The organism is Telluria sp. ZT3P25, assembly GCF_059685895.1.
In genome coordinates, this window is the sequence record NZ_JCASIJ010000002.1 from 171,554 (window position 1) to 400,946 (window position 229,393).

The following is a 229,393-nucleotide window of genomic DNA, read 5'->3' on the forward strand; positions in this document are numbered from 1 at the left end:
CACGCCAGGCCATCGAGCTGGTAGTCGCGCAAGGTAGCCTGCAGGCCGGCCGGGGCCTCGACCTTTTTCACGGCGCCGAACTGGCTCAGTTTGCGGCCGGTCTCGCGCAGGCGCTCGCCGCCGGTCCATTGCAGCTCGACGCCGCGCGCCAGTTCTTCGAGCCGCGCTGCATCGAGCGTCGACAGGCGCAGGCGCGCCTTGACCTTGTCATTGAAATACAGTTCGCCCAGCGTGGCGAGGATGGGCTTGAGACGGCTCCATGGCAGCGCGACGCGCTCGCCATCGGGCAGCACGGCCAGCATCTGGTCGGACTCGCCATGTGCAGCCAGCACGCTCGGATCGAATTCGAGCGGCGCGCTGCGGATCAGCTGCACCAGCACCGGCAGCAGCGGCACGCGCTTCTTGGCCACCACGATGCCCAGCTCCAGTTCGAACCAGGCATTGCCTGCTTCCGCCGGTTCGTCGATTTCGGCGTACCAGTCTTCGACCGGCACCACGTCGTAGCGGTACTTGGTCGATTTTTGAAGGTGCCAGCCGGCGTCGGACAGCGCATCGACCGACTGCTCGGCAAAGCGCAGCCAGTGCGCCTGGCTCTCGAGCTGCAGCGCGCCAGCCATCACGTTCAGCGGCGCCGTGGCCGGCTTGCGGAAACCGATCTCGCCCAGCTTGTCGAGCGCATCGCTTTCGAGCTTGGGATCGCGCTCGATGATTTCGGTGAGGTCGCCCACCTGGCGCACGACGCGCTGCGACGGGTCGAACGAGACGCGCTGGCCATCGTAATCGAAGGCCAGCACGGCGAAGTCTTGCCAGCGCGCGGCGCTGCCGTCGGCCAGCTGCACCGCATCGAGCAGCAGGTGCGGAATCGGTTTGACATCATTGCGCAGGCGCTGCGTGAGCGGCTGCGGCAGCGGCATCAGTTGCTGCAGGCCGTGCGCGAGCAGCAGTTGCGAGACGCGTTTTTTGTCGGTGCCGGTGAGCGTGGGCGCCTGCGCCACGAGCGCCTGCAGTTCGGCCAGCGAAATGTCGATGCCGCCGCGATTGAGCTCGAGCGGCCCGCACGACAGATTGTCGATGTACCACGGCGGATCGGTCGGCAGCATGTAGTCGATCTGGTCGGCAGCGCTGTGCGCGGCCGCGCCGCCCACGGGTTCGACCGACCAGCCGAGTTTTGCGACGCGGCCTTCGTCGCGCCAGGCCAGGCTGGCCAGGCGGGTCGGGCCGCACTGCAGCGGGTAGACCAGGCCACCGGCCATGTCGGCCCACGAGTTCGCCCACAGCAGCTTGCCCTGCTCGAGCAGCATCTGCAGCAGGATCGCGCCGACCTTGCCTTTCGGCTCAGTAGCGCTGGTGCCTTGCGCCGACCCGCTGCGCATCGCGATGAAAAAGCGCACCAGGTCGATGTCGTCGCCTTCGAGATACGCAGGCGGCGCCGACAACAACGAGAAGACTTCGCTGACAGGACTGGCCGCGGCCACGTCGCCGTTGGGCCGCAGGCGCGCCTTGCACAGGCACAGCGCCACGTGGCGCCCGCCGCTGGTAGGCGCCATCACGTAGACGAACTTGTACTGCGCGGCCTTGGGGTCGACCACTTCGTCGGTCAGCTTCGGTTGAGGATGCGCCGCTGCTTCGACCCGCTGCAGCCAGCTCACCACCGGCGCCGGCAAGGCCGGAGAACGTGCAGGCGTGCGGGCGGATGGGGCGTCGCTGGCTTTCTCGCGAAGATAATCGACTGTTGTCATTGGGTCTCGTGGCAGGGTATTAAAAACGGCAATAACGACTATTATCTCGCATACGAACACTTCCGATTTGTTCGTAATCGCACCTTGCGGACAAATGGTGCATGCGCGCAACGCGTGTGTCTTTTGCCAACCGACTGTTCTCTCATGTTCGTCTGACCCTGTCAAGACTGGCGTATCGGCGTTGTTTGCGTATCATTGGCCGCTTGGTCCACGATCCCCGCTTCACCACTGCCTATGCTGCCATCCATCGAACAACGCCTCGCCAAAGAACTCGCCGCCAGGCCAGCCCAGGTGGCTGCCGCCATCGCCCTGCTGGACGAAGGCGCCACCGTGCCGTTCATCGCGCGCTACCGCAAGGAAGCCACCGGCGGACTGGATGACATCCAGCTGCGCCTTCTCGAAGAACGCCTGCGCTATCTGCGCGAGCTGGAAGACCGGCGCGCATCGATCATCGCGTCGATCACGGAGCAGAACAAGATGACGCCGGCGCTGCTGGAATCGATCGCGCTGGCCGAAGACAAGACGCGTCTCGAAGACCTGTACCTGCCGTACAAGCAGAAGCGCCGCACGAAGGCCCAGATCGCGATCGAGGCCGGCCTGGCGCCGCTGGCAGAGACCCTGCTGGCCGACCCGCAGCAGGATCCCGAGGCCATCGCGAAGGACTATCTGCGCGACGCGTTCACCAACGCCGACGGCGGCGCCAACCCCGGTGTGCTTGACACCAAAGCAGCGCTCGATGGCGCGCGCCAGATCCTGATGGAGCGCTTTGCCGAAGACGCCGCGCTGCTGCAGACGCTGCGCGAGTACGTGCAGGAACACGGCGTCGTCGAATCGAAGGTCGTCGCGGGTAAGCAGGACGAAGGCGAAAAATTCGCCGACTATTTCGACTACAGCGAACCACTGGCCGCAGTGCCGTCGCACCGCGCGCTGGCGCTGCTCCGCGGGCGCCGCGAAGGCATGCTGGACGTGGCGCTGCGCCTGGATTCCGAGCCCGAAAAACCGAAGTGGGATGCGCCGCTCAATCCGTGCGAAGGCCGCATCGCGGCGCGCTTCGGCATCAAGGCGCAGGGCCGCCCGGCCGACAAATGGCTGCTCGATACGGCGCGCTGGACCTGGCGCGTGAAAAGCTTCATGCACCTGGATACCGAATTGATGGGCGCCTTGCGCGACAAGGCCGAACTCGATGCGATCGGCGTCTTCGCGCGCAACCTGAAAGCCCTGCTGCTGGCCGCGCCGGCCGGCCCGCGCGCGACGATGGGCCTGGACCCTGGCCTGCGCACCGGCGTGAAGGTCGCGGTGGTCGACGCCACCGGCAAGGTGGTCGATACCGCCACGGTCTACCCGCACCAGCCGCGCAACGACTGGGATGGTGCGCTGCATACGCTTGGCCTGCTGGCTGCGAAACACAATGTGTCGCTGGTCTCGATCGGCAATGGCACCGGCTCGCGCGAGACCGACAAGCTGGCGCAGGATCTGATCAAGCAGCAGCCCGAGCTGAAGCTCACGAAAATCGTCGTCTCGGAAGCTGGCGCATCGGTCTATTCGGCGTCCGAATTCGCCTCGCGCGAACTACCCGACATGGACGTGTCGCTGCGCGGCGCGGTCTCGATTGCGCGCCGCCTGCAGGATCCGCTGGCCGAACTGGTCAAGATCGATCCGAAGTCGATCGGCGTGGGCCAGTACCAGCACGACGTCTCGCAAAGCCAGCTGGCGCGCTCGCTCGACGCCGTGGTCGAGGACTGCGTGAATGCCGTCGGCGTGGACGTGAACACCGCGTCGGCGCCGCTGCTGGCGCGCGTGTCCGGCCTGTCGTCCACGGTCGCGCAGGGCATCGTCGCGTATCGCGACACGCATGGTGCATTTGCCTCGCGCGCGGCGCTGAAAAAAGTGCCGCGCCTGGGTGAGAAAACCTTCGAGCAGGCAGCGGGCTTTTTGCGCGTGATGAACAGCGCCAACCCGCTGGACGCATCGGCGGTGCACCCGGAATCGTACCCGCTCGTCGAAAAAATCCTGCTCGACGTCAAGCGCGACATGAAAGCCGTGATCGGCGACGGCGCCCTCATTAAAAGCCTGAATCCGGCCAGGTACGCGGACGACAAGTTCGGCGTGCCGACCATCACCGATATCCTGAAAGAGCTGGAAAAACCGGGCCGCGATCCACGGCCCGAGTTCACGACGGCCACCTTCAAGGATGGCGTGGAGCAGATTTCGGACCTGCGCCCGGACATGATCCTGGAAGGCGTGGTCACCAACGTTGCCGCGTTTGGCGCATTCGTCGACATCGGCGTGCACCAGGACGGTCTGGTGCACATCTCGGCGCTGTCAAACACGTTCGTGAAAGACCCGCACACGGTCGTCAAGGCCGGCCAGGTGGTGAAAGTCAAGGTGCTGGAAGTGGACCCGAAGCGCAAGCGCATCGCGCTGACGATGCGCCTGACGGACAGCGCGCCGCAACCGGGCGCGCAGCCGGCGCAGCGTCCCGACCGCAACGACGCCAAACGCGTGCAGCAGCACCAGCGCCAGGAACGCACGGCGGCGCCGGCCGGCGGCGCGATGGCCGATGCGTTTGCCAAGCTGCGCAAATAACGGGCAGCCGATGCTGCGCGTCGTCCACGTCGATCCGGATCACGCCGACGCTCGGCGCGTTGTTGCAGAACTCGATGCGGCGCTGGCCGCAATCACGGGCGAGAGCGGCGCGGCCTCGTTCGATCCGCAGGATTGCCGGGGTGCGGGCGCGTGCTTCGTGCTGGCTTACGAGGCAGACGGCAGCGCAGTCGGCTGCGGCGCCGTGCGCGTACTTGCGGGCGATATCGGGGAACTCAAACGGATGTATGCGCGGCCTGGCAGCGGGGCCGGCGCGCACGTGCTGGCGGAACTCGAGCGGCATGCCGCGGCATGCGGCTACCGCCAGTTATGGCTGTCGACGCGGCGCGTGAATGCGCGCGCGGTGGCGTTCTACGAGCGCCACGGTTACGTCCCGGTCGCGCCTTACGGCCGGTATGTCGGCCGTAGCGCATCGGTCTGTCTCGGCCGACGCCTGCCTTGAAACCGTTACCTCAGCTGTGCTTGATCAGAATGCCGATCAGGTACACACCCAGGCAGCCAAAGCCGATCAGCAGCATCTTGTGCTGCGGGATCGCTGGTGCGCCCGTCTTCTTGATGTGCAGCGCGTCGCGCACCAGCAGCAGCGCGTAGATCAGCGCGGCGAGTCCCGACAGGATGTCGCCGGGACTCGGGCGCGTGAATCCCGTGTAGATATTGAGGATGCCGGGAATGCCCAGCAGGGCGGCGATCACGAGGTTCGCGTTCGGCGATGGTACGCGGCGGCGGGGTTGCTGCATCGGGTGCTCCGGTGGATGGTGACAAACGGCGCGATCATACCGCAATGCCGGGCGCCGGCACTGACGGCGCGCGAAGGCGCTCAGGCGAACAGGGTCGTGTTGCGCAGCACGAGCTTGATCAGGAAGCACCCGGCAAACGCGCCAAAGCAGATGAAGCCGATCAGCGTGACGCGCGGCGAGGTGAGCAGCGCCAGCCGGCCGGCGCGCCGCTGCAGCGCGCACCAGGCCAGAAACAGCGCCATCATCAACGGGCCGATCTGGACGAAGACGTCGACCGCGCGGCCGCTTCTCAAGGCATTGGCGCCGTCATACAGTGCCGGCAAGCCCAGCAGCGCGGCAAAAACCCACAGGGCCGCGATGGGCAAGGTAGCGAACGTGTTCTTCATCGTGTTTCCCGTCATCTTGAATCGACGCATGATACTGCAGCGTCGTAACGGCAGGCGATGCCGTCAACGTCGAATTCTTATAGAATGACGCCATCTACCTATTCCTCTCCAAAAGGCACACATCAAATGAGCGACGTTCAAACCTGGATCAAAGACACCGTGACCTCGACCCCGGTCGTGCTGTTCATGAAAGGCACTGCGCAGTTCCCACAGTGCGGCTTTTCCGGCCGTGCCATCCAGCTGCTGAAAGCGTGCGGCGTCGACAATGTCGCCACCGTGAACGTGCTGGACGATGCTGAAGTGCGTCAGGGCATCAAGGATTACTCGAACTGGCCAACCGTGCCGCAGTTGTACGTGAACGGCGAGTTCATCGGCGGCACCGACATCATGAACGAGATGTACGAATCCGGCGAACTGCAGACCCTGCTGAAAAACGGCTGATTGCATGGCTGACCGCCCGCGCCGTATTGTCGTTGCCCTCACCGGCGCGACCGGCGCAACCTATGGCGTGCAGCTGCTCAAGCGGCTGCACGCGACGGCCGGCATCGAAAGTCATCTGATCATTTCCGATGCTGCCACGCTGACGCTGCACCAGGAACTCGACCTGCAGCGGCGCGACGTCGAAGCGCTGGCCCACGTGGTACACCGCAACCGCGATATCGGCGCATCAATTGCCAGTGGCTCTTACCAAGTCGACGCCATGGTCGTCGCGCCCTGCTCGATGAAGACACTGGCCGCCGTGGCCCACGGTTTCTCGGACAACCTCGTCACGCGCGCCGCCGACGTGATCCTGAAGGAACGCCGGCGCCTGGTGCTGATGGTGCGCGAAACCCCGTTCAACCTGGCCCACTTGCGCAATATGACGTCAGTGACCGAGATGGGCGGCATCATCTTCCCGCCATTGCCCAGTTTTTATCACCGGCCTGCGACGATCGCGGACATGGTCGAGCACACGGTAGACCGTGTCATGGACTTGCTGGGGATAGAAAATGACCAGGCCGCACGCTGGGGCGGCATGAAGGGTGAACAGAACGACAGGCCGGCGTAACCAGCATGCCGGCTTGCGCCGGCATGGGTTGCATCAGCGTTTGTCGTCGTAACGGTTGTCTTCGGACTTTTTCAAGTCACGCGCTTCTTCGAGCATTCGCCGCCGGGCGTTGCGTTCTCGCATCAGTTCAGCATGACGTGCTGCCGTCATCGGCGGCACCGTCATCAAATCCTTGAGCTGGGCGGTATTGGCGTAGTTGTTTCGCATGCGTCAGCTGCTCCTGGGTGAACCTGAAACGGTGGCGGAAACCGCTACCACCTGATCAGATTATGGACCAGACCAGCCCTTTTGTACTGTTCTGCACGACAAAAGTGCAAACCAGCAATAACGCTAATGCGATAGCCGTTTACTTCGCTTCCGGCTTCGTGTGATTCACACGCACCAGCATGCGGATGAACTCACGCGCCAGCTGGCGGTGGTGTTCATCGAGGCGCTGGAGGTCGGCGATCAGCTTGACGTCGGCCGATTCGAAGCGTGCGCCACCGGCACCGGCGTCGCCGGCAGCCTGCTCGGCGCCACCGAAACGCAGCCAGTCGGCCGGTACACCCAGCCACTGGGCGATCATGCGCAGTTTTTCCTGGGTTGGAATCGCTTCGCCGACCAGCCACTTGCGGGCGGCATGGACCGTGATCGGGCGACCTTCAAAGCGGATATTGAATTCTCGCGCCAGACGCGTAGGGCTGTCCGGGGAGTAGTGTGCGTTCTTCAGAGCATGCTGGAGGCGTTCGCTGAAGCTCTCCCGTTCGTTTGTTGAATTCATTGTGATACTTGTTGTTAGACAGAGGACGGTTTTTCAGACGAGAAACCTCATCTGTAGACTATACAACTAAAAAGTCACAAAGATGTGGTTTTTTAATAGTTTTACACGCGATTTGTCGAATTCCCAACAGCAATTCTCACAAGAACGGTTGGTATCCAAAATCGGATTAACTGAAATGAAACAACTACGTACCATTACTTAGAACAGTCCACGGGAATGCACGTGCTGTTCAATATGTATCCAATGGTGACATATCGGGTGTTAGATTTGCGTGAAAAGTAACACCCCGTCGGCGCCCGCGACCCTGCTCAATCGACCGTCGTACCAAAGCTTGTGCAGGTGCGCGAGCGCTTCGCCAAGGGCGAAACTGAGCTGGTGTGCATCGAGCGGGCGCCGGAACATGATGGGCACGATGTCGGCCGCCGATTGCGGCACTGCGCAGGCTGCAATCACTTCGGCCAACCGCTCTACATGGTGTTCGCGTAATTGCCGGATACGTGTGTGCAGCCCGCGAAACGGCTTGCCGTGGGAAGGCAGCACCAACACATCCTCGGGCAGGTCGGCAAACTTGCCGAGCGAGTCCAGATACAGTTGCAGCGGGTTACCATCGGGTTCCACGGCGAACACCGAAACGTTCGTCGAGATACGTGGTAATACCATGTCGCCCGACACCAGGATATTCAACTTCGCGCAGTACAGCGAGGCGTGTTCCGGCGAGTGGCCGAACCCGGTGATCACGCGCCACAATTGCCCCCCAATTGTGACATTTTGATCATCCTGCAGTCGCGTATAGGCCAGCGGCACCGTCGGCACCAGCGACGGATAGTAGTTGCGGCGGCTGCCCATCTGGTCCAGCATCGCCGCGTCACGCAAGCCGTGGCGCCTGAAATGCGGGATGGCCGACGGGCCGTCGACGCCCGGCAATGCGGCGGCCATCATGCGCATGAAACCGAATTCGCCCGTTGTGGTCCAGAACGGCGCGCTGAAACGTTCGCACAGCCAGCCAGCCAGCCCGACGTGATCGGGGTGGCAGTGGGTGGCAATGAGGCGTACCAGCGCTTGCCCGTCCAGCCCCTCGGCCAACAGCTGTTCCCAGGCGGCGCGGGTGGCATCGGTGCCGGCGCCGGTATCGATCAGGCTCCAGCCAGCGCGCAGCGTGCCATCCTGCTCGACGTTGTCCTGCAGCAGCCACAGGTTGACGTGGTCCAGCGCGAATGGCAGCGGCATGCGGGCCCAGCGCAGACCCGGAACGATCTCGAGTGCCTCGCCCGGTACCGGGATGGTCTCGCCAAACGCGTACGACAGTTGGGATTCAAGCGCATTCATGCAAATCTTTCCTTTTCTGGCGGAACAGCGGGCGCGCTACAATACGACGCAACGTCAATTTACGTAAACGGAAGTTACTGCTTGTTTCGATTTTACGCGATTTTTGGTTGTTTCCCAAACGCTACAGAACCTCATGCCGACTACCTATACCATCGCCGAACTGGCGCGCGAATTCGATATCACTGCACGGGCCATCCGTTTCTATGAAGACCAGGGCCTGCTCAGTCCAAAACGCGAAGGCGTGGGCGGCCGCAACCGTGTCTACACGCCACGCGACCGGACCCGCCTGAAACTGACCCTGCGCGGCAAGCGCCTGGGTTTGACGCTGTCCGAGATCAAGAGCATCGTCGACATGTACGAGTCGCCGAAAGACACGCAGGCGCAAATCGACCGCTTCCTTGCCGTGCTGGGCCAGCAGCGTGTGACGCTCGAACAGCAGCGCGCCGACATCGAGATGGCGCTGGAAGAAATCGTTGCCCACGAAGACGAATGCCGCCGCCTGCTGAGCGGCAATCACGGCGACAACGACGCCGACGCAGGCCGCAACGCCGCCTGAGTCTGCAGGCGAAAGGGGCGCTGACAACTTGTCCGCGCCCTTTTTTTGCCTGCTGATTGACGTTTACGTTAACGTAATGCGCGAGTATGATTGTCGCCACCCCTTCTCAATTCACCACTGCTCACCGCGAGGACGACATGCTGCACCTTCCAGGCCTGACTTTTGACCATGGCGACGATATCGCCGCGCTGCGCGAAGCCGTCCAGCAATTTGCCGCCAGCGAAATTGCGCCGCGCGCGGCCGAGATCGACCGCAGCGACCAGTTCCCGATGGACTTGTGGAAGAAGATGGGCGAGCTCGGCCTCCTGGGCATCACGGTGAGCGAGGAATACGGCGGCGCGAACATGGGCTATCTGGCCCACATCGTGGCGATGGAAGAAATCTCGCGCGCCTCCGCCTCGGTCGGCCTGTCGTACGGCGCCCACTCGAACCTGTGCGTGAACCAGATCAAGCGCAACGGCACCGAAGCACAGAAGCAGCGCTACCTGCCCAAGCTGATTTCGGGTGAGCATATTGGCGCTCTGGCGATGTCCGAGCCGAACGCCGGCTCAGACGTGGTCAGCATGCGCCTGCGCGCCGAGCTCAAGGGTGACCGCTACGTGCTCAATGGCACCAAGATGTGGATCACCAACGGCCCCGACGCCGACACGCTGGTCGTTTATGCCAAGACCGACCCCGAAGCGGGCGCACGCGGCATGACCGCCTTCCTGATCGAAAAAGGTTTTAAAGGGTTCTCGATCGCGCAGAAGCTCGACAAGCTGGGCATGCGCGGCTCGCACACGGGCGAACTGGTGTTCCAGGATTGCGAAGTGCCCGTCGAGAACGTGCTGGGCGGCGTCGGCAAGGGCGTCAATGTCCTGATGTCGGGACTGGACTTCGAGCGCACCGTGCTGTCGGGCGGCCCGCTGGGGATCATGTCGGCCTGCATGGACGTGGTGGTGCCCTACATCCACGACCGCAAGCAGTTCGGCCAGGCCATCGGCGAATTCCAGCTCATGCAGGGCAAGATCGCCGACATGTACTCGACCATGATGGCGTGCCGCGCCTATGTATATGCAGTCGGCCAGGCCTGCGACCGCGCCACGGGCCCGGAGCAGATCCGCGCCCTGCGCAAGGACGCCGCCGGCGCCATCCTGTACAGCGCCGAAAAAGCCACGTGGATGGCCGGCGAAGCGATCCAGACGCTGGGCGGCAATGGCTACATCAATGAATACCCGGTCGGACGCCTGTGGCGCGACGCCAAGCTGTACGAAATCGGCGCCGGCACCAGCGAGATCCGCCGCATGCTGATCGGCCGCGAGCTGTTCGGCGAGACCATGTAATTCCCTCAGATCCGGAGACCCATACCATGAACGATCCAGTCGTTATCGTCGGCGCCGCGCGCACCCCGATGGGCGCCTTCCAGGGCGATTTTTCCAGCAAGACCGCCAGTGACCTGGGCGCCGTCGCGATCCAGGCCGCCGTGCAGCGCGCCGGCGTCGATCCTGCCGCCGTCGAACACGTCTATTTCGGCAACTGCCTGATGGCGGGCCAGGGCCAGGCCCCGGCGCGCCAGGCGCTGCTCAAGGCCGGCCTGCCGATGTCCACGGGCGCCGTGACGCTCTCCAAGATGTGTGGCTCGGCGATGCAGGCAGCCATCTTCGCGCACGACCAGCTGGTGGCCGGCAGCGCCGACGTCGTCGTTGCGGGCGGCATGGAATCGATGACCGGCGCGCCCTACCTGATCCCGAAAGCGCGCGGCGGCTACCGCATCGGCCACGCGCCGATGTTCGACCACATGATGCTCGACGGCCTCGAAGACGCGTACTCGCGCAACGAAAAAACGGGTGAAGGCCGCTCGATGGGCACCTTCGCCGAAGAGTGCGTGGCCAGCTACGGCTTCACGCGCGAAGAGCAGGACAACTTCGCGATTGCCTCGGTCAAGCGCGCACAGGCTGCCGCTACCGACGGCGGTTTTGACTGGGAAATCGCGCCCGTCACCGTCACCAGCCGCGCCGGCGACACCGTCATCGACAAGGACGAAGGCCCGCTCAAGGCCAAGATCGACAAGATCCCGTCATTGAAGCCCGCGTTCAAGAAGGATGGCACCGTCACCGCCGCTTCGTCGTCGTCGATCAACGATGGCGCCGCCGCTCTCGTGATGATGCGCGAATCGACCGCCAAGGAACTCGGCCTGACGCCAATCGCGCGCGTGCTCGGTCACGCCACGCATGCGCAGGAACCGAACCTGTTTACCACCGCCCCGATCGGCGCGATGCAGAAGCTGTTCAAGAAAACCGGCTGGACGGCGGGCGACGTCGACCTGTACGAGATCAACGAAGCCTTTGCTGCCGTGCCGATGGCGGCGATGCGCGACCTGGCCATCCCGCATGAGAAGGTCAATGTGCACGGCGGCGCCTGCGCGCTGGGCCACCCGATTGGCGCCTCCGGTGCGCGCATCGTCGTCACGCTGCTCGGCGCGCTCAAGCGCACCGGCGGCAAGCGCGGTGTGGCAGCGCTGTGCATCGGCGGCGGCGAAGCCACGGCGATGGCGATCGAGCTGGTGTAAGCCCGCCCGCGATGCGCTGCAACGATGAACAAAGCATGCGACTATTGAAGGTCTTGTTCTACCAACCCTTCACAAGGAGCACAGCATGCCCACAGTATTGATCGTCGGCGCCTCGCGCGGCATTGGCCATGAAATGGCCGCCCAATATCGCCAGGATGGCTGGCGCGTCATCGCCACCGCACGCAAGCAGGAAGACTGCGATGGCCTCGTCGCGCTGGGCGCCGAAGCGCACCAGCTCGACGTGCTCGATGCCGAATCGATCGCCGCGCTGGCCTGGCGCCTGGACGACGAAAAGATCGACAGCGCCTGGCTGGTGGCCGGCGTGTATGGCCCGAGTCACGGGAGTTTCCCGACCGGCCCCGAATTCGACGCCGTCATGCACACCAATGTGCTCTCGGCGATGCGCCTGATCCCGATCGTCGCGCCGCTGCTGGCCGACTCAAAAGGCAAGCTGGCGGTGCTCTCGTCGCGCATGGGCTCCATCGGCGAGCGCTCGGGCACCGACGGCACGCTGTACCGCGCCAGCAAGGCGGCACTGAATTCGGTGCTCAAGGACGCCTCGATCACCTACGGCGCGCAAGGCGTGACCTGCATCGCCTTCCATCCGGGCTGGGTCCAGACCGACATGGGCGGCAGCGGCGCAGCGCTCACCGTGCAGGACAGCGTGCGCGATCTGCGCGCCACGCTGGCCAGGGTGGACGCGGGCGCCAATGGCAGTTTCCTGAACCACGACGGCGAGCCGATCGCCTGGTAACACACGATAAGAGACCCCATGATCCTGTCCGACGAACACCAGATGATCCGTGACGCCCTGCGCAGCTTTGCCCAGGAGCGTCTGGCCCCCAACGCCGCGCGCTGGGACCGTGAGCACCACTTCCCGCGCGAAGAATTGGGCGAACTGGCGGCGCTGGGCGCCTTCGGCGTGGCGGTGCCGGAGCAGTATGGCGGCGCCGGCCTGGATTATGTGGCGCTCGCGCTGGTACTGGAAGAAATCGCGGCCGGTGATGGCGGCGTCTCGACCATCATCTCGGTCAACAACTGCCCGGTGTGCAGCATTGCGATGATGTATGCGAGCGAAGCGCAGAAACAGCAGTGGCTGCGCCCCCTGGCGCAGGGTGAGCTGCTAGGCGCGTTCGCGCTGACCGAGCCGCACACCGGCAGCGACGCCGCGGCGCTGCGCACGACCGCCGTGCGCGACAGCGAACACTACGTCATCAACGGCACCAAGCAGTTCATCACCAGCGGCAAGTACGGCGATGTGGCGATCGTCATGGCCGTCACCGACAAGGCGGCCGGCAAGAAAGGCATCAGCGCATTCTGGGTGCCGACCAGCACGCCCGGCTACATCGTGGCCGGCGTCGAACACAAAATGGGCCAGCACTCGTCGGACACCGCGCAGATCGTGTTCGACAATTGCCGCATCCCGCTAGAGAACCTGATCGGCGAAGAAGGCATGGGCTACAAGATCGCGCTGTCGGGCCTGGAGGGCGGGCGCATCGGCATCGCCTCGCAGGCGGTCGGCATGGCGCGCGCCGCGTACGAGGCGGCGCTGGCGTATGCGAAGGACCGCGAGAGCTTCGGCAAGGCGATCTTCGAGCACCAGGCGGTGCAGTTCCGCCTGGCCGAGATGGCGATGAAGATCGAGGCTGCGCGCCAGCTGATCCTGCATGCGGCGTCGATGAAGGATGCCGGCCTGCCGTGCCTGAAAGAAGCGGCAATGGCCAAGCTGTTCGCATCCGAAATGGCCGAGCGCGTGGTGTCCGATGCGATGCAGGTCTTCGGCGGCTACGGCTACGTGGCCGACTTCCCCGTCGAGCGCATCTACCGCGATGTGCGCGTGTGCCAGATCTACGAAGGCACCAGCGACATCCAGAAGATCCTGATCGCCCGCGCATTGTGAACGGGCCCTTGACGCTGCAGGCACTGGTGCCGGAACAGCTGCCGCAGCTGTTCATGTATCTGGACGAGCACCTGCAGGAAAACGGCCGTGGCGCCGTGCCGCTGTTCCAGCCCATCTCGCGCGGGCAGTCGCGCCTTCCGCCCGACAAAGCAGCGTCGTTCGCCGCCAGTTTTACCGTGCCGTTCGGCCAGCCACGCTGGCGTCGCATGTGGCTTGCGCTCGATGCCCGTGGCGCGATCGCCGGGCACGTCGACCTGCGCGCACGGCCCGAAATCGCGGCCGGGCACCGCGCGCTGCTGGGCATGGGCGTGCACCGCGATCACCGCCGCGCGGGCCTGGGCCGCCAGCTGGTCGAGCACGCGCTGGCGTGGGCCAGCGTCACGCCGCCACTCGAATGGATCGACCTGGATGTCCTGTCGGGCAATCTGGTGGCGCGCCGGCTGTACGAGCGCGCCGGGTTCGTCGTCACCGGCGAGGTGCATGACCTGTACCGGATCGATGGCGAGTCGCACGGCTCGGTGACGATGAGCCGGCGCCTTCGCTGACCGCCCTACGACACGGCCGCTTCGAGCAGCGTGATCGTCTGCGCGTGTGTGTCGAGCGTTGCGCGCACGCCCATGGGCAACGTGAACTGGTTGCGGATATGCCCGATCGAATAACCGCTCACTGCCGGAATCACCAGCGGATGCAGGTGCAATGCCAGCGTGCGTTCGAGCGTCAATGACACGTCCTCGTGTTCCGGCCCGCAGTTCTGGCAAATCCCCACCACCAACCCGGCCGCATTGGCAAAGCCCCCGGCCAGGTCGAGCTGCGTCATCCAGCGGTCGATGCGGTACGGCGCCTCGTTGACGTCTTCCAGGAACAGGATGCTGTTGCCGATATCAGCCGCATACGGCGTGCCGGCCAGCGCCGCGACCATCGACAGGTTGCCGCCCATGAGCGGCCCCGTGGCCACGCCGTGCGTGAAGGTATGGATGCCAAAGTGCGGCTCTTGCGCGGCGCGTTCGGCGTTCTCGAGCGACATCGGAATCGTGTAAGTCGCCTGCGGCTCGGTGAGCACCGCCATCATGTGCTGCGTCGCATAATCGGTCAGCGTCGATGAGGCCACCGGCCCATGGAACGTCACGAGGCCAGTCTGTTTAAAGATCGCCAGGTGCAGCGCCGTGATATCGGAATACCCGATCAGCACTTTCGGATTACGGCGGATCAGCGCGACATCCAGGCCAGAGAGCAGCGAGATGCATCCCGAGCCACCGCGAATGGGCCAGATCGCCTTGACCTCGGGATCGGCGAACATCGCATGCAGGTCGGCCAGGCGCTGCTGGACTGAGCCTGCGTAATTACCGAACACCTCGCGCAGATAGGCGCCGGGTTTGACTTTGAAACCCAGCGCCTCGATATTGCGCACGGCCTTCTCGATGGCGGCATCGTTGGTATAGCCGCCCGGCGCAATCAGGCCGACGACATCGCCCCGGCGCAGGCGTGGAGGTTTGATCAGCTTGGGCATGGAACGCGAAGGCACGCGCGCAGCGGCAGCGCCGGACGCGATAGTGGACATGGCAGCGGCGATGGCGCCAAAGCTACGGCGGTTGATCTTCATGCGCGGTAGGCAATCCTGAATGAAAAAGGCCCGGGCACAGCCGGGGTCAGGTCTGACATTCAGACACGACCTCAGCCTTAGCTACTTCCAATGGTGTCTTGTCCAGTATTAGCAGGGCCCGGTTCCAGCCAGTGCCGACTACCCGATTGTCGAGTTCGTGTCCGAATGTCAGACCTGACCCCCGCTTTTCTCTGCGATTGTCGAGCTCGTGTCCGAATGTCAGACCTGACCCCCGCTTTTCGATCAGAAGAACTTGTAGGTCGCCATCATCGTGAACGAACGGCCACGCGGGTCGGCTACACGCGGCTCCCAGCTGCTGCCGGCGCCCGTGTTGCTGTCGTAGGTGATCGCGAACGGTGGATCTTCATCCAGGATGTTCTTGATGCCGGCGGTGAGCGTCAGGTTCTTGAAGCCTGTGTAGTTCGCGGTCAGGTGGAAGATCGAGTAGTCGTCCACCTTGCTGTTGTACTCGGACGGCTTGATGCGGCCGCTGGCCACGCCTGGCAGCACCTGGTCGGTGTAACCCGAGCGGAAGATATTCTGCAGCATGCCGCTCCAGTTGCCGTACTTGTAGGTCACGTAGGCGCTGTGCTTCCACTTCAGGCCCAGGTCACCGGTGTACAGGAAGCGGCCGATTTCGCTCTCGCCGAATTCGGCGTTCTTCGTGGCACGCGACTTCTTCTCGAGCAGGCGCGAACCATCGATGCCGATGCCCCAGATCGAACCGGTGCTGAACTTGCCGGTCATGCGCGCGCCCACTTCGAGGCCGCGCGTGATGCGCTCACCGGCATTGAGCCAGCGCTGGTCGATCTCGGTCAGGTTGCCGGCGGGATCACGAATGAACTGGTCCTGGAACAGGTTGTAGTTCGCGATCATGGTCACCGCGTTGAACGAGTCGATCGTGTTTTCCTTGCGGATTTCCCACAGGTCGGCATTGGCCGAGAAGCCGCCGGCCGGCTCGAACACGACGCCCAGGCTGGCCTGCTTGGCCGTTTCCGGACCCAGCGTGTTCTTGCCGCCGGTGAGAACGACCGGATTGACGGCCTGGCAACCGGCGACTGCGGTGTCGACACGGCCACTCGGGCAGGTAGCCGGATCGGCCAGGTCCTTGCCGACGTACTGGCTCTCGGTCACGCCGTTGAACAGCTGGTTGAACGACGGCGCGCGGAAGCCCTCGTTGTACGAACCGCGGAACATCAGTTGCGGGATCGGCTGGTAGCGGAACGAGACCTTCGGATTGGTCGTCGCGCCAAAGCCCGTGTAATCGTCGCGGCGGATGGCGAAGGTCAGCTCCAGCGCCTGCGTGACCGGCACCAGCATCTCGGCATACACGGCCTTGATGTCGCGGCTCACCTTCGGCAGCGCATTGACGTCATCGAACGGCGCATTGAGGATCGCCGGGCGCGCACTGACGGCGCGCAGGTCGCCATTGAACTTGTATTCTTCGCGGCGCAGGTCGGTGCCCAGGGCCATCATCACGGCGCCGGCCGGCAGCTTGAAGATTTCACCCGACAGCGCAGCGTCGAACTGGCTCAGCGTCGTTTTACCGCCGTACATAACGACGCCTGCAGCCGAGGTGGCGCGGATCGCGTCGATCGCGGCCTGGCTCTGGGTCTGGCCCGGCAGCAGGAACGGATTGACGATGCCCGAGCCGAGCACGTCACCCAGCGCCGCCGTGTAGTTGTAGCCGGTGCCCAGCAGCGACTCCGATTCGCTGTAGGCGCGCGACAGGCCGACACGGTAATCGTAGCGGTTGCCGAACAGAGTCAGCGGTCCATCGGCGCCCACCAGCAGGCGGCTGGCCTTGGTCTCGGTGGTGATCTCGCGGTTGCCGCACTCCATGCAGCGCCAGCGGTAGGCAATCGGCAAGCCGTAGTTGGCCGAGATGCCGGGGAAGGTCTTGACGAGTGCGTTGTAGACGTCGTTGTAGGCAGCGCCCGTGCTTGGGTAGAACGACCTCGCGTTGAAGGTCGATGCCGTTGGCGAAATCTGGTTCGGCGAGAAGCGTTTGGAGACTTCGACACGCGAGGCGACGCCTTCGGCGAACAGTTCGTGCTCGCCGATGCGGAAGGTAGCGCGGCCCAGCGCATTGGTGTTCTTGACCGGCTGCTGCAGTACGGCAGCGCGGCCCGTATCCCAGGCGCAGCCATAGGCGGCGCCCGGCGTGTCCCACAGCTTTTCGTCGTACGCGCCCATGCCGTCGATGCTGTCGCACCCGGCGCCGCCCGGCAGGTCAAGGAGGCTGATGCCGTTGTAGGCGACGCTGCTGCCCGGCAGGGTCGGGCCGGTGCCGGTGCGCGAGAGCAGCGTCGGCGCCAGCGTCGTGGCGAAGATATTGCCGCTCGGCGTACCGCGCGTATCGACCGACACGCCGCGGTTCGGCTGGAAGGTGTTGACGAAATCACGCTGGTTGCCGCGCAGCGCCTTGTTCTCGCTGTGCGAGAGGGTCGCCAGCACGTTCCAGCCCTGGGTGTCCAGATCGCCCCAGCCGCCGGTGAGGCTGGCGCGGCCGATTTCGCCGCCGCTCGCCTCGGCCACGTCGGTGAAGGCTTGCGCTTCCAGGCCCTTGTAGTTCTTGCGCAGGATGAAGTTGATCACGCCGCCGATGGCGTCGGTGCCGTACACGGCCGACGCGCCATCCTTGAGCACTTCGACGCGCTCGACCGCCGCCATCGGGATCGAATTCAGGTCGACCGCCGAGCCCTTCATGCCGTGCGTCGCGACGCGCCGGCCGTTGAGAAGCACCAGCGTCGAATCGGAACCCTGACCGCGCAGGTTGGCGCTCGAGGCGCCGTTGTTGCCGCGCTGGGCGCCCGACGTGACGTCGGCGTTCGAGGCCAGGTTGTCCGAGCCATTGCCATTGATGTTCAGCGTGGCGATGAGCTGCTCGGCCGTGACGATGCCCTGGTCTTCGATCTGCTTGCGCGAAATGATTTCAACCGGCAGCGCGCCCTCCTTGGCGATACGCTTGATGCTCGAGCCGGTGATTTCCACCCGCTGCATCGACGTGTCGGTTTGCGCTTGCGCCACGAGCGGCATGGCAGCAGGGGCAACCGCCCCCATCACGGCAATCAGCTGGGCCAGTTTCTTCAATTTCACGATGTTTCTCCTTGCGTTCCGGGGCGGTCGTCGGCCGGCGCACTGTATTGGACTGCACTGCGCCGACCTGCGTGTCGCATGCCAAGTTGACTCTTGGCATTACGTTATGTTTTCAATTCAGAGTACGCTCACAATTTTGTGACAAGCCAATGAATTATCCGGAGGGGAGTATAACCAGCGGGAATATTTTCTTGCGGAAAAACTAACGGAATCTATCGCTTGCCCCTGACCGAGCGTGCCCTTTGCGCAACATCGATATCGAGGTAGCGCCAGTTCGTGAATTCGACGGGATGGCGTTTGTAGTTTTTCAACCACGGATGCCTCAGATCGCCCGATAGAACATGGGTCAACGGCACCCATGGGTTATACGCATGGAGCAGCTGGTTCATCTCGAAATAGAGTCTGTTTCGCTCTGCACCATCCTGCAGCAAGCGTGCTTTTTCATAGCGCACATTGTATTGAGGCAGGTTGAAGCGCGCGTAGTTGGCCCGGCCTGCATTGGGCCCGTACAACAGCTGATAAAAGTTGTCGCCGTCGGGGAAATCGGCGATCCAGTTACTCTCGAACATCTGCACTGTTCCGAGGCGCGAGGCCTTGATGATCTCCGTCTTCTTGTCCGACTTGAACACGACGCGCACACCGATGGCATTCAGGCATTTTCGCCATAGTTCGTCGCGCAGGCGCCCACCCACGGTCGCTTCGCTGTGCATCTGCAAGGTCAGCGGCTTGCCACCGGGCGCGCGCCGAAAACCGTCCGGGTCGCGCTGGTCATAGCCATGTCGATCGAGCAAGGCATTGGCCAGCGTCGGGTCGTATGGCACCGGACTGCGATAGCGCGGATCGTAGCCGCGCACGTTCGGCGGCAACGGCGACTCGGCCTTGATCGCAAACCCTTTCTTCAGTAACGCAATGTCTTCGGCGCTGTTGTACGCCATTGAGATCGCACGCCGCAATGCAATGCGGTCCTTGCTGTAGCCGCCCACGACCGGGTCGGTCATGTTCATCCACATATAGTAGGTCTGCAGCACCGGAAAGCGCGACAGCACGATCCCGCGCGCGGCCAGCTCGGGTTTCAGGGCGCCGTCGTGCACGACCATTTCGGTCATCGATTCGGGGATCTGCTCCAGGTAATCGTAGTCGGCATTCAAAAAGCCCAGCATGCGGCCCTGGAATTCCTCGGCGATGCGCACCTCGACCCGGTCCACGCGCGGCAGGCGCTTGCCTTCCAATGCGGCGGCAATCGCCCGGTCCTCCGGGTCATCGCCCGGCGTGGCTGCGAACACGGCGGTGGAATCCGGATTGGCCAGCAGCACGATACGGTCGCTGCGCTTCCACTGCCCCAGCATGAACGGCCCGGTGCCGATCGGGTGGTTGCCCGCCTGGCCCGGATACGCTTCGATCACTTCGCGCGCCACCACGCTGCTGGCCGCCGTCGCCAGATAAAACAGGAAATTGTTATCGGGCGCAGCCAGCTGAATGCGCAGCGTGTAGCGGTCCGGCGCCTGCAGGCCGGCCACCGGTACATCCGGGCCGAAGCGCTCGCGCAGCGCGGCGTCGCCCGCGATCTTGCCTTCGAACATATACGCCCAGGGCGACTTGAGTGCCGGGTCATATAAACGCTTGAGGCTGTAGACATAGTCGGCCGCCGTGACTTCGCGCTTGCGGCCCTTGAACGCAGGGTCGGGCGTGAAATGGATGCCGGGGCGGATGCGGAAGGTGTAGGTCAGGCCGTCGCTGCTGACGGCCGGCATGGCCGTGGCCGTGTTGGGGCGCAGGGCGGCCGGGCGCGCCAGGTAGTCGTAGCGCAGCAGCGGATCGAACAGGTTTTCCAGCAGCGACAGCGTGGCGTTGTCGGAGGCCACTGCCGGGTCGAGCCCCGTCTCGCTGGTGGAGAGGAACATGTGCAGGACCTTGTCCTGCTCCTGTGCCTGCACGACCGGGCATGACACAAACAGGGACAGCGACAACAGCGCAGCAGCAGCGGAGCGAAATTTCATGAGGGCAGATCCTTTGGAGCATCCCATAGGGCGTGCCGTATCATAGGCGCGCTGCGCCCTGGCAAGCAACGCTCATAACTTTTGCGCATGGCGCGGCTGCATTCTTTCATCCACGCGGCTTGCCCTTGGCCCCTGTCCGCTGCACAATCGTCCGAACCCGGCGGCAACGCACCTATCAGCATCTATCAGAAACTAGCGGTTATCGATGGCACTCAATTACATCTGGACAGGCTTCTTCCTCGTCGGCTTCCTCGCAGCAATGGCGCAGTGGCTTTTCTTAGGCGACACCGAAATCTTCAAGCGCATCATCGACGGCACCTTCGATTCAGCCAAGATGGCCGTGATGGACATCGCCCTGCCGCTGGCCGGCGTGATGACGTTCTGGCTCGGGATCATGAATGTCGGCGAAAAGGCCGGCGCCATCAACCTGTTCGCGCGCGTGATCGGCCCGTTCTTTTCGCGCATCTTCCCCGGCGTGCCGCGCAACCACCCGGCCAATGGCCACATGGTGATGAACTTCTCGGCCAATATGCTGGGGCTCGATAACGCCGCTACGCCGTTCGGCCTGAAGGCCATGGAAAGCCTGCAGTCGCTCAATCCGAACAAGGACGAAGCCACCGATGCGCAGCTGATGTTTTTGGTGATCCAGACCTCGGGCCTGACGATCATCCCGCTGGCCGTGATGGCCCAGCGCGCGGTACTGGGCGCGGCCAACCCGGCCGACATCTTCATCCCGACGCTGATCGCGACCTACACCGCCACCATCTTCAGCATCATCATGGTGGGCCTGCGCCAGCGCATCAACCTGTTCGATCCGGTGATCTTCGCCTGGATCGGCGGCACCGCGGCGCTGATTGCGTCGATGGTCCTGTCCTTCACCTACTTCCTCGACAAGACACAGATCCAGCTGGTGTCGTCGGTCGCGGCCAACCTGGTGCTGTTTGGCGTCATCGCCGCCTTCATGACCGGGGCGCTGCGCAAGAAGGTCAATGTGTTCGAGGCCTTCATCGAAGGCGCCAAGGGCGGCGTCGAAACGTCCATCAAGATCATCCCCTACCTTGTCGGCATGATCGTGGCGATCAGCGTGGTGCGCAACTCGGGCATCCTGGGCATGGTCACGAGCGGCTTCGCGTGGGTGTTTGCCGCGCTGGGCCTGCAGACCGATTTCGTCGGCGCGCTGCCGACTGCGCTCATGAAATCACTGTCGGGCAGCGGCGCGCGCGCCATGATGATCGATGCGATCAAGACCTATGGCGTCGACTCGTTCGTCGGCCGCCTGGCCAGCATCATGCAGGGCGCGTCGGACACCACGTTCTACATCATCGCGCTGTATTTCGGTTCGGTCGGCATTCGCAAGACGCGCTATGCGGTCAGCTATGGCCTGCTGGCCGATCTGGTCGGCATCATCGCCGCGATCTTCGTGGCCTATCTCTTCTTCGGTTAAGGATTCACGCATGTTCAAACGCGCCACCCTCGTCCTGTCGCTGCTGTGCGCCACGTCGCTCGCCCAGGCCCAGCTACCGGCGCCGGTGGCGCAGCTGATGCAGCAAAGCGGCATCGCACCAGGCGAAGTGGGCCTGCTCGTGCTGCGCGGCGACGCCGCCGTGCTGTCGCACCAGGCGGCGCTGCCGATGCAGCCGGCGTCGACGATCAAGCTGGTGACGACGCTGATCGGCCTTGAGCGGCTTGGCCCCACGTTCCGCGGCCGCACCGAGCTGCGCACGACCGGCGACGTGAAAGACGGTGTGCTGCGCGGCAGCCTGTACGTCAAGGGCGGCGCCGACGCCGACCTGGCCGGCGAACATCTCGAAGCCATGCTGCGCGCGCTGCGCTACCAGGGCATCGAGCGCATCGAGGGCGACCTGGTGCTTGATCGCAGCCTGTTTCAGCCGGCGCGGCCGGATGTCGGCCTGCCGCCGTTCGACGAGTCGCCCGACGCGTATTACAACGTGATTCCCGACGCCCTCCTCCTCAACAAGAACATGCTGCAGCTCGACATGCGCGCGACCGGCGCCACCCTGCAACTGCGCATGTACCCGGAACTCGAACGCGTCTCGGTCACGTCGGCGATGACGCTGGTCGAGCGCGATTGCGCGAAGTGGGAAGACGGCTGGCAGCTGCCCGAAACGCGGCGCGCGCCCGATGGCCGCATTGAGGTGGTCTTGCGTGGCACCTTCCCGAAGAACTGCAACCGCAGCTACAGCGTCAATGTGCTCGACCGCGACGATTACGTGGGCCGCTTCGTGCGCCGCGCCTGGACCGATCTGGGCGGCACGCTCAGCGGCCGCACGATCACCGGCGCCACGCCACTCGATGCGCGCGTGCTGGCCGCGCACGCCGCGCGCGCCTTGCCCGAACTGGTCCGCGACATCAACAAGACGTCCGACAACACGCTGGCGCGCCTGCTGTTTCTGAGCCTGGGCAGCCTGCAGGGCGATCCGGTCGATGGCAGCCTGGCGCTGCCGTCCGGCGAAGTCACCACCTTCGCACGCGCCGACAGCGCCGTGCGCGACTGGCTGCGCGCGCAGCGCATCGACGACACCGGGTTCGTGATCGACAACGGCTCGGGCCTGTCGCGCATCGAGCGCATCAGCGCGCAACAGATGGGCAGCCTGCTGCAGGCGGGGTTGAAGAGTCCATGGGCGCCCGAATTCCAGGCCAGCCTGCCGATCGGCGCGGTCGATGGCACCATGCGCCGGCGCCTGGTCGGCACGCCCGCCGCCGGGCGCGCGCGCCTGAAGACGGGCACGCTGCGCAACGTCACGGCAGTGGCCGGGTACGTCCCGGATGCGAACGGCAACCTGTGCGTGGTGGTGGCGATGGTCAACAGCGAACGGGCCGGCGACGGGCGCGGGCGCGCGGTGCTCGACGCACTGGTCGACTGGGTGGCGCGCTCGGGTACGACGCAGGCGGCAGCGGTGCAGCGCTGAGCAAATTGTCACGGGATTGAACCGGGTTATCTTGCAAAACCAACAAAATAATTAATGAACTGATACATTTTGTTAGTTTCGAGTAAGAAAACCTTGCCACAATGGTCACTCGTCCGACGCCGTCACCGGTGATCGGTCCGGCCGGCGCTGACGCCGGATCATCCCGTCCTGTCCGACTACCGCCGAATGATGAATCGTGTGTCGCAGGCATCGTCACCTGCCGCACTGTTCATCGCATGCACATCCATTACCTGACCGGCGAATTCGCGCGCAGCACCAGCGAAACCGCGTTCCTTTCCAGCCAGATCGACCGCACACGCGCCATGCTCGGCTTCACGCTGATGTTCTGCGTCTTTTTCTTCCTGAGCTTTTTTGCCACGGATATTGCGGTGCTGGGTCTGGATGCAGCACTGCACGACACGCTGCCGGCGCGCCTGCTGGTCGCGGCCAGCGCCGGCACTTGGGCCTGGCTGGCCTATCGCCGTCCGCTGTCGATCCGGGCCATGCGCCTGGCGGCGTCGCTGTCCGAGGGCATCGCGCTAGGCTGCTTCATGGTGGTGGCGCTGGCGCGGCCGCATGAAGTGCACTGGCATGCGATGTCGATGCTGATCATGCTGGTGGTGATCTACCTGTATATCCCGAACCGCCTGGTGTATTCGACCGCGCTCGGCACGGGCGCCTCGATCGTCTTCCTGGCGCTCGTCACGTTCATGCTGCCGCCAAGGCCCGTGTCCGACCTGGTCACGATGGCCATGCTGCTGGTGCTGATCAACACGTTCGGCATCCTGGCGGCGCGCCGCTACAACTGCGTCGCGCGCGAACAGTTCCGGCTGCAGATGACACTCAAGCAGCTGGCCCAGCGCGACCAGCTCACGGGCTGCTACAACCGCCACTACCTGCACGATCATCTGCTGGAGCATGAGCTGCAAAGCGCTCGCCAGCGCCAGCATCCGGTGTCGGTCATCCTGTGCGACATCGATCACTTCAAGCGCATCAACGACACGTTCGGGCACCACGAGGGCGATGCGGTGATCCGCACCTTTGCCAGTTTGCTGCACGGGATGGTGCGCGACGGCGTCGATGCCGTGGTGCGCTACGGCGGCGAGGAATTTTTGCTGGTCTTGCCCGATACCGGCCTGACGCAGGGGGCACGTCTGGCCGAAGACCTGCGCGCGGCGTTCGCGGCAAACCGGGTTGCGCCCGTTACCGATGGCCCCGGGTTGCAGACCACCGCCAGCTTCGGCCTGGTGACGTTCGATTTCGCCCGCGACGACGGGCGCATCACGCTGCCCGACCTGATCCTGGCCGCCGACAAGCTGCTGTACGCAGCCAAGCACAATGGCCGCAACCGGGTCGAAACGATCGCGATGAACTAACGGCTACAGCACGCGCTGAAAGGTGCGCCGTACCAGATCGCGGTCGCCGCAGTCGAAGTGCCACCATTCGGTTTTGATGCCCAGGAAGCCCGCTGCCAGCATCGCCTCGCGCAGCAGGCGCCGGTTGGCCACCTGTGCTTCGGTGAGGCGACCGGCCAGCACAAACCCTTCTTCGAGCGCCGGATGCGACAGCTCGGTCATGTCGTCGAAACCGGTGCCCATGTCCAGTTCATGGCCAGCCGCGTCGATCAGCGTCAGGTCCAGCGCCATGCCGTACGAATGGATCGAGCCGCGCGCCGGATCGGCCAGGTACAGGCGCAGGTCGGTGCCCTCGAGCGCATCCCACAACTGCTGCTGAACGCGCTGCGGCCGCAATGCATCCAGCACCAGCACCGTCAGGTCGGGCCGGCTTGCGGCCAGCCAGGTCACCACGCGCTCGAGCGCTGCGGCTGCCTGCACATGCAGCCAGGCGCAATCGAACGGCGAATACAGATCCCGTCCGACGAAGTTGTTGGGGGTGGCGTAGCGCAGGTCGACCCGGATGCCGGCAATGCTGTCCAGGTGCCGGAATGCCGGGCTGGCGGCAATGTCTTCGCTGGCGATGAACGCGTGCATGGTGCTGAAAGAATCCTAGGCTGGTTCGAGACAGGCGCGCGCGGTCACGCCGATGCAGTTGGCCAGCTCGCGCGCGCCATGCGACAGCGGCGCGTGGCTGGCCGTGAGCAGGTACAGGTGCACGGGAATCGACGGCGACCACTGACGGCACTGCACCTGGTTCGCTGCCGCCGAAGCGGCCGTGAACGGATCGACCACCGCAGTGCCGGCGCCAGCTTCGACCAGCGAACGGGCAATCTGGTACGTCTGCACCACGGTGCGAAACACCGGTTGCACGCCCTGCGCTTCGAAGGCCGCCATCACCATCTCGCCAAGTGGATCGCGATCGGCCATGCCGATCAGTTCACCCGTCAAACCATCGGCCGCAATCGGCGTGCAGCATTCGGCGTCGCTCCAGGTGCCGCGCGGCGCCATCACCGTCAACAGGCCGTGCGCGATCGGCTCGGCCACGATGCCGGGATGGCGCGGGTCCTGCAGCGACAGGCCGACATCGGCTTCGCCCAGGCGCAGTGCATTGACGATTTCGCTCGTGTGGTGCGTGGCCAGCTCGCAGCGTGTTTCGGGAAAGGCGCGGCGCCAGGCAGTCATCCCGGCCGGCAGCACGCTCACGGCAATGGTCGGCGTGGACACCAGGCGCACGGTTTCCACCGCGCGCCCCTTCAGGCTCGCGGCCAGGCGGCGGATGCCCTGCAGGTCGCGGTGGAGCTTTTCGGTTTCGACGAACAGGCGGTGCGCTTCCGGCCTGGGATACAGCTTGCCGCGCACGCGCTCGAACAGCGGCATGCCAAGCTGCAGCTCGGCGTGCTGCAGCACCTTCGTCACGGCCGGCTGCGAGATATGCAGCACCTGGGCGGCGCCACTGATGGTGCCAACCTGCATGATGGCGTGGAATACTTCGATATGGCGCAGACGCATCGCTTATCCCCCGATTGCCGCCATCATGGCGTGGTGATGACCGGCGTGGCCGGGGCCGGGGCGGTTTCCGGCGTCGGCTCGACCGGCAGCACAGGCGTTGGCTCGGGCAAGGTCGGCGTCGGCGTTGGCGTCGACATTGGCGCTGGCGCTGGCATCGCGGTCGGTGCAGCGGGCGCCACGGGCGCCAGTGCGGCCGGCACCACCGGTGGCGGCGTGTTCGCCGGCGTCGTCAGCACTTCGAGCAGCGCCGCCGTCTCAGCATCGGCAACGCCCGAGATATCGCGCGGACGGTACTTCATCTGGAACGCCGCCAGCGTGGTGCGGGTCGCTTCGTCGTACATGCCGCTCTGCACCAGGCCGAAGCCGTGCATGGCCAGCTTGCGCTGGAACCAGGCGACGTCCGGCAGCAGGGCCTCGAAGGCCGGGCGCACGGCGGCGACGCGGTTCGCGTCCGGCCACAGCACCAGGCCTTCCTGCGCCAGGCGCTGCCACGGGAACTGCGGCCCCGGATCCTGCTTGCGAAGCGGCGCGATATCGCTGTGACCGAGCACGTTCTCGGGCGCGATGCCGTGGCGCGCCACGATGTCCTTCACCAGCGGCAGCAGCGCATCCATCTGCGCCTGCGGGAACGGTGCGTAGACGCGGCCCTGCGGCGTGTCCTTCCAGCCGGCGTTGACGATTTCGATGCCGATCGAGCTGTTGTTCAGTTGCGTGAAGTTCTTCCAGCTCGAATTGCCCGCATGCCAGGCGGCGCGGTTCTCGTCGACCAGGCGGTAGATCTTCGGCTGCACTTCGTCGGTCAGCAGGTAGTGCGAGCTGACCTGCTGCTGCGTCAGGATCTTGATCGAGGCCGGCGTGTTGGCCACCGTGTAGTGCAGCACCAGAAAGCGCGCGCGGCTCGACTGGCCGACGGCATCGTAGGTGGTGTCGTACTTCGGCGTGGTCGGAGCGGTAGTGGTACAACCTGCCAGCACGGCCAGGGCGAGAGCGGCAAAGATCGATTTCATGGGGATTCCTCGTTGATGTTCTTGTGGGTTGCGCGCGCCGGTGGCGTGACGGCCGGCTGCAATGCCAGCCGCGCGGCGCCGTGATGGGCGCGCAGGCCGGTCTGCGTGAGTACCATGCCGGCCGGCAGCGCGGCGCGCATCGTCTCGATGATGAGGGGGTGCAGTTCGCTCGCGCGGCCGGCCAGCACCACCGGGCGCGGGCCGAAACGGCGCGTGAGCGCCAGCGCCAGGCGCGCCAGTTCCAGGCCCGCTTCGCTCAGGATCGTGGCAGCGGCCGGATCGCGCTCCGCGCTGGCGGCAACGGCCAGCGCCAGCTTGCCGATTGCACCGCGCTCACCCTGATAGATGAACTGGCGCGACACATTCCAGTCGGCGCCGCCGATGTGCTCGAACACGGCCTGCGCCAGTGGCGAATCGCGCCAGCAGCCGGGTTGCTCGTCTTCGTTGCGCCAGATGTGGCGCAGCGCTTCGCGCGCGATCCAGAAGCCCCCGCCGCCATCGTCGAGCAGCACGCCGCGTCCGCCGGCGCGGTGGAACACGTGGTCGGCATCAATGTAGGCGCCGATCGAGCCGGTGCCCGCATACACGAGGTAGCCGGCGCCGGGCGCGAAATTGGCGCGGTACGCCAGTTCGATATCGTTGGACAGCGTGACGGCGCTGGGCGCGACGCCCAGCAACTGGGCCAGCCACGATTGCAGCAGTTCGTCGTCGCCGCCGAACCCCGTCAGGCCGGCCTGGATGCGCAGCGGGCTGGCATGTGCAAGCACCGCCGCCGCCAGTTCTTCGAGGCTGGCGCGCACCGCTGCGCGCCCGTCGGACGTGGCCATCTGCAGCGCCGACAGGCCCGCGACCACACCGTCGGCCAGGATGGCGCCGCCGGGGGCTGCGAGCGCCCAGCGCGTCTCGGTGCCGCCGGCGTCGATCCCCAGGCCAAACCCGCTCACGTTGTCACGATCAGATGACATCACAAAATCCGCCCATAAAACCCGATGCTACCTGCATTACGATTTGCCCCATACCCGCACGCGTGCGCCCTCGTTGCCCAGGCGGTCGACTGCGCTGACCACCACGATCTCGGCCGCGCCCAGCGTCGCGTCATCCGGCACCGACCAGGCCACGCGCACCGCCGGGACCACGGCGAAGCGCCATTGCCCGCCATGGCGCGACCAGACCGCGTACAGCGCATTGGCCTTGCCCGCCTTGAGCGTCAGGTCGACCGAGCGCGCGCGGCGCGAAGCCCCCACCAGCGGCGTACCGGGCCGCTCGTTGCCCAGCCACGTCGTCGCCGGTACCAGTGCCTGCCCGGCGTAGCGGGTCGTGCGCAGCTGGTCGGCAATGCCTTTGCGGTTCTGCATCAGGGCTACCATGCTGAAGTGGACGTGGCCAGTTGACAGCGGCCGCGTACGGGTCACGTCGACCTGGGCCAGCACCTCCTGCGGTTCGTAGGCCTTGGTCGCGGCGCCGATGCGGCTGGTGAACAGGCCCGGCCAGATGTGGCGGCGCTGCGGATTTTGCCTGATCCAGTAATCGAGCAGCACGTCGTAGGCCTGGCCCGGTGGCTTGATCGGCCAGTACAGCTGCGGCACGAAGTAATCGACCCAGCCTTTCTCGAGCCACAGCTCGGCGTCGGCATACAGCTTGTCGTACTGCGAAAAACCGTTGATGCCGGGCGGGCGGCGGTCCGGGCGGCCCAGGCCGAACGGGCTGATGCCGAAGCGCACCCAGCTCTTTTCGGCGTGGATCCCCTTGTACATCGCTTCGATCAGGCGGTTGACGTTGTCGCGGCGCCAGTTGGCGCGATCGAGCTGGCCACCGCCGGCCAGGTAGCGGTGCCAGGCCGGATCGTCCGGGAAGTCCAGTTCGCGCGTGCCGGTGCGCCCGTCAAGGGCTGCGGCGTTGCCGGCCACCTGCGGCGCGGCATCGATCGGGTACGGATAAAAATAATCGTCGATGTGCACGCCGTCGATGTCGTAGCGGCGCACGACGTCGAGGATCACGTCGAGCGTCTGCTTGACGGCGGCCGGCTCGCCCGGGTCCATCCACATGAATTTGCCGTAGCGTTTGACGATGGCCGGATTGGTGTTGGTGATGTGGTTCGGCGCCGACTGGCCGCGCGAGGCGTCCATGCGCGCGCGGTAGGGATTGAACCAGGCGTGCAGCTCGATGCCGCGCGCATGCGCCTCGGTGATCCAGTACGCGAGCGGATCGTAGAACGGCTGCGGCGCCTTGCCCTGGATGCCGCTCAGGTATTCGGTCCAGGGCTCGAGGTTCGACGGATAGATGGTGTCGGCGGCCGGACGCACCTGCAGCACGATCGCGTTCAGGTTCATGGCCTTGGCGCGGTCGAGGATGGCGAGCACTTCCTGCTGCTGCTTGGCGGCGCTCAGGTTCGGTCGGCTGGGCCAGTCGATATTGGCGACGGTGGACACCCAGGCGGCGCGAAACTCGCGCGGCGCAGCGGGCGGCTCATTACCACCTATGAAAGCAGTGGCGCCCGGTTTGGTGGGCTTGGTGCCGCAGGCGGCCAGGCCCAGGGCGACGGCGCTGGCCATGCCGAGCGTGAAAGTACGTTTGTTCAGGTTGGGAAGCAAAAAAAGAACTCCTTGATGTTGCTGTACCGGAGGTTGATGCTCCGCGCCGGCGCCACATCGGGCGCGGCAGCGCGGGCGTCAGCCGTCCGCTTATTTTTTTCCGAATTCCGGATCGATCTTGACGAGCGCCGCCACGATGAAGGCGGGGATGGTCGCAAGACAGGTCCAGATGAAGAAGTGCTGGTAGCCGAGGTATTCCTGCAGGTCGCCGCTCCACATGCCGGGCACCATCATCCCGAGTGCCATCAGGCCCGTGCAGATCGCATAGTGCGCGGTCTTGTTCGGGCCATCGGCCACCATGATCATGTACATCATCATTGCGGTAAAGCCGAAACCGTAGCCGAACTGCTCGAGCGCGAGGAAGGCGGAGACAATCATCAGATCGGTCGGCTGGGTTTGCGACAGGTAGACAAAGACCACGTCAGGCAAGTGGATCGCAAACACCATCAGCCACAGGCAGCGCTTGAGGCCCACGCGCGAAATCAGCCAGCCGCCGGCCAGGCCGCCCAGCGTCAGCGCGATGATGCCGACCGTGCCATAGGCGATGCCATATTCGGCGGTCGTCAAACCCAGGCCGCCGGCGCTGATGGGGTCTTTCAAAAATGGCGCCACGAGTTTGAGCAGCTGCGCTTCACCGAGGCGGAACGTGAGGATGAACGCGACGATCATCCAGATATCGCGCTTCTTGAAAAAGGCGACGAAGGTGCCAACGAAGTCGCGCAGCGGGTTGTCGCTCTTGGCGACAGCGTGGTCGTCGGCCGGCACGGGCAGCGCCCACTGGTGCCACGCAAAGGCGGCGAAGAACAGGCCGGCCAGCACGTAGAACACGATCGACCAGGCCTGGCGCACGTCGCCCAGGCTCACGGCCAGGTAACCGGCCAGCACCACGAGCGGGCCTTGCCCGAACAGCGTGGCCAGGCGGTAGAAGGTGCTGCGCACGCCGACGAACGCCGCCTGCTGCTTCTGGCGCAGGCCCAGCATGTAGAAGCCGTCAGCCGAGATGTCGTGGGTGGCGGAGCTGAACGCCATGATCCACAGGACGGCCAGGCTGACAACGAAGAAGGTGGGCAGGTGCAGCACGGTGCCCACCGCAATGAGCGAGGCGCCGACGGCCAGTTGCAGCAGCACCGTCCAGCGCCGCTTGGTGCCGAACATGTCGACGATCGGTGACCACAGCGGCTTGATCACCCACGGCAGGTACAGCAGGCTCGTATAGAAGGCGATGTCGGAGTTCGAAATCCCCATGTCCTTGTACATGATGACCGACAGGCTCATCACGACGACATACGGAATCGCCTGGGCAAAGTACAGGGACGGCACCCACAGCCACGGGCTGTTCGCTTGCGGTTTTTGCATGACTCTTTCGTGCGCCGTGCAGGCCGGTGCTGCTGAAAGGGCGCGTGCTTACGCGAGCGCCTGGCGCACGCTGCCGCGCGCCGCTTCCAGCAGCGCTTGCGCCTGCTCGACACTGGTTTGTTTGGACAAGGCCACGATCGCGGTCTTGACGTGGAAACCGCATTGTTCCAGCACCGCCTGCGCGGCCGCCTCGTCGGCACCGGTGGCAAAGCTCGTCAGGCGGATTGCACGTCGTACCAGTTTGGCATTGGTGGCCTTCAAGTCTACCATCAGGTTGCCGTAAACCTTGTTCAAACGCACCATCAGGGCGCTGGAAAAGGTGTTCAGCGCGATCTTTTGCGAGGTGCCCGCTTTCAGGCGCGTACTGCCCGAAATGACTTCGGCACCCGTGTCGAGCGTGATGCCGATCTCGGCCTGCGTGACCACCGGTGCGTCCGGGTTGTTGGCAAAGCCCACCGTCAGCGCGCCGGCGGCGCGGGCGGCGCGGAGCGCGCCCAGCACGTACGGCGTGGCGCCCGACGCCGCCAGCGCCAGCACGACGTCATTCGGGCCCACGTTCACCCCCGCGATATCCGCCGCGCCCTGCTCCAGATCGTCTTCGGCGCCTTCGACTGCAGCGAACATCGCGCCGTGGCCGCCGGCCAGCAGCGCCACCGCGCGTTCGTTCGGCCAGGAAAAGGTGGGGTACAGCTCGACGCTGTCGAGCACGCCGAGGCGGCCCGAGGTGCCGGCGCCGACATAGATCAGGCGCCCGCCTGCTTCCATGCGCGGCACTGCGGCAGCCACGGCAGCGGCGATGCGCGGCCCGGCCTTGCGTACGGCGTCCACTGCATGGAACTGGTCATCAACGAGGGCATTGACCAGTTCCGTCGTCGGGTACTGGTCGAGCGCGGTGTGCGCCAGGGAGGGGGTTTCGGTATTGAGCATCGCTGTCTCGCACCTGCACAGTTTGGTTAAAACCAGTGTAATACCACTTTGACAAGCGCTTCCATGAAAGGATCGGGCGCCGTCATGCCGCCAGGTTATGCATTCAGGCTTGCCGGCGCAGCTCGGCCACGAAATCGTAATGGTCGCTGCGGCAGTAGGAATGGGTCAGTTCGACCGGCTGGCCCGATTCGAGATACCCCACGCGGGTGATGAACAGCACCGCGCGGCCTTCGGGCACCTCTAGGCGCGTGGCCAGTTCAAGGTCGGCATTCATCGCGCGGATGTGCTGCAGCGCGCGCACCGGCAGGTGGCCGCTCTTGGACAGATGCGCGTACAGCGACGCGGCCACCAGCTCAGGGCGCGGCAGCACGGCGGCCGGGATCACGCTCACTTCGTAGGCCATGACGATGTCGTCGGCAAAGCGCAGGCGCTCCAGACGCGCCACACGCGCGCCGGGCGACAGGCCGAGCGAGAGCTGCTCGTCGGCGTCGGCAAGCATCGTGTCACGCCGCAACCATTGCGAGCGCGGGGTATAGCCGCGCTGCTGCAGTTGCTCGGAAAAGCTCGACAACGTCGACAGCGGCTGCTCGATGCGCGGCGCGATGTAGTTGCCCGAACCGCGCCGGCGCACCACCAGGCCCTGGTCGACCAGCTGGTCGATTGCCTTGCGCGCCGTGACGCGCGAGACGTCGAGCTGCTCGGACAGCATGCGCTCGGACGGCAGCGCCTGATCGGCCTGGTAACGGCCATCGCGCACGTCCTGCGCCAGCTTGCGCGCAAGCTGCTTGTAGAGCGGCGAATTGTCGTCGTGGTCGACCTGGAATCCGGGGCTGGGGCTGTTCATGGCGTCGTGGCGAAGGGGGCTGGCATACCATGGAAGCATACCACTTGCGACCAATGCAAAACGGTTATGCCCTGCGCACGGGTATTCATTGGTCAAGGGTTTCGCGCAGTCCGTATGCTGGACCGATAGTCACAATCACGCAACGCCAAGGGACGAACATGAATCACGGCAGGCGCACCCTGCTCGGCATGGCCATGCTGGGAACGATGGGACCATTATTTGCAGCGATGCCAACAGGCGGTGGCGCGGCGGGCACGGGCGGCGCCCTGCAGCGACAGCTCGACGCCGAACTGGCGGCCATCGCCGACGATCCGGCCTGCCCGCTGGCCAGCCTGTCGGTGCTGGCGCTGCGCGCCGGGCAGCCGGTGTACGAAGGCGCGTTCGGGCGGCGCACGATCGGCAACGGCGTGTTCCCCGACCGCCCTGCCACACCGGCGACGCTGTACCGGATTGCGTCGATCTCGAAACTCGTTACCACGCTCGGGCTGATGCGGCTGCTGGAAGCCGGCCGCGTCGACCTGGACGCCGACGTCTCGGGCTACCTCGGCTTCACGCTGCGCAATCCCCATTTCCCGACGCAGGCCATCACGCTGCGCCAACTGCTCGTGCACACGTCGTCGCTGCGCGACGATGCCGGCTACTTCTGGCCGGCCACGACGGCGCTGAAGGCCGTCGTCACGCCGGCTGCGCAGCCGATGTGGTCAAGCCTGGCCGGGCCGGGCGCCTACTACACCTACTGCAACCTGGGATTCGGACTCATCGGCACGATCATGGAGCGCGTCACGGGCGAGCGGTTCGACCTGCTGATGACGCGCCTGGTGCTGCAGCCGCTCGGGCTGCAGGCCGGCTACAACCCGGCCGGGTTGCCGAAGGCAGCACAGGACAATATCGCCACCATCTACCGCAAGCGTGCCGTCGACAGCGAGGTCTGGGCGCCGAACGGCCCGTGGATCGCCCAGGCCGACGATGTCGGCGCGCGGCCACCGGTGCCGCCGCCCGGCCTGGACGGCTACGTCCCGGGCACCAACGCGACGCCGTTCAGCCCGACCGGCGGCTTGCGCATCGCCGCGCGCGACCTGGGCGTCATCATGCGCATGCTGATGGCTGGCGGCCTGCATAGCGGCGCGCGCCTGCTGCAGGGCGCGACGCTCGAACGTATGTTCGTTCGCCACTGGTCGTACGACGGCGTGGGGGGCAATGGCAATCCGCTGGGCAGCATCCTCAGTCCGCGCGGATTCGGCAACGCGCACTATCCGGACCGCCCCGGCCTGCGGCTGGCGCCCGGCTTCGATGCGGTGGGCCACCTGGGCGACGCCTACGGGCTGCGCTCCGTGTTCGCCATGGACCGCGCACGGGGCCACGGCGTGATCGTGCTGGCCGGCGGCACCGGAACCGACCCGGCAGCCATGCCGGGGCGCGAGACGGCACTGGCGCGCTATGAAGAGCGCATCGTGGCCGCCTTGCACCGCCGCGCGATCCTCGGCCTGGCGGATTGACTGGCATGCGGGCGCGTACATATATCGCGGTTATGAGCGCGCGCGCTAGATTCATTGGCAGTGCGTGCCTGCTGCCCCTAAGCTCCCTGTCCCCACCCGAAAAAAAGAGTCCGGCATGCAGCACATAATCGTCATTGGCGGCGGCGTCGTTGGCCTGGCATCCGCCTGGTGGCTGCTCGAAGCTGGCCACGAGGTCACGCTGCTCGAGCGCGCGCCGGACGTGGGCAGTGGCGCCAGCTACGGCAATGGCGGGCAGCTCAGCTACCGGTACGTGGCGCCGCTGGCCGACGCCGGCATCCCGCTCAAGGCCTTCAAATGGCTGTTCCAGGCCGACGGCCCGTTGCGCTTCCGGCCGGAAGCCGACCTGCGCCAGTACCGCTGGCTGGCCAGCTTTTTGGCCCACTGCCGCGCCGACGTCAACCGCCGCACCACGGCCAAGCTGCTCGAGCTGGGCGACCTGTCGCGCCGGGCGATGGCCTCGCTCTCGCTGGTCGTGCCGCCCGAACGCTTCAGCTGGCGCGATGCCGGCAAGCTGGTGGTGTTTCGCACGCGCGCCGCGTTCGATGTCGCCGCGGCCAAACCGGGCGCCGGCCAGATCTGGTCGCCCGAAGAATGCACCGCGCACGAACCCGCACTGGGCGCGGCCCAGCACCTGCTGGCCGGCGGCATCTACAACCCGGGCGAAGCCGTGGCCGACTGCCACGCGTTCTGCGTGGCGCTGGCCGAGCGGCTGGGCGAGCATCCGCGCTTTCGCGGGGTCGTCAACAGCACCGCGCTGGGACTGCGTGCAGAGCGGGGCCGCATCACCGGCATCGACACCGTTGGTGGCCTGGTCACGGCCGACGCGTATGTGCTGGCCGCCGGCATCCAGAGCCGCACGCTGGCCGACACGGTGGGCATCTACCTGCCGCTGTACCCGCTCAAGGGCTACAGCCTGAGCGCGCCGATCCGCCAGGACGACATCGCACCGGAGATCAGCGTGACCGACTTCGAGCGCAAGGTGCTGTATGCGCGCATCGGCGACCGGCTGCGCGTGGCGGCGATGGTCGACATGGTGGGCGAGGATGTCTCGCTCGATGCCAAACGCGTCGCGGGCCTGACGCGCCTGGTGCGCGAGACGATGCCGCGCGCGGCGGATTATTCGCAGGTGTCGGCGTGGGCCGGATTACGGCCAGCGACGCCGGGCAGCGCGCCGATCATCGGGGCCACGCGCTACGACAATCTGTGGCTCAACGTCGGGCACGGGCCGCTGGGCTTCACGTTTGCCTGCGGCAGCGCGGCTGTGCTGGCGGATCTGGTGCAGGGGAAGGCGCCGCCGTTTGCGCTCGATGGCTTGACGCTGCGTGGTTAGTACTATATTTAGTACGCAATTTAGACCTATGGTGCTATGATCAGCGATCGACCAGCGGAGGCATCATGAACTTTTCCAACATCCAACCCATCAGCTATTTGAAAACGAATACCAGCGATGTGGTCAAGTTGGTTCAGGAAACCCATGATCCCGTGGCCATTACTGTCAATGGCCGGGTGCAGGCAATCGTTCAGGACCCGGTGAGCTATCAGAAGACGCAGGATCAATTGACGATGCTACGGCTTCTTGCCCATGGCAGGAAGCAAATTGAAGACGGCAAGGTCACCGGTCATGATGATTTTTTTGCGCAACTGGATGCACAAAACAACGCGCCCTGACAGATCATGAAGATCATCTGGACCGAATCTGCCCAGGACGACCTGCTCACGATCCGCCAATACCTGAAGCAGTCCGAATCACCGGACTACGCCAGAAAGGTGACGCAGCAAATCCGCGATGAAGTGGCATCCCTGATGCAATGGCCAAATAAAGGGACGCTCGTAGGCGAGCTGGAAGAGCTCAACCTTCCCCGATACCGTCAGCTTCTGGCCGGTCAACACCGCATTATTTTTGAGTGTGGCGATCGTGAATGCTTTTATATTTACATCGTTTGCCATACGAGCCGCGATCTGGCAGCACTGTTACGTCGACGAATCCTGTCGAGTTAGCCGGCTGGTCTCGCGAGGCCTTCCCGAAGCACCCACCTGACCATCGTTGGTGAAATCGCGGATAATTGCCGCCATGCCTCCCCGCCCCACCCCCTCCTGCCCCTGCGGCGGCCCCTCGTTCGACAGCTGCTGCGGCCCGTTCCTGGCCGGTGCGGCCTTGCCGCCCACCGCCGAACAGCTGATGCGCTCGCGCTATACCGCCTTCACGCTGGGCGATGAAGCCTACCTGCGCGCCACCTGGCACCCCAGCACGCAGCCGCAGGAACCGATCGTCGACAACGAGCCCGTCCGCTGGCTTGGCCTGGAGATAAAAACTGCTTTACGTTTACGTCAACGTAAAGCAGAATTGCCGGACGTTCCAGGCGACCACGATCACCCGCGCGACGAAGACCACGTCGAATTCGTCGCCCGCTTCAAGGTGGGCGGGCGCGCACACCGTCTCCACGAGCGCAGCCGCTTCGTGCGCGAAGCCGGCCCCGATGGCGCGCCACGCTGGTTTTACCTGGACGGCAGTTTCCCCGACAAGCAGTAAGCGCTGCCAAGCACCCAGGGCGGCGACAGACCAGAGGACGGCACATGCCCCAGATCGAAAGCAAACTGAACCCGCGCAGCGAGGATTTCAAGGCCAATGCCACCGCCATGCAGGCCGTGGTGGACGACTTGCGCGCGCGCGTGGCGCAACTGGCCCAGGGCGGCGGCGCCGAAGCCAGTGCACGTCACCTCGCGCGCGGCAAGCTGCTGCCGCGCGAGCGCGTCGAACATCTGCTCGATCCGGGTACGCCCTTCCTCGAATTTTCGCAACTGGCAGCCTATGAGATGTATGACGGCGCCGCGCCCAGCGCCGGCATCATCACCGGCATCGGCAGGGTAAGCGGCCACGAATGCGTGATCGTCTGCAATGACGCCACCGTCAAGGGCGGCACCTATTACCCGATGACGGTCAAGAAGCACCTGCGCGCGCAGGAGATCGCCGAGCAGAATAACCTGCCCTGCATCTACCTGGTCGACTCGGGCGGTGCCAACCTGCCGAACCAGGACGACGTGTTCCCCGACCGCGACCACTTCGGCCGCATCTTCTACAACCAGGCGAACCTGTCGGCCAAGGGTGTCCCGCAGATCGCCGTGGTGATGGGCTCGTGCACCGCCGGCGGCGCCTACGTGCCGGCGATGAGCGACGAGTCGATCATCGTCAAGGACCAGGGCACGATTTTCCTGGGCGGCCCGCCGCTGGTGAAAGCGGCGACCGGTGAAGTCGTCAGCGCCGAAGACCTGGGCGGCGGCGACGTGCACACGCGCCTGTCGGGCGTGGCCGACCACCTGGCGCAGAACGATCCGCATGCGCTGTCGCTGGCGCGCACGATCGTGTCGAACCTGAACCGCGTCAAACCGCAGCAGGGCGAACGGCGCGCGAGCGTCGAGCCGCACTATCCTGCGTCGGAACTGTACGGCGTCATCCCGGTCGATACGCGCAAACCGTTCGACGTGCGCGAAGTGATCGCGCGCGTGGTCGACGGCAGCGTGTTCGACGAATTCAAGGCGCGCTACGGCACGACGCTGGTGTGCGGCTTCGCCCATATCCACGGCATGAAGGTCGGCATCATCGCCAACAACGGCATCCTGTTTTCCGAGTCGGCATTGAAGGGCGCGCACTTCATCGAGCTGTGCTGCCAGCGCAAGATTCCGCTCGTGTTCTTGCAGAACATCACCGGCTTCATGGTCGGGCGCAAATACGAAAACGAGGGCATCGCGCGCAATGGCGCCAAGATGGTCACCGCCGTGGCCACCGCTGCGGTGCCGAAGTTCACCGTCATCATCGGCGGCTCGTTCGGCGCGGGCAACTACGGCATGTGCGGCCGCGCGTTCTCGCCACGCTTCCTGTGGATGTGGCCCAATGCGCGCATCTCGGTGATGGGCGGCGACCAGGCTGCGTCGGTGCTGGCCACCGTCAAGCGCGACGGCATCGAAGGCCGCGGCGGCCAGTGGTCGCCCGAAGAAGAAGCCGCGTTCAAGCAGCCGATCCGCGACCAGTACGAGCACCAGGGCCACCCGTATTACGCGTCGGCGCGTCTGTGGGACGATGGCGTGATCGACCCGGCCGATACCCGCACGGTGCTGGGCTTGGGCTTGTCCGCTGCCATGAACCAGCCGATCGGCGACACGACGTTCGGCGTGTTCCGCATGTAAGGGGATGACGATGACTTATGACACCCTGCTTGTGACCGTCGCCGACAAGGTCGCCACCGTTACTCTCAACCGCCCCGACCTGCGCAATGCGTTCAACGAACAGGCGATTGCCGAACTGGCGCGCGTGTTCGATGAACTCGGCCGCCACGACGCCGTGCGCGCGATCGTGCTGGCCGCCAACGGCCCGTCGTTCTGCGCCGGTGCAGACCTGAACTGGATGAAGAAGATGGCCGGCTACTCGCATGACGAGAACCATGCCGATGCCATGCGCCTGGCCGAGATGCTGCGCACAATTTACCTGTGCCCCAAGCCGACGGTCGCGCGCGTCCAGGGCGATTGCTACGCCGGCGGCATGGGCCTGGTGGCGGCCTGCGACATCGTCGTGGCGAGCGAGACGGCCGGTTTTTGCCTGTCCGAAGTGAAGCTCGGGCTGATTCCGGCTACCATCTCGCCTTACGTGATCAAGGCGATGGGCGAACAGGCGGCGCGCCGGTACTTCTTGACGGCCGAACGGTTCGACGCGGTCGAAGCGCAGCGCATCGGTGTCGCGCACACCGTCGTGGCGCCGGAAGCGCTCGACGCGACTGTCGCCGGGATCGTCAAGGCCCTGGTGAACAACAGCCCGCACGCCGTCCGGCAAGCAAAGACACTGGTGCGCGAGATCGTCGGCCAGCCGGTCGACGACGCGCTGCTGCTTGACACGGCGGGCCGCATCGCCGCGATCCGCGCATCGACCGAAGGCCGCGAAGGCGTGGCCTCGTTCCTTGAAAAGCGCAAGCCGACATGGATTAACTAGTATTGGAATTTTATAGTGAAGCAGCAAACCACCTCCTCCGACTGGATCGCGCGCAGCCTGCGCAGCGTCTGGCATCCCTGCACCCAGATGCAGCATCACGAAGAGGTGCCGCTGATCGCGGTCAGCCACGGCAAGGGGCCGTGGCTGTACGACTATGACGGCAAGCGCTACCTGGACGGCATCAGCTCGTGGTGGGTCAACCTGTTCGGCCACGCCAACCCGCGCATCAATGCCGCGCTGAAGGACCAGCTGGACAAGCTCGAACACGCGATGCTGGCCGGCTTCACGCACGCACCGGTAGTCGAGCTGGCCGAACGGCTGGCCGCGCTCACCGGCCATGCGTTGGGTCACGCCACGTTCGCTTCCGACGGCGCATCGGCCGTGGAAATCGCGATGAAGATGAGCTTTCACGCGTGGCGCAATGCGGACCAGTCGTCCAAACAGGAATTCGTCTGCCTGCAGGGCAGCTACCATGGCGAGACGATCGGCGCGCTGTCGGTCACCGACGTGCCGCTGTTCAAGGATGCCTACGGCCCGCTGCTGCGCGCATCGCACGTGGTGAGCGCGCCCGATGCCCGCAACGCCTTCGAAGGCGAGACGGCGCAGGACGTCGCGCGGCGCGCGATCCTCGAAGTGAAAGCGCTGTTCGAAGAACGGGGCGACAGGATCGCCGCCATCATCGTCGAGCCGCTGGTGCAGTGCGCCACCGGCATGGCGATGTACGACCCGCTGTATCTCAAGCTCCTGCGCGACCTGTGCGACCAGCACCGCGTGCACCTGATCGCGGACGAGATCGCGGTCGGCTGCGGACGCACCGGCACCTTCTTCGCCTGCGAACAGGCCGGCATCTGGCCGGACTTCCTGTGCCTGTCCAAAGGCATCAGCGGCGGCTACCTGCCGCTCTCGCTCGTGCTCACGCGCGACGACATCTACCAGGCCTTCTACAGCACCGACATCACGCGCGGCTTTCTGCACTCGCACTCGTACACCGGCAATCCGCTGGCCTGCCGTGCGGCGCTGGCCACGCTCGACATCTTCGAAGAAGACGATGTGTTGAACCGCAACCGCGAGCTGGCCACCAGGATGACGGTGGCGCTGGCGCCGCTGGCCGACCATCCGCGCACGCGCCACTTCCGCCAGCGCGGGATGATCTTCGCGTTCGACGCGGTCGAACCGGATACCGATCTTGCCTCCACCTTCGCGCGCCGCTTCTTTTCGACGGCGGCCGAGAACGAACTGCTGCTGCGCCCCATCGGCCGCACCGTGTACCTGATGCCGCCGTACGTGCTGGACGACGAAGAAGTGGCAGGTCTCGCCGCGCGCACGATCAAGACGTTCGAATCCGTCATCGCGGGGTGATGTGATGGATCTCATCGCCACCATCGACCGCCAGCTGGACACGCTGGCCGCGCGCAGCCTGACGCGCCGTCGCCGCATCACCGATGGCGCCTGCGCGCCGCGCCAGCTGGTCGACGGCCGTGACCTGCTGGCCTTTTGCAGCAACGATTACCTGGGCCTGGCCGCGCATCCGCAAGTCATCGAAGCGCTGCGCGAAGGCGCGCAGCTGTACGGCGCCGGCAGCGGCGCCTCGCACCTGGTGTCGGGCCACAGCCGCGCGCATCATCTGCTCGAAGAAACGCTGGCCGAGTGGATGGCGCCGCACCTCGAGCAGGCGCGCGCGCTGACGCTGTGCACCGGCTATATGGCCAACCTCGCGATCCTGAGTGCCCTGGGTGTGGATGCCGATGCGATGATCTTTTCCGAGGCGCTGAATCACGCCTCGCTGATCGACGGCGCCCGGCTCGCGAAAGCGGGCGTCACGGTCTATCCGCATGGCGACGTCGAGGCGCTGACACAACTTCTCGCAGCCAGCAGCGCCAGCACGAAGATCGTCGTCACCGACAGCGTGTTCAGCATGGATGGCGACCTGGCGCCGCTGCCGGCGCTGCTGGCCGCATGCGAGCGCCACAGCGCCTGGCTGGTGGTCGACGATGCCCACGGCTTCGGCGTGCTGGGCCAGAACGGGCGCGGCGCACTGGAACACTTCGGCCTGCGCTCGACCAACCTGATCTACATGGGCACGCTGGGCAAGGCCGCCGGTGTCGGCGGTGCCTTCGTGGCCGCGCACGCCAGCGTGATCGAGTTGCTCATCCAGCGCGCGCGCCCGTATATCTACACGACGGCCTGCCCGCCGGCGCTTGCACACGCCTTGCTCGCCAGCCTTGCTATCATGGGCGGTGACGAGGGCGCCGAACGGCGTGCACATCTGGCACGACTGGTCGAGCAACTGCGCGGTTCGCTGCACCTGGAACGCTGGGAACTGGCGGCGTCGACCACCCCGATCCAGCCCGTCATCATCGGCAGCAACGACGCTGCGCTGCACGCCGCCAGCCGCCTGCATGAGCAGGGCTTGTGGGTGCCGGCGATCCGCCCGCCGACCGTGGCGCCCGGCACCGCGCGCCTGCGTGTGACCTTGTCCGCCGCCCATGCCACGCATGACGTGGCGCGGCTGGCGCAGGCGCTCAACGAACTGGAAAGGCCGCACCATGAACAATCTGAATGAAACCGATGCACCGGTCATCGTGCAACCCGCACTGGACCCCGAGGTCGACCTGACCGAGCTCGACGAGCCGGTGCTGGAACCTGAACTCGAACTGCGCGCCGACGATCTGCCAATGCGCTTTGCGTGCTTCGTCACCGGCACCGATACCGAGATCGGCAAGACGCTGATCTCGGCCGCCATCCTGCACAAGCTCGTGGCCACGGGCCAGCGCGCCTGCGGCATGAAGCCAGTGGCGGCTGGCGCTGAACTGCGTGACGGCGCGCTGCACAACGACGATGCCGACCAGCTGATCGCCGCCGGCAACGTGCATCTGCCGGCATCGCTGACCACGCCCTACCTGCTGCGCGAACCGGCCGCGCCGCACATCGCCGCCGCACTCGAGGGCGTGACGATCGAGCTGGTGCCGATCCTGGCCGCCTTTGCCGAGGTCCAGGCCGCGTCCGACGCGGTCGTGGTCGAAGGCGTGGGGGGCTTTCGCGTGCCCTTCAACGACGACTTCGACAGCGCCGACCTGGCCGCACAACTGAACCTGCCCGTGATCCTCGTCGTCGGCGTGCGCCTGGGCTGCATCAGCCATGCGCTGCTGACGGTCGAAGCGATCGTGGCGCGCGGCCTGGTGCTGGCCGGCTGGGTCGCCAACACGGTCGACACGGACATGCGCTTTGCGCAAGAAAACATCGAGGCGCTGGCACAGCGTATCCCGGCGCCGCTGCTGGGCCGCGTGCCACGCCTGAACGAACCGACGGCTGCTGCGGCAGCCGAATTTATCGACCTCGCCGGACTGCCAGGCTGGCCGTCCACGCGGGTCTAGTTTTTGAAGGAACCGAAATGACCAATATGAACACTGTCGCCCTGCACCGCCCAACGGCAGCCATCAAGCCGCCCGAGAATGCAACCTGGCCGCTGGCCGACGTGCTCGCGCTGTTCGACCTGCCGTTCACCGAACTGATGCACCGCGCGTCGACCGCGCACCGCCTGAACTTCCCGGACGGCGACGTCGAACTGGCGACCCTGTTGTCGATCAAGACCGGCGGCTGTGAAGAAGACTGCGGCTACTGCCCGCAGGCGGCGCGCTACGACACGGGCGTGGAAGCCAAGAAGCTGCTCGACATCGAAACCGTGCTCGACGCGGCGCGCGCAGCCAAGGCCAGCGGCGCAACGCGCTTCTGCATGGGCGCGGCCTGGCGCAGCCCGAAAGAGCGCGACATGGACAAGGTCGAGACGATGGTGCGCGAAGTCAAGGCGCTGGGGATGGAAACCTGCGCCACGCTGGGCATGCTCGAAGCCGGCCAGGCCGAACAGCTCAAGCGCGCTGGCCTGGACTACTACAACCACAATATCGACACCGCGCCGGACTTCTACAACAACGTCATTTCGACCCGCGAATACCAGGACCGCCTGGACACGCTGGGCCGCGTGCGCGAAGCGGGCCTGAAGGTCTGCTGCGGCGGCATCGTCGGCATGGGCGAAACGCGCGAACAGCGCGCCGGCCTGATCGCGCAACTGGCGAACCTGAACCCGTACCCGGAGTCGGTGCCGGTCAACCACCTGGTGCAGGTGGCAGGCACGCCGCTGCACGGCATGGACAAGCTCGACCCGATCGAATTCGTGCGCACTATCGCGGTCGCGCGCATCACCATGCCGCAAGCGCGCGTGCGCCTGTCGGCGGGCCGCCGCGAAATGGGCGAAGCGGTGCAGGCCATGTGCTTCATGGCCGGCGCCAACTCGATCTTCTACGGCGACAAGCTGCTGACTACCGAAAATCCCGAGGCCGACGACGACCGCGTGCTGCTGGAAAAACTGGGCCTGAAGACCCGCGCCGCGACGCTGGACTCGGCGCCGAAGGAAGCCTGCAGCTGCTGAATGTCGTATTAAGTGCAGTACTAAGCGCAGTATCCGCGCGGCCGGGGAGACACGGCCGCGCAAGCATCACCCGAACAACCATAAGCGAAAGATAACGCGCATGTTCACCAAACTCCTCATCGCCAATCGTGGCGAGATCGCCTGCCGTGTGGCCGCTACTGCGCGCCGCATGGGTATTCGCACCGTCGCCGTGTATTCCGAGGCCGACGCCGGCGCCAAGCACGTCGCGGTCTGCGATGAGGCCATCCTGATCGGCCCGGCCGCTGCCCGCGACAGTTATCTGCGCGGGCAGAAAATCATCGAGGTCGCCAAGGCCACCGGCGCGCAGGCGATCCACCCCGGCTACGGCTTCCTGTCCGAAAACGCGGAGTTTGCCGACGCCGTCCACGCCGCCGGCCTCGTGTTCGTGGGCCCGCCCGCATCATCGATGCGCGCGATGGGTTCGAAGTCCGCCGCCAAGCAGCTGATGGAAAGCGCCAATGTGCCGCTCGTGCCGGGCTACCACGGCGACGAGCAGGATCCCGCGTTCCTGCGTCAGCAGGCCGACTGCATCGGTTACCCGGTGCTGCTCAAGGCCAGCGCCGGCGGCGGCGGCAAGGGCATGCGCGTGGTCGAGCGTTCCGAAGACTTCGAAGGCGCGCTGGCCTCGTGCAAGCGCGAAGCGATTTCCAGCTTCGGCGACGACAAGGTGCTGGTCGAGAAGTACCTGATCCGCCCGCGCCACATCGAGATCCAGGTGTTTGCCGACAGCCTGGGCAACTGCGTCTACCTGCACGAGCGCGATTGCTCGGTGCAGCGCCGGCACCAGAAGGTGCTGGAAGAAGCGCCCGCCCCCGGCATGCCGCCGGAGCGGCGCGCCGCGATGGGCGAAGCGGCCGTGAATGCTGCGCGCGCCGTCGGCTATGTCGGCGCCGGCACCGTCGAATTCATCGCCAACCAGGACGGCTCGTTCTACTTCATGGAGATGAACACGCGCCTGCAGGTCGAGCATCCGGTGACCGAAATGATCACCGGGACCGACCTGGTGGAATGGCAGTTGCGGGTCGCCTTTGGCGAAGCGCTGCCGAAACAGCAGCATGAACTGGGCATCCACGGCCACGCGATCGAAGCGCGCGTGTACGCCGAAAATCCCGAGAAGGGTTTCCTGCCGTCGATCGGCACCTTGCGCCATATGGACGTACCGCGCGCGGTCGCGTTCGAGCTGGGCAGCGACGGCGCCAATCCGGCCGCCGTGCGTGTCGATTCCGGCGTGCGCGAAGGCGATGCGATTTCGCCGTTCTACGATCCGATGATCGCCAAGCTGATCGTTTGGGGCGCGGACCGCACCCAGGCGCTGGCGCGCATGTCGCAGGCGCTGAGCGAGTTCCGCATCGTCGGGCTGGCCACCAATATCGCGTTCCTGAAACGCCTGGTCGAGGGCGAGGCGTTTGCCACGGCCGACCTGGACACGGGCCTGATCGAGCGCCATGGCGCGACGCTGTTCCCGCCTGCCGCACCGGCGCCGCTGGGCGCGCTGGCCCTGGCCGTGTTCGCGCTGCGCGACAACGCCGCCAACGATGCTGACCCGTGGAGCCAGGCCAGCGGCTGGCGCATGAACGGCGACTATCGCCGCGTGCTGTCATGGTCGGACGAATTCGGCGCCTACCGCGTCGGCCTGACCTACCGCCGCGACGGGCTCGAGATCGACCGCGACGGCCAGGTGCAGCCCGTGGAACGCGTCGGTCGAACTGGCGACGACCTGGCGCTGCGCCTCGGCGAGACGGCCGTCCAGGGCGTCGTGCGCCGCGACGGCGACGTGTTCCACGTATTTACCGGCGGTCAGCATTTCACGCTGACGTACAATGATCCGATGGCCCACGCCGGCGAAGTCGAAACGCTCGGCGGTCGCCTGACGGCGCCAATGCCGGGCAAGGTGGTCGCGGTGCTCGTCCAGGCCGGCGCCACCGTGGTGAAGGGCGAACCGCTCGTCATCATGGAAGCGATGAAGATGGAGCACACGATTGCTGCGCCGGGCGACGGCGTGGTCGAGGACGTGCTGTACGAGGTCGGCGACCAGGTTGCCGACGGCGCGCCGCTGCTGGCCTTCAAGGCGGCGTAAGCAACACCCATAAAAACCACCCTACACGATGAGGGGGAGACATGCGTATTGTCCTGTACCGGGGCGATGGCGTCAGCGAGCCTTGGGAACACGCGTTTGCCAGCGTGCTGCCAGGCGTCGAGACCGTCATCTGGAAAGAAGGCGAGCAACTGGCGCACTGCGATTACGCAGTGCTGTGGAACCCGGCCCCCGCGCTGCTGGCCCAGCTGGGGAGCGTCAAGGCGATCTTCCTGATGGGCGCCGGCGTCGACGCGCTGCTCAAGTTTGGCGATGCCTTGCCCGACGTGCCGCTGGTGCGCCTGGGCGACGCCGGCATGGGCGTGCAGATGGCCGAGTATGTGGCGCATGCGGTGCTGCGCTACTTCCGCCGCTTCGACGAATACGAGCAGCAGGCCAGGCACGGCGCCTGGAATCCGCTGCCGCAGCATCCGAAGGAATCGTTCACGATCGGCGTCATGGGCCTGGGCCGGCTGGGCATGCCGGTGGTCGAGGCGATGCGCCATTTCGGCTTTCCCGTGCGCGGCTGGAGCCGCAGCCCGAAAGACATCCCGGGCGTGCCAACCTATGCCGGCATGGCGCAATTCGGCGAATTCTTGCACGGCACGCGCGTGCTGGTCTGCCTGCTGCCGCTGACGCCAGAGACCACCAACCTGCTCGACCGCCACAATCTGGGCAAGCTGGCGCCTGGCGCGTTTCTGATCAACGTCTCGCGCGGCGCGATCCTGGCCGAGCCCGACCTGATGACACTGATCCGCTCCGGGCACATCGCCGGCGCCACGCTCGACGTGTTCCGCCACGAGCCGCTGCCGGCCCAGCACCCGTTCTGGAACGAGCCGCGCATCGCCCTCACCCCGCATATTTCGGCGCTCACCATGCGCCAGGACGCCGTGCGCCAGATCGTCGCCAAGATCGACACCCTGGAACGCGGCCAACCGGTCGACGACCTCGTCGATCGCCAACGTGGATATTAAGAAATGACACCCCTGCCAACCAAGGTCAAGATTGTCGAAGTCGGCCCCCGCGACGGCCTGCAGAACGAAAAAGAAGCGCTCGGCGCCGACGTGAAAATTGAACTGGTCGAGCGCCTGGCGCGCGCCGGCTTCGTCAATGTCGAGGCGGCGGCGTTCGTCTCGCCCAAATGGGTGCCGCAGATGGCGACGTCCGCCGAGGTGCTGGCCCGCATCGAACGCCGGCCCGGCACGATCTACTCGGCGCTGGTGCCGAACATGCAGGGCTTCGAGGCCGCGCTGGCCGGCAAGGCCGACGAGGTCGTGGTGTTTGGCGCAGCGTCCGAGGCGTTCTCGCAAAAGAACATCAACTGTTCGATTGCCGAGTCGATCGCGCGCTTCGAGCCGGTCGCGCGCGCTGCCAGGGAGCACGGCCTGCGCCTGCGCGGCTCGATCAGCACGGCGTTCGGCTGCCCGTACCAGGGTGCCGTGTCGCTGGACGCTGTGGGCGACGTCGTGGCGCGCATGCGCGACCTGGGCTGTGACGAGATTGATATCGCCGACACGATCGGCGTGGCAACCGCGCGTCAGACGCAGGCCGTGATGCTGCGCGCAGCGCAGGAGTTTCCGATGGACCAGCTGGCTGGCCACTTCCACGACACCTATGGCCAGGCGCTGGCGAACATCTATGCGGCGCTGGAAGTGGGCGTGGCGATTTTCCACTCATCGGTGGCGGGTCTGGGCGGCTGCCCGTATGCCAAGGGCGCAACCGGCAATGTGGCGACCGAGGACGTGCTGTATCTGATGCAGGGGTTGGGCATCGAGACGGGCGTGGATCTCGACCAGGTGGTCGATACCGGGCTGTTCATCTCCGCGCAACTGGGCCGCAAGAGCATCAGCCGCGCCGGCAATGCGCTGGCGGCCAAACGGGCCGGTTGACCTGCAGGCCCCCGGTGTGCCGGGGGCTGTTTCAAGGAAAACGGCCGCACAACGAAAAAAGCCGACAACTCACGTTGTCGGCTTTTCTCTTAATGCTGGTCGGAGTACAAGGATTCGAACCTTGGACCCCCTGGTCCCAAACCAGGTGCGCTACCGGGCTGCGCTACACTCCGAAGAAGCAAGATAATACCGGCTTGCCGTCACTTGGTCAAGGATTTCGCGTCAAAATCCTCACTCACCCCGGATCTGCAGCGCCCGCTCATACAAGGCATTCTTCTTGCGCCCCGTGATCTGCGCCGCCAGATTGGCCGCCTGCTTCACGCTGCATTCGGTGAGCAGGATCTGCAGCACGCGCTCGGCCTCGATGTCTTCAGCGTCGCTCGCTTCCACTGCGCCCTCGACTAGCACGACAAATTCGCCCTTCTCGCGGTGCGCGTCGGCCTTGACCCAGACCAGCGCCTCGCCCAGCGTGCAGCGGTGGATTTCCTCGAACATCTTGCTCAGTTCCCGGGCAAACACGACCTGGCGGGTCGGCTCGAATGCGGCCACCAATGCTTCGACGCAATCGACGATCCGGTGCGGGGCCTCGTAGAACACGAGCGTGGACGTTTCGCGCGTCAGGGGCGCGAGCGCCGTCTCGCGGCCCTTGGCCTTGGCCGGCAGAAAGCCGACAAAGTGGAAGCGGTCATTGACCAGGCCGCTGGCCGACAGTGCTGTGATCGCCGCCGACGGGCCCGGCAACGGCACCACGTTCAGGCCCGCGGCGCGCACGGCATCGACGATGCGCGCACCCGGATCGGACACCCCCGGTGTGCCGGCGTCGGACACCAGCGCCACGCGCTGGCCGGCGCGCAGGCGCTCGACAATCTTGTCGGCCACTTCGCGCTCATTGTGCTGGTGCGCCGCGATCGTGCTCTTGCTCAAACCAAAGCGTTGCAATAACGCGCCAGTCTTGCGCGTGTCTTCACAGGCGACGACGTCGGCCAGGGCCAGCAGGTGTAAAGCGCGCAGGGTGATGTCGGTGACGTTGCCAATCGGAGTAGCCACGACATACAGCGTTGCGGTAGGATAGGACTGCTGGGCCGCCTCGCCCATGACGGGAAGTCGGGCGATGTCGATGGTCTGCTGTTCTGTCATATAGGGTTCCGATGCTGAAGAAAAAAAATCTCACGGGCTTGATTGCCGCCTCACTCACGACAATGCTGGCCGCGTGCGGCAGTACGCCCCTGCCACCCGATACCGGTTGTGGCATGCCAGGCGGATTGTGCGGCCCAGGCGCGTCAGTGACAAGCCCTGCGCCAATCGCACCTGCTTATACACCACCTGCGCCGCGTTCCGATAGCGGTGTCCAGACCAGTCCGGTCGAATTGCCGCCGAGCGCCGACGGCAGCACGCCAAGTGCCGCGGCGGCGCCAAGTGGCCCGACCGTCCGTGTCGCGCTGCTCCTGCCCCTCGAATCGCAGGCGCTGGCCCAGCCGGCCGAAGCGGTACGCGCCGGCTTCATGGCCGCGTACGACCAGCAGCGCGGCGGCGTTACCGTCAACCTCGTGCCCACCGGCGACTCGTCGCAGGCCGCGCTCGACGCCTACCGCATGGCGGCCGCAGAGAACGACATCGTCGTCGGTCCGCTCGCGCGCCCTGCCGTGGCGGCCCTGGCCACGAGCGGCGCCGTCACCAAGCCGACCATCGCGCTGAATCACCCGCAGGTGGCGGCCGCGCTGCCGTCCAAGATGCTCGTCATCGGCTTCTCGCTCGAAGACGAAGCGCGCCAGGTGGCCGACTGGGCTGCGGGCGAGCAGCCATCCGGCCAGGCACTGGTGCTGACCGGCCGCGCCACCTGGCAGCAGCGCCTGTCGGGCGCCTTCAGCGCGCGCTGGTCCGAACTGGGCCGCACCCAGAACACGGTCGAACTGCCCAATGCCGGTGGCTATGTCGACGGCAATGCGCTGGCCGACCTGCGCGCGCGCCTGCAATCGCAGCCGCCGCAACTGGTCTACGCGGCGCTCGACGCCAACAGCCTGCGCCAGGTGCGCAGCGCGCTCGGCACCTCGACGCCCACCTATGGCACGGCCTCGGTCAACCCGGGCCGCGACCCGGCCAGCATCCCGCCTGAGCTGGTCGGCGTGCGCATCCTCGACCTGCCATGGACCGTGCAGGCCGATCACCCGGCCGTGGCAAGCTACCCGAGCTGGAGCAGCGGCGGCCAGGGCCTCGATCTGCAGCGCCTGTACGCGCTGGGCATCGATGCCTACCGCATCGCACGCGAGCTGTCCCTGCGCCCGTCCGGCGCATTCGAGCTCGACGGCGCCACGGGCCGCCTGTCGATCGACATGGGCCAGGGCGCGCGTGCGTTCCGCCGCGTCGAGACCGGCGTCGTCGTGCGGGATGCGATGCCTGGCGCCGATGGCGCCGCTGTCACCGGCCGCGTGTTCGAAGCGGTCTCCACCGGCCAGTGACATGTGGCCCGGGCGCCTGTCCCAACGGCAGGCCCAGGGCCACCAGTATGAACTTGCCGCTGCCACTTTCCTGCGCCGCCACAGGCTGGCGCCGGTGGAAGAAAACTTTCGCTGCAAGGGCGGCGAAATCGACCTGATCATGCGCGACGGCGCCACCCTCGTGTTCGTCGAGGTACGCCAGCGCGCCAGCAGCGCACAAGGCGGCGCCGCAGCCAGCATCACACCGGCCAAGATCCGGCGCCTGGTCTGCGCGGCCCAGGTGTACCTGCTGCGCTTTCCTGTCACCCCGCCCTGCCGCTTCGACGTCATCGCTATCGATGGCGAACAGATCGAGTGGCTGCAGAACGTGATTGAAGTGTAAGCAATTTTTACCGACCTTGCCCAGTGCCCCTTGCTACTACACTATAATCCTCGGCTATGAATACACAACGCATCCTCGCTCACTTCCAGGAGAGCGCTGACCTGAAGATGAGGTCGGCTGCAACCCTGGCTCCCCACATTTCGCAGGCGGTCGAACTCATGTTCGGCGCCCTGTCCAATGGCAACAAGATCCTGGCCTGCGGTAACGGCGGTTCGGCCGCCGACTGCCAGCACTTCGCTGCCGAGCTGGTCGGGCGCTTCGAACGCGAGCGCTTCCCGCTCCCGGCCATTGCGCTGACCACCGACACGTCGATCCTGACGGCCGTTGGCAACGACTACAGCTTCCGCGAAATCTATTCCAAGCAGGTGCAGGCCTTCGGCCAGGCCGGCGACATCCTGCTGGCCATTTCCACTTCGGGCAACTCGGGCAATGTGCTCGCTGCGGTCGAAGCGGCGCTCGAGCGCGAAATGCGCATCGTGGCGTTTACAGGCAAGGACGGCGGCCAGTTGGCCAAGCTGCTGACCGACGCCGACGTCCACGTCAACGTCCCGCATTCGCGCACCGCGCGGATCCAGGAAGTTCACCTGTGCGCCATTCACTGCATCTGCGACGGCATCGACGTCGCGCTGTTCGGAGGAGACGAGAATGCGTAATACCCGCCGGCCTATGGCCGTGCTGTTGACGAAAGTCGTTCTGGGTTCGGCCCTGCTGGCATCGCTGTCGGGCTGCTTTGGCCTCATCGTCGGCGCCGGCATCGGCAGCGCCGTCTCGGCGGTCGACCGCCGCACGCTTGGCGCCCAGACCGAAGACAAGTCGGTCACGGTCAAGGCCGAGATCAAGATGCGCGAAGTCACGAATGGCAACGGCAACATCAACGTCACGAGCTTCAACCGCAAGGTGCTGCTCACCGGCGAAGTGCGCGACGAAGCCATGAAGGCCGCGGCCGAGCGCGAAGTGCGCAAGATCGAGAACGTCGTGTCGGTCATCAACGAACTGAAGATTTCGGGTTCGTCGAGCTACACGTCGCGCTCGAACGATGCGCTCATCACCACCAAGGTGAAGGCCAGCCTGGTCGACATGAAGACCGTGTCGGCGATCTCGTTCAAGGTCACGACCGAACGCGGCGTGGTCTACCTGATGGGTCTTGTCACGCCGCGCGAAGGCAATATCGCTGCGGACGTCGCCAAGGGCGTCTCGGGCGTGACGAGCGTGGTGAAGATCTTCGAGTACATCAGCGAAGAAGACGCACGCGCCAAGCAGACCAACGCGCAGAACGCACCGCAGGGTTCCTGAACCCCGGGTGCATGCGCACCATGCAAAAAAGCGGCAGGGCTATAATGGCCCTGCCGCTTTTTTACTACGATCGCCGACCATGACCGCATCCCCCGCGTCCACCGCGTCCACCTCTTCCCGCTCCTGGATCAAGCCTGCCGCCATCGGCGCCGTCGTGCTGGCGCTGGCCGGTATCGGCTACGCCTCGCTGGCCAGCAGCACGCCGGCCCCGGACGTCACGTTCATTAGCATCGCCGGCGACAAGGTATCCACGCAGTCACTGCGCGGCAAGGTCGTGATGGTCAACTTCTGGGCCACCTCGTGCGTCACCTGCGTCAAGGAGATGCCCGACATGGTCGCGACCTACAACAAGTACAAGGCCCAGGGCCTGGAATTCGTCGCCGTCGCGATGCAGTACGACCGGCCCGACTACGTGCTCAATTTTGCCGAGCAGCGCAAGCTGCCATTTACCGTGGCGCTCGATTCGGCGGGCGATATCGCGCGCCAGTTCGGCGACGTTACGCTCACGCCCACCACCTTCCTGATCGACAAGCAGGGCCGCATCATCAAGACCTATGTCGGCGCACCGGACTTCGGCGCGGTGCACAAGCTGATCGAGAAAGAGCTGGCCGGCTGATTCTGATTACGCCTTCGGATACAGGATCATCTGCGTGCAGCGGAACAGCGCGATGGTCTTGCCGCTGGCCTTGTCCGTGACGGTGGCGTCCCAGATCTGCGTCGTGCGGCCCAGATGCACTGCGGTGGCGACGCAGGCAATGGTGCCTTCGCGCGCGGTGCCCAGGTGGTTCGATTTCAATTCGATCGTCGTGAAGTTCTGCGCGCCTTCCGGCAGGTTGCTGATGCAGCCGTAGCCGGCGCAGGTATCGGCCAGCGTGACGACGCTGCCGGCGTGCAGGTAGCCGTTCGGCGCCAGCAGGTGCGGCGCGACCGGCATCTCGGCGGCCAGCTTGCCGGGGCTGACCTCAAGAATCTGGATGCCCAGGTGGCCAGGCAGATAGGTTGCGCCGAAGGTGTTGAAAGCGTCAGGGGTATGCGGGATGCTCATGGGGTTGTCTCGGTGTTTTTATGAAACCGGCATCGTACACCGAGACCATGCTTGGCGTCAGCGGCGCCGCCCCTCATGGTGCTTGCCACCCTTGCCGCTACTCTTCCCGCCATGCCGCTGCCGGGCCGCCGCGTTCTGCTGCTGCAGCAGCGCGTCGACCCGCTCGGACGCTTCGCGCGCCAGCTCCTGCGCCAGCGCGATGCTCGGGAAGTACTCCGGCGCCCGGTAGCCCAGCCACGCATAGGCCGAATACACGCGGCACTGGTCCTCGACCTCTTGCAGGTTCATGTAGAACAGCTGCTGCGGATTGCTGTGGCCATGCAGCTTGACGACGATCTTCTTGGCCAGCGACAGGCACCAGTGTTCCCACGCCTTCTGCAGCGCCGGTACGCGGCTCGAGATCGGCACCAGGGAGAGCATGAACTTGTCGGCCACCGACAGCGGCAGCGTGTCGAGCCACTCGGCGCGCTCGTTCTGGTCTTCGGTGATGCGCGGGTAGAAGAAGCCGTCCGGCACGTCGATATTGTGGACAAACCGCTTGAGCAGCTTGACCAGCGACGTCTCGCCCGTCACCGACGAAATGCGGTGCAGCTGCTCGAGCGACGGCGCCACGGCAAAACCGCTCGTTGCCACCGCCGGAATTTTTTCCTTCATCAGCGAGCGCATGACCTGGTGCGTCTCGTCGTCGTAACCGACCACGAAGCCTTCGTCGTGCACGCCGTAGCGCCCTGCCCGCCCCGCGATCTGCTTGGCCAGCGCAGCGGAGATTTCTTCTTCTTCGACGCCGTTGTACTTGACCGTGGTCGTCATCACGATGCGCGCGATCGGCATGTTCAGCCCCATCGCCAGCGCATCGGTGCCAACGACGATATCGGCCTGGCCATCGCGGAAACGCTCGGCCTGCGCACGGCGCACCTCGGGCGACAGATTGCCGTAGACGGTGGCCACCGACAGCCCCTTGTCGGTGATCATGTCGCGCCACTTGAGCACTTCACGGCGCGAGAACGCGATCACGGCGTCGCCCCGACGCAGGTTCGACAGCTTGCGCACGGCCATCGGTTCCATCTCCAGAGGCCCCATCCGCTTGAGCACGTGCACCTCGAGCGGCACATCGAGCCGCTCGGCGAGCGCCTCGATCGCACGCCGCGCTTCCGGCGCGCCGACCAGGTACACGACCGATGCCGGCGCGCCGCACACGGCGGCAGTCCAGGCGGCGCCGCGATCGCGGTCGGCCAGCATCTGGATCTCGTCGATCACGGCCACGTCGATCGGCGTTTTGGTGTCGAGCATTTCAACGGTGCTGGCGACGTGCGTCGCGCCCTCCACCAGGCGCCGTTCTTCGCCCGTGATCAGGCTGACCTTGATCGCTTCGCCATGCGGGCGCGCAGCCTGCAGGCGCTCGTAGTTTTCCAGCGCCAGGAGGCGCAGTGGCGCCAGATACACGCCGCTTGGCGCCTTGGCCAGCGCTTCCATCGCGCGGTGCGTCTTGCCCGAGTTGGTGGGGCCCAGGAGCGCGATGAACTTGCGGCCCATGCGGCTGGCGACGTCGAACGAGCGCGGGTACTCGGCCAGGTTGATGCTTTCCTTGGTGCGCGCCGCGTGGCGCTCTTCGGCGTCGCGCTCGATCGCGTGGGTCAGCCGCTGCGAAATCCGCTGGAACACGTACTCGGCCGGCTCGGACGTCTGCAGTTCGTCCAGCACATCGAGAAACAGCATCGGATCGTAGCCGGCGTCGTCGGCGTCGCCCGCCAGGTCGCGCACGAATTCCTCGGCGTCCTGGTGCAGGCGCGCGAGGTCGGCGTCACCGGTGCGCTCTTCGATCAGTGCGCGCCGCCCGGCCAGATCCAGCTTGCGCCACTTGCTCGGCTTGGCCAGCACGCCGCGCGACGGCACCAGACGATATGGCACATGCAAGCCTTCGTAGCGCACCGCGCCCGAGAAGCGCAGGAACACGCGGCCTTCCATCTTGACCAGTTCGATGCCGCGCGCGGCCAGGTCAAGTGCGCGCTCGAGCGCGGCGTCGTCTTCGGGAATATCGGCGGGGGTCTCGTTCGGGAGAATGCTCATGGCTGGCTGCGCAAAAATCGGTTGCCGCTACTATATCGCGGATGCGAATCGCGCACGGCACTGGCCAATTCCTGTCGTGCTACCAGCCGCCGTCGCGTTACAGCACCGCCGTGTAGATGGTTTTGCCCGCCAGGCCCATCATGAACAACCCGAATCCCCGGCGCAACACCAAGGTCGGCAATGCCGCCGCCGCCCACACGCCGAACCTGGACGCCACCACCGCACACACGCTCATCACCAGCAGCGCATGCAGGTCGATATAGCCCCAGCGCCAGTCGTGCGGCGCGCCGGCGGTCATGCCGAAGCCGATCATCGCGCCCAGCGAGATGGGCAGGATGACGCCGGTGGCGGTGCCGATCGCACGGCGAATCGGTAATCCGACATGGGTCAGGAAGAACGTGATGACCGAAGCGCCGCCCATGCCCGCCAATGAATAGGCAACGCCTGACAATACGCCGGCAACCACCCGGAAACGCACGAAGGCCACCGACACCGTCCCGTCATGCTCGCGCTGGATCAGCAACTTGAACCCGAAATAGGCCAGCATCAGCGCCAGGCCGAGCGCAAGCCAGACGCCCGGTATGCGTGTTGCCACCAGGGCGCCTGCCGTCGCCCCCAGGCCTGCGGGAATGAACAGTTTTTTCAGCCAGACAAAGTCGACATTGCCACGTTCGCAGTGGCTCAGAAATGAGGCCAAGCCAGTGAATGCCATGGTGGCGAGCGAAGTACCGAATGCGAGACGAATTGCCTCGTTAGTGTCCATGCCGCCACTTTGGTACAGATACATCAGCACTGGAATAACAATCGCGCCACCGCCAATGCCGAATATCCCTGCCATAAAACCTGCGGCAACGCCCGCTGCGATCAGATTGAATAACATGGCACTTTTCATTTAAACGAACGGGAATGCATTTGCATGAGCGCGCGCATCAAAGCGTGCCGTCTATTCGAATTTTATCGAATGCTAATCAGGCTGCCGAAACCAAACTATATTAGCATCGCGACGAACGTTACTCCATTTCCTCCGCATATCACCGAAATATACAAAATTAAATGCTTCGAGCATTATTTAGTATTACGAGAGATTATATTCAGCAAGAATCAAGTGCCCAGAATCGAATGCCGCATCCATGCTGCAACGGCGGTCTTTAATAACGAGAGCGAAGGAAGGAACGTGGACATACGACCCGACACAGGGAGGATCGTCGCGCAGGGAGCGCTGCGGCAGCGGGGTCAAGGGAGGGGTTCCGCCGACATTGCTGCGGCGGCATGTCAGGCGGTGCGGCCTGCCTTCGCCGGCACGTGATGGCCGGAGAAGGCAGCTTAAGGGAGCTTAGGCCGCCACGCCCGCGTTGTGCGCCTGCTGGTCGGCGTGATACGACGAACGCACCATCGCACCGACAGCCGCGTGCACAAAGCCCATTTCGTAGGCTTTTTGCTCGAACATCTTGAAGACGTCCGGGTGCACGTAGCGGCGCACCGGCAGGTGCGAATTGGTCGGCGCCAGGTACTGGCCGATGGTGAGCATGTCGATGTCGTGATCGCGCATGTCCTGCATCACCTGCAGGATTTCTTCATCGGTCTCGCCCAGGCCGACCATGATGCCCGACTTGGTGACCGCGCTCGGGTACATCTTTTTAAAGTCGCGCAGCAGCACCAGCGAGTGCGTGTAGTCGGCGCCCGGACGGGCTTCCTTGTACAGACGCGGCACGGTTTCCAGGTTGTGGTTCATCACGTCGGGCAGGCCGTCGGCGAAGATGTTCAATGCTTTCTCGAGGCGACCGCGGAAGTCGGGCACCAGCACTTCGATCTTGGTGCCCGGGCTCGAGGCGCGCGTTTTCTGGATGCACTCCACAAAATGGCCGGCGCCGCCGTCGCGCAGGTCGTCGCGGTCGACCGACGTGATCACGACGTACGACAGGCGCAGCGCGGCGATGGTCTTGGCCAGGTTGGCCGGCTCGTTGATGTCGAGCGGGTCCGGACGGCCGTGGCCGACGTCGCAGAACGGGCAGCGGCGGGTGCACTTGTCGCCCATGATCATGAACGTCGCGGTGCCCTTGCCGAAGCATTCGCCGATGTTCGGGCAGCTCGCTTCTTCGCACACGGTCACCAGGTTGTTGGCGCGCAGGATGTCCTTGATTTCGTAGAAGCGCGACGAGGCAGTGGCCGCCTTGACGCGGATCCAGTCGGGCTTTTTCAGGCGCTCCATCTCGGCGATCGGCACGATCTTGATCGGGATGCGCGAGGTCTTGCTGGCGCCTTTTTGCTTTTCGCTGGCGTTGTAGGCGGCTGCGGAGGCGATACCGGTATCGATTTCGGAAGTCATAGGCTCGTTGCCCTCACGGGCTGTCAGTTGGTTTGTTCGGGTCTGGCTGGACGCCCTCGGGTGCCAGCTGATCGACCAGGGCCTGGGCCAGCGCCCGCTGTACATCGTGCAGCGGCGCCTCGACGCCCATCGTGCGCATATCGACTGTGACCAGTCCGGAGTAACCGCACGGATTGATCCAGGTGAACGGGGCCAGGTCCATCGCCACGTTCAGCGATACGCCATGGTAGGTGCAACCATTGCCGCGTACTTTCAGGCCCAGCGCGGCGATCTTGGCGCCTTTGCGCGGACCGTCTGCGATATAGATGCCGGGTGCACCGGCAACGCGCTCACCACCAAGATTATACGCCCCTAACACATCGATCACCGCCTGTTCGATTTTTTCGACAAACTGGCGCGCGTACAGCTTGCCGCCCGGCTTGTTGCGGCGCAGGTCCATCAGCAGGTAGATCACGACCTGGCCGGGCCCGTGGAAGGTCACTTCGCCGCCACGGTCGGTCTGGATGACGGGGATGTCGTGCGGCGCCAGTACGTGCTCGCGGTCGGCGCCCAGGCCCAGCGTGAACACGGGCGGGTGCTCGACGATCCACAGCTCGTCGCGCGACTCGGGCGTGCGCGCATCGGTGAAGGCGCGCATCGCCGCGAAGGTGGGCTCGTAGTCGGCCTGGCCGAGTTCGCGGATCAGCGGAGAAGTCGATACCATCGGGGGCGGCCGCTGTTACAGGACCATCTTGACCATCGGATGCGTCGACAGCGTGCGGTACACCTCGTCGAGCATTTCGCGGCTGGTCGCGCGGATGGTCACGGTCAGGCCCGTGTAGTTGCCCTTGGCCGACGGCCGGGTTTCCAGCTTGCTCTCGTCGAAGGTCGGGTCGAGCTGGGTCACCAGCGCCACGATGGTCGGGGCGAAGTCGATGTGGGTCGCGCCCATCACCTTGATCGGAAAGTCGCTCGGGTATTCGATGAGGGAATCTTTGGGGTCCATGGCTGTAATCCTGTGCAAAAGCGCATTGTAGCCAATACCGGCGGTTTCGCCCTGAGGGTGGGCTGAAAACCGCCGGTACCGGTCAGCGCTCCACGCGCGACACGCCGCGCGCGTCGGTGTTGGCGCGCTGATCGTTGTTGCGCTGCGCCGGCGTGAACGCGGGCGCCGATGGCTGCGGGCGCGGCGCCGGTGGCGCCACCATCTGCGGCGGCGCGGCAGGCCGCTGCGGCGCGTTCAGCATCGCAGCCGGCTCGGGACGCCGGTCTGGCTGCGATTCAGGCCGCCGGTCCGGACGAGCTTCGGGCCGCGAATCTGGCCGTGAATCTGGCCGAGCAAACACCGGCGCATTGGTCGACATGACCGGCTGCCGCTGAACGCGTTCGGCTTGCTCGCGCATGCGCTCGCGCCCGAACCGCTCGCGGTCGTTGCGCTCGACCTGGAACCGCATGCGGTCCATCTGGTTGCGGTTGTCGAACTCGCGCCCCATGCGTTCACGTTCGCCCTGCTCGCGCAGCGCCCGCTCCTGACCGTCCATGCGCTCGCGCGCCAGCCGCTCGCCGTTATTGCGTTCGCGCGTGAGCCGTTCCTGCTCGCCGCGTTCGCGCGCCTGCTGCTCGAACTGCATGCGGTCCAGACCAGGGCGCTCCCCATTTGCGCGCTCGAGCAGGTCGCGCCGGTCGCGGTTCCAGCCGGGGCGCGCCACCAGTGGTGGTGGTGGCGCGCTGCCCGGCGTGCCCGCTACCAGCTGCTCCGGACGGTTCGGACGCGGCGCGCGCGGGACAATCACCGGACCGCGCCCGCCGAACTGGTCGCGCGGCACGACGGTCAGGCCATTGTGGCGACCTGGCTGCTGTTGCTCGCGGCGGGTAGCCTGGCGCCAGTCGTTCAGGCGGCGCAGGCGCTCGCCCGACAGACGGTAGCCCGGCACATAGCGGTCATGCGGGCTCAGTGGATACCAGCCATGCGCCGCCAGGTTACGCGACTGAAAGCCCACATTCCAGTTGCTGCCGCCGACCCAGCCGACCAGCGCCGGCGACCACACCGGGCGCCGCTCGAGGCGCCCCGGTGCCCAGGCCCAGCGATCCCGGACCTGCACCCAGCGTCCGTAGTGGAAGGGCGCGTAACCCCACGGCGCATTGTCGACCCAGGTCCAGCCCCACGGGGCGATGAAGGTCCAGCTGCCGTCGCGGTAGGGCGTCCAGCCGGCGGCCACCTGCGGGGTCCACAGGCTGCCGTAGTCCGAACTGGTGCTCCAGCTGCCGTAGCGGTCGAGTTCTTCGTAGCCGGTCATCTCGGTGCCGATATGGCGCGAGGATTGCGCCGCCACGAGGGCCTGGTCGCGCGTGAGCGACCAGTCGTCGAAGTTGTCGCGCTGCGCCTGCAGCGTGCGCACATCTTCATCGCGCACCTGGGCCGAACGGCCACCGCGCACAGTCAGGCTGGCGCCGGCGCCGTCGACCTGCGCTTCGCCATCGAGCACGCTCACGAGGCTCGTATCGCGCTCACGCTCGGCGTCCACGCGCAGGCGCCCCGGCTGCGTCAGGCGCACGGTGGCTTGCGCGGTGCGCAGTTCGAATTCGGGCACGACATCGGCGTTCATCACGCGCACGCTGACGCTGCCGTAATGCAGGCGCAGGCGCAGGCTGTCGTCATCCAGTTCCGTGACCTCGAGCGAGCTGTCGCCATCGAGCCGGATGGCGGTGGAGCCTATCCGCAGCTCGGTGCGCGCGCCGCGCGCGGTGGAGATCAGGTTGCGCGACGTGATCGGCCAGTTCAGTTGCGCCGGGGACGATTCGGCCCCGATGTCGCCGCCGATGTCGACCTTGCCCTCCACCAGCGAGATACGTCCGGCCCGGCCCGGGGCCTCGGCCAGTTGCGTGTCATCCTGAAACTGGGCCTGGTCCTGTTCGAGCGCGTCGGTCTGCAGCACCGTTTGCGCGGGCACGGACGTGGAAAATGCCGCCAGTACGAGCAATGCGGCGGTCGGGGCGAAACGATGGGTCATGGTGGTGCTCCGGAGGGGAACGCAGACGGAAATCTACAAACGCATTACAACGCGCGCCCGCTCACCGGGCAACGCGGCTTACAAACAGTTGCATCTGCCGGCCGACCGGCGCGTCAGCCCGGCTGGCGCTTGACGAAAAACAGCATCGAGCCAATCACCACCAGCACGCCGCCGAACACGCGGTTCTGCAGTTTCATGTGGCGCGGATCGCGCATGTAGCGCTGCATCGACGCGGCCAGCGCCGCGTAGCAATGCATGACCACCGAATCGATGACGACCATCGTCACGCCCAGAATCGCCAGTTGCGTGAGCAGCGGAGCATCTTTCGAAATGAACTGCGGCAGCACCGCGACCATGAAGATGATGCCCTTCGGGTTGGTGGTGTTGGTCAGGAAGCCCGTCAGCACGCGGCGGCCAAACGACGGATGCGCTTCCAGGCCGACGGTCGATGCGGCGGGGCCGGGCGCAGGCGCGGCGCGCCACTGGCTCACGCCCAGGTAGATCAGGTACAGCGCGCCGACCACCTTGACGATCGTGAAGGCGACCGAGGATGCCAGCAGCAGCGAGCCGACACCGGCGCCGGCGATGATCAACACCAGCACCAGGCCCAGTTGCAGGCCCAGCACGGTGGCGCTGGCTTTCTTGAGGCCATAGGCCAGGCCGTGCGACATCGACAGCACCGCGCCGGAACCGGGCGAAATGGCGATCAGGGAACCAGCGATGACGAAGGCGATCCAGGTGGCGAAGCTCATGGTGGCAGGCAGGAAAAGGGGAACAGCGGGGAGGGTGGACGACGGGACGTTACTGCATCAGCCTCGCGCGCGCGACCCGCACAGGGCCGCGGCACAAGGCCGTGGGATGGTACTTACTTCTTTTTGGTCGGGTTGACCGATGCCTTCAGGGTCGCGCCAGCCGAGAAACGCGGGCTCTTCGACGCCGCGATCTTGATCACTTCGCCGGTGGCAGGATTGCGGCCCTTGCGTGCAGCGCGCTTCGTCACCGAGAAGGTGCCAAAGCCGGTGATGCCGACCGTGTCGCCTTTTTTGAGGCGCTCGGTGATGATCTCGATGATCGTGTTCACGGCCACGCCAGCGGCAGCACCGGACATCTCGGTACGCTTCGCGAATTCTGCGATCAGTTCGCCTTTTTTCATAAATCCCTCCGGGGTTAAAAGAGCGGGAAGATTAGCATAAATATTGCCAAGTGTAATGCCGCGCCAGGAGGGAAATCTGCAAGGAAGCCTTATGCGACGCCGGTTTCGCCGATCGGGCCGTTCAAACGGTTGCGCAGCGCGGCGTTGATCAGGGTCTGGTATCCGGTGCCGCAACGCTCGGACAAGGTGCGAAATTCGTTGAGGACTTCGTCGTCGAGATAGATGGTGATGCGGGTCTTGCGCTTGGGAGGACGGACACGGCGAACGGGAGCGGCGGCCTGGATCGAATCGGTGTTCATGGGATCTCCTTCGTGATGGGGGACGAGGCTGCAGCACCGCAACCTTCAGCATGGACGATACGTACAACGCATCCGGCACGCGCGGCAAAAGCGACGAGATGCAGATTGGCGGGGTTGAAACGCAAAAACCGGCGCTGAACCGTGTAGGTACTTTACGGCGCCTCGGTTACTATCATTGCAACTTAATTTTGAAGGAGCACGACCCATGGCTGGAGCAAGTTTACTGACCTTACTGGACGATATCGCCGCCGTCCTCGACGACGTTGCCGTGATGAGCAAGGTCGCTGCAAAAAAAACCGCCGGTGTCCTGGGCGACGACCTGGCGCTCAATGCGCAGCAGGTCACGGGCGTGCGCGCCGACCGCGAACTGCCCGTGGTCTGGGCGGTGGCCAAGGGCTCGTTCGTCAACAAGGCGATCCTGGTGCCGGCCGCACTGGCGATCTCGGTGTTCCTGCCGTGGCTCATCACGCCGCTTCTGATGATCGGCGGTGCATTCCTGTGCTTCGAGGGCGCCGAAAAACTCGCGCACAAATTCCTGCACAGCGCCGAAGAAGATGCACAGCACAAGGCCGCGCACGTGGCGGCGGTGGCCAATACCGAGGTCGAGCTGGTCGCGCTGGAAAAGGAAAAGATCAAGGGCGCGGTGCGCACCGACTTCATCCTGTCGGCCGAGATCATCGTGATTTCACTGGGCACGCTGGTGGGCGTGGCCTTCGGCCAGCAGGTCGCCGTGCTGGTGGCGATTGCCATCGTGATGACGATCGGCGTGTACGGCCTGGTGGCCGCCATCGTCAAGATGGATGACGCCGGTCTGCACCTGAGCAAAAGCCAGAACGGCGCCGCGCGCGGCCTGGGCAAGGGCTTGCTGGCGTTTGCGCCGCGCCTGATGAAGGTGCTGTCGGTGGTCGGTACCGCCGCCATGTTCATGGTCGGCGGCGGCATCATCGCCCACGCCATCCCTGCCGTGCACCACTTCGCGCAAAACATGGCTGCCGGCGTGGTCGACGTGCCGGCCATCGGCGGCGTGCTGGCGTTCCTGGTCCCGACCCTGGTTGACGCGCTCGTCGGCGTGCTCGTGGGCGCGATCATCGTCGCCGTGGTGACGCTGGTGCAGCGCATGCGGGGCAAGAAAGGCTGACGTGCTGGCGCAGCTGCGGGCATTGATGCAACCACCGGCCGGCATGGCGTTCGACTTCAGCCAGCCGGCCGGAGAACCGGCGCTGGCACCGGCCGGCGGCATCACCTGGCAGGTGTTCGCCAACCCGGTCGCGCTGTTTGTCGGCGGAGTGACGGCAGTGCTGCTCGAACTGGCCGAACCGTCGGTGCGGACCGGCGTGTGGGACCACAGCAGCTTCCGGCGCGACCCGGGCCTGCGCCTGCGCCGCACCGGTTTTGCCGCGATGATGACGGTGTATGGCCCCCGCTCGGCGGCCGAACAACTGATCGCGAACGTGGTGCGTATCCACCGCCACGTGCAGGGCACGACGCCGGCCGGCGTGCCGTACCACGCGAACGATCCGCGCCTGCTCGACTGGGTCCAGGCCACGGCCACCTTCGGCTTTACCGAGGCGTATCACCGCTACGCGCGCCGTTTGTCAGCGCTGGAGAAGGATGCGGCATTCGCCGAGGCGCAGCATGCGGCGCGCTTGTATGGCGCGACGGGTGCGCCGCGCTCGTGGAGCGAGTGGGAAGGCACGCTGGCCAGCATTGCGCCTGGCCTGGAAGGGTCGGCCATCCTGGCCGATTTCATTCGGATCATGGGCGAGGCGCCGATCCTGCCGGCGCCCCTGCGGCCGCTCCAGCGTCTGCTGGTACGCGCCGCTATCGAGATCACACCGGAGCCGGTGCGCTCATTGCCGCAACTTCGCGGCCACGGCCTGCGTTTGGGCGAGGCCATGCTGGTGCGGGCCCTGGCGCGCGGCGCCGGCTTGCTGCCACTGGGCGACACGCCACCGGCGCAGGCCACCCGGCGGCTGGCGACAGCCAGGCCGCACCACTAACACACCATTACTTCGGCGGTTGATTACGTCGCAAGAACATCGAGCCCAGCGCCATGCCGACGGCAATCGACGTGTAGACCACACCCAGGGACTTGTTCGACAGGCGTTTCTGGTACCCCGGCTGCAATGGCCGAGGCGTCAGCTTGTGGTCGGTGAAGGCGGCAAAGGCCGACGTTGCCGCTGCCGAGGCCAGGACGGCCGACGGGTTCTTCTGATCGAGCACGCCGCCCATCACACGCTCGAACACCAGCGCCCAGACCGTGGCGCTGGCATGGTGAATCAACAGACCGGGCACCGTATAGCGCAGCGAGAAGCGGTTGCGGAAGCTGGCCTTGCCACCGTTCACATAGTGGCTGACGGCATTGGTTGCGGCATAGGGGCTGCCGGTTTCTTTCTTTGCGACCAGCGCCATGGCGACCGTCGAGACAATACTCGAGGCCGCACCGGAGACGAGTGCGCGCTGTATTACCGTATATTTCATACAATCCTCTTTTCGATCGCGTAAAGGGAACATCGGATGCGGATTTTGCTGACGGGTGCAAGTGGGTTTGTTGGGCAACACTTGTTGCAAGCGTTGCTGACCGAAGGCCACCACGTCGTCTGTGCGGTGCGTCATCCCGAAACGAGCGACGACCCGCGCCTCAGCTATATCCATGCTGATTTCACTAACGATAACAATAAATCAACCTGGCTGTCGCGCCTCTCGGGAATCGACGCCGTGATCAACACGGTCGGCATTTTTCGCGAGAGCGGCCGCCAGACGTTTGTCCGCCTGCACAAGGAAACGCCGCGCGCCCTGTTTGCCGCCTGCGCCGAATCGCACGACGTGCAAATGGTGATCCAGCTGTCCGCGCTGGGGGCCGACCGCGAGGGTACAACGCCGTATCACGTGTCCAAGCGCGAGGCCGATGACTACCTCGCGTCGCTGCCGCTGCGTTCCTACATCGTCCAGCCGTCGCTCGTGTATGGCCGCGACGGCGCCAGCGCGCGCGCCATGCGCACGCTGGCCAGCATGCCGTTCACGCTGCGCTTCGGCAGCAAGCCGCAACTGGTGCAGCCGATCCACATCGACGATCTGGTGGCCGCCATCATCGGCCTGTTCAAGCACCGGCTGCCGATGGCGCCGGACGGCGGCGCAACGATGCGCGTGCCGCTGGTGGGGCCACAGGCGATGCCCTTCACCGAGTACCTGGCCACGCTGCGCCGCGCGATGGCGATGGGCCGCCAGCCGGTGCTGCACTTGCCCGGGCCGGTGGCCAGGTTCGCGGCCGGCGTCGCGGGGCTGCTGCCAGGTTCGCTGCTGGATCGCGACGCCCTGAAGATGCTCGATCACGACAACAGCGCCGACGCGACGCTCACGGCCAACCTGATCGGCCATCCACCGCGGCCGGTCAGTGCTTTCATTCAGGACGCCGAGTGCGAACGGGCGCGCGCCAAGCTTGGCTGGCTGCTGCCGGTCCTGCGCTACGCCATTGCCGCGGTCTGGATCATCACGGCGATCGTCTCGCTCGGCTTGTACCCGATCGAGGACAGCCTGGCGCTGCTGGCGCTGGCTGGCGTGCCACCGGAGCTGCAACTGCCCGCGCTGTACGGCGCGGCGGGCCTGGATCTGCTGCTGGGACTGGGCACGCTGTTCCTGCCACGGCGACGCTGGCTGTGGGTGGCGCAATTTGGCCTGATCGGCGTCTACAGCGTCGTGATTGCACTGAAGCTGCCGGAATTTCTGGTCCATCCGTTCGGGCCGTTGATCAAGAACCTGCCACTGCTGGCGGCCATCTGGCTGCTCTACCACCTCGAGGACAAATGATGGATTACCTGGTGCTCAAATGGCTGCACATCGTCTCGTCGACGCTGCTGTTTGGCACCGGCATCGGGTCGGCCTGGTACATGCTGTTTGCGAACGTGAGCCGCGACGTGCGCGCCATCGCGGTGGTCTCGAAATACGTGGTGATCGCCGACTGGCTGTTCACCGCCACCACGGCGGTGCTGCAGCCGCTGACCGGCTTCTACATGATCCACCTGGCCGGATATCCACTGCACAGCAAGTGGATCATGTGGTCGATCATGCTGTACGTGCTGGCCGGCGCCTGCTGGCTGCCGGTGGTCTGGCTGCAAATCCGGATGCGCGATCTGGCGTGCGCCGCGGCGCGCGACGATACCCCGTTGCCGGCGCTGTACTGGCGCTATTTCAGAATCTGGGTGACGCTGGGCGTGCCGGCGTTTGCAGCGTTCATCGTCATTTTCTGGCTGATGGTGGCCAAGCCGGTGTAAGGCAACCACCGCGCCTTTTTTCAACACGACATTCTTCAATACAGGAGCACCCATGCGGGCATACCAAATTCTTCACGGCGCCAATATCGATGGCCTGCAAGCCATCGAGTATCCAGTGCGCGACCTTGTCCTGGGCGAAGTGCGCATTCGCGTGCACGCCGTTTCGCTCAACTATCGCGACCTGATGGTCGCATCCGGTAACTACCTGGTCTCGGTCGACGATCCGATCATCCCTTGCTCGGACGGTGCCGGCGAAGTGCTGGCCGTCGGGCCGGGCGTCACGCGCGTGCAGGTCGGCGATCGGGTGGCCGGTTCGTTCTTTCCGTTCTGGCACGAGGGTGGCCCCACGCCGGCCAAGATCCGCAATGGCCTGGGCGGCGACATCGACGGCATGCTGGCTGAAGAAGTCGTGCTGCACGAGGATGCGCTGGCGATTGTCCCGGCGGGCCTGAGCTTCATCGAGGCTGCCACGATGCCCTGCGCGGCGGTCACCGCGTGGAATGCCATCTTCGTCTCGAGCAATCACGTCAAGCCCGGCGACACCGTGCTGCTGCTGGGGACGGGCGGCGTGTCGATCCTGGGCCTGCAACTGGCGCGCGCGGCCGGCCTGCGCACCATCGTGACCTCGTCGAGCGACGAAAAACTGGCGCGCGCACGCAAGCTGGGCGCGCATCACACGATCAACTACACCACGATCCCCGAATGGCAGGACGAAGTGCTGCACCTGACCCATGGCGTGGGCGCGCAGGTGGTGCTGGAAGTGGGCGGCCAGGGCACCGTTAACCGGTCAGTGGCGGCGGTGGCGATGGGCGGCACGGTGGCCATCATTGGCGGCGTGAGCGGCTTTGGCGGTGAAGTCAATCCGGCGACGCTGCTGGCCAGTGCCAAGCGCCTGGTGGGCGTGCACGTGGGCAGCCGCGCGATGCTGGAGGACGTGATGCGCTTCGTCGACGCCAGCGGTGTCAAGCCGGTGATCGACCGCGTGTTCCCGTTCGACCAGGCGCAGGACGCGTACCGCTATCTGGAATCCGGCGCGCACGTCGGCAAGGTCGTGATCGACGTGACGAAAGCCGCGTGATCAGCGGCGCAGGCGTGGCACCAGCTCGATTTCAAACAGCTTGGGCCACAGCTTGCCGGTGACGAACAGGCGCTTGCCTTTCTCGTCCCAGGCGATGCCGTTCAGGACGGCGTCGACGGATGTGGTGCCGCGCGCTTCCGGCGGCAGCAGGCCGGTCAGGTCGATCAGGCCGAGGACCTTGCCGCTGTCGGGATCGATGCGCAGGATGAGGTCTGTCCCCCAGACATTCGAATACAGCTCGCCGTTCACGAATTCGAGCTCGTTCAGGCGCGGCACCGGCTGGCCCTCGGCCGTGACCTGGATGCGGCGCAGCTCTTTCATCGTCTTGGGATCGAGGATGCGGATCGCGGCGCTGCCATCGCTCATGTATAGCTGCTTCGCATCGCCCGCCAGGCCCCAGCCTTCGCCCTCGTACTTGAATTGCTGTTTGAGCTTGAAGGTCTTGAGGTCGAACACATAGCCAACCTGCGACTGCCAGGTCAGGCCGACCAGGGTATTGCCGACTGCGGTGGAGCCTTCGCCGAACACGTTCGCTGGCAGATCGGCCTTCTGCACCACCTTGCCCGTCTTGATTTCGACCTTGCGGATCGTCGAGTGGCCGATCTGGCCCGTGCTTTCGTACAGGTAGCCATCGCGGTAGGACAGGCCCTGCGTGAACGCTTGCGGATCGTGGGGGTAGGTGTTCTTGACGACGAAGCCGTAGACCGGCGGCGCAGCGTGGGCGCTGCTGGCGACGACAAGGGCGGCGATGGCAAAGGTGGTGAGCTGTTTCAGCATGGCGGGTCGGGAGGAAAGCGGCAGGAGACTGTAGCACGAAGCCCGGGTGGTTGTTCGAGAGGCTTGCTACACATAGGCCAGCAGCCGCCCGCAGGCGATAACGCCGATCCAGAGCAGCAGCGACAGCGTCGCGTGCAGCCGGGCGCGTAGCGGCGCTCTGGCGGGCCAGCGTGCTACCGCGCGCCAGGGCCCGACGTGAAACGCCAGCGCATTGCCACCCGCTGCACCGATCAGCGCCAGTTTGAGCAGGAAGGCCCGGTTATCCAGCAGCTCGGGCTGGGTCGAGAACAGCAGCACGCCACTGGGCACGATCAGCAGCAGTGCGGCCCACGACCAGGGTAGCAGGTGGCGCGCCAGCGCCTGCACGGGCAGCGCCTCGGCCGGCCGCGCAGGCCCGAAGCCGAGCAGGCGCAGGTCGAACATGGCAACCGCGCCGACCAGCACCGTGAAGCCCACGATGTGGACGATCTCGACGAGCGGGTACAACCAGGCGCCGTCGCGCAGGGCTTGCGCCGGCGGGGTCGCTGCGAGCCACGCCGCCGCCGCGTACGCGGCGCTCAGCGCAGCTCCGTGACCTTGTCGCCCACCGTGATGCGTTCGGCGCGCAGTTCGGCGGGCTTGGTGCGGTTGGGGTAACCGACGACGGTGACGGTGCCGCCGACGGCCAGCATGTCCCTGGCCAGGCCACGGTTCTCCATCCGGCCGGGTGGCGCCAGTACGACGAGCCAGGTTTTGTCCGGCGTCTTGAGGCGGACGTAGCCGTGAGGCTGGCGGTAACCCGATTCCTCGATGGTTCCGGTCAGCTGCTGCGGGCGGGTGGCGTCGTACTCGCTCCAGCCGTGGTGGGCGGCGGCGCTGGCGGACATGGCCAGCAGCAGGGCGGCCAAAGCAGGTGTGCGTTTCATGGGCGACTCCGGTGAAGGTGACTCGACGAATGCAGCGCCAGCATATGCCTGTGACGGGGATGCGGGCGCACGGTTTCTGCGCTTGTTTTCTGCGCACGTTTCCTGGTACGGGCACGTGTACGATGTGCTGTCATCAACCCATCAGGAGTGGATCATGCTGATATGCCGCGCGGCCACCGCAGCCGATCTTGCGGCCTTGTGGCTGCTACGCACACGGGCCGTGCGGGCCAGTTGCGCGGCGCACTATCCGGCGACCGTGATCGAGACCTGGTGCGCGAGCGCGCCGCCGGCGTCATTGGCGGCGCTGGTGAATCTGGGGAGCGCCGTGGTGGCGGAAGAAGACGGCGCGCTGGCAGGCTTCGCGATGCTCGACCTGGCCAGTGGCGAAGTCGATGCGGTGTTTGTCAATCCGGCGCATCAGGGACGCGGGATCGCGCTGGACTTGCTGCGTTGGCTGGAAGTGCTGGCGCAGAGGCGCGGCGTGCAACGCCTGTTCCTGTCGGCGTCGCTCAATGCGGTGGCCTTCTACGAGCGCGCCAGCTTCGTGCGGGTGCGCGACGAGGTGTACGCGCACCGCAGCGGGATCGGCATCGCGTCCGTGTTCATGGAAAAGATGCTGTCACCCGCTTGCGATGGCGCAGCACCGCTCAAATGAACGTGAACGTCGCCTCTTGAGCTTTTTCAGCATGACTGGTCAGGAGGAAGGCAGCAGCAAATCATGCAGGATGCGTGGACCTCGCCAGAGCGCGGTCTTACACTGTGCTGCTGATTACTGCCATCAAGGATATGGATGCGGAATTTTTTGAAGGTTCTGGGCGTCGCCGTTGCTGCGACTTTGCCGTGGGTCCCGGCGCAGGCGGCCTGCGAGGACTACACAAAGGAACTGCGCACGATGGTCAGCGCCGACCAGGCCTTGCGCTCCCGGCTCGACTTCAGCGAAATCAACACCCCGGCCCAGCAAAAAATTGGGGCGCACATGGGCGTGATCGACCGTGCCAACACGGCGCGTCTGAAAGTCCTGTTTGCACAGTGCGGTTTTCCTGACGCCGAAAGGCACGGTGAGCGCGCCGAGCGCGATGCCTGGCTGCTGGTGCAGCACGCCGATCACGACAGGGCATTCCAGAAGCAGACGTTGGCCTTGCTCGAGAAGATCGCTGCAGAGCTGGGCGAACCGGTAGGGCGCAACTTTGCCTATCTGTCCGACCGTGTCGCGGTGGCCGAGCGCAGGCCGCAGCTGTATGGCACCCAGCTGATGTCGCTGCCGGAAAAGCCGTGCAATCTAGAGTTCGATCGGCTGGACGATCGCGAGAAAGTCGAGGCACGCCGCGCTGCCCTGGGCATGCCCCCACTCGATATCTACAAAGAGATGGTCATCAAAAACGCAAACTGCCAGGGGGCAGTGCCGTAGACCAGGCCAGCATCGCCATCGCCACAGTAATTGGTGCGCAGGCCGCAGTGTACGCAGAGGTGACGCAAGACAAAAAAAAAGGCCCACCGAAGTGGGCCAGTCTTACGCTCGCATCAATCGATGAAGGTAAAGGTCGCCTCTTGCGTCAGGCGCGACTTCGGCAAACCCGCATTGAAGTCGGCTGACGACGAGTAGCCGAAGCTCACCAGTACCAGGCTGGTCAAGCCTTTCTCATTCAGACCGAATTCGGCGTCGAGGATCTTCTGGTCGAAGCCTTCCATCGGCGTGGCATCGATCTCCAGCGTGGCCGCGCCGACCAGCGCGGTGCCCAGCGCCAGGTAGACCTGCTTCTCGAGCCACTGGGCCACATCCTTGGTGCCGTAGCGATGCTGGTTGACGTAGCCACGGCGGGTGGCGTCCTGGCCGGCGCGCGCCTGCGCGTCGCGGAAGCGCCCGTCGCGTTCTTCCTGCTCCAGCACTGCGTCCAGGTGCGCTTCGTCCATATCGACGCGGGAGCACAGCACGATCACGTGCGACGCATCGTTGACCTTGGCGGCGTTGTAACCATAGCTGCCCTGGGTGGCCTTGGCGATGCGCGCGCGGCCTTCGGGCGTGTTGGCGACGATGAAGTGCCATGGCTGCGAATTGACCGACGACGCGCTGTTGCGCAGCAGGCCATACACCTGCTGCATCACCTCTTCGGGGATGCGGCGCCCGGTATCGTAGGCTTTGGCGGTATGGCGTTTCTTGGCGGCTGACAGAATGTTCATGGTGGTCCTTTCGCGTTCACGGGTGTTCGTGGGATTTTCAACCCCACGATGGTAAGCGATTCCCGCGTCAGAAGTTTTCGAGGACGATTTTTCCAATGGCCTTGCCGCTTTCGATCAGCGCATGCGCGCGGCGCAGGTTGTCGGCCGTGATCGGGCCGAAGTGCTCGCCGAGGGTCGTCGTCAGGCGGCCATCATCGACCATGTCGGCCACGCGGTTCAGCAGCTCGTGCTGGCGCACCATGTCGGGTGTCCCGAACAGCGAGCGCGTAAACATCAGCTCCCAGTGCAGCGAGATCGACTTGCGCTTGAGCGGCACCGCGTCGAGGGTGGCCGGGTCGTCGATCAGCGCCAGCTGGCCCTGCGGCGCAAGGGCCTCGATGATGTCGGCGTAGTGATGATCGGTGTGCGTCAGGCTGATGACGATGTCGACCTGGTCGAAGCCCAGTTCGGCCAGCTGCGGCTGCATCGGGCGCGTATGGTCGACGGTATGGTGCGCACCCAGTTTGGTCACCCACTCGCGCGTGGCATCGCGCGATGCGCTGCCGATAACGGTCAGTTCGGTGAGCTGGCGCGCGAGCTGAACCAGGATCGAGCCAACACCACCGGCCGCGCCGATGACCAGCAGCGATTTGCCGGCCCCGCCGCCTTCAGGCACGCGCAGACGGTCGAACAGCAGCTCCCAGGCCGTGATCGACGTCAGGGGCAGGGCAGCCGCTTCGGCAAAGCCAAGCGTACGCGGCTTCTTGCCAACGATGCGCTCATCGACCGCCTGGAACTGGCTGTTGGAGCCGGGGCGAATGAGCGATCCGGCGTAAAAGACTTCATCGCCGGGCGCGAACAGCGTGACGCTATCGCCAACCGACTGCACGACACCACTGGCATCCCACCCGAGCACACGCGGTTCAGTCACCGCCACGCCAAGGCGAATCTTGGTATCGACCGGATTGACCGACACCGCGCGCACCTCGACCACCACATCATGCGGCCCCGGCTCCGGCATCGCCAGTTCCACCTCGACCAGCGCCTTCGGGTCCTCAATCGGCAACCCATTCTGCGTATAAACAATTGCTTTCATTTCTTCTCCTAAAAACAAACAATGAGGGTCAGAGTCGAATTGTTTGACAACTTCAGTTAATCAATTTCTTATTAATTCGACTCTGACCCTAATTGATTTGCAAGACATAAAGCCGAGCTCAAGATTGAAGCCAGATCGAACGAAAATTGGATCAATTGCTCATTAATTCTACTCTGACCCTAATTGTTTAATGGGGTAATGCGGCATAAAACTATGCCTTTAAGATACTAATTTAAATCAGGAAATTAAATCATCCCTGATCGCATAAAATTCAAAGAAAACAATTAGGGTCAGAGTCGAATTGTTTGTCAATTTTTGAAAATAAATTGAAAATTAATTCGACTCTGACCCTAATTAAAGCTGGCACACATTCAAGTGATTCAATACTGTTGGCGCTGTAACATTTACTGGCTTGATATTGGGCTATTGCTCATTAATTCTACACTGACCCTCATTGTTAGGGGGTGAGGCGTTTGACGATGGTGCCGTTCTGGATGACGACGGCGGGGGCTTCCAGCAGGCGGATGTTTGACGTTGGGTCGCCTTCAACGGCGACGAGGTCGGCGTAGCGGCCGGGTTCGATGATGCCGACGTCCTTGCGTGCCAGTGCTTCGGCGGCGTTGATGGTGGCGCTCTGGATTGCTTGCAGTGGCGTCATGCCGTACTGGACCATGACGGCGAACTGCTTGCCGTTGCCGCCGTGCGGGTGGACGCCGGCGTCGGTGCCGAACACCATTTTCACGCCGGCTGCGTGCGCGCGCTTGAAGTTCTGGCGCTGCAGTTCTGTCACTTCGCGGTCCTTGCGCAGATTGTCTTCCAGCACGCCGTTTTTCTTACCTTCGGCCGCCGTGTAGCTGCCGTTGTAGATGTCCATCGACAGCCATGCGCCATGCTTCTTGGCCAGGGCGATGCCTTCGTCGTCGATCAGGCTGGCGTGTTCGATGGTATTCACACCGGCGCGGATGGCGTCCTTGATGCCGGCGGCACCGTGCGCGTGCGCAGCAACCTGCAGGCCCCACTGGTGTGCTTCCTCGACGGCCGCGCGCAGTTCGGCGAGGTTCATCTGCTGCTGGCCCGGCTCGGTGTTGCGCGAGAAGACGCCGCCCGTGGCACAGACCTTGATCACCTGGGCGCCGTACTTGCGCAGCGAGCGCACCGACTTGCGCACTTCGTCCGGACCGTCGGCGTTGTACGGGCCTTTCTGGTCCATCGATGGCGGGAAGTAGGTGCTGTCGCAGTGGCTGCCGGTCGGGCCGAACGACCAGGCGGCGGGGATGATGCGCGGGCCGCGCACCTTGCCGGCGTCGATCGCCTGGCCCAGGCCGACGTCGTTCCAGTCGGCCGAGCCGAGATTGCGCACGGTGGTAAAGCCCGCGTCGAGCGTCTTGCCCGCATGGACGACGGCCAGCGCCGACCAGAAGCGGTCGTTGTATTCGAGGTTGCTGTAGCCGCCGTAGGTGGGGTCGGCGTCGATGTGGACATGCATGTCGATCAGGCCGGGCAGCAGCGTCATGCCGGGCAGGTCGATCCGCGTGGGGGCTTCGCCAGCGGCCGCCACGCCGCCAGCAGCCGCAGCGCCACCCGCGCGCCCGATGCTGACGACTTTGCCGTCGCGCACCAGGATCTCGGGCTTGTCGATCATGCGTCCGGTTTTCACGTCCAGCAGCCGCTCGGCGCTGATGATGACGTCGGCGGCGTGCACGCCGGACCAGCCCACGGTGGCCATGCACAGGGCCATCAGATTCAGTGCCAAACGGTTCTTGCGGTTCAAGCGAGCTCCTCGAAAATTGGATGGACAAAATGCAACTTTACACCGCCATGCACCCGGTCCATCCACTTTTTTTGCAGCCTCACGCGTCGACCACGAGCAGCACCGCCAGCACCAGCATCACGGCGCCCGTCAGTGCCTCGATCACGCGCCACACCCCCGGCCGCGCCAGCGTCGACGCAAAGCGCCGCGCTCCCAGTCCAATCGCCGAGAACCACAGCGCGGATGCCGTGATCGCCCCCAACGCAAACGAACTGCGCTCGCTCGCGGCCAGGCTACTGCCGACCGCCCCCAGCAACACCACGGTGTCCAGATACACGTGCGGATTGAGCAGCGACAGTGCCAGCACGGTCGCCAGCGCCGCGCCCAGCGTCTGCGCCTGCGCTGCCGCGGCGCCGGACAAGGTCGCGCCGCCACGCCAGCTGCTCGACCAGCAGCGCAGGCCATACCAGACCAGGAACGCCGCGCCGCCATAGCGCGCCAGCGGCATCAGGACCGGCGACGCCTCGATCAGCGCGCCCAGGCCACTGGTGCCCGCCGCGATCAGGATCGCATCGACGACGATGCAGGTCGCGACCGTCGGCAGCACGTGCCGGCCCCGCACTGCGGTGCGCAGCACGTGCGCGTTCTGGGCGCCGATGCCCATGATGAGACCAGCGCCCAGTCCCAGCCCCTGAAGATAGATCTGTTGCGAGAACATGGCAGCCTTTCGTGCGAAAGCCGCCACTATTCCAGCCCCTGAAATCCACTTCAATTATATTCATGATTATTCAGGCCACGTAAGAAACGCTAATCATGAAGCTCGACCCTCGCCGCAGCGCCGCCTTCCTCGCCGCCATCGACGCCGGCAGCCTGGAAGCTGCCGCCGCCCAGCTCAGGATCACGCCGTCGGCCGTCTCGCAGCGCATCTCGGCGCTGGAGCAGGACATGGGCACGCCGCTGCTGGTGCGCAGCCGGCCATGCCGCCCGACCGCACCCGGCGCGCGGCTGCTGCAATACCTGCGCCGCTCCACGCTGCTCGAATCGGAGTTTTTGGCCGAGATGACGGGCGACCCGGGCCCGGCGCGCGTGACGCTCGCCGTCAACAACGACACGCTGGCGACCTGGCTGTTGCCGGTGCTGGCGCCCATCCTGATCGACGAACAGCTGCTGGTCGAATTCATCCTCGACAACCAGGGCCACACGTTTTCGCTGCTGGAAGGCGGCCACGCGGTGGCCTGCATCTCGGGCGAGCCGGAACCGATGCGCGGCTGCAGCGCGAGCCTGCTCGGCGTGATGCGCTACCGGCTGGTGGCCTCGCCCGCGTTCGCGCGGCGCTGGTTCCCGGACGGGATCACGCGCGCCACCGCGCAGGTCGCGCCGCTGATGGTCTTCGATCGCAAGGATGCGATGCAGTCGTCGTTCCTGCTCACGCAATTCGGTCTGCCCGAAGGCGCGTATCCGTTTCACTACGTGCCGGCCAGCGATCCGTTCGCGGAAAGCGTGCGCCTCGGACTTGGCTACGGCATGCTGCCGCACGAGCAGTGTGCGGCGCTGCTGCAGAGCGGCGACCTGGTCGACCTGTCGCCCGCCATCGCGCACGACGTGCCACTGTACTGGCACGCGTGGCGCATCCAGCCGCCACGGCTCGAACGCATGGGCGCGGCGCTGCTCAAGGCTGCCAGAAAGGCGCTGCTGCCGCTTGCGCCGCCTTGAACAGCGTCGTAACGAAAAAAAGGCCGGCTGCGCAAGCAGTCGGCCCCTCAGGTCAGGCAACGATCAGATCAGGCGATCACGAACCGATACGGCCACCGTCGTTCTTGGTGATGACCAGCGTTGCCGAACGCGGACGCTTGCCCGCGCCGTAGCCGGCGTTGGCTGGCCACTGGCTCGTGTACTTGGTCGGGTCGCCCAGATTGGCAGCGGCCGTAGTCTCGCCCGGGTGCTGGATGTTGACGAACAGCGCCTTGCCATCCGGCGTTTCGGCGATGCCGGTCAGCTCGCAGCCTTTCGGGCCCACCAGGAAACGCTTGAGCGTGTCCGCCGTGGCGGCCTTGCCGACGTAGGTGTCGACGTTCAGGATCGAACCGTCGGCCTTCACGTTCGGCACGGTGACCTTCTTGCCGTCGCCGACCGTGCCTGGCCGGCCGGCCAGCATCATGCAGTTGGTGACGTCGGTGTAGGCACCATCGTCGGTCTGGAACCAGCAGATGCCGGTCGAGGCGGTGAAGGACATGCCGTCCGGGCTCGAGAAGTCCTGGTCCGCGGAGAGGCCCGACAGGTTGATCGTGCTCGCAGCGGCAGCCGCTTCGGCGCCGAACAGGTACACGTCCCAGCTGAAGGTGGTGGCGGTCGAACCGGCCGCGTCTTCCTTCATGCGGATGATGTGGCCGTTCGGGTTGCCCGGCTGGGCGGTGGTGCCCTTCATGTCGGTGTAGGCGCGCGGATTGGCAGCGTCCAGACCCATCTGGCTCGAGCCGCTTGGTTCGGCGCGGCGGTTGCTGTTGTTGGTCAGCGTGTAGTAGATCTCGCCGTTGGCCGGATTGACCGAGCACCATTCAGGGCGGTCCATCTTGGTCGCGCCGACGGCATCGGCCGCCAGACGGGCGTTGACAAACACGTCGGCCTGGTCGGCGAACTTGTAGGTGGCGTAGCCGGCAATCGCGGCGTTGGCGATGTTCAGTTCAATCCAGCTGCCCTTGCCGTCGGCATTGAACTTGGCCACATACAGCTTGCCGCTGTCGAGGTATTTGTCGCCAGTGGCGATACGGTCGGCAGCGATGGCGTCGGCCGGATTCCACGGTGCGTCCGTGACGAACTTGTAGATGTACTCTCCGCGCGAATCGTCACCCATGTAGATGGCCAGCGGCGCGCCGGCCAGCAGGCGGCCGAAGGCAGCGCTTTCGTGAGCGAAGCGGCCCAGCGCAGTGCGCTTTTTCAGGGGGCGGGTCTTGTCGTAGGCATCCATCTCGACGATGTAGCCTTCGCCATTGAGCTCATTGCGGTAGTCGTCGCTGCCGTCCGTCGACTTGCCCGACTTGCTGATGTTCCAGCGTGCGTACTTGTCGTCCGCGCCGCCCGTTTCCCAGCCGTGGCGCGAGGCTGCGCCCTGTGCCACGCCGTAGCGATTGAGCGATGCGACGCTCTTGTCGCCGCGCGCCGTGTTGTCGGTGGCCGAGCGGGTGAAGTAGCCGGCCCAGTTTTCTTCGCCCGACAGATAGGTGTTCCACGGGGTGCGGCCGGTGCCGCAGTTGTTGAGCGTGCCGCGGAACTTGGTGCCGTCCGGCGAGTACTTGGTCTTGACCAGCGCATTGCCGCGCACCGGGCCCGAAATCTGAACTTCGGTCTGCTGGTGCACGCGGCGGTTGAAGTTCGAACCCTGCAGGTATTCCCACTTGCCGTTGCTAGTGCGCACTTCAACGATGGACAGGCCATGCAGCGCCATCTCCTTGTCGACTTCCAGCGCAGGGCGTGGCAGCGTGTTGGTGCCGCCATTGGCATGCACGAAGAACGAGGCCAGACCTTCGTTGGTGGTCGCTTCGTGGTTCATGGCCAGCAGGCCGCGCGTGACGCCGGTGGTCGAGACAGCGCCGTCGGCGGACAGCGAGAAGAATTCCATGCCGTCGTGGTGGTCGCCCGCGCGGTTCTCGAAATCGGTATCGGTGCCGTCGTTCTTGTAGGCGGCAGTGCCGGCCGCGAGCGGGTCGCCCAGCGCGTAGATCACGCTGGCGGTGTAACCGGCCGGGACCACGACGCTATCGGCCAGGCTCTTGCCGACGGCGGTAAAGCCCAGCAGCTTTTCAACCGGCGCCGGCGGGGTCGTGACCACTGGCGCTGGGGCCGCGGTGACAGGATCATCATCCGAACCGCCGCAAGCAGTCAGGCCGAACGTGCTCAGCAGGGCGGTGGCGGCCGTGGCGGCGCCGCCGCGCAGCATGTTGCGGCGGCTCAGGCGGGCGTTCATGACAGTGCTGAATTGCTCGTTCGACGAAGTATTCAGGTCGATATCGTCATGGTCGATGCCATGGCGGGCGAGATCGGTCGGCTTGTTCACGGGATGGATCCTGTATTTGTTGTGTGGATAAGGGAAAGCCCGTGAATAGTAGTAAGGCAAAATGACGCCGGCATGACAGTTTGGTCACAGTTTGATGACATGAGAGCCAATACGCCCATGGCCGGATGCACGGCGCATACATAAACACTGCAAGTTCACGCCGATCTCGGTAGAATTTCCTGTTGAAATTGTTTTAACGTTCTCCATCTGGAGGCATAGCCGGAAGGTCATACATGCAGGAACCCCGCGACACCATGCCGGCACAGGACGCCGTCACCTTCGGCTGGGCATTGTTCGAAGCCATCCCCGACTGCGTGAAGCTGCTCGACATCGATGGCGCCATCCTCGCGATGAACTGCAATGGCCGCAGCGTGATGGAGATCGACGATATCGCCGCGCTGCGTGGCCAGCCCTGGATCGCGTTCTGGCCGGCCGAATCCCACGCCGCCGTGCGTACGGCCCTCGAGACAGCGCGCGCTGGCGGTACAGGCCAGCTCATTGCCGCCTGTCCCACCGCCAAAGGCACGCCCAAGTGGTGGGACGTGGTGATCACCCGCACCGCCAGCAGCGATGGCCTGGGCGGCCACCTGCTCGTGATCTCGCGCGACATCACGCAGCAGCGCAACGCCAGCGAAGAGCGCGAACGGCTGCTGCACCAGCTGCAGGCTGCGAACATCGAGAGCGAGCGGGTGGTGGGGCAGCTGCGCGCCAGCGAAAAACGCTACCGCATCCTGTTCGACTCGGTCGACGAAGGCTTCTGCATCTTCGAGATGCTGTTCGACGAGGCGAACCGGCCCATCGACTACCGCTTTCTCGAGATGAACCCGACCTTCGAAGCGCACACCGGCCTGAAAAATGCCGTGGGCCGCACCGCGCGCGAGATGCTGCCGGGGCTCGACGACTTCTGGTTCGACACCTATGGCCGCGTGGCGCTCACGGGCGAACCGGTGCGCTTCGAGAACGAAGCACCGGCCATGGGTCGCTGGTTCGACGTCTACGCGACCCGCATTGGCGGCGCGGACAGCCGCAAGGTGGGGCTCCTGTTCAACGACATCTCGGTGCGCAAGCAGTCGGAATCGACGCTGCGCCGGCTGGCCGACGACCTGGCCGAGGCAGACCGCCGCAAGACGGAATTTCTGGCCACGCTGGCCCACGAGCTGCGCAACCCGCTGGCACCGATCAGGAATGGCCTGTCGGTGATGCGTCTGAGCGGCGACAATCCGGCGGCCATGGCCAAGGTGCGCGACATGATGGAGCGCCAGGTCGGGCACATGGTGCACCTGATCGACGACCTGCTCGACATCGCCCGCATCAGCGGCGGCAAGCTGGAACTCAAGTGCCAGCGCACCGACCTGGCATCCATCCTGGCCAGCGCGGTCGAAACGAGCATGCCGCTGATCGACGCAGGCGGGCACGCACTGACTGTCGACGTGCTTGAGGCGGCGCTACCGGTCGACGCCGACGCCACCCGCATTGCGCAGGTGGTGGCCAACCTGCTCAATAACGCGGCCAAGTACACCCCGCCAGGCGGGCAGATCGCCCTGTCGGCGCGGCGCGATGGCCTTGACGCCGTGATCACGGTGCGTGACAGCGGCGTGGGCATCGCCGCGGATGCGCTGGCCGGCGTGTTCGAGATGTTCAGCCAGATCGGCCGCACGGTCGACCGCTCGCAGGGTGGGCTGGGCATCGGCCTGTCGCTGGTACGGCGCCTGGTGGAGATGCATGGCGGCTCGGTCGCCGCCAGCAGCGCCGGCACCAATGCCGGCAGCCTGTTTACCGTGCGCCTGCCATTGGCCGCCGAAGCAGCGCAGGCCAGGGCGGTGCCAGGCGAGCCTGCGCCGGCGCTTGATAACGCGGCCGGCGGCCTGAAGGTGCTGGTGGTGGACGACAATGTCGATGCGGCCGTGACGCTGTCGATGATCCTGGAGATCTCGGGCTACACGGCGCGGGTGGCGCACGACGGCTACGAGGCGCTGGCCGTCGCGCAGGCGTTCGGACCGCGCGTGGCGTTCCTGGACATCGGCATGCCGGGCATGAGCGGCTACGAGACAGCGCGCGCGATTCGCGCCACGCCGGGTCTGGAAGACATCGTGCTGGTGGCGCTGACCGGCTGGGGCGCCGAGAGCGATCGCCAGCGCTCGAACGAGGCGGGGTTCGACCACCACCTGACCAAACCGGTGCAGCTCGACGTGGTCGAGGCGCTGCTGGCGGGTCTGTGACACCGGCGCCCCGCCGGGCCAGTCAGTTGCGGCGCAGTTCGTCCTCGAGGTCGCCGATCAGCTGCGCCACGGTGGGCGTGATGCCCTTGTCGCCCGGCGTATAGAACACGCCCGGCAAAACACTGTCTTCTTCGAGCTGCGGCAGCAGTTCTTCGATCAGTTCCTCCAGCGAGAACGCCTGCGCGTCGTAGCCGTCCCACTCGAATTCGGCGCACAGCGTGGCGTATTCGTTGGCCGGCCACATCGGAAACACGAGGGTGCCGTCGTCGGTTTTGGCCAGCGCCCAGCCATCCTGGTACAGGCCCCACACTTCGCGCGCCTCGGCCGCGCGCCGGATGAAATACTCGTAGCGTTCCGGTCCCGCCAGCGTCACGACGGCCGCCAGTTGCTGGCCAGCCAGCTTGATCGCCGAGATGATCTGTTCGCTCATCACCACTCCCGTCCATCGAGGCGTGATGCCCCACAACCATCAGGATACGCCATCAGGATGGACCGGGTGCGTTAGTCACACAACGAACGGCGACGATGCAGCAGGCTGTGTCTGGGCAATCGGGTCTGGTGTGGCATGCAGGTCGTAGCGCACATCGTGCCGGTCGCCCGGCGGCGCATCGAGCACCAGGAAGGCGTCCCAGCCCAGCCGGCCCGGGCTGATGGCGTCCAGTGTGGTGTTGTGGACGTCGGCCGCGCGCAGAACCACCTCGACTTCGTATTCGAGGGCGACGCCGGTAAACAGCGCCAGCACGCTCTTGAGCGCGCGCGCGGCGAGCCCGCCCGGCAAGAAGGCCTGAAAGCCCGCATGCGCCAGCGGCCCGACGATCAGGCGCAGGCGCAGCGTGCGCTGCCAGACACGCGCGCCGGCCAGCGCACGCGTGCCCAGCACGGCGCTGTCCTGGCCCAGCATCGATTGCTGCGCCCCCGGGATGTCGTACCAGGCGCCGATGAATTGTTCGGCCACGATCGGCTGGCCGAAATACTCCGACAGGACGCGCGCGAGCTGCACGGCCGATACTGGCCGGTGCCGGACCGACGCGGCAAAATAGCCGATCGATTCGTCCAGCACCGCGCCGTCGCCCACGTCGGCCAGGCGCCGTCGCAGCGCCTCGTTACCCAGCCCCGCAAGGCTCATCAGGATTGGCAGGAACGCATCGTGGCCATCGAGCTGGTACCTCAAAGGCAGGCGGTATTTGCGCCAGGCTTCGTAGAACAGGGCCAGCGAGCGGTTCGAGAACGCGTCCAGGAAGGCGCGCGGGCCATCGTCTTCTTCCTCGTTCTTGTGGTGCGCCTGGTGCGCCGCAATGCGCTCGGTGTAATGCGCCGGCAGCACGCCATTGCAGCCCAACAGGCCCATGAAGGCCGGCGTCAGGCGCACATGGCGCAACGTGCCTTCATGCACCGCATCGGCCAGCGCTGCAGCGTCGATCGGCAGCGCGAACGGCATACCGATCGACAGGTCGCGCACGTCGGCATGGATGCTTTCGAGCTGGCTGGCCGGAAAACCCAGCGAAACCGAATTCTGGAAGCGCAGCATATCGGCCACCAGCCTGCCCGGCGGCTTGCCGCGGCGCCGCAGCCACAATTCGAGCACCCGCACCGCCTGGAAGAAATCGAAGCGCCACGGCTCGCCAAACAGCTGCTCGATTACAGCAGACTCAGATCGCCGCTTCGGGGTACGCATCGCAGCAGTTCCTCTGACGATTGATGGGACACGATCACCAGCTGGGTAAAGCTGTTGGCGTGCACGTACAGCGCCAGAAAGCGCTCGATGATGTGGGCAAAAGCGTGGATGCCGCTGCCGACGAACGCTTCTTCGTCGACGCTCAGCCGCACCTCGATCCCGCGCACCAGGCAATTGAAGGGATTCCCGGACAGCCAGGCGCTGGTGGGCGTATAGGCAATCGCGAGGATGCCTCCGATCTGGCGCGTCGACGCGGCCGAGCGGGGCACGTCGTGCAGCGCCAGCATTTCGCGGAAGGCGTCGACGCCGCCATCGGCCAGCGACAGGTGGTTCAGCGACAGCAGCGAGATCAGGCGCCACTGCGCGCTGCGGCCGCGCGCAAAGCGCCAGGTGCGGGTCGGCTTGCGCAGGAAGGCAATGGCGTACGTACCCGAGTCGCCCTCCGTAAACAGATCGCCCCCCGGCTGGCCGTACGGCAGCAGCGATGGCAGATCGCGGTTGGTGCAGGTCAGTTCGAGATTGAGCGTGGTCTTTTCGACCTTGGCCGGATCGAAATCGATATCGACGATCGTGATCTGGGTCTCGAAACCGGGGCTGCGTTCGGCCAGCGCTTCATCGCGCGCCATGGCCCAGTAGTGGCCATCGTGCTGCGGCGTCTGTGCATGCTTGAGCGAATAGAACGGCTGGAACTGGATGATCGTTTCGCCCTGCGCCGTCTGACGCACCATATTGACGTCGTTGATCGCATTGACTTCGTAGCCATAGGCGCGGCGCGCGTCGGCCAGCACCGGGTAGTTGGCTTTGGCGTGGGTCAGCTGGATCGGTTCACCGCGCTGGGGGAACAGGTTGATCACCGGCGTGCAGCCGGTGAGCAGGTTGTTGGTCGAGAGTGTCCCCAGCATGCGCGCCAGGTTCGAGTCGCTGCGAATGCCGGCCAATGCCAGATGCACTGTCAATGCGCGGGTGCCGCGGGGCAGGGCGGCCGTCAGCACGGCCAGGTCAAGGTCGACGAAGTTGAATTTTTCAGGAAAGCAGAAGTACTCGGTGAGCAGGCGATACGCCGCATGCGAGCGCGCCGGGAAATCGATCAGCGCCTCGTCGTCACCAAAGCCGGCGCTGCGCACCGGCAGCGTGGGCAGCGCAACCCAGTGTCCACCATCGGCCTGCACGTACGCCGCCACGGTGCGCACCAGCAGCGCATCGCGCAGCGCCGCGCACAGCGACGGTTCGCCATCGAGGAACAACCGCAGCGCCGGCAACGTCAGCGCCAGCGCATCGAGACCGCGCCCGTCGCAGGTGATGGCAACGCGCACGCTGATGCTGGCCGTGGCGCCGGCCGGCAGGCGCACCGTGTCGGGCGCGCCGATGATCGGGGAGAATGCCACGCGCGTGATCGCCAGCGGCGCGACCGCCACCGGATACACGGTGCGAAACGTGCATTCCATGCCGCGCACAGGGCGCGTGCTGAATGCGGCGCCGCGTTCGATCGTTGTCACGCCGGTCTGCTGGTCGGCGGCGCTGGTGCCGTCGATCTGCGCGATCGAGCACGATGGAAAAGGCCGCAGGTAATGCGGGTACAGCACGTCGAACAGCGCTTCGGTGAACTCGGGATAATCGTCGTCGAGGCGCCGGGCGATGCGCGCATTGAGAAACGCGAACGACTGGATCATGCGTTCGGTGTGCGGGTCTTCGCAGACTTCGCCGCTCATCGACAGGCGCCCGGCGATGCGCGGATAGCGTTCGGCGAATTCGCGCAGGTTGTGGCGCAGATAAGCCAGCTCGCTTTCGTAATACGGCAGCAGCTGGTCCATCTCAAGCCTCCTTCGCTACCGCCATCGCTGCCGCGCGGCCGGCCTTGCGGATGCTGTACCGGAGCGTGGAAGGCTGCAGCACGGCGTCGAAGTTGACCGGCTCTTGCGACACGCTCCCCACCAGCACCGCCGTGATCGAAAAGCTCAGACGATTGATCGACGGGCCAGCCGCATCGTCGCGCAGCGCCAGCTGCGCCTTCACATCGGTCAGGCGCGGCTCATGGCGCGTGATGGCCGCTTCGATGCAGGTGCAGATGTGGACCCGGTCGGAAGGACTTGACAGCGAGCGGTCGGCGAAATCGCACAAGCCATAATCGACCATCGACGTCTTGCACTCGGTGTATCCGGCAAGTTCGCCTTCGTGGACGATCGAGCGCGTGTTCAGGAGCGCCTCGAGGTCGCGCGCCACCGCATCCTTCAACTCGTCGACATTCAGACGCGCGACGACGACACCCTGGCGTACCGGCTGGCCGAGCAGACGGTCGAACAGATCCGGCGTGTAACCCTTCATGAGGCGTTCCTTCGCGGTGGAGCAGGGGGGAGAGAGGGGAAATGTTGCGTGGTGAAAACCAATCGCATGTTGCCATGGGGTTCGTCGCCAAACGTTGATGAACTTCACGTGGGCAACTCTATGTCGTCGTTATTGTTTCTTTCCGGCCATAACAACTGGGAAGACAGCACCATGACGAGCAAAGTTCTCTGGGGCGAAGGCTTGCTGCTGCGCCCACAACACTTCCAGCGCCAGGATGCGTATCACGAGCATTGCCTGTTCAAGAGCGTCAAGGCGGCCCATCCCTATGCCTGGGGCGTGGAGTTCTGCGAAATCGATCGCGAGGCGCTGGCCAGCAGCATGCTGCGCGTGACCGGGCTGGCGCTGCGCTTCCAGGATGGCGAGCTGTACGAGGCGCCCGGCAGCGACGAGCTGCCCGTCACGATCGACCTGAGCACGCTGCCGCAAACGGTGCAGGCGGTAACGTACTACGCCGCGCTGCCGGGCCTCAAGCCCTTCAATGCCAACTTCGTGCAGCCCGGTCAGGCCGCAACGTCGGCCGACAATGCGGCGCGCTTCATGCAGGCGAACCTGGAGGCGCCTGACCTGTTCACGCAAGCCGCGCCGGTGCAGCTGGCTTACCTGCGGCGCGCGCTGCGCCTGGTGGCCGAGTTCGAGCCGCGCGACGCCTACATCCACTTCCCGCTGCTGCGCGTGCGACGCGCATCCACCGGGGGCTTCGAGCCCGATCCGGCCCTGGTGCCGCCGGTCCTGTCGGTGGGCGCGTCGCCCGTGCTGTTCCAGGCCTTGCGGCGCCTGCTCGACGCGCTGCAGGCCAAGGTCAGTGCGCTGTACGGCCACCATCGCGAACCGACCCGCAACGTGATCGAATTCCGCTCGGGCGACATGTCGTCGTTCTGGCTGCTGCACACGGCCAGTTCGGCTTACGCCGCACTGACGCACCACTTCCATCATCCGGCGCTGCATCCGGAGCGCCTGTTCCAGTCGTTGCTGGACGTGGCCGGCGGCCTGATGACGTTCTCGAAGAGCTGGACCCTGGCCGACCTGCCGAGTTACCAGCATGGCGATCCCGGGCCTGCCTTTGCGAAACTGCACGAGATCATCCGTGAGCTGCTCGACACGGTCATCTCGGCCAAATACTTCGGCATCGCACTGAACGAGGTGCGCCCGTCGTACCACCTCGGGATGCTCGACTCGGGCAAGATCGACGACGCCACCACGTTCTATATCGCAGTATCGGCCGACATCGCGGCGCTCGAACTGGTCGAGATCGTGCCGCTGCGCTTCAAGGTCGGCGCACCGGACGACGTCGAAAAATTCGTGCTCTCGGCACTGCCCGGTGTGCGCCTGCAGTATTCACCCCAGCCGCCGGCCGCGATCCCCGTGCGGCCCGAGACCTGCTACTTCAGCCTCGAATCTAAAGGGCCAATGTTCGAGCGCATGCTCAAGGCGCAGTCGATCTCGATCTACGCACCGGAAGGCTTGAAGGAACTCAAGCTCGAAATGCTGGCCGTGGTGGCATGAACGGGTGCTGCGGACCCAATGGGGATAAACCTGTGGATAAGTCTGAATACTCAACCATAGCGCTGTATGCACAGCGTTTTTGCCATCAGCAACGACGCAACACATCCACGCTTTTTGGCATCGCATTCAATTCCCAGTGGAAACTATCGCGTATGATAAACGTCTCTTCACGACACGATCTAACGCGCAATGAACACTGCCATGGCCGCCCCACCGAAGGCCGAGATGCCCCCAGCCCTGCTCGCTGAACTGAGTGCCTGGGCCCAACAGTATGCGCACGATGCCGGCGCCGGTCTGCGCGACGCACTGGCGACGGCCGACAGCGAGAAGCTGGCGCTGCAGGCCGATCTGGACGAGGCCCAGGCCGCGCGCGACCATGCCCAGTCGATGGCCGAGGAACGCGACGAAGAAATCCAGCGCCTGACGGCCGAGCTGCGCAACGCACGCCAGATCGCCACCGACGCGCTGGTCGGCAAAGCCAAGGACCAGCTGGCCATCGACGGCAAAGATGCGCAACTGGTCGATCTGCGCCAGCAGCTCGAGCGCAACGTGACGGCCACGGCGGCCGAGTCGGATGCACGCCTGCAGGCCCAGATGGACCTGATCGGCGCCACGACCGAGCGCGATAACCTGATGGGCGAGCTGAAGGATTTGCAAACGAAACTCGACACGTCGCGCACCGAGCGCAGCGCGCTGCGGGCCGAGCTCGAAGCACTGCGTTCACGCAAATAACACGGTCTGCAACGCACAATGACAAAGGCCCCGGCGCTGTCAAGCATCGGGGCCTTTGTCATTGTTACGACGGTCTTGCTTACTCTTGCGATGCGGCCGTCACGTCGAGCGTGAAGGCTTTCAGGCCCAGGACAGCGCTGCTCTGCTGACGGATCTGGTTGGCATACGCTGCATCGCCGTTGAGCTTGCGGCCATACGAAGGGATCATTTCTTTCATCTTGGCTTGCCACTCGGGCGTCTTCAGCTTGTCCTTGAACGCCGATGCCGCGATCACTTTCAGCATGATCGGTGCAGCAGTCGAAGCACCTGGCGACGCGCCCAGCAGGGCTGTGACCGAACCGTCACCCGATGCCACGACTTCGGTACCGAACTGCAGCAGGCCGCCCTTGGCCGGATCGTCCTTGACGATCTGCACGCGCTGACCTGCGTTGACCAGTTTCCAGTCTTCCTTCTTGGCTTCCGGCAGGTACTCACGCAGGGTTGCCACGCGATCTTCCTGCGACTGCATCACTTGCTCGACCAGGTACTTGGTCAGCGGGATGTTGTCGATACCGGCTTGCACCATCGGACGCACGTTGCCGGTGTTGACCGAGGCTGGCATGTCGATCCACGAACCATTTTTCAGGAACTTGGTCGAGAACGTCGCGAACGGGCCAAACAGCAGCGCTTTCTTGCCGTCGATGACGCGGGTGTCCAGGTGCGGGACAGACATTGGCGGCGAACCGACCGATGCCTTGCCATACACCTTGGCGTTGTGCGCCTCGACCAGCGCCTGGTTGGTGGTGACGAGCCACTGGCCACCGACCGGTACGCCACCGAAGCCCTTGGCTTCAGGAATGCCGGTCTTTTCCAGCAATGGCAGTGCGCCGCCGCCGGCGCCGATGAACACGAATTTGGTGCTCACGGTCGAGACCTTGTTGTCGGCCAGGTTCTTGACGGTGACGTTCCACAGACCGTTTTCGCCGCGCTTGATGTCTTCGACCTGGGTACGCAGGTTCAGCGTCATCCCGTGGGTGCCGGTCAGGTGCTTGACCATGCTGCGGGTCAGGGCGCCGAAGTTCACGTCGGTACCGATTTCCATACGGGTGGCAGCCACTTTTTGCGCTGCATCGCGGCCATTCATGACCAGCGGCGCCCACTTGCGGATTTCTGCCTGGTCTTCGCTATACAGCATGCCCTTGAACAGGTTTTCCTTCTGCAGTGCGGCGTAGCGCTTGCGCAGGAAATTGATGTTGTCGTCGCCCCAGACAAAGGCCATGTGCGGCACGTTGTTGATGAAGGTCTGCGGCGCCCCCAGGTACTGCTTCTGCACCTGATACGCCCAGAACTGCTTCGACACTTCGAACTGCTCGTTGATGTCGACTGCCTTTTTGGTGTCGATGGTACCGTCCGGCATTTCCGGCGTGTAGTTCAGCTCGGCGAAACCGGAGTGACCGGTGCCGGCGTTGTTCATGGCATCCGAACTTTCGGCCGAGACCGAGTCCATGCGTTCGTACATCTGGATCGTCAGTTCCGGATCGAGTTCCTTGAGCATCGTACCGAGCGTGGCGCTCATGACACCGGCACCGATCAGGACAACGTCAACCGGCTTGTCATTGGATGGAGCGGGCGCTTTCGAGCACGAAGCAACGATGAAGCAAGAAAGGACGACTAATAGCGAGTTGCGCATACGAGTATCACCTGAAAAAATGTGTGCGATGGCCTGGCATGCAACATCTGATTTAAAAATTCGACGGCTCGGTAGTGGCGCATTCCGTAAGTAACCGGAGGCGCCATTAGAGAACGGGTTGTCGGGATCTGTCGCGGAAATCAACCGCAACAAGCCTCGGCAAACGACGCAATAGCAAGGCCGATGCATCGCTGCGACCGGGTCTCGATCGGGGCGGCATCATGGGCTGGCAAACAAGGATATAACGCGTTGACAGGAGAGTCAGGCGGGCCAGTCAATATCCCTGGCGTCCATCGAAACTGGGGGTAACTCTTGTATAGGAGTTGGGCAAGTATAGCCCAAACAAATCAGCCTTGCTTGGGGCTGGCCCCCTTAAAAGGGCGTCTCAGTATTCAAGCGGTAGCGTTCTGCGTACTAATACTGAGGCGGTGGCGCGACGTTTGTGCGGTGGGTTTCTTGCGGTGTGCGATGCGGGGGTTGAGCCGCTTTTGAACAGATGATTGAATCCGGCTGATCTGGACACATGTAGCATGTTTGATCAGGGATTTGATGACCATGACCCATGCAACAAGCGTTGATACCGCGTCGGCGCCGCAAATCCTGACGATCGACGGCACGAGTATCCGCGACATCGCCTCGTTTTATGATGAGATCAACCGCGTATTCATGGTGGGCGAGGATTGGCGGCTTGGCGCCAGCCTGGATGGTCTGGATGACATGCTATACGGTGGTTATGGGGTCCTGCGCGGCATAGCCCCGGCAATCGTCGTGTGGGACCAGATGAACAGCAGCCGTATCGCTCTGGGGGTCGAGGCGACCCGTGCTTACTATCTCGCAAAGCTCGAGCATCCGCAGGTGTTCAAACCGGGCCCGATTCACGCGGCATTGGCGCGCCTTGGGGAGGGTGGGCCGACTTACTTCGACCTGGTGCTGCAGGTATTTGCTGATCATCCGAACATCACACTGCGGGCGGCTGACCACTAATGCATTCTCCGATCGACGACACCTTCCAGCTTTGAATGTTCCGGGACATCGTGCATTCAATTTCTTCATTCGCCGCACCCGGTGCCATTGTTCTATCCGGGCTGGCAGGAACTATTCGCTCGCAACTTCACGCCATTGTCACCACAGTAGCGGTTACCCCGGCAAGTCGAGTCCCCGCGCCACTTCCATTAACTGCTCGCGCAGCCATCGATGCCCCAGGTCATTGTTCTGGTAGCGGTGCCACTGCATCGACATCCGCAAGGCAGGCAAAGGCACCGGCGGCGCAAGTACACGGACCGGCAACCGCTCCTGCATATCGAGAGCCAGCCTGGTCTGCGTGATGGCAATCATTTGAGTATTAACGATCATCGGGATCAGCGACGTGAAATCGTGCGTCGTGATGCAGATGCGGCGCGTGAGGCCAAGAGCGTCGAGGTGGCTCTCTGCCAGGGACGGTACGCTTGGCTGGCCCAGGCGCACGACGGCATGGCCGCTTTGCAAAAACGTATCCAGATCAAGTTCTTCTCCGACAGCCGTGTTGCCATTCCAGACGATGCATCTGAAGGTGTCTTCGAACAAGTGTTCATGCGGTTGTTCGGAATCGATAAATTCGGCCGGCATGATCGATAAATCGGTTTCGCCATTACGCAAGAACTGGTGGACGTTTTCGATCTGCGGGCGTAGTTCAATGCTGATGAACGGCGCTACTGCCTGCAGGCGGCGCATCAGCGGCGCAATCAACAGCTGCACCGCGTAATCCGAAACCGTGATGCGGAACGTGCGCTTTTCGTTCGCAATGTCGAGAGTGGGGCGGTGCGCCACCGTCGCCTGGATCCGTAGCAGCAGTGCTCGCACCGGTTCCTGTAGATCCTGACCCAGTGGTGTCAGCGTCATCGTGCGGCCGGTTGGCACCAGCAACTGGTCGCCGAAATACACACGCAATTTCGCCAACATGCCGCTGATGGCGGACGGACTGGTGAACAACCTCTGCGCCGCACCGATGATCTTCTTTTCATCCAGAAGTGCGTCCAGCACGACCAGCAGGTTCAGGTTGAGCCCGTTAAAACGCATGCAATCCCTTTCGATGCAGCTATCAGTTATTCAGACGGGTCGTATTTCTATTCTCGAACACCTGAATATTGCAATTAACATAAAATAGTTGCTTGATGTTTAATGATTTTAAGCAATTTTATTTTATCACGTACTAATAAAGAGAAGTTGACATGAAGAAATACCAGTATTTGGCAAGTGCAATGGCCTTGCTAGCCCAGTCGGCTTTCGCCGAGCCACAGCAAGCGAGTAGTGCCGCCGCCTTGCAGGCGAAGGAAATCCGCCTCGACGTCGCCGAGAAACAAAAAAACTTGACGACTGAGACCACTGCCGAAGCCCCGGCACCGGTCCCTGTGCTTGAGTTGCCGCTGGATGAAGCCGATTCGCCAGGAGCAACCAAACAATGATGCACGCTTTCACTCCTTCCCGCCGGACGATAATGCGTACTGGTTTCCTGGCACTGTCCCTCGGGACCATGGCCATTGCATCCGCCTATGACGTCACGCCTCGCACCACCCCGATGGTGGGCAACGACGTTGACGCCCGCGTGGGCGCAATGATCGACAACATGAGCACGTCGCAAAAGATCAACTTCACGCGTGTCAACGATGGCCACATGATTCCCGTGTTGCCGTCGCAAGGTCTGCCCGGAACGCTCGCCTACGATTCGTCGATGGGCGTTGGCAAGAATGCCGCCACATTCGGCGCGCAGTATCCGTCGCCGTCGGCGCTGGCCGCGAGCTGGTCAATCAACCGTGCCAAGCAGTTTGGCCTGGCGATTGCCTACGAAACGCGCAAGGCCGGCGCGCAGCAGATGCTGTCTCCAGGCGTTAATCTGTATCGCGCGCCATACAGCGGCCGCGCGGCCGAATACCTGTCCGGCGAAGATCCATTCATTGGCGCCGTGCTCGGGCCTGCCGTCACGAATGCCATCCAGGTGCAAGGCATCCAGGCGTCCGGCAAGCATTACATCGGCAACGATAACGAAGCCAACCGCCACCTGGCCAATGTGAAGATCGACGAGCGCACACTGCGTGAAATCTACATGCCGGGCTTCGAATCGCTGGTCAAGAACGCGAACATCGCGTCGATCATGTGCGGCTTTAACCTGATCAACGGCGAATACGCCTGTGAAAACCACCACCTGATCACCGAAGTGCTCAAGGGCGAGTGGGGTTTCAAGGGGTTTGTGATGAGCGACTTCAACTCGATCCACCACGCGCAAAAGGGCGCCTGGGCAGGCACCGACCTGGACATGCCGAGCGGTTTGCAATTCACCGAAGAAAATATCTGGAGCTACCTGTACAGCAACCAGCTGACCATGAACGTGCTTGACGACAAAGTGCGCCGCAATCTGCGTGCGATGGTCAGCTACGGTTTCGACAAGGGCTATGTGGATCCAGGCCCGCTCGACCGCTCGTACGGCGCCGCCGCCTCGCTGGCCCTGGCCCGTGAAGGTATCGTCATGCTCAAGAACGACGACGCGTCGACCCGGTCGCGCCATGTGCTGCCGCTGTCGATCGACGCGAAAGTTGCCGTGATCGGCGACCTGTCCATGCAAATGCCGGGTTCGCCGTTTGGCACCGCCTGGTCGCCGCCGACCAGCTACGTCACCACCATGGCCGGCATGCAGCAGCTGAATGTCGACGCTGCCAACATCACGTACATTCCGTCGATGTCGCTCAACCCGGTCGAGTCTGTTTGGTACCAGAGTGCACCTGACCGCAATGGCGCCGTGCCTGTCGCTGGCCTGACTGCCGAGTATTTCGACAACCTGACGCTGGCCGGCAAGCCGGTCGTAACGCGCACCGAGCCAGGCCTGGCGATGAATTTCCTGTCGGGCCAGAACGTCACCAATAATGGCCGCACCGCCATCGAGGGTTTTGCCCCGACCGCCGGCGCATTTTCGGCACGCTTCACCGGCACGTTCAAGCCGACCATCACGGGTGAACAGGTCTTCAAGATTCGTGCAGACGGCGCCTACAAATTGTGGATCGACGATAAGTTGATCATCGACTTCGACGGCACGCCGCTGTCGGGCGACGTGATCGATGCGGTCAGCCATTTCGGCAAAACCGTGAAACTCAAGGCAGGCCAGTTCTATAACGTCAAGATGGAATTCCAGCGCCTGAACGCCGGGTATTTCCCGGTCCTGGGTGGCATCAACGGTATCCAGATGAGCTGGGCATCGCTGGCGGCGCCAGACCTGTCACAGTACGACGCCGTGGTCGTGGGCGTGGGCATGAACGCCGAGTACGAAGGGGAAGGTTTCGACCGCAGCTTCGATTTGCCGGAGTATCAGGGCGAGATGCTGGCAAACGTGACCAAAGAGCACAAGAACACCATCGTCATCATGCATGGCGGTGCACCGTTCAACATGCGCCCATGGTCGAGCAAGGCCGGCGCCATTTTGGAAGCGTGGTATTCGGGCCAGTACGCTGGCCAGGCTCTGGCTGAAATCATCTACGGCAAAGTCAATCCGTCGGGCAAGCTGCCGGTGTCTATCGGCAAGAACGAAAGGGACTATCCGAGCTACGCCAGTTATTCGAACATCGACGACTACCTGCCGGCCGGCCTGTTTGGCTACCCTGCCACGAAAGCCAAAACCGAGCTGACCTATTCGGAAGGCCTGTACACGGGTTACCGCGGTTTCGACAAGACCAATATCAAGCCGTTGTATCCGTTCGGTTTTGGCTTGTCGTACACCAGCTATGCTTACAGCGACATGAAATTGTCGACGACGACGTTGAAAGGTGCCGAGACGGTCGAAGCGACCTTCACGCTGACCAATACCGGGGCCATGGACGGATTTGAAGTAGCGCAGCTGTACGTCAGCCCGGTCAAACCGCTGACGCACCGTCCCGAGAAGGAACTCAAGGGCTTTGCCAAAGTGTTCCTGAAAGCTGGAGAATCCAAGCGCGTGACGATTCCAGTCGATGCCCGTTCGCTGGCGTACTGGGTACAGAACACGGATACGTGGAATGTCGATGCGGCCAGCTACAAGATCCGCGTTGGCGGTTCGTCCGATGCCCTGCCGTTGACGCAGACGTTGAAGGCGGTTGTCGCCCAGAAGCTCCCGACCAATACGTCGAATCCGCTGCCAAAACCTGTTCAGCAGGCCGTGCAGGTGTCGGCTGATCAAGTCTACTGATCGGTTCGTTGCTCACTGTAAAAAGCTGAAAGGCCCCGCCGGATAACCGGCGGGGCCTTTTTTCGTCACCGGCTAAAATATCATATGTAAATCGAATGATCTGCGAAACCCGTAGCACAAGAGAATAGGGATGATGTAATGCATTTCAATCGCCTTGACTTGAACCTTCTTGTAGCTCTCGACGCGCTGCTCGACGAAAAAAATACCACAGTGGCAGCGAAGCGTTTATCCGTCAGTCAGTCGGCGATTTCTGGCATGCTGGCCCGCCTTCGCGTGTTTTTCGACGACGATCTGCTGGTACGCGTCGGGCGCCACATGGAGCTGACGCCACTGGGCCGCGACCTTGCCGACCCGGTGCGCCAGTTGATCCTGGAAATCAAGGCGACCCTTGCTATCCGCCCCGGGCTGTCGATCGCCACCGAGCGGCGCCATTTCCGCATTACAGTCTCCGACTATTCGGTTCCCATCCTGATTGCGCCGTTGGTCCGGCAGCTGCAAACGCTTGCACCGCACATCACGATCGAACTGCGTCCACAAACAGACTTTACTGGCCATGGGCTGCGCCGTGGCGAGACAGACCTGTTGATCATGCCCGACGAGTACATCGACCCTCAACACCCGCACTCGGTCCTGTTTGAAGATACGTTCAGCTGCGTGGTCTGGCAAGGAAATGCGCAAGTGGGTGAAACGCTGGATATGGACACTTTTTTGCGCTGTTCTCATGTGGCCCCGCGCCTGGGGCAACCTAGCTCGCCGACGCTGGCCGAACGCTATTTTGACGACAACAAGATCGTGCGCCGGATTGCCATTACCACGCACGACTTCACCTCGCTCGCTTCGATGGTTGTCGGCACTGACTTAATCGCGACAATGCAGACGCGCCTTGCGCGCGACAGTCAAACCCGTCTGCCCATACGGGTGCTGGCGCCGCCCGTAGCGGTAACATCGTTCCGCGCATGCATGCAGTGGAATCACTATCAGACGATGGATCCAGCGCATCGCTGGCTGCGGGAGCAGCTGCTCGTGGTGGCGCATGCTGGAGCGCCAACCGCATAACGGCTCATGCGCCGCATGTCTATTCGGAGAATTGCTTTTGGCCGAAAGCGGAAGTCCCTCAGGGTTTCCGCCTCGGCCTGGGGTCAACATGACTGTTTGCTCACAACAGTTGTGAACCAACAATATAGTTGGCCACAAGCTCCGCTATGAGGCGGGCCGATTCCGGCATGCTGTTCGTGCAAATAATGTTTGCCACAACAGCCTGGCGAACGGTCTTGCATCGTTCGCTTGCAACAATAAAGTCTGCCACAGCCTGGACGGCACGTTGGGTGCGCGAGAGTCCGCTTTCGACCCAAAGCGGCCGTTGTCATCCTCGCATATGCCAGCTCAAAACCCTGCGCATGCAATTGGTGGAATGTCAACACGCTCCACCCGAGAAGGAGAGTTTGACGACATTAGGTTGACACGCTCAATGCAGGTGTAAGGCAACACGCTTTGCTGCGTTTTCGCGCATGTGATTGAGGGTGCTGAGCTCCGGGACTCACACTCGAATCCCTTGCCTTCAAGCCGATTGATCGCTAACGGGATTTCCATTCTTGGTTGCACGAGAGCACGCACGTCTTGTGAGAATTGCTCGTTGCTTACCGTATAGCAGCCCGAGAGGCTTAGCAAAAATCCGCCAGCTAGAATTTGTAAGTGCCTACGTTCTCCTGTCTGGGCATGTTTGCTAAGCGGGTGCAGCTGGCCGAACTTGGCCGTTGAGCTCAGCATACCGGGTTACCAGGTCCGAAAACTCGCAGACTGTCACGAAGGGCAGAAACCGACCCAAAGCGGACCGTCGATTTCTGTGTCTATTCAGCGATTCGTAGTAAAAGCCGATCGTCAGCGCGGATAGACAATGAACTGAGCGATCTTGCCATCGGGAGTGAAGTAGGTCGGTACTCGCACGGTTCCGCCAGCGGTAGTGATGCGATAGAAACGATAAACAAGTCCGCCTCGACGGCCGGAACGCGTTTCAACAATACTTTGCATTTCTCCCAGCGGCTTAAGTGAAGTTGCGAAATCGGCGACAACCTGGTCACTGAAATGATCGCTCAAGCCGCCGCTTAAGATGCTGCGGTCCGGGCCTCCCGCTTGTAACTGTACGAAAAGCGCACGAACCTTGTCCAAGGCAATGGCGGCAGCGGAGTCGGCAACGGGAGCGAACAGCAGCGCTTCAATCTCGCCTGTCACTCTGTCGCTGGTACTGCCGCCGCCATTGGTCAGCACGACGATGGCTATGTCATCATTCGGAAAGATCGTGTTTTGCGTGCGAAAGCCGGCCACCTCTCCACCATGGTCCCAACGCAGGCGTGCCTCGGGGGTCATGCGCACAAACAGGCCAAGGCCATAATTCGTGCCAGTGCCGCCGGTCAGCAGATTTTCCGTCGTCATTACTTTGCGCGATGTGCTGCGCAGTATCGTGTCATGCATCAGCGCGATATTCCACCGCGCCAGGTCGCTTGCCGTCATCGCCAGATTCCCGGCGGCCCATACCCAATTCGCGCCTTCCGGTCGCGCTGGACGTGGCGGACCGAATGCCGCAACTTCGTAGCCTTGGGGTTCGCTGCCGTCCCACTGCGTCGCACTGGTGTCGACGACCGAGTGCATGCCCAGTCTGTCCGTGATGCGGCTACGGATAAACTTATCGAGCGACATACCGCTAGCCAGTTCGATAATGCGGCCGGCAATCGCATATCCGGTATTGCTGTATTCCCATTTTGAACCCGGCTCAAAGCTGAGCGGTCTTTTGCCCCAGTCGGTAAGAATTGCGTCCACGGTCGTGGGCTGCTCCATGAATGGCGCCACATAATCTAGCGGGTAGTAGTCCATATACCCGGCTGTGTGAGCCAGCAATTGGCGCACAGTGATGGCATTTGCCCGGGTCAAATCAGGCAAGAAGCGTGCAATATGATCATCGAGCGACAGTTTGCCGTCTTCAACCAGCAACAGCATCGCTGCCGCCACGAATTGCTTAGTATTCGATCCGATCTTGTAACGCATCTGCGGACTTGCCGCTAGGGCCCGGTCTATGCGTGCGACCCCGTACGCTTGTGCATAGACGAGTTTGCCGCCTTTGACGATGGCAATGGACACACTTGGGACTGATTTGTCTTCCAGGGCCTTTGCGACGATCGAATCAATCGCGCGGGTTGTTTCCGGCGCAAGTTGGGCATAGGCGACGTGGGGCACAGCGGCAAGTGCGACAACGCAAGCCATGATGGTATTGCACGTATTTAAACGCATCGTCCCGATCTGCAAAAGGGTGACGGCTTTTTCGAAGATGCTGGTGTGCTGTTTCATCGGCAGATGGTGTCTGGGAGTAGAGAGTTCAGACAGTGTAACGTTCCGAACAACAGGAATCGGAACATCGCGACGATTTGCATTATTCGTATGACAGGATGCAAGCCAGATAGATTCTTCGACCGTCCGCTCTTAGCCGAGCCCGACCGTTCACGCTAGCTTAGCAGGTTGCCTGGCTTGAAAAGGCACTGACTGTCACGACAGGCAGGTACCGACCCGAAGCGGACATAGGCGACTGTCAGGATGCGGGCAAACTGTCCGGTTGCATCAACAGGAAAATCGAGTTTCCCTCTCTGCCTGGCCCATGCGCTAAGGACTGGAGATGGAGTAGAAAACCTGCCAAATCCATTGGGTTAGTGTCGAGAGGCTTCCATGGCAATAGCTCCGCCCATCGCGCGCCGGCATCCATCAATTCCTCCGCCGAAGCCTCTCTAACTGCAGCCTGCAGACAGTCACTGAGTTCACGGAACGGTTCAAGGGATAACGGCACTGGTTCAGCAGAAAACGCGGCTCTTCCCGTGAGTGCCTCACCTAGCGAAATCAGCGCACTAGCGTTGGGCATTGTGATGCCAGTACAGGGAAATCGATCACACGCATCTTCAAAGCTGCAAGTGACGATCTGCTCTTTTTTGCATCCGAAAAAATCGACTGGGATCATGTGTGCGTCTACGCTGTCATTGTCCGGAAAACTGCACTGGGCCTTAGGTCCGCTTGTGGCCGATAGCGGCCGCTGGATATGGCTCAGTGTACGAGCCTGTTACAACCTGGACAAGCCGCCGGTGGGCTGGTAGACCGGTTGTTGTGGCAGACTTTATTGTTTTGAGGCGAACTTTATTAGTTTGTGGCGGATTTTATTAGCGCGCCACAACAGTGCTTTAATCAGCAAACGCCTTATTCCACCGTCACCGACTTCGCCAGATTACGCGGCTTGTCCACATCGGTCCCACGCGCCAGCGCCGTGTGATACGCCAGCAACTGCAGCGCCGCCACGTGCAGGATCGGTGACAGCAAACCATAGTGCTCAGGCAAGCGAATCACGTGCAGGCCATCGCCCGACGTGATGCGCGAATCGACGTCGGCAAACACGTACAGCTGACCACCGCGCGCGCGTACTTCCTGCATGTTCGACTTCAGCTTTTCCAGCAGTGCATCGTTCGGGGCGATCGTGACGACGGGCATCTCTTCGGTTACCAGCGCCAGCGGGCCGTGCTTGAGTTCGCCGGCCGGATACGCTTCGGCGTGGATGTACGAAATCTCCTTGAGCTTCAGCGCGCCTTCCAGTGCGATCGGGTAGTGGATGCCACGACCCAGGAAGAGAGCGTTTTCCTTGCGGGCGAAGTCGTCGGCCCAGGCGATGATCTGCGGTTCGAGCGCCAGCACTGCGGCCAGCGCGACCGGCAGGTGACGCATCTGCTTGAGGTGTTCGGCTTCTTCGGCATCGGTCAGGCGGCCATTGACCTGGGCCAGCGTCAGCGTCAGCAGGAACAGGGCGGCCAGCTGGGTCGTGAAGGCCTTGGTCGAGGCCACGCCGACTTCGACACCGGCGCGGGTGATGTAGGACAGCTTGCACTCGCGCACCATGGCGCTCGTCGAGACGTTGCAGATGGTCAGCGTGTGTTCCATCCCCAGGCTGCGCGCGTGCTTGAGTGCGGCGAGCGTGTCGGCCGTTTCGCCGCTCTGGGTGATGGTCACGACCAGCGTGTCCGGATGCGGGACGCTGTCGCGGTAGCGGTATTCGCTGGCGATCTCGACGCTTACGGGCACCTTGGCGACCGATTCGATCCAGTACTTGGCAGTCAGGCCTGCGTAGTAGCTGGTGCCGCAGGCCAAAATCAGCACACGGTCGATTTTCTTGAACACCGTGAAGGCGCCGTCGCCAAACAGTTCCGGCATGATGCCGGTGACGCCTTCGAGCGTGTCGCCGATCACGCGTGGCTGCTCGAAGATTTCTTTCTGCATGTAGTGGCGGTATGGGCCGAGTTCGGCCGCACCCGTGTGGGCGTGGACGGTCTTGACTTCGCGCTCGACCGGGCGGCCGTCGACGTCGACGATCCAGTACCGCGCCAGTTGCAGGTCGACCACGTCGCCTTCTTCCAGATAGATGATCTGGTCGGTCGTGCCGGCCAGCGCCATCGCGTCGGAGGCGACGAAGTTCTCGTCCTTGCCCACGCCGACGATCAGTGGCGAGCCCTGGCGCGCGGCGATCACGCGGTGCGGTTCTTCGCGGCAGAACACGGCGATGGCGTAGGCGCCGTGCAGGCGCTTGACGGCTTGCTGCACGGTCTCGAACAGGTCGCCGTTGTACATGTGGTCGACCAGGTGAGCGATGACCTCGGTGTCGGTCTGGCTCATGAAGACGTAGCCCAGGGCGGTCAGTTCGGCGCGCAGTTCATCGTGATTTTCGATGATGCCGTTGTGAACCAGTGCGATGCGCGCATTGTCTTCGCTTGGCGAGAAGTGCGGGTGGGCATTGTGCGATGCCGGTGCGCCGTGGGTGGCCCAGCGGGTGTGGGCAATGCCGGTGAAGCCATCCAGATGCGCTTCCTTGACCTGCGCTTCCAGTTCGGCCACGCGCGACGTCGAGCGCGAACGGGTCAGGCGGCCATCGAGGTGCACGGCCACGCCGCAGGAGTCATAGCCCCGGTACTCGAGGCGCTTGAGACCCTCGATCAGGACAGGGGTAATGTTGCGTTTTGCGACTGCTCCGACGATACCGCACATGGCTAACCTCACTTCAAAATATTCAATGAGTATTATCGTAGAGCAATTACGGTGAAATAAGCGTACAGTGTGCGGCTATATTTGTCATATTATTCCACGACCACTACGCTGTGAAATCTTGTTTCATATAGCACCATTAAATACTTTTAAATTTCATGCCAATCAATGCTCTCCCTGTTCTTGACGACATCGATCGTCGCATCCTGACCATTCTGCAGGCTGACGCATCGCAGACGAACGCGCAGTTGGCAGAGCAAGTGCATGTGTCGCCACCGACGTGCCTGCGCCGCGTGAAGACCATGACGGACAACGGCGTCATCCAGCGCCAGGTGGCCATCGTTGCGCCTGACAAGGTGGGGGCAAGCCTGAGCGCCATCGTCGAGATCACGCTCGATGTGCAGGCCGCCGAGCGCATGGTCGAATTCGAGAAATTGGCAGACACGGAAGCTGCGGTGCTGCAGTGCTACCGCGTATCGCCCGGGCCGGATTTCGTGCTGATCGTGCAGGTGGCCGACATGCCGGCTTATCACGAGCTGGCACACCGGCTGTTCACTGCGCATGCCAATGTGCGTAACGTGAAGGCCTATTTTGCGACCCACCGCAGCAAGTTCGAAACGCGCATTGCCGTGTAGTCCGGTCAAAAAGGCACGCGAATGCCTGTGGATAACAATGTGGATGACCACAGGGAAGAACTTGGGATAAGCATGGTATTACCCTGTGTTTATCTTGTTCATTTCCTGTGATTAGCCTGTGGTTAGCCTACGGTTAGCCTATACGCAACCGGTGGATTACTTCTTGATTTTCACTGGGCGCTTCCAGTTCTCGATGGTGACTTGCTTCGATCGCGAGATGGTCAGTTTGCCGGCCGGCGCATCCTTGGTCAGTGTCGTGCCGGCCGCCAGCGTGGCGCCTTTACCAACCGTGACCGGCGCGATCAGCTGGGTATCGCTGCCGACGAACACGTCGTCTTCGATCACGGTGCGGAACTTGTTGGCGCCGTCATAGTTGCAGGTGATGACGCCGGCGCCGATGTTGACGCGCGAGCCGATCGTGGCATCGCCCACGTACGCCAGGTGATTGGCCTTGCTGTGCGCAGCGACCGTGCTGTTCTTGACCTCGACAAAGTTACCGATGTGGACATCTTCGCCAAGTGCCGTACCCGGCCGCAGGCGCGCGTACGGGCCAATCTGGGAGGCAGCGCCGATCGTGGCGTCCTCGATATGGCAGAACGGCTTGATATTGGTGCCCGCGGCTACGGTGGCATTGACCAGCACGCAGTGCGCGCCGATACGCACGCCGTCGGCCAGCTCGACGCGGCCTTCGAACACGCAACCCACATCGATCGTGACATCGCGGCCGCAAATGAGTTCACCGCGCACATCGATGCGTGCCGGATCCATCAACGTCACGCCGCGTTCCAGCAGTGCGTGGGCAATGTTCAATTGGTGACGGCGCTCGAGTTCGGCCAACTGCACCTTGCTGTTCACACCCGCCACTTCCCATTCACCGGAAGGCTGGCTCGAGACGACGGGTACGCCGTCGGCCACGGCCTGGGCGACGATGTCGGTGAGGTAGTACTCGCCCTGGGCATTGGTATTCGACAGCGCCGCCAGCCACTTCTTGAGGTAACGGGTCGGAATCGCCATGATGCCGCTGTTGATTTCCTTGATGGCGCGTTCGGCCTCGGTCGCATCTTTCTCTTCGACGATGCGCACGATCTTGCCGTCTTCACGCACGATGCGGCCCAGCCCGAATGGATTGGCCTGCTCGACGGTCAAAATGCCCAGCTTGTCGCTACCTGCGGCCTCGACCAGGCGGCGCAGCGTATCGATCGTGGTCAGGGGCACGTCGCCGTACAGCACGATCGTCGGCTGATCATCGTCCAGTTGCGGCAGCGCCTGCATGACGGCGTGACCGGTGCCCAGCTGCGGCTCCTGCAGTGCGGTATCGATCGTGCTGCCGGTGGATTCTGCCACTGTTGCGACCATCTCTGGCACCGCTGCGCCTCCATGTCCGTAAATCACGCATAATTTCTGCGGACTCAGGCCACGCGCGGTATCGATGACGTGGCGCAAAAGGGGCTTACCAGCCAATGGATGCAGTACTTTCGGCAAGGCAGACTGCATGCGTTTGCCCATACCGGCGGCGAGGATCACAACGTTCATAAGCCGTTCTCAAAAAGTTGAATATATGAAAAATTTTAGCATGCGCGATGGCGCGTTCCGACGTGCTTTCGCACTCCTGCTGCTTGCCATGACGGTCATGGCCGCCGGTTGCAGCTCCATTCGCTTCTCGTACAACCAGGGCGACACTTTACTGTACTGGTGGATGAACTCGTATGTCGACTTCGAAGGTCAACAAGCGGATGTGGCCAAGCGCGATATCAAAGCTGTGTTCCAGTGGCATCGCAAAACCGAACTGCGTGACTATGCTGCATTATTGGGCACGTTCAAGCGCCAGCTGGCTGGCAACCCGACCCAGGCCGACCTGCTCGGCGCCTACCGCGAGATCCGGGTACGCGCCGATCGCCTGGGCCAGCGCGCCGTGCCGGAGCTGACGACGCTGGCCATGTCGATCACACCCGAGCAGATCACCCACATGGAGCGCAAGTTCAAGGACAAGAACGACGAATACCGCCGCAAGTTCATCGATGGCAGTGCCGACAAGCGCCAGCGCGCCCGTTTCAAGAAATCGATGGAGCAAATGGAACTGTGGTTCGGAAACTTCAGCAGCGAACAGGAGGCAACCCTGCGCCGCGCGTCCGACCTGCGTCCGCTGGACAACAACCTGTGGCTGGAAGAGCGCCAGTATCGCCAGCGCCGCGTGCTGGCCGTACTGACCGAGATCCAGCAAAAGAAACTCAACCGCGAGCAAGCTGCGGCGCGCGTATCGGGCTTGATGCGGGAGATGTCCAGCCGCATGGACTCGCCGGAGCGCAAGGGTTTCTATGATGCCAGCATCGATCACACTACCAAGTTCATCCTGACGGCGATCCGGATCGCGACGCCCCAGCAGAAAGCCCATGCGCAGGAGCGCATCCAGGGCTGGATCGGTGATCTCGACGCGCTGGCTGCAGGTAAATAAGCACGCAAAAAAGCACCTGAAGGGCGGCACGCAATCGCATGTAAACCCCATGCTATAGTGCCGCCCATGCACAGAAAGTCCATCAACTCCAAGCCTGCCGGCCTCAAGCCGCACGGCGCGCCGCGCATGGCGCAGCACCAGGTCCGCATCATCGGCGGCGCCTTCAAACGAACCCTTCTCCCGGTCGTCGACGCCCTTGGCCTGCGGCCCACGCCGGACCGCGTCCGCGAGACCGTCTTCAACTGGATCAATCACCAGCTCGGCAATGACTGGGATGCTGCTACCGTGCTCGACCTGTACGCCGGTTCCGGGGCGCTCGGCTTTGAAGCGGCCAGCCGCGGCGCGGCATCGGTGCTGATGGTCGACAACCACAGCCCGGCAGTACGCCAGCTGGAAGCAAACCGCGACAAGCTCAAGGCGACCAACGTCACCATCCTGCGCGCCGACGCCCTGACGCTCGTACGTGACCTGGCCAGCCGTGGCCAGCGCTTCGACGTGATCTTTCTCGATCCGCCGTACCAGCAAGACTTGCTGGCCAAGACCTTGCCGTTGTGCGCGGCGCTGCTGAACGAGGGCGGGATGGTGTATGCGGAAGCCGAGGCGCCGCTGCTGGCCGACGGTGAAGACGTGCCCGACTGGCTGGCAGGCTGGGAGGCCGTACGTGCAGACAAGGCCGGCATGGTCTACTATCATCTGCTCAAGCTGCAAGAAAAGCAGGCATGAGTTGTTGCAAGGCTGTGGAAACTGCACAGCCATTGGGCAAACCGCGCCCCAAGCTGGGGCGAATGCCGGGTATTTAAGGCATAATGCGCGTTCTATCACGGTGTATTTTTCACAGGAGCCGCAATGGTTGTAGCTGTTTATCCAGGTACTTTCGATCCGCTCACCCGCGGCCACGAGGATTTGGTACGCCGCGCATCCGGCCTGTTCGACCGTCTGGTGGTCGGCGTTGCCGATAGCCGGAACAAGCGTCCCTTCTTCACACTTGAAGAGCGCCTCGAAATCGCCAATGAAGTGCTGGGCCATTATCCAAACGTGCAGGTCGAGAGTTTCTCGGGCCTGCTCAAGGACTTCGTGCGCAAGCACGATGCCCGCGTGATCGTGCGCGGCCTGCGCGCGGTATCCGATTTCGAATACGAGTTCCAGATGGCGGGCATGAACCGCTACCTGCTGCCGGATGTCGAAACCCTGTTCCTGACCCCGTCCGACCAGTACCAGTTTATTTCGGGCACCATCGTGCGCGAGATCGCGATGCTGGGCGGCGATGTGTCCAAATTCGTTTTCCCATCGGTCGACCGCTGGCTGCAAAACAAGATCGCCAGCCTGCCCCCAGCACCGGTCGCCTGATTTACCTGGAAGTACCATGGCCCTTCTGATTACCGACGACTGCATCAACTGCGACGTCTGCGAACCCGAATGCCCCAACGATGCCATTTCGATGGGCGACGAGTATTACCAGATCAATCCGAACAAGTGCACCGAGTGTGTGGGTCACTTTGAAGAACCGCAGTGCCAACTCCTGTGCCCGGTCGCTTGCATCCCGCTCGACCCGGCCTGGCGCGAATCGCGTGAAGAACTCCTCATCAAGTACGAACGTCTGACGGCCGACAAAGCCGCCGCCTGATCGCCTTTCTGGCCGACGCCTCCCTGTCGGCTTGCTTCTCCCTCACCTCATCGCTTCACCGCCAGCTGGCTTGATCCGCCGGCGGTGGTCGTTCGCGTCCCTCAATCGCTTGGCATCCCGTTTATCCTCTGCTGTACTACATGGTTAATTTTATATAGCACTTTCAGTACCAAATTTTGCGACGCCTTTTTTATTACTTATGGTTAATCTATAAATTATAATAAATGTGAACTTATTTTAAAGTACATTAAAAGTTAGTATAATAACGTTATATTAGTCTAACTTATCCTATCTGTATCTAAATTACTTCCAAAAATTCTTTATTTCAATATTTCTTAAAATCGTCTAAAACACAACTTCATCTGGTTATTTTTGCTTTTCTACCGGCTAAAATCTGTTACGTATAAAATCATAATTCCATAAAATGTAATTCTATGTGAACTTCGTTAAATCGCTTCGCTGAGAAAATCCAGATGACATCAAGTCACTGTCAAAACCATGAGAGTTGGGCATGGGTTGCTGGAATACGAAGCAACAGACGAAAAAAAACGCGGCTACCGTGTCCGGTGCCGCGTTTCAGCGAAGGGAAAAGCAGATCAGCGATAGAGCATCATCAAGCTGATGTCGACGGCGGTGCCGACTTGCTGCGACGTGGGCGCACCGTCAGGTACAGCGCGCGGCCGATGCCGACCAGCAGGGGACGAAAGAACAGGGCAATCCCGCCGAACAGGGCGAGATACACGGTCATGCTGAACAACAGGCTGTAAGGCACCGCGCTGGCGGCTTGAACTAGGGTGGCGGTGGAAGACATGATGTACTCGTTCTGTAATTGTGGATAACTCTAGTGCATTGCAACATATAAATCCAATTCCCATCGCTGATGGCCCTTATACTGTTTGTGAATGAGTTGAGGTACACTTGTATTCACGACAGTTTTTTCCCGAATCCCATGAGCTTTCTGACGCTAGACCTGAATTTGCTGCGCGTATTCGACGCCGTCATGACCGAACAGAACCTGACACGCGCCGCCGGCCACCTGGCCATGACCCAGCCTGCTGTCTCGAATGCCATCAAGCGATTGCGCGAAAGCCTCGGTGACGAACTCCTGATCCGCACCGCCTACGGCGTCAAGCCGACGCCGCGCGCCGAAGCGTTGTGGCCCGCCGTGCGCCAGGCGCTGGCGGCGCTCGAAGCCGCCGTGATGCCGGAAACGTTCGACGTCTCCAAAGCACAGGCCACATTCCGCATGGCAATGGCCGACGCGACCGCCGCCCTGTGGCTGCCGTCACTGATGCGCTCGATCGAAGGCGAGGCGCCGGGCGTGAACATCCGCATGGTGCCGCTGACCACGCGCGAGCCGCGACCGATGCTGCTGCGCGGCGATATCGACCTGGCAGTGGGCTTCTTTCCTGGTGTGGCGGCCCAGCTGTCCTACGAAACCGGCTCGCCGATCCGCCACGAACGGCTGTATTCGGGCGTGTACGTGTGCGTAATGCGCAAGGATCACCCGTTGGCCAAGGAAAAGCTCGATCTCGACACCTATTGCAAGGCGAACCACCTGCTGGTGAGCTTCTCGGGCCGCGCCCACGGCCTGGTGGACGAAGCGCTGGGCCAGATGGGCCGCGAACGGCGCATCCTGCTGACGGTGAACCAGTTCTTCACGGCGGGTCGGGTGGTGGCCAATTCGGACCTGATCACCGTATTGCCCAAGCACTTGCTGGTCTCGACCGGCATGGCCGATGTTTTGATCTGGAAAGAGTTGCCGCTCCAGCTGCCGGCGGTCCACCTGGACATGTTGTGGCACGAACGCGATGGTCGCAGTCCGGCGCACCGCTGGCTGCGCAAGAACCTCGAAGGCATGGCCGAAAGCGCGTCCAAGGGTGGCGTGCGCAAGGTCGTCTGATACGTTGTCACCGGGGATGGCGCAACCGCACCATCCCGTTTTACCTGCACGCCGACCTCCTTGCTTGGTGGCTCTGCCTACCATGCAATTCCCAAATTCATTTTGTGCGAGATCCGTCACCGGGTTTGCGCTAGCTCATCCTGAACGATTCTTCACGTTCCAGAATGGTCATGCGCGGTGCATACCGCATACGCGCATCCATGGAGATAGGGAGATGACAATGCGCCATTTATCGACGGGCCACTACGGGGTGTTTGCGATCGCTGTGCTGCTCATGCTTGCGCTATCCGGCAGTGCCGATGCGGCTACGGAGGCCGACGCCACTGAGACCGGGCGCAGTGGTGGCGACATCTACGGCATCGTCAATCTCGCGCCACCAACGAGCTACATCGGTTTTGTCAATGCACGTGGTCAGGCGGCATTCGAGTACCTGGGGCCGGACGATCGCACGCAGGTGGCGTTCTTCAATGGCGATCGCATTGTCGATATCAGTCCTCCAGGCAATGAGCGTACGTTTGTCGGCGGCCTGAACGAACAAGGCGAGGTGATTTTCAATGCACGCTTCCTTGACGCGCAAAGTCCTGGCGGCCTGCGCTACCAGCCATTGCGCTGGTCGGCCGCAAGGGGCCGGGTCGTGCTACCGTCGCTCAATGCACGCGAATATGCCTCCCTGGATGCGATCAATGAACATGGCCAGATCGCAGGCCTGTCTGCCACGTCCAGCGACAACAGCAGCGTGCGTGCAGTGCGCTGGACGTCGGCAAATCGCCTGTCATCACTGCCCGGCGTCACCGGCTTCGTTCCAGGCGCTGCCTACGGCATCAACGATCTCGATGCCGTCGTCGGCTCGGGCAGCGCTGTCAATGGCGGCACGACCACGCTGGTCTGGAACGCTGACGGCCGTCCCACGAATCTGGGAACGTTCGGGGCACGCAGTGCGTTCGGTATCCGCATCAATAATCAGGGCGACATTCTCGGTTGGCGCATCGTCGACGCTGCAACCCGGGGCTTCTTCCTGTCGAGCCCTGGAAAGCCCGCAGTCAGCATCAATGCCGCCTACCCTACGACACTCAATGAAGCGGGTGAGGTCATCGGCGCCGTGCGGGGCCCGACCACAAACGAGTTTCGCGCCTTCCGTTATTCGCGTGCGCGCGGCTTTCTCAGCCTGCACCCGGCAGGGATGTTCACGTCCGAGGCCAACGCACTGAACGATGATGGCGTGAGCGTCGGCCTGGTCCGCTCCAGCATGCTCGACGAAGGCCGTGCGTATCGCTGGTCGCGCCCGGGCGTGGCAACCGATCTCAATCTGCATCTGCACAACGCGCCAACAGGATTGGTGGTGACCGAAGGGCTTGGTATTGCGGCCAACGGCGACATCCTGGCCCAGTCGAACGCCGGCCTCGTGTTCCTGCGCCGCAATGGCGGCAGCACCGATGCGCCGGTGCTGGGTCCGATACAAATCCCGCCGCCGCGCGAGAACGAACTTGCCAGGCTCACGCTGTCATTTCGCGACTGTAATGCCAGCGATACCCACACCGCCACCATTGACTGGGGCGATGGCGGCGGGCCGCTGCCGGCGGTCGTACGCGAGCGCAATGGTGCGGGTACCGTGCAGGCTGAACACACGTACGGTGTTGCCGGGGATTACCGCGCGACCGTGATCGTCACCGATTCGGCGCGCCGGCGTACGACGATGTCTGCGTTGGTCCGGGTCGGCTTCACCGACGGCGTGCAAATGGTGGGCGAAGGCATGCTGCAATCGGGCGTGGCGCCCGGCAGCGGTGTCAATTCGCCTGCCACCAGAACATTGTTCCGGCTGGCAGCGCCACTCACGCTCAAGACAGGGGGTAGTACGCCGTTCGTATTTCGTCTGCTGGGCAGCACGTCGTTCAAAGGTACAACCCTTGATCGGATCGCGCTCGATGGCGACCGGGTCCGGCTGGAAGGCACCGGGCAACTGGACAGTCGCCCGGGCTACCGCTTCGTGATCGATGCCGTGGCGGGTGAGGGCGCCGCGTCGGCCAGCGCCAGCAGGATGGCGGTGCGCATCGAGAAAGCGGATGCGGTGGGCGCGCTGCATACAGCAACGTTCGAAGCCGGCCGCGGCGCCGATACGCCGCAAGATCTGACTCAGGCGACCAGTCAGGACACGCAGGTGCCGCCGGCCAACTTACTGTACCGCGGCGCGCTACGCCTGACCGGCCAGGTGCGCCAGGCCGGGCAACCGTGATTCAGCGAATCGGCAGCTTGGTGGAATTTTTCACTTCTTCCATCACCGCATAGGTGTGCGTTTCGCGCACACCTTTCTGCAGCAGCGTCTTGCCCAAAAATTCGCGGTAGGCTGCCATGTCTTTTACGCGCGCCTTGACCAGGTAATCGAAGCCGCCGGCCACCATATGGCATTCGAGCACTTCGGGAATCATCTGTACGCTCTGCTTGAAGGCGTCGAACACTTCAGGCGTGGTGCGGTCGAGCACGACTTCGATGAACACCAGCAGCGACACGTCCAGCAACTGCGGGTTGAGCTGGGCAGTGTAGCCCATGATGTAACCCGATTCGTGCAGCTTGCGCACACGTTCGAGACAGGCAGCCGGCGACAAGTTGACGCGCGCCGCCAGTTCGACGTTGCTGATGCGGCCGTCGTTCTGCAATTCGGCCAGAATCTTTTTGCTAATCTTGTCCAGCATGCTACATCTCCTTGTAAATTTTATTTGGTCAGATTGTCGCATCAAAAACTATCTATTGCCAGTATCGGTTAAATCCAGAATAAATCCAGAAGAAATCCTTCTACAATCGAATCATTTCCACCAAGTTCCAATCTGCGCCGGCTGTTGCCAACAGCACGGCGCTTTTGCTGTACGGTGGCCCTCGTTGTGTATTTTTCTTTTGACTAGATAGCCATGCAGATTGCTGCTTCCCCGGCCTCCACCTTCGTGCCGTTCGACGCCCTTCACGCTGAAATCAAGCGCGACCAGACTCCCCTGCGCGCCGCCATCACGGCCGCCTACCGCCGCGATGAAACCGAGGCAGTGCAGTGGCTGCTGGCCCAGGGTTCCGGTGCCAGCCATGACGCCCAGGCCCTGGCACACCGGCTGGTTGCCGCCGTGCGTGAAAAACGCACCCGCTCATCGGGCGTGGACGCCCTGATGCACGAATTCTCGCTGTCATCCGAAGAAGGCGTGGCACTGATGTGCCTGGCTGAAGCCCTGCTGCGCATTCCGGACAGCGAAACGGCCGACCGCCTTATCGCCGACAAGATCAGCAAGGGCGACTGGCGCAAGCATCTGGGCGAATCGCCATCGCTGTTCGTCAATGCGGCTACCTGGGGCCTGCTCATCACCGGCAAGCTGGTCTCGACCAACAGCGAGCAAGGCCTGGGCTCGGCGCTCACGCGCATGATCGCCAAGGGCGGCGAACCGTTGATCCGCAAGGGCGTCGACATGGCGATGCGCATGCTGGGCAACCAGTTCGTCACCGGCCAGACCATTGACGAAGCGTTGAAAAACAGCCGCGAGAACGAAACGCGCGGCTACCGCTACTCGTACGACATGCTGGGTGAAGCGGCGCTGACCGAACTCGATGCACAACACTATTACGCGTCGTACGAGCAGGCCATCCATGCGATCGGCAAGGCCTCGAATGGCCGCGGCATCAAGGACGGGCCGGGGATCTCGATCAAGCTCTCGGCACTGCACCCGCGCTACAGCCGCGTACAGTCGGCGCGCGTGATGGGCGAACTGCTGCCGCGCGTGCGCAGCCTCGTGCTGCTGGCCAAGCGCTACGACATCGGCATCAATATCGACGCCGAAGAAGCCGACCGCCTCGAGATCTCGCTCGACATGCTCGAGGTGCTGGCGTTCGATCCCGAGCTGGCCGGCTTCGAAGGCATCGGCCTGGTGGTGCAGGCTTACCAGAAGCGCTGCCCGTACGTGATCGATTATGTGATCGACCTGGCCAAACGCAGTGGCCGCAAGTTCATGGTGCGACTGGTCAAGGGTGCCTATTGGGATGCCGAGATCAAGCGCGCCCAGGTCGACGGCATGCCCGGCTATCCGGTCTATACGCGCAAGGTCCACACCGACGTGTCTTACCTGATCTGCGCGCGCAAGCTGCTCGGCGCGGCCGACATCCTGTACCCGCAGTTCGCCACCCACAACGCGCACACGCTGTCGGTCATCTATACGTGGGCGCGCCTGGGCAACATCAGCAACTACGAATTCCAGTGCCTGCACGGCATGGGCGAGACGCTGTACGACCAGGTCGTGGGCAGCAAGAATCTCGACAAACCGTGCCGTATTTACGCGCCGGTCGGTTCCCACGAAACGTTGCTGGCCTACCTTGTGCGCCGTCTGCTGGAAAACGGCGCCAACTCGTCGTTCGTGAACCAGATCGTCGACGAGAGCGTTGCCATCAACACCCTGATCACCGATCCGTTCGAGGCCGCCCGCGCCAGCGGCGGCAAGCCGCATCCGGCGATCGCATTGCCGGTGAACATGTTCGGTACTGAGCGCAAGAACTCCGCCGGCATGGACCTGGTCAACGAAGACATCCTGGGCCAGCTGGCGGATGGCCTGTCGCAACAGCGCCGCCACATCGCTGCGCCAATCACTGCCGCGACGGTCGAAGCCGGACCAGTCGCCAATGTGGTCAACCCGGCCCAGTCGGCCGATATCGTCGGTCAGGTGCAGGAAGCCTCGCGCGCCGATGTCGACGCCGCACTGGCAGCAGCCAGCGCCTTTGCCGGCGAATGGGCCGCCACCAGCACGAGCGAGCGCGCCGCGATCCTGGAACGCACCGCCGACCTGTTCGAGCAGCATGGCGTCGAGCTGATGGCCCTGGCCGTGCGCGAAGCCGGCAAATCGCTGCCGAATGCGATTGCCGAACTGCGCGAAGCGGTCGACTTCCTGCGCTATTACGCGGTGCAGATCCGCGCTGTAAAGGATATTCAGTCAAACATGCAGTCGGGCGTCCAGGCACTGGGGCCGGTCAGCTGCATCAGCCCATGGAACTTTCCGCTGGCGATCTTCACGGGGCAAGTCGCGGCCGCACTGGCCGCCGGCAACGTCGTGCTGGCCAAGCCGGCTGAGCAAACACCGCTGATCGCCCACCGCGCGGTAGAGCTGTTCCTCGAGGCAGGCACGCCGCGCGCCGCGCTGCAACTGCTGCCGGGCCGCGGCGAAGTCGTCGGCGCCGCGCTGACGGCCGACAGCCGCATCAAGGGTGTGATCTTCACCGGATCGACCGAAGTCGCGCAACTGATCAACCGCACGCTGGCCAAACGCGCGGAGCAGGAAGGCATCGACATTCCGCTGGTGGCCGAAACAGGTGGCCAGAATGCGCTGATCGTCGACTCGTCGGCGCTGCCGGAGCAGGTGGTAGGCGACGTGTTGAGTTCGGCCTTCGATTCGGCCGGCCAGCGCTGCTCGGCGCTGCGCGTGCTGTTCCTGCAGGAAGACATCGCCGACAAGACCATCAAGATGCTCAAGGGCGCGATGCAGGAACTGCGCGTGGGCAGCCCGGATCGCCTGGCGACCGATATCGGCCCGGTCATCGATGCAGAAGCGCAGCGCAACCTGCTGGCGCACATCGAACGCACCAAGGCCACGGCGCGCAGCCACTTCGCACTCGAGCTTCCGACCGCCATCACCAGCTGCGGCACCTTCGTGCCGCCGACGGTGCTCGAGATCGCATCGCTGTCGGAACTCAAGCAAGAGGTGTTCGGCCCGGTCCTGCACATCGTGCGCTACCGCCGCGCCGATCTGCCGAAGGTGATCGCATCGATCAATGCAACAGGTTTCGGCCTGACGCTGGGCGTGCACTCGCGCATCGATGAAACGATCGACTACATCGTCAACCATGCGCATGTCGGCAATATCTACGTCAACCGCAATATCGTCGGCGCCGTCGTCGGCGTGCAGCCGTTCGGTGGCGAGGGCAAGTCCGGCACCGGTCCCAAAGCCGGCGGTCCGTTGTACATCAAGCGCCTGCAGCGCGGAGCGGCACCGTTGATGGATCACGTCCGTCAGTCTGACGTCGCACTGGAAGCGCTGATCGCCTGGCTGCGCATGAGCGAGCAGCAACCCGTCGTAGCGCTGGCCGAAGGCTATGCGCGCACGTCATTGAATGGCGTGTCGATCGACTTGCCGGGGCCGACCGGCGAGCGCAATCGCCTGTCGTTCACGCCGCGCGGGGTCGTCCTGTGCGCAGCAGGCACGCCGGCAGGTCTGCTCAATCAAGTGGCAGCTGCGCTGGCCACCGGTAACCGCGCCCTGGTGCTGACCACGTCACCAGAGGCGATTCCGGCCAACCTGCCGCAGGCGGTCAAGGAGCGCGTGCGCTTCATCGGCAAGGACGAAATCGATGCGGGTGAATTCGCGATCGCCCTGGTCGAATCGGGCCTGGCCGGCTCGCTGCGCACGCAACTGGCGGCGCGCAGCGGGGCCATCATAGGTGTGGTCGATACTGAACCACTGGCAGCGGTCGACCTGTGGCGCCTGGTCGCCGAACGCGCAGTCTGCGTCAATACGACGGCGGCCGGCGGTAACGCCAGCCTGATGACCCTGGGCCTGTAATTCACACCACATCGGCGACTTCGGTCGCCGATGTGCTTTTTAACCCGTACTAATGTCAGGAGCAGTAACAGCAGTCGCAGGAACCATACCAACAACAAGGAGACTCACCATGCTTGTAGGCGTTCCAACCGAAATCAAGAACAACGAGTACCGCGTCGGCCTCACGCCGGCGTCGGTGCATGAACTGGTGGTGCAAGGCCACCAGGTAATCGTCCAGCAAGGTGCCGGCAGCGAGATCGGCTTGCCCGACGCGCAGTACGTGGCGGCCGGCGCCAGCATCGTGGCCAGCGCGCAAGAGGTGTTTGCGCGCTCCGCCATGGTCGTCAAGGTCAAGGAGCCGCAAGCGGCCGAATGCGCGATGCTGCGCGACGACCAGATCCTCTTTACTTACCTGCACCTGGCGCCCGATCCCGAACAAACAGCCGCACTGGTGCGCTCAGGGGCCGCCTGCATCGCCTATGAGACGGTGACCGGCCCTGGCGGCGGCTTGCCGCTGCTCGCGCCGATGAGCGAGGTAGCAGGGCGCATGGCGATCCAGGCGGGCGCCGCGCACCTGGAAAAATCCAGGGGTGGCATGGGCTTGCTGCTGGGCGGTGTACCGGGCGTGGCCGCAGGCCACGTTGTCATCATCGGCGCCGGCGTGGTGGGCGCCAATGCACTGCAGATGGCCGTGGGCACGGGCGCGCGGGTGACCGTGCTCGACAAGAACGTCGATCGCCTGCGCCAGCTCGATCTGGTCTATGGCAACCGGATCGCCACGCTGCATTCCAATGCGCAGGCGCTCGAAGAAGCCGTGCTGTCGGCCGACCTGGTTATCGGCGGCGTGCTGGTGCCGGGCGCCGCAGCGCCGAAACTCGTCACGCGCAGGATGGTGTCACGCATGAAGAAGGGCGCGGTTATCGTCGATGTGGCGATCGACCAGGGCGGCTGCTTTGAGACCTCGCACGCCACCACCCACGCCGATCCAACCTTTGTCGTCGATGGCGTGGTGCATTACTGCGTCGCGAACATGCCTGGCGCAGTGGCGCGCACGTCTACTTTTGCACTGAACAACGCCACGATCGGTCACGTGCTCGCGCTGGCCGGCAAGGGCTGGCGGCGCGCGCTGGCGGACGATGTTCACCTGCGCCAGGGCCTGAATGTCTGCCAGGGCAAGGTCACGTTCGAGGCCGTGGCACGCGCGCTGGGTTACGACTACGTCCCGGTCGAGTCGCTGCTGGCCTAGAGCGGCACCTGGGCCAGATCCCGGCACAGGCGCCGTGTAATGTGAAACGCGTACTGCGCGGCCACGGCTTTGACGAAACCCATGAAGTCGTGCGCCGCGTGTTCGTTGGCGTTATCCGAAATCGCGCGGATGACGGCAAACGGCACGTTCAATTCGTGACACACCTGCGCCACTGCGGCGCCTTCCATTTCCACGGCCACCAGGCCAGGCAGCGCGCTGTTCATCGCATCGATCCGCGTGGCGTCATGCACGAACTGGTCGCCGCTGGCCACCAGACCCCGATGCACGCGTGGCTGCGTCAAGCCGAATGTGGCGCGGTCGGCCTGGGCGATCGCATGCGCCAGGTCGTCTTCGAGAAATGCATGCGCTGCACTGGACACCCGCAGCGACAGCTGGGCATCCGGCTGAAAATGCGTTTGTCCTGTCAATGGCACCTCGAAGCGGGGAAACAGGGGAGTGGCGTCCATATCGTGCTGGACAAGCGATTCGGCCACCACGATGTCGCCAACACGGATTGTCGTGTCGCCTGCGCCAGCCACGCCCGTGAACAGGATGTGGGTAACTCCGAACTTCTCCACAAGCGTCGTCGCCGTCATGGCAGCAGCAACCTTCCCAATTCGCGACAGGACGCACACGGCGTCGATTCCCCACAACTGTCCGAGAAAGTACTCACGCTTGCCGTGGATGAGCGTGGAGGGCCCTTGCAAGGCTCCCACGAGCCCTGCCTGTTCTTCGTGCAACGCGCTGATGATGCCTAAACGCATTTTTTTTGCTGGGCCGTTGTGCATAAGCGCCGGATTGTACACAGCATTGCCAGGCACTGGAGACAAATATCGAGACCTGAACATTCGTTCTGCAAAACGCTTTTTTTGCCTGCAACGTTGTTTGCTTATTTAATTAAGAGATCTGTATACAAATTTAATAGTAGTAAGTAAACGCGGACATTTCTGTGGATAAGGTTGGTTTACTCAACAGAATCAGCGCTTTAAGCCGGTATTTTTTCGTGGGACAAAGCTTGCGTGAACCAGGCATGGATCGGGGACAAAAATTGGCTTGCGTGAAAAAGGCAGGGTTCTGCACATCTGATGCTGTGGATATGCAGCTGCTTGTCCACAGGCGATTGTTTGTTGGGGCGGCTTGGCGTGGGTTGGCGCTGGTTTTTGGTGACACGAACAGGGTGGCTGTCAGTCGATGTCGGGACTGTGTCGATCCTGCGATCGCTTTTTTTTTTGAAAGCGCTTTTCAGAACGATCTGCAGAGGGGTTGCTGGTCAGCGATCTGGAGCGCGCAAGTTATGCAGTTTGTTTACTTAAAAGCTTGTATACAAAATAGTAGTAATAGTAAACGCGGCTCATTCTGTGGATAAGCGCGGATTTCTCCACAACATCAACGGTTTACATGGTCGTCAACTGGCTGGAGAACCATGCTGATCGTCGTGCAGCAAAGGTGGATAGAAATCCCGGCGGTCTTGCAAAACGGGTTTGTGCACATTCTGCCCTGTGGATATGCAGCGGGTTCTCCACAGACCTGCATCGAGGTTGCGAATACAGGACGCTGTCGATTTGCCACGGACGGAATTTTTTTTTTGAAACAGGCATCTCAGGTTTACAACCAATAACTGTATACAACATTGATAGTAATAAGTAAGGGTGACCCTTTTCTGTGGACAACCGGGTTAACGAGAACAAAATCATCCACTTACAGTGCGCATAAGGCAGTGCACTAGTTACCCGGCTTCCTGGTGGCAAATCTGGACAAGATTTTCGCTTGTGTACAAAAGCGTAGTTCTGCACAAACCGTACCTGTGGATATCCATTTGCTTATCCACAGGTAGGGTCTGGACAGGCGTTTACGTTCTGGTAAGCTGTGTTTCATCGAGTTAGCGCCAAGGGGAAACGCATGGAATTCGAGTCGCTGTACGCCAGGGTCAATGGCCTGAACATGCACTACGTGACAGCTGGCGACGGTCCACCGGTCATCCTGCTCCACGGTTTCCCCGATACCCACGAGATCTGGCGTCGTCAGATTCCTGCGCTTGCCGCAGCGGGCCTGCGTGTCATTGCACCCGACCTGCGCGGCTATGGGAAAACCGACATGCCGCAGGATGTTGGCGCTTACGCCGTATCGTTCCTGGCCGATGATGTGCTGCGATTGATGGATGCGCTGGGGATCGAGAAAGCGGTCGTCGTCGGTCATGACTGGGGCGCATTGATCGGCTGGCACTTGGCGATGCATGCGCCACAGCGCATCCTTCGGTATGCCGCCTTGTCGGTCGGCCATCCCAAAGCAATCGCTGCATCGGGACTCGGTCAGAAACTGCGGTTCTGGTACATGCTGGTGTTCAAGACACCTGTCGTCGCAGAGGCATTGTTGAAAGCAGGGGACTGGGCTGCGCTGCGAAAAATGATGCGCAGCCGCGAACAGCAAGAGATCTGGATCGCGGCGCTTGCGCCGCCAGGTCGGCTGACGGCAGCATTAAATTACTACCGCGCCAATTTCAAGCCATCATCACCGCGCGCCTGGTTGCCAGTGAACGTGCCGGTGATGGGCGTCTGGAGCGAACATGATCCGGCCCTTGGTGAGCAACAGATGCTCGATTCGCGCGACCAATGTACTGCCGGTTTTCGGTATGAGCGCATCGATGGTGTTGGGCACTGGCTGCAGCTCTCTGGCGCAGATCGCCTGAGCGCATTACTGCTGGATTTCGTGAAGTCACCAGTCGACTGATTCTCGGGTGAGTACTTACGGCTTGCCGTAAAATTGCATCTCGTACATTCCTTCCGAACTCTTCCATGATTGATGTTGTCTGGCTTGGCGGCGCTGCCTTCGCCGCTGGCCTGGTTGATGCTGTTGTCGGCGGCGGCGGCCTGGTCCAGCTTCCCGCCATGTTCTCTTTGTTGCCGAAAGAAGTTCCGGCAACCATTCTCGGTACCAACAAGTTTGCAGCAATCTTCGGCACCGGGTCAGCGGCGGTGGAATACGCACGTCGGGTCCGGGTAGCCTGGAGTACTGCCGCGCCGGCGGCGGCCGCCGCATTCTTGCTTTCCTTTGCTGGCGCCTGGACGGTGACGCGCGTGCCCGCCGATTTCGTGCGTGCCTTATTGCCGATCATCCTGGTCGCAGTGGCGGTCTACACGTTCAGGAAAAAAGACCTGGGTTCGGTGCACGCACCAATGCACAGTGGTCTGACCGAGCGGTACTGGGCAATCGGCATCGGCGCTGCGATCGGTTTCTACGATGGTTTTTTCGGCCCCGGTACCGGCAGCTTTCTGATCTTCCTGTTCGTGCGATTTTTTGGCTTTGATTTTCTCAGTGCTTCAGCCGCAGCCAAGATCGTCAACGTCGCCTGCAATTTTTCCGCGCTGATGTGGTTTGGCTATAGCGGCCATATTTTGTGGCAGCTGGGATTGTTGATGGCCGGTTGCCAGATCGCGGGTTCATTGTCGGGTACACGACTCGCTCTCAAGTACGGCAGCGGCTTTGTGCGGAAGGTGTTCCTGTTTGTCGTCAGCGCGTTGATTGTGAAGACTGCCTATGATGCGTTCACAAAGCTGGGTTGGTGATTGCGATTGTTCCACGTGAAACAAGTTGAAGCCGGTTTTGACCGGCTTTTTCTTTGCAATGTTCCACGTGAAACAATCGCACTGACAAATCAACCTGACGTTCCACGTGAAACAAAATTCGTCGTTTTCTGGCGGTCGAAGAATCTGGCAACGGAAAAGAATCTATAATCGCGCATTAGTCTCCTCGCCTCACATCCCATCATGCTATTTCCTACTGAATTCGACGTCATCGTCGTCGGCGGCGGCCATGCCGGCACCGAAGCTGCACTTGCGTCTGCACGCACCGGTCAAAAGACCCTGCTGCTGACCCACAATATTGAAACCCTTGGCGCCATGTCGTGCAACCCGTCGATTGGCGGCATCGGCAAAGGCCACCTGGTCAAGGAAGTCGACGCCCTTGGCGGCGCGATGGCCATCGCAACGGATGAAGCCGGGATCCAGTTCCGGATCCTGAATTCCTCGAAAGGTCCGGCCGTACGCGCGACCCGTGCGCAAGCCGACCGCGTCCTGTACAAGGCGGCGATCCGCTCGCGGTTGGAAAACCAGTCGAACCTCTGGCTATTCCAGCAGGCAGTCGAAGACCTGATCGTCGAAGGCGATCGGGTCGTCGGCGCCGTCACGCAAGTGGGCTTGAGCTTCCGCGCGCGCGCCGTCGTGCTGACCGCAGGTACTTTCCTTGATGGCAAAATCCACGTTGGCCTGCAAAATTATGCTGGCGGCCGCGCAGGCGATCCACCGGCGACGTCGCTGTCGGCGCGCCTGAAGGAACTCAAACTGCCGCAAGGGCGCCTGAAAACCGGCACGCCGCCGCGCATCGATGGCCGCAGCATCGACTTTTCGCTGTTGACCGAGCAGCCGGGCGACCTCGATCCGGTGCCCGTGTTTTCGTACATGGGCAACGTGGGGATGCATCCGAAGCAGGTGCCATGCTGGGTCACGCATACCAATGAACGCACGCACGACATTATCCGGGCAGGGCTTGACCGCAGCCCGATGTACACCGGCGTCATTGAAGGCGTCGGCCCGCGCTACTGCCCGTCGATCGAAGACAAGATCCACCGCTTCGCCAGCAAGGAATCACACCAGATCTTCCTGGAACCGGAAGGCTTGACGACCAATGAGTTCTATCCAAACGGGATCTCGACCAGCCTGCCATTCGACGTGCAGCTGGCACTGGTGCGTTCGATGCGCGGCATGGAAAATGCGTTCATCCTGCGGCCCGGCTATGCGATCGAATACGATTACTTCGATCCGCGCGGCTTGAAAGCGTCGCTGGAAACCAAGTCGATCAAGGGCCTGTTCTTTGCCGGTCAGATCAATGGCACTACCGGCTACGAAGAAGCGGCGGCGCAAGGTTTGCTGGCCGGCCTGAATGCCGCACTGCAAACCCAGGGCAAGGATGCCTGGACCCCGGGTCGTTCCGAAGCCTACCTTGGCGTGCTGGTCGATGACCTGACGACGCAAGGTGTGGCCGAGCCATACCGCATGTTCACCAGCCGCGCGGAATATCGTCTGTCGCTGCGTGAAGACAATGCAGACATGCGCCTGACCGAAATCGGTCGTGGCCTGGGCCTGGTTGACGATGCACGTTGGGCAGCATTCGAGACCAAGCGCGAATCCGTCGCGCGTGAACTGGAACGCCTGCGCTCGGTGTGGGTGAATCCGCGCATCCTGGCCGCGGCCGAATCGGAGCGTATCGTCGGCCAGCCGCTCGAGCGCGAATACAATCTGGCCGATCTGCTGCGCAGACCGGGCGTGAACTACGACACCCTGATGACGATGAACGGTCTCGAAGGCCAGAGCCTGGCAGGTCCGGGCGTTGATGATCCTGCCGTGAAGGAACAGGTCGAGATCCAGCTGAAGTATTCCGGCTACATCGATCGCCAGGCGCGTGAAGTCGAGCGTCACGATCATTACGAAAACATGAAGCTGCCTGAGAAGCTTAACTATCTGGATATCGAGGCGCTGTCGTTCGAAGTCCGCCAGAAGCTCGACAAGCAACGGCCCGAAACCCTGGGTCAGGCCTCGCGCATTTCGGGCGTGACCCCGGCGGCAATCTCGCTGCTGCTGGTGACGCTGAAAAAGCGCGGCGCCAAAGGCTTTACTACGACTGCAGCCGAGGTGGCCGAATGAAATACGCATTCGATCACGATGCACTGGCGGCGGTGCTCGACCAGGGCATCAAGGACATGACGCTTGCCGTCACGCCGGAGCAGCAGATTAAGCTGATGGGCTACTTGCAGCTGATGAACAAGTGGAACGGCGTGTACAACCTGACGTCGCTGCGCGATCCGCAGCAGATGGTCACGCACCATCTGCTCGACTCGCTCGCCGCTGTGCCGGCGTTTGCCGGTGCCCGCAATGTGCTGGACGTGGGGGCAGGGGGCGGTTTGCCGGGTATCGTCCTGGCAATCGTGCGACCGGACATGAAGGTCGCGATGATCGACACGGTACACAAGAAAACGGCGTTCCTGAACCAGGTGAAGGCAGAATTGAAGCTGATTAACGTTAGCGTGCACACGATGAAGGTGCAAGACCTTACCGTGAGCGAGCCATTTGACGTGATCACGTCACGCGCATTTGCCGACCTGTCGGACTTCGTCAACTGGTCGGGTCATCTTTTGGCCGAGGGCGGCAAATTCATCGCCCTGAAAGGCGTCGCACCAAGCGAGGAGCGCGAGCGCTTGCCACAGGACTGGAAAGTCGTCGATCTGCAGCCCTTGTGGGTGCCAAGACTGCAGGCAGAGCGACACTTGGTATTCATCGAGCGAGCCGCATAAAAGATACCAATAGTACATACTATATAAATCATACGAACTGTACTAACCGTACTACCTGTATAAATCGTATAAACAGTTTATATCGTTTAAATCATATAAACCATTGAAACGGTTTTGCGGAGGAAACGATATGATGCCTTGTTGTCGCATCCAGGAAAGGAAAAGATGGCGAAGATTTTTTGCGTTGCGAACCAGAAGGGTGGCGTAGGCAAGACCACCACCAGCGTCAACCTGTCGGCAGGCCTGGCCAAACTGAACCAGCGTGTGCTGCTGGTCGACCTTGACCCGCAGGGCAATGCCACGATGGGCGCGGGCATCAACAAAGCCGAGCTGGCAGCCTCGATCTACCAGGTGCTGCTGGGTGAGTCCGATGTGGCCACGGCGCGCGTGCGCTCGGAAGCAGGGCGCTTCGACGTACTGCCCGCCAACCGCGAGCTGGCCGGCGCCGAAGTGGAAATGGTCGCGCTCGAGAACCGCGAGCGGCGCCTGAAGGAAGCACTGGCAGCGGTGGCCGATGACTACGACTTCATCCTGGTCGACTGTCCGCCTGCGCTGTCGCTACTGACATTGAACGGTCTGTGCGCCGCCGATGGCGTGATCATCCCGATGCAGTGCGAATACTATGCGCTCGAGGGCTTGTCCGACCTGGTCAACACGATCAAGAAGGTGCACGCCAACCTGAACACCGACCTGAAGATCATCGGTCTGCTGCGCGTGATGTTCGATCCGCGCATGACGCTGTCGCAGCAGGTCTCGGGCCAGCTTGAGCAGCATTTCGGCGACAAGGTCTTCAAGACGATCATTCCGCGCAATGTGCGGCTGGCCGAGGCGCCGTCGTACGGCATCCCCGGCGTGACGTTCGATCCCTCCTCGAAAGGTGCGCAGGCATACATCGCCTTCGGCGCCGAAATGGTCGAGCGCATCAAGACCATGTAATCAATCAAAAAGCTGACAAAGAGATGGCAACCAAAAAACTCAAGGGACTGGGCCGCGGCCTCGACGCCCTGCTCGGCGGCGACCTGGACGCCGCACCGGCCGTGCCGAACACGCCTTCCGTGCTCGCCGTGACCCAGATCCAGGCCGGCAAGTACCAGCCTCGTACACGCATGGACGAAGTGAGCCTGTCGGAGCTGGCCGCATCGATCAAGACCCAGGGCATCATGCAACCGGTGCTGGTGCGCCCGTTGCCGCCTGGTAGCAGCACACCCTACGAGATCATCGCCGGTGAACGGCGCTTCCGCGCGGCGCAGATGGCCGGCCTGGATGAAATCCCGGTGCTGGTGCGCGACGTTGATGACCAGGCTGCGGCGGCGATGGCGCTGATCGAGAACATCCAGCGCGAAGACCTGAACCCGCTCGAAGAAGCGCAGGGCATCAACCGCCTGATTTCGGATTTCAATTTCACGCACGAGCAGGCCGCCGGCGCCGTGGGCCGCTCACGCAGCGCGGTCTCGAACCTGCTGCGCCTGATCAACCTCGCGCAGCCGGTGCAGACGATGCTGATGGCCGGCGATATCGACATGGGTCACGCCCGTGCCTTGCTGGCGGTAGACAGCGCGCACCAGATCACGCTGGCCAACCAGGTGATCGCCAAGCGCCTGTCAGTGCGCGAAACGGAAAAACTCGTCACGCGCGCGCTCGACGAATACAACGCGCCGGCACAAGCTGCCCGTGCGAAAGACAAGTCGGGCGACATCGTGCGCCTGGAAGAAGAGCTGTCGGACAAGCTGGCCACACCTGTCGTGTTCAAGATGGGGCCGAAGGGCAGGGGTCAGATGATCATCGATTTCGCCGACCTCGACATCCTCGACGGCGTCCTCGCACGATTGCGCGGCTGAACGGCAGCAGGCTGCAGGCAGGGTAGCCGGTGACCGGACTATCCTGCAATGTGACACCCGCTGCCTACACCATATGGCGTTAAGTTGTTGAAAATAATGCCCTATCCACCAGCAACGTGTCACATTTTCGTCATCTTTACAGTGCAGTTATAAGTAGGGAATCGTTTGACTCACATCCGTATAACCACTTATAATTCCGGCGATTCATGTAATTACCACCACGTAGTACGTCCATAGCGGCAGCGAGAAGACCAAAAAATATGCTGCGCATCGTTTCCCTGCAATTGATTGCAACAGTCGTCGCCGGAATCATTGCCGCGCTTCTGGGGGGATGGCCTGCGATGGTGTCGGCTGTGCTGGGTGGTTTGTGTTGTGTCGTACCCAACGGGATCATGGCAGTGCGCTTGTTTGCGGCGTCCGCGAGTGGACGAGCAAGTCCCGCGACATTTTTCATCTGGGAATTCGTAAAGATTGCATTGACGCTGGCGCTTCTGGGCGCGACGGCGTGGCTGTACCGCGATCTGAACTGGCTGGCATTGATCGTCGGGTTCATCGTGGCGCTGAAAAGTTACATCATCTTATTATTTAGGCATTGACGACATGGCGACTCCAATTGACGGCGCAGCGCACGCGCCCACCGCATCAGAATATATCAAGCACCACCTTGGTCACCTGTCGAACGGTCACCAGGTAGGTCCAGTTGATTTCTCGATCATCAACTACGACACCATGTTCTGGTCGATCGCCATGGGCATCACCGGTTGCCTGGTGATGTGGTCTGCCGCGCGCAAAGCCACCGCTGGCGTGCCAGGTCGTTTCCAGGCGTTCGTCGAAATGCTGTTTGAAATGGTCGATGACCAGGCCAAGTCGATCGTGCATGGCGACCGCAGCTTCATCGCCCCTGCGGCCCTGACCGTGTTCGTCTGGGTTGCACTGATGAACTCGCTGGACTTGCTGCCAGTCGACATGTTCTCGTGGGCATTTGCTGTCTTTGGTGTGGAACATATCTTCCCGTATCATCGCGTGGTACCGACCGCCGACCTGAATGGTCCAATGGGCATCGCTCTGGGCGTGCTGGCGCTGATGTTCTACTACAGCATCAAGATCAAGGGCCTGGGCGGCTGGATTCACGAGTTGTTCGCTGCACCGTTCGGTATCTGGATGGCGCCGTTCAACCTGCTCCTGAACATCATTGAATACGCAGCAAAACTGGTGTCGCTCGGTATGCGACTGTTCGGCAACATGTTTGCCGGTGAGCTGCTGTTCCTCTTGATCGCACTGCTGGGCGGATCGGCCACCATCTTTGGTTTTGTTGGCCACGTCATTGCCGGTTCCATCTGGGCGATCTTCCACATCCTGATCGTACTCCTGCAGGCATTCATCTTCATGATGCTGACGCTGGTGTACCTCGGTCAGGCTCACGATAGCCACTGATCGGCGCCGCAAGCATCGAACAAGATAGTGGTTGTAAAGAAGTTGTAGTTTTTAATCTAGTTTTCAATTTAACTTTTGGAGTTACACATGACTGACCTTTCTTTTGTTGCACTGGCTTGCGGTTTGATCATCGGCCTGGGCGCTATCGGTGCTTGTATCGGTATCGCGATCATGGGCGGTAAGTACCTGGAAGCCAGCGCACGTCAGCCAGAACTGATGAACACCCTGCAGACCAAGATGTTCCTGCTGGCTGGTCTGATCGACGCTGCATTCCTGATCGGTGTTGGTATCGCTATGCTGTTCGCATACACCAACCCATTCGTCGCACCAGTCGTCTAAGCCATCCGGTCTCGATGTCTTGAAGGGCCGAACCATTCCTGGTTCGGCATCCGTGTTTCTGTAAGAAGGAAAAAACCGTGAACATTAATGCAACCCTGTTTGCTCAGTTCGTGGTCTTCTTCATCCTGGCACTGTTCACGATGAAATTCGTGTGGCCGCCACTGATGAAGGCGCTCGATGAGCGCGCCGCGAAAATTGCAAGTGGCCTGGCTGCTGCTGACCGTGGCAAGGCCGATCTGGCTGCTGCTGAAAAACGTGTCCAGACCGAACTGGCTGGTGCCCGTGACGAAGTCCAGAAACGCATCACCGATGCTGAAAAGCGCGCTGCTGTGATTATCGAAGAAGCCAAGCGTACTGCCGCCGATGAAGGCGCGCGTATCGTTGCCGCCGCCAAGGCTGACGCCGAGCAGCAAGTCAACAGCGCACGCGAAGCACTGCGTGGCCAGGTTGCCGCCCTTGCGGTCGCCGGCGCCGAGCAGATCCTGAAGCGTGAAGTGAACGCAGCGGCCCACGCCGACCTGCTGTCGCAACTGTCGACCGAGCTCTGATCATGGCAGAACTCGCAACCGTCGCCCGCCCCTACGCCGAAGCGCTGTTCCGTGTCGCCCAAACCGGCGACATGAACACGTACTCGGCCATCGCGTCGGAACTGGGCCAGATTGGCGCCAGTGCCGACGTGCAGACCTTCGCCAGCAACCCGATCGTCACGCACGCACAACTGGCGGACACGATTGCGTCCCTGGTCAAGTCGCCGCTGAATGCTGAAGCGAAGAACTTTATCGCGATGCTGGCCCAGAACGGCCGCATCAACCTGCTGCCCGAGATCAGCACCCAGTTTGCGCTCCTGAAAAACGCGAACGAGGGCGCTGCCGATGCGATGATCCATAGCGCGTTCGAGATCTCGGCCGACCAGCTGGCGCAGCTGGTCGCCACGCTGGAAAAGAAATTTGGCCGCAAGCTCAACCCAACGGTAACAGTGGATCCTTCGCTGATCGGTGGTGTGCGCGTGGTCGTCGGTGACGAAGTGCTCGATACCTCGGTTCGCGCCAAGCTGCAACGGATGCACGTTGCGCTGGCCAACTAATACGACGTATCGACTGGCACGCGCCGGCGTTCCCGCCCTTGCCCTACGCATCAAGAAACTATAATTGGAGTTAGCAAGCATGCAACTTAACCCATCTGAAATCAGCGAACTGATCAAGAGCCGGATCCAGGGCCTCGAGAGTTCGGCTGACGTTCGCAATCAAGGCACGGTGATCTCGGTCGCCGACGGTATCTGCCGCATCCATGGTCTGTCGGACGTGATGCAGGGCGAGATGCTGGAATTCCCAGGCAACACCTTCGGCCTGGCCATGAACCTCGAGCGCGACTCGGTCGGCTCGGTCATCCTGGGTGCTTACGAGCACATCTCGGAAGGCGACATCGTCAAGACCACCGGCCGTATTCTGGAAGTGCCGATCGGTCCTGAACTGTGCGGCCGCGTTGTCAATGCACTGGGCCAGCCGATCGACGGCAAGGGTCCTGTCAACGCCAAGCTGACCTCGCCAATCGAAAAGATTGCGCCAGGCGTTATCGCCCGTGAATCGGTTTCGCAGCCAATGCAGACCGGTATCAAATCGATCGACGCAATGGTGCCGATCGGCCGTGGCCAGCGTGAGCTGATCATTGGTGACCGCCAGACCGGTAAATCGGCTGTTGCAGTCGACGCGATCATCAACCAAAAAGGTCAGGGCGTGACCTGCGTGTACGTCGCGATCGGTCAGAAAGCATCGACCATCAAGAACATCGTGCGCTCGCTGGAAACGCACGGCGCGATGGAGTACACCATCGTTGTTGCTGCATCGGCGTCGGAATCGGCCGCCATGCAATACATCTCGGCCTACTCGGGCTGCGCGATGGGCGAATACTTCCGCGACCGCGGCGAAGACGCACTGATCGTGTATGACGATCTGTCGAAGCAGGCAGTTGCCTACCGCCAGATCTCGCTGCTGCTGCGCCGTCCACCAGGCCGCGAAGCGTACCCAGGCGACGTGTTCTATCTCCACAGCCGCCTGCTCGAGCGCGCAGCACGCGTGAACGCCGACTACGTGTCGAAGTTCACCAACGGCGCCGTGACCGGCAAGACCGGTTCGCTGACCGCACTGCCGATCATCGAAACGCAAGCTGGCGACGTCTCGGCATTCGTGCCGACCAACGTGATCTCGATTACTGACGGCCAGATCTTCCTGGAAACGTCGCTGTTCAACGCCGGTATCCGTCCTGCGATCAACGCCGGTATTTCGGTGTCGCGCGTCGGTGGTGCTGCCCAGACCAAGGTCATCAAGAGCCTGTCCGGCGGTATCCGTACCGACCTGGCCCAGTACCGTGAGCTGGCTGCGTTCGCGCAGTTCGCATCGGACCTGGACGAATCGACCCGCAAGCAGCTGGACCGCGGTGCGCGCGTGACCGAACTGCTCAAGCAGCCACAGTTCTCGCCACTGTCGACCTCGCTGATGGCCGCATCGCTGTTCGCCGTCAACAAGGGCTACCTGGACGATATCGAAGTCAAGAAAGTGCTGCCATTCGAGCACGGCCTGCACGCCTTCCTGAAGTCGGGCCATGCAGCGCTGCTGGCAAAGATCGACGAAACCAAGCAACTGGACAAAGAAGCCGAAGCAGCACTGGCCGCGGCCGTTGCTGATTTCAAGAAATCCGGCGCATATTAATCTGTGGGCCGGCATCGCCTGACGGCGATGCCGGTGCCTGGAAGGAGTAAGGACTCATGGCAGCAGGCAAAGAGATTCGTGGCAAGATCAAGAGCGTAGAAAATACGAAGAAGATCACCAAGGCGATGGAAATGGTCGCCGCATCGAAAATGCGCAAGGCGCAGGAACGTATGCGCGCCGCCCGTCCCTACAGTGACAAGGTTCGTAACATTACCGCCAATCTGGCCACTGCAAACCCGGAGTACACGCACGCATTCATGGCGCAAGCCAAGGACGTGCAGGCAAAGGCAGTTGGCTTCATCGTCGTCACGACCGACAAGGGTCTGTGCGGCGGCATGAACACCAACATCCTGCGCCAGGTCACGCTCAAGGCGCGCGAACAGGAACAGGCGGGCAACCGCGTCGAGGCAGTTGCCATTGGCAACAAGGGCCTGAGCTTCCTGAACCGCGTCGGCATGAAACTCGTGTCGCAGGCGACCCAACTGGGCGATGCACCGCAACTGGACAAGCTGATCGGACCGGTCAAAGTGATGCTGGACGCGTACCAGGAAGGCAAGCTCGATGCTGTCTACCTGTGCTACACGAAATTCATCAACACGATGAAACAGGAAACCGTGGTCGAGCAACTGCTTCCGCTGTCAGCCAATTCGCTGAAAGCCGATGCAGGCGCCACCAGCTGGGACTACATCTACGAACCGGAAGCACAGGTCGTCATCGACGAGCTGCTGGTGCGTTACGTGGAAGCGCTGGTCTACCAGGCAGTGGCAGAAAACCTGGCGTCCGAGCAATCGGCACGCATGGTCGCAATGAAGGCCGCGAGCGATAACGCCGGCAGCGTCATCAGCGACCTGAAGCTGGTCTACAACAAGACCCGCCAGGCTGCGATTACCAAAGAACTCTCCGAGATCGTGTCGGGCGCGTCCGCTGTTTAACAGCGCCGCCCGTGGGGATAGCGGCAAGCGAGCATTGCACGCTACGCTGTCCCCGACCGATCAAAGCAAAAAAGAATTTAACTAAATATCTGAAGGAACGAACATGGCTGATGGCAAAATCGTTCAGTGTATCGGCGCAGTGGTTGACGTGGAATTCCCACGTAATGCCATGCCGAAAGTGTACGACGCACTGAAAATGGAAGGCTCGGATCTGACCCTGGAAGTCCAGCAACAGCTGGGCGACGGCGTGGTCCGTACCATTGCTCTGGGCAGCTCGGACGGCATGCGCCGCGGCATGATGATCCAGAACACCGGCAAGCCAATCATGGTTCCGGTCGGCACCCCGACCCTGGGCCGCATCATGGACGTGCTGGGCAACCCGATCGACGAATGCGGTCCGGTCAGCCACGAGCGCATGGCGTCGATCCACCGTGACGCGCCAGCCTACGACGAACTGTCGCCATCGACCGACCTGCTGGAAACCGGCATCAAGGTCATCGATCTGGTCTGCCCGTTCGCCAAAGGCGGTAAAGTCGGCCTGTTCGGCGGCGCCGGCGTCGGCAAGACCGTCAACATGATGGAACTGATCAACAACATCGCCAAGGCACACGCGGGTCTGTCCGTGTTCGCCGGTGTGGGTGAGCGTACCCGTGAAGGTAACGACTTCTACCACGAGATGGCCGATGCAAAGGTCGTCGACCTGGAAAACCCTGCCAACTCGAAAGTGGCAATGGTCTACGGTCAGATGAACGAACCACCAGGCAACCGTCTGCGCGTCGCGCTGACCGGTCTGACCATGGCGGAAGCGTTCCGTGATGAAGGCAAGGACGTTCTGTTCTTCGTCGACAACATCTATCGCTACACGCTGGCCGGTACCGAAGTCTCGGCACTGCTGGGCCGTATGCCATCGGCAGTGGGCTACCAGCCTACGCTGGCCGAAGAGATGGGCCGTCTGCAAGAGCGCATCACCTCGACCAAGACCGGTTCGATTACGTCGATCCAGGCCGTCTACGTCCCTGCGGATGACTTGACCGACCCATCGCCAGCAACCACCTTTGCTCACCTGGATTCGACCGTCGTTCTGTCGCGTGACATCGCCTCGCTGGGTATCTACCCTGCAGTCGATCCACTCGATTCGACCTCGCGCCAGCTGGACCCGCTCGTCGTCGGTGAAGAGCACTACGCCACCGCGCGCGCTGTGCAGAACACCCTGCAGCGCTACAAGGAACTGCGTGACATCATCGCGATTCTGGGCATGGACGAACTGGCACCGGAAGACAAACTGGTCGTGGCACGCGCTCGTAAGATGCAGCGTTTCCTGTCGCAGCCATTCCACGTCGCTGAAGTCTTCACCGGCGCGCCGGGCAAGTACGTTTCGCTGAAAGACACGATCAAGGGCTTCAAGATGATCGATTCGGGCGAACTGGATCACCTGCCGGAGCAAGCGTTCTACATGGTCGGCACGATCGAAGAAGCTATCGAGAAAGCCAAGAAACTGGCTGCTGGTTAAGTCGCTTTCTTCCACTGAAAGACACACATGGCAAACACATTTCAAGTCGACGTCGTCTCGGCCGAAGAGCAGATCTTCTCCGGCCAGGCCGAATTCGTCGCGTTGCCGGGTGAAGCGGGTGAGCTGGGTATCTACCCGAAGCACACCCCGTTGATCACGCGCATCCGCCCGGGCGCCGTGCGCATCCAGGTTGCCGGTGGTGGTGAAGAGTTCGTCTTCGTCGCCGGCGGTATCCTCGAAGTGCAGCCGAACGGCGTGACCGTGCTGGCCGACACCGCAATCCGCGGCGCCGACCTGGACGAAGCGAAAGCGCAATCCGCGAAGAAGCAGGCTGAAGAGCTGATGCTGAACAAGGATTCGAACATCGACTACGCAAAAGCCCAGGCCGAAATGGCCGCGGCAATTGCGCAGTTGGCGGCAATCCAGCGCCTGCGCTCGAAAGGCCGTTGAGCTTAGTAAAAGCTCGGCAACAAAAAAGGCAGCCTGCGGGCTGCTTTTTTTTCGTCAGTGCACATGGCAGCCCCGCACCGTCCGGCACGTGCCAGGCCAGGTAAAGCAAACCTGCTAAGCTGATCGCCATCCCAACGACCTGCCTGCCACCATGCGCACCATTGCCCAGATCCTCGAAGAAAGCACCACCATCGTCATCGTCGGCCTGTCGACCAAGCCAGACCGTGCCAGCCACGAAGTGGGCGCCTACCTGCAGCAGCACGGCTACCGCATCCTGCCAGTGAACCCCCAGTACGCCGGCGAGACGATCCTCGGCCAGCCCGTCTTCGCCACGTTGCAAGACGCTGCCGCCTCGCTCGCAGAGGGCGGCCAGCGCATCGACATCGTCGATTGCTTCCGCAGGTCGGAAGACATCGGCCCGATCGCGCGCGATGCGATCGCCGTGGGGGCAGGGTGCCTGTGGATGCAGCTCGAGATCGAGAACCAGGTTGCCGCCGATCTCGCGCGTGCTGCGGGCCTCGATGTGGTGATGAACCACTGCATCAAGATCGAGCATCGCAGCCTGCAGGCAGGCGCGTGAAAAGCGGCGCGGGGTCCTGCGCCTCGCGCTACAATCGCTGCTACTTCCACCTCGTCAATACCACGCCATGATCAAGACCATTGCCCTGCTGCTCGCCGCCACCGCTGCCGTCAGCGTCATCCCGCCCGCAAGCGCGCAGGCTGCGTCTGCTGCCTCAGCGCCGGCATTGAACAAAACGCCGGCTGCCTGCCCGGCAGTGCTCAAGCACAGCTTCAAGCGCCTGCAGGACGAAGCGCCGCAAGACCTCTGCCAGTACAGCGGCAAGGTGGTCCTGGTGGTGAATACGGCCAGCTACTGCGGCTTTACCAAGCAGTACGAAGGCCTGGAAAAGATCTACGCCAAGTATGGCAGCCGCGGCCTGGTGGTGCTGGGCTTCCCGTCGAACGACTTCGGCCAGCAGGAACCGGGCAACGCGAAAGAAATCGCGGACCTCTGCTACAACACCTACGGCGTGAAGTTCCCGATGTTTGCCAAGACGTCGGTCAAGGGGCCGGATGCCAACCCGCTGCACGCGCAGCTGATCAAGGCAACCGGCAAGGAACCGAAGTGGAACTTCACCAAGTACCTGATCGGGCGTGACGGCAAAGTGCTCGAGTATTTCCCGAGCAAAGTGACGCCGGAAGACCCGCAACTGGTCGGCCAGATCGAAAAAGCGCTGTAACCTTACTGACAGCATGGTCATTTTGATGTGGATCAACGTTTTTTTGAGCCCACATCAATAAGCTTACTTTCGTGGCGGTAATTTAAAAACGAAAGGTAAGAACAAATGACAACAATGTTGAAATCCGTAGTGGTGGCCCTGATTGCCGTGGCATCTGCACAGGCACTGGCCCAGGAATCGCCGTGGCTGGTGCGTGCACGCGCCGTCCAGATAGAGCCGGACAACAAATCAAGCCCGGTTGGCGGTGTGGGCGCGGCGGACACGATCAAGGTCAGCAACAAGACCATTCCCGAGCTGGACATCAGCTATTTCTTCACGCCGAACTTCGCGGCGGAACTGATCCTGACCTATCCGCAAAAGCACGATGTAACGCTGGCCGGCACCAGGATCGGCAGCTTCAAGCACCTGCCGCCGACGCTGAGCGCGCAATACCACTTCGCACCGGGCGCCACCTTCAATCCGTACGTGGGTGTGGGCGTGAACTACACGCGCATCTCGAGCGTCAAGCTGCTCAATGGTGCAGCTGACCTGGAAAACGACAGCTTCGGTCTGTCGCTGCAGGCTGGCGTTGATTTCCGCCTGGACGAACACTGGTCGATCAACGCCGACATCAAGCGCGTCAATATCCGCAGCGACGTGATCGTCGGCGGCGCCAATATCAGCCACCTGAAAGTCGATCCAATGCTGTTTGGGCTGGGCGTCGGTTACCGCTTCTGAAGTAGCACCGCGCGCAGCGGCCCGCGCAGCGCGTTGCAGACGACGATGTCGTCGGCCGCTTCAAGCAGCGCGCGCGTGATCACGCCTTCGCGCGCATGCCATGCGGGCGCTGCCAGAAGCACGCCCCGCATGACCCCCGGCAGCACGCCACAGCCAAGGGGCGGCGTGATCCATGTAGTACCCATGCGCACGAACACATTGCTGCGCCCACCTTCCGTCAATTCACAGCGCTCGTTGAAGAACAGTGCATCGAACGCGCCACGTGCTTCGGCCGCCTGCCAGGCCGCATCGTAGCGGCTGCGGCGGCTCGTCTTGTGGCGTAAAAAAACGTCGCTACTCGCCGTCGGCTCGTCGGCCAGCACCACCATGACCGGCTCCTGCAGCGGCGCCAGCACGCCTGACGTGATCTTCATTGTGCCGGTTGCATCGACGGCCAGGCGCATGCGGTACACACCGTCGGTCGGCAACGCCAGACAGGCGGTGTTCAGGGCCGACTGCGCAGCGCCCTGATCGAACGGAACACCGAAATAGCGGCATGATGCGTGCAAGCGCTCGAGGTGCTGTTCGACATGCCGGCAACCATGGTCGCGCGAGGCGCGCAGCGTTTCGAAGAGCGTGACATCGTTGGCCAGCCCGGTCAGAAAGCCTGCTTTCAACTGGCACTCCGCGAATTCGTCATGCGCTTCGCTATCGTGGACGATGCCGGCACCCACACCCAGTTCGCCGCGCCGTACGCCGTGCTGTACGCCATTCTCTGGCGCCGCCAGCGCCAGCGTGCGGATCGGCACGGACAGGCAGAAGTCACCGAAGGCGTGGCCCTCTGGCGCCGGATCGAACCAGCCGATCCCGCCGGTGTAGACGCCGCGCGCATCCGGTTCGAGGTCGTGGATGATTTCCATCGCGCGGCGTTTGGGTGCGCCCGTGATCGAGCCGCACGGGTACAGCGCGTCAAACACATCCACCAGCGCCGCATCGGGCTTCAGGCGCGCCTGCACCGTGGACGTCATCTGCAGCACGGCGCCGTAACGCTGCACGTCGAACAGCACGGGTGTCTGCACGCTGCCCGTGACGGCCACGCGGCCCAGGTCATTGCGCAGCAGGTCGACGATCATCAGGTTTTCGGCGCGGTTCTTGGTGTCCCGTGCCAGGTCGCGCGCGCGCGCGGCATCGATGGTGGCGTCGCCGCTGGCGCGCGCCGTGCCCTTCATCGGTCGCGCCTGCAGCATGCCGGCCTCGTGGCGCACGAACAGCTCGGGCGAGAACGACAGCAGCGCGCGGCCATCCGGCAGCGCCACCAGCGCGCCATACGGTACCGGCTGACGCGCGCGCAGGCGTGCATACAGCGCGACGAGCGGGCCAAAGGCGTCGAAGCGCAAGCGATAGGTGTAGTTGACCTGGTAGGTGTCGCCCGCTTCGATCAATGCGCGGATGCGGGTGATGGCGTCGACAAACTGCGCCTCGTCGACATTGGCCGTGATGCCGGCCACGCCGGCAATCTGGTCCGGGCCGGCGCTGCGCGTGGCGAGCCACGATGCGACCTGCTCGCCCGTCAGATGGTCGCAGTGTGAAAACAGCAGCACCTGCGCCAGCGGTCCATCCACGGCGCGCGCCGGCAGGTTCTGCAGGTGCGCGCCGAGTTCGTACGTCAGCAGCGGCACCGCATACAAACCCTGCTGCAGCGCGGCCTGCAGGGCCGCCAGCAGCGGCGGCCAGCCGCTGGCGTCATCACAGGTCAGCGTGCCGGCATGGCCGCGGTAGAGCCGCGAACGCGCTTCGTGCGTAGCGCGCGCATCGTCGAGCAGGGCAAAGACTTCACCAGTATCCATCCCCGGATTTTACGCTGCCAGCAGCAACGACAGGTGCAGCGCCGTGCCGTCCACGGGATTGGCCTTGAAGCCGCTCTTGGCAAAGCGGTGCCAGCGGCCGGTGACGTAGTTCATCAACAGGCTCGCGCGGCCGGCGACGTCGGCTTCCTGGCCGTGGCCCTGTGTGACGGCCACGCGCAAGGCCCCCTTGAATGCCAGCTCGACCTTGTCGTAAAACGCGTTCATGCGATGTTGCAGGCGTTCGTCTTCGTTGACCAGCGCGTCGCCGATCAGCACGCGCGTCATGCCCGGATTGTTCGCCGCAAAGCCCAGCAGCATCTGCACGATCGCGCGCGTCTGATCCAGCCCGCCTTCTTCGTGTTCGCTGATCTGGTTGATGACGCCGAACACCGAGGACTCGATGAACTCGATCAGCCCCTCGTACATTTGCGCCTTGCTGGCAAAGTGGCGGTACAGCGCCGCTTCGGACACGCCCAGGCGCGCGGCCAGGGCGGCAGTGGTGATTTTCTCGCCCTTGGGCTGCTCGAGCATCGCGGCCAGGGCCTGAAGGATTTGCAGCTTGCGCTGGCCGGGCTTCGTGCTTGCCATGGGATCCCTAGGAGTGGTTGATCGATTAACGCAGCCTCGACAGCCGCGCAGGAAGTTGCCGCACGGATTTTACTTTGACATTGACATAACCGGGGCATTTCAATGTCCTCGGGAGGGGGGCGGTGCCGATCGGATCGCTGATACGCAGGTATTGGGTGACCCAGACCGTACGCAGGCCCAGCTGGCGCGCGGTGCGCAAGTTGGCCAGCGTGTCTTCGACCAGGATGCAGCGCTGCGCGGCCACGCCATGCTTGCGCAAGAGGCGACGCAGCATCAGCTTGGACGGCTTGGGCCGCAACTGGCGGTGCACGTGCATGTGCTCGATCGCCACGTGGTGGGAGAAATGGTTGTGCAACTTGAGGCGACGCACGATCTCGGTCGAGTACGAGTTGGGCGCATTGGTCAGCAGGATCTTGCGGCCGGGCAGGCGGCGCAGCAGGCGCCCCAGGCCGCGCTCGAAGCGCAGCAGCTCGGCCAGCGGCCCGATATCGTGCGTCTCGCGCAGGAAGTCGGCCGGGCACACCTGGTGATGGCGCATCATGCCGAGCAGCGTGGCGCCGTAGCGCTTCCAGTACCCGACGCGCGCGGCATCGATCATCGTTTGCGTGGCGGTCTCGCCGTTCTGGCTCAGCACGCGCGCGATATAGGTGTTCATGTTGGCGCTGATCGCCGGAAAAATTGCATGCGATGCGTCGTGCAGGGTGTTGTCGAGGTCAAATAACCAGACAGGTGCGCGGGGTAGGGGAGTGGCCACGGTGCGAGGCGTTGGTAAAGCAGAGGGGAGGTGAAGCGATGGTGCCCTTTACGTGGATTGAACACGTGGCCTCTCCCTTACCAAGGGAGTGCTCTACCACTGAGCTAAAAGGGCGGTACTGGTTTTTCTGTGGCGATTGTTTCCGCCACAAAAAATTTAATGAGACCGGATCATAGTGCCAAAAGCCTGTTCGGTCAAGACTTCGAGCAGCAATGAGTGCTCGATACGGCCATCGATGATGTGAACCGTGTTCACGCCCGATTTGGCAGCATCCAGGGCCGATGAAATTTTAGGCAGCATGCCGCCCGAGATCGTGCCGTCGGCGAACATCTCGTCGATCTCGCGCGCCGACAGATCGGTGACCAGGTTGCCCGATTTATCTTGCACACCAGCGATGTTGGTCATCATGATCAGCTTTTCGGCCTTCAGGATTTCGGCGATCTTGCCGGCGACGACGTCGGCATTGATGTTGTAGGCCTGGCCGTCCTGGCCGAAGCCGATCGGCGAAATGATCGGAATGAACGCATCGTCCTGCAGCGCCTTGACGACGGCCGGGTTGATGGCGTCGATCTCGCCGACAAAGCCGATGTCGAGGAACTCGCCTGGTTTTTCCTTGTCAGGCATGGCCATACGGCGTGCGCGAATCAGGCCGCCATCCTTGCCGGTCAGGCCCACGGCCTGGCCACCGTAGTGGTTGATCAGCATGACGATGTCCTGCTGCACTTCGCCGCCCAGCACCCACTCCACCACTTCCATGGTTTCTTCGTCGGTGATGCGCATGCCCTGCACGAACGTGCCTTGCTTGCCGATTTTTTTCAGCGCGTTGTCGATCTGCGGGCCGCCGCCATGCACCACGACCGGGTTCATGCCCACCAGCTTGAGCAGGATGACGTCGCGTGCGAAGCCGTGCTTCAGGCGCTCGTCGGTCATGGCGTTGCCGCCGTATTTGATGACGATGGTCTTGCCGTGGAAATTACGGATGTACGGAAGCGCTTCGGCCAGGATCTGCGCCTTGATCGCCGGGGAGACGCCCGCGAGGTCGTTTGGTTGGTCGTCGGTAGTCAGGCTGGTCACTTGAGCGTTCATGGAGAGTCCGAAATAATTGTCGCGAGATTTTACAGCCAAATGCCATAAAAACAGCGTAAACCTTGTGGGGAGTGGGCGGTGTTATGTTGTATTTTATAGCAGCACCCACCACTCTACTCCTGCCATGCCATTCCCGCCGTTCGCCATCCATCTTCAAGGCTGTTCAGACCATGAATAGTTGCACGCGCTGCGGCGCTTCGTTCAGCTGCGCGATGGCCGATGGCGACAGCGCGCCGTGCTGGTGCACGGCATTGCCGCCGGCAGTGGCGGTGCCGCAGGAAGCAGTGGGTTGCTGGTGTCCGGCATGTCTGCGCGCCCACATTGCCGCGCAGGGCCAGCCCCCAACAGCCGCACCAAGCTGACGGCTCAGCGCTGGGTACGGAAGAAGCGCATCATTTCGCGGCTGGCGTCAGGCCCCTTGCCATCGGTATAGCTGCCGTTTGCCTGGCCACCCGACCATGCGTGGCCGGCGCCGTGTACGAGCCAGTGCTCGGCCTGCACGGTGCCATCGGTGGCCGGATACAGCGTGCGCGTGTAGGCATGGCCGTCCGGTACATTGCCCGGTTCGGTCGTGCCCGGCTGTGGCAGGTGACGAGCACCTTGTGCCACCACTTCTTCGCCATTGGCCGGATGGACCGTGGTATCGCGGTCGCCATGGAACACGATCACCGGCAGCGGCTGGTTCTCGAGCTGGCTGCGCCGGAAGTCGCCCTTCATCGCTGCCAGCGCCGACGACAGATCGTTGGCCGACGCGAACGGCAAGCCGGAATGCACGCCGACGGCGGCGTACAGGTCGGGATAGAGCGTGCCCATGATCGTGGCCATCGCGCCACCGGCCGACAGGCCGGCCACGTACACCTGGCTCGCATCGACGCTGTAGGCATCCATGATTGCCTGCGTCATGCCGGCGATCAGCGACGGTTCGCCTTCATCGCGGCGCTGGTCGACGGCGTTGAACCAGTTCCAGCAGCGCGACGGGTTGGCGCTTTTACTTTGCGCCGGGTACAGCACCAGGCAACCGACCTCTTCGGCCAGCACATTCATTCCGGTGCCGGCGGCGAAGTCGTCCGGGTCCTGCGTGCAGCCGTGCAGCATCACCACCAGCGGCGCGGGGCCGCCCGTGTAGCTCGCTGGGACGTACAGCTTGTAGTCGCGCGTACCGGCGTCGTTCGTGTGACTGCCGGCGATGAAGGTGCCGGTCAGCGGCGCGCTGGCTGTTGCTGCGGGCGCGGCAGCAGGGGCAGAGGTCGAGGCTGCTTCCGGCGCGGATGCCGAAGCGGATTCCGACGGCGTCACCGTCATCGTGAAGTCACGCATCTGTTGGCGGGCGACCCGGTGCAACGCGTTGACGTTGCTCATCGCTTGCCGCACTGCTGCGCCAGGGGTCACCGGGCCCGAGCGCCATAGCGTTCGGGTAGCGCTGCGCATCTGCGCGAGCATGAGTCGGTTGAGTTTCATGGCATTCCTTTTTTTGTGCACTGCACCAATTTCAGGCCATGAGCTTACACGAACCTTGCCGGCGTTGCCGAACGGCCCTTATATATGCTGTTGTCTTAGATACGGAACATTGATCTTCGTGATCGCATCGGGCACAAACACGTGCTCATCCGCAGGTTTCCACGTACTCCACTGCCGGCTTGATGCCCGCGCGCATGCGCTGCAGCTTGCCCTTGCTCGCTTCGAAGATAAGGGCCTTGTCCTTGCCCTGCGCGAGCGTCAGGTACTGGCCGTTTTCGTCGTATTTGTGTGGCCCGACCTTCAAACTCGGGCGATGGCGCTGCGCATCCTTCACCGACATGCGCGCCGTAATACCGGCGCTGTTGCGCACGATCCGGTTGGCGTCCGCGCGCGTGATCATGCCGTTTTCGACCATGAAGCGTACTTGTGGGTAGCGCTTGAAGGTCACCATCGAACAGGCCGGGTCAGCAGGGCGCGGCGCGGCGCGCTGGCCCAGCTGGCGCTCGACGGCGTCGAGCCGCTGGCCAAACCCGATCTTGCCGTAGCCGTCGGGAGACAGCGTCTGGCCAGAGGCGGCCGTGGACAGGCCGAACAAGCCAGCCAGGAGAACATCATGCAATTTCATGGGCACCTCGTGCAAAGTGGCGTTGCCCCAGTATAGTAAATGACGGGCAACACGCGGCACTGCGCTGCCAGCCGCGCGATAATGCCACTTTATTTTCCACCACTGCGAACGATGGCTCCCGAACTGCAAACCCCCGTACCGTCGCCCTGTATCAATATCTGCCAGATGGTCCCCGAGACGGGCCTGTGCCAGGGTTGCCTGCGCACCATCGATGAAATTGTCGCCTGGGGCACGGCCACGGACGACGCCAAACGCGCGATCTGGGCCGAGATCCGGCGCCGCGAGGGCGAGATCGACTGGCAGTAGCGATCGTTTAGAGGCAGGAATCTAGCACGGTCGTACTTTTTTCGGGGCTATAATCAGGCCCATCCTCCACCCACCACCGAGAGCTTCCATGACGATGCCCGCCGCGCTGCAAAACCTGTCCCTTCCTGTCATCGCTTCGCCGATGTTCATTGCCAGCGGGCCCGCGCTGGTGGCAGCCCAGTGCAAGGCCGGCATCGTCGGCTCGTTCCCGGCATTGAATGCCCGGCCGGCCGAGATGCTGGACGTCTGGCTGACCGACCTGCAGCGTGAACTGGCCGACTATGCGGCGGCCAACCCGGGCAAGAAAGTCGGGCCGATCGCCGTCAACCAGATCGTGCACCAGTCGAACGATCGCCTGGCGCATGACGTCGAAGTCTGCGTCAAGCACCAGATACCGATCATCATTTCGTCGCTGCGCGCACCGCCGCGCGAGATGATGGACGCCGTGCATTCATATGGCGGCATTGTGCTGCACGATATCGTCTCGATCCGCCATGCCGAAAAGGCACTGGAAGCGGGCGTCGATGGCCTGATCCTGGTGGCCGCTGGCGCTGGTGGCCATGCAGGCGCCTTGTCGCCGTTTGCGCTGGTGGGCGAAATCCGCAAGATGTTCAAGGGGCCGATCGCGCTGTCCGGCTCGATTGCCACGGGCGACGCGATCCTGGCCGCGCAAGCGATGGGCGCCGACTTTGCCTACATCGGTTCGCGCTGGCTGGCGACGAAGGAATCGAACGTCAGTGACGACTACCGCGATGCGATCGTCGAATCGACGGCAGCCGACGTCGTCTACACAAACTTGTTTACCGGCGTGCACGGCAACTACCTGAAAAAATCGATCGTCGCGGCCGGGCTGGACCCGGACAACCTGCCCGAATCGGACAAGAGCAAGATGAGCTTCGGTTCGGGCAGCGCCAAGGCCTGGCGCGATATCTGGGGCGCAGGGCAGGGCGTCGGCCTGATGGACGACGTGCCGACGGTGGCCGACATGGTCGCGCGCTTGAGCGCCGAATACGTGGCGGCACGCGCGCGTTTGGCGCTTTAAAAAGCGTTCAGGCTGCCGGCGCCTCGGGCTGTTTCAAATCCTCGGGCCGGATTGTCCACAGGCCCGGCAGGTTGCGCCAGTAGCCATACACGTCCATCCCGAAGCCGACGACGAACTTGTTCGGCAGGCTCAAGCCGATCAGGTCGGCCGTGATCGGCTTGGCGCGGCCCAGGTCCTTGTCCGCAAACACCACGACCATCACTTCGGCCGCGCCCATGTCCAGCAGGCGCTGTTTGACGTGGGCCAGCGTCTCGCCTTCGTCGAGGATGTCGTCGACCAGCAGGATCGTGCGGCCCGCCACGTTCTGGCGCGGGATCACTTTCCACACCAGTTCGCCGCCACGGTCGTCGTCGCCGTAACGGCTGACGTGGATGTAGTCGAAGTCGAGCGGGAAGGCCAGTTGTGGCAGCAGCGTGCCGGTGAACACGACCGCGCCGCCCATCACGCCCAGCACGAGCGGGAACTCGGTGGCGCCTGGCGCGGCAAAGCGCGCATTGAGCTGGTCGGCGACGCTGGTGACAGCGGCCTGGACTTCAGTGGGAGTGACGATCTGCGTGGCGTTCGCCAACAGCGCGCGGGCGCGCTCATGATGAAAATCGAGCATGGGTCTCTATGTCTGGTGGATGCCGCGCCATTATGCGTGATCCCCGGGCTGGAGGGCGTTCCGGTTGGGCTGCCCCGCGTATGTCGGCGGCGCCAAATGGGGCGTATCATACGCAGCTTGGAAAACAAATCGACGCCTCCGCCCATGTCCGACGCCACCGAACAAGCCCGCACTTCTCCTGACTCTTCCCTCGATTCGCAGGCCCTCCGCGCCGAGCGGCTCGCGCAACTGCGCGCAGTCATGGCGCGCCACGGTATCGACGCCGTCATCGTGCCGTCGAGCGATCCGCACCTGTCGGAATACCTGCCCGGTCACTGGAAGGGCCGCGAATGGCTGTCCGGTTTCACGGGTTCGGTCGGCACCTTCATCGCCACCGCCAACTTCGCCGGCGTCTGGACCGACGGCCGCTACTTCACGCAGGCCGAAACCGAACTGGCCGGCACCGACATCGCGCTGATGAAGATCCCGGGTGCGGCCAGCCAGCTGCACGTCGACTGGCTCGCCGCCAACCTGGCCGCCGGCCAGACCGCTGCCGTCGATGCGCGCGTGCTGGGCCTGGCCGGCGCGCGCCTGCTGGCCGACGCGCTGCAGGCCAGGGGCGTCGTGCTGCGCACCGATCTCGATCTGCTGGACGATGTCTGGCAAGAGCGCCCGGCGCTGCCGGCCGACGCCGTATTCGAGCACCTGCCGCCGTTTGCCACCGCCACCCGCGCCGACAAGCTGCAGGCCACGCGCGCCGCGATGGAAGCGCATGGCGCCGGTTTCCACTTCGTCTCGACGCTCGACGACATCGCCTACCTGTTCAACCTGCGCGGCGCCGACGTCAGTTTCAATCCCGTGTTCCTGGCCCACGCGCTGATCGGCCGTGGCGACGCGACGCTGTTCGTCGGCGAAGGCAAGGTGCCGGCTGAGTTGCGTGCGCGTCTGGAAGCGGACGACGTGCACCTGGCGCCGTACGAGAACGCCGTGCATGCGCTCGAAGCGCTGCCCGAAGGCGCGACGCTGCTGCTCGATCCGCGCCGCGTCACGGCCGGCATGCGCGCGAGCGTGGCCAGCGGCGTGAACGTGGTCGAGGCGATCAACCCGACCACGTTTGCCAAGTCGCGCAAGCTCGATAGCGAGGCCGTCAACGTGCGCGCCACGATGGAGCAGGATGGCGCGGCGCTGTGCGAATTTTTCGCCGCGCTCGAGCCGCTGCTGGCGGACGCAAACCGTAGTGCAATCAACGAAGTCGATATCGACACGCGCATCACCGATGCCCGCGCGCGCCGCCCGAACTTCGTCAGCGCGAGTTTCTCGACCATCGCGGGCTTCAACAGCAATGGCGCGATCATGCATTACCGCGCTGAAGCCGCCACCTGCGCCACGATCGAAGGTGACGGCCTGCTGCTGATCGACTCGGGCGGCCAGTACCTGGGCGGCACCACCGACATCACGCGCGTGATCCCGGTCGGCACCCCGAGCACCGACCAGCGGCGCGATTACACGCTGGTGCTGAAAGGCCTGATCGCGCTGTCGAGCGCCCACTTCCCGCGCGGCACCCGCGCGCCAATGCTCGACGCGATCGCGCGCGCCCCGATCTGGGCTGCCGGCATCGACTACGGCCATGGCACCGGCCACGGCGTGGGCTACTTCCTGAATGTGCACGAAGGCCCGCAGACGATTTCGCCGGCCGTGCCGCCGGACCCGCACACCGCGATGGAGCCGGGCATGATCACGTCGATCGAGCCGGGCATCTATCGCCCGGGCCGCTGGGGCATCCGCATCGAAAACCTGGTGCTCAACGTGGCCGCGAACAAGACCGAATTCGGCGAATACCTGGCTTTCGAGACGCTCACCCTGTGCCCGATCGACACCCGCTGCCTCGATCGTTCGCTGCTGCGCCCTGACGAAATCGTCTGGCTCAACGACTACCACGCCACCGTGCGTGCGCGCCTGACGCCCCACGTCGAAGGCGCCGCGTTCGAGTGGCTCATGCTGCGCACGGAGGCAATCTGACATGGCAAGTTCCCGTTCCACACGCGCCAGCAGCGCGGTCGACCGTCTCAAGCAGCGCACCGGTAATCCGCTGTATTCGATGGCGCGCACCGGCGATGGCCACTTCTACCTGTCCGAAGCGCCCGGCAGCCCGCCGCTGTGCGCACCGATGGAGCTCGACGACTTCGTCACCTTCGTCAAGGGCCTGGGGCCGCAGGAGCAGCCGCGCATGAGCAAGAACGACATCGCGTTCGAAAAGCAGCTGGTGCGCAAGAAGCCGCCGGCCTGAGCGCGGCGTACCGGCCTGCTTCGCCCTCACAATATCAACGGAATTCATCCATGGACGCACAAGAAGTTCTCGATTTCTGGTTCCTGCCAGCTTCCCATCCTGACCATGGCAAGGCGCGCGCCGAGTGGTACCGCAAGGACCCCGCGTTCGACGCCGTCATTCGCGAGCGCTTTGGCGCCACGATCACGCACGCGATTGCGGGCGGCCTGCGCGAGTGGGACGAGCAGGGCGCGCGCGGCGTGCTGGCGCGCATCCTGGTGCTCGACCAGTTCACACGCAATGTGTATCGCGGCGCGCCGGAATCGTTCGCCGGCGATGTGCTGGCACTGAGCGCCGCGCGCCAGATGGTCGACGCCGGTGAGCACATGGCGCTGGCACCGCTCGAGCGTCAGTTCGTCTACATGCCGTTCGAGCATGCCGAAGACGCCGGCATGCAGCAGCTCGCGGTCGATCAGTTCACCGCGCTGGCCGCCGACCACGACGGCTTTGACGAAGTGCTCGACTACGCGCACCGCCACCGCGGCGTGATCGCGCGCTTCGGCCGCTTCCCGCACCGTAATCCGATTCTGGGCCGTGCGTCGACACCCGAAGAACTCGACTACCTGAGCAAGCCCGGCGCCGGTTTCTGACGTGACATCAACGCTGACCCCGACGCTGACCCCGACGCTGACCCCGACGCTGAATCTGGTCGGCGCAGGCCATGTCGGCCGCGTGCTGGGGCGCCTGTTCGCCGCCAGTGGCGCGTTCACGCTGCAGGATGTGCTGACCCGTTCGCCCGCCAGTGCGCAGGGCGCGGTGGCGTTCATCGGCGCCGGCCAAGCCTGCACCGATGTTGCGCAGCTGCGCCCGGCGCGAGTCTGGCTGCTGGCGGTGAGCGACGATCAGATCGAGCCGGTCGCCGCGCAACTGGCGCAGACCCACGACCTGACTGGCGCCGTGGTATTCCACTGCAGCGGCGCCAAAGCGTCGGCTGCGCTGCAGGCGGCGCGTGCTGGCGGCGCACTGGTGGCCAGCGTGCACCCGATCCGCAGCTTCGCCGATCCGCAGCAGGTGGCACGTGATTTCGCTAGCACCTTCTGCGGCGTCGAGGGCGACGCGGCAGCGCTGGCGCTGCTGGACCCCGCATTCGAGGCCATCGGCGCGCGCCTCGTGCCGATCGACGGCGCGGCCAAAACGGTTTATCACGCCGCAGCCGTGTTCGCGTCGAACTACCTGACCACGGTACTGGACGCGGCGCTGCGCGCGTACCAGGCCGCCGGCATCCCCGAAGCCGTGGCCCGCGAACTGGCGCAACCGCTGGCCACCGAGACGCTGGCCAATGTGTTTCGCCTCGGGCCTGCCGCAGCGCTCAGCGGCCCCGTCGCACGTGGCGACCTGGCCACCGTGGCGCGGCAAGAGCAGGCCTTGCTGGATTGGGACGACGCAACGGGCCGCCTGTACGGCGCACTGGTTCCGCTGACGACCGACCTGGCGCGGCGCAAGCACGGCACTACCTGATCGCCACAACGATTCACGACGCTCATCGCAAAGGAACACCATGATCTTCACCGCCTGGACCACGCTGGCCATTCTTGCAGTTTATTTCTGGACCTGGGGCAATGCTGCACGCGCCCGCATCCAGTTCAAGGTGCCGGCGCCGTCGATGGACGGTCCAGAAGGTTTCCTGCGTGCGCATCGTGTCCAGATGAATACGCTGGAATTGCTGCCGCTGGTGCTTGTCCCCCTGTGGCTGTGCGCCCTGTTCCTGGGCGACATTTGGGCTGCTGCTGGCGGCTTGCTGTGGTGCGTAGGCCGGATTCTGTATGCGCTGGGTTACTACCGCGACCCGGCCAAGCGTGAAATCGGCTTCATCGTGAGCATGCTGGCCAGCGCCGCGTTGATTGGCGCCACAGTTTTTGGCCTGGTCATGCGATAAATCGGACAAAGCGAAAACTTCGGTCGACAAAGTTCCCATATGGAAATATGCTGGCAGGCTGATTAACTGAAAAGCGATCCGCGAACTATCTCGCGGGTCACTAGCACGCCAGGAGCACTGTGATGCTGTTTTTGAAAAGTACGACCGCCACCAAGGCGCCTGGAATTTACGAAGTCGATGTCGCGGCCAAGCCTCCCGGCAAGACCTTCGGTGTGTTCCTGGCCACCGACCCGGACAATCCGCCGCACACCGTGCTCGCCGGTCTGGCCGAACTGGGTTTCCAGAGCGTCCACCAGCAGAACTATGTCCACCGTGACAAGGGCAAAGTGCTGGAACTGCACTTCCAGAAAGATGGTACCGACCTGTTCAAGGGCTGGAAAACGGAAGAGTGCACGACCAATCTGGCAGCGCTCGATGCTCTGTTTGGCAACGTTGGCATCAAGATCGAACCACGCGTCATGAGCCTGGCAGAAGCCTACGCATAAGCCATGCGAGAATGGGCGCCGTGGTGGACTTCACCATGTTTGGCGTGATGATTCTCGATGGATTTATTTGCACAGCAAGCGGGCCTGCTCCCGCTGCCGCTTGACGATGGCGAACTGGGCTGGATGGCCCAGTTGCCGCTGCCTTGGTCGAATGCCGACGTCTTCGCGCGCCTGCTGGCTGAGACCGATTGGCGCGAAGAGACCGTGGTCATCTATGGCAAGCGGCATCTTCAACCGCGGCTCAGTGCCTGGTATGGCGAGAAAGCCTATGCCTATTCCGGCCTGCACCTGCAGCCCACACCGTTCACGCCACTACTTGTCACCCTGCGCGATGCGGTCGAGGCCGCAACGGGCCATGCGTTCAACAGCGTCTTGCTGAACTACTACCGCAACGAGCGCGACAGCATGGGCATGCACAGCGATGACGAGCTTGCGCTGGGCCCACGACCTGCAATTGCGTCTCTCAGTTTTGGCGAAGCGCGCACCTTCATCCTGAAACACAAACACACCAGACAGACCGTGCGGGTGCCATTAACGGATGGCAGTCTGCTACTGATGGCAGGCGATACCCAAGAAAATTGGTTGCATGGGATCAATAAGATGACAAAATCGTTACAAGCTAGAGTCAATCTAACTTTCAGGAACATCGTCTAAGTTCTCAGTAATATCGCTTATAGCATGGCAAATATTACTTACTGATGGGTCATTTAGTTACACTTGCTTACAGTTCTTACGGAATCGCGACGGACTTGATCTTTCGACAGTGTTATCTTGAACCCTATCGCGATTCATTGTGAATCACGAACTAGATGAACAAGAAGAGGAATTTAGAGATGAAAAAGCTGATCGTCGCCCTGCTCGCCACCACCGCCGCTGTGTCGGCTGTCCAGGCCCAAGAATTCACCCCGCGCGCCTATGTTGGCGCCGGTGCAGTCGCTACCGACTATGAGTCGCGCGTTCCAGGCGCAACTACCGCCGACATCGATACCATCAAGGCCTCGGCCAAGCTGTTCGGTGGCTACGAGTTCACCCCGAACTGGGCTGTTGAAGTCGGTCACACCGATTTCCGTAGCGCCGACATCTATTACACCCTGGGCCCAGTCGCTTCGAGCGGCGTGGTCGACGGCCGTTCGACCTACGTTGCAGCAAAGTTCAGCTCGCCGCTGACCGAAAAGCTGGTTGGTTACGCCAAGCTGGGCGTGTCGCATGACGTGAACGAACTGTCGGCAATCAACTCGTCGCTGAGCCGTCGCGACAGCGACAACAACGCCTACGGCGCCCTGGGTGTTCAGTACAACATCAACCAGGACGTGGCTGTGATCGCTGAATACGAGCGTTTCGGCGGCACCCGTGACTTCGGCGTGCGTCCAAACGCACTGACCATCGGCGCGAAATACTCGTTCTAAGCAGAACGTAGTGTGAAAAAAGGCCCTTCGGGGCCTTTTTTCATGGGCGTAGGCTTCGAGCTTTTTTTCGCCAATAAAAAGCCCGCCGAATGGCGGGCTTTTTGCGTTCGGATCGTACTGCAGGCGATCAGGTCGTGAGTGGCTTGTAGCGAATCCGCTTCGGCTTGGCGCCTTCTTCACCCAGACGCTTCTTCTTGTCGGCTTCGTATTCCTGATAGTTACCGTCAAAGAAGGTCACTTGGGAATCGCCCTCGAAGGCCAGGATGTGGGTCGCGATGCGATCCAGGAACCAGCGATCGTGGGAAATGACCATCACGCTGCCGGCGAACTCGAGCAACGCGTCTTCCAGCGCGCGCAGGGTTTCGACGTCCAGATCGTTTGACGGTTCATCGAGCAGCAACACGTTGCCGCCTTGCAGCAGCGTCTTGGCCAGGTGCAGGCGGCCACGCTCACCACCGGACAGGTTGCCGACGATCTTTTGCTGATCCGAGCCCTTGAAGTTGAAGCGGCCCAGGTACGCACGCGAAGGCATCTCGAAGCGGCCGACGCTGAGCATGTCGGCGCCGCCCGAGACATCCTCGAACACGCTCTTGGCATTGGCCAGTTCGTCGCGGTGCTGGTCGACGATGGACACGCGCGCGGTCTGGCCGATCTTGACCTCGCCGCTGTCCGGCTGCTCTTTGCCGGTGATCATTTTGAACAGCGTCGACTTACCGGCGCCGTTCGGGCCGATGATGCCGACGATCGCGCCTGGCGGCACGGTGAACGACAGGTTGTCGATCAGGAGGCGGTCGCCGAAGGCTTTCGAGACGTTCTTGAATTCGATGACTTCATTGCCCAGGCGCTCGGCCACGGGAATGAAGATCTCCTGCGTCTCGTTGCGCTGCTGGTATTCGTACTCGGACAGTTCGTTGAAGCGCGCGAGGCGGGCTTTCGACTTGGCCTGACGTGCCTTTGGATTCTGACGCGACCATTCGAGTTCTTTCGCCAGGGCTTTCTGACGGGCCGATTCGGTCGATTCTTCCTGCTTCAGGCGTGCCTGCTTCTGGTCCAGCCACGACGAGTAATTGCCCTTCCATGGAATGCCGCTGCCGCGGTCCAGTTCCAGGATCCATTCGGCAGCATTGTCGAGGAAGTAGCGATCGTGGGTGATGCCGACCACGGTGCCCGGGAAGCGCAGCAGGAATTGCTCGAGCCACTCGACCGATTCGGCATCCAGGTGGTTGGTCGGTTCGTCGAGCAGCAGCATGTCGGGCTTCGAGAGCAGCAGCTTGCACAGCGCCACACGGCGCTTTTCACCACCCGACAGCACGGCGATCTTGGCATCCCACGGCGGCAGGCGCAGCGCGTCGGCGGCCATTTCCAGTTGCAGGTTCAGGTTGCCGCCATCGGACGACGAGATGATCGCTTCCAGGCGTTCCTGCTCCTTGGCCAGCGCGTCGAAATCGGCGTCCTCTTCGGCGTAGGCCGCGTAGACGGCTTCGAGCTTGGCTTGCGCTTCGAACGCTTCGCCCAGGCCCGATTCCACCTCCTGGCGCACGGTTTTTTCAGGGTCGAGCTGCGGTTCCTGCGGCAGGTAGCCGATGTTCAGGCCCGGCATCGGGCGGGCTTCGCCCTGGATGTCGGTGTCGATGCCGGCCATGATTTTCAGCAGGGTCGATTTGCCCGAGCCGTTCAGGCCCAGCACGCCGATCTTGGCACCCGGGAAGAAGGACAGGGAAATGTCCTTCAGAATCTGGCGTTTCGGTGGGACGATTTTGCCCACGCGGTTCATGGTATAGACGTAATTGGCCATGCTTGTACTCTGGTGTTGTTCGAGGTGCACAGGATACGACAGAACCCGCAGCCGACACAGGATTTCTTGGCGTATCTGCCCCGCATGCGCCCCAGATACGCCCCTTCAAGCCTTGGCGGCAGCGGGCTGCCGGCGCAGCAATCCTTCCCCGGCGAACAGCGCCAGGGCGCTCCAGATCAGCACAAAGCCGACAAGGCGATCGGCCGAGAACGCTTCCTTGAACAACCACACGCCGAGCAAAAATTGCAGCGTCGGCGACAGATATTGCAACAGGCCCAGGATCGACAGCGGGATCTTGCGCGCGCCCGTGGCAAACAACAGCAGCGGAATCGCGGTGAGCGGGCCGGCCATGATCAACAGCCAGCGCGTGGTGTCCGACGCCGTATTGATGAACACGTTCTGGCCGTGGACCGTCAGCCAGATCACGTAGCCGGCCGCCAGTGGAAACAGCACGATGGTCTCGAACGACAGTCCCTCGAGCGGACCAAGCGCGGCCGTCTTGCGCAGCAAGCCATAGCCACCGAACGACAGCGCCAGGAACAGCGCGATCCACGGCACCGTGCCGGCCTGCCAGGTCAGCCAGCCCACACCCAGTGCCGCCACGCCAATGGCAGCCCATTGCAGCGGGCGCATGCGTTCCTTCAGGATCAGATAACCCAGCACGATATTGACCAGGGGATTGATGAAGTAGCCCAGGCTCGCCTCGATCACGTGGTGGTTCATCACCGACCAGATATACACGAGCCAATTGGCGCTGAGCAGCAAGGCCGACAGCACGAAACTGAAGAACACGCGCGGCTGGCGCACGACCTGCAACCACTTCCAGTCGCGCCGCAGCAATAGCAAGACCAGCAGGAAGGCCAGCGACCACAGCATGCGGTGCGCCAGGATCTGCAGTGGCGGCACCTCGCCCAGGGCGTGAAAATAAATGGGGAACAGGCCCCAGCAGAAGAAGGCCAGGGCCGCGTAAATAATACCGGAACGCATGGGGAGGGGAGGCGAGGTTGCAGGGCGGACATTATCACTGAATAAGTAGCACGCTGCTGGCGCGCCGCCGGTTTTACACAGGTGTATGATGCACAACCGAATCTTCTTGCAATTCCAACCACTTCATTTTATGGTGCGCCGCACCACTACAACAGCGATGGTGACTCTTGACCTCAGATAACAAGAAAAGCAGCTTGGCCGCCCTTACCCTGGCGGCGGTCGGGATTGTCTACGGCGACATTGGCACGAGCCCCCTGTACACACTGCGCGCGGTGTTCGATGAGGACCATGGCCTGCCGCTCAATACACCGAATATCCTCGGCATCATTTCGCTGATCTTCTGGGCCCTGACGCTGATTGTCTCGCTCAAGTATGTGATCCTGGTGCTGCGCGCGCACAACCGCGGCGAGGGCGGCATCATGGCCCTGATGGCGCTGGCCACCAGTTCGATACCGCGTACGTCCAAATGGAGTTTCCCGCTGCTGGCCATTGGCGTCATCGGTGCGACGATGTTCTATGGCGACAGCGTGATCACGCCGGCGATTTCGGTACTGGGCGCTATCGAGGGGATCGAGGTCGCTGCGCCCGGCATGTCGCAATACGTCGTGCCGCTGGCAGTGGTGGTGGTGGTGGCGCTGTACAGCGTGCAGCGTCATGGTACGGCCGGCATCGGCCGCTTCTTCGGGCCCGTGATGGCCGTCTGGTTCCTGGTGCTGGCCGCAATGGGCATCGTCAATATCATCGAAGCACCGGTGATCCTGAACGCGCTCAACCCATGGCATGCGCTGCACTTCATGCTGGAAAATAAAATGCTCGCTTTCATTGCGCTCGGCGCAGTGGTGCTGGCCATTACCGGCGCCGAGGCACTGTACGCCGACATGGGCCACTTCGGCGCCAAGCCGATCCGCTGGGCCTGGTTTTTGATCGCGTATCCGGCGCTGACGCTGAATTATCTGGGCCAGGGCGGCCTGTTGATCGTCCAGCCGGCTGCGGTGGAAAATCCATTCTATTACCAGCTCGGCGCGTGGAGCGTGATCCCGCTGGTGATCCTGTCGACGATGGCCGCCGTGATCGCTTCGCAGGCAACGATCTCGGGCACCTATTCGATGACCAAGCAAGCCATTGCACTGGGCCTGCTGCCGCGCATGCGCATCATGCACACGTCGGAAAGCGAGATCGGCCAGATCTATATCCCGGCCGTCAACTGGCTGCAACTGGTGGTGGTGCTGATGGCCGTGATCGGCTTCGGCTCATCCGACGAGCTGGCCGGCGCCTACGGCATTGCGGTGACCGCAACGATGATGGCCACGACGATCCTGACGTTCTTCGTCACGCGCTACCGCTGGCACTTGCCGCTGTGGATGTGCTTGATAGCGACCGGCTTCTTCCTGACGATCGACATCATGCTGTTTGCCGCCACCACAACGAAACTGTTCCACGGCGGCTGGTTCCCGCTGCTGATGGGCGGCGTGCTGCTCACCCTGATGCTGACCTGGAAACGCGGCCGCGAGCTGGTGTTTACGAACCTGCAAAAGCATGCGATTCCGCTGGAAGCATTCATGGAGTCGCTGTTCGTGGCACCGCCGACGCGCGTGCCCGGCACCGCCATCTTCCTGCGCGGCGAGAGCGATGGCGTGCCGCATGCAATGCTGCACAACCTGTCGCACAACAAGGTGCTGCATGAGCGCGTCGTATTCCTCACCGTGCACATGCGCGAAGAACCATGGGTGCCGAGGGAAGAACAGATCGACATCGTCGACCTGGGCCACAACTGCTACCAGCTCAACATTCATTACGGCTTCAAGGACGAGGCAGATATTCCGGACGTCCTGCAGCGCAGCGCCGCACTGGGCCTGGAGTTTGAAATGATGGAAACGTCGTTCTTCATCGCGCGTCAGACCGTGATCTCGGCCCCGGGCGGCGGCATGGCGCCATGGCGCGAGCACCTGTACGTGGCAATGTCGCGCAATTCCCGCAGCGCGGCCGACTATTACCAGATCCGGACCAACCGCGTGATCGAGCTGGGTACGCAGATCGAGATTTGATGTTCAGGAATTTGCTTAACTACAATTCTTAGACAAAGTCCGGACAGTTTCATGTGACTGATTCGATAAGGTACGAGCGTTGGTCATACCCAATGTCTCGTACCTGTTTCGTCTCCCTTTTTTCAGTCAAGGATGTCCCATGATGAAGTTCCCCCTGATCGCCGCCTTTGCCGCCATGCTCGCCCTGAGTGCCTGCGGCGGCGGCAGCGATGATGCGCCCGCCCAGCCGACCGTGAGCAGCCCTGCTGCCCTGACCAGGACCGACAACGTCGTCGGCACCGGTGCCGAAGCCGTCGCCGGCAAGCGCGCCACCGTTGCCTATACGCTGTGGCTGTACAGCGCGACGGCGAGCGACTTCAAGGGCACGCGTCAGGAAGCCAGCGAATTCGCGTTCACCGTGGGCAGCGGCGATACGATCACCGGCTTCGACCAGGGCGTGACCGGCATGAAGGTGGGCGGCAAGCGCACGCTCCTGATCCCGTCGGCACTGGCCTACGGCGCTTCCGGCCGCGGACCGATCCCGGCGAATGCGGGTCTCGTGTTTGAAGTGACGCTGAACAAGGTCGAGTAAGCCACGCACGCTGAACGCGTGGACGGCATACCCGTCCACCCTACCTGGTTTGTTGGCTGGCCGTGCCTTGGTCGTCGTCCGTGTGGCATCCACGCCAGAGGCGGTGCGCACGGCTGATCGGGCGCACTGGTCAGCGTTTGCGCATCGGCGAAGCTCGGGACTTTGTTGTCGCGAGCCCGCCATGCCGCCTTTCCTGCCGATCCTCGGCGCGTTACCGTTCCTTGTGCTGCCCTCATCTGACACCACCATGCCCGCACCGGCCCTGGTGGCGCCTGCCTGCGTCGTTGCCATCACCAAGCCCATGGCGAACCATGAACCACCCGCCTGGCTGCTGCTGGCCGGCGCCGTCATCCTGCTTGGCGCCGGCCGTCTGGCAGCATCCTGACACGTATAAGGCGCTCAACGCAGCATGTCGATGTGCATGATGCCGTCTTCGTCATATGGCGCCGACACCGTCTCGAAGCCGAAGCTCGCATAGAAGCGTTCCAGGTATTGCTGGGCGCCGATGCGGATGCGGTGGCCCGGGTGCAGCGCTTCGGCATGGGCGATGCCCTGCTCGAGCAGCGCGCGGCCGGCGCCGCTGCCGCGTGCGGCCGGCGTGGTGATGACGCGGCCGATGGACATCTCGTCGTACTTCGTGCCCGGCGCCAGCACGCGCAGGTAGGCGGCCAGCTGGCGCTTGCTGTCCACGTCGCGCCAGCCGAGCAGGTGGTGCGCTTCGAGGTCGTAGCCGTCGATGTCCGGGTACAGGCAGGTCTGCTCCAGAATGAAGACGTTCTGGCGCGCGGCCAGCACGTCATACAGGTCGAACGGGGTCAGGTCGGCGAAGCGGGAGAAGTGCCAGTCGATGGTGCTGGGGGAGGTCATGGGCAGATACGGGTCAATGAAAAATGGGACGGGAGGGTGCTATTCAGCGGCAGTCTCGAAGCCTTCGAGCACGTTGACGGTATGGATGCCCAGCTCCGGGCTGATGGCGCCGCCTTCGAAAATGAACACGGTCGGTAAACCCAGGTGCGCGATGCGCTCGCCGATGCGCAGGAAGTCGCCGCCCTGCAGGTGGAAGCGCGGGTCGTTGCCATGGGCGAAGGTGTCGACGCCCAGCGAGACCACGAGCGCCTGCGGGCGCGTCATCGCGATCTTCAGGCACGCGGTTTCCAGCGCCGCAAACCAGGTGGCGCTGCTGCTGCCCGGTGCGAGCGGCAGGTTCATCGTGTGGCCGACCCCTGCGCCGCTGCCGGTTTCGTCGGCGTGGCCCAGGTAGAACGGGTAGTCGACGCGCGGGTCGGCGTGGATCGAGATGAACAGCACGTCGCTGCGGCCATAGAAGATGCTCTGGGTGCCGTTGCCGTGGTGGTAATCAAGGTCGAGGATGGCGACGCGGTCGCGCCCGTCGTCCAGCAGGTGCTGGGCCGCCAGCGCCGCGTTATTCAGAAAGCACGAACCGCCGAAGAAATCGCTGCCGGCGTGGTGGCCGGGCGGGCGCGTCAGCGCAAAGGTGCCGCGCTCGCCGCGCTGCAATGCGTGCGCGGCATTGACGGCGCAGTCGGCGCCCGTCTTGGCCGCGATCCAGGTGCCGGCGGTCAGCGGTGTGCCGCAATCCATCGAGTACAGGCCCAGGCGAGCGCGGAAATTTTCGGGTTCGATATCGCTGCGCAGCGTGCGCACCGGCCACACGGCAGGGAAGGCATCCTTGCCGGCGTTGGCCGGATCGAGCGCCAGCCACTCGCTCCAGGCCGTACGCAGGAAGTGCAGGTAGCGCGGGCTGTGCACGCGCTCGAGCGTCATCAACGGCACGCCGTGCGGCGTGACGATGGCGCCCAGGCCACGCCGCTCGCACTCTGCCAGCACCAGCGCCACCCGCTCGGGTTTTTCTGAACACGGCGCCAGCTCGCCGCGCCCGATTGCGGCGCGACCGTCATGCTGGGCATGGTGTTCGTTATAAAACGTGAGCAAGTGGTCCTCGTGCGTCGGTGCAGGTGAGGCAGGTGAGGCAGGTGAGGCGGGGGCTGCAGCCTCAGTTATTGCCGCACAGTGTACTGCTGTTGTACGCCGCAACGAAGGCGTCGAAGTTGCCGGTATCGGTTTGCTCGATGATCATCTGGTCGGCGATCGAGACCGCGGCCATCTCATCGAACAGCGCTTCTTCGGCCGGCATCAGCGGGCTGTCGCGGAACGCCGCCGCATGCAGCGTGCTTTGCTGCAGGCCGAAGGCTGCCGCCGAGCCCAGGGCGCGGATTTCGTCCAGCACGCGCGCCGATGGCGTCAGCGCCGGATCGTCGATCTTGGCTTTCTGGCGCCCCAGCGAGGCAGCGTGCACGTCACCCTCGTTGTGTCCGTCGTCGAGCAATGCTGCCACGGGCCGGATGCGCTCGATCAGCTCGAGCGCCCAGGTCGCCAGCGGCACTTCGAGGCCGTCGCGCGTGAGCGTCAGGCCGGGCCGGCGGCCTTCCTTGACCGTGCGCGCGAAATTACGGGCGTGCATGGCGCTGTCATGGTCGCTGATCAAAGGGCTTTCCTCGAGGGCGCAGAACAGCAGGAACGCGTCCAGGAAACGGCCCGTCTCGAGCGAGATGCCGACTGGCTCGTACGGATCGACGTCCATGCAGCGCACCTCGATGTACTGCACGCCGCGGTTGCACAGGGCCTGCACCGGACGCTCGCCGGTGCGGATCACGCGCTTGGGGCGAATCGTCGAGTAGTACTCGTTCTCGATCTGCAGCACATTGGTCGACAGCTGGATCCATTCGCCGTCTCTCTTGGTGCCCAGCTCCTGGTACGGCGGATACGGGCGATTCACCGCGTCCATCAGGCTGGTGACGTAGCTTTCCAGGCTGTTCTCGTGCGGGCGCAGGCCCGACTGCGCATCGTTCTGGTAACCCAGGTCGCTCATGCGCAGGCTGGTGGCGTACGGCAGGTACAGCGTGTCATCGGACAGCGTCTCGAGCGCGTGCGGGCGGCCGCGCAGGAAGCTCGTGGTCAAGGCCGGCGTGGCGCCGAACAGGTACATCAGCAGCCACGAATAGCGGCGGAAGTTGCGCACCATGGCGATATAGCTCTCGGACTGGAAATCGCGCAGCGCGTGACGGCGCTCTTCGACGATGCCTTCGTCCTGGGCAAACACCTGCCACAGCTTTTCCGGCAGCGAGTAGTTGTAGTGAATGCCGGCGATGCACTGCATCGCCTTGCCATAGCGCAGGGCCAGGCCGCGCCGGTACACGTGCTTGAGCTGGCCGATATTCGAGGTGCCGTAGTAGGCGATCTCGATGTCTTCTTCGGGTGGCAATTCGCCCGGCATCGACACGCCCCACAGCATTTCGTCGCCCAGCTTGGTGTACGCCTGGCGGTGGATCGCATCGAGGCGGTGCAGCGCCAGCGAGATATCGTGCTCGACCGGGGTGATGAATTCCATCAGTGCTTCGGCGTAGTCGGTGGTGATGCTGGGGTGCGTCAGTGCCGAACCGAGGGCAGGGGGATGCGGGGTGCGCGCGAGCTGGCCGGCGGCATCCACGCGCAGCGTTTCGCGCTCGATGCCGCGCAGGCCCTGGCCCAGCAAGGCGCGGTGTTCGTCGTCGCCCAGCAGGGCCAGACGGCGGTTGAATTGGTTCGACACGGTGTTTCCTTTCTTATACTGCCTGTTTCGGTTGGTGCAGAGATTAACCGAAAATCGAACTCCACGTTCGGCCGCTCATCATTCGCGCCAGGGCGGTGCCCGGTACGACGGCGCAGCGGGCGGCGGCGCAGGTCGGGCGGGCGGTACGAAATCCGGCGCCGGGCCCGGTTCGAGCCCGGGCGGGACTTCGCCATCGAACGTGAAGTCGAATTCGAACACCGGTTCAAGCACCGGGACAACCGATTCGAATTCGGCATTGAACGTGTCGTCCGGCGCCGTTTCCAGCGTTGGCGCCGCTACCGAACTATCCGGCGCCGCGATCCAGCGGTCGATCTGGCGTTCCAGTTCGCTCAGGGGCAGCGCGCCGTTACCCAGCACCGCATCATGGAAGCGCCGCGCATCGAACCTGGCGCCCAGCGCCGCGCGCGCCTTGTTGCGTAGCGCCAGGATGCGCAACTGGCCGATCTTGTAGCTCAGCGCCTGCCCCGGGCGGGCGATGTAGCGGTCAACCTCGGCCTCGTTGTCCGCCGGCGGATTGGCCGTATTCGCGGCCAGAAAATCAATGGCCTGCTGACGCGACCAGCCCAGCGTGTGGATGCCGGTATCGACCACCAGCCGCGCAGCGCGGAACATCTCTTCGTTCAGGTGCCCGAACAGCGAGAACGGGTCCTTGAACAAGCCGAGCTCCGGGCCCAGGCCTTCGGCGTAAGTCGCCCAGCCTTCGCCGAACGCGTCGTACCAGCCGTAACGGCGAAACGCTGGCAGCGCCAGTTCCTGCGCACGCGCCACCTGCAGATGGTGGCCGGGCACTGCTTCGTGCAGCGCGATCGTGTCGACCTGCCACATCGGCCGCGCGTCCAGCCGCACATTGTCCACCACCAGTGCGGCGCTGCGCTGGGCGCTGCCGGCTTCGTAATAGGCGGCCGGCTGGCCGCTGCTGGCTGGGCCCATCGGCTTGACGACGATGCCGGCCGCCGGCACGCTCGTGACCACGCGGCCAAGGCGTGCCTGGGCCAGTGACAGCGTGCGGCGGTAGCGGTCGAGCAGGGCATTCGGGTCGGTGAAGTACAGGCGCCGGTCACCGCGCGCGAAGACGATGAATTCCGCAAAACCGCCGCGAAAACCGGTGCGCGGAATCACGGCCTCGATCGCGGCGCGCAGGCGCCCGACTTCCTGCACACCCAGCGCATGCACCTGGGCCGGCGTGAGCGTCGTGCTGGTGCTGTTGCGTACCAGCTGGGCATACCAGTCGGCGCCGCCCACTTGCTGGCTCGCGCCGATCGTCGTGCGTGCGCCCGGCAGATAATCGTCGCGCAGGAACGTCTCGAGCGTGCGCAGGCTGGGCGCGACGGTATTGGCCAGCGCGGCTGCGCCGGCGGCGCGCAATGCATCGCGGCTTTCGGGTGCAATGGATGCGGGGATGCGCTTGAACGGCGCGCCCAGCGGGCCATCCTGCAGGCCTTCGCGCAGCGCGCGCAAGGCGTCCGGCACCGGCGCCAGCGCCGCCTTCGGCGTGGTCCAGCCGGCCTGGCGACCGGCGCGCAACTGCTCGATCAGGCCATCGACGTGGGCCGGCAGCGCCTGCAGGCGCGCCAGATAGGTCTGGTAGTCGGCGTCGGTCATGAACGGCATCTGCGCCACGAGGCGCGGCAGTAGCACGTGCAGGCCGTCGTAGGCGGTGAGCGGTTGCGGATCGAACGGCATCAAGGCGGCGCCGGCCAGCACGCGCTGCTTGTCGGCGATGAACATGTCGAGCGACAGCCCGTCCTGGCCCGTCAGTGCGCTGCGTCCGATCGCACGCGCCGCGGCCAGCATGGCGCGTTCGTGCTCGATCGCCTGTGCGCGTGCGGCCAGCGAGGTGTCGGTCAGGTAAGCGTTGTAGCGGTGCTCGCCCAGGGCCGTGGCGTGTTCGGGCGCGCGGCGCAGTTGCCACTGCCAGTCGCGCTCGAACAGCTGTGCCGCCTGCGTTGCCGGCGTCCCGGTGGCGCTGGCCGGCGGCATGGCGACGGGAACAGCGACGGGAGTAGCGACGGGAGGAACAGCGGGCGCGACCGCAGCGGCGCAGACCGGCGGCACCAGCAAAGCAAGTGAGGCAAACAGGATGCGCATGCGCTCTCCGTTGACGGGACTGGTCATTTTAACAAGTCCATTTACGGGCGGGCGCGCCTTACGCGCCGCGCCGGCCACCGCTGACGCGTTCGATGCCGGCCAGGTCGCGCCAGCTTTGCACGTCGCCGTAGCCGCGCGCCGTCAGCAGCGCGCGCACGGCGTCGGCCTGGTCATAGCCGTGCTCGAGCAGCAGCCAGCCACCGGCCTCCAGGTGCGCGCCGGCGCCATCGACGATCTGGCGCAGGTCGGACAGGCCGTCGGCATGGTCGGTCAGTGCATCCACCGGTTCGAAGCGCAGATCGCCTTCGCTCAGGTGTACGTCGCCGGCCACGATGTACGGGGGATTCGAGGCGATCAGGTCGAAACGCGCATCGCCCAATCCGGCAAACCAGTCACTGCGCACGAAGTGCACGCGCGCACCGTTGGCAGCGGCGTTCATGCGCGCAATGGCGAGCGCGTCGTCGCTGACGTCGAGAGCGGTCACAGCCAGGTCGGGTCGGGTGTGGGCGGCGGCGACCGCAATGGCGCCGCTGCCGGTGCCCATGTCGAGCAGGCGCTGCTGCGGCGCCAGGCGCTCGAGGGCGAGTTCAACCAGCAGTTCGGTGTCGGGCCGCGGAATCAGCACGGCCGGCGTGACCTTGAACGGCAGCCCGAAGAATTCGCGCTCGCCGACGATGTAAGCGATCGGTTCGCCAGCCAGGCGGCGGTCGACGAGGCCATTGAGCAGCGTGGCTTCGGCAGTGGTCAGCTCGCGTTCGGATTGCGTGATCAGCGCCACGCGCGGCAGGCGCAATGCATGGCACAGGAGGATGCGGTTTTCCAGCGCATCGAGCGGCAGTGCCAGACGCGCCTGGGCCAGGGTGAGGCCAGCCTGGATCATGCGTTGGTGCGGCGCAGCTGGCGCATCAGCACCCAGCCCAGCAGCACGGTGAGGATCACGAACCAGACGGCCGACCATTGCGGAATGGCCAGGCCCAGCACCTTGTCGGTCGCGCCTTCGCACAGACCATCGGCGCGGAACAGCCACGGCAGGTATTCGGCCGTCGGGATCTTGTTGAGCATGGTTTCCATCGGATCGATGCCGCACGAGAAACCGGGGTTGGCGATCACGTACAGGTGCTTGCCGACCGTGATCAGGCCACCGACGGCAGCCAGTAGCGCGACCATGATGCTACCGCGGATCTTGCCGCTGAAGGCACCGACGAGGGCGGCCAGACCGATGCCCAGGAAGAAATACCGCTGGATCACGCACAGCGGGCAAGGCCGCATTTCCAGGCTGTGCTGCAGATACAGCGCAAAGCCGACCAGTGCAAAACTGATGAAGGAGATGACGAACAGGGCCTGGCGGTTGGTAGGTTGCATGATGGTTGGTTTTCTCGGCGTGGGGCGGGAAGAAACGCGATCGTCGGCGTGAATCGGGAGCGCCCATTTTCGCACAAACGTTATCGGTGGCTTCCCGCTATTTTCAATCTGGCAACTTAAAGCGGCCTTAGTCCCCCAGCGCCGCCAGTTGCTCGGCCTGATGCTCCGACGCCAGCGCATTGGTCAGATCGCTCAGGTCGCCATCCATGATGAAATCGAGCTTGTACAGCGTCAGGTTGATGCGGTGGTCGGTCAGCCGGCCCTGCGGGAAGTTATACGTGCGAATGCGTTCGCTGCGGTCACCCGAACCGATCAGGCTCTTGCGCGTGGCCGCTTCCTTCGATTGCTGCTCGCGCAGCTGGGCGTCCTTGAGGCGCGCGGCCAGCACCTTCATCGCCTGCGCCTTGTTCTTGTGCTGGCTGCGGTCGTCCTGGCATTCCACCACCAGGCCGGTCGGCAGGTGGGTGATGCGCACGGCCGAATCGGTCTTGTTGATGTGCTGCCCGCCCGCGCCCGAGGCACGGTAGGTGTCGATGCGCAGGTCGGCCGGGTTGATGTCGATGTCCTCGACTTCGTCGGCCTCGGGCATCACCGCCACCGTGCAGGCCGACGTGTGGATGCGGCCCTGCGTCTCGGTGGCCGGCACGCGCTGCACGCGGTGGCCGCCCGACTCGAACTTTAGCTTCGAATAGGCGCCGTTGCCGACGATGCGCACGATCACCTCGCGGTAACCGCCCAGGTCCGAGGTCGACTCGGACACCATCTCGACCTGCCAGCGATTGCGTTCGGCAAAGCGCGTATACATGCGCAGCAGGTCGCCCGCGAACAGCGCCGATTCGTCACCACCCGTGCCGGCGCGGATCTCGAGGAAGATATTGCGCTCGTCGTTGGCGTCCTTCGGCAGCAGCATCTTTTGCAGTTCCTGCTCCAGCGCCGCCATGCGCACCTTGGCCGCTTCAATTTCTTCCTGCGCAAAGTCCTTCATTTCGGGGTCCTGCAGCAGTTCCTGCGCTTCGGCGGTATTGGCCAGCGCGCTTTCGTACTGGCGGTACACGGCCACCAGCGGCGAGAGCTCGGCGTGCTCGCGTGTCATCTTGCGGTAGCTGTCCATATTGGCGGTGACGCCTTCGGTCATCAACAATTCGTCAAGCTCGACCAGACGGTTGGCAAGCTGGTCCAGCTTGGAGAGCATGGAAGGTTTCATGGGCGGTATCAGGGATGTAGGGAATCGGGCAGGCCGCGGATTGCGACCGGGTTGCAGCAGAGAGGCGCCAGGCACGGCGCGGGCGGGCAGGCCGCCAGAGAACAGATGCGCTAACGGCGGCCGCGGAACAGCTGCGGCAGCAGGCTGGCCAGGCGCGCGCGTTCGTCGCCCTGGGCATGGTGCAGGGCCTGTTGCGGGCCATGCAGGAACTTGGCGGTCAGGCCACGGGACAGGGCTTCGAGCACGGCATCGGCATCGTCGCCGCGCGCCAGCATGCGCCGCGCACGTTCGAGTTCGGCCAGGCGCAGCACCTCGCTCGACTCGTGCAGGTCGCGGATCACCGGCACCACGGCGCGGTCGCCCACCCAGTGCATGAACGATTCGACGCGCGTTTCGATGATGGCTTCGGCCTGGCGCACGGCGGCCTGGCGGCTTTCCATGCCGGTCTGTACCACCTGGGCCAGGTCGTCGACCGTGTACAGGAACACGTCGTCCAGGCGCGCGACTTCGGGTTCGATATCGCGCGGCACGGCCAGGTCGACCATGAACATCGGGCGATGGCGGCGCGTCTTGACGGCCCGCTCGACCATGCCTAGGCCGATCAGCGGCAGCGTCGAGGCGGTGCACGAGATCACGATGTCGAACTGGTGCAGGCAGTCGGGCAGCTCGGCCAGGCCAACCGCGCGCCCGTTGTAGCGGCTGGCGAGCAGCGCGCCGCGCTCCATGCTGCGGTTGGCGATGGTGACCGATTTCGGGTTCTGCGCCGAGAAGTGCGCCGCGCACAGTTCGATCATTTCGCCGGCGCCGATGAACAGCACATGCTGGTCGGCGATGCGGTCGAAGATGCGGTGCGCCAGGCGCACGGCGGCGGCGGCCATCGACACGCTGTGCGCGCCGATCTCGGTACTCGAGCGTACCTCTTTGGCCACGGCGAAGGTGCGCTGGAACATCTGGTGCAGGTAGGTGCCCAGGCCGCCGGCTTCGTCGGCGGTGCGCACGGCGTCCTTCATCTGGCCCAGGATCTGCGGCTCGCCCAGCACCATCGAATCGAGTCCCGAGGCGACGCGAAACGCGTGGCGCACGGCGTCGTCCTGCGGCAGCAGGTACAGGTGGGGGCGCAGCTCGGCGTAGTTCAGCGCGTGGTAATGGGCCAGAAATTGCGCCGACGCGTCAAGCGGGTCGGGCAGGCTGGTGGCCGCATACAGTTCGCTGCGGTTGCAGGTCGACAGGATCGCCGCTTCTTCGTTGCCCGTAGAACCATTGCGCGCGAACCAGCCGCGCGCCGACTGCACCGCCGTGCCGATCTGATCGGGGGCGAGCGCCAGCTGCTCGCGCAGCGAGACCGGTGCGGTCGTGTGGTTCAGGCCAACGGCGAGGAGTTGCATTCTGGGGAGGATAGAGGGTGAATGACTGCGGTCATTATACCCTCATGCCGGAAGGGCTTCAGAAGCCGGCTCAGGCGCCCAGTTTTTCCAGGCGGTAACCATAGCTGTAAACGGGCACCAGCCGGAAGCCATTCTCGGGGCGCAGATGCAGTTTATTGCGCACCCGCGACACGTGCGTGTCCATCGTGCGCGACGGCACGTCGTTGTCGCGGACCCAGACCGACTCGTGGATGTAAGCGCGCGACAGCGGCCGACCGATGTTACGGAAGAACAGCAGCGCCAGCGAAAATTCCTTCTGTGTCACGTCGATGACGGAGCCGTCCTTGAGCAGGCGGCCCGGGCGGGTTTCGAAGGTGTACGGGCCGAACTGCAGCTGCTCGGCACTGTTTTGCGACGGGTAGGCGCGGCGCAGCAGGGCGGACACGCGCGAGACCAGTTCGCCGCGGCGCAGTGGCTTGACCAGATAGTCGTCGGCGCCGGCATTCACGCCAGCAATGATGTCATCTTCCGCGTTATTGCCGACTAAAAACATCGTCGGTGCATGCGAGGCCAGCTTTTCCTTGGCACGGCGCAGCACTTCGGCGCCATCCATATCGGGAACACTCCAATCCATCACCAGCATATCGGCGCTGTCCTTGCGCAGTTGCGCCAGCAGGTCGCGTGCGCTGTCGAACGATTGACAGTTGTGACCGGAAGCACTGAGAACTTGGCAAATCAGGTCAGCCTGCGGGCGGTCTTGCTCCAGAACAGCGATCTTCATGATAGGACGAATGTAAGAGTTTGCACTGTAGGAAGACTCCTACAAAGTTAAAAACGAATATATCAGACTTTTACAAAATAGTGCTAAAGGTAAATATCGTTTTTTCGCTTATCGTTGCAACTGTTGTGTTAAAGGGACCACGGTTCGATGTTCGTCAGAGGGGTACACTGGATTTCAGATGAAATTTAACTAACGAAAAGGATGCGACTATGTTGTTTCGACGCAAAGATGTGACTGTTCCTGAAGACCGCGTGCCCGTCAGTGGCCCGGAAGTCGAGGCCACGCGCCTGCGTTGTCTCGCTCTGGTCAAGAAACGCGCCGCCATGTCGGCGGCGGTGGCAGCCGTGCCGATTCCAGGCCTGGATCTTTTGGCCGACATTACCGGTTTTGCGTCCCTGGTCGATGAAGTCAACGCCGAATTTGGCCTGACCCAGAAACAGATCGAGCGCCTGAACCCGCGCCTGCGCATCATCGCCTATAAAGCGGCAGCGTCGGTCGGCGGCATGCTGGTCGGCAAACTGGTGACGCGTGGCGTGGTGCTGCGTCTGTTCCAGCGCGTGGCAGGCCGGATGGCCGTCAAGTCGAGCGCGAAGATGGTGCCGATCGCCGGCCAGATCGCGTCGGCCGCGATTGGCTACACGCTGTTCAAGCGCATGGGCACGCAGCACGTGGAAGCGTGCGTGGCCGTGGCGCGCGAGCTCGAAAACGCCGGGATCGACCACAATGTGGCCGAGGATGACGATGCCGTGGGCGCGACCAGCGGTACGGCGAAGGCGCCGCTGCTGGTGATGTAACGCTGGCCGGGCGGGTACAACAACCGCCCAAAACAAAGCCCGCTCATAGCGGGCTTTGTCGGTCATGGGTGCGCACGTTTAATTATCCGGCAGCACCACGTTCACATCCAGCACTTCCAGGTTGCCCTGGCGGTCGAGCGACACCTTGATGTCGTCCGGATTGACCTTGACGTACTTCGAGATCACCGCGATCAGCTCCTGGTGCAGGGCCGGCAGAAAGTCCGGACCGGCACGGTTGGTGCGTTCGCGCGCGATGATGATCTGCAGGCGTTCCTTGGCAGCTGTCGCGCTCTTCTTTTTTTCGGGGAAGAGAAAGGATAGCAGTGCCATCTCACTTGGCTCCGAAGATGCGCTGGAACAGTCCCGGCTTTTCATAGCTGGTAAAGCGCAGCGGGCGCTCTTCGCCCAGGAAGCGTGCGACCACGTCTTCATAGGCTTCGGCCACGTCGGTTCCCTTGAAGTGGATCGCGGGATTGCCCTGGTTCGATGCATGCAGCACCGATTCGGATTCCGGAATGATGCCGATCAGCGGGATGCGCAGGATTTCCTGCACGTCCTGGTACGACAGCATTTCGTCGGCATCGACGCGCTTTGGCGAATAGCGGGTGATCAGGAGGTGTTCCTTGACCGGCTCCGAGCCACTCTGGGCGCGGCGCGACTTGGCTTGCAGGATGCCCAGGATGCGGTCCGAGTCGCGCACCGACGAGACTTCGGGGTTTGTCACGACAATGGCTTCGTCGGCGAAGGTCAGTGCCATCAGCGCGCCGTGCTCGATGCCGGCCGGCGAATCGCAGATGATGAATTCGAATTCCATTTTGACGAGGTCGTTGATCACGCGCTCGACGCCTTCTTCGGACAGGGCGTCCTTGTCGCGTGTCTGCGAGGCCGGCAGGATGAACAGGTTGTCGCAGTGCTTGTCCTTGATCAGCGCCTGGTTCAGGGTCGCTTCGCCGTTGACGACGTTGATCAGGTCATACACCACACGGCGCTCGCAACCCATGATCAGGTCGAGGTTGCGCAGGCCGACGTCAAAGTCGATGACAGCGGTCTTGTGGCCACGCATGGCCAGCCCGGAAGCGAAGCTGGCGCTCGAGGTCGTCTTGCCAACACCGCCCTTGCCGGACGTCACAACAATAATTCGTGCCACAAATAAATCCTTTACAGTATCTGTTCAATTCGGATGTCAGGCACGCGATGGCGCCGCGAGCGACTGGATATCGATCCGGTCGCCGACGAGCCGGATCTGCGTCGGCTGACGCGCCAGGTCGGTCGGGAAGCCTTCGTCGAACGTGCGGTAGACGCCGGCGATCGAGACCAGTTCGGGCTGCATCGACAGCGCGAAGATCCGCGCGTCGGCATTGCCCGAGGCGCCGGCCAGCGCGCGGCCATTGAGCGGCGCATACACATGGATGCTGCCGTCGGCGATCAGTTCGGCGCCATTGTTGACGACGGCGGTCACGATCAGGTCAGTGCCGCGCGCATAAATGCGCTGGCCGGCGCGCACCGGGGTGTCGATCACCATCGGCGCCAGGGCGGGCGCGCCCGGCTGGCTGGCGGCCTGGGCCGGTGCAGGTTCAGGGGCGGGCGCTGCTGGCGCCGGGGCCGGTTCCGGCGCAGGCGCGGCTGCCGCATGCACGACGAGCGGGGGCGGCGTGGCGTGGCCGCCGGCGTGCACGCCGCCCGAGCCATCGTCCAGCGCCAGGCCCTGGGCCCGGATTGCGTCGATCATCAACGGACTGGCGCCGCGTACGGCAACAGCGTTGAGGCGATATTTCTTGAGCAGCGCCACGATGGCGGCCCAGTCGATCGTCCAGGCGCTCGAGGTGAAGGCGCTTACGTCGATCACCGCAAACTCGTCCTCAAAAAAGTCCGACACGCCGCCCGTCATCGAGGCCAGTGCGGAATCGATCGCCTCGAGGTCTGCCGAGTGCAGGATCGTCGAAATGGCGACGACCGTGGAAATCTTGATCTCGATGGGAAGCGTGGTCTTGGGCATAAAACAGAGTGGTTGGCATTGCGCTTGTGCATTCTACTGTGAAAATTGTAGAAAAGGACAGAAGCGCACGCATCATTCCTAGTGGCAATTGAACGTGCACTGTGTTGGGAATTAAAGTTCTGTTCTACATCAAACCCCAGTGCTTGCGACCTTGTTTTCGATGAATAAACTGCTAAGATTGCCAGTGCTTAAAGATCAGCATGGGTTCCTCAACCCCCGATCCCGCTGCTGGTTTTTTTGGCAGTCCGGTTGGTCGGGGCTTCACCATTCCCATGCGCATGGGCACCGCATCCAACAAAGCTGTGCCCCGTCCCAGGGAAGTCCTGAATAATGCCGGCCCCAGGCCGGTTGAACGGAGAATGAAATGGAAGACGTCGTCATCGTGGCCGCTGGCCGCACTGCTGTTGGTAAATTCGGCGGCACGCTCGCCAAGATCCCCGCCGCCGAACTCGGCGCACAAGTCATCAAGCACCTGCTGGACAAGACCGGCATCGATCCTGCCGCTGTCAGCGAAGTCATCATGGGGCAAGTGCTCACCGCCGGCGTCGGCCAGAATCCGGCGCGCCAGGCCCTGATCAAGGCCGGCCTGCCAGAAATGGTGCCCGGCTACACCATCAACAAGGTCTGCGGCAGCGGCCTCAAGGCCACCCACCTGGCCACGCAGGCGATCCGCTGCGGCGACGCCGACATCGTCATCGCCGGCGGGCAAGAGAACATGAGCGCCTCGCCGCACGTGCTGTCCGGTTCGCGCGACGGCTTCCGCATGGGCGACGCCAAGCTGGTCGACACCATGATCAACGATGGTCTGTGGGATTCGTTCAATGGCTACCACATGGGCGTGACGGCGGAAAACGTCGCCCGCAAGTACGAGATTTCGCGCGCCGAGCAGGATGAATTTGCGCTGCAGTCGCAGCTCAAGGCCGAGGCAGCCCAGAAAGAAGGGCGCTTCAAGGACGAAATCATCCCGATCGAGATCGTCTCCAAAAAAGGCACCACCGTCTTCGATACCGACGAGTATCCAAAACAGGGCAGCACGATCGAGGCGCTGGCCAGCCTGCGGCCTGCCTTCAATAAAGAGGGTAGCGTTACCGCCGGCAATGCGTCGGGCCTGAACGACGGCGCCGCCGCCGTGATCATGATGAGCGCATCGAAAGCCCGTGAGCTGGGCCTGACCCCGCTGGCGCGCATCAAGGCCTACTCGTCGTCCGGGCTGGACCCGGCGATCATGGGCATGGGCCCGGTGTCGGCCTCGAAGCTGTGCCTGAAAAAAGCCGGCTGGACCCACGAAGACCTCGACCTCATGGAAATCAACGAAGCCTTCGCTGCCCAGGCCGTTGCCGTGAACAAGGAAATGGGCTGGGACACGTCCAAGATCAACGTCAACGGCGGCGCCATTGCGCTGGGCCACCCGATCGGCGCTTCCGGTGCGCGCGTGCTGGTCACGTTGCTGCACGAAATGATCCGCCGTGACGCCAAGAAGGGTCTCGCCAGTCTGTGCATTGGCGGCGGCATGGGCGTGGCGCTGGCAATCGAGCGCGACTGACGCTTCAGTTTCCAACGCGGTGACGTGCAGGGGCGGCCAGGACGGGCGCCGGCGCCGTCACCGGTTTCGACGTAGTAACCAACAATAAAACTGGAGAAGACAATGGCTAGAGTAGCGTTAGTAACCGGCGGCATGGGCGGCCTGGGCGAAGCGGTGTGCATCAAGTTGGCGGCCCTGGGATACCAGGTCGTCACCACTTTTTCGCCAGGTAATACGAAGGTCGAAGGCTGGCTCGGTGCCATGCGCGAGCAGGGTCTGGATTTCAAGGCCTATGCCTGCGACGTTTCCGACTACGATGCGGCCCAGGAATGCGTACGCCAGGTGATCGCCGACGTCGGCCCGGTCGATGTGCTGGTCAATAACGCCGGCATCACGCGCGACATGACGTTCAAGAAAATGGACAAGGTCAACTGGGATGCCGTGATCAAGACCAACCTCGACTCCGTCTTCAATATGACCAAGCCGGTCTGCGACGGCATGGTCGAACGGGGCTGGGGCCGGATCATCAATATCTCGTCGGTCAACGGCCAGAAGGGCGCGTTCGGCCAGACCAACTACTCGGCGGCCAAGGCCGGCATGCACGGCTTTACCAAGGCGCTGGCGCTGGAAGTCGCGCGCAAGGGCGTCACCGTCAACACCATTTCACCAGGCTATATCGGCACCAAGATGGTGATGGACATCCCGAGCGAAGTGCTGGAAACCAAGATCATCCCGCAAATCCCGATGGGCCGCCTCGGTAAGCCCGAAGAAGTCGCCGGTCTGGTTGCGTACCTGTCGTCGGATGAAGCGGCGTTCGTCACGGGCGCGAATATCGCGATCAATGGCGGGCAGCACATGTCTTGATGGCGCTGAATAGCATCCTGAAGCCGTGGCGACACGGCTTTTTTCTTTTGGGGATTACGTGACGCACTCATTGTCATCGCCGCGGGTGATTGCGCACTGCGACTGGAGCATCCACCCCGGCAAGCGCTGGATGGCGGTGGCGCTGCGCGATGCCGACAGCGCCGGCTGGCAGATCGGCCTGCCCGAGCCGGTCAGCGTGACCGCCACGTTCCTCGATCGGCTGGCAGCGCGTTCCACGGCGCCAGGCGCGGTGCTGGTGGGCGTCGATTTTCCGATTGGCGTGCCGGCGGCGTATGGCGCGGCGACCGGGCTGGCGAATTTTGCCGAGTTGCTGGCCAGTGTCGGCAGCGGCGCCTGGAACCGCTGGTTCGAGGTCTGCGATGACCGCAGCGACATCGGCGTCCACCGGCCGTTCTATCCGGTCCGGCCGGGTGGCCGCCGGCGCGAGCACTTGCTGACGGGCCTGGGCCACACCGATGCCGCCGACCTGCTGCGCGTTTGCGAGCGCAAGACCGACCAGCGTCCCGCCGCGTGCAGCCTGTTCTGGACCCTGGGCGGCAACCAGGTCGGCAAGGCGGCGCTGGCCGGCTGGCGCGAAGTGCTGCAACCGCAGGGTTCGCGCATCGCGCTGTGGCCGTTCGACGGCCCGCTGCACGACCTGCTCGGTGGCGCTCGCACGATCGTGGCCGAGACCTACCCGGGCGACACCTACCACCGGCTTGGCATCGGTCGCCGGCCTGTGTGGAGCAAGCGCAGCCAGGCCGGGCGCGCATCCGTTGCGCCCCCATTGCTCAACTGGCTGGCGCAGCGGGAGCACGCGCAGGCCCCGGGTCTCGCGGCCGCGATCCGTGACGGCTTCGGTGCCCATGCCAGTGGCGAAGACCAGTTCGATGCGCTGGTCGGTCTGTGCGGCATGCTCGACGTGGTCGAGGGCCACCGCGCCGAAGGCCCGCCGCTTGAGGCGCAGGTGGGGCGCTGGGAAGGCTGGGTGCTGGGCCAGGCGGCGTGACCGTGCCGTCTCCTTCTACATCGCATGCCCGTACGTTACAATCGATTTTCCCATTCACTGACCGTCAAAGCCCCCATGCCAGCCACGCCGCCGTCGCTGTTCCCACCGCTCCAGCCGCTTCGTAGCGGCATGCTAGCGGTCGACGAACTGCACACGATCTACTGGGAAGAAGTCGGCAATCCCGATGGCATCCCGGTGCTGTTCCTGCACGGCGGCCCGGGCGCCGGGCTGTCGCCGCAGCACCGCCGTTTTTTCGATCCCGCGGCCTACCGCGTGATCCTGTTCGACCAGCGCGGCGCCGGCAAATCCACGCCATTGGGCGAGTGGTGCAACAACACGACGCAACTCCTGATCGACGACATCGAACGCCTGCGTGCGCTGTTCGGCATCAAGCAGTGGCTCGTGTTCGGCGGTTCGTGGGGCTCGACGCTGGCGCTGGCCTATGGCCAGGCGCATCCGGAGCGCTGCCTGGGCTTCGTGCTGCGCGGGATCTTCCTGTGCACGCGCGCGGAAGTCGACTGGTTCATCAACGACATGCGCTGGTTCTATCCCGAGCTGTACGACGAATTCGTCGCGCCGATCCCGCTGGCAGAACGCGCTGACCTGCTGGGCGCCTACGCGCGCCGCCTGCTGTGCCACGATCCCGATGTGTTCTGGCCGGCCGCGCGCGCCTGGAGCCGCTTCGAAGGCCGCCGCGTCTTTCTGCTGCCGCAGCCCGAAGAAGCCGCCAGCGATACGCTCGACCTGGGCGTGGGCCGGCTCGAGGCGCATTACATGGTCAACGGCGCGTTCCTGGACGAAGACCAGCTGGTGCGCGACGTCGGGCGCATTGCGCATCTGCCGGCCGTGATCGTGCAGGGCCGCTACGACGTGATCTGCCCGCCGCTGTCGGCCTGGCGCCTGCACCGCGCCTGGCCGGGTTCGACCTTGCAGATGATTCCCGACGCCGGCCACGGCGCGCTCGAAACCGGCATCGCGCGCGCACTGGTTGCGGCCACCGAACAGTTCAAGCACCACCGGCGCTTCGAATGAGCGGCGGCTGTTAAACTACGCCAGACACACAACATCAAGACCAGCTTGTTCTCATGAATATCCAGATCAGCGACATCGGCCACGTCATCCAGCTGGCCATCGCACCCGTTTTTTTACTCACCGGCGTGGCCACCAAACTGACCGTGCTGACCAACCGGCTGGCCCGCATCATCGACCGCACGCGCGTGCTCGAAGACCGGCTCAAGGTCAGCCCGAACACCGAGTTTTCGAGCGAGCTCGAACTGCTGTACCAGCGTTCGCACCTGATCAACTTCGCGATCGCCTCCAGCACCGCCTGCGGCCTGCTGGTGTGCGTCGTCATCGCGATGCTGTTTGCGGGCGACACCACCGGCATCCCGCTCGACCAGTACATTGCCGCGAGCTTTGTGCTGGCGATGCTGGCCCTGATCAGCAGCTTCGTGTATTTTTTGCGCGAGATTTTCATCTCGTCGCGTTTCATGCGCATGCAGCACCAGCAAATCATGATGCAGCAACCGCCGGCACCGCTGCCGTAAGGCGGGTGCGGCCAGAAAGAATCCCATGCACGACTACCAACGCCCTCCGACCCTGCACCGCTACGCACTGCGCACCGAACTTGAAAATTCGCTGCGCCTTGGCCAGTTTCGCCTCGAGCCCAGCGGCGGCTTTCTGAACCTGTCGTTTTCCACCGCCTGGGACAAGGCCCTGTTCGACATCATCACGCCGAGCGACGCGTGCCTGGTGATCCACAATAGCGAAGAGTTCGGCGAGCGCCTGCACCGCGCCGTGCAGCGCATGCTGCCCAACTGGGCCGGCATCGATGGCGCCATCGAATACGGCAGCCGTTCGCCGCTGGGCGCCGCATTCACCAAGAGCGCGGGCCAGGCGCGCGAAAAGGAATGGCAGTTTGCATGGCGCTCGATGTCGCCGGGCGCGAGCCTGAACCCGATCGTCGTCAAGATCGGCAGCATCGAGAGCTTCGCCGAGCTGCGCGACCGCGACAGCCACCTCGCGTAAAACCCGCCAGCCGTGTTTAGACGCACGGCTCGACAAAATCGCGGTGTAATGCCGCGATGACTATCTCTTCTGCCTACGCGCACCTGCTTGCGCCGCTCGACCTGGGTTTTACCACGCTGAAGAACCGCGTGATCATGGGCTCGATGCACACCGGGCTCGAAGACCGCTTCTACAACTACGGCAAGCTCGCCGCGTTCTACCGCGAACGCGCGCGCGGCGGCGTCGGCCTGATCGTCACCGGCGGCATTTCGCCCAACCGCCAGGGCTGGCTGCTGCCGTTTGGCGGCACGCTCAATTTTCTTGGCGACGTGCCGAACCACCGGCGCGTCACGCGCGCCGTGCACGAAGAGGGCGGCAAGATCGTGCTGCAGATCCTGCACGCGGGGCGCTACGGCTACCAGCCGTTCGTCGTGTCGGCGTCGAACCTGAAGTCGCCGATCTCGCGCTTCAAGCCCAAGGCCCTTTCCGAAGCCGGCATCGAGTCGACGATTGCCGCCTACGTGCGCTGCGCGCGGCTGGCGCAAAAGGCCGGTTACGATGGCGTGGAAATCATGGGCAGCGAAGGCTATCTGCTCAACCAGTTCCTGTGCGCGCGCGCCAACCGCCGCACGGACGGGTGGGGCGGGCCGATCGAACAGCGCATGCGGCTGGCCGTCGAAATCGTGCGCCGTATCCGCGCGGCCGTTGGGCCGGCGTTCATTCTGATGTACCGCCACTCGGTGCTCGACCTGGTCGACGGCGGCAACACGTGGGACGAGGTGGTGCTGGTGGCCAAAGCCCTGGAGGCTGCCGGCGTGACAATTTTGAATACCGGCTACGGCTGGCACGAGGCGCGCATTCCGACCATCGTCACGTCGGTGCCACGCGCCGCGTTCGCGCAGGTGGCGGGCCGCTTGCGCGCTGCGGTGGGCATCCCGGTGGTGGCCTCGAACCGCATCAATATGCCGCACGAGGCCGAGGCCCTGCTGGCGCGCGGCGACGCCGACCTGGTATCGATGGCGCGGCCGTTTTTGGCCGATCCCGAATTCGTGAACAAGGCGGCGGGCGGCCGCGCGGACGAGATCAACACCTGCATCGCCTGCAACCAGGCCTGCCTGGACCACACCTTCTCGAACAAGCGCGCCACGTGCCTCGTCAATCCGCGCGCCTGCTACGAGACCGAACTGGTGATCCGCCCGGCCGCGCAGCCGCGCCGGATCGCGGTGGTGGGCGCCGGCCCCGCCGGCTTGTCGGCAGCGACGGTGGCCGCCGAACGGGGGCACCGCGTGACGCTGTTCGATGGGCTGGACCGCATCGGCGGCCAGTTCAATGTCGCGATGCGCGTGCCGGGCAAGGAAGAATTTGCCGAGACGATCCGTTATTTCGGGCGCCGTCTCGCGTTGCTCGGCGTCGACGTGCGCCTGAATACGGTCGTCACGCGCGAGGCCTTGCTGGCCGAAGGCTTTGACGACGTCGTCGTCGCCACCGGCATCCGCACCCGCAAGCCGGCCATTCCCGGCATCGACCATCCGATGGTGCTCAGTTATCTGGACGTGCTGCGCGATGGCCGCCCGGTCGGCGCACGCGTGGCGATCATCGGCGCCGGCGGCATCGGGTTCGACATGGGCGAATTCCTCGTGCACGACCCGCAGGTGGCGCTGCCAATGACGCCCGCGCACTGGATGGGCGAGTGGGGCGTCGATCCAATGGTGGCCACGTCGGGCGGCTTGACAGCGCCGGTGGCGCCGCATCCGCCGCGTCAGGTCTGGCTATTGCAGCGCAAGAGCACGCGCCCGGGTGCGGGGCTGGGCAAGACGTCGGGTTGGGTGCACCGCGCAACGCTCGTGCGCAACGGCGTGACGATGCTGGCGGGTGTGCAGTACGACCGCATCGATGACGCGGGCCTGCACATCACGGTCGGTGGGCAGACGCGCGTGCTGGCGGTGGACAATGTGATCGTCTGTGCTGGTCAGGAGAGCCTGGCCGAGCTGATGCCGGCCGAGTCAACTGGCAGCAATAGTAGCAGCAGCAGGCCGGGTTTCCACAAGATCGGCGGCGCCGCGCTGGCGGCGGAGCTCGACGCCAAGCGCGCGATTCGCGAGGGGTTTGTGCTGGCCGCGCGCCTGTAACGTTAGGGCTTAGAGCTTGCGCACCACCACGCAGCCGATCGAGTAGCCGGCGCCGAACGAGCAGATCACGCCGTTGGTGCCTGCCGCGAGATCGTCCTGGTACTTGTGGAACGCGATGATCGAACCGGCCGACGACGTGTTGGCGTAGCTGTCCAGGATCACCGGCGCTTCGTCGGCTGTCGCGTCGCGGCCCAGCAGCATGCGCACGATCAGCAGGTTCATGTTCAGGTTCGCCTGGTGCAGCCAGTAGCGCGCCACGTCGTCGGTCGTCAGGCCGGCGGCAGTCAAGGTGTCCTTGATCGTCTCGGCTGCCATCGGGCAGACTTCCTTGAACACCTTGCGGCCCTGCTGGCGGAACAGTTTATCGGGCAGGCCGACGCCGGCTTCGTCGAAGCGGTTCATGAAGCCGAAGTTGTTGCGGATATTGTTCGAGAAGCTGGTCTTGAGACGGCTGTCGAGGATTTCCCACTGGTGCGCGCCGGTGGCCGTGGCTTGCGCCTCGATGATGATCGCGGTGCAGGCGTCGCCAAAGATGAAGTGGCTGTCGCGGTCGCGGAAATTCAGGTGCCCGCTGGTGATTTCGGGGTTCAGCACCAGCACTGCGCGGGCGCGCCCGCCGCGTACCGCATCCACGGCCGTGGCGATGCCGAACGTGGCCGACGAACAGGCCACGTTCATGTCGAAGCCGAAGCCGTCGATGCCGAGCGCTTCCTGCACTTCAACGGCCATCGCCGGGTAGGCGCGCTGCATATTGCTGCAGGCGACCAGCACCATGTCGATCTCGTGCGCCTGTTTTCCGGCGCGCTCCAGCGCGTCGCGCGCGGCGGCCACGCACATCTCGGCCTGTAGCGAGATCTGGTCATCCGCGCGGTCGGCGATGCGCGCCGTCATGTGGGCCGGGTCGAGGATGCCGCTCTTTTCCATCACGTAGCGCGATTTGATGCCGGACGCTTTTTCGATGAAGCCGCTGCTCGACGGCTCGAGCGCCGTCACCTCGCCTGCGGCGATGGCAGTCGCGTGTTCGGCGTTGTGCAGGTCGACGTAGGCGTTGAAGGCGGTCACCAGCTCGTCGTTCGAGATGGAATGCGGCGGCGTAAACAGGCCGGTGCCGCTGATGACGACAGGTATCATGTTCGGGGAACTTTCAAGGAAAATAAGGCCGCTTGGCCGCAAGATGCGCCGATTCTACACGCTCGGCGCGAGCCTGGGAATCGGGCAGAAAGCCGGCTGCGCCGCGCTGGCGTCAGCGCCCCTGGCGCGCCAGCGTCGCGCCGCTGGCGCGGCCAGACAGCACCACCGGCTCGCCCTTCAGGTGGCGCAGTGCCTGGGCCAGCTGGAAGTCGTCGGCGCTGCCGTAATCGAGCGGCTTGCGCTGGCGCGCAGCGTTCAACAGCCGCATCTGCTCTTCGATGTCGTCCTCGCGCGTGGCCACCTCGGCCCCGGCGCCATTGGTCAGGTGGTGCTGCAGGTCGGCTTCGCGCATGCGCAGGGCGTTCAGGCCATCGCCATCGGGATATTCATCGACCGGAACGTCGGGCACGATGCCGCGCGCCTGGATCGTGCGACCGGCCGGCGTGTAGTAGCGCGCGGTGGTCAGCTTGACGGCGGCGTTGCCGCCGATCGGGCGGATCGTCTGCACCGAGCCCTTGCCGAAGGTCTGGCTGCCGAGGATGGTAGCGCGCTTGTAGTCCTGCAGTGCGCCGGCGACGATTTCGGAGGCCGAGGCCGAGCCGGTGTTGACCAGCACGACCATCGGCAGCTTCTTGAATGCTGGCGGCAGGCTTGCCAGCGGGTCGGCGCCGCTGCGCAGCATATAGAACTCGGGCCGGGCATAGAAGCGCTGGCGCGAGTCGGCCAGCTGGCCGTTGGTCGAGACGATTTCGGCGTTGTTCGGCAAGAACGCGGCGGCCACGCCGATCGCGCCCTGCAGCAGACCACCGGGATCGTTGCGCAAATCGAGCACCAGGCCTTTCAGGTCGGGGTCCTGGCGGTACAGCGCCTGCAGCTTGGCGGCCATGTCGTCGACGGTCGGCTCCTGGAACTGCGCCACGCGCAGCCAGGCGTAACCCGGTTCGACCATTTTTGCCTTGACGCTTTTCTGGACGATCTCGCGCCGCTCGACGGTGATGGTGAGCGGCGCCGGCACCGACTTGCGCACGACGGTCAGCGTCACGCGCGTGCCTGGTTCGCCACGCATGCGCTTGATGGCCTCGTCGATCGGCGTGCCCTGCACCGGATGGCCGTCGATGCGCGTGATCAGGTCACCTTCCTTGATGCCGGCATGGTAGGCGGGCGAATCTTCCATCGGGCTGATGATTTCGATGTAGCCGTCTTCGCTGACGCTGATCTCGATGCCCAGGCCGACGAAGCGGCCTTCGGTGCCTTCGCGCAGTTCGCGAAACGCGCGCGCGTCGAGGTAGGCCGAGTGCGGATCGAGCGACGCCACCATGCCGGTGATCGCCTGCGACAGCAGGGCTTTGTCTTCGACCGGCTCGACGTAACTGGTCTTGATGATGCCGACGACGTCGGCCAGCTCGCGCAACTCGGTCACCGGCATGCTCGATTCGAGCGACGGTTTGAAGGAGAGGGCGGAAAACTGCATCGTCAGGCCGACGCCGGCAACGGCGCCCAGGCCGATCAGGCAGGCATTCTTGAAGGTGGAACCCATGTGATCCATTGTGGCAGCGCGCGCCGATCGTGGAACCCGAGGCGCTGCGATAGGCCTGAGATTGCGCAAGCGGAGTATAAACCGGTTCGCGCGCTATTGTTGCGAGCCCTTGCGCCACGGCGCGATCGGCAAATCCAGGCTCGCATATGGAACATCGACCCAATTGGCGCCAAATAGCGATTTGTTACACGCCGTTAGCGAGGGTAAGCAAATGTAAGAGTGGCGCCCGACGCAACAGCGCGCCCCTATAGTCGTGACTAGTTTTTCTCTCTCTCCACTCTTGAAGTGGTCTTGTCCCGCGGCTCTATTGCCGCGGGATTTTTTTTTGTCGGCTCAGTCAACATTATCTGTTGATGACGCCGATTGCGATGCAGAACAATTGTGCTGCGGAACTGACCCGTCCGCCATCCACTGCCCAGCACCAGCCCAGGTAATTGGACAGATAGCGCGACGCCACCCCGCGAAAGCCCATCAACCAGGCCTTGAAGCGCTCGTGGTAGGCGTTCACGTTCTGCACGTGGATGGCATGGCTTCCCAGGCGCCTGACGCGTACGCCGACGCGCAGGTTCACTGCCTCGTGTGCGATGCGGTGCTTGCGTGCAAAGGCCCGATAAGCAGCATGGCTGTCGGTGACCAACAGCGCCTGCGGATCAAGCTTGGGCAGCAAGTCGCGTTCGAGTTGCGCGGCCGTCAGTGCGCCCCGGCCAGTGACGGCATCAATGGTCTGTCCGTTGCGGTCGCGCGCCACCAGGATGCAATCCAGATGCCGAGAAATGCCACGCATGGGCGCGCGTCCGCCCCTTCGACGCGCTGGGCGATCAAGCGTGCGCGAGCCTTTTTGTGATTCGAGCAGGAACGTTTCGTCAGCTTCGACGATGCCATTCAGGGATGCCGGTCGGTCAAGCTTGACCCAAGCCAGAAAGCGGTGGCGCCACCGGAAGGCGGTATTGCGGTGCACGCCAACCCGATCTGCACCTTTGCGCACGGATAGTGAATCGAGCAGCACCTGTGAATACGCGAGCCATTTGGCCTTGTGCCGGAGTCGCGCCAGCGGCGTGCCGCTCAGGTCGTTGAAGGTGCGCCCACAGTCGCAGCAGCGAAAGCGTTGCAGGTCATTGGCGAATCCATGCCGGTGGCAGCGTTCGCCACCACAGCTGGGACAGCAGCGCCCTGGCGCCCTGGCTTGCGCGATCAGTGCGACCACCTGGTCGAGTCCGACTGCGGGGTGCAGGGCGTCGAGCACTTGGCGGCGCTGCGGCTGGTTCAGCGATGACAACTTTGCAAACCAGTTCCTGAAACGGGGCGCTTTCATGAGCGGCTCCTGATGCTGGGGACAGGCGTTGGACCACCTGGCTGCTCATCAGTTCAAAGCTTTCCTCTATTTAACGCTGACTGCGCCTTTGCCCGTGTCATCCTGTTGTCACTTCCCAACACATGCATACGCGATATTCACCCGTCTGCGTGTATCGAAAAGTAAAAAAATGACCACGGCCAGCGCCGTTGCAAGTCCACCCGCTAGAATGTTCTTTTGCCGGCACGCAGCAGGCGCGACCGGTCAGATGCTGTTTATCCCTGCGAACACTTAGCAACCAAGGACTTATCCGTGAAGCGACTTCTCCTGAGTACCCTGACCCTGTCCCTGGCGGCAGCCTTTGCCGCACCGGCCATGGCCGCCGACGCCGCGCCTGCGGCCGCCGCTGTTCCAGCAACCGCCGCCGCACCGGCCGGCGTGATCTCCGGCATCGACACCCAGTACATCGACAACAGCGTGCGTCCGCAGGACGATTTCTTCACGCACCTGAACGGCAAGTGGCTGAAAGAGACCGAGATCCCGGGCGACCGCTCGAGCTGGGGCACCTTCATGAAGCTGCGCGAAGACACCACGCCGCAACTGCTGGCGATCATCGAGACGGCGCAGAAGGACACCGGCGCCAAGGCAGGTACCGAAGCGAAGAAGATCGGCGACCTGTACGCCAGCTTCATGGACGACGCGCGCCGCGAAGCGCTCGGCTACAAGCCGCTGACGGGCGAACTGTCGCGTATCCGCATGCTCAAGGACAAGAAGGGCATTCCGGCGCTTGCCGCCCATCTGGGCAAGATCGGCGTGGCCACCCCGTACGGCATCTACGTCGGCCAGGACATGCGCGAGTCGACCCGCCATGCAACCTACCTCAGCCAGAGCGGCCTGGGCATGCCTGACCGCGACTACTACCTGAAGGCAGATGACGCCAAGCTGGCCGAGATCCGCGCCAAGTACCAGGTGCACGTCGAGAAGATCCTGACGCTGGCCGGTGAAAAGAATGCTGCCGCGCAGGCCAAGGCAATCGTCGACTTCGAGACCGATCTGGCCAAGGTCCAGTGGACCAAGGTCGAGAACCGTGACCCGGTCAAGCGCTACAACAAGATGACGGTGGCCGAGCTCTCCAAGCTGGCGCCGGGCTACGACTGGAAAGGCGCACTGGCCGCCGCCGGCGTGGGCAACAAGATCGACACCATCATCGTCAACCAGCCAAGCTACTTCACGGGCTTCGATGCGCTGCTGGCCAAGACCGATCTGGCCACGCTCAAGTCGTACTTCGAATGGCAGCTGCTGCGCGAATACGCGCCGTACCTGTCGAAGGCGTTCGTCGATGAGAACTTCGCGTTCTACGGCACTGCGCTGACCGGCGTGGCCGAGCAGCGTCCGAGCTGGAAGCGCGGCGTGTCGACCGTCGAAGGCACGCTGGGCGAGGCGCTGGGCAAGCTGTACGTCGCCGAGCACTTCCCGGCCGAGCGCAAACAACGTATGGAACAACTCGTCAAGAACCTGATCATCGCCTACGGCCAGTCGATCGACAACCTGGACTGGATGAGCCCTGCGACCAAGAAGGAAGCGCGCGCCAAGCTGGCCAAGTTCACGCCGAAGATCGGCTATCCGGACAAGTGGCGCGACTACTCGCGCCTGACGATCAAGCGCGATGACTTGGTGGGCAATGCGATGCGTGCATCGACCTTCGCCTATAACTACAACATCGAAAAACTTGGCAAGCCGATTGACCATACCGAGTGGGGCATGACGCCGCAGACGGTCAACGCCTACTACCGCAGCACGATGAACGAGATCGTGTTCCCGGCCGCGATCCTGCAGCCACCATTCTTCGACATGCGCGCCGACGACGCGGTCAACTACGGCGCCATCGGCGCCGTGATCGGCCATGAAATCGGCCACGGTTTCGATGACAAGGGCAGCCAGTCCGATGGCGACGGCAATTTGCGCGACTGGTGGACGGCCGAAGACCGCACCGCCTTCAAGGCCCGCACCGACAAGCTGGTCAAGCAGTTCAACGGCTACGCGCCGCTGCCAGGCTACAACGTGAACGGCGAACTGACGCTGGGCGAGAACATCGGCGATAACGCCGGCCTGTCGATCGGCTACAAGGCCTATAAATTGTCGCTGGCCGGCAAGCCGGCGCCGGTGATCGATGGCCTGACGGGCGACCAGCGCTTCTTCATGGGCTTTGGCCAGGTATGGCGCTCGAAGATGCGTGAAGCCCAGCAGATCAACCAGGTGAAAACCGACCCGCACTCGCCGGGCCAGTTCCGCGCCAACGGCACCGTGTCGAACATGCCCGAGTTCTACGAGGCGTTCAACGTGAAACCGGGCGACAAGATGTACTTGCCGCCTGAAGACCGCGTCATCATCTGGTAAGGTTCCATGACAAGGGGCCGGCGTCACGAGCGCCGGCCTTTTGCATTGCACTCACAAACAAACAAAGAGAGATACCATGCAACGAAAACTGATCAGCGCAGCAGCGCTGGTATTGACCACGTCGTTCATCGCGCCGATGGCGCTGGCCCAGGCCACCGCCGCTACCGCTACTGCGCCGGCCGGTGCATCGTCCGGCATTGCGACGCAGTACATCGAACCGTCCGTGCGCGCCCAGGACGACTTCTTCGAACACCTCAACGGCAAATGGCTCAAGAGCGTCGAGATCCCGGCCGACAAATCGACCTGGGGCGCGTTCCACCAGCTGCGCGATGACACGCTGCCGCAACTGCGCGCGATCATCGAGCGCACGGCCGCCGACAAGAACGCCGCCGCCGGCAGCGAAGCGCGCAAGATCGGCGACTTCTACGCCAGCTACATGGACGAAGCGCGCCTCGAGCAGCTGGGCGCCACGCCGCTCAAGAACGAGATGAGCAAGATCGCCGCGCTCAAGAGCAAGGCCGAACTGCCTGCGCTGTTCGCCAACCTGAATCGCGCCGGCGTGACCGTGCCGTTCACGTTCTTCATCCACCAGGATGCCAAGGATTCGACCAAGTACGTCGCCGACCTGTACCAGTCAGGCCTGGGCATGCCCGACCGCGACTATTACCTGAAGCAGGACGACGCCAAGCTGGCGGACGTGCGCGCCAAGTACCAGGTGCACATCAAGAAGATGCTGGCGCTGGCTGGCAGCAAGACTGCCGCCGCTGACGCGAAAGCCATCCTCGACCTGGAAACCCGACTGGCCAAGGTGCAGTGGACCAAGGTCGAGAACCGCGATCCGATCAAGACCTACAACAAGGTCGAGTTCAGCAAGCTGGCCGCAATGGCGCCGGGCTACGACTGGAACACGTGGCTGAAGGCTTCGGGCCTGCAGGGCAAGGCGACGTATCTGATCGTCAGCCAGCCGACCTACCTGAAAGGTTTTACCGACGTCCTGAATAGCGTGCCGCTGGCGACCTGGAAAGCGTACCTGCAATTCCAGACCGTCAACAGCTATGCGAACTACCTGTCGAAAGCCTTCGTCGACCAGCGCTTCTCGTTCAACGGCACCACACTGGCAGGCATTCCGGAACTGGAACCACGCTGGAAGCGCGGCGTCTCGACGCTCGAAGGCAGCCTTGGCGATGCCGTGGGCAAGCTGTACGTGAAAGACCACTTCCCGGCCGAGCGCAAGGCGCGCATGGAAGTGCTGGTCAACAACCTGCTGGCGGCCTACAAGGATTCGATCGACACGCTCGACTGGATGAGCCCGGCGACCAAGAAGGAAGCGCAAACCAAGCTGGCCAAGTTCACGCCGAAGATCGGCTACCCGAACAAGTGGAAGGAATACACCGCGCTGACCGTCAAGCGCGATGACCTGGTGGGCAACGTGATGCGTTCGCGCGATGTGGAATACAACCGCGAACTGAACAAACTGGGCAAACCAATCGACCGCGACGAGTGGGGCATGACGCCGCAAACCGTCAACGCCTACTACAACCCGGAGCTGAACGAAATCGTGTTCCCGGCCGCGATCCTGCAGCCGCCGTTCTTCGATGCAAAGGCGGACGACGCAGTCAACTACGGCGGCATCGGCGCCGTGATCGGCCACGAAATCAGCCACGGCTTCGACGACCAGGGTTCGCAGTACGACGGCGACGGCAATATGCGCAACTGGTGGACTGAAGAAGACGGCAAGCGTTTCGGCGAAAAGACCAAGGCCCTGATCGCCCAGTACGCCGCGTTCAGCCCGCTCAAAGGCTACAACGTCAATGGCGAACTGACGCTCGGCGAAAATATCGGCGACAACTCGGGTCTGGCGATCGCCTACAAGGCCTACAAGATCTCGCTCAAGGGCAAGTCAGCGCCCGTGATCGACGGTCTCACCGGCGACCAGCGCTTCTATATGGGTTGGGGCCAGGTGTGGCGCACGAAGATGCGCGAACCGGCGCAGATCGCGCAGATCAAGACCGACCCGCACTCGCCGGCGCAATACCGCGCCAACGGCACGCTGAAGAACCAGCCTGGTTTCTACGAGGCGTTCAAGGTCAAGGCCGGCGACAAGATGTATCTGGCGCCAAAAGATCGCGTGATCATCTGGTAAGCCTGCAGCGCAGGCCACTGCGTAGTTAAAACAAGGGCCGCTTTCGCGGCCCTTGTTGTTTCCGTTACCCTGCTGCGATCAGCGCGCCTGGCTCGAATAGCTGCACGACTTGACCGTGCCTTCGATCGGATCGCCGAACACGGCATTGGTGCAGGCGGTGCGGGTCGTGAACGCCTTGGTAGCGTAGGCGCCCGGCACGCCGTAGCGTACGTCGCGGGTCCCGGTGAACGCGCAGGTGCCGTTTTCGGCGGCGCAAGCGGTCCAGGTCACGGGTGTGGTCGGTGCCGGGGTGGGCGCGCTCGATGCAGTACCGGCATAGCTGCAGGTCTTGACCGTACCCTCGATCGGGTCACCGAACACGGCGTTCGAGCATTGGACATTGTTGGTGAATACCTTGACGACCCAGGAATTACCGGCGCCATAACGTACTTCACGCGTGCCGCTGAAACCGCAGGTGGCGTTTTCGTTGGCGCAGGTGGTCCAGGTGGATGGCGTTGGCGTTGGTGCCGGCGTTGGCGTGCTGCCCGAGCTTAGCGCCGCGTAGGCGCCGATATCGCGCGCGCTTGCCGCAGTGCGGGTCTCGCCCGATGCCACGTGCTTGTACTGGGCCACTGGCGTCAACGACACACCGGAGGCCGACACGCCTGGCGTCGAACCAGCGTTAATCACCAGCACGTTGGCGATCGGATGCAGATCGAACAGCAGGCGGTTGATGAAGCCGGGCACGAGCGAGCGGAAGTTGGTCCGGTCGATGGCGTTGGTCTGGTTGGTCGCAGCACCGAAGCCGCCAAAGATATTGTTTTGCAGCAGAACTGGCGTCGTCACGCTACCGCCGACCAGCACGAAGGTGCCGCGCACGCTGTCGTCGTTCAGGAACGTATTGTTCACCACATACAGATCCTGCTTGGGATTGCTTGCGCCTTCATTGCCATAGGCCAGCAAACCAGGGTTGTTGTGGCTGGCCGGCTGGTGGATCACATTGCCGATGACATACGAGGTACCGGCATTTGGCAGGTCGATCTCGTAGCTCGGTTTGCCGGTGCTGCTCGAGAAGCGGTTGTAGTTGATCGTATTGACGCTGGCGCGCGATTTGAGGTTGTGACCACCATTGGCGTCGTGTGAATAGTTGTAGCGGAACGTCAGGCTGCCGACGTGACCGATGTAGACATTGTGGCTGTAACCGTCACCCCGGCCGTTGGCAGCAAACTCGGTGTTTTCGATCACGATACTACTGTTGTCATTGGCGCCCGTGAGGATGCCGTTTTCGTTATCGTGCAAGTACGACGAGCGCAGCGTGAAGTTGGTACCTTCGATACGCAGTGCGGCGCCGTTGCGGTCCGGTACTGCCGCGCCGACCATCTCGACATTCTCGACCGTGACGTTGTTGCCCTGAATAACCCAGGTGCCCTTGCCTTGTGCATTCTGGCCGGCGGCGTCGATCTTGGGCCGGCCATTCACGCCGCGGATGGTCAGGTTGCTGGCGCTGATGGCGCACACGTCACCGCTGTAGGTTTTGCCGCCGTCGATCTGGATGATATCGCCGGACTGTGCCCGGGCAAAGGCGGCGCAGGGCGCAGCGTAGGTTTTTCCTGGTCCCACTGACAGAGTGGCGGCAGAAGCGCCGCCGGCTGCGGCGAGCGTTACGAGGAAAACGGCTGACAAGCGGCACGAAGCAGGTACGGCAGATTTTGAACGGAGGGACATGGTGTACTGATCCTGTAAAGATTCCGATAGGAATTTATTTCGACTGGAGGCTGTGCAGGATAAGGTATTTATTTGTTGCGATTTGTAAGCAATTGTTACTTTACTTTTAAATCAACATGACACATATGATAAATATGGAGGTTTAAAAGAAACACAACGAATTGTTCAATTAATACACGATCAGTATGACTCTGGCAGGCTGTCATGCCGCGCTGGAACTAAAACTGTCAGATAAACAAAAAGCGCCGCATGCGGCGCTTTTTGTTTATGGATGCTGCGCTGCTTATTTGACTGCAGCCACCATGTAGTCCACGGCAGCCTTGACGTCGGCGTCGGGAAGCGCGGAACCACCTTTTGGCGGCATGACACCGGCTTTGCCCTGGAAGCCCTTGATGGCATGGTCGTACAAGACCGAAGTGCCCTGACCGACGCGCGCGCTCCACGCCGCCTTGTCGGCAAACTTCGGCGCGCCTGCGATACCGGCGCCATGGCAGGCAATGCACGCCGTATCGTAGGCTTTCTTGCCGGTGTCGGCACTGGCCACGGCCGGACCTGCAACTGGCGCGGTTGCGACCGGCGCTGCTGCCACGACGGGTGCGGCGGCTGCCGGGGCTGCAGCGACCGCTGCAGCAGTTGTCGCCGTAGCAGCGTCAGCCGCAGCCGGTGTAGCCGGGGCAGCAGCAGGTGCAGGTGCAACCGGTTCCTTGAAACTGGCGCCACTTTGATTGGTCATGAACACCACGGCGCGCGCCACTTCGAGATCGTCCAGGTCGGGGTTGCCGCCCTTGGCTGGCATGGCGCGGATGCCTTCGATTGCGTGCTTGACCAGCGTATCGTAACCCTGCGCAAGGCGGGTAGCCCAGGCAGCTTTGTCGCCCGTCTTGGGGGAGCCGGCCATGCCGCTGTCGTGGCAGGCCGCGCAGGTGGCCGTGTACACGGCGCCGCCTGCCAGCAGGACACGCGGTGTATTGGCGTCGCGCAGCGTGAAACCTGCATCGGAGACGGGACGGATGCGCGCGGCAATCGCCTCGGCGCTTTGGGCATTGCTGCCGGCGCCGGTGGTCGACGCATTGGTGACGAAGGTAACCAGCAGGATGATGCCGATGACGATGACGAGGAAGAAGCCCGCGACAGCAACCACGAGCTGTTTTGGCGTACGAATGAGGGATTCGTGGTCGTGCTGTGCGTCGCTCATGATTTCCTTAATTCAATTAAAAAAACCGGCCACTGAGGCGCTGCGATCTAGTGGCTTTTTTGCAAGTGCCGTCGAGCATCTTATTATAGTGTAAACCTGTATTGATGCCAGGGTTTTTCGGGCGCTGCCCATGGACGTACTCGACGAAAGACTGTATCCTTCGCTACGCTTGCCAGTGCGGCTGTAGCTCAGTGGATAGAGTATTGGCCTCCGAAGCCAAGGGTCGCTGGTTCGATTCCAGCCAGCCGCACCAATTTGGCATCTTGCCATGCCGTTTTCCCGCATCTGGCGTCGTTGTACAGCGCTTGCCCTGCAATCGTCCTTCTTCTTGTCACTCCCATATCAATCCAGGTTCTGCTGTGTCTTATTGACCACGTCCTGCCTGCACGTCTCTGTTGTTTATCAAATTATTCTGGAATCCATAGCGCACAATTACAGGCTTTGCGTGGCTTTCCTCACAGGCAGTGCTAAAATCGCTCGACTTTATTGCACGGTGGAACTAATGTTGTCTTTTGATGCAACTGTACTGACGATCTCACAGAGGATGGACAGAAGATGTTGCAACAAGCTGACGGGGCAGTAGCCTGTCATTGAGTGACCAGGTGTTTCCATGCTATATTGAATGTTAAAAATATGTCAAAATAATAACTTAAAAATGATGTTGATCTTGCAAGAAATTCATTGCGATGTCGGATCATGGAATAATTTCCCAGATTGACCTCGTCTCCATGGCGTTGCCAGGCCACCGGCTCTAAGTCGTTGGCCTCCGGAACCCATGCGCGTATTTCAACGTGTAACGTTTCGTGTGGTTGCCGTTGTATTGGTTGACAATTAATCGAAGAAGTTAGTAACTGCCAACACAGGCAACGGTGGTGTAGCGGGTGTGCGACGCGTGCATTCGGCATCTCGGCATGCAGTAAGCGTAATCATCAATTCTGGGGAATAACATGTTTCGGATCTCTAACCACTACGTGTCGAAGATCGTTTTCGTCCTGCTATTCGTGGAAATATTGATCCTGTTGGGCGCCGCCTATGCAGGCGCAGCCATGCGTTTTCTCGACATCGGCGCACCGCTCACGAATGACCAGTTCGATCACTTCCTGGCCTCGGCCGTCGCATTTGCCGTGGCGGTCAGCTTCAGCATGAGCGCCATGGGCATGTACCAGCTCGACTTCGACGAAGGCTTGCGCCATCCGTTCTTCATGAAGCTGATGCCGGCGTTCCTGATGGGTTTCCTGATCCTGACGCTGGTGTTCTACGTGGCGCCCGACCTGTACTTCGGTCGCGGCATTCTGCTGCTGGGCTTTGGCCTTGCCGCAGCCGGGATCTTCATCGCGCGCATCATCTTCTTCAAAACGTCCGAACTGCGCCTGATGCAGTCGCGCATCCTGTTCCTGGGCAATGGCGCGCTGGCCAAGGAGTGCAGCGACCTGGCCGTCAACAAGAACAGCTACCATCGCTACAAGGTCGTCGGCTTTATTCCGGTGGGCAGCGACGAGATGTGCGTGCCGGCTGCGGACGTGCTCAAGGTGCGTGAAGGCGACTCGCTCGTCAAGATGGCAACCCAATATGGCGCGCAGGAAATCGTGGTCTCGGTACAGAACCGGCGCGGCAGCTTCCCGATCAAGGAACTGCTCGACTGCAAGCTGCAAGGCGTGAAGGTGACCGATGCCGCCACGTTCTTCGAGCGCGAAACCTGCCAGATCCGGGTCGATTCACTGCAGCCGAGCTGGCTGGTCTTCGGCGGTGGTTTCGACCAGAGCTTTATCCGTACTTTCATGAAGCGCGGGTTTGACCTGATCTGCAGCACCCTGATCATGGCCGTGACGTTCCCGATCATGCTGTTCGCGGCGCTGGCCGTGTGGCTGGAAGACCGCAGCCCCGTGTTCTATTCGCAGGAACGGGTCGGCAAGGATGGCAAGATTTTCCGTGTCCACAAGTTCCGCAGCATGCGCGCCGATGCCGAAAAAGGCGGTACGCCACAGTGGGCCGCCCAGAACGATCCACGCGTCACGCGTGTGGGTAACTTCATGCGCAAGACCCGGATCGACGAGCTGCCGCAAATCCTGAACGTGTTCAAGGGCGACATGTCGTTCGTTGGCCCACGGCCCGAGCGCGCTTACTTTGTCGAGCAGCTGATCGAAGTGGTTCCATATTACAATGTCCGTCATAGCATCAAGCCAGGTATTACCGGTTGGGCGCAGGTGCGTTATGGTTATGGATCGTCGGCCGAGGACGCATTGCAGAAATTGCAGTACGACCTTTATTACGTCAAGAACAACAGCCTGTTCCTGGATGTGCTCATCCTGATCAATACGCTCAAGGTCGTGCTGTTCCGTAGCGGCCGCTGATCACCCCGGATCGACCTGCGGTGCGCGCACTGCAGGTCGCTGGCACGAACGTTTCTATCCCCAATTTTTCAATGGTCGTTTTCATGGATGGCATACGTTGACCACCATTGCCGTCTATAGCTATAGCGTCGCCGCCATCGGTTTCTTGTTGCTGATCGGCCTGCTGTTCACCATCTGGCGCGGCCGCACCCAGGTCGCCGCCATTGCCCTCGCATGCGGATTCACCGCGCTCTGGTCCGCCGCGCTGGCCGGGCAGGCCGCCACCGGCCACGAACTCTGGTCGGTCTGGACCGACACCCTCGAAATCCTGCGCAGCGGCGCCTGGTGCATCGTGTTGCTGCTATTGCTGGGCAACTCGCGCGATCCGGCCAGCCGCTGGCCGTTCAGCCTGCGCACGCCCATCTTCATCGGCGCTGTCTGCTATGGGGTCCTGCTGCTGGTGACGGTCCTGGTGCGTACCGACCTGATGCTCAATATGAATGGCGGCCTGCTGCCCAATGTGACGGCGCGCGTATGCCAGGCGGTGCTGGGCATGCTGCTCGTCGAGCAGGTCTACCGCAACAAGACGATCCAGGAGCGCTGGGCCATCAAGTTCGCCTGCCTGGGCATCGGCGCGATGTTCGCCTACGACTTCTACATGTACAGCCAGGCGATGCTGTTCCACGACATGCACCCGGACACCTGGGCCGCGCGCGGCATCGTCAATGCGCTGGCCATGCCGCTGATCGGCACCGCCGTCAAGCGCAGCACGTCGCGCTCGAACGCGCTGGTGCTGTCGCGCCGCGTGATGTTCCACTCGACCGCGCTGTTCGGTTCAGCGATCTATCTGCTGGCCATGGGCTTCGCCGGCTACTACCTGCGCTATTTCGGCGGCAGCTGGGGCGGCGTGATGCAGGTCGCGTTCCTGTGCGGCGCCTTGCTGCTGCTGACCGGAACCCTGTTTTCGGGCACCTTCCGGGCCTGGCTCAAGGTCTTCATCAGCAAGCATTTCTACAGCTACGGCTACGACTACCGCGAAGAATGGATGCGCTTCACGCGCACCCTGTCGTCGGGCGGCACGCATATCGGCGAGCGCGCGATCGAGGCAGTCGGCGCACTGGTCGAAAGCCCGGGCGGCGTGTTGTGGCAGCGCCGCGATGGCGATGATGGTCACTATCAGCCGGTGGCCGGGTGGCAAGCCACCAGCACCGAGACCGAGCCGGCCGACTCGAATTTCTGTCACTTCCTGGAAACCACCCAGTGGGTGATCGACCTGCGCGAATACGCGGCCCTGCCCGAAAAATACGGCGACCTGGTCTTGCCGGCGTGGCTGCTCGCGTTCCCGCGCGGCTGGCTGGTGGTGCCCTTGATCCTGCACGGCAAGCTGTTCGGATTTGTCGTGCTGCAGGATGCGCGCAGCGCCGTGTCGCTGAACTGGGAAGTGTTCGACCTGCTTGAAATCGCCGGCAGCCAGGCCGCCAGTTATCTGGCGCAGCAGGATGCGGCCAACGAGCTGATGGTGGCGCGCCAGTTCGAGTCGTTCAACCGCATGTCGACCTTCGTCGTGCACGACCTGAAAAACCTGGTGGCCCAGCTGTCGCTGATGAACGTGAACGCCGAAAAGCACCGCGACAATCCCGAGTTCCAGCGCGATATGCTCGATACCGTGACACACTCGGTCGACAAGATGAAAATGATGCTGCAAAAGCTCAGTCGCAACGATGCGCCGGAACGGCCCTTGCCGCTGCGCGTCGAGAACGTCGTGCGCCAGGCGATTGCGCTCAAGAGCGCGTTCGAGCCGCATCCGGTGCTGGACGTGGTCGATGCGGGCCTCCTGGTGCTGGCCGACGGCGAACGCCTCGAGCGCGTGCTGGGCCACCTGATCCAGAACGCGATCGAAGCCACGCCGCGCAGCGGCCGTGTCAGCGTGTCGATTGCGCGCACGGGCGGGCAGGTCACCGTGACCGTGGCCGACACCGGCGCCGGCATGAGCGAAGAATTCATCCGCGAGCGGCTGTTCAAGCCGTTCGAATCGACCAAGCCGGCCGGCATGGGCATCGGCGTGTTCGAAAGCCGGGAATACATCCACGAATTGGGCGGGGCGCTGGCATTGACCAGCGTGCCTGCGCAGGGAAGCACATTTACCGTCACGTTGCCGCTGTACCGCGAAGCTGGCGCCGAGCGCGCTGCGTGATGAAAGGATAACCGTGAGCCAAAATAAACCGAAACTGCTGATCATCGAAGACGACCCGGGCCTGCAAAAGCAGCTGCGCTGGAGTTTCGACGCGTATGACGTGGTGGTCGCCGACGACCGCGAAAGCGCGCTGGCGCAGATCCGCCGCCATGAGCCGGCCGTGGTCACGATGGACCTGGGCCTGCCGCCCGACCCGGACGGTTCGACCGAAGGCCTGGCCACGCTGCAGCAGATCCTGGCGCTGGCGCCGGAAACGCGCGTGATCGTCCTGACCGGCAACCAGGACCGCGCCAATGCGGTCAAGGCGATCGCCATGGGCGCCTACGATTTCCACCAGAAGCCGCCCGAGCCCGAAGTGCTCAACCTGGTCATCCAGCGTGCTTTCTTCCTGCACAATCTGCAGGAAGAAAACCGCCGCATGCAGAACGGCCAGGCCGATTCGCCGATGGCCGGCGTGATCAGCCGCGATCCCGGCATGCTCAAGCTGTGCCGCAGTATCGAGAAGGTCGCCCCGACCTCGGCCTCGGTCATGCTGCTGGGCGAATCGGGCACCGGCAAGGAAGTGCTGGCGCGCGCCGTGCATGCGATTTCGCCGCGCGCCAAGGAGCGCTTCGTGGCCATCAACTGCGCCGCGATCCCCGAGAACCTGCTCGAAAGCGAATTGTTCGGCTACGAAAAAGGCGCCTTCACCGGCGCGGCCAAGCAGACCAAGGGCAAGGTCGAACTGGCCCATGGCGGCACGTTCTTCCTCGATGAAGTGGGTGACCTGCCGATGGCGCTGCAGGCCAAGCTGCTGCGTTTTTTGCAGGAGCGCGTGATCGAGCGCATCGGCGGGCATGAAGAAATCGCCGTCGACGTGCGCATTGTCTGCGCCACGCACCAGAAGCTCAAGGAACTGTGCAGCACCGGGCGCTTCCGCGAAGACTTGTATTACCGCCTGTCGGAGATCGTCGTGACGATTCCGCCGCTGCGCAACCGCCAGGGCGATGCGGCCCTGCTGGCGCACCACTTCAAGAACAAGTTCTGCGCCCAGGAGTCGCGTCCAACGCTGCACTTCTCGCCGGACGCGATCGCGGCGATCGAAGGCTATGCCTGGCCGGGCAATGTGCGCGAGATGGAAAACTGCGTCAAGCGTGCCGTGATCATGGCCGATGGTCCGACCATCGTGGCCGACGACCTGGGCCTGCCCGAAGGCGACACGCCGGTCGAAGAACCGCTGAACCTGCGCCAGGTGCGCGACGAGGCGGAGCAGGGCGCCATCGTGAAGGCACTGGCGCGCGCGGACGGCAATATCGTCAAGGCGTCGGAAATGCTGGGCATCAGCCGCCCGACGATGTATGACCTGATGAACCGCCACGGCATCAAGAGCAGCACATGATGCGCAAGGCGGTCGCAGGCGCCCTCGCGCTGCTGGCGCTGGGCGCCATCGGTGCGGCGTACGTGGTCGAACGGGTGGGTGTCACGCCGCGCGCGCTGGCGCCGTATATCGAAAAGCGCACCAGCGGGCACAACCCGGTCATCGTCAAGGCGGGGCAGGCCAGCGCGGCGCTGCTGCTGCGGCTCGATCGGGGCGAACCGGCGCTGCCGGCCGGTCTTGCCGTGACCCTCGGCGCGCAACCGGGCGCGGTCGGCGTCGATGCCACCGGCGCGATCCTGGTCGCTACGCCGGATGCGCTGCGCGCGGCGCTGGCGCAGGCCAATCCGGGCGACACGATCACGCTGCTGCCGGGCGTGTACCGGTTCGGCGGCGCGCCGCTCGACGTCAATCGCCCGGGTCGCGCCGGGCTCCCGATTGTCGTGCGGGCCGCAAAGCCGGGCAGCGTGCAGCTCGAGTTCGACCTGGTCGAAGGCTTTCGCGTCAAGGCGCCGCACTGGCGTTTCGAGAACCTGGCCATTCGCGGCGTGTGCGCCGAGGATCGCTACTGCGAGCACGCGTTCCACGTGGTGGGCGCGGCCAGCCATTTCGTCGCGCGCAACAACACGCTCACCGACTTCAATGCCCACATCAAGATCAACGGCGAACAGGGACGCTTCCCGGACGACGGCCTGATCGAACAGAACACGCTGACCGCGACGCGCGTGCGCCAGACCTCCAACCCGGTCACGCCGATCGACCTCGTCGCCGCCAACGGCTGGACCATGCGCGCCAACCTGATCAGCGATTTCCTGAAGGGCGAGGGCGACATGGTCAGCTATGGCGCGTTCGCCAAGGGCGCTGGCAGCGGCAACATCTTCGAACGCAATCTGGTGTGGTGCGAGCGCACACTGCGCGGGCCCGGCCAGCGGGTGGGCCTGTCGCTGGGCGGTGGCGGCACCGGCGCGGCCGTGTGCCGCGACGGGCGCTGCATCACCGAGCAGGAACAAGGCATCTTGCGCGCCAATCTCGTGATGGGTTGTTCGGACGTCGGCATTTATCTGAACAGCGCAGCGCGCAGCAGCGTCGTGGACAACACCTTGCTCGATACGGGCGGGATCGACGTGCGCTATCCAACCACCAGTGCGCGCCTGGACGGCAATCTGGTCGATGGCGCGATCCGCAGCCGCGATGGCGGCTTGCTGCATCTGGAAGACAACCGCAGCACGGCGCTGTGGCAGAGTTATGCCGGCTACCATCCGGTGCGCAGCCTGTTCGTGGAAGCGGGCAGCGGCGATCTGGCGTGGCGTGGCGGGGTACCCGAGCGCGACGCCAGCGCAGTTGGCGGCATCGATCTGTGTGGCGCCAAGCGTGGGCGCAGCGCCACCTATGGCGCGTTCGATGATTTCAGCGGCTGTCTGGCGCGCCAGGTCCGCTGAGCGGCGCTTACCAGCTGTGTTACCAGCTGCCCAGCCAGGTGCCGGTCCAGTGCGCGACCTGATCACGCCAGACGCGGCGTGAGAACGTGTGGTCGGCCCGGTCGATCCGGTACTGGGTAACGCGCGAAGACTGCAGCAGCTGGCGCCATTTCGGCGTGGCCTCGGCCAGGTCGCAGAATTCGCGGCCGGTCAGGTCAGCGCCGCTGATGATCACCAGCACCCGCCCACTGAAGGCGTGCAGGCCGGCGTGCATGCGGTCGGGCAGGGCCAGCGTGGTACGCGGCGCCGTGCCCGGGCCGAACGCAGTGCGCACCAGCTGGAACATCGAGGCCAGCGAACGCTGATAATTGAAGCTGCCGCGCAGCACCCGGGCCCAGAAGGCGCGGTCGACCAGGCGGTCGCGGTAATAGTGGCGCAGCGTCGTGCGCGCGATGCTGTCGGGCGTGCGGATCCATGGATTGAGCAGCACCACACCGCTCACGCGCGCGTCCAGCGGCGCGTACATCATGGCGGCCGAGGCGCCATCGCACAGGCCCCACAACACCACCTCGCGCACGCCGGGCACGGCCACCATCAAGGCATCGATCGCCGCCTTGATATCGTCTTCCACGTCTCCGAACGCGCGCTCGGCGCCTTCGCTGTCGCCCATGCCGCGGTAATCGAAGCGCATGGCCGCGATCCCGTTCATGGCCAGGCTGCGCGCCAGCAGCGTGAACTGGCGATGGCTGCCGGCGCGGTATTGCGGCCCGCCCACGACCACCAGCACGGCGCGCGTGCCAGGGTTCTCGGGCAGGTGCAGCACGCCATACAGGCTGTCGCCCTGGCACTCGAAGGTCACGACCCGTTCTTCAATGTCCATGAGCCGGTTCCTGCAACGCCGTCGACGTGGCGGCCAGCCAGGCTGGCGAGATCGTGATTTCGGGGGTGGTCCAGAAAGGCGGGCACTGCACCTGGTGCAGCGTCAGGTCGACCTGGCGCTCGAGCCAGGCGGCGCTCGCGCGCGCCGTGCCGGGAGAGACGCCAGGCGAGGCGCCCTGGCCGGTCATGCCCAGCGCCTCGAACCAGTGCACCGGGCAATCCGGTGTAAAGTCTTCGAGCGCTGCCAGCGCGTCGATGGCGGCGGCCAGTTCGGGTGCCAGGTCGTAGCCGCTGATCTCGAGCGTCTCGCCCGCCTGCAGCGAGGCGCGCAGGGCGGCGGTACCGGTATGCCCGGACGCGCCTTCGGCCAGCAGCGCGCCAACGGTGCGCAGGCGTAAAAACTGGGTCAGGTAGGCCGCGCCACTCAGCACCGGCTGCCACAAAATCAGTGCCTTGACCGGATGCTGCGCGGTGCGCGCATAGTCCAGCGCCAGCAGGGCGCCCAGGCGCAGGCCCCACAGCAGCAGCGGCTGGCCAAGGCGTGTCTGGAGCCACTGCGCGCCGGCGGCCAGGTCATCTTTCCAGATGGCCCAGCGCGCATCGCCGAAGTCGCCGCTGCTGTCGCCGCAGCCATACAGGTCGAGTTGCAGCACGCCGTAGCCGAGCGCGGCCATCTCGCGCGCCTGCAGCGCCGCGATCCGGCGCGAACGGTTCATTTCTTCGGCAAACGGCGGCGCGTACAGCACCGCACCACGGCAGGGGCCGCGCGGCGGATGAAACAGGCAAAAGCGCTGGCCGGCACCGATCTTTAAAAAGAACGGCTCGGCAGGGGGCGTAACCTGGCTGGCTGTCATTCGGCCTGCTTCTGCGCGACAAACGCAGCGAGCGTGCCGAGGGTGGCGAAGGTGCTGGCGCTGATGTCGTCGTCGTCGATGGCGATGCCGAAACGTTCTTCGAGGGCGCCGATCAGGCTGACCACGGCCATCGAATCGAGCTCCGGCAGGCTGCCCAGCAGGGGCGAATCTTCGGTCAGGTGCTGACCGGACTCACCCAGGGCCAGCACGTCAATCAGGATGGTCTTTACTTCGTCGAAGTACATAATCGTCATTCTCGTCTGGAGGAACCTTGAACGAATTATACAGTCGGTAGCAGCCGACCCAGTCTCATCTTGACCGTGGCGGCCATGCGGTGCACCTCGTCCAGCAATTCGTGGCGGGTCAGGCGCAACATCAGGTACCAGAACAGCGCCAGCGGCGTGAGCATCACGAGCAGACGCACCAGCGCCGGCCAGTCGGGGATGACCAGATTGAGCAGCGCGCCCGCCGCCGCCGTGCCGACCGCCACCCAGGCGCTTGGCACCATGGCGCGCAACAACGGAATCAGGCCCCAGTGGAAGTAGCGCTGTTGCTGCATGATGACGACCGGCGTGGCGGCAAGCGAGGCCCAGCACAGGGCCCAGGCAAAGCCCGTCAGGCCGCCGTCGAACAGGGCGACGCCAAAGCCGATCCGGGTGGCCAGCGTGACCAGGACCGGGATCGCACTCAGGTACGGGCGGCCAATGGCGACGATGGCCGGGTGGATGTAATTGAAGGTCATGCCCACTGCGGCGGCAATCGTCAGCGGCAGGATCGCCGGCACGCTGGCCAGCCAGGTCGCGCCATACAGCGCCAGCACGATTTCATGGCCCAGCAGGGCTGTGAGCGCGAGCGCCGGCCAGCCGACGCCGGTCAGCAGCGCCGTCGCCCGGCTCATGGTCGGGATCAGGGATTCGCCACGGTGGTAGGTCTGGGCCAGATACGACACGGCGCCGTAATTGACGGTCGAGCCGGCGACATAGGTAAAAATGGTCACCGTCGAATTTGCACGGCTGAGCAGGCCAACCAGTCGCGCCGAGCCCAGCTTGCCCAGCAGGATGTCGGGAATGGCATTGTTGATCGCCACCGTGCAGCTGGTCAGGAGCGAACCCAGGCCGAAGTGGGCCACGCCGCGCCAGTGCCGGAACGACGGGGTCCACGGGGTGTTTTTTGGCCGCAGCGGGATGTACGCGATGGCGCAGGCCAGGATATTGATCAGATTTGCCCAGGCCAGGCTCATGCTGCCAAAGCCCAGCTTGGCCAGCACCAGGCAGCTGATGCAGAAACTGGAGGTACCGACCGCCATCACGATGGCCTGCTTTTCGGCGGCGAATTCGCGGGTCAGCAATGCATTGGTGACTGTGCCGAACGGAATGAACAGGAAACCGATGGCCAGCACCTGCATGACCGGCACGATCTCGGGCTCGTTGAACCAGCGGCCAATCCAGTCGCTGGCCAGGAACATGGTGATGGCGATCAGCCACGAGGTGGCAAACACGACGCCGGTGGCCGAGCGAATCTTGTCTGGTGTAAGTACTGGCTCACGCTGCAGATAGGTCGATACGCCGAAGTCCCGGAACACGTGGGCCAGGTTCACGAACACCACCGTCATCGAATAGACACCGATTTCGCTGGGGCTGAGCATGCGCGCTAGCAGCACGCTGACAATGAATTGCAGAAGCGCTGCGCCGGACGAGGAGAAGAAGTTGATGACCAGCGAGCGGCGCAGATTTACCATACAGCGTGTTACCAGGTGACGATGAATGCCGCAGGAATCCGGCTAGGCTGGGACGCCGCTGATCAGGCGGATCGCCTGGCGTGACGTGACTTCATACTTGTTGTTAATAAAACGCATTGAACCGATGAAGTGGAAGAATGCTGTCTCGGCCGTTGCCTCATCCGGCGTGGCGTACTTCGGGTACGGCAATGCGCGGGTGCCCGGCATGTTCGATGCAATGTAATTCGATGCGACTTGTTCAGTGCCCCATTCGGTCCAGCGCTCACCAAACTTGCCACCCATGCGGCGCGAAAAATCGAGCATTGTCTCGCGCATCGTTGCCGAGCGCGGGAAACCCGAAAACCCGGAGCAACCCCGAATATACAGGGCATTTTCCGGCAGGCCGACAAGCACCATTTCGGTTTCAGCAACACCCTGGATATGCGCGCCAGGGTGCATCCAGGGCAAGGCATTTTCACGCGCGGCCGGCAGGGTGCGGATCGGGGTATCGGGCATCTCACCGAGCACGAAGCCGGTCTGGTTGCGGATTGCCTCGAGCACTTCGGGAATCGGACGCACCGTCAACGTATCGGCGTCGAGCTGAATTACATAATTCTCGCGGACGTATTCCGAGATGGCAAACAGACGCTCCCACGTGCCGCCACGCGGAATATCCGGGTGGGTGAACTCATCGGCGCGGCGCAGCTCGATGTGGGGCACCTGTTCCTTCAATACTGAACGGTCTGCGTCAGTGATCGAGGGGTCGCAAACTACCACGATACGCGCCGGATTGACGAAGTGGATAAACGATTTGACGGCAACCAGATAAACGTAAACGTCGCGCGTATGCACCATCGACAGCAGCATGAAGGGCAAGTCGCCCCGAACGGCCGGCGTTGTTGCCATGACCTTCAAGGCAACCTTGTGATGGCGGCTTTTGAAGTAATCACGTTTGACACGCTGGATGATCCTGTTGATCAACGACATTTACACTAACTCCTGACTTGATTGCGCTCTGGATTGGTTTGCCTGTTTTCTAGACAGGAAAAATTACTGACCGATAAATTTCTTGCTGTTACGCATGACATTATATGCTGCAACGGCATGCTCGCACTGTTCTTGCAGAGATTGTTGTAAATGAAATATTTTCCAAATACACAATAAACGACGCGGGGTCATGCGCCGCTGGTGCCGTGGCGCGACCCATTCAGATGCAAGCTGGCCGGGCGCTTCGCACAAGGCGAAGGTCCGGCCAGCGGTATTACAGTTTCTTGCTTAACGCGGGACGATGGCCCACTGCGGCGAGTTCTGGTATGGCGGCTTTGCTGAGCGGCTTTCGAACAGCGTCCAGGCTTGTTCAGCGTTCGGGATACCCGACGTTGCGGACACTGCCAGAGCTGGCTGCATGTTCGCTGGGTAGCCGAGCGTCGAGTCTGCATAACCGGTCATGCGACGGGCCTCAAACTGGAAGTGGTGAACCAGTGACAGGAAGTTAACTTGCGCCTGGCTACCGCACGGCTGGTCAATGTAACGCAAACCTTGTGGGTGGATGAACAGGGTGCCATTGTCGTCGTAATGATTCGGACCGTCATAGTTAGAGATATACAATTTTTCGAAGCTGTCGTAGATCGGTGATGTCGGCGTGTCGCGGAACTTGAGCTGGTACGCAGCGCCCTGAATCCAGCAATAACCTGGCGCAGTCATACGGCCGACTGGATAGGTAGCCTTCCACTTCAGAATCGGCGTCGCTTTGGTGAAGCCCAGCTCGGACAGGTAGCCAAAGCTCCAGGTCAGGAAGTCATCTTGCCATGGCGGCGAGGTGGTCAGACTGGCAGCATTTTCACCCGATCCGTCGTACATGCCCAGCTTGTTGGGGTTACCCACAACATAGGTCTTGTGATAGAACTCCAGATTGTTGTCGAGTTGTTGCGTGAAATACGCCTTTAACGGGTGCGAATCGGGCGTGATATAGGCGCTGTGGCCAAGTGTGCGCAGCGACCAGGCTTGCCCACGCAACTGTTGCCAACGCACGAGGCCTTGTCCGTTGCCATTGTTGCCCGGATCGGTGCCCAATGGATTCCATGCGGCCCAGAACTGCAGCTCTTCCAGATAATAGTAGTCGCCGGTAACCAGGTATGGCAGGTAGGCCAGCGATGGCTGGTGTGCGGTATCGGCCTCATAAGGCGTCGTTGCATTCACAAAACGCGGTATTGGCAATGGTCCCACGGTCGACAGATTGTAGTGCGTGGTAACCCGCGAATTTGCTGCATTGTCAGTACGGATCGGATAACCGGTGTTTTCGTCGCGGTAGTGAATCGGCCATGAGCCCGAGCCATCGGCCGCAGACATCATCGCATCACGTGCCCGCTTGTCCATTGACAGCAAGTACATTGCGGAGAACCCCGGCAATGGACCGATGTCACCCCGTCCACCTGCCATCGGCATGTAATCCACGATCGGACCGATCTTCATCGGGCCGGTGTTGGCGTCCGAAATACCATTGCCCCAGTTTGCCAGTTCCTTTTCAGCCGGCACAATCCTGCTGTCGAAGTTGGGTACGGCCTTGGTGGCCATCAGATATTTGGAATTGAGTTTGACGTCAATGAGTGGAATGTTAGCGGCATCCCACCAACCCTTCTGGTGCCAGCGTGCGTGATGATAATGGAGCAATGCTGCCTTGCTGTATACCGATCGCCCGGCCACTTCAACGTCGACGTCATAGGTCAGATTGCTGCCGGTGACGAATGCCTTGTTGTTTTCGACAACAACGTCGACCCGTGCCTGTTTCGCCAGCCCCGAGTACCAGCGCACGTCGAAGCGTGCAGCCAGACGCGGTTGTACGACGCCAGCAGCATTCTTAAGCGGTGCATTCAGGTGCCATTCATTGGCGACATTGCCCGAAAGCCAGTTGCGCGGCGATGTGTCCGCCGCCAGTGCATCTGCCAGCGAAGCAGTGTACTTCACACCGTCAAGCGTGATGGTGACCTTGCTCGTCAAGCCCGATTTGGCAAGCGTTTGCAGACTCTCGGTGGTTTTTTGCGATGCGCTTGACTTCACCAGTTGCAGTGTCTGCGTCTGGTTGACTGCCAGTGCAGGCAGCACACCGGAAATGACGACATGGCGGACCGAACCATCAGGGTGGGTCGCCTTGATGTCGCTCTGCAGGCGAATCAGCGTACCGTCCGGCAGCTTGGCCGCCAGGCCTTCCTTGACATTCATCTGACCTTGCGCGATCACTTGGCCAAATGTGAATGGCACATTGGCCTGCGCTGCACCGATATTCTGGATGCTGAAGTCGGTGAGCAATGCGCCAGCGACAATCGGCGTCGCGCCCGACGTACCATCTCCCGGCGTGGCCGGGGTCACGGGCGCCGTCGTGGCCGGCGTCGCCGGCTTTGGGGTAAAGGCAGTTACTGTCTTTGCCAGTGACGCGGTGTCGCTCGCAGTTTCACCACCTCCGCCGCCACAGGCGGTGAGCAGGGCGGCGCACATGGCGGTAACGATACGGGTGCTAGTGCTACGCACGAGCACTTGAGCTGGGTGCAGCGCGAAAACGAATTCGTCGCTCGCAGCATGGATAGTCAGAGTGTTCATTTGTCGGTTCGTGAAGTTGGGCAATTGATTCGCCAAGGAATTAATTTCTTCGAAGAACTGAACTTTACCCTGATCCATCATTTTTAGGTTCTGATAATCTCCAAATCCGATTTGTTTCCACAAGAAAACAACGGAAACTATGCAAAGCGACATGAAAATATAGCGATATGTCAAGCACTTGATTTGAGAAATTAATGAACGGATAAAATGATTAAAACTCAAGCAATGACTCATCGCCAAGATTCCAGGTTTGTGGTGTGAAAGGAGCGCGAAGCGCGCTGTACGCAACTTTTTACGTCGGTTTATGGTAAAGCAAACAATGGTCGAGAAACCGTTTTTTGAATGGGGCGTTGAATGTCAGTTACACCTGCCATTGGCATAGAGCACTTATTCGAACGGTGTGACTTATTTGGATGCACATGCCAAGACAACGACATTTGGTGCAAGACTAACTATCTGAAAAAAATTATCTAAATATCCATCAGTATTTATTTTAATAAACATTAATTTATATATAAATAATGATTTTTTCTTGTTCAGGTGGCACTTTTTGGTGCTTAAAGCCTCTGATTGCTTGCTCGGCGACGATCTGCAGCATGCATGCTGCATCGTCAGCGGCAGCGCGAATCGTGTGTACAGGGAGAAGGGTATGTTAGGATGGCAAGATTATTTCCACGGCCTCGACTTGCCGTAATCTAACGTACCGAAGGCGAAGAATTGTCATCCCGCGATATTTCCCGACCACCTGAAAGCATGCCTCCGGCATGCCGCGATCCGCATTCAGGCTGCCGTATTTCGGTCGTTGTTCCTACCCGCAACCGGCACGTCTTGTTGGAACGGATGCTCACGCACGTCGCTTCACAGACATTTTCCCGGATCGAGGTCATCGTGGTCGATGATGGTTCCAATGATACAAGCCGCCAGGCGTACCCTGGCATCCTCGAGCGGCTGGGCAGTCGCTTCCGTGTGATCGAACTGGGCATCGCCGGTGGGCCGGGTCTGGGGCCATCGGTAGCCCGCAATACCGGTATTGAGGCTGCCAATGGCGATATCGTCACTTTCTGCGACGACGACGACATGTGGACCAACGATACCCATCTGGCTGCAATGGTCGATGTGTTCGACGGCCTGCCCGACATCGACCTGTACATTGCCAACCAGACCGCTGTCTCGCACCTCGGCGTGACCGAACGCATGCACTGGCTTCCCACCCTTGTCGAGATGGTTGCTGACCGTCCGCGCGCCCACGCCCATGGTTACCGGATTGCGCTGGATGAACTGGTGCGCGCCGGAGGCTTTGCCCAATTGAATATCGTGGCGCTGCGAAAAAGCACTGCAGATGCCATCGGGGGATTCTGGACCCGTACTTCGTACGAAGAAGACCGCGATTTCTTCTGGCGTGCGGTCGATGCGGCGAACGCCGTGTTCTTCAATCCCACCGTGGTGGCGCAGCATAATGTGCCCGACCCGGCACGCCAGAACAACCTCTCGCGCAGTTTTTCGCAGCCTGAACGCTGGCTGCTTTCGGCACTGGTGTCGCAGCATATCGCGATGAGTGTGAACAGCCCGGCAATCCGCACCCTGTGTCAGGTCTATGAGGGAGATATCCTGCGTCATCTATCGCACTACTGGACCGGACAAGGTCGGCATGCGCTGGGCGTGCAGTATGCGCGCCGCGCGCTGGCCGCGCGGGTGTCGTTCAAGTGGGCTGTGTACACAAGCGCGCTGGCGGCGCGCCAGTTGCTGCGGAGCAGGGCATGAGCACGCGCGACAAGGTTCTCGTTATTGGGGACGACACCCGCAGTTTTCTTGCCACAGTGCGCTCGCTAGGCCGCCAGGGTCTGGAAGTGCACGCTGCGCCATTTGATTTCCGATCGCCGGCGCTGAGTTCACGCTATATCCATGCGGTCCACTTCCTGCCGTATTACCTTGATGGCGGCTCTGCCTGGCTGGCCGCGATGAACACCCTGCTGCGCGAGCACGATTTCAAGCTGGTCATTCCTTGCGATGAGCGTGGCCTGTTGCCCTTGTGCCTGCACCGCGACAGCCTGGCGCCGCGCACCGCGCTGGCGATCCCGTCGGCCGATACGCTCGACACGTTTTTTGACAAGGTCAAAACGCGTGCCTTGGCGCAGGCGTGCGACGTGCCCGTGGCGCATGGCCGGATGCTGGTGCCGGACGATACGGTCGAACGCATCGTGGCCGACATCGGCCTGCCGGTGGTGATCAAGGAACCGATGTCGTATGCCTTGCCTGAACTGTATGTGCGCACCAGTACCCGCATCGTTGATACGCGCGAAGCCCTGGCGGCATGGCTGGCACAGCAAGACCATACTGGGCCGATCCTGTTCGAGCAGATGTTTCCGGGCTTTGGCGCAGGGGTGTCGGTGTTATGCCATGACGGCGCCGTTCTGCAGGCATTCGAGCATTACCGCGCCCACGAGTTCAATGGTAGCGGTTACTACCGCAAGAGCGCCGCGCTCGATGCGGGTCGTCTGGCGGCGGTTGAGCGGATGGTGCGCGCCAGCCGCTACACCGGCCTGGCCATGTTCGAATTCAAGATCGACGGCAACAGCGGCGGCTGGATCCTGATCGAAGTCAACGCCCGGCCGTGGGGTTCGCTACCTTTGCCAGTGTCGATTGGCGTCGATTTTCCCTACCGCCTGTACCGCTTGCTGGCACAGGGCAAGGCAACGCCGGCGGTCGACTATCCTGCCGGACGGTATTGCCGCAATCTGGTGCTCGACATGTGGCAGACGAAAATGAGCGCCGCTGGTCTGGCAGGCCAGCCAGGCAAGCTCGTTGCACATTTCGCAAGCTGGGCCTGGGGCTTTCACCGTTTGCTGATCGGCCGCGAACACCTCGATACCCTGGTGCTGGACGATCCGAAACCCGGGCTGCGCGAGCTGCGCGAACTGGTCGCCGGCCGTCTGGCAGCGCGGCGCAAACGCGGCGACAGTCAGCCCGTCGTGGCGCGCCTGAAAAGTCGCCTGAGCGAGCTGCTCGCGACGGCCGGAGCGCGGCCGGTCGAGGTATTGTTTGTCTGCCAGGGCAATATCAACCGCAGCAGCTATGCCGAACTGAAATCGACCCAATTGTTTGGTGCTGCCAATCTCCGTTTTGCATCCGCCGGCATGCTGCCCCGTAACCAGCGTCCATCGCCAGCGGTTGCGATCGCAGCGGCGGCGCACCATGGCGTGTCCATGGGGACACACCGCTCGCGTCATGCCACTGCCGAACTGCTGGAGGCGGCCGACCTGGTGATTGCGTTCGATCAGATCAACCTCGACAGCATTGCTGCGCGTTATCCACATCTGGCCGACCGCATCTATTTGCTCGGCGAAGCCGACGCCTCTGGCGCGCCCGACGTCCAGATCCTCGACCCCGAGGGCAAGGACGAGACCACCTTCCTGTCCACCTACCGGCGCATCGATGCCTGTCTCGCCGCCCTGGCGCCGACAGTTTCGGCGGCGCCTGAACCTCTGCAAAGATCTGCCTCATGCTAGGTACGAGTAACCATACCCGGGCCAGGCTTGCCCCCGGACAGCGGCCAGTGTTGCTGGTCATCGTCGATACAGAAGAAGAATTCGACTGGGGCCAGCCGTTCGACCGAAGCAGTGTCGGCACCAGCTCGATTGCGGCCCAGCCGCTGATGCATGAACGCGTCTACGACCGCATGGGTATCGTGCCGACCTACATGATCGACTGGCCGGTAGCGACCACGCCCGCTTCGGTTGCCGTGCTGCGCGATTTGATGGAAGCAGGGCGCTGCGAGATCGGTACCCACCTGCATCCCTGGGTCTCGCCGCCGTACGATGAAGAGGTCACGCATTTCAACTCGTATGCCGGCAATTTGCCGCGCCAGCTCGAATTCGACAAGCTGCGCATGATTACCGAAGCCATCACCACCTCGTTCGGACGCGCACCGGTGGGGTTCAAGGCAGGCCGCTATGGCCTCGGGCCGCACACGGCCGATTCGATTGCCTCGCTCGGCTACCGCGTCGACGCCAGCGTCGTTCCCTACAGCAGCTTTGTGGACGATGGCGGTCCGGATTTTCGCGCGTTCGACGAGCATCCGTACTGGTGTGCGACCAAAGCCGCTACGCTGCTGGAATTGCCGGTCACGACCGGCTATGCCGGCTGGCTGCGCAGTCATGGGCCGGCCTTGTACGAACTGGCACAGAAGCCATGGGCGCGCAAGGCGCGCCTGGGTGGCATACTCGCCCGTAGCGGCGCGCTCGAACGCATTCGCCTGAGTCCGGAACAGGCCAATGGCGCTGAAATGCGGCGCCTGACGCAAGCCCTTCTCGACGATGGTTGTCAGGTGTTTTCCCTCACCTATCACAGCCCGTCGATGGTCGCGGGTCATACGCCGTATGTGCGTACGGCCGCGGACCTGGAACACTTTATCACCATGGTGCACGAATATTGCGCCTGGTTCCGCGATGCCGGTGGCCAGTTCATGAGCGTGTCGCAGCTACAGGCCCATCTGGCAGCGCAGGCTGGCCCCGTTTCACCTGCTTGAGGATGGCGTATGCCTGACACGCTTCGCACCGCACCGTCGTTTTCCCTGGTCATCCCCGCGTATAACCGCGCTCACCTGATCGGCGAAACGATTGACAGTGCCCTCCGCCAGGACACGATGTTTGACGAGATCATCGTCGTGGATGATGGCTCCACTGATGACACGCTTGAGGTTCTCAAGCGTTTTGGCAGCCGGATCACCGTCATCGCCACACCGAACCGGGGCGTGCAGTCGGCCAGGAACACCGGCATTCGGGCCGCGACAAGCGATTACGCCACGTTATGCGATTCGGACGACCTGCTCGAGCCAGGGTTCCTCACGACGTTTTCGACTTGGCTGGCTGCCAACCCGTCGTGTGATGTCTTGTACAGCAATTTCCTCTCGTTCAACCAGAGTACGGTGTTCAACGACCGGCTCTCCTATGCGCCGGCCGGTATGTATGCCGATCTTCCGGCGAATGGCGCAGTGTGGGTCGACGTCCCGGACCTGCTGGCGCGGGTGATCAAGTTCCAGATCCTGTTTCCGACCGGATCGACGGTCAAGCGCGCCATGTATGACGTCATTGGCGGATATGATCCCGCATTCAATGGCGTCGGTGCCGAGGATTTCGAGTTTGTACTGCGCGCAGTGGCAAGGGCAAAAGTCGGGTTCTGCACGCGCCCATTGGCAAGAATCCGGCGCCACGATGGCAACGATTCGAGCGATCAGCTGCGTCAGGTCCAAGGAGAAATCACGATCATGGAATACGCGTTGCAATATCATGGTGGCCTGGAATCGTCACGCCCCGCGTTCGATGCCGGCATGGATGAGAAGTGCGCTTACGTGTTCGATGCGGCCTTTGCACGTGGCGACTTTGCACTTGCATCATGCACCCTGAAAAAGTTCGTCAAGCGGCCCGATAACAAACGATTCATGCTCAAGCGGGCGATCCTGAGCTCGCCTTCTTTCGTGCGTCATCACTTGTGGCGAATCACGCAGGCAATGTGACCTGCGCTCCAGTGCCTGGCTACAGGCACACTTGAGCAACACCATCTCGCTGCCTTCCACGCGCAGCCAGTCTCTTCGGGTTAGCGCCCATGCCTAGGAGAGACGATCCATCGTCCTGGTTTTAGCCAGCGATGTCCCCTTGCTGATAACCCATGTAATTACTGCTACCACATAGTTGTGTTAGTGTTGGTATCATTTTTGCAACATGGAAATGTTATAGTTTAGCGCTACAATTTTTATAATGATATTATTTACAAAGAGTCAATATCAGGAATGATTAAATCATGTGGGTATGAAACTCAATTTCGATGAATTGTGTCTAATCCCGTATAAGATCTCCATGCTTGACCGAAGCGTAAGTAATCGAATCACAATGTTGCGCCCACTTCTGATAATCGCGATGGTTTTTACACATTTGCGGGGCGTTTCAGTCAATATGGCCGACATCACGCCCGGTCTTTTCAACTACCTTAATGCGTTCGTCATCCACGGTATTGGCCGTGGCACGGTACCGACCATGTCGCTGATCGCCGGCTTCCTGTTATTCAATGCTGATCTCGACTTGCAACCGGTGAAGTTATTCAGAAAAAAATTCAACACGCTGGTCATTCCGTTCCTTGTTTTTATGCTTGTATATTTCAAGTTGATGTGGGTTTTTGAATTTTTGTTTGGAATGACACGATATACCGATCTGATCAATCAACTTCCCGTGGAGTGGGCGGATCTTTTGCTGGGCGTAAGTTCCTATCCGGCCAATGGTCCGCTGCATTTTTTGCGTGACTTGATCGTGTTCGTGCTCCTGGCCCCCCTTTTGGGCTGTATCATCCGCACCGTTCCAGTACTGGGACTGTTCGGCATGGCGATCATCTTCGGCAATGATCAGGACGGCGATCTGGTTTTCCGGGGCAGTAGCTTCATCCTGTTTTACATTGGTGGCATGGCCGCCGTGCATCGCTGGAATATTCTCGCGTGGGACAAATATGCAAGACCACTCATTGCCGTATTTCTTTTGGTCTGTGTGGGAATGATGATATTGAAAGTGGACGACAATACCTTGCTGGTATTGATGGCGCCCTTTATCATCTGGCCTGCTGCATCACTGCTGAACGGGGGCAGTGTTGAATCACTGGCCATGCGCTACAGCAAGTACAGTTTTTTTGTCTTCGCTGCCCATATGCCGTTCATGGAGCTTTCGTGGTGGGGCGTTATGAGTCACATGCAATTCATTCCATACATTGCGTACTGGATTATTACGCCAATTGCGACGATGGTCATTCTGGTGATCACGTTCGATATCGCGATGCGCTGTATGCCCAGAGCATTCAATTTCATGATCGGTGCCCGATCAACCAAGCCAAAACATGCCGAGCGGCGCAAGTTACTGCGGCCAGCGCAAGCCCCGGTGTATTCGGAAGAAGAACGGGTACGACTGCGCCTGACATTATCGAGCTTGGCAACGATGCCGTAACGTCAGATGCGCAGGCTGTCCGAACTTCAGGCCTGATTACCCTACGCTCCCGGCCCCCTTGTGCATGGCATGCAGCCGCGCCAGACCGGGCCACCGGTAGCCGTTCAGGTGGTACATCGTGCGCACCTCGTCGGTCCAGCGCAGATGCCATTCCATGACGCGGCCATAGAATTCGATCCGCCCGAAGCGGTTCTCGTCGAACAGCTGGCGGCATGCTTCTTCGCGCATCAACAGGGCCGGGGATAACTGGCCCGCCAGCTGCTCGTCATAGGCCGTCTTGAGCACCACGATGCAGTCGCCGCCTTCCACGCACAAGTCCATGGCCGCCAGCTGGTCGCCCAGCCAGTAACGGTAGACGCTGGCGGCGCCGCGCGCCGCAAACGCTTCGAGCATGGCGCGGTAAAACTGGCCCTGTGCGTTGGCGGCGTCGACGGCGGTGCCGCCAGCCGCTTTCCAGCCGCTGCCCTCGAGCCGCCCGTAATCGGCCACGGCCTGCGCCATCTGTTCGGGCGCGCGGCATATTTCCAGGCGTGGCGTGACGCCGTCCTGGCGCAGCCGGTTGCGCTGCTTTTTGAGATTGCTGCGCAGGTTCTTGCCGCGCGCCTCCCAGAATGCGTCGAAGCCGCCAGCGCCGCGCAGCGTGATGCGGGCGGTGCGGATATAGTCGGTCGTGCGCACGCATGCGGCATCCGCCGGGCGCGCCATGAGCGCCGGATCGCACTGGGTCAGGCCGACGAGCAGTGCCGGTCCCGGCAGCCTTGCGAGCAATGGCCGCAGCAACGCAGCCGGCGGCTGATCATCACGCTGCAGCCACAGGCCGACCGGCGCCTGGGATGGCTGGAAGGTGTGCCAGACGCCAAAGCCGCCCGGGCTCAGGATCGTCATCGCGTCCGTGACGCCGGCCGTGTCATGCCATGCCAGCAGTTCGCGGCCGTCGGCGAAGCTGGCCAGCAGCGCGGCGACAAAGTCGGCGGCCAGCAGTGGCGACGCTGCGCCCGTCGCGTGCAGCGCCCCCCAGCGCGCCCTCTGCGCCCCGAACTGGCTGGCCGCCACCACGGTCCAGCTCATGCTGCCACCTTCGCATTTGCCTGCAGCGCCCCGCGCACGGTGGCGATCAGCCAGGCCAGTTCGGTGCTGCGCAGGGCTTGATGGCAGGGCAGGGCGATCATCCGCTGCCCGAGGTCGACGCTGGTGGCGCAGATGGTCGCGTCCACGCCAGGCCACAGGGTGGCACCGAAGCGCACCATCGGTACGCCAGCCTGCGCCAGCCGCTCGGCCACCGCATCGGCCTCGTCGACCAGCAGCGGAAACACCCACGGGCAGGCACCGGCCGGCAAGGCGGCAAACAGCGGCCGGCAGCCTGGCGCATCCTGCAGCGCCTCGTGCAACGCCAAATAGTGGCGGCGGCGCCGCGCCACGATGCGTGCATGGGACACCAGCCGCAGTGTCAGCCGCGAAAACCACGATGAGCGTTTGTCGATCCAGCGCGGATCGAAGTGATAACTGCTGTCCGACGACGAGGGCGCCAGGCTGGACGTGGCGGCTGCGCCAGTTGCACCAGTTGCACCAGTTGCACCGGAGGGTGCACGTGCGGCTTTTATCGCGTTCCAGAGCAGCGTCCTGGCGCGCAGCGGCAGGGCCAGCATCATCCGCAGCGCGGGCAGGCGGCCGTAGGAAAAGCTGGTTTCCAGGGCGGTCAGCGCGGCCTTGGCCTCGAAGCCGAGGCTGGCCGACTGCAGGTGCGTGTCCAGCGCGTGCCGCCGCGATACCAGGCAACCGCCTTCGTGGATCGGAAAGAACTTCATGCTGCTGCCGATGGCGTAGTCGCCGCTGCTGCCGACCGCCACACCGTCACGCTCGCCGAAGAAGCAATGGGCGCAGTCCTCGAGCAGGCCGATGCCGCGCGCATCGCACAGCGCGCGCAGCGGCGCCAGATCCTGCGGGATGCCGAAAAAATGCGTCACCATGATCGCCTTGATGCCCGTGTGTTCGGCCAGCCTGGCCTGGATGTCGGCCAGATCGGCGCAGGTGTCGGGCAGTACCCGGTAGAACACGACGTCGGCGCCGCACCAGTGCACCGGCGGAATCATCGACGGGCTGTGATAGGCCGGGACCAGCACCAGATCGCCAGCACCGACGCCAAGGGCGCGCAGCGCCAGGCCGATGGCGATGCGTCCGCTGGTGACGAGCCGCGTCTGCGCGTTGTCGAGCAGGGAAGGCAGCGCGCGGCCGGCGTCCGGTCCGTCACGAAATGCAGCCAGCGACAGCACGGGAACGGACGGGATCAGGCGGCGAACGGGGGCGCTGGTGTGTATACTCGGCATCATTGAAATATACCATGGCACCCCCTGCGCCAAAGGGCAGCGTTTCTCCAACGCATGGGCGCGAACTGGTAAGATGACGGGTGCCGCCAGCGGCGCCATGTCTCATCCATTCCCAAGCGGGCAAGGGCCCGGAGCGCGATGAATCACCTGATCCACGACAGCATCTTTGACAGCGCAGCACGCACGCCCGAGGCCGAGGCCCTGGTCTACGGCGCGCTGCGCTGCACCTACCGCACACTGGCCGGCCAGGTAACGGCCGTGGCCGCCTTGTTGCTGGCGCGCGGCCTGCAGCCGGGCGAGCGCGTGGCCGTGTACATGGAAAAGCGGATTGAGAACGTGGCCGCGATGTTCGGCGCGTCCGCTGCCGGCTGCGTGTTCGTGCCGGTCAATCCGCTGCTCAAGCCCGACCAGGTGGCGTACATCCTGGCCGATTGCAGCGTGCGCCTGCTGGTGACGACACCCGAGCGCCTGGCGCAGCTGGCGCCGGTGATGGCGGCATGCCCCGCCTTGCAGACGGTGCTGGTGACCGATGGTGCTGTTACCAGCACGCCCGGCCTGCACGTGCTCGAATGGCACGCATTACAGGCGCCGCCGGCCGGGCATCTGCCGCATCGCCGCATCGACACCGACATGGCCGCGATCCTGTACACCTCGGGCAGCACCGGCGCGCCCAAAGGCGTGGTGCTGTCGCACCGGAACATGGTCGCCGGCGCCGCCAGCGTCGCCGACTACCTGGGCATGACGGCGTCGGACCGCCTGCTCGCGGTGCTGCCGCTCAGTTTTGACTATGGCCTGAGTCAGCTCACCACCGCGTTCCTGCGCGGCGCGTCGGTGGTGCTCATGAACTACCTGTTCCCCAAGGATATCGTCGCTGCCGTGCGCGAGCACCGCATCACCGGCCTGGCCGCCGTGCCGCCGCTGTGGATCGCGCTGGCGCGCCTGGCCTGGCCGGCCGACACCTCGCTGCGCTTTATCACCAATTCGGGCGGCGCGATGCCGGTCGTGACGGTCGAGGCCTTGCAGCAGGCGTTGCCCGGCACCGCGATCTTCCTGATGTACGGCCTGACCGAGGCGTTTCGCTCGACGTATTTGCCGCCCGCCGAAGTGGCCCGGCGACCCGGCTCGATCGGACGCGCGATCCCGAACGCCGAGGTGCTCGTGGTGCGGCCCGACGGCACGCTGTGCGACGCCGACGAACCGGGCGAACTGGTACACCGTGGTGCCCTGGTGGCGCTGGGTTACTGGAACGATGCGGCGCGCACGGCGCTGCGCTTTCGCCCGGCGCCCGGCCAGGACCCGGCATTGCCGCTGCCCGAAATGGCGGTCTGGTCGGGCGACACCGTGCGCCGCGACGCCGAAGGCTTTTTGTATTTTGTTGGCCGCAGCGACGAAATGATCAAGGTCTCCGGCTACCGCATCAGCCCGACCGAGGTCGAGAGCGTGCTGCACGCCAGTGGCCTGGTCAGCGAAGTCGCGGTGTTCGGCGTCGACGATGCCACACTGGGCCAGGCCATCGTGGCGGTGGCCGTGGCCGATCCCGGCCTGGTCGACCGCGCCGCATTGCTGGCAGAATGCAAGCGCCGCCTGCCCGCGTACATGGTGCCGGCGCAGATCGTGCTGCGCACCGAAGCACTGCCGCGCAACCCGAACGGCAAGATCGACCGCAACCTGCTCCGACACTCCCTCCAGACCGGCTAACGCCGGCGCCAATTTCTTTGTATTGACCGCAAGCCCATGACCGGCACCAAGCCCCAGCACGCTCCCCAGATCTATTTTCCGGTCGTCGACGATGTTCTGCACGTCGGCGGCATTGCGCTGCCGCGCCTGGCGCAGCGCGTCGGCCGCACACCGTTCTATGCGATCGACCGCGCCCTGTGCAGCGCGCGCGTGGCCAGCCTGCGCGCGATTCTGCCGCCGCAGGTCGCACTGCACTATTCGATCAAGGCCAATCCGATGCCGGCGCTGGTGCAGCATATGGCGGGCCTGGTCGACGGGCTGGACGTGGCCTCGGGCAGCGAACTGGCCATCGCACTCAACACCGGGATCGACCCGGCCCGCATCAGCTTTGCCGGCCCGGCCAAGCTCGAGGGCGAGCTGACCCAGGCAATTGCCGCCGGCGCCTGTCTGAACATCGAGTCGCAGCATGAGCTCGACAACGCAGCGCGCATCGGCGATCTGCTGGGCATCGCGCCGCGCGTGGCGCTGCGCATCAATCCCGAATTCGAACTCAAGTCGTCCGGCATGCGCATGGGTGGGGGTGCCAAGCCGTTCGGCATCGACGCCGAGCAGGCGCCCGACGTATTGCGCCAGGCGGCAGCGCTGGGAGTCGATTTCGAAGGTTTCCACATCTACAGCGGTTCGCAAAGCCTGCGCCTGGACGCCATCATCGAGTCCCAGTCGCGCAGCATCGAACTGGCTATCCAACTGGCTGGCGAGAGCCCGCTGGCGGTGCGCCAGCTGAATATCGGCGGTGGCCTGGGCATTCCCTACTTCCCGGGCGAACAGCGCCTCGATCCGGCGCCGATGGGTGAGCACCTGGCAGCGTGGTTGCCGCGCCTGGCCGGGGCACTGCCGCAGGCGCGCCTGGCGCTGGAGATGGGCCGCTATCTGGTCGGCGAAGCCGGCGTGTACGTGGCGCGCGTGATCGACCGCAAGGTCTCGCGCGGCCAGGTATTTTTGGTGCTGGATGGTGGCATGCACCATCACCTGGCGGCATCAGGCAACCTGGGCCAGGTGATCCGCAAGAATTATCCGGTCGCGATCGGCAACCGCATGAATGCGCAGAATGATGCACCGGACAGCGGCCCGGCATCGGCCACTGGCCCGCTGTGCACGCCGCTCGACATCCTGGCCGAGCGCATGGAACTGGCCCACGCCCGCGTGGGCGATCTGGTGGTGGTGTTCCAGTCGGGTGCGTACGGCGCCAGCGCCAGCCCGGCCGGTTTTCTCGGCCATCCGGCAGCGCTGGAAGTGCTGGTCTGAGGCGGGTCTAAGGCTGACCTGCGGCTCAGGCACCGCTGCGCGGACGTGTCACGGCGGCCCGCGCCGTTTTTTTTGCATTGCGGCGCGTCAGGAAGCGGTCGATGAACGCAAGGCGCATCGGCGGCACATCGTCTTTCTGCGGCGCCCGCACCAATACCTTGTCGAGGCAGACCAGGATCGCGATGATGTAGTAGATCAGGTCGTAATACGCCATGGTCAGGAAAGCGCCGGCAGTAAGGTAGCCGATCATGCTGACCTGGCACATGCGTGTCAGCATCAACGCCCATGCAAGCTCTTCTTTGTCGCGGCAATAGCGGATCAGACGCCCACCGGAACGCCAGGTGACCACGAACATGAGCAGGAAAATCGCCAGTCCGATGTATCCCTGTTCGCCCAGTACCTGGAAGTAGATGCTGTGAGCATCGTAGTAACGCTCCGGTTCGGGCGCATACAACAAGAACATATGCGGCGTGAAGACGTTCGGACCACCACCGAGCACGAATTCGTTGGCCACGTTGACCGCGAAATGCCAGGAATTAATGCGTCCCGTTGCCGATGCGTCTTCATCGTAGGTCTGGATCGTGTGCATCCGGCCCGTCCATTCGGGGGGCATCATGAAGAACACGAGCGGCAGGATCAGCACGAAGGCGAGGCCGGTCTTGAATTTGCGCGTCGATTTGATCCACAGGAAGAAACCCATGGCGAAGGTGCCCAGCAGCGCACCACGCGAATACGATCCGATCGCGGCCAGCATGGTCAATGCCGTCATCGCCATCGCTGCGCGCTTGACCCACTTCGACCTGGCCCGGGTAGTCACATAGACAGTGAGCGGGGCGATGGTGACCATGGACAACGCCAGCGTGTTGTTGTCGCTGATGAAGCTGCTCATCGGACCGCGCAAGCCTTCACCACCACCACTGAAAATCACGAACACGCCGCTCTTGGCGCCCCAGAAACCCAGAGAGAGCGCCACCACCAGCGCCAGCACTTTGGCGTCGGCGACCGTGCGCACGGTCATGATGGTGATGAAGACCATCAACATGGTTTTGGCAAAGCGTTCCCAGTCGACCCAGGCGCCAACAGGTACCTGAGCAAACACCGTGGTGATCGTGTACCAGGTGAAGAACAGCAGCATCATCAGCACCGTGGGCGTCATCGGAAGCTTCTTTTGCTCGCGCGAGATCATGACTGCGGCCAGCGTCACCACGCCCAGATAGAGCGCAAACGGAAAATTCTGTGCAAAGCCGTAGGTCAGGCGGTGCGGGTTCATCAGGCTGACCACGGCGTACGCCATGGCGCCCACGACGGGCCGCTTGAAGATGAATGGCATGATCCCCACGAAGGCGAGGAACAGGATAAGGTCACGCACGCTGGATCAACCTTTCGAACAGGGTGACGGCGCGGCGCGCATTGGCGCGCCACGTCAGCTGCTGCTCGTCGATGGCGTCGCGCGCCCCTTGCGCCACGCGGGCGCGCAGCAGCGGGTCGTCGCACAGGCGCTTGACCGCGCCGGCCAGGCCACCCGGGGTATCCGGGTCGAACAGCACGGCGTTGTGGTCGGCGCGCAGGATCTCGCGGATATTCGGCTGGTCCGGACCGACAATCGCCTTGCCCAGCGCCAGGTATTCGAACAGCTTCAATGGTGAAGCATACTTCACCACGGCCGGTTGCAGTGCAATGTCGAAGGCGGCCACGTAACGCGCCACGTCGTCGCGCCCGATGATGCCGGTGAACTGCACACGGTGCTCGATGCCCAGGTCGCGCGCCTGCTGTTCGAGCGTGGCGCGCACGGGGCCATCGCCCACGATCAGCAGGTGGCGACGCGCCTCCGGCGGGTCTTGCGCGATCAGATCGATCACCTTGTCCAGGCCATGCCAGTCGCGGACAAAACCGGTAAAGCCCAGCACCAGCACATCCTGCAGGCCCAGCGCGCGCTTGGCCTGCTCCACGTCCGGCGCACCGGCGAAGCGTTCGGGGTCGATACCGTTCGGGATCACGTCGATGCGCTCAGGTGGCACGCCGTAGGCTTGCACGATCTCGCCCAGCACGTGGGTGACCGGCAGCACCATGTCGGCGTTGCGCCAGGCATAGGCCTGCGACCAGCGGCCCAGTTTGGTCAGCGCCAGGCCGTCGTAGCGGGTGCGCTCTTCCAGAATGGGGGCGTTCACTTCGAGCAGCATCGGCAGCTTGTACTTGCGCGCCAGCCAGATGCCCGATGGCAGGAACAGGTTGTAGCGTTCATACAGCACATCGGGACGGTGCTGCTTGACCGCCTTGGCCAGACGGCGGTAAGCGACCAGCGAATACGACAGCTCCATCAGTTCGTAGAAGGTCTTGGGCACATGGCGCTTGAGCCAGGCGACCGGACCGGCATCCGCACCGAACGATTCGGTTTCGGCGCTCGGTGGCGCCACGATCACGACCTCATGACCTTCGGCGCGCAGCGCGCGGATCATTTCTTCGATGTGGACGTACTGGCCGTCCTTGGAACGGGTACGGTGGTGATAAAGGATTTTCACGCGGCTTTTCTCGCCAAGATGGAGTGGAACAGGTCGATCTGGCCCTGGGTAGTCGGTTGCCAGCCGAAGTCTTCGGCGTAGCGGCGGGTGGCGCTGTGCGCCGGGTAGTTGGCGCGTAACGCGCTCAGCGCCGCGACGAGGCCTTCGGGGGTGCGCTGTGGCATCAAAACGCCGGCGGCAGGCGCCGCCACCACTTCGGGCGTACCCCAGACATTGCTGGCCACCACCGGGGTGCCGCACGCCATGCTTTCGAGCAGCACGTTGGCCCAGCCTTCGCGGCTCGACGCCAGCACCAGGGTGTCGGCGGCGTTGTAATAGGTTTTCAGTTCGGTCTGCGGCACGCTGCCCAGCAGTTTGACGCGGTCCTGCACGTTCAATTCACGCGCCAGGCGCTCCAGGTTGTTTTTTTCAGGGCCGATGCCGGCGATCAGGAGATCGACGTCCGGCAGCTGGGGCAGGGCGCGGATGATCAGGTCGTGCGCCTTGCGCGGATCGAGCAGGCCGACCGACAGCAGCGTGAACCGACCCGGCACCAGCCCGACGGCAGCGCGCGCGGCGGCGCGGTCGATGGGCGCAAAGCGCTCCAGATCGACGCCATTGCGCAGCGGCGTGATGTTGTCAGGCGACACACCCAGCCCGACCATCTCGTCCTTGAGCGCCTTGCACACGGTGATGATGCCGTCGGCGTCGCGCGCTGCGTCCAGGATCAGCTGGCGCGGCCGCGCGAACTGGGGGATCAGGTTGATGTCGGTGCCGCGCGCAGTGATCACCACCGGTTTGTTAAAGTATTTGCCGAGCATCACGGCCGCCACGCCATCCGGATAGAAATAGTGCGCGTCGATGGCGTCGAAGTCGTAACCGCTGTCGAGGATGCGGCCGATCTCTTTTTTTGCCGCATGCGCCAGTGTGTAGGGCGTGACGTTCATGCCCACGCGCGGCAGCACCAGGTAGCGCGGGTGCGTGACGTCGATACCGTTGCGTGTTTCGCGTCGCGGCACCTTGGCCAGAGTGCCATAATGGCCGAAGCGCTCCCCCTTGAGGGGAAACCATGGCACTGGCGCCACGACACGTGACTCGACCTGCCCGCTGGCAATCAGGTAGCGCAATCGGGTTTCCACGAAGATACCGTGGTTCGGTTGCTGTGAATTGGGATACAGGGTGCTAAAGGTGAGTAACTTCATCGTGTCGTGCCGGGTGCTGATCGGTGCACCGCCGGATGCGTGGATCCGGGAGTGGAAGTGTTGAACTGCAATGTCGTGATTATGCGAAAAATTTTGCCTGAGGGCAGCACAATTGGCGAGCAAACGCATAAATTTTTGACAACCATGATACTATAATTCAAGTTTTGTACGCATTTGTTACGTGTGGCAATTATTTTTCAATCTGTGGAAAAATAGCCTGGTTCGCCGTGCTGCTCTGCCCGGTTCTATTTTTCAGTTACCTAGTTCCCCAATATAAATCATGAAGATCACCATCATTGGCACCGGCTACGTCGGGCTCGTTTCAGGCGCTTGCTTCGCCGATGTCGGCAACACTGTACTGTGTCTCGACGTCAACGAAGAAAAAATTGCAATGCTCAAGAACGGTGTCATTCCGATTCACGAGCCTGGCCTCGACAACATGGTCGAGCGTAACGCCAAGGCAGGTCGCCTGCTGTTTTCGACCAGCTACGACGAAGCCGTCGCGCACGCGGATTGCGTGTTCCTGGCAGTGGGCACGCCGCCTGACGAAGATGGCAGCGCCGACCTGACCCACATTCTGGCCGCCGCCCGTTCGATCGGTCAGCGCATCGACAAGCCAGTGGTCGTGGTCGACAAGTCGACTGTCCCGGTCGGTACCGCCGATAAAGTGCGCGCCGCCATCCAGGGCGAACTCGACAAGCGCGGCAGCACGCTGTCGTTCTCGGTGGTGAGCAATCCCGAATTCCTGAAAGAAGGCGCAGCCATCGACGACTTCATGCGGCCTGACCGCATCGTCGTCGGCAGCGACGACACCGTCGCAACCAAGCTGATGCGCCAGCTGTACGCACCATTCAGCCGCAACCACGAAAAGCTGGTCGAGATGGACGTGCGCAGCGCCGAGCTGACCAAGTACGCCGCCAACGCCATGCTGGCCACCCGCATCAGCTTCATGAACGAGCTGGCCAACCTGGCCGAAGTGCTGGGCGCCGACATCGAAGCCGTGCGCCACGGCATGGGCCTCGATCCACGCATCGGTTCGCAGTTCCTGTACGCCGGCATGGGCTACGGCGGTTCGTGCTTCCCGAAAGACGTCAAGGCGCTGGTCAAGACCGGTGGCGATCATGGCCAGGTGCTGCATATCCTGGAAGCGACCGAACTGGTCAATGACAACCAGAAAAACGTACTGTTCAAGAAGCTCACGCGCTTCTACGGCGGCGTCGAAGGCCTCAAGGGCAAGACGATCGCCGTGTGGGGCCTGTCGTTCAAGCCGAACACCGACGATATGCGTGAAGCGCCAAGCCTGGTGCTGCTCAAGGAACTGTTCGATGCCGGCTGCCACGTGCGCGCCTACGATCCGGTCGCCAGCAGTGAAGCGCTGCGCGTCCTGGAACGCGAGCACGGCGCTGCGCGCGTCGAAGGCATGCTGACGATCGTCAGCTCGGCCGCCGCGGCGACCGAAGGCGCCGATGCGCTGGTCCTGGTCACCGAATGGAAAGAATTCCGTGCACCGGACTTCGCTGGCCTGGCCACCATCCTGCGCGACAAGGCGATCTTCGATGGCCGTAACATCTATGATCCAGCGGTCGTTGCTGCTGCCGGCCTGGCCTACGAAGGGATTGGCCGCGTCAGCCGGACGGCCGCCTGATGCCAGCCCAGCGGATCCTCGTTACGGGCGCTGCCGGCTTCGTCGGCAGCTTCGTGGCCGCGCGCCTGGCGGCCATGGGCCATCAGGTCGTCGGCTGCGATAACTTCAACGACTATTACGATCCGCGCCTCAAGCATGACCGGGTGCGCGCGCTGCTCGCACCTGCCGGCGTCGTCTGCCACACGGTCGAACTGAGCGATGCAACGCAGGTCGCCGCGCTGTTCGAGCGTGAGCGGCCGCAGCTGGTGGTGCACCTGGCGGCGCAAGCCGGTGTGCGCTACTCGATCGACAATCCGTCCGTGTATATCCAGTCGAATCTGGTGGGCTTTGGGAATATCCTCGAAGCCTGCCGCCAGGGAGCGATCGAGCACTTGTTGTACGCCAGCAGCAGCAGCGTGTACGGCAACAATGCCAAGGTCCCGTTCAGTGAAGATGACCAGGTCGATGCGCCCGTGTCGCTGTACGCCGCCACCAAGAAGTCCAACGAATTGATGGCGCACTCGTACAGCCACCTGTTCAAGTTGCCGGCTACCGGCCTGCGCTTCTTCACGGTGTACGGTCCATGGGGCCGGCCCGACATGGCGTATTTCAGCTTTGCCGAGAAAATGATGCGCGGCGCCACGATTCCCGTGTTCGCCGAAGGCTTGCTCACGCGCGACTTCACCTATATCGACGACATCGTCGAAGGGGTGGTGCGCCTGCTGTTCAAGCCGACACCGGCCACGGCCACGAGCGCGCCGCATACGGTGTTCAACATCGGCAACCACAATCCGGTGCAGGTGCTCGAATTCATCCGCACGCTCGAGTCCGTGATGGGCATCGAAGCGCGCAAGGAATTTTTGCCGATGCAGCCGGGCGACGTGCCGGCCACGCATGCGTCGATCGCCAAGCTCAAGGCCTGGGTCGACTTTGCACCCACCACGCCGCTGGCCACGGGCCTGGCCAACTTCTGGGCCTGGTACCGCGACTGGGCGCCGGTGCGAACGTAGTGGCATTGGAATCGCACCAACAGTCGGATGCGAAAGCTGGCGCAAGCATGATTCCTGAAATAAAATCGAAAAGATACTGCGCTATTGTGCGTGGGAAAGTACTTTAATTTCATCCTTCAGCAAAACAGGGAATCATGAACACCGCAGAACCCGAACTGATCGGCAACGAGTTTGTCCATGGCGACTCTTCGATCTCAACCCCGTCGATCGCCAATCAGAACGTTTTCAACGGTCTTCAGATCGCAATCGTGCTGCCTTGCTATAACGAAGGTCTGGCAATTCGCGCTGTGGTCGCCAAGTTCCAGCAGGTGGTGCCCAGTGCGCGGGTGTATGTTTATGATAATCGCTCAAGCGATAATACCGCCAGTGAAGCGCGCGCCGCGGGCGCGATCGTGCGTCACGAACCCTGGCCTGGCAAAGGTAACGTCGTGCGACGCATGTTTGCCGATATCGATGCCGACATTTATTTGATGGCCGACGGTGACGGCACCTACGATGCCGACCGCGCGCCAGCGATGATCGCGCGCCTGATCGACGAACAGCTCGACATGGTGGTTGGGACGCGGGAAAACGTCTATGAGAACGCACACCGCGCCGGGCATGGTTTCGGTAACCGGCTGTTCAATGGTTTGTACCGCCGCCTGTTTGGCCGCCTGTTTACCGATATCTTTTCGGGCTACCGGGTGTTTTCGCGCCGCTTCGTGAAAACCTTTCCGGCCGTATCGGCAGGCTTTGAGATCGAGACCGAGATGTCGGTGCATGCCTCACAACTGCGCATGCCGATCGTGGAAATGCCGACCGCTTATGGCGCCCGCCAGGAGGGCAGTACCAGCAAGCTGAACACGATTCGTGACGGTATCCGCATCCTGCTGACATTCATGCTGTTGCTGAAAGAAGTCCGGCCAGTGCAGTTCTATGGCACGATCGCACTCGTGCTCATGCTCATCTCCATCGCATTTGGCATACCGCTGTTCGAGACGTATCTTGAAACCGGTACGGTGCCGCGTTTCCCGACTGCGATTCTGGCGACTGGTCTGATGCTGCTTGCCGGTATTTCGCTGATGTGCGGACTGATTCTCGACAGCGTCGCGCGTGGCCGCCTCGAGCAAAAGCGAATTCAATATCTGCTGGTGCCTCGTTTCAGGAACGGGCAGGACGGCGAGTGATCCTGCGCTTCATTCTGGTTGGGGGGCTCGGCTTTGTCGTTGACCTCGGCTGTACAACGTTCCTGATCTGGAGCGGCGTCTCGCCGTTCTACGCACGTCCTCCCGCCATTGCCATTGCCACGCTCGTCACCTGGCTCGCCAACCGCACGTTCACGTTTGGCGTCAAGGAAGACAAATCGGCGGGCGAAGCAATGCGCTATGCGTTGACAGCGCTGGCGGCTGCGGCTGTCAACTATGCGATCTATTCCCTGCTGGTCTGGAAACACTGCCCGCCGCCGCTGGCCATCGCCATCGCCTCCGTGCTGCAGGCATGCGCGAGTTATGTCGGCTATCGCAAATTCGCATTCCGAATCGACTCCCGAAAATAAGCATGACACCACTCCCCTCCAGCAATATCGCCCGAAACCGGCTGCTCCACCAGGGTCTGCCATTGCTGGCTGCCCTCATCGGCCTGATTGCGCTCATTCATTACTTTTCGCTGCGCAGTTCGCTATGGGAAGACGAGCTGATTGCGCTGACCCATACGTTCCAGCCGTTGCCCAGTTTCTTCATGGAGATCCTGCGTAACGATATTCATCCGTTCGTCTATTTCCTGGTCCTGAAAGGCTGGATGCTGTTTTCGCCCGACAGCGGCACCTGGGCCCTGGCGAGCTCGCTGGCATTGACGATGGTATCGGCACTGGTGCTGTACCTGGTCGCGCGCTCGACGAGCGGGGCGACCGCGGCGCTGTGGGCCACGGCAATTTTCCTGTTGTTGCCGACCACGGCCTGGGGCGCCGGCAACCTGCGCATGTACGGGCTGGTACCCGCACTGATCATGGGCGTGTGGTACGTGAACGTGCGCTTCTTGCAGCAGCCGTCAGGCTGGCGCGCTGCGGCACTGGTATTGCTTGAATTGTGCGCAGCCTATGTGCACGCCATCGAATTCATTTTTGTCGCGTTCGTCGTGCTTGCAATCGCAATCGAGCACGTCAAAACGACACCAGGGAAGGTCGCCAGGAACTGGATCATCTTGCAATGCCTTGCAGGGGTTGCGATGCTGCCCCTGCCCTTGAGCGCCCTGATGCGTGGCACCGAGCCATTGCCCCCGAGTTCCTGGGACAGCTTCATCATGATTTTTGGCCAGACTGTCGCTGGCGCGGGTGGCGATTACCTGGAGATGCTGACCTGGGCCGGCGTGGTGGTGTTTGCAACCCTGGTGTTCCTTGGCATGCAGAGCAAGCGTTGGCGCGTCACCGTGCTGGTGGTGCCGGTTGGTGTCCTGCTGGCGGTGTATATCATCGGTTTTCTTGGCAAGCCCATCTTCAAGCCGCCGGTATTTTCTGCCAACCTGATGCCCTTCCTGGCGCTGGGCGCTGGCGCTGGCATCGCGCACGTGCTGCAACAGCGTCAGCGCATGGTGTCTGCGCTGGCCATGGTGTTCACGGCTGCGCTCGCGTGCGTGACGATGCCCTGGGCCGGCAATTTCGTCCCGCAAGAGAGTTATCAGGCCGCCGCTGCCTATGTCAAGCAACGCGCCTTGCCGGGCGACCTGGTGATCGCGCCGCATTTGAGCGTGTATTGGGGTGTGATGTTCTATGCCGAAGGTGCCGACTGGGGCTTGCCCCTGGCAATCCGGCCTCCCGATAATCCGCAGTGGCGCAATCTGCTGGCCAAGCTGGGTGCCGAGCGTAGCAAGGCGTTATCGCTGGTTCCCGAAAAGGCCTTTGTCGATGCCGGTGGCATCCGCTATTGCGTCGGCTCCGATGCTGTCGCTTGTGCCAGCGGCGCCCGCCGTGTGTGGGTGATCGATCGTCGCAGCTATGACAATGGCGTCGAGTTCGCTCAGCCAATGGCTGTGACCGCATCGACGCTGATCACCAGCGAGCTGGCAGTGTCGCAGCTGGATGCAGCGGCGCAAGGTCAGGCGCGCTTCGAGAATCCATTCCTGCGCGATTCGTTCGCAAACCGGAACGTCAAACCCGATTGACGCCATGACAAAGGGGCAGGCCGTGAATGCATCACGGCCTGCCCCCGGCCCGTTCTCGGGCAGCAGCGCATGCGTTGCGTCAGGCGGCTTGCGTCACTACCGGACTTGCCTGGTTCTGCCCAAGACGGCTGCGTTCCTGTTCCAGTTCAGTTGCCACGGCCTGCAGATAGGCATGGCCATCCTTCAGGTCCGGCTCCAGGTGATTGCCTTCCGCCCACTCGTTCCATGATTTGAGGAAAATCAGGCGCGCATCCGGATGCTGCTTGCGGTCGCGCGTCACGTCGAAGGCTTTTTTCAGTGCGCGGCCATACAGCTGTGGCGTGGTGCCTTGCAGTACCAGCCCGCGTGCGCCACTGCGCGCGGTATTGTCCCACCCGTTGATCACCGAAGGATAGCGGGTCGATGGCAGGCTGTCGGGCACGAAGTACTTGATCGAGCGTTCGTAATCGTGGATCGTTGGAATCCCAAGGCGGCGCAGAGCAGCGTTCTTGATCATCGTCACCGGATTTTTCCAGCTTCCCCATGGGCGAAGCGGCGCATTGCCGTGGAAGATCGATGCATCGAAGCCGACATCTTCCGGATTCGGCTGACCGGCAGCGCACACACCCACGAAATAGATGCCCGGCAGACCCGCCGTGGCCGCCATCGTGCGCCAGCGTGCGATCGTGGCTTCGGTATCCTTGATGTTGAACGGGCGGTAGACGAGGAAGATCGGCTTGCCATCGACCTTCATGTAGCGCTTGTCCTGGAAGGCAGGCAGCAGCTCGTCGAAATGGCGCTGATCGTCCTCGGGGCCCGGATAGAGCTGCTCGATCAGGATACGGTTTTCCGCGCCGTGCCAGACACCGCTCCAGGTTTCGTTGGCCCAGCACAGGCAGAACGGAAAGTCCGGTTCGCCCGACGAACGCACTTCGGCGAAAGGCCGCTCCAGCACGCGCTTGCCGTTACCGAACCAGTAATGGTAATAGCAGAAGCCTTCAATACCGTACTGGCGCGCAAGGTCTGCCTGCGCCTGGCGGGTTTCCGCCACGCGCAAATCGTAAAAGCCGAGATCGGCCGGCACGTGCGGCTGATAGTGGCCAGGGAAGCGGCGTCGCGCCTTGGCAGTATTGGTCCACTCGGTAAATCCCTTGCCCCAGAATTTATCGTTGTCTGCAACCGGATAGTACTGCGGCAGGTAGAAGGCAATCAGTCGCGGCATTGCGGTCATGGTGTCGTCCATTAAAAGAATTATTGAGAAATTGTGGCCGGCACTTATGGGCGGTTGGCGCTCACCCGCAGGAAGGTCTCGAACATGAGCACCGACCACAGCGGCGCGCTGTAATCCTTGCTGCCGGCGATATGCTGGTCGACCATCTCGCGCAAGAATTTTTCGTTGAACATGCCGGTGTCGAGCAGCAGCGGCGACAGCGCGGCTTCTCGCAGCTTCTCGCGCAAGGGGCCGCGCAGCCAGGCGGCCAGCGGAATCGAGAAGCCCTTCTTGGCGCGGTACAGCACGTCATGCGACAGGTACGGTTCGAGCGCCTTCTTGAAGATGTACTTGCCTTCGCCGCCACCGAGCTTGATATCCGGCGGCAGGCTTGATGCCCATTCCACAAACGTATGGTCCAGCAGCGGCACGCGTACTTCGAGCGAGTGCGCCATCGCGGCGCGGTCGACCTTGGTCAGGATGTCGCCCGGCAGCCAGGTCTTGAAGTCGAGGTACTGGATCAGCGACAGCGGGTCGTCCGTCGGCGACTTTGCAGCGTGGCCAAGGAACACCTCGATCGCGCTGTAGCCCTGCAGCTCGCGCTTGAACGAATCGGAGAACAACTGCGCCCGCACGCGGTCGGGCATGATCGACACGCCGTGGAAGTAACCCTCGACCGTGTCGCGTGCCAGTGCCTCGAACGTGGTCTTGGCGCGGAACATGCGCGGCGCCCAGTCGGCTTTCGGATACAGCTTGCCGAGCGTGCCGAACACCGGTTTACGCAGGCTGGCGGGCACCTTGTCGCGCACGCGCTGCTCGGCCATCGCATAGCGGTAGCGGCGGTAGCCGGCAAAGCTCTCGTCACCGCCGTCGCCCGACAGCGACACGGTCACGTGCTTGCGTGCCAACTGGCACACGCGGTAGGTCGGGATCGCCGAGCTGTCGGCGAACGGTTCGTCGTACAGGTGGCCCAGCGTGTCGATCAGGCCGTAGTCATCCTTGTCGACGATCTGCGCGTGGTGGATCGTGCCGTAGCGCGTGGCCACCTCGTTGGCAAACTTCGACTCGTCGTATTCCGGATCGTCAAAGCCGATTGACAGCGTCGTCACCGGATCGGGATTATTCTGCGCCATCATCGCCACGACCGCGCTCGAATCGACGCCGCCGGACAGGAACGCGCCCAGCGGCACGTCGGCCACGGTCTGGCTCTGCACGCACTCGCGCACACGCTCGATCAGCTCCTGCTCGATTTCCTGCATCGGGCGCTGTGGGGCGCGCTTGAACGGCACGTCCCAGTACTGCTCGGGCGTGACCTCGCGCGCGCCGGCCTTGATCACGATGCGGTGGCCGGGCGCGAGTTTGTACGCGTTGTGAAAAATGGTGTGCGGCTCGGGCACGTAGCCAAACGCGAAGTAATCCTCAACCGCGCGCGGGTTGAGTTTGCGCGACAGCTCGGGGTGGGTCATGATCGATTTCAGCTCGGAGCCGAACACGAACAGGCCGTTGGGCAGCAGCGAGTAGAACATCGGCTTGACGCCGACATGGTCGCGCGCCAGGAACATCGTCTGCTTCTTGCGGTCCCAGATCGCGAACGCGAACATGCCGCGCAGGCGGTGCACGCAGTCCGGGCCCCAGGCCTGGTAGGCGTGGAGCAGCGATTCCGAATCCGACTTGGTGCGAAACACGAAGCCCAGTGCCTCCAGTTCGACGCGCAGCTCGCGGTAGTTGTAGATCTCGCCGTTGAACACCATTACCACGTCGCGCTCGGCGTTGACGATCGGCTGCTGGCCGCTGGCCAGGTCGATCACCGACAGGCGGCGGTGGCCCATGCCCATGCTCGGTTCCAGATACAGCTCACCCTCGTCGGGGCCGCGGTGGTGCTGGCTTTCGTTCATGCGGCCCAGGGCCGCGCGGTCGATTTCCCGGTTGCCGAGGGTATCAAAAATGCCGACTATTCCGCACATGCTGTCTGGTTCCGCTGAAGTTAAGAGTTGACGATGGGACGCAGTCGCGCCGGCGCCTTGCGCGCACACAGGCCGTCGTACAGCGCGGTGTACGCGCCGAGCATGGCGGCCATGCTGTACTTGTCTTCGATGCGCGCGCGCGCGGCCGCGCCGTGGCGTGCCCGCAGGGCCGGGTCCTGGACGTAGCGCGCGAGCGCCTCGGCCAGCGCGTCGACCTCGACCGGGACCAAGATACCATGCACGTCATCGACGACGACTTCGGGGATGCCGCCCACGCGCGAACACACCGACGGCAGGCCGCAGGCCATCGCTTCGAGCAGCGACACGGGCGTGCCTTCGGCCAGCGAGGGCAGGGCGAAGATCGTAAAGCCATGCAGCAGGTCGGCCACGTCGGCGCGCGCGCCGGGCAGCCACACGACGTCCTGCAGGCGGGCTTCTGCGACCTGCGCCTGGATCTTGCCGAACAACGGGCCGTCGCCGACGATCGACAGGCGCAGCCGGTCGCGCAGGGCCGGCAGGCGCTCGCGCAGCAGCGCAAATGCAGCCACCAGGCTGGCGTGGTTCTTGACGTCCTGCACCCGTGCCACTGCGCCGATGACGATGTCGTCGGCGCCCCACGGCGCGGCCGTCGCCGCTTGCGCGCGCGGAGCGTAGCGGTCGGTATCGACGCCGTTCTTGATCAGGTGGTTCTTGGCAGCCGGGATGCGGACAACCTCGCTGAACCAGCGCTGCAGATCGTCCGACACCGGCACATAGCGGTCGATGAACGGCGCGAGATGGCGGCGCAGCAAGTTGTGCTTGGGGTTCAGGCCATGCGGATCGGACGCGTCGCGGCCATGCTCGGCGTGGATGCGCACCGGTACGCCGGCAGCGGCCGCCGTGAAGCAGTACTCCATCGCCGACAGGTTGTAGGTGTGCAGGATCGTCGGCCGCAGGCGCCGCATCAGCTTCCAGAAGTCGGCATGCACGCGTAGCCCGTTCCCGGGCGGCTTGTTCAGCGCATACAGCTCGACGCCCGGTTGCGTGATCTTGTCCGCGAACGCGCTGTAGCGGGTCAGGCACACCACCGCATGCCGGTATTTGTCGGCCGGCATGCGATTGATGCAATCGACCAGCAGCGTTTCCAGCCCGCCGACATCCAGGGAATACACCAGATGTACCACGAGGGGCCGCTGGGCGTTCAACACCGCCAGATCACTGTGCATGGTCCGTGCGTTCCCGTTCAATGCGTGCGCGCGTGCTCGATGGCACGCTCGATCGCCTGGCCCTGCACGGTCATGAAGGCGCGCAGTGCGGCGCGCGCGGCGTCGGGGGCGTCGCCCACCGGCGCCGACAGCAGCACGACGGCGCCATCGTCACCGCGGAAGCGCAGCTTGGACTGGGCCTGCAGCAGCTTGCCGACGTAGTTGTTCGAAGTCAGGTGGCCGTCGATCGACATCCATTGCCACACCAGGAACTGGCCGCCGGGGCCCGTCATCCGCGTTTCGCGCAGCGTGACCGGCTTGCCGTCGATCGTTTCGCTGCGCGTCGAGCCACCCAGCGCATGCCAGGCGTCGTCGGAAGCGGCCAGCATATTGATGGAGCTGATCAGGGCCTTGCCATTGCGCTGGTTGCGGTAGTACATGATGTCGAGCGAGACTGGCGCCGTGGCTTCCGGGTTGCGGAAGGTGGCGCGGTATGTCGCATCCGGCGCGACCCAGCGTGGCGTCCAGCCGGTAAATGGCGCCGTCTGCGGCCAGCCGATCGCCACACTCGTCAGCTGTACCGGCTGGGGATTGAGATTGGCTGCATCGTTGTAGCGGGCAAAGCCCGGCCACAGCGCGGCCAGAGCCACGACGGCGGCGCACATGGCAGCCATGCGGGCCGTGCTGACCGGCGGCAGGCCATCGCGGCGGGTACGCGCCGCCACCGGCAATTCGGCCGCCGGCAGCGGATCGTCATCGCGCCAGAAGCTGCCGATCCAGAACATCAACAGCATCACGAGGCCGAAAAATACCCAGCCATAGATCAGGTGGTCGACGCCGGTGGCCAGTTCCATGCCCGACAGGTGGCCGATCATCACGATCATGTAGGCGCGCAAACCGTTGGCGATGATCGGCACAACAATCGACACCGCGATGAACAGCAAACGTTTTTTGGTCGACTGGTAGGTCAGGTAGGCGTACAGGCAGCCCAGCGTGACGGACGAAATCAGATAGCGCACGCCGCTGCAGGCTTCCACCACCGACCACGAGCCGGTTGGCAGGTCGAAGCGGGTACCGTTGCGCAGCACCGGGATGCCGGTGGCCTGCACGGCCCACACGGTGAAGTCCGCGGTCAAATTGATCAGCGGCGCGACGAACACTTCGCCGAACGGCACTGCCAGCAGCAGAAACAGGAGCGGGAACGCGAGTGCCCCGGCCAGGCGCGGGCCGAGCATGGCCAGCGCCACGATCGGGAACATCGCGACAAACGCGTATTGCATCACGACCTGCACTTCGCCCATGCGCGCCAGCAGCCAGCCGGCCCCCAGCACCGCCAGCAGAAGCAGCGCAGGTGCCCACGGACGCGCCGGAATCGCATCGAACACGTCGCGCCGGCGCCAGATCAGCCACAGGCTGATCGGCAGGATGGCGTAGCCGTGGGCGAAGGTTTCCGAGCTGTTCCAGATCGCGACCAGCGATTCGGCGGTGCCCAGGTACAGGAAGAACGGCGCGAGCAATGCCAGCGCGATCAGCATGGCGCTCGAGCGTGCCAGTGGCGTGGGAGCGGCGTCCAGATTGGCGCCGGCAATGCCGGATGGGGGTGTCACGTGCATTCCAGTCGCTCCTCGATGCAGGCCAGGTTGCTTGGCCAACTATAGTGATGTTCGACGCGCGCGCGTGCGGCGCGGCCCATGCTTGCGTTCTGTTCGTGCTGGCGCGCCAGCAGCGCGCCCACGGTCTCGATCCAGGCCGGCGCGCCGTCGGCCACGGCCAGCTCGCTGCCCGGCGCCGCATCGATGCCTTCAAGCGCCTGCGGCGAGACCACCGTCGGCGTGGCCATGGCCATCGCTTCCAGCACCTTGTTCTGGATGCCGCGCGCGATGCGCAGTGGCGCCACCGCCACGCAGCCGTGGCGGATATACGGGCGCACGTCGGGCACGGTGCCCGTCACGGTCACGCCCGGCAAGGCGGCGAGCGCCTGGACCTGGGCATTCGGGCGCGAGCCGACGATGTAGAAGGCCAGTGCCGGATCCTGCGCGCGCAGGGCAGGGAAGACCTCGTCGCAGAACCACTGCACGGCGTCGACGTTCGGCCAGTAATCCATCGCGCCAGTAAACACCAGGGCCCGTTCGCCCGCGCCGTACGGACTGGCAAACGCGTGCTCGGGCGAGAAGTACTCGGTATCGACGCCGTTGCTGAAGTGACCGATGCGCGCCACGCTTTCCGGCGCCAGCTTGCGGAACAAATCGGCCTCGGGGGCAGAGACGAACAGCGACGCGTCGTACTGGCTGGCGACCTGGCGCTCGTAGCGCAGCAACTGGCGTGCTTCGTGCCGGTACAGCCAGCTCATTGGCGGCGACTTCTTCTCGGCGTACTGGCGCCATTTATCGGAATCGACGTCGCAGAAGTCGATCACGCGGCGCGCATCGCCCAGCTTGTCGGCGTATTGCGCCATCGGCGACGAAAACACCATCACGCGCTTGATATCGTGCGTCGCGACGGCCTGGTCGACCCAGCGCGCCAGCCCGGCATCCTGGTAGTAGTCGAGCGACAGCGAGCGGTTCCTGACGAGCGCGCCCAGGCTGCGCACGCGGGCGCGCAAGGGGTTGAGGGGTGCGAAATGGCTGCTGGCGCACAGCGCCTCTACCGCCGGCACGTGCTGCCAGTCGTCGGCATCGTCGACGAACGTGGCCAGGTGCACGCGGTAGTCACGTGCCAGGTGCTTGAGCAGGTGGTAGGAGCGGATCTTGTCGCCCTTGTTGGGCGGGTACGGGATGCGGTGGATCAGCAGCAGCAGGTCTTGCACGTTATCAGCCCAGGTTGCGCACAATGTAAGGGCCCATGAAGTTCGCCACCGGCAGCGGCAGCTTTTTCCACACCTTGATGAACAACTGGTACTTCGGGTTCAGCGGATTGTTGTCCGGCAGCGCATCGGTGGCGTACAGCTTGTATTCGTACGGCAGCGGCGTGGCAACAAAGCCCCAGTTCTTCTTGAAGTCGTAGGCGCCGGTGCCCAGCTTGCTGCGGCCGAAGTCGAACAGGCGGCAACCGCGCGCCGCGGCCGCCTGCATCAGGTTCCAGTACATGAAATCGTTGCCCGCCACTTCGCGCGCCAGGTCCATGCCGCCGCCGTAGTAGGGCACGACTTCGTCGCGCCAGTAGAACGACAGCACCGAGCCGACCAGGCGGTCGTCGCTGGTGTAGATCGAGCGCACTTCGCATTCGGCGCCGAAGGTCTTCTGCAGCAGCGCGAAGTACTTCTTCGGGAACACCGGCGTGCCCAGGCGCAGCACGCTGTGGGCATACGCCGTGAACATATTGTCGACGTTGTCCTCGACCACGCCCTTCAGGCCCAGCTTGATCCCCTTGCGCACCATGGCGCGCTGCTTGCGCGGGATGGCGTTGAGGTTCTCGTCATCGACGGCGCTGATCTCCTTGCGGAACGTGACGTACAGCTCTTTGGTCAGCCAGCTCGGGTCATGCGGGTGCGCGCGCTCCATGGCGCGGTATTCGAGGTGGCCCACGCCGAGCTTGCGCGCCAGCGCATCGGCTGCGCCATCGAGCAGCACGCGCGCGCCGTCGTCGATGGCGGCCACGCCGCCGTACACGCAAAACGGCATCGCGCCCAGCGAATGGCCGAACAGGCGGCTCTTGATCTCTGCCAGCGGCAGCACGCCCTGGATCTGGCCGTCCTGCTCGACGAAGTAGAACCAGGTCTTGATGCCGAACGATTGCTCGATCACGGACTGCCAGCCGGACAGGTGGAAGAACGTCGCTTCCGGGCAGGCCCGGACGAACACATCCCAGCGCGCCGCAGTTTGCGGCGTCATCAAATGCAGCGTCTGCGGACCGGCGGCAGCGGCAACGGGCGCCGCGCGCCGGGCTTGCGCCGCTTCGATGATCGAATTCATGGCTTGTCCAGGAAGATGCGGTCCATGCGGTCCCACTTGAAATCACGCGCCAGCTGTTCGAGACGGCGCTCCATGCGGCCGATATTGACGTAGTGACGGAACTTCGCCTTGGCGCCCAGGCCGTCGGGCCGAGGCTGGTCGGTGTCGATTTCCCACGGGTGGAAGTAGAACAGGGCCGACTCGCCGTCTTCGCGGTTGACCTTTTCCATCATCCAGCGCGACAGCGCGTACGGCAGCAGGCGGAAGTAGCCGCCGCCGCCGGCCGGCAGGTGGCGACCGGCCATCTTCACCGTGGTGATCGGCACTTCGAGGATGCCGTCCGGGCCGTTTGGGTAGAACGCGAAACGCGGCGCGTCGGGCATGCCGTAGTGGTCGTGCGCGATCGGGTAGATGCTCGAGCTGTACTTGTAGCCCGCTTCGTGCAGCGCGTCGAGCGCCCACAGATTGCCGTGGCCAATCGAAAAACTTGGCGCGCGGTAGCCGACGACGGCCTGGCCGCCGATGTCTTCCAGCAGCGCCTTGGCCGAGCGGATATCGTTGTCGAATTCGGCGCGGCTCTGGTCCGAGGCGCGCAGGTGGCCGTAGCCGTGGCTGGCCAGTTCGTGGCCCGCTTCGACGATGCGGCGCACCATCGCGGGATAGCGCTCGGCGATCCAGCCCAGCGTGAAGAAGGTCGCGCGCACGCCTTCGCGCTCGTACAGCGCGAGGATGCGTTCCATATTGGCTTCGACGCGGCATTCGCGCGTCGGCCAGCTGTCGCGGTCGATGTACGGGGCAAAGGCCGACACCTGGAAGTAGTCTTCCACGTCGCAGGTCATCGCATTGCGGATTTTTTCACCCGGCGCTGGACGCGGTCGGGCTGCGGGAGCGGTCATTTTCATGGCGGGTTATTCCTGGTGGTCCGGGTGGTGGGGCGCGGCGCCGGCGGCGTTGGGTGGCGTGGCGGCGATCTTTTTCAGGATCGACAGCACCGACACGATCGATTTCTCGAGGCGCATCATGCGTTCGTCGAGCTGCTCGACGCTGGCACGGCGCTCGCCCGGGTGCGGCTCGTTGCCGTGGCTGCCGCCGATTTTCTGGTCGTGTGCATCGCCCAGATCGTCAAGGTCGGGGGCATCGAATTCTTCCGAGATGTCGCGCACCACATCGTTGATGTGCGCTTCGGTGAATGCCTGCAGTTCTTCCAGATAGCCCATCAGGAGCACGCGGTCCATCAACGTGTTGGTCTTGCGCGGGATGCCGCCGCTGTAGGCGTATATTGCGCTGTGCGCACCATCGTCGAACGACGGCGTGCCCTGCCAGCCGACGGTGGCCAGGCGGTGTTCTACATACGCGCGCGTCTCGGCCGCATCCATCGGGCCCAGGTGGTAGCTGGCGATCACGCGCTGGCGCAACTGCTGCATGCCGGGGCTGTGCAGTGTGGCGCGAAACTCGGGCTGGCCAAGCAGGAACGTCTGCAGCAGCGAATGTTCGTCGGTCTGGAAGTTCGACAGCATGCGCAGCTCTTCGACCGTGCGGGCGTTGAGGTTCTGGGCTTCGTCGATGACGAGCAAGGCGCGCTTGCCCTGGCGGTCGACCGTGCGCAGGAACTGTTCGAGGCGGTTGAGCAGCTCGGCCTTGCTTTGGCCTTCGTACGGCAGGCCGAAGCTCGAGACCACCATGCGCAGCGTGTCTTCCGGGTCGAGGCTGGTGTTGACGATGTGCGCGGCGATGATCTGGTCGAGCGGCAGATGACCGAGCAGGTTGCGCACCAGCGTGGTCTTGCCGGCGCCGACTTCGCCCGTGATGACGATGAAGCCTTCGCCCTGCGACAGGCCGTACTCGAGGTACGCCATGGCGCGCTTGTGGCCCTTCGAGCCATAAAAGAAATGCGGGTCGGGGCGCAGCTGGAATGGCTTGGCCGACAGGCCGTAATAGGATTCGTACATCGTGATTGTCGTAGCTCTCAGAACTGCATGGACAGGCTCGCCACAATGGCGTGCTCGGTATAGGCGCCGT

At 63.2% G+C, this 229,393-nt stretch carries 212 protein-coding genes and 3 tRNA genes (2 of these 215 cut by a window edge); 117 read left to right on the plus strand and 98 right to left on the minus strand.

Annotated elements, in window-relative coordinates; translation table 11 throughout:
* Positions 1-1,739 carry the 5' portion of a DEAD/DEAH box helicase gene (locus AC56LY_RS19260; protein ID WP_499582322.1) on the minus strand. 1,375 nt of this gene lie to the left of the window's left edge, so the window shows 1,739 of its 3,114 coding nt (coding positions 1-1,739); its start codon is at positions 1,737-1,739; its stop codon lies off the left edge, out of view.
* Between the two features lie 234 nt (positions 1,740-1,973).
* Between AC56LY_RS19260 and AC56LY_RS19265 the strand changes: the two genes are divergently transcribed.
* Positions 1,974-4,325 (plus strand): Tex family protein, encoded by a 2,352-nt coding sequence (locus AC56LY_RS19265; RefSeq protein ID WP_499582324.1) that lies wholly within the window; start codon positions 1,974-1,976, stop codon positions 4,323-4,325.
* Positions 4,300-4,785 carry a GNAT family N-acetyltransferase gene (locus AC56LY_RS19270; RefSeq protein ID WP_499582326.1) on the plus strand — a complete coding sequence of 162 codons (486 nt, stop codon included), beginning with the start codon at positions 4,300-4,302 and terminating at the stop codon, positions 4,783-4,785. Before AC56LY_RS19265 ends, AC56LY_RS19270 begins: the two co-directional genes overlap by 26 nt.
* 10 nt (positions 4,786-4,795) lie before the next feature.
* On the opposite strand, the gene AC56LY_RS19275 is transcribed toward AC56LY_RS19270, so the two are convergent.
* Both AC56LY_RS19275 and AC56LY_RS19280 read right to left on the minus strand, forming a co-directional pair.
* A complete protein-coding gene (locus tag AC56LY_RS19275) occupies positions 4,796-5,080 on the minus strand; it encodes a hypothetical protein (protein ID WP_183555076.1) in 285 nt (94 codons plus the stop codon).
* 80 nt (positions 5,081-5,160) lie between these two features.
* Positions 5,161-5,496: a hypothetical protein gene (locus tag AC56LY_RS19280; protein ID WP_499582328.1), complete on the minus strand. Its 336-nt coding sequence runs from the start codon at positions 5,494-5,496 to the stop codon at positions 5,161-5,163.
* Between the two features lie 96 nt (positions 5,497-5,592).
* Between AC56LY_RS19280 and grxD the strand changes: the two genes are divergently transcribed.
* Positions 5,593-5,907: a Grx4 family monothiol glutaredoxin gene (grxD, locus tag AC56LY_RS19285; protein ID WP_183555074.1), complete on the plus strand. Its 315-nt coding sequence runs from the start codon at positions 5,593-5,595 to the stop codon at positions 5,905-5,907.
* 4 nt (positions 5,908-5,911) lie between these two features.
* Positions 5,912-6,514 carry a UbiX family flavin prenyltransferase gene (locus tag AC56LY_RS19290; protein WP_499582330.1) on the plus strand — a complete coding sequence of 201 codons (603 nt, stop codon included), beginning with the start codon at positions 5,912-5,914 and terminating at the stop codon, positions 6,512-6,514.
* Positions 6,515-6,547: 33 nt separating this feature from the next.
* Here AC56LY_RS19290 and AC56LY_RS19295 read toward each other — a convergent pair whose 3' ends face one another.
* The 3 genes from AC56LY_RS19295 to AC56LY_RS19305 form a co-directional block, all read right to left on the minus strand.
* Positions 6,548-6,721: a hypothetical protein gene (locus AC56LY_RS19295; RefSeq protein ID WP_183555071.1), complete on the minus strand. Its 174-nt coding sequence runs from the start codon at positions 6,719-6,721 to the stop codon at positions 6,548-6,550.
* A gap of 139 nt (positions 6,722-6,860) precedes the next feature.
* Positions 6,861-7,274 (minus strand): hypothetical protein, encoded by a 414-nt coding sequence (locus tag AC56LY_RS19300; RefSeq protein ID WP_499582332.1) that lies wholly within the window; start codon positions 7,272-7,274, stop codon positions 6,861-6,863.
* Between the two features lie 261 nt (positions 7,275-7,535).
* Positions 7,536-8,600, minus strand: coding sequence for an MBL fold metallo-hydrolase (locus AC56LY_RS19305; protein WP_499582334.1), 1,065 nt, complete (start codon positions 8,598-8,600; stop codon positions 7,536-7,538).
* A gap of 133 nt (positions 8,601-8,733) precedes the next feature.
* On the opposite strand from AC56LY_RS19305, the gene AC56LY_RS19310 reads away from it, so the two are divergent.
* From AC56LY_RS19310 to AC56LY_RS19335, 6 genes are all read left to right on the plus strand, one after another.
* The gene (locus AC56LY_RS19310) at positions 8,734-9,156 is read left to right on the plus strand and encodes a MerR family transcriptional regulator (RefSeq protein WP_499582336.1); all 423 of its coding nucleotides are present in this window, start codon (positions 8,734-8,736) and stop codon (positions 9,154-9,156) included.
* 137 nt (positions 9,157-9,293) lie between these two features.
* A complete protein-coding gene (locus AC56LY_RS19315; RefSeq protein WP_499582338.1) occupies positions 9,294-10,478 on the plus strand; it encodes an isovaleryl-CoA dehydrogenase in 1,185 nt (394 codons plus the stop codon).
* Between the two features lie 26 nt (positions 10,479-10,504).
* Positions 10,505-11,704, plus strand: coding sequence for an acetyl-CoA C-acyltransferase (locus AC56LY_RS19320; protein ID WP_499582340.1), 1,200 nt, complete (start codon positions 10,505-10,507; stop codon positions 11,702-11,704).
* Between the two features lie 85 nt (positions 11,705-11,789).
* Entirely contained in the window at positions 11,790-12,458 is a 669-nt protein-coding gene (locus AC56LY_RS19325; RefSeq protein WP_499582342.1) for an SDR family oxidoreductase, read from the plus strand.
* Positions 12,459-12,476: 18 nt separating this feature from the next.
* Entirely contained in the window at positions 12,477-13,604 is a 1,128-nt protein-coding gene (locus AC56LY_RS19330; RefSeq protein ID WP_499582344.1) for an acyl-CoA dehydrogenase family protein, read from the plus strand.
* A gap of 8 nt (positions 13,605-13,612) precedes the next feature.
* Positions 13,613-14,149 (plus strand): GNAT family N-acetyltransferase, encoded by a 537-nt coding sequence (locus AC56LY_RS19335; RefSeq protein WP_499582346.1) that lies wholly within the window; start codon positions 13,613-13,615, stop codon positions 14,147-14,149.
* Between the two features lie 5 nt (positions 14,150-14,154).
* Here the strand turns inward: AC56LY_RS19335 and AC56LY_RS19340 are convergent, their stop codons facing one another.
* From AC56LY_RS19340 to AC56LY_RS19350, 3 genes are all read right to left on the minus strand, one after another.
* On the minus strand, positions 14,155-15,204 hold the full coding sequence (locus tag AC56LY_RS19340; RefSeq protein WP_499582348.1) for a S66 peptidase family protein: 1,050 nt from the start codon (positions 15,202-15,204) through the stop codon (positions 14,155-14,157).
* 243 nt (positions 15,205-15,447) lie between these two features.
* Positions 15,448-18,303: a TonB-dependent receptor domain-containing protein gene (locus AC56LY_RS19345; protein ID WP_499582349.1), complete on the minus strand. Its 2,856-nt coding sequence runs from the start codon at positions 18,301-18,303 to the stop codon at positions 15,448-15,450.
* A gap of 212 nt (positions 18,304-18,515) precedes the next feature.
* On the minus strand, positions 18,516-20,300 hold the full coding sequence (locus AC56LY_RS19350) for an ABC transporter substrate-binding protein (RefSeq protein ID WP_499582351.1): 1,785 nt from the start codon (positions 20,298-20,300) through the stop codon (positions 18,516-18,518).
* A gap of 205 nt (positions 20,301-20,505) precedes the next feature.
* Between AC56LY_RS19350 and AC56LY_RS19355 the strand changes: the two genes are divergently transcribed.
* From AC56LY_RS19355 to AC56LY_RS19365, 3 genes are all read left to right on the plus strand, one after another.
* Positions 20,506-21,744: a nucleoside recognition domain-containing protein gene (locus tag AC56LY_RS19355; RefSeq protein WP_482896669.1), complete on the plus strand. Its 1,239-nt coding sequence runs from the start codon at positions 20,506-20,508 to the stop codon at positions 21,742-21,744.
* A gap of 10 nt (positions 21,745-21,754) precedes the next feature.
* A complete protein-coding gene (gene dacB / locus AC56LY_RS19360; RefSeq protein WP_499582353.1) occupies positions 21,755-23,230 on the plus strand; it encodes a D-alanyl-D-alanine carboxypeptidase/D-alanyl-D-alanine endopeptidase in 1,476 nt (491 codons plus the stop codon).
* A 236-nt stretch (positions 23,231-23,466) separates the two neighbouring features.
* On the plus strand, positions 23,467-24,606 hold the full coding sequence (locus tag AC56LY_RS19365) for a GGDEF domain-containing protein (protein WP_499582355.1): 1,140 nt from the start codon (positions 23,467-23,469) through the stop codon (positions 24,604-24,606).
* 3 nt (positions 24,607-24,609) lie between these two features.
* Here the strand turns inward: AC56LY_RS19365 and AC56LY_RS19370 are convergent, their stop codons facing one another.
* The 8 genes from AC56LY_RS19370 to AC56LY_RS19405 all read right to left on the minus strand — a co-directional run bounded on the left by AC56LY_RS19370 (position 24,610) and on the right by AC56LY_RS19405 (position 32,861).
* On the minus strand, positions 24,610-25,221 hold the full coding sequence (locus AC56LY_RS19370; protein WP_499582357.1) for a M15 family metallopeptidase: 612 nt from the start codon (positions 25,219-25,221) through the stop codon (positions 24,610-24,612).
* A gap of 15 nt (positions 25,222-25,236) precedes the next feature.
* Complete coding sequence (locus tag AC56LY_RS19375; RefSeq protein WP_499582359.1) at positions 25,237-26,136, minus strand: LysR family transcriptional regulator; 900 nt, start codon at positions 26,134-26,136, stop codon at positions 25,237-25,239.
* 23 nt (positions 26,137-26,159) lie between these two features.
* Entirely contained in the window at positions 26,160-27,143 is a 984-nt protein-coding gene (locus AC56LY_RS19380; RefSeq protein ID WP_499582361.1) for an N-acetylmuramoyl-L-alanine amidase, read from the minus strand.
* On the minus strand, positions 27,140-28,108 hold the full coding sequence (locus AC56LY_RS19385; RefSeq protein ID WP_499582363.1) for an N-acetylglucosamine kinase: 969 nt from the start codon (positions 28,106-28,108) through the stop codon (positions 27,140-27,142). The genes AC56LY_RS19380 and AC56LY_RS19385 overlap by 4 nt, the downstream gene beginning before the upstream one ends.
* A gap of 36 nt (positions 28,109-28,144) precedes the next feature.
* Complete coding sequence (locus AC56LY_RS19390) at positions 28,145-29,734, minus strand: glycoside hydrolase family 10-like protein (protein ID WP_499582365.1); 1,590 nt, start codon at positions 29,732-29,734, stop codon at positions 28,145-28,147.
* A gap of 90 nt (positions 29,735-29,824) precedes the next feature.
* Positions 29,825-31,090 (minus strand): MFS transporter, encoded by a 1,266-nt coding sequence (locus AC56LY_RS19395; protein ID WP_499582367.1) that lies wholly within the window; start codon positions 31,088-31,090, stop codon positions 29,825-29,827.
* A gap of 48 nt (positions 31,091-31,138) precedes the next feature.
* The gene (gene murQ, locus AC56LY_RS19400) at positions 31,139-32,038 is read right to left on the minus strand and encodes an N-acetylmuramic acid 6-phosphate etherase (protein WP_499583450.1); all 900 of its coding nucleotides are present in this window, start codon (positions 32,036-32,038) and stop codon (positions 31,139-31,141) included.
* Between the two features lie 82 nt (positions 32,039-32,120).
* Complete coding sequence (locus AC56LY_RS19405) at positions 32,121-32,861, minus strand: GntR family transcriptional regulator (RefSeq protein WP_183555034.1); 741 nt, start codon at positions 32,859-32,861, stop codon at positions 32,121-32,123.
* 158 nt (positions 32,862-33,019) lie between these two features.
* Between AC56LY_RS19405 and AC56LY_RS19410 the strand changes: the two genes are divergently transcribed.
* From AC56LY_RS19410 to AC56LY_RS19475, 14 genes are all read left to right on the plus strand, one after another.
* The gene (locus AC56LY_RS19410) at positions 33,020-34,357 is read left to right on the plus strand and encodes a serine hydrolase domain-containing protein (RefSeq protein ID WP_499582369.1); all 1,338 of its coding nucleotides are present in this window, start codon (positions 33,020-33,022) and stop codon (positions 34,355-34,357) included.
* A 115-nt stretch (positions 34,358-34,472) separates the two neighbouring features.
* Positions 34,473-35,708 (plus strand): D-amino acid dehydrogenase, encoded by a 1,236-nt coding sequence (locus tag AC56LY_RS19415; RefSeq protein WP_499582371.1) that lies wholly within the window; start codon positions 34,473-34,475, stop codon positions 35,706-35,708.
* Between the two features lie 65 nt (positions 35,709-35,773).
* Positions 35,774-36,046: a type II toxin-antitoxin system Phd/YefM family antitoxin gene (locus AC56LY_RS19420; RefSeq protein ID WP_499582372.1), complete on the plus strand. Its 273-nt coding sequence runs from the start codon at positions 35,774-35,776 to the stop codon at positions 36,044-36,046.
* 6 nt (positions 36,047-36,052) lie between these two features.
* Complete coding sequence (locus AC56LY_RS19425; protein WP_499582374.1) at positions 36,053-36,376, plus strand: type II toxin-antitoxin system RelE/ParE family toxin; 324 nt, start codon at positions 36,053-36,055, stop codon at positions 36,374-36,376.
* Between the two features lie 73 nt (positions 36,377-36,449).
* The gene (locus tag AC56LY_RS19430; RefSeq protein WP_499582376.1) at positions 36,450-36,908 is read left to right on the plus strand and encodes a YchJ family protein; all 459 of its coding nucleotides are present in this window, start codon (positions 36,450-36,452) and stop codon (positions 36,906-36,908) included.
* 44 nt (positions 36,909-36,952) lie between these two features.
* Complete coding sequence (locus AC56LY_RS19435; RefSeq protein ID WP_499558687.1) at positions 36,953-38,560, plus strand: carboxyl transferase domain-containing protein; 1,608 nt, start codon at positions 36,953-36,955, stop codon at positions 38,558-38,560.
* A gap of 10 nt (positions 38,561-38,570) precedes the next feature.
* Positions 38,571-39,356, plus strand: coding sequence for an enoyl-CoA hydratase/isomerase family protein (locus AC56LY_RS19440; RefSeq protein ID WP_499582378.1), 786 nt, complete (start codon positions 38,571-38,573; stop codon positions 39,354-39,356).
* Positions 39,357-39,371: 15 nt separating this feature from the next.
* Positions 39,372-40,715 (plus strand): adenosylmethionine--8-amino-7-oxononanoate transaminase, encoded by a 1,344-nt coding sequence (bioA, locus tag AC56LY_RS19445; RefSeq protein WP_499582380.1) that lies wholly within the window; start codon positions 39,372-39,374, stop codon positions 40,713-40,715.
* A gap of 4 nt (positions 40,716-40,719) precedes the next feature.
* Positions 40,720-41,919 carry an 8-amino-7-oxononanoate synthase gene (bioF, locus tag AC56LY_RS19450; protein WP_499582382.1) on the plus strand — a complete coding sequence of 400 codons (1,200 nt, stop codon included), beginning with the start codon at positions 40,720-40,722 and terminating at the stop codon, positions 41,917-41,919.
* On the plus strand, positions 41,903-42,730 hold the full coding sequence (gene bioD, locus AC56LY_RS19455; protein WP_499582384.1) for a dethiobiotin synthase: 828 nt from the start codon (positions 41,903-41,905) through the stop codon (positions 42,728-42,730). The genes bioF and bioD overlap by 17 nt, the downstream gene beginning before the upstream one ends.
* A gap of 26 nt (positions 42,731-42,756) precedes the next feature.
* The gene (gene bioB / locus AC56LY_RS19460; RefSeq protein WP_499583451.1) at positions 42,757-43,782 is read left to right on the plus strand and encodes a biotin synthase BioB; all 1,026 of its coding nucleotides are present in this window, start codon (positions 42,757-42,759) and stop codon (positions 43,780-43,782) included.
* 100 nt (positions 43,783-43,882) lie between these two features.
* A complete protein-coding gene (locus AC56LY_RS19465) occupies positions 43,883-45,880 on the plus strand; it encodes an acetyl/propionyl/methylcrotonyl-CoA carboxylase subunit alpha (RefSeq protein ID WP_499582386.1) in 1,998 nt (665 codons plus the stop codon).
* Positions 45,881-45,921: 41 nt separating this feature from the next.
* Complete coding sequence (locus AC56LY_RS19470; RefSeq protein ID WP_499582388.1) at positions 45,922-46,851, plus strand: 2-hydroxyacid dehydrogenase; 930 nt, start codon at positions 45,922-45,924, stop codon at positions 46,849-46,851.
* Positions 46,852-46,854: 3 nt separating this feature from the next.
* Entirely contained in the window at positions 46,855-47,766 is a 912-nt protein-coding gene (locus AC56LY_RS19475) for a hydroxymethylglutaryl-CoA lyase (RefSeq protein WP_499582390.1), read from the plus strand.
* Positions 47,767-47,862: 96 nt separating this feature from the next.
* On the opposite strand, the gene AC56LY_RS19480 is transcribed toward AC56LY_RS19475, so the two are convergent.
* Together AC56LY_RS19480 and rsmI are read right to left on the minus strand one after the other, a co-directional pair.
* Positions 47,863-47,939: transfer RNA gene (locus AC56LY_RS19480), tRNA-Pro, on the minus strand.
* A 58-nt stretch (positions 47,940-47,997) separates the two neighbouring features.
* Positions 47,998-48,903, minus strand: a complete 906-nt coding sequence (rsmI, locus tag AC56LY_RS19485) for a 16S rRNA (cytidine(1402)-2'-O)-methyltransferase (protein ID WP_499582392.1) — start codon at positions 48,901-48,903, stop codon at positions 47,998-48,000.
* 146 nt (positions 48,904-49,049) lie between these two features.
* Here rsmI and AC56LY_RS19490 point away from each other — a divergent pair, with 146 nt between their 5' ends.
* From AC56LY_RS19490 to AC56LY_RS19510, 5 genes are all read left to right on the plus strand, one after another.
* Complete coding sequence (locus tag AC56LY_RS19490) at positions 49,050-50,222, plus strand: penicillin-binding protein activator (protein ID WP_499582394.1); 1,173 nt, start codon at positions 49,050-49,052, stop codon at positions 50,220-50,222.
* A gap of 1 nt (position 50,223) precedes the next feature.
* Positions 50,224-50,583 carry a YraN family protein gene (locus AC56LY_RS19495; RefSeq protein WP_343025840.1) on the plus strand — a complete coding sequence of 120 codons (360 nt, stop codon included), beginning with the start codon at positions 50,224-50,226 and terminating at the stop codon, positions 50,581-50,583.
* Positions 50,584-50,639: 56 nt separating this feature from the next.
* Entirely contained in the window at positions 50,640-51,236 is a 597-nt protein-coding gene (locus AC56LY_RS19500) for a phosphoheptose isomerase (RefSeq protein WP_183555000.1), read from the plus strand.
* The gene (locus AC56LY_RS19505) at positions 51,229-51,876 is read left to right on the plus strand and encodes a BON domain-containing protein (protein ID WP_332531223.1); all 648 of its coding nucleotides are present in this window, start codon (positions 51,229-51,231) and stop codon (positions 51,874-51,876) included. Before AC56LY_RS19500 ends, AC56LY_RS19505 begins: the two co-directional genes overlap by 8 nt.
* Positions 51,877-51,955: 79 nt before the next feature.
* Positions 51,956-52,492, plus strand: a complete 537-nt coding sequence (locus AC56LY_RS19510; RefSeq protein WP_499582397.1) for a peroxiredoxin family protein — start codon at positions 51,956-51,958, stop codon at positions 52,490-52,492.
* Positions 52,493-52,498: 6 nt separating this feature from the next.
* Here the strand turns inward: AC56LY_RS19510 and AC56LY_RS19515 are convergent, their stop codons facing one another.
* The 10 genes from AC56LY_RS19515 to AC56LY_RS19560 all read right to left on the minus strand — a co-directional run bounded on the left by AC56LY_RS19515 (position 52,499) and on the right by AC56LY_RS19560 (position 61,756).
* The gene (locus tag AC56LY_RS19515; RefSeq protein ID WP_499582399.1) at positions 52,499-52,921 is read right to left on the minus strand and encodes a PaaI family thioesterase; all 423 of its coding nucleotides are present in this window, start codon (positions 52,919-52,921) and stop codon (positions 52,499-52,501) included.
* A gap of 57 nt (positions 52,922-52,978) precedes the next feature.
* Positions 52,979-54,988 (minus strand): helicase-related protein, encoded by a 2,010-nt coding sequence (locus tag AC56LY_RS19520; RefSeq protein ID WP_499582401.1) that lies wholly within the window; start codon positions 54,986-54,988, stop codon positions 52,979-52,981.
* A 97-nt stretch (positions 54,989-55,085) separates the two neighbouring features.
* Complete coding sequence (locus tag AC56LY_RS19525) at positions 55,086-55,868, minus strand: sulfite exporter TauE/SafE family protein (RefSeq protein ID WP_499582403.1); 783 nt, start codon at positions 55,866-55,868, stop codon at positions 55,086-55,088.
* Between the two features lie 453 nt (positions 55,869-56,321).
* Positions 56,322-57,314 (minus strand): lipoyl synthase, encoded by a 993-nt coding sequence (lipA, locus tag AC56LY_RS19530; protein WP_482896698.1) that lies wholly within the window; start codon positions 57,312-57,314, stop codon positions 56,322-56,324.
* Positions 57,315-57,327: 13 nt separating this feature from the next.
* Positions 57,328-58,017 (minus strand): lipoyl(octanoyl) transferase LipB, encoded by a 690-nt coding sequence (gene lipB / locus AC56LY_RS19535; RefSeq protein WP_499582405.1) that lies wholly within the window; start codon positions 58,015-58,017, stop codon positions 57,328-57,330.
* A 15-nt stretch (positions 58,018-58,032) separates the two neighbouring features.
* Complete coding sequence (locus tag AC56LY_RS19540; protein WP_499582407.1) at positions 58,033-58,299, minus strand: DUF493 family protein; 267 nt, start codon at positions 58,297-58,299, stop codon at positions 58,033-58,035.
* 82 nt (positions 58,300-58,381) lie between these two features.
* The gene (locus AC56LY_RS19545; RefSeq protein ID WP_499582409.1) at positions 58,382-60,304 is read right to left on the minus strand and encodes a DUF6600 domain-containing protein; all 1,923 of its coding nucleotides are present in this window, start codon (positions 60,302-60,304) and stop codon (positions 58,382-58,384) included.
* Between the two features lie 113 nt (positions 60,305-60,417).
* Positions 60,418-61,056: a LysE family transporter gene (locus AC56LY_RS19550; protein ID WP_499582411.1), complete on the minus strand. Its 639-nt coding sequence runs from the start codon at positions 61,054-61,056 to the stop codon at positions 60,418-60,420.
* A gap of 113 nt (positions 61,057-61,169) precedes the next feature.
* Positions 61,170-61,457: an HU family DNA-binding protein gene (locus tag AC56LY_RS19555; RefSeq protein WP_183554962.1), complete on the minus strand. Its 288-nt coding sequence runs from the start codon at positions 61,455-61,457 to the stop codon at positions 61,170-61,172.
* Positions 61,458-61,546: 89 nt separating this feature from the next.
* The gene (locus AC56LY_RS19560) at positions 61,547-61,756 is read right to left on the minus strand and encodes a BrnA antitoxin family protein (protein WP_183554960.1); all 210 of its coding nucleotides are present in this window, start codon (positions 61,754-61,756) and stop codon (positions 61,547-61,549) included.
* Between the two features lie 50 nt (positions 61,757-61,806).
* On the opposite strand from AC56LY_RS19560, the gene AC56LY_RS19565 reads away from it, so the two are divergent.
* From AC56LY_RS19565 to AC56LY_RS19575, 3 genes are read left to right on the plus strand one after another with little or no spacing between them, the layout of a single operon-like run.
* Positions 61,807-61,983, plus strand: a complete 177-nt coding sequence (locus tag AC56LY_RS19565; RefSeq protein ID WP_499582413.1) for a hypothetical protein — start codon at positions 61,807-61,809, stop codon at positions 61,981-61,983.
* Entirely contained in the window at positions 61,962-62,894 is a 933-nt protein-coding gene (locus tag AC56LY_RS19570; protein WP_499582415.1) for a DUF808 domain-containing protein, read from the plus strand. Before AC56LY_RS19565 ends, AC56LY_RS19570 begins: the two co-directional genes overlap by 22 nt.
* Position 62,895: 1 nt before the next feature.
* Positions 62,896-63,756, plus strand: coding sequence for an oxygenase MpaB family protein (locus AC56LY_RS19575; protein WP_499582417.1), 861 nt, complete (start codon positions 62,896-62,898; stop codon positions 63,754-63,756).
* 7 nt (positions 63,757-63,763) lie between these two features.
* Here the strand turns inward: AC56LY_RS19575 and AC56LY_RS19580 are convergent, their stop codons facing one another.
* Positions 63,764-64,237, minus strand: a complete 474-nt coding sequence (locus tag AC56LY_RS19580) for a hypothetical protein (RefSeq protein ID WP_499582419.1) — start codon at positions 64,235-64,237, stop codon at positions 63,764-63,766.
* A 36-nt stretch (positions 64,238-64,273) separates the two neighbouring features.
* Between AC56LY_RS19580 and AC56LY_RS19585 the strand changes: the two genes are divergently transcribed.
* Genes AC56LY_RS19585 through AC56LY_RS19595 form a run of 3 tightly spaced genes read left to right on the plus strand, consistent with a single transcriptional unit; the run spans position 64,274 to position 67,105 of the window.
* On the plus strand, positions 64,274-65,563 hold the full coding sequence (locus AC56LY_RS19585) for an SDR family oxidoreductase (RefSeq protein WP_499582421.1): 1,290 nt from the start codon (positions 64,274-64,276) through the stop codon (positions 65,561-65,563).
* The gene (locus AC56LY_RS19590; RefSeq protein WP_499583452.1) at positions 65,563-66,027 is read left to right on the plus strand and encodes a DUF2269 family protein; all 465 of its coding nucleotides are present in this window, start codon (positions 65,563-65,565) and stop codon (positions 66,025-66,027) included. Before AC56LY_RS19585 ends, AC56LY_RS19590 begins: the two co-directional genes overlap by 1 nt.
* Positions 66,028-66,079: 52 nt before the next feature.
* Positions 66,080-67,105, plus strand: coding sequence for a zinc-dependent alcohol dehydrogenase family protein (locus AC56LY_RS19595; protein WP_499582423.1), 1,026 nt, complete (start codon positions 66,080-66,082; stop codon positions 67,103-67,105).
* Here the strand turns inward: AC56LY_RS19595 and AC56LY_RS19600 are convergent, their stop codons facing one another.
* The 3 genes from AC56LY_RS19600 to AC56LY_RS19610 all read right to left on the minus strand — a co-directional run bounded on the left by AC56LY_RS19600 (position 67,106) and on the right by AC56LY_RS19610 (position 68,787).
* Positions 67,106-67,882, minus strand: a complete 777-nt coding sequence (locus AC56LY_RS19600) for a glutaminyl-peptide cyclotransferase (protein ID WP_499582425.1) — start codon at positions 67,880-67,882, stop codon at positions 67,106-67,108. It abuts the gene before it with no gap.
* A 66-nt stretch (positions 67,883-67,948) separates the two neighbouring features.
* Entirely contained in the window at positions 67,949-68,368 is a 420-nt protein-coding gene (locus AC56LY_RS19605; protein WP_499582427.1) for a DUF6644 family protein, read from the minus strand.
* A gap of 71 nt (positions 68,369-68,439) precedes the next feature.
* On the minus strand, positions 68,440-68,787 hold the full coding sequence (locus tag AC56LY_RS19610; protein WP_499582429.1) for a DUF6152 family protein: 348 nt from the start codon (positions 68,785-68,787) through the stop codon (positions 68,440-68,442).
* A 154-nt stretch (positions 68,788-68,941) separates the two neighbouring features.
* On the opposite strand from AC56LY_RS19610, the gene AC56LY_RS19615 reads away from it, so the two are divergent.
* Positions 68,942-69,442, plus strand: a complete 501-nt coding sequence (locus AC56LY_RS19615) for a GNAT family N-acetyltransferase (protein ID WP_499582431.1) — start codon at positions 68,942-68,944, stop codon at positions 69,440-69,442.
* 135 nt (positions 69,443-69,577) lie between these two features.
* Positions 69,578-70,195: a DUF6624 domain-containing protein gene (locus tag AC56LY_RS19620; protein WP_499582433.1), complete on the plus strand. Its 618-nt coding sequence runs from the start codon at positions 69,578-69,580 to the stop codon at positions 70,193-70,195.
* Between the two features lie 113 nt (positions 70,196-70,308).
* On the opposite strand, the gene nfsB is transcribed toward AC56LY_RS19620, so the two are convergent.
* The 4 genes from nfsB to AC56LY_RS19640 form a co-directional block, all read right to left on the minus strand.
* Positions 70,309-70,965, minus strand: coding sequence for an oxygen-insensitive NAD(P)H nitroreductase (nfsB, locus tag AC56LY_RS19625; protein ID WP_499582435.1), 657 nt, complete (start codon positions 70,963-70,965; stop codon positions 70,309-70,311).
* 67 nt (positions 70,966-71,032) lie between these two features.
* Positions 71,033-72,040: a zinc-binding alcohol dehydrogenase family protein gene (locus AC56LY_RS19630; protein WP_499582437.1), complete on the minus strand. Its 1,008-nt coding sequence runs from the start codon at positions 72,038-72,040 to the stop codon at positions 71,033-71,035.
* Positions 72,041-72,497: 457 nt separating this feature from the next.
* Positions 72,498-73,811, minus strand: a complete 1,314-nt coding sequence (locus AC56LY_RS19635; protein WP_499582439.1) for a Xaa-Pro dipeptidase — start codon at positions 73,809-73,811, stop codon at positions 72,498-72,500.
* Between the two features lie 79 nt (positions 73,812-73,890).
* Positions 73,891-74,508, minus strand: a complete 618-nt coding sequence (locus AC56LY_RS19640) for a LysE/ArgO family amino acid transporter (RefSeq protein WP_499582441.1) — start codon at positions 74,506-74,508, stop codon at positions 73,891-73,893.
* Between the two features lie 95 nt (positions 74,509-74,603).
* Here AC56LY_RS19640 and AC56LY_RS19645 point away from each other — a divergent pair, with 95 nt between their 5' ends.
* Positions 74,604-75,503: a LysR family transcriptional regulator ArgP gene (locus AC56LY_RS19645; protein WP_499582443.1), complete on the plus strand. Its 900-nt coding sequence runs from the start codon at positions 74,604-74,606 to the stop codon at positions 75,501-75,503.
* Between the two features lie 76 nt (positions 75,504-75,579).
* On the opposite strand, the gene AC56LY_RS19650 is transcribed toward AC56LY_RS19645, so the two are convergent.
* Positions 75,580-77,841 carry a PhoX family protein gene (locus AC56LY_RS19650; protein WP_499582445.1) on the minus strand — a complete coding sequence of 754 codons (2,262 nt, stop codon included), beginning with the start codon at positions 77,839-77,841 and terminating at the stop codon, positions 75,580-75,582.
* Positions 77,842-78,074: 233 nt separating this feature from the next.
* Here AC56LY_RS19650 and AC56LY_RS19655 point away from each other — a divergent pair, with 233 nt between their 5' ends.
* The gene (locus AC56LY_RS19655) at positions 78,075-80,060 is read left to right on the plus strand and encodes a PAS domain-containing hybrid sensor histidine kinase/response regulator (RefSeq protein WP_499582447.1); all 1,986 of its coding nucleotides are present in this window, start codon (positions 78,075-78,077) and stop codon (positions 80,058-80,060) included.
* 22 nt (positions 80,061-80,082) lie between these two features.
* On the opposite strand, the gene AC56LY_RS19660 is transcribed toward AC56LY_RS19655, so the two are convergent.
* The 4 genes from AC56LY_RS19660 to tssE form a co-directional block, all read right to left on the minus strand.
* Positions 80,083-80,490, minus strand: a complete 408-nt coding sequence (locus AC56LY_RS19660) for a DUF2750 domain-containing protein (protein WP_499582449.1) — start codon at positions 80,488-80,490, stop codon at positions 80,083-80,085.
* Between the two features lie 75 nt (positions 80,491-80,565).
* The gene (gene tssG, locus AC56LY_RS19665) at positions 80,566-81,735 is read right to left on the minus strand and encodes a type VI secretion system baseplate subunit TssG (protein ID WP_499582450.1); all 1,170 of its coding nucleotides are present in this window, start codon (positions 81,733-81,735) and stop codon (positions 80,566-80,568) included.
* Entirely contained in the window at positions 81,699-83,546 is a 1,848-nt protein-coding gene (gene tssF / locus AC56LY_RS19670; RefSeq protein WP_499582452.1) for a type VI secretion system baseplate subunit TssF, read from the minus strand. The genes tssG and tssF overlap by 37 nt, the downstream gene beginning before the upstream one ends.
* A 1-nt stretch (position 83,547) precedes the next feature.
* Positions 83,548-84,057, minus strand: a complete 510-nt coding sequence (tssE, locus tag AC56LY_RS19675; RefSeq protein WP_499582454.1) for a type VI secretion system baseplate subunit TssE — start codon at positions 84,055-84,057, stop codon at positions 83,548-83,550.
* Between the two features lie 171 nt (positions 84,058-84,228).
* Here tssE and tssK point away from each other — a divergent pair, with 171 nt between their 5' ends.
* Together tssK and AC56LY_RS19685 are read left to right on the plus strand one after the other, a co-directional pair.
* Positions 84,229-85,581, plus strand: a complete 1,353-nt coding sequence (gene tssK, locus AC56LY_RS19680) for a type VI secretion system baseplate subunit TssK (protein ID WP_499582456.1) — start codon at positions 84,229-84,231, stop codon at positions 85,579-85,581.
* A gap of 201 nt (positions 85,582-85,782) precedes the next feature.
* Positions 85,783-86,313 (plus strand): DNA-binding protein, encoded by a 531-nt coding sequence (locus AC56LY_RS19685; protein ID WP_499582458.1) that lies wholly within the window; start codon positions 85,783-85,785, stop codon positions 86,311-86,313.
* 79 nt (positions 86,314-86,392) lie between these two features.
* On the opposite strand, the gene mqo is transcribed toward AC56LY_RS19685, so the two are convergent.
* Complete coding sequence (gene mqo / locus AC56LY_RS19690) at positions 86,393-87,982, minus strand: malate dehydrogenase (quinone) (RefSeq protein WP_499582460.1); 1,590 nt, start codon at positions 87,980-87,982, stop codon at positions 86,393-86,395.
* A gap of 549 nt (positions 87,983-88,531) precedes the next feature.
* On the opposite strand from mqo, the gene AC56LY_RS19695 reads away from it, so the two are divergent.
* The gene (locus AC56LY_RS19695; protein ID WP_499582462.1) at positions 88,532-88,966 is read left to right on the plus strand and encodes a barstar family protein; all 435 of its coding nucleotides are present in this window, start codon (positions 88,532-88,534) and stop codon (positions 88,964-88,966) included.
* Between the two features lie 153 nt (positions 88,967-89,119).
* Here AC56LY_RS19695 and AC56LY_RS19700 read toward each other — a convergent pair whose 3' ends face one another.
* Positions 89,120-90,037 carry a LysR family transcriptional regulator gene (locus AC56LY_RS19700; RefSeq protein ID WP_499582464.1) on the minus strand — a complete coding sequence of 306 codons (918 nt, stop codon included), beginning with the start codon at positions 90,035-90,037 and terminating at the stop codon, positions 89,120-89,122.
* Between the two features lie 152 nt (positions 90,038-90,189).
* Here AC56LY_RS19700 and AC56LY_RS19705 point away from each other — a divergent pair, with 152 nt between their 5' ends.
* The 3 genes from AC56LY_RS19705 (at position 90,190) to AC56LY_RS19715 (ending at position 94,223) form a co-directional block, all read left to right on the plus strand.
* The gene (locus AC56LY_RS19705) at positions 90,190-90,423 is read left to right on the plus strand and encodes a hypothetical protein (protein WP_258836912.1); all 234 of its coding nucleotides are present in this window, start codon (positions 90,190-90,192) and stop codon (positions 90,421-90,423) included.
* A gap of 32 nt (positions 90,424-90,455) precedes the next feature.
* Positions 90,456-93,167: a beta-glucosidase gene (locus tag AC56LY_RS19710; protein ID WP_499582466.1), complete on the plus strand. Its 2,712-nt coding sequence runs from the start codon at positions 90,456-90,458 to the stop codon at positions 93,165-93,167.
* A gap of 138 nt (positions 93,168-93,305) precedes the next feature.
* Positions 93,306-94,223 (plus strand): LysR family transcriptional regulator, encoded by a 918-nt coding sequence (locus AC56LY_RS19715; RefSeq protein ID WP_499582468.1) that lies wholly within the window; start codon positions 93,306-93,308, stop codon positions 94,221-94,223.
* 822 nt (positions 94,224-95,045) lie between these two features.
* Here the strand turns inward: AC56LY_RS19715 and AC56LY_RS19720 are convergent.
* From AC56LY_RS19720 to glmS, 3 genes are all read right to left on the minus strand, one after another.
* Positions 95,046-96,506, minus strand: coding sequence for a serine hydrolase domain-containing protein (locus tag AC56LY_RS19720; protein ID WP_499582470.1), 1,461 nt, complete (start codon positions 96,504-96,506; stop codon positions 95,046-95,048).
* A 238-nt stretch (positions 96,507-96,744) separates the two neighbouring features.
* A complete protein-coding gene (locus tag AC56LY_RS19725; RefSeq protein WP_499582472.1) occupies positions 96,745-97,164 on the minus strand; it encodes a hypothetical protein in 420 nt (139 codons plus the stop codon).
* A gap of 233 nt (positions 97,165-97,397) precedes the next feature.
* Positions 97,398-99,227: a glutamine--fructose-6-phosphate transaminase (isomerizing) gene (glmS, locus tag AC56LY_RS19730; protein WP_499582474.1), complete on the minus strand. Its 1,830-nt coding sequence runs from the start codon at positions 99,225-99,227 to the stop codon at positions 97,398-97,400.
* Positions 99,228-99,382: 155 nt separating this feature from the next.
* Here glmS and AC56LY_RS19735 point away from each other — a divergent pair, with 155 nt between their 5' ends.
* The gene (locus AC56LY_RS19735) at positions 99,383-99,859 is read left to right on the plus strand and encodes an Lrp/AsnC family transcriptional regulator (protein ID WP_499582476.1); all 477 of its coding nucleotides are present in this window, start codon (positions 99,383-99,385) and stop codon (positions 99,857-99,859) included.
* Positions 99,860-100,015: 156 nt separating this feature from the next.
* On the opposite strand, the gene glmU is transcribed toward AC56LY_RS19735, so the two are convergent.
* Entirely contained in the window at positions 100,016-101,392 is a 1,377-nt protein-coding gene (gene glmU / locus AC56LY_RS19740; protein ID WP_499582478.1) for a bifunctional UDP-N-acetylglucosamine diphosphorylase/glucosamine-1-phosphate N-acetyltransferase GlmU, read from the minus strand.
* A 25-nt stretch (positions 101,393-101,417) separates the two neighbouring features.
* On the opposite strand from glmU, the gene AC56LY_RS19745 reads away from it, so the two are divergent.
* The 4 genes from AC56LY_RS19745 to AC56LY_RS19760 all read left to right on the plus strand — a co-directional run bounded on the left by AC56LY_RS19745 (position 101,418) and on the right by AC56LY_RS19760 (position 103,935).
* A complete protein-coding gene (locus tag AC56LY_RS19745; RefSeq protein ID WP_499582480.1) occupies positions 101,418-102,311 on the plus strand; it encodes a DUF6279 family lipoprotein in 894 nt (297 codons plus the stop codon).
* A gap of 66 nt (positions 102,312-102,377) precedes the next feature.
* On the plus strand, positions 102,378-103,034 hold the full coding sequence (gene rsmD, locus AC56LY_RS19750) for a 16S rRNA (guanine(966)-N(2))-methyltransferase RsmD (protein WP_499582482.1): 657 nt from the start codon (positions 102,378-102,380) through the stop codon (positions 103,032-103,034).
* Between the two features lie 123 nt (positions 103,035-103,157).
* Positions 103,158-103,658 carry a pantetheine-phosphate adenylyltransferase gene (gene coaD, locus AC56LY_RS19755; RefSeq protein ID WP_183554893.1) on the plus strand — a complete coding sequence of 167 codons (501 nt, stop codon included), beginning with the start codon at positions 103,158-103,160 and terminating at the stop codon, positions 103,656-103,658.
* Between the two features lie 16 nt (positions 103,659-103,674).
* Positions 103,675-103,935 carry a YfhL family 4Fe-4S dicluster ferredoxin gene (locus AC56LY_RS19760; protein WP_183554890.1) on the plus strand — a complete coding sequence of 87 codons (261 nt, stop codon included), beginning with the start codon at positions 103,675-103,677 and terminating at the stop codon, positions 103,933-103,935.
* Positions 103,936-104,548: 613 nt separating this feature from the next.
* Here AC56LY_RS19760 and AC56LY_RS19765 read toward each other — a convergent pair.
* Positions 104,549-104,746, minus strand: a complete 198-nt coding sequence (locus AC56LY_RS19765) for a hypothetical protein (RefSeq protein ID WP_499582484.1) — start codon at positions 104,744-104,746, stop codon at positions 104,549-104,551.
* A 138-nt stretch (positions 104,747-104,884) separates the two neighbouring features.
* On the opposite strand from AC56LY_RS19765, the gene AC56LY_RS19770 reads away from it, so the two are divergent.
* Both AC56LY_RS19770 and AC56LY_RS19775 read left to right on the plus strand, forming a co-directional pair.
* Positions 104,885-105,838, plus strand: coding sequence for a LysR family transcriptional regulator (locus AC56LY_RS19770; RefSeq protein WP_183554886.1), 954 nt, complete (start codon positions 104,885-104,887; stop codon positions 105,836-105,838).
* Positions 105,839-106,058: 220 nt separating this feature from the next.
* The gene (locus AC56LY_RS19775; RefSeq protein WP_499582486.1) at positions 106,059-108,068 is read left to right on the plus strand and encodes a hypothetical protein; all 2,010 of its coding nucleotides are present in this window, start codon (positions 106,059-106,061) and stop codon (positions 108,066-108,068) included.
* A 1-nt stretch (position 108,069) separates the two neighbouring features.
* Here the strand turns inward: AC56LY_RS19775 and AC56LY_RS19780 are convergent, their stop codons facing one another.
* Positions 108,070-108,525 carry an Lrp/AsnC ligand binding domain-containing protein gene (locus AC56LY_RS19780; protein WP_183554882.1) on the minus strand — a complete coding sequence of 152 codons (456 nt, stop codon included), beginning with the start codon at positions 108,523-108,525 and terminating at the stop codon, positions 108,070-108,072.
* 213 nt (positions 108,526-108,738) lie between these two features.
* Between AC56LY_RS19780 and putA the strand changes: the two genes are divergently transcribed.
* Positions 108,739-112,410: a trifunctional transcriptional regulator/proline dehydrogenase/L-glutamate gamma-semialdehyde dehydrogenase gene (gene putA / locus AC56LY_RS19785; protein ID WP_499582488.1), complete on the plus strand. Its 3,672-nt coding sequence runs from the start codon at positions 108,739-108,741 to the stop codon at positions 112,408-112,410.
* 109 nt (positions 112,411-112,519) lie between these two features.
* Entirely contained in the window at positions 112,520-113,635 is a 1,116-nt protein-coding gene (gene ald, locus AC56LY_RS19790; protein ID WP_499582490.1) for an alanine dehydrogenase, read from the plus strand.
* On the opposite strand, the gene AC56LY_RS19795 is transcribed toward ald, so the two are convergent.
* Positions 113,632-114,399, minus strand: a complete 768-nt coding sequence (locus AC56LY_RS19795) for a 5'-methylthioadenosine/adenosylhomocysteine nucleosidase (RefSeq protein WP_499582492.1) — start codon at positions 114,397-114,399, stop codon at positions 113,632-113,634. The two genes, ald and AC56LY_RS19795, sit on opposite strands and share 4 nt — an antisense overlap.
* A gap of 659 nt (positions 114,400-115,058) precedes the next feature.
* Here AC56LY_RS19795 and AC56LY_RS19800 point away from each other — a divergent pair.
* The 19 genes from AC56LY_RS19800 (at position 115,059) to AC56LY_RS19890 (ending at position 131,144) form a co-directional block, all read left to right on the plus strand.
* Positions 115,059-115,253 (plus strand): hypothetical protein, encoded by a 195-nt coding sequence (locus AC56LY_RS19800; RefSeq protein WP_499582494.1) that lies wholly within the window; start codon positions 115,059-115,061, stop codon positions 115,251-115,253.
* Between the two features lie 323 nt (positions 115,254-115,576).
* Entirely contained in the window at positions 115,577-116,362 is a 786-nt protein-coding gene (locus AC56LY_RS19805; RefSeq protein ID WP_499583453.1) for an alpha/beta fold hydrolase, read from the plus strand.
* Between the two features lie 65 nt (positions 116,363-116,427).
* Positions 116,428-117,198 carry a sulfite exporter TauE/SafE family protein gene (locus tag AC56LY_RS19810; protein WP_499582496.1) on the plus strand — a complete coding sequence of 257 codons (771 nt, stop codon included), beginning with the start codon at positions 116,428-116,430 and terminating at the stop codon, positions 117,196-117,198.
* Positions 117,199-117,399: 201 nt separating this feature from the next.
* On the plus strand, positions 117,400-119,331 hold the full coding sequence (gene mnmG, locus AC56LY_RS19815) for a tRNA uridine-5-carboxymethylaminomethyl(34) synthesis enzyme MnmG (RefSeq protein WP_499582498.1): 1,932 nt from the start codon (positions 117,400-117,402) through the stop codon (positions 119,329-119,331).
* Complete coding sequence (rsmG, locus tag AC56LY_RS19820) at positions 119,328-119,978, plus strand: 16S rRNA (guanine(527)-N(7))-methyltransferase RsmG (RefSeq protein ID WP_499582500.1); 651 nt, start codon at positions 119,328-119,330, stop codon at positions 119,976-119,978. The genes mnmG and rsmG overlap by 4 nt, the downstream gene beginning before the upstream one ends.
* A gap of 165 nt (positions 119,979-120,143) precedes the next feature.
* Complete coding sequence (locus AC56LY_RS19825; RefSeq protein ID WP_499582502.1) at positions 120,144-120,914, plus strand: ParA family protein; 771 nt, start codon at positions 120,144-120,146, stop codon at positions 120,912-120,914.
* Between the two features lie 23 nt (positions 120,915-120,937).
* Positions 120,938-121,816 (plus strand): ParB/RepB/Spo0J family partition protein, encoded by an 879-nt coding sequence (locus tag AC56LY_RS19830; RefSeq protein WP_499582504.1) that lies wholly within the window; start codon positions 120,938-120,940, stop codon positions 121,814-121,816.
* Between the two features lie 260 nt (positions 121,817-122,076).
* Positions 122,077-122,412 (plus strand): ATP synthase subunit I, encoded by a 336-nt coding sequence (locus AC56LY_RS19835; protein ID WP_258836928.1) that lies wholly within the window; start codon positions 122,077-122,079, stop codon positions 122,410-122,412.
* Between the two features lie 4 nt (positions 122,413-122,416).
* A complete protein-coding gene (gene atpB / locus AC56LY_RS19840) occupies positions 122,417-123,250 on the plus strand; it encodes a F0F1 ATP synthase subunit A (RefSeq protein ID WP_258836929.1) in 834 nt (277 codons plus the stop codon).
* 87 nt (positions 123,251-123,337) lie between these two features.
* Positions 123,338-123,589 carry a F0F1 ATP synthase subunit C gene (gene atpE / locus AC56LY_RS19845; protein WP_370660592.1) on the plus strand — a complete coding sequence of 84 codons (252 nt, stop codon included), beginning with the start codon at positions 123,338-123,340 and terminating at the stop codon, positions 123,587-123,589.
* A 77-nt stretch (positions 123,590-123,666) separates the two neighbouring features.
* Complete coding sequence (locus tag AC56LY_RS19850) at positions 123,667-124,137, plus strand: F0F1 ATP synthase subunit B (protein WP_258836931.1); 471 nt, start codon at positions 123,667-123,669, stop codon at positions 124,135-124,137.
* A gap of 2 nt (positions 124,138-124,139) precedes the next feature.
* Positions 124,140-124,673 (plus strand): F0F1 ATP synthase subunit delta, encoded by a 534-nt coding sequence (locus AC56LY_RS19855; RefSeq protein ID WP_183554853.1) that lies wholly within the window; start codon positions 124,140-124,142, stop codon positions 124,671-124,673.
* A gap of 79 nt (positions 124,674-124,752) precedes the next feature.
* On the plus strand, positions 124,753-126,294 hold the full coding sequence (gene atpA / locus AC56LY_RS19860) for a F0F1 ATP synthase subunit alpha (RefSeq protein WP_343025777.1): 1,542 nt from the start codon (positions 124,753-124,755) through the stop codon (positions 126,292-126,294).
* A 56-nt stretch (positions 126,295-126,350) separates the two neighbouring features.
* Positions 126,351-127,226, plus strand: a complete 876-nt coding sequence (atpG, locus tag AC56LY_RS19865; RefSeq protein ID WP_343025776.1) for a F0F1 ATP synthase subunit gamma — start codon at positions 126,351-126,353, stop codon at positions 127,224-127,226.
* Positions 127,227-127,329: 103 nt separating this feature from the next.
* Positions 127,330-128,736, plus strand: coding sequence for a F0F1 ATP synthase subunit beta (gene atpD / locus AC56LY_RS19870; RefSeq protein ID WP_343025775.1), 1,407 nt, complete (start codon positions 127,330-127,332; stop codon positions 128,734-128,736).
* A 27-nt stretch (positions 128,737-128,763) separates the two neighbouring features.
* Positions 128,764-129,186: a F0F1 ATP synthase subunit epsilon gene (locus AC56LY_RS19875; RefSeq protein WP_367610113.1), complete on the plus strand. Its 423-nt coding sequence runs from the start codon at positions 128,764-128,766 to the stop codon at positions 129,184-129,186.
* A gap of 151 nt (positions 129,187-129,337) precedes the next feature.
* Positions 129,338-129,766 carry a CoA-binding protein gene (locus AC56LY_RS19880; protein ID WP_499582509.1) on the plus strand — a complete coding sequence of 143 codons (429 nt, stop codon included), beginning with the start codon at positions 129,338-129,340 and terminating at the stop codon, positions 129,764-129,766.
* Positions 129,767-129,833: 67 nt separating this feature from the next.
* A complete protein-coding gene (locus AC56LY_RS19885; protein ID WP_499582511.1) occupies positions 129,834-130,427 on the plus strand; it encodes a glutathione peroxidase in 594 nt (197 codons plus the stop codon).
* 105 nt (positions 130,428-130,532) lie between these two features.
* A complete protein-coding gene (locus AC56LY_RS19890) occupies positions 130,533-131,144 on the plus strand; it encodes an OmpW/AlkL family protein (protein ID WP_499582513.1) in 612 nt (203 codons plus the stop codon).
* Here AC56LY_RS19890 and AC56LY_RS19895 read toward each other — a convergent pair.
* The 5 genes from AC56LY_RS19895 to argB all read right to left on the minus strand — a co-directional run bounded on the left by AC56LY_RS19895 (position 131,132) and on the right by argB (position 135,398).
* Complete coding sequence (locus AC56LY_RS19895) at positions 131,132-132,970, minus strand: chorismate-binding protein (protein WP_499582515.1); 1,839 nt, start codon at positions 132,968-132,970, stop codon at positions 131,132-131,134. The genes AC56LY_RS19890 and AC56LY_RS19895 overlap by 13 nt on opposite strands.
* 9 nt (positions 132,971-132,979) lie before the next feature.
* Positions 132,980-133,558 carry a nucleoid occlusion factor SlmA gene (gene slmA, locus AC56LY_RS19900; RefSeq protein ID WP_499582517.1) on the minus strand — a complete coding sequence of 193 codons (579 nt, stop codon included), beginning with the start codon at positions 133,556-133,558 and terminating at the stop codon, positions 132,980-132,982.
* 25 nt (positions 133,559-133,583) lie between these two features.
* Positions 133,584-134,312 carry a pyrimidine 5'-nucleotidase gene (locus AC56LY_RS19905; RefSeq protein WP_499582519.1) on the minus strand — a complete coding sequence of 243 codons (729 nt, stop codon included), beginning with the start codon at positions 134,310-134,312 and terminating at the stop codon, positions 133,584-133,586.
* 39 nt (positions 134,313-134,351) lie between these two features.
* Positions 134,352-134,426: transfer RNA gene (locus tag AC56LY_RS19910), tRNA-Thr, on the minus strand.
* Positions 134,427-134,468: 42 nt separating this feature from the next.
* Entirely contained in the window at positions 134,469-135,398 is a 930-nt protein-coding gene (gene argB / locus AC56LY_RS19915) for an acetylglutamate kinase (RefSeq protein WP_183554827.1), read from the minus strand.
* A gap of 212 nt (positions 135,399-135,610) precedes the next feature.
* On the opposite strand from argB, the gene AC56LY_RS19920 reads away from it, so the two are divergent.
* Positions 135,611-135,760: a cysteine-rich CWC family protein gene (locus AC56LY_RS19920; RefSeq protein WP_499583454.1), complete on the plus strand. Its 150-nt coding sequence runs from the start codon at positions 135,611-135,613 to the stop codon at positions 135,758-135,760.
* Positions 135,761-135,764: 4 nt separating this feature from the next.
* On the opposite strand, the gene AC56LY_RS19925 is transcribed toward AC56LY_RS19920, so the two are convergent.
* Together AC56LY_RS19925 and AC56LY_RS19930 are read right to left on the minus strand one after the other, a co-directional pair.
* The gene (locus tag AC56LY_RS19925; protein WP_499582521.1) at positions 135,765-136,856 is read right to left on the minus strand and encodes an extracellular catalytic domain type 1 short-chain-length polyhydroxyalkanoate depolymerase; all 1,092 of its coding nucleotides are present in this window, start codon (positions 136,854-136,856) and stop codon (positions 135,765-135,767) included.
* A gap of 145 nt (positions 136,857-137,001) precedes the next feature.
* Positions 137,002-137,481, minus strand: coding sequence for a hypothetical protein (locus AC56LY_RS19930; RefSeq protein ID WP_499582523.1), 480 nt, complete (start codon positions 137,479-137,481; stop codon positions 137,002-137,004).
* A 111-nt stretch (positions 137,482-137,592) separates the two neighbouring features.
* Here AC56LY_RS19930 and AC56LY_RS19935 point away from each other — a divergent pair, with 111 nt between their 5' ends.
* Together AC56LY_RS19935 and AC56LY_RS19940 are read left to right on the plus strand one after the other, a co-directional pair.
* A complete protein-coding gene (locus AC56LY_RS19935) occupies positions 137,593-137,787 on the plus strand; it encodes a DUF1289 domain-containing protein (protein ID WP_183554821.1) in 195 nt (64 codons plus the stop codon).
* Between the two features lie 88 nt (positions 137,788-137,875).
* Positions 137,876-138,829: an NAD(P)H-dependent flavin oxidoreductase gene (locus AC56LY_RS19940; RefSeq protein WP_499582525.1), complete on the plus strand. Its 954-nt coding sequence runs from the start codon at positions 137,876-137,878 to the stop codon at positions 138,827-138,829.
* 7 nt (positions 138,830-138,836) lie between these two features.
* Here the strand turns inward: AC56LY_RS19940 and AC56LY_RS19945 are convergent, their stop codons facing one another.
* Complete coding sequence (locus tag AC56LY_RS19945) at positions 138,837-139,433, minus strand: hypoxanthine-guanine phosphoribosyltransferase (protein ID WP_258836942.1); 597 nt, start codon at positions 139,431-139,433, stop codon at positions 138,837-138,839.
* 240 nt (positions 139,434-139,673) lie between these two features.
* Here AC56LY_RS19945 and AC56LY_RS19950 point away from each other — a divergent pair, with 240 nt between their 5' ends.
* From AC56LY_RS19950 to AC56LY_RS19985, 8 genes are all read left to right on the plus strand, one after another.
* Complete coding sequence (locus AC56LY_RS19950) at positions 139,674-141,431, plus strand: M24 family metallopeptidase (protein WP_499583456.1); 1,758 nt, start codon at positions 139,674-139,676, stop codon at positions 141,429-141,431.
* A 1-nt stretch (position 141,432) separates the two neighbouring features.
* On the plus strand, positions 141,433-141,699 hold the full coding sequence (locus tag AC56LY_RS19955) for a hypothetical protein (RefSeq protein ID WP_183554813.1): 267 nt from the start codon (positions 141,433-141,435) through the stop codon (positions 141,697-141,699).
* Positions 141,700-141,749: 50 nt separating this feature from the next.
* Positions 141,750-142,328: a DUF924 family protein gene (locus AC56LY_RS19960; RefSeq protein WP_499582527.1), complete on the plus strand. Its 579-nt coding sequence runs from the start codon at positions 141,750-141,752 to the stop codon at positions 142,326-142,328.
* 37 nt (positions 142,329-142,365) lie between these two features.
* Positions 142,366-143,196: a Rossmann-like and DUF2520 domain-containing protein gene (locus tag AC56LY_RS19965; RefSeq protein WP_499583458.1), complete on the plus strand. Its 831-nt coding sequence runs from the start codon at positions 142,366-142,368 to the stop codon at positions 143,194-143,196.
* Positions 143,197-143,236: 40 nt separating this feature from the next.
* Positions 143,237-143,614: an MAPEG family protein gene (locus tag AC56LY_RS19970; protein ID WP_499582529.1), complete on the plus strand. Its 378-nt coding sequence runs from the start codon at positions 143,237-143,239 to the stop codon at positions 143,612-143,614.
* Positions 143,615-143,736: 122 nt separating this feature from the next.
* On the plus strand, positions 143,737-144,099 hold the full coding sequence (locus AC56LY_RS19975; RefSeq protein WP_499582531.1) for a hypothetical protein: 363 nt from the start codon (positions 143,737-143,739) through the stop codon (positions 144,097-144,099).
* Between the two features lie 57 nt (positions 144,100-144,156).
* Complete coding sequence (locus tag AC56LY_RS19980; protein WP_499582533.1) at positions 144,157-144,753, plus strand: alpha-ketoglutarate-dependent dioxygenase AlkB family protein; 597 nt, start codon at positions 144,157-144,159, stop codon at positions 144,751-144,753.
* Between the two features lie 179 nt (positions 144,754-144,932).
* The gene (locus tag AC56LY_RS19985) at positions 144,933-145,505 is read left to right on the plus strand and encodes an outer membrane beta-barrel protein (protein WP_482896768.1); all 573 of its coding nucleotides are present in this window, start codon (positions 144,933-144,935) and stop codon (positions 145,503-145,505) included.
* Positions 145,506-145,632: 127 nt separating this feature from the next.
* Here the strand turns inward: AC56LY_RS19985 and ettA are convergent, their stop codons facing one another.
* Entirely contained in the window at positions 145,633-147,300 is a 1,668-nt protein-coding gene (gene ettA / locus AC56LY_RS19990; protein ID WP_183554795.1) for an energy-dependent translational throttle protein EttA, read from the minus strand.
* Between the two features lie 105 nt (positions 147,301-147,405).
* A complete protein-coding gene (gene rarD, locus AC56LY_RS19995; protein WP_499582535.1) occupies positions 147,406-148,287 on the minus strand; it encodes an EamA family transporter RarD in 882 nt (293 codons plus the stop codon).
* Positions 148,288-148,454: 167 nt separating this feature from the next.
* Between rarD and AC56LY_RS20000 the strand changes: the two genes are divergently transcribed.
* The 3 genes from AC56LY_RS20000 to AC56LY_RS20010 all read left to right on the plus strand — a co-directional run bounded on the left by AC56LY_RS20000 (position 148,455) and on the right by AC56LY_RS20010 (position 151,288).
* Positions 148,455-150,332 carry a potassium transporter Kup gene (locus AC56LY_RS20000; protein ID WP_499582536.1) on the plus strand — a complete coding sequence of 626 codons (1,878 nt, stop codon included), beginning with the start codon at positions 148,455-148,457 and terminating at the stop codon, positions 150,330-150,332.
* A gap of 139 nt (positions 150,333-150,471) precedes the next feature.
* Entirely contained in the window at positions 150,472-150,903 is a 432-nt protein-coding gene (locus tag AC56LY_RS20005; RefSeq protein ID WP_499582538.1) for an FKBP-type peptidyl-prolyl cis-trans isomerase, read from the plus strand.
* 181 nt (positions 150,904-151,084) lie between these two features.
* The gene (locus AC56LY_RS20010; RefSeq protein WP_499582540.1) at positions 151,085-151,288 is read left to right on the plus strand and encodes a hypothetical protein; all 204 of its coding nucleotides are present in this window, start codon (positions 151,085-151,087) and stop codon (positions 151,286-151,288) included.
* Positions 151,289-151,302: 14 nt separating this feature from the next.
* On the opposite strand, the gene AC56LY_RS20015 is transcribed toward AC56LY_RS20010, so the two are convergent.
* The 9 genes from AC56LY_RS20015 to AC56LY_RS20055 form a co-directional block, all read right to left on the minus strand.
* The gene (locus tag AC56LY_RS20015; protein WP_499582542.1) at positions 151,303-151,770 is read right to left on the minus strand and encodes a GNAT family N-acetyltransferase; all 468 of its coding nucleotides are present in this window, start codon (positions 151,768-151,770) and stop codon (positions 151,303-151,305) included.
* Between the two features lie 39 nt (positions 151,771-151,809).
* Positions 151,810-152,856, minus strand: a complete 1,047-nt coding sequence (locus tag AC56LY_RS20020) for a histone deacetylase family protein (protein ID WP_499582544.1) — start codon at positions 152,854-152,856, stop codon at positions 151,810-151,812.
* A 61-nt stretch (positions 152,857-152,917) separates the two neighbouring features.
* A complete protein-coding gene (gene gshA, locus AC56LY_RS20025) occupies positions 152,918-154,513 on the minus strand; it encodes a glutamate--cysteine ligase (RefSeq protein ID WP_499582546.1) in 1,596 nt (531 codons plus the stop codon).
* Positions 154,514-154,591: 78 nt separating this feature from the next.
* Complete coding sequence (locus AC56LY_RS20030) at positions 154,592-156,649, minus strand: DUF885 domain-containing protein (protein ID WP_499582548.1); 2,058 nt, start codon at positions 156,647-156,649, stop codon at positions 154,592-154,594.
* Between the two features lie 31 nt (positions 156,650-156,680).
* Complete coding sequence (prmC, locus tag AC56LY_RS20035) at positions 156,681-157,502, minus strand: peptide chain release factor N(5)-glutamine methyltransferase (protein WP_499582550.1); 822 nt, start codon at positions 157,500-157,502, stop codon at positions 156,681-156,683.
* Positions 157,499-157,984 (minus strand): disulfide bond formation protein B, encoded by a 486-nt coding sequence (locus AC56LY_RS20040; RefSeq protein WP_499582552.1) that lies wholly within the window; start codon positions 157,982-157,984, stop codon positions 157,499-157,501. Before AC56LY_RS20040 ends, prmC begins: the two co-directional genes overlap by 4 nt.
* A 127-nt stretch (positions 157,985-158,111) precedes the next feature.
* Positions 158,112-159,188 carry a peptide chain release factor 1 gene (gene prfA / locus AC56LY_RS20045; protein WP_499582554.1) on the minus strand — a complete coding sequence of 359 codons (1,077 nt, stop codon included), beginning with the start codon at positions 159,186-159,188 and terminating at the stop codon, positions 158,112-158,114.
* Between the two features lie 110 nt (positions 159,189-159,298).
* The gene (gene hemA, locus AC56LY_RS20050; RefSeq protein ID WP_499582556.1) at positions 159,299-160,573 is read right to left on the minus strand and encodes a glutamyl-tRNA reductase; all 1,275 of its coding nucleotides are present in this window, start codon (positions 160,571-160,573) and stop codon (positions 159,299-159,301) included.
* 70 nt (positions 160,574-160,643) lie between these two features.
* Positions 160,644-161,333 (minus strand): response regulator transcription factor, encoded by a 690-nt coding sequence (locus AC56LY_RS20055; protein ID WP_499582558.1) that lies wholly within the window; start codon positions 161,331-161,333, stop codon positions 160,644-160,646.
* A 209-nt stretch (positions 161,334-161,542) separates the two neighbouring features.
* On the opposite strand from AC56LY_RS20055, the gene AC56LY_RS20060 reads away from it, so the two are divergent.
* A complete protein-coding gene (locus tag AC56LY_RS20060) occupies positions 161,543-162,127 on the plus strand; it encodes a hypothetical protein (RefSeq protein WP_183554771.1) in 585 nt (194 codons plus the stop codon).
* Between the two features lie 78 nt (positions 162,128-162,205).
* Here the strand turns inward: AC56LY_RS20060 and minE are convergent, their stop codons facing one another.
* Genes minE through minC form a run of 3 tightly spaced genes read right to left on the minus strand, consistent with a single transcriptional unit; the run spans position 162,206 to position 164,123 of the window.
* Positions 162,206-162,457: a cell division topological specificity factor MinE gene (minE, locus tag AC56LY_RS20065; protein ID WP_183554769.1), complete on the minus strand. Its 252-nt coding sequence runs from the start codon at positions 162,455-162,457 to the stop codon at positions 162,206-162,208.
* 1 nt (position 162,458) lies between these two features.
* Positions 162,459-163,274, minus strand: coding sequence for a septum site-determining protein MinD (gene minD, locus AC56LY_RS20070; RefSeq protein ID WP_183554767.1), 816 nt, complete (start codon positions 163,272-163,274; stop codon positions 162,459-162,461).
* 36 nt (positions 163,275-163,310) lie between these two features.
* The gene (minC, locus tag AC56LY_RS20075) at positions 163,311-164,123 is read right to left on the minus strand and encodes a septum site-determining protein MinC (RefSeq protein WP_499582561.1); all 813 of its coding nucleotides are present in this window, start codon (positions 164,121-164,123) and stop codon (positions 163,311-163,313) included.
* 364 nt (positions 164,124-164,487) lie between these two features.
* Here minC and AC56LY_RS20080 point away from each other — a divergent pair, with 364 nt between their 5' ends.
* The 7 genes from AC56LY_RS20080 to AC56LY_RS20110 all read left to right on the plus strand — a co-directional run bounded on the left by AC56LY_RS20080 (position 164,488) and on the right by AC56LY_RS20110 (position 171,654).
* Complete coding sequence (locus AC56LY_RS20080) at positions 164,488-165,666, plus strand: acetyl-CoA C-acetyltransferase (RefSeq protein WP_499582563.1); 1,179 nt, start codon at positions 164,488-164,490, stop codon at positions 165,664-165,666.
* 102 nt (positions 165,667-165,768) lie between these two features.
* Positions 165,769-166,509 (plus strand): acetoacetyl-CoA reductase, encoded by a 741-nt coding sequence (phbB, locus tag AC56LY_RS20085; protein ID WP_343025740.1) that lies wholly within the window; start codon positions 165,769-165,771, stop codon positions 166,507-166,509.
* Between the two features lie 58 nt (positions 166,510-166,567).
* On the plus strand, positions 166,568-167,518 hold the full coding sequence (locus AC56LY_RS20090) for a hypothetical protein (protein WP_499582565.1): 951 nt from the start codon (positions 166,568-166,570) through the stop codon (positions 167,516-167,518).
* A 75-nt stretch (positions 167,519-167,593) separates the two neighbouring features.
* Positions 167,594-168,550, plus strand: coding sequence for a prolyl aminopeptidase (pip, locus tag AC56LY_RS20095; protein ID WP_499582567.1), 957 nt, complete (start codon positions 167,594-167,596; stop codon positions 168,548-168,550).
* A 53-nt stretch (positions 168,551-168,603) separates the two neighbouring features.
* On the plus strand, positions 168,604-169,065 hold the full coding sequence (locus AC56LY_RS20100) for a DUF2721 domain-containing protein (protein WP_183554758.1): 462 nt from the start codon (positions 168,604-168,606) through the stop codon (positions 169,063-169,065).
* Positions 169,066-169,090: 25 nt separating this feature from the next.
* Complete coding sequence (locus tag AC56LY_RS20105) at positions 169,091-169,546, plus strand: hypothetical protein (protein WP_183554756.1); 456 nt, start codon at positions 169,091-169,093, stop codon at positions 169,544-169,546.
* A 56-nt stretch (positions 169,547-169,602) separates the two neighbouring features.
* Positions 169,603-171,654, plus strand: a complete 2,052-nt coding sequence (locus tag AC56LY_RS20110; RefSeq protein ID WP_499582569.1) for a 2,4-dienoyl-CoA reductase FMN-binding domain-containing protein — start codon at positions 169,603-169,605, stop codon at positions 171,652-171,654.
* 9 nt (positions 171,655-171,663) lie between these two features.
* Here AC56LY_RS20110 and AC56LY_RS20115 read toward each other — a convergent pair whose 3' ends face one another.
* The 3 genes from AC56LY_RS20115 to AC56LY_RS20125 form a co-directional block, all read right to left on the minus strand.
* Positions 171,664-172,785 carry a beta-ketoacyl-ACP synthase III gene (locus AC56LY_RS20115; protein ID WP_499582571.1) on the minus strand — a complete coding sequence of 374 codons (1,122 nt, stop codon included), beginning with the start codon at positions 172,783-172,785 and terminating at the stop codon, positions 171,664-171,666.
* Positions 172,786-172,897: 112 nt separating this feature from the next.
* A complete protein-coding gene (locus AC56LY_RS20120; protein ID WP_499582573.1) occupies positions 172,898-174,322 on the minus strand; it encodes a S41 family peptidase in 1,425 nt (474 codons plus the stop codon).
* A gap of 343 nt (positions 174,323-174,665) precedes the next feature.
* On the minus strand, positions 174,666-175,634 hold the full coding sequence (locus tag AC56LY_RS20125) for an IS1595 family transposase (RefSeq protein WP_499582575.1): 969 nt from the start codon (positions 175,632-175,634) through the stop codon (positions 174,666-174,668).
* 291 nt (positions 175,635-175,925) lie between these two features.
* Between AC56LY_RS20125 and AC56LY_RS20130 the strand changes: the two genes are divergently transcribed.
* Positions 175,926-178,010: a M13 family metallopeptidase gene (locus tag AC56LY_RS20130; protein WP_499582577.1), complete on the plus strand. Its 2,085-nt coding sequence runs from the start codon at positions 175,926-175,928 to the stop codon at positions 178,008-178,010.
* Between the two features lie 76 nt (positions 178,011-178,086).
* Positions 178,087-180,153 carry a M13 family metallopeptidase gene (locus AC56LY_RS20135; protein WP_499582579.1) on the plus strand — a complete coding sequence of 689 codons (2,067 nt, stop codon included), beginning with the start codon at positions 178,087-178,089 and terminating at the stop codon, positions 180,151-180,153.
* Positions 180,154-180,231: 78 nt separating this feature from the next.
* Here AC56LY_RS20135 and AC56LY_RS20140 read toward each other — a convergent pair whose 3' ends face one another.
* Entirely contained in the window at positions 180,232-181,857 is a 1,626-nt protein-coding gene (locus tag AC56LY_RS20140; RefSeq protein ID WP_499582581.1) for a right-handed parallel beta-helix repeat-containing protein, read from the minus strand.
* A 283-nt stretch (positions 181,858-182,140) separates the two neighbouring features.
* Positions 182,141-183,052 carry a c-type cytochrome gene (locus AC56LY_RS20145; protein ID WP_499582583.1) on the minus strand — a complete coding sequence of 304 codons (912 nt, stop codon included), beginning with the start codon at positions 183,050-183,052 and terminating at the stop codon, positions 182,141-182,143.
* A 177-nt stretch (positions 183,053-183,229) separates the two neighbouring features.
* Here AC56LY_RS20145 and AC56LY_RS20150 point away from each other — a divergent pair.
* The 5 genes from AC56LY_RS20150 to AC56LY_RS20170 all read left to right on the plus strand — a co-directional run bounded on the left by AC56LY_RS20150 (position 183,230) and on the right by AC56LY_RS20170 (position 190,369).
* Positions 183,230-183,305 (plus strand) — tRNA-Arg (locus AC56LY_RS20150).
* A 694-nt stretch (positions 183,306-183,999) separates the two neighbouring features.
* Positions 184,000-185,403, plus strand: a complete 1,404-nt coding sequence (locus AC56LY_RS20155; protein ID WP_499582585.1) for a TIGR03013 family XrtA/PEP-CTERM system glycosyltransferase — start codon at positions 184,000-184,002, stop codon at positions 185,401-185,403.
* Between the two features lie 97 nt (positions 185,404-185,500).
* Positions 185,501-187,576, plus strand: coding sequence for an XrtA/PEP-CTERM system histidine kinase PrsK (gene prsK / locus AC56LY_RS20160; RefSeq protein ID WP_499582587.1), 2,076 nt, complete (start codon positions 185,501-185,503; stop codon positions 187,574-187,576).
* Positions 187,577-187,589: 13 nt separating this feature from the next.
* Positions 187,590-188,954, plus strand: coding sequence for a PEP-CTERM-box response regulator transcription factor (gene prsR, locus AC56LY_RS20165; RefSeq protein ID WP_499582589.1), 1,365 nt, complete (start codon positions 187,590-187,592; stop codon positions 188,952-188,954).
* Positions 188,951-190,369, plus strand: coding sequence for a right-handed parallel beta-helix repeat-containing protein (locus AC56LY_RS20170; RefSeq protein WP_499582591.1), 1,419 nt, complete (start codon positions 188,951-188,953; stop codon positions 190,367-190,369). The genes prsR and AC56LY_RS20170 overlap by 4 nt, the downstream gene beginning before the upstream one ends.
* Before the next feature lie 19 nt (positions 190,370-190,388).
* On the opposite strand, the gene AC56LY_RS20175 is transcribed toward AC56LY_RS20170, so the two are convergent.
* From AC56LY_RS20175 to AC56LY_RS20200, 6 genes are all read right to left on the minus strand, one after another.
* Positions 190,389-191,228, minus strand: coding sequence for a hydrolase 1, exosortase A system-associated (locus AC56LY_RS20175; RefSeq protein WP_499582593.1), 840 nt, complete (start codon positions 191,226-191,228; stop codon positions 190,389-190,391).
* On the minus strand, positions 191,218-192,081 hold the full coding sequence (locus AC56LY_RS20180; protein WP_499582595.1) for a hydrolase 2, exosortase A system-associated: 864 nt from the start codon (positions 192,079-192,081) through the stop codon (positions 191,218-191,220). Before AC56LY_RS20180 ends, AC56LY_RS20175 begins: the two co-directional genes overlap by 11 nt.
* A complete protein-coding gene (locus tag AC56LY_RS20185) occupies positions 192,078-192,326 on the minus strand; it encodes an acyl carrier protein (protein ID WP_499583459.1) in 249 nt (82 codons plus the stop codon). Before AC56LY_RS20185 ends, AC56LY_RS20180 begins: the two co-directional genes overlap by 4 nt.
* A 35-nt stretch (positions 192,327-192,361) precedes the next feature.
* Positions 192,362-193,819, minus strand: coding sequence for an oligosaccharide flippase family protein (locus tag AC56LY_RS20190; protein WP_499582597.1), 1,458 nt, complete (start codon positions 193,817-193,819; stop codon positions 192,362-192,364).
* A gap of 42 nt (positions 193,820-193,861) precedes the next feature.
* A complete protein-coding gene (locus AC56LY_RS20195; RefSeq protein WP_499582599.1) occupies positions 193,862-194,785 on the minus strand; it encodes a glycosyltransferase family protein in 924 nt (307 codons plus the stop codon).
* A gap of 288 nt (positions 194,786-195,073) precedes the next feature.
* Positions 195,074-197,626 carry a hypothetical protein gene (locus AC56LY_RS20200; RefSeq protein ID WP_499582601.1) on the minus strand — a complete coding sequence of 851 codons (2,553 nt, stop codon included), beginning with the start codon at positions 197,624-197,626 and terminating at the stop codon, positions 195,074-195,076.
* A gap of 483 nt (positions 197,627-198,109) precedes the next feature.
* Between AC56LY_RS20200 and AC56LY_RS20205 the strand changes: the two genes are divergently transcribed.
* The 5 genes from AC56LY_RS20205 (at position 198,110) to AC56LY_RS20225 (ending at position 204,372) form a co-directional block, all read left to right on the plus strand.
* Positions 198,110-199,153 carry a glycosyltransferase family 2 protein gene (locus AC56LY_RS20205; RefSeq protein ID WP_499582603.1) on the plus strand — a complete coding sequence of 348 codons (1,044 nt, stop codon included), beginning with the start codon at positions 198,110-198,112 and terminating at the stop codon, positions 199,151-199,153.
* Entirely contained in the window at positions 199,150-200,898 is a 1,749-nt protein-coding gene (locus AC56LY_RS20210) for an arsenate reductase/protein-tyrosine-phosphatase family protein (protein WP_499582605.1), read from the plus strand. Before AC56LY_RS20205 ends, AC56LY_RS20210 begins: the two co-directional genes overlap by 4 nt.
* Positions 200,899-200,945: 47 nt before the next feature.
* Positions 200,946-201,917 carry a polysaccharide deacetylase family protein gene (locus AC56LY_RS20215; RefSeq protein ID WP_499582607.1) on the plus strand — a complete coding sequence of 324 codons (972 nt, stop codon included), beginning with the start codon at positions 200,946-200,948 and terminating at the stop codon, positions 201,915-201,917.
* Positions 201,918-201,926: 9 nt separating this feature from the next.
* Positions 201,927-202,904 (plus strand): glycosyltransferase family 2 protein, encoded by a 978-nt coding sequence (locus AC56LY_RS20220; protein ID WP_499582609.1) that lies wholly within the window; start codon positions 201,927-201,929, stop codon positions 202,902-202,904.
* Between the two features lie 373 nt (positions 202,905-203,277).
* Positions 203,278-204,372, plus strand: a complete 1,095-nt coding sequence (locus AC56LY_RS20225) for an acyltransferase family protein (RefSeq protein ID WP_499582611.1) — start codon at positions 203,278-203,280, stop codon at positions 204,370-204,372.
* 36 nt (positions 204,373-204,408) lie between these two features.
* Here the strand turns inward: AC56LY_RS20225 and AC56LY_RS20230 are convergent, their stop codons facing one another.
* Entirely contained in the window at positions 204,409-205,440 is a 1,032-nt protein-coding gene (locus AC56LY_RS20230; RefSeq protein WP_499582613.1) for a GNAT family N-acetyltransferase, read from the minus strand.
* Positions 205,437-206,699, minus strand: coding sequence for an aminotransferase class I/II-fold pyridoxal phosphate-dependent enzyme (locus AC56LY_RS20235; RefSeq protein ID WP_499582615.1), 1,263 nt, complete (start codon positions 206,697-206,699; stop codon positions 205,437-205,439). The genes AC56LY_RS20230 and AC56LY_RS20235 overlap by 4 nt, the downstream gene beginning before the upstream one ends.
* A gap of 135 nt (positions 206,700-206,834) precedes the next feature.
* On the opposite strand from AC56LY_RS20235, the gene AC56LY_RS20240 reads away from it, so the two are divergent.
* Positions 206,835-208,394, plus strand: coding sequence for an acyl-CoA ligase (AMP-forming), exosortase A system-associated (locus AC56LY_RS20240; protein ID WP_499582617.1), 1,560 nt, complete (start codon positions 206,835-206,837; stop codon positions 208,392-208,394).
* Between the two features lie 36 nt (positions 208,395-208,430).
* Positions 208,431-209,678 carry a pyridoxal-dependent decarboxylase, exosortase A system-associated gene (locus AC56LY_RS20245; RefSeq protein WP_499582619.1) on the plus strand — a complete coding sequence of 416 codons (1,248 nt, stop codon included), beginning with the start codon at positions 208,431-208,433 and terminating at the stop codon, positions 209,676-209,678.
* Positions 209,679-209,703: 25 nt separating this feature from the next.
* On the opposite strand, the gene AC56LY_RS20250 is transcribed toward AC56LY_RS20245, so the two are convergent.
* From AC56LY_RS20250 to AC56LY_RS20260, 3 genes are read right to left on the minus strand one after another with little or no spacing between them, the layout of a single operon-like run.
* Entirely contained in the window at positions 209,704-211,047 is a 1,344-nt protein-coding gene (locus AC56LY_RS20250) for a putative O-glycosylation ligase, exosortase A system-associated (RefSeq protein WP_499582621.1), read from the minus strand.
* Positions 211,040-212,197 (minus strand): glycosyltransferase family 4 protein, encoded by a 1,158-nt coding sequence (locus AC56LY_RS20255; protein WP_499582623.1) that lies wholly within the window; start codon positions 212,195-212,197, stop codon positions 211,040-211,042. The genes AC56LY_RS20250 and AC56LY_RS20255 overlap by 8 nt, the downstream gene beginning before the upstream one ends.
* Positions 212,194-213,378, minus strand: a complete 1,185-nt coding sequence (locus AC56LY_RS20260; RefSeq protein WP_499582624.1) for a glycosyltransferase family 4 protein — start codon at positions 213,376-213,378, stop codon at positions 212,194-212,196. Before AC56LY_RS20260 ends, AC56LY_RS20255 begins: the two co-directional genes overlap by 4 nt.
* 280 nt (positions 213,379-213,658) lie before the next feature.
* Between AC56LY_RS20260 and AC56LY_RS20265 the strand changes: the two genes are divergently transcribed.
* The 5 genes from AC56LY_RS20265 (at position 213,659) to AC56LY_RS20285 (ending at position 219,147) form a co-directional block, all read left to right on the plus strand.
* Complete coding sequence (locus AC56LY_RS20265) at positions 213,659-215,023, plus strand: UDP-glucose dehydrogenase family protein (RefSeq protein WP_499582626.1); 1,365 nt, start codon at positions 213,659-213,661, stop codon at positions 215,021-215,023.
* A complete protein-coding gene (locus tag AC56LY_RS20270; protein ID WP_499582628.1) occupies positions 215,023-216,012 on the plus strand; it encodes an NAD-dependent epimerase/dehydratase family protein in 990 nt (329 codons plus the stop codon). The genes AC56LY_RS20265 and AC56LY_RS20270 overlap by 1 nt, the downstream gene beginning before the upstream one ends.
* A 134-nt stretch (positions 216,013-216,146) precedes the next feature.
* Positions 216,147-217,178 (plus strand): glycosyltransferase, encoded by a 1,032-nt coding sequence (locus AC56LY_RS20275; RefSeq protein WP_499582630.1) that lies wholly within the window; start codon positions 216,147-216,149, stop codon positions 217,176-217,178.
* Positions 217,175-217,546, plus strand: a complete 372-nt coding sequence (locus AC56LY_RS20280) for a GtrA family protein (protein ID WP_499582632.1) — start codon at positions 217,175-217,177, stop codon at positions 217,544-217,546. Before AC56LY_RS20275 ends, AC56LY_RS20280 begins: the two co-directional genes overlap by 4 nt.
* Positions 217,547-217,548: 2 nt before the next feature.
* Positions 217,549-219,147: a hypothetical protein gene (locus AC56LY_RS20285; RefSeq protein WP_499582634.1), complete on the plus strand. Its 1,599-nt coding sequence runs from the start codon at positions 217,549-217,551 to the stop codon at positions 219,145-219,147.
* Between the two features lie 79 nt (positions 219,148-219,226).
* Here the strand turns inward: AC56LY_RS20285 and AC56LY_RS20290 are convergent, their stop codons facing one another.
* The 9 genes in view from AC56LY_RS20290 to AC56LY_RS20330 are tightly spaced (at most 44 nt apart) and all read right to left on the minus strand, a layout consistent with a single transcriptional unit that may run on beyond the window.
* Entirely contained in the window at positions 219,227-220,357 is a 1,131-nt protein-coding gene (locus AC56LY_RS20290) for a glycosyltransferase WbsX family protein (protein WP_499582636.1), read from the minus strand.
* A 44-nt stretch (positions 220,358-220,401) separates the two neighbouring features.
* Positions 220,402-222,300, minus strand: a complete 1,899-nt coding sequence (locus AC56LY_RS20295) for an XrtA/PEP-CTERM system amidotransferase (RefSeq protein ID WP_499582638.1) — start codon at positions 222,298-222,300, stop codon at positions 220,402-220,404.
* A 20-nt stretch (positions 222,301-222,320) separates the two neighbouring features.
* Complete coding sequence (locus AC56LY_RS20300; protein ID WP_499582640.1) at positions 222,321-223,505, minus strand: TIGR03088 family PEP-CTERM/XrtA system glycosyltransferase; 1,185 nt, start codon at positions 223,503-223,505, stop codon at positions 222,321-222,323.
* Positions 223,506-223,522: 17 nt separating this feature from the next.
* On the minus strand, positions 223,523-225,097 hold the full coding sequence (gene xrtA, locus AC56LY_RS20305) for an exosortase A (protein WP_499582642.1): 1,575 nt from the start codon (positions 225,095-225,097) through the stop codon (positions 223,523-223,525).
* Entirely contained in the window at positions 225,088-226,290 is a 1,203-nt protein-coding gene (locus AC56LY_RS20310) for a TIGR03087 family PEP-CTERM/XrtA system glycosyltransferase (protein WP_499582644.1), read from the minus strand. Before AC56LY_RS20310 ends, xrtA begins: the two co-directional genes overlap by 10 nt.
* A gap of 4 nt (positions 226,291-226,294) precedes the next feature.
* Positions 226,295-227,395: a FemAB family XrtA/PEP-CTERM system-associated protein gene (locus AC56LY_RS20315; protein ID WP_499582646.1), complete on the minus strand. Its 1,101-nt coding sequence runs from the start codon at positions 227,393-227,395 to the stop codon at positions 226,295-226,297.
* The gene (locus AC56LY_RS20320; protein WP_499582648.1) at positions 227,392-228,276 is read right to left on the minus strand and encodes an XrtA system polysaccharide deacetylase; all 885 of its coding nucleotides are present in this window, start codon (positions 228,274-228,276) and stop codon (positions 227,392-227,394) included. Before AC56LY_RS20320 ends, AC56LY_RS20315 begins: the two co-directional genes overlap by 4 nt.
* A 6-nt stretch (positions 228,277-228,282) precedes the next feature.
* Complete coding sequence (locus tag AC56LY_RS20325) at positions 228,283-229,323, minus strand: XrtA/PEP-CTERM system-associated ATPase (protein ID WP_499582650.1); 1,041 nt, start codon at positions 229,321-229,323, stop codon at positions 228,283-228,285.
* 17 nt (positions 229,324-229,340) lie between these two features.
* On the minus strand, positions 229,341-229,393 hold the end of the coding sequence (locus AC56LY_RS20330; protein ID WP_499582652.1) for a TIGR03016 family PEP-CTERM system-associated outer membrane protein. It continues 1,570 nt past the right edge of the window; 53 of the gene's 1,623 nt are visible here — the last part of the coding sequence; its start codon lies off the right edge, out of view — the gene reads right to left on this strand; the stop codon is at positions 229,341-229,343.

Coding starts and splice junctions, on each gene's coding strand:
- AC56LY_RS19380 (WP_499582361.1), bottom strand. CDS start 27,143: ATGAAATCGATCTTTGCCGCTCTCGCCCTGGCCGTGCTGGCAGGTTGT.
- AC56LY_RS20190 (WP_499582597.1), bottom strand. CDS start 193,819: ATGGTAAATCTGCGCCGCTCGCTGGTCATCAACTTCTTCTCCTCGTCC.
- AC56LY_RS20260 (WP_499582624.1), bottom strand. CDS start 213,378: ATGAAGTTACTCACCTTTAGCACCCTGTATCCCAATTCACAGCAACCG.
- AC56LY_RS19405 (WP_183555034.1), bottom strand. CDS start 32,861: ATGAACAGCCCCAGCCCCGGATTCCAGGTCGACCACGACGACAATTCG.
- AC56LY_RS19420 (WP_499582372.1), top strand. CDS start 35,774: ATGAACTTTTCCAACATCCAACCCATCAGCTATTTGAAAACGAATACC.
- bioF (WP_499582382.1), top strand. CDS start 40,720: ATGGATCTCATCGCCACCATCGACCGCCAGCTGGACACGCTGGCCGCG.
- AC56LY_RS20300 (WP_499582640.1), bottom strand. CDS start 223,505: ATGCACAGTGATCTGGCGGTGTTGAACGCCCAGCGGCCCCTCGTGGTA.
- AC56LY_RS20175 (WP_499582593.1), bottom strand. CDS start 191,228: ATGGACATTGAAGAACGGGTCGTGACCTTCGAGTGCCAGGGCGACAGC.
- AC56LY_RS19560 (WP_183554960.1), bottom strand. CDS start 61,756: ATGAACACCGATTCGATCCAGGCCGCCGCTCCCGTTCGCCGTGTCCGT.
- AC56LY_RS19410 (WP_499582369.1), top strand. CDS start 33,020: ATGAATCACGGCAGGCGCACCCTGCTCGGCATGGCCATGCTGGGAACG.
- AC56LY_RS19590 (WP_499583452.1), top strand. CDS start 65,563: ATGGATTACCTGGTGCTCAAATGGCTGCACATCGTCTCGTCGACGCTG.
- AC56LY_RS19695 (WP_499582462.1), top strand. CDS start 88,532: ATGACCATGACCCATGCAACAAGCGTTGATACCGCGTCGGCGCCGCAA.
- AC56LY_RS20055 (WP_499582558.1), bottom strand. CDS start 161,333: ATGAAGATCGCTGTTCTGGAGCAAGACCGCCCGCAGGCTGACCTGATT.
- prfA (WP_499582554.1), bottom strand. CDS start 159,188: ATGAAACCTTCCATGCTCTCCAAGCTGGACCAGCTTGCCAACCGTCTG.
- mqo (WP_499582460.1), bottom strand. CDS start 87,982: ATGCGCAACTCGCTATTAGTCGTCCTTTCTTGCTTCATCGTTGCTTCG.
- AC56LY_RS20110 (WP_499582569.1), top strand. CDS start 169,603: ATGACTATCTCTTCTGCCTACGCGCACCTGCTTGCGCCGCTCGACCTG.
- AC56LY_RS19325 (WP_499582342.1), top strand. CDS start 11,790: ATGCCCACAGTATTGATCGTCGGCGCCTCGCGCGGCATTGGCCATGAA.
- AC56LY_RS20210 (WP_499582605.1), top strand. CDS start 199,150: ATGAGCACGCGCGACAAGGTTCTCGTTATTGGGGACGACACCCGCAGT.
- AC56LY_RS20005 (WP_499582538.1), top strand. CDS start 150,472: ATGATGAAGTTCCCCCTGATCGCCGCCTTTGCCGCCATGCTCGCCCTG.
- lipA (WP_482896698.1), bottom strand. CDS start 57,314: ATGACTTCCGAAATCGATACCGGTATCGCCTCCGCAGCCGCCTACAAC.
- AC56LY_RS20195 (WP_499582599.1), bottom strand. CDS start 194,785: ATGTCGTTGATCAACAGGATCATCCAGCGTGTCAAACGTGATTACTTC.
- AC56LY_RS19320 (WP_499582340.1), top strand. CDS start 10,505: ATGAACGATCCAGTCGTTATCGTCGGCGCCGCGCGCACCCCGATGGGC.
- rsmG (WP_499582500.1), top strand. CDS start 119,328: ATGAAATACGCATTCGATCACGATGCACTGGCGGCGGTGCTCGACCAG.
- AC56LY_RS19375 (WP_499582359.1), bottom strand. CDS start 26,136: ATGCGTCTGCGCCATATCGAAGTATTCCACGCCATCATGCAGGTTGGC.
- AC56LY_RS19880 (WP_499582509.1), top strand. CDS start 129,338: ATGCGCACCATTGCCCAGATCCTCGAAGAAAGCACCACCATCGTCATC.
- AC56LY_RS19290 (WP_499582330.1), top strand. CDS start 5,912: ATGGCTGACCGCCCGCGCCGTATTGTCGTTGCCCTCACCGGCGCGACC.
- dacB (WP_499582353.1), top strand. CDS start 21,755: ATGTTCAAACGCGCCACCCTCGTCCTGTCGCTGCTGTGCGCCACGTCG.
- AC56LY_RS19315 (WP_499582338.1), top strand. CDS start 9,294: ATGCTGCACCTTCCAGGCCTGACTTTTGACCATGGCGACGATATCGCC.
- AC56LY_RS20295 (WP_499582638.1), bottom strand. CDS start 222,300: ATGTGCGGAATAGTCGGCATTTTTGATACCCTCGGCAACCGGGAAATC.
- AC56LY_RS20155 (WP_499582585.1), top strand. CDS start 184,000: ATGTTTCGGATCTCTAACCACTACGTGTCGAAGATCGTTTTCGTCCTG.
- AC56LY_RS19950 (WP_499583456.1), top strand. CDS start 139,674: ATGGCGCGCCACGGTATCGACGCCGTCATCGTGCCGTCGAGCGATCCG.
- slmA (WP_499582517.1), bottom strand. CDS start 133,558: ATGGCAAGCACGAAGCCCGGCCAGCGCAAGCTGCAAATCCTTCAGGCC.
- xrtA (WP_499582642.1), bottom strand. CDS start 225,097: ATGCACGTGACACCCCCATCCGGCATTGCCGGCGCCAATCTGGACGCC.
- AC56LY_RS19545 (WP_499582409.1), bottom strand. CDS start 60,304: ATGACCCATCGTTTCGCCCCGACCGCCGCATTGCTCGTACTGGCGGCA.
- pip (WP_499582567.1), top strand. CDS start 167,594: ATGCCAGCCACGCCGCCGTCGCTGTTCCCACCGCTCCAGCCGCTTCGT.
- AC56LY_RS19300 (WP_499582332.1), bottom strand. CDS start 7,274: ATGAATTCAACAAACGAACGGGAGAGCTTCAGCGAACGCCTCCAGCAT.
- AC56LY_RS19655 (WP_499582447.1), top strand. CDS start 78,075: ATGCAGGAACCCCGCGACACCATGCCGGCACAGGACGCCGTCACCTTC.
- rsmI (WP_499582392.1), bottom strand. CDS start 48,903: ATGACAGAACAGCAGACCATCGACATCGCCCGACTTCCCGTCATGGGC.
- AC56LY_RS19425 (WP_499582374.1), top strand. CDS start 36,053: ATGAAGATCATCTGGACCGAATCTGCCCAGGACGACCTGCTCACGATC.
- AC56LY_RS20060 (WP_183554771.1), top strand. CDS start 161,543: ATGTTGTTTCGACGCAAAGATGTGACTGTTCCTGAAGACCGCGTGCCC.
- AC56LY_RS20200 (WP_499582601.1), bottom strand. CDS start 197,626: ATGAGTCATTGCTTGAGTTTTAATCATTTTATCCGTTCATTAATTTCT.
- AC56LY_RS19295 (WP_183555071.1), bottom strand. CDS start 6,721: ATGCGAAACAACTACGCCAATACCGCCCAGCTCAAGGATTTGATGACG.
- AC56LY_RS19770 (WP_183554886.1), top strand. CDS start 104,885: ATGAGCTTTCTGACGCTAGACCTGAATTTGCTGCGCGTATTCGACGCC.
- AC56LY_RS19955 (WP_183554813.1), top strand. CDS start 141,433: ATGGCAAGTTCCCGTTCCACACGCGCCAGCAGCGCGGTCGACCGTCTC.
- phbB (WP_343025740.1), top strand. CDS start 165,769: ATGGCTAGAGTAGCGTTAGTAACCGGCGGCATGGGCGGCCTGGGCGAA.
- AC56LY_RS19330 (WP_499582344.1), top strand. CDS start 12,477: ATGATCCTGTCCGACGAACACCAGATGATCCGTGACGCCCTGCGCAGC.
- AC56LY_RS19780 (WP_183554882.1), bottom strand. CDS start 108,525: ATGCTGGACAAGATTAGCAAAAAGATTCTGGCCGAATTGCAGAACGAC.
- nfsB (WP_499582435.1), bottom strand. CDS start 70,965: ATGAACATTCTGTCAGCCGCCAAGAAACGCCATACCGCCAAAGCCTAC.
- AC56LY_RS19415 (WP_499582371.1), top strand. CDS start 34,473: ATGCAGCACATAATCGTCATTGGCGGCGGCGTCGTTGGCCTGGCATCC.
- AC56LY_RS19810 (WP_499582496.1), top strand. CDS start 116,428: ATGATTGATGTTGTCTGGCTTGGCGGCGCTGCCTTCGCCGCTGGCCTG.
- AC56LY_RS20270 (WP_499582628.1), top strand. CDS start 215,023: ATGCCAGCCCAGCGGATCCTCGTTACGGGCGCTGCCGGCTTCGTCGGC.
- tssK (WP_499582456.1), top strand. CDS start 84,229: ATGACGAGCAAAGTTCTCTGGGGCGAAGGCTTGCTGCTGCGCCCACAA.
- AC56LY_RS19945 (WP_258836942.1), bottom strand. CDS start 139,433: ATGCTCGATTTTCATCATGAGCGCGCCCGCGCGCTGTTGGCGAACGCC.
- ald (WP_499582490.1), top strand. CDS start 112,520: ATGCTTGTAGGCGTTCCAACCGAAATCAAGAACAACGAGTACCGCGTC.
- AC56LY_RS19595 (WP_499582423.1), top strand. CDS start 66,080: ATGCGGGCATACCAAATTCTTCACGGCGCCAATATCGATGGCCTGCAA.
- AC56LY_RS20120 (WP_499582573.1), bottom strand. CDS start 174,322: ATGGGTTCCACCTTCAAGAATGCCTGCCTGATCGGCCTGGGCGCCGTT.
- AC56LY_RS19630 (WP_499582437.1), bottom strand. CDS start 72,040: ATGAAAGCAATTGTTTATACGCAGAATGGGTTGCCGATTGAGGACCCG.
- AC56LY_RS19895 (WP_499582515.1), bottom strand. CDS start 132,970: ATGGATACTGGTGAAGTCTTTGCCCTGCTCGACGATGCGCGCGCTACG.
- AC56LY_RS19555 (WP_183554962.1), bottom strand. CDS start 61,457: ATGAAAAAAGGCGAACTGATCGCAGAATTCGCGAAGCGTACCGAGATG.
- atpA (WP_343025777.1), top strand. CDS start 124,753: ATGCAACTTAACCCATCTGAAATCAGCGAACTGATCAAGAGCCGGATC.
- AC56LY_RS19615 (WP_499582431.1), top strand. CDS start 68,942: ATGCTGATATGCCGCGCGGCCACCGCAGCCGATCTTGCGGCCTTGTGG.
- AC56LY_RS19925 (WP_499582521.1), bottom strand. CDS start 136,856: ATGAAACTCAACCGACTCATGCTCGCGCAGATGCGCAGCGCTACCCGA.
- AC56LY_RS19310 (WP_499582336.1), top strand. CDS start 8,734: ATGCCGACTACCTATACCATCGCCGAACTGGCGCGCGAATTCGATATC.
- AC56LY_RS19765 (WP_499582484.1), bottom strand. CDS start 104,746: ATGTCTTCCACCGCCACCCTAGTTCAAGCCGCCAGCGCGGTGCCTTAC.
- tssF (WP_499582452.1), bottom strand. CDS start 83,546: ATGGACCAGCTGCTGCCGTATTACGAAAGCGAGCTGGCTTATCTGCGC.
- AC56LY_RS19735 (WP_499582476.1), top strand. CDS start 99,383: ATGCCAATCAATGCTCTCCCTGTTCTTGACGACATCGATCGTCGCATC.
- AC56LY_RS19960 (WP_499582527.1), top strand. CDS start 141,750: ATGGACGCACAAGAAGTTCTCGATTTCTGGTTCCTGCCAGCTTCCCAT.
- mnmG (WP_499582498.1), top strand. CDS start 117,400: ATGCTATTTCCTACTGAATTCGACGTCATCGTCGTCGGCGGCGGCCAT.
- AC56LY_RS19620 (WP_499582433.1), top strand. CDS start 69,578: ATGCGGAATTTTTTGAAGGTTCTGGGCGTCGCCGTTGCTGCGACTTTG.
- AC56LY_RS19565 (WP_499582413.1), top strand. CDS start 61,807: ATGGACGATACGTACAACGCATCCGGCACGCGCGGCAAAAGCGACGAG.
- AC56LY_RS20140 (WP_499582581.1), bottom strand. CDS start 181,857: ATGTCCCTCCGTTCAAAATCTGCCGTACCTGCTTCGTGCCGCTTGTCA.
- grxD (WP_183555074.1), top strand. CDS start 5,593: ATGAGCGACGTTCAAACCTGGATCAAAGACACCGTGACCTCGACCCCG.
- AC56LY_RS19475 (WP_499582390.1), top strand. CDS start 46,855: ATGACACCCCTGCCAACCAAGGTCAAGATTGTCGAAGTCGGCCCCCGC.
- tssG (WP_499582450.1), bottom strand. CDS start 81,735: ATGCGTACCCCGAAGCGGCGATCTGAGTCTGCTGTAATCGAGCAGCTG.
- AC56LY_RS19510 (WP_499582397.1), top strand. CDS start 51,956: ATGACCGCATCCCCCGCGTCCACCGCGTCCACCTCTTCCCGCTCCTGG.
- AC56LY_RS20125 (WP_499582575.1), bottom strand. CDS start 175,634: ATGAAAGCGCCCCGTTTCAGGAACTGGTTTGCAAAGTTGTCATCGCTG.
- bioD (WP_499582384.1), top strand. CDS start 41,903: ATGAACAATCTGAATGAAACCGATGCACCGGTCATCGTGCAACCCGCA.
- AC56LY_RS19980 (WP_499582533.1), top strand. CDS start 144,157: ATGGATTTATTTGCACAGCAAGCGGGCCTGCTCCCGCTGCCGCTTGAC.
- AC56LY_RS19715 (WP_499582468.1), top strand. CDS start 93,306: ATGCATTTCAATCGCCTTGACTTGAACCTTCTTGTAGCTCTCGACGCG.
- rarD (WP_499582535.1), bottom strand. CDS start 148,287: ATGCGTTCCGGTATTATTTACGCGGCCCTGGCCTTCTTCTGCTGGGGC.
- AC56LY_RS19775 (WP_499582486.1), top strand. CDS start 106,059: ATGCGCCATTTATCGACGGGCCACTACGGGGTGTTTGCGATCGCTGTG.
- AC56LY_RS20145 (WP_499582583.1), bottom strand. CDS start 183,052: ATGAGCGACGCACAGCACGACCACGAATCCCTCATTCGTACGCCAAAA.
- minC (WP_499582561.1), bottom strand. CDS start 164,123: ATGCCCAAGACCACGCTTCCCATCGAGATCAAGATTTCCACGGTCGTC.
- AC56LY_RS19975 (WP_499582531.1), top strand. CDS start 143,737: ATGCTGTTTTTGAAAAGTACGACCGCCACCAAGGCGCCTGGAATTTAC.
- AC56LY_RS20265 (WP_499582626.1), top strand. CDS start 213,659: ATGAAGATCACCATCATTGGCACCGGCTACGTCGGGCTCGTTTCAGGC.
- argB (WP_183554827.1), bottom strand. CDS start 135,398: ATGAACGCTCAAGTGACCAGCCTGACTACCGACGACCAACCAAACGAC.
- AC56LY_RS19835 (WP_258836928.1), top strand. CDS start 122,077: ATGCTGCGCATCGTTTCCCTGCAATTGATTGCAACAGTCGTCGCCGGA.
- AC56LY_RS19920 (WP_499583454.1), top strand. CDS start 135,611: ATGGCCGATGGCGACAGCGCGCCGTGCTGGTGCACGGCATTGCCGCCG.
- AC56LY_RS20320 (WP_499582648.1), bottom strand. CDS start 228,276: ATGAAAATGACCGCTCCCGCAGCCCGACCGCGTCCAGCGCCGGGTGAA.
- AC56LY_RS19350 (WP_499582351.1), bottom strand. CDS start 20,300: ATGAAATTTCGCTCCGCTGCTGCTGCGCTGTTGTCGCTGTCCCTGTTT.
- AC56LY_RS19985 (WP_482896768.1), top strand. CDS start 144,933: ATGAAAAAGCTGATCGTCGCCCTGCTCGCCACCACCGCCGCTGTGTCG.
- AC56LY_RS19540 (WP_499582407.1), bottom strand. CDS start 58,299: ATGGACCCCAAAGATTCCCTCATCGAATACCCGAGCGACTTTCCGATC.
- AC56LY_RS20180 (WP_499582595.1), bottom strand. CDS start 192,081: ATGACAGCCAGCCAGGTTACGCCCCCTGCCGAGCCGTTCTTTTTAAAG.
- AC56LY_RS20100 (WP_183554758.1), top strand. CDS start 168,604: ATGAATATCCAGATCAGCGACATCGGCCACGTCATCCAGCTGGCCATC.
- AC56LY_RS19720 (WP_499582470.1), bottom strand. CDS start 96,506: ATGAAACAGCACACCAGCATCTTCGAAAAAGCCGTCACCCTTTTGCAG.
- AC56LY_RS20315 (WP_499582646.1), bottom strand. CDS start 227,395: ATGAATTCGATCATCGAAGCGGCGCAAGCCCGGCGCGCGGCGCCCGTT.
- AC56LY_RS20220 (WP_499582609.1), top strand. CDS start 201,927: ATGCCTGACACGCTTCGCACCGCACCGTCGTTTTCCCTGGTCATCCCC.
- prmC (WP_499582550.1), bottom strand. CDS start 157,502: ATGATCCAGGCTGGCCTCACCCTGGCCCAGGCGCGTCTGGCACTGCCG.
- minE (WP_183554769.1), bottom strand. CDS start 162,457: ATGGCACTGCTATCCTTTCTCTTCCCCGAAAAAAAGAAGAGCGCGACA.
- atpE (WP_370660592.1), top strand. CDS start 123,338: ATGACTGACCTTTCTTTTGTTGCACTGGCTTGCGGTTTGATCATCGGC.
- AC56LY_RS19525 (WP_499582403.1), bottom strand. CDS start 55,868: ATGTTATTCAATCTGATCGCAGCGGGCGTTGCCGCAGGTTTTATGGCA.
- rsmD (WP_499582482.1), top strand. CDS start 102,378: ATGCACAGAAAGTCCATCAACTCCAAGCCTGCCGGCCTCAAGCCGCAC.
- AC56LY_RS20185 (WP_499583459.1), bottom strand. CDS start 192,326: ATGTACTTCGACGAAGTAAAGACCATCCTGATTGACGTGCTGGCCCTG.
- AC56LY_RS19825 (WP_499582502.1), top strand. CDS start 120,144: ATGGCGAAGATTTTTTGCGTTGCGAACCAGAAGGGTGGCGTAGGCAAG.
- AC56LY_RS19570 (WP_499582415.1), top strand. CDS start 61,962: ATGGCTGGAGCAAGTTTACTGACCTTACTGGACGATATCGCCGCCGTC.
- AC56LY_RS19700 (WP_499582464.1), bottom strand. CDS start 90,037: ATGCGTTTTAACGGGCTCAACCTGAACCTGCTGGTCGTGCTGGACGCA.
- AC56LY_RS19830 (WP_499582504.1), top strand. CDS start 120,938: ATGGCAACCAAAAAACTCAAGGGACTGGGCCGCGGCCTCGACGCCCTG.
- AC56LY_RS20230 (WP_499582613.1), bottom strand. CDS start 205,440: ATGAGCTGGACCGTGGTGGCGGCCAGCCAGTTCGGGGCGCAGAGGGCG.
- AC56LY_RS19710 (WP_499582466.1), top strand. CDS start 90,456: ATGCGTACTGGTTTCCTGGCACTGTCCCTCGGGACCATGGCCATTGCA.
- AC56LY_RS20135 (WP_499582579.1), top strand. CDS start 178,087: ATGCAACGAAAACTGATCAGCGCAGCAGCGCTGGTATTGACCACGTCG.
- AC56LY_RS20245 (WP_499582619.1), top strand. CDS start 208,431: ATGACCGGCACCAAGCCCCAGCACGCTCCCCAGATCTATTTTCCGGTC.
- AC56LY_RS19395 (WP_499582367.1), bottom strand. CDS start 31,090: ATGCAAAAACCGCAAGCGAACAGCCCGTGGCTGTGGGTGCCGTCCCTG.
- AC56LY_RS19340 (WP_499582348.1), bottom strand. CDS start 15,204: ATGAAGATCAACCGCCGTAGCTTTGGCGCCATCGCCGCTGCCATGTCC.
- AC56LY_RS19305 (WP_499582334.1), bottom strand. CDS start 8,600: ATGAATGCGCTTGAATCCCAACTGTCGTACGCGTTTGGCGAGACCATC.
- tssE (WP_499582454.1), bottom strand. CDS start 84,057: ATGAAGGGTTACACGCCGGATCTGTTCGACCGTCTGCTCGGCCAGCCG.
- AC56LY_RS20325 (WP_499582650.1), bottom strand. CDS start 229,323: ATGTACGAATCCTATTACGGCCTGTCGGCCAAGCCATTCCAGCTGCGC.
- AC56LY_RS19805 (WP_499583453.1), top strand. CDS start 115,577: ATGCACTACGTGACAGCTGGCGACGGTCCACCGGTCATCCTGCTCCAC.
- atpD (WP_343025775.1), top strand. CDS start 127,330: ATGGCTGATGGCAAAATCGTTCAGTGTATCGGCGCAGTGGTTGACGTG.
- AC56LY_RS19610 (WP_499582429.1), bottom strand. CDS start 68,787: ATGAAACGCACACCTGCTTTGGCCGCCCTGCTGCTGGCCATGTCCGCC.
- AC56LY_RS19385 (WP_499582363.1), bottom strand. CDS start 28,108: ATGTCATCTGATCGTGACAACGTGAGCGGGTTTGGCCTGGGGATCGAC.
- AC56LY_RS20285 (WP_499582634.1), top strand. CDS start 217,549: ATGACACCACTCCCCTCCAGCAATATCGCCCGAAACCGGCTGCTCCAC.
- AC56LY_RS19800 (WP_499582494.1), top strand. CDS start 115,059: ATGCTGATCGTCGTGCAGCAAAGGTGGATAGAAATCCCGGCGGTCTTG.
- AC56LY_RS19645 (WP_499582443.1), top strand. CDS start 74,604: ATGAAGCTCGACCCTCGCCGCAGCGCCGCCTTCCTCGCCGCCATCGAC.
- glmS (WP_499582474.1), bottom strand. CDS start 99,227: ATGTGCGGTATCGTCGGAGCAGTCGCAAAACGCAACATTACCCCTGTC.
- AC56LY_RS19890 (WP_499582513.1), top strand. CDS start 130,533: ATGACAACAATGTTGAAATCCGTAGTGGTGGCCCTGATTGCCGTGGCA.
- AC56LY_RS19465 (WP_499582386.1), top strand. CDS start 43,883: ATGTTCACCAAACTCCTCATCGCCAATCGTGGCGAGATCGCCTGCCGT.
- AC56LY_RS19370 (WP_499582357.1), bottom strand. CDS start 25,221: ATGCACGCGTTCATCGCCAGCGAAGACATTGCCGCCAGCCCGGCATTC.
- putA (WP_499582488.1), top strand. CDS start 108,739: ATGCAGATTGCTGCTTCCCCGGCCTCCACCTTCGTGCCGTTCGACGCC.
- AC56LY_RS20235 (WP_499582615.1), bottom strand. CDS start 206,699: ATGATGCCGAGTATACACACCAGCGCCCCCGTTCGCCGCCTGATCCCG.
- AC56LY_RS19660 (WP_499582449.1), bottom strand. CDS start 80,490: ATGAGCGAACAGATCATCTCGGCGATCAAGCTGGCTGGCCAGCAACTG.
- AC56LY_RS19280 (WP_499582328.1), bottom strand. CDS start 5,496: ATGCGTCGATTCAAGATGACGGGAAACACGATGAAGAACACGTTCGCT.
- AC56LY_RS19930 (WP_499582523.1), bottom strand. CDS start 137,481: ATGAAATTGCATGATGTTCTCCTGGCTGGCTTGTTCGGCCTGTCCACG.
- AC56LY_RS19355 (WP_482896669.1), top strand. CDS start 20,506: ATGGCACTCAATTACATCTGGACAGGCTTCTTCCTCGTCGGCTTCCTC.
- AC56LY_RS20080 (WP_499582563.1), top strand. CDS start 164,488: ATGGAAGACGTCGTCATCGTGGCCGCTGGCCGCACTGCTGTTGGTAAA.
- AC56LY_RS19435 (WP_499558687.1), top strand. CDS start 36,953: ATGCCCCAGATCGAAAGCAAACTGAACCCGCGCAGCGAGGATTTCAAG.
- AC56LY_RS19760 (WP_183554890.1), top strand. CDS start 103,675: ATGGCCCTTCTGATTACCGACGACTGCATCAACTGCGACGTCTGCGAA.
- AC56LY_RS19640 (WP_499582441.1), bottom strand. CDS start 74,508: ATGTTCTCGCAACAGATCTATCTTCAGGGGCTGGGACTGGGCGCTGGT.
- AC56LY_RS19495 (WP_343025840.1), top strand. CDS start 50,224: ATGTGGCCCGGGCGCCTGTCCCAACGGCAGGCCCAGGGCCACCAGTAT.
- AC56LY_RS20115 (WP_499582571.1), bottom strand. CDS start 172,785: ATGATACCTGTCGTCATCAGCGGCACCGGCCTGTTTACGCCGCCGCAT.
- AC56LY_RS19855 (WP_183554853.1), top strand. CDS start 124,140: ATGGCAGAACTCGCAACCGTCGCCCGCCCCTACGCCGAAGCGCTGTTC.
- hemA (WP_499582556.1), bottom strand. CDS start 160,573: ATGCAACTCCTCGCCGTTGGCCTGAACCACACGACCGCACCGGTCTCG.
- AC56LY_RS19935 (WP_183554821.1), top strand. CDS start 137,593: ATGGCTCCCGAACTGCAAACCCCCGTACCGTCGCCCTGTATCAATATC.
- AC56LY_RS19885 (WP_499582511.1), top strand. CDS start 129,834: ATGATCAAGACCATTGCCCTGCTGCTCGCCGCCACCGCTGCCGTCAGC.
- AC56LY_RS19685 (WP_499582458.1), top strand. CDS start 85,783: ATGGCCGCCCCACCGAAGGCCGAGATGCCCCCAGCCCTGCTCGCTGAA.
- AC56LY_RS19500 (WP_183555000.1), top strand. CDS start 50,640: ATGAATACACAACGCATCCTCGCTCACTTCCAGGAGAGCGCTGACCTG.
- AC56LY_RS19600 (WP_499582425.1), bottom strand. CDS start 67,882: ATGCTGAAACAGCTCACCACCTTTGCCATCGCCGCCCTTGTCGTCGCC.
- AC56LY_RS20240 (WP_499582617.1), top strand. CDS start 206,835: ATGAATCACCTGATCCACGACAGCATCTTTGACAGCGCAGCACGCACG.
- AC56LY_RS19745 (WP_499582480.1), top strand. CDS start 101,418: ATGAAAAATTTTAGCATGCGCGATGGCGCGTTCCGACGTGCTTTCGCA.
- glmU (WP_499582478.1), bottom strand. CDS start 101,392: ATGAACGTTGTGATCCTCGCCGCCGGTATGGGCAAACGCATGCAGTCT.
- AC56LY_RS20010 (WP_499582540.1), top strand. CDS start 151,085: ATGCCGCCTTTCCTGCCGATCCTCGGCGCGTTACCGTTCCTTGTGCTG.
- atpG (WP_343025776.1), top strand. CDS start 126,351: ATGGCAGCAGGCAAAGAGATTCGTGGCAAGATCAAGAGCGTAGAAAAT.
- AC56LY_RS19515 (WP_499582399.1), bottom strand. CDS start 52,921: ATGAGCATCCCGCATACCCCTGACGCTTTCAACACCTTCGGCGCAACC.
- AC56LY_RS20170 (WP_499582591.1), top strand. CDS start 188,951: ATGATGCGCAAGGCGGTCGCAGGCGCCCTCGCGCTGCTGGCGCTGGGC.
- AC56LY_RS20290 (WP_499582636.1), bottom strand. CDS start 220,357: ATGACCGCAATGCCGCGACTGATTGCCTTCTACCTGCCGCAGTACTAT.
- AC56LY_RS19585 (WP_499582421.1), top strand. CDS start 64,274: ATGCGGATTTTGCTGACGGGTGCAAGTGGGTTTGTTGGGCAACACTTG.
- AC56LY_RS19580 (WP_499582419.1), bottom strand. CDS start 64,237: ATGAAATATACGGTAATACAGCGCGCACTCGTCTCCGGTGCGGCCTCG.
- AC56LY_RS19705 (WP_258836912.1), top strand. CDS start 90,190: ATGAAGAAATACCAGTATTTGGCAAGTGCAATGGCCTTGCTAGCCCAG.
- AC56LY_RS19505 (WP_332531223.1), top strand. CDS start 51,229: ATGCGTAATACCCGCCGGCCTATGGCCGTGCTGTTGACGAAAGTCGTT.
- AC56LY_RS19265 (WP_499582324.1), top strand. CDS start 1,974: ATGCTGCCATCCATCGAACAACGCCTCGCCAAAGAACTCGCCGCCAGG.
- AC56LY_RS19440 (WP_499582378.1), top strand. CDS start 38,571: ATGACTTATGACACCCTGCTTGTGACCGTCGCCGACAAGGTCGCCACC.
- AC56LY_RS20225 (WP_499582611.1), top strand. CDS start 203,278: ATGTTGCGCCCACTTCTGATAATCGCGATGGTTTTTACACATTTGCGG.
- AC56LY_RS19550 (WP_499582411.1), bottom strand. CDS start 61,056: ATGAGCTTCGCCACCTGGATCGCCTTCGTCATCGCTGGTTCCCTGATC.
- AC56LY_RS20105 (WP_183554756.1), top strand. CDS start 169,091: ATGCACGACTACCAACGCCCTCCGACCCTGCACCGCTACGCACTGCGC.
- atpB (WP_258836929.1), top strand. CDS start 122,417: ATGGCGACTCCAATTGACGGCGCAGCGCACGCGCCCACCGCATCAGAA.
- ettA (WP_183554795.1), bottom strand. CDS start 147,300: ATGGCCAATTACGTCTATACCATGAACCGCGTGGGCAAAATCGTCCCA.
- AC56LY_RS19795 (WP_499582492.1), bottom strand. CDS start 114,399: ATGCGTTTAGGCATCATCAGCGCGTTGCACGAAGAACAGGCAGGGCTC.
- AC56LY_RS19270 (WP_499582326.1), top strand. CDS start 4,300: ATGCGTTTGCCAAGCTGCGCAAATAACGGGCAGCCGATGCTGCGCGTC.
- AC56LY_RS19875 (WP_367610113.1), top strand. CDS start 128,764: ATGGCAAACACATTTCAAGTCGACGTCGTCTCGGCCGAAGAGCAGATC.
- coaD (WP_183554893.1), top strand. CDS start 103,158: ATGGTTGTAGCTGTTTATCCAGGTACTTTCGATCCGCTCACCCGCGGC.
- AC56LY_RS20030 (WP_499582548.1), bottom strand. CDS start 156,649: ATGACCAGTCCCGTCAACGGAGAGCGCATGCGCATCCTGTTTGCCTCA.
- AC56LY_RS19470 (WP_499582388.1), top strand. CDS start 45,922: ATGCGTATTGTCCTGTACCGGGGCGATGGCGTCAGCGAGCCTTGGGAA.
- AC56LY_RS19275 (WP_183555076.1), bottom strand. CDS start 5,080: ATGCAGCAACCCCGCCGCCGCGTACCATCGCCGAACGCGAACCTCGTG.
- AC56LY_RS20275 (WP_499582630.1), top strand. CDS start 216,147: ATGAACACCGCAGAACCCGAACTGATCGGCAACGAGTTTGTCCATGGC.
- AC56LY_RS20040 (WP_499582552.1), bottom strand. CDS start 157,984: ATGCAACCTACCAACCGCCAGGCCCTGTTCGTCATCTCCTTCATCAGT.
- AC56LY_RS19520 (WP_499582401.1), bottom strand. CDS start 54,988: ATGAGCATTCTCCCGAACGAGACCCCCGCCGATATTCCCGAAGACGAC.
- lipB (WP_499582405.1), bottom strand. CDS start 58,017: ATGGTATCGACTTCTCCGCTGATCCGCGAACTCGGCCAGGCCGACTAC.
- AC56LY_RS19970 (WP_499582529.1), top strand. CDS start 143,237: ATGATCTTCACCGCCTGGACCACGCTGGCCATTCTTGCAGTTTATTTC.
- AC56LY_RS20015 (WP_499582542.1), bottom strand. CDS start 151,770: ATGACCTCCCCCAGCACCATCGACTGGCACTTCTCCCGCTTCGCCGAC.
- AC56LY_RS19940 (WP_499582525.1), top strand. CDS start 137,876: ATGACGATGCCCGCCGCGCTGCAAAACCTGTCCCTTCCTGTCATCGCT.
- AC56LY_RS19430 (WP_499582376.1), top strand. CDS start 36,450: ATGCCTCCCCGCCCCACCCCCTCCTGCCCCTGCGGCGGCCCCTCGTTC.
- AC56LY_RS19365 (WP_499582355.1), top strand. CDS start 23,467: ATGCACATCCATTACCTGACCGGCGAATTCGCGCGCAGCACCAGCGAA.
- bioB (WP_499583451.1), top strand. CDS start 42,757: ATGAACACTGTCGCCCTGCACCGCCCAACGGCAGCCATCAAGCCGCCC.
- AC56LY_RS19725 (WP_499582472.1), bottom strand. CDS start 97,164: ATGATCCCAGTCGATTTTTTCGGATGCAAAAAAGAGCAGATCGTCACT.